At 43.9% G+C, this 230686-nt stretch carries 190 protein-coding genes, 1 tRNA gene, 1 pseudogene and 12 riboswitches (2 of these 204 running past the window's edge); of the genes and pseudogenes, 73 read left to right on the top strand and 119 right to left on the bottom strand.

All coding sequences use genetic code 11. From position 1 onward, the window contains the following. From F1644_RS15255 to F1644_RS15200, 12 genes are all read right to left on the bottom strand, one after another. On the bottom strand, positions 1-2432 hold the 5' portion of the coding sequence (locus F1644_RS15255; protein ID WP_229782491.1) for a SusC/RagA family TonB-linked outer membrane protein. 745 nt of this gene lie to the left of the window's left edge; 2432 of the gene's 3177 nt are visible here — the first part of the coding sequence; the start codon lies at positions 2430-2432; its stop codon lies beyond the left edge, outside the window. Between the two features lie 732 nt (positions 2433-3164). Further along, positions 3165-6236, bottom strand: a complete 3072-nt coding sequence (locus F1644_RS15250; RefSeq protein WP_118305369.1) for a DUF4906 domain-containing protein — start codon at positions 6234-6236, stop codon at positions 3165-3167. An 18-nt stretch (positions 6237-6254) separates the two neighbouring features. Beyond that, the gene (locus F1644_RS15245) at positions 6255-7331 is read right to left on the bottom strand and encodes a hypothetical protein (protein ID WP_118305370.1); all 1077 of its coding nucleotides are present in this window, start codon (positions 7329-7331) and stop codon (positions 6255-6257) included. Continuing rightward, on the bottom strand, positions 7328-8335 hold the full coding sequence (locus tag F1644_RS15240; RefSeq protein WP_118305371.1) for a FimB/Mfa2 family fimbrial subunit: 1008 nt from the start codon (positions 8333-8335) through the stop codon (positions 7328-7330). Before F1644_RS15240 ends, F1644_RS15245 begins: the two co-directional genes overlap by 4 nt. Positions 8336-8343: 8 nt before the next feature. Continuing rightward, entirely contained in the window at positions 8344-10263 is a 1920-nt protein-coding gene (locus tag F1644_RS15235; RefSeq protein WP_118305372.1) for an Mfa1 family fimbria major subunit, read from the bottom strand. An 11-nt stretch (positions 10264-10274) separates the two neighbouring features. Then, a complete protein-coding gene (locus tag F1644_RS15230) occupies positions 10275-11696 on the bottom strand; it encodes a DUF3868 domain-containing protein (protein WP_168044578.1) in 1422 nt (473 codons plus the stop codon). Between the two features lie 10 nt (positions 11697-11706). Further along, positions 11707-12291, bottom strand: a complete 585-nt coding sequence (locus F1644_RS15225; RefSeq protein ID WP_118305374.1) for a DUF3575 domain-containing protein — start codon at positions 12289-12291, stop codon at positions 11707-11709. 478 nt (positions 12292-12769) lie between these two features. Continuing rightward, positions 12770-13531, bottom strand: a complete 762-nt coding sequence (gene cobS / locus F1644_RS15220) for an adenosylcobinamide-GDP ribazoletransferase (protein ID WP_087419672.1) — start codon at positions 13529-13531, stop codon at positions 12770-12772. A 153-nt stretch (positions 13532-13684) separates the two neighbouring features. Then, complete coding sequence (locus F1644_RS15215) at positions 13685-14830, bottom strand: IS256 family transposase (protein WP_273493712.1); 1146 nt, start codon at positions 14828-14830, stop codon at positions 13685-13687. A gap of 239 nt (positions 14831-15069) precedes the next feature. Continuing rightward, on the bottom strand, positions 15070-16110 hold the full coding sequence (gene cobT / locus F1644_RS15210; protein WP_118303650.1) for a nicotinate-nucleotide--dimethylbenzimidazole phosphoribosyltransferase: 1041 nt from the start codon (positions 16108-16110) through the stop codon (positions 15070-15072). A 76-nt stretch (positions 16111-16186) separates the two neighbouring features. Then, complete coding sequence (locus tag F1644_RS15205) at positions 16187-16699, bottom strand: bifunctional adenosylcobinamide kinase/adenosylcobinamide-phosphate guanylyltransferase (protein WP_189021492.1); 513 nt, start codon at positions 16697-16699, stop codon at positions 16187-16189. Between the two features lie 64 nt (positions 16700-16763). Next, entirely contained in the window at positions 16764-17159 is a 396-nt protein-coding gene (locus F1644_RS15200; RefSeq protein ID WP_308424602.1) for a ribosomal maturation YjgA family protein, read from the bottom strand. Positions 17160-17307: 148 nt separating this feature from the next. Here F1644_RS15200 and F1644_RS15195 point away from each other — a divergent pair, with 148 nt between their 5' ends. From F1644_RS15195 to cbiB, 5 genes are read left to right on the top strand one after another with little or no spacing between them, the layout of a single operon-like run. Next, positions 17308-17844: a histidine phosphatase family protein gene (locus F1644_RS15195; protein WP_118303648.1), complete on the top strand. Its 537-nt coding sequence runs from the start codon at positions 17308-17310 to the stop codon at positions 17842-17844. A 17-nt stretch (positions 17845-17861) separates the two neighbouring features. After that, positions 17862-18437, top strand: coding sequence for a cob(I)yrinic acid a,c-diamide adenosyltransferase (locus F1644_RS15190; protein WP_118303646.1), 576 nt, complete (start codon positions 17862-17864; stop codon positions 18435-18437). Between the two features lie 56 nt (positions 18438-18493). Continuing rightward, positions 18494-19972: a cobyric acid synthase gene (locus F1644_RS15185; RefSeq protein WP_118303644.1), complete on the top strand. Its 1479-nt coding sequence runs from the start codon at positions 18494-18496 to the stop codon at positions 19970-19972. 1 nt (position 19973) lies between these two features. Then, the gene (locus F1644_RS15180) at positions 19974-20990 is read left to right on the top strand and encodes a pyridoxal phosphate-dependent aminotransferase (protein WP_087419667.1); all 1017 of its coding nucleotides are present in this window, start codon (positions 19974-19976) and stop codon (positions 20988-20990) included. 9 nt (positions 20991-20999) lie between these two features. After that, positions 21000-21938 carry an adenosylcobinamide-phosphate synthase CbiB gene (gene cbiB / locus F1644_RS15175; RefSeq protein ID WP_118303642.1) on the top strand — a complete coding sequence of 313 codons (939 nt, stop codon included), beginning with the start codon at positions 21000-21002 and terminating at the stop codon, positions 21936-21938. A 212-nt stretch (positions 21939-22150) separates the two neighbouring features. Here cbiB and F1644_RS15170 read toward each other — a convergent pair whose 3' ends face one another. Both F1644_RS15170 and F1644_RS15165 read right to left on the bottom strand, forming a co-directional pair. Beyond that, entirely contained in the window at positions 22151-22633 is a 483-nt protein-coding gene (locus F1644_RS15170) for a ferritin (RefSeq protein WP_087419665.1), read from the bottom strand. A 109-nt stretch (positions 22634-22742) separates the two neighbouring features. Continuing rightward, positions 22743-24058 (bottom strand): annotated as a pseudogene (locus tag F1644_RS15165) (cobyrinate a,c-diamide synthase). A 180-nt stretch (positions 24059-24238) separates the two neighbouring features. On the opposite strand from F1644_RS15165, the gene F1644_RS15160 reads away from it, so the two are divergent. From F1644_RS15160 to F1644_RS15145, 4 genes are read left to right on the top strand one after another with little or no spacing between them, the layout of a single operon-like run. Continuing rightward, positions 24239-25726 carry an amino acid adenylation domain-containing protein gene (locus F1644_RS15160; protein WP_118303638.1) on the top strand — a complete coding sequence of 496 codons (1488 nt, stop codon included), beginning with the start codon at positions 24239-24241 and terminating at the stop codon, positions 25724-25726. 6 nt (positions 25727-25732) lie between these two features. Then, positions 25733-25975, top strand: coding sequence for an acyl carrier protein (locus tag F1644_RS15155; protein ID WP_087419662.1), 243 nt, complete (start codon positions 25733-25735; stop codon positions 25973-25975). Positions 25976-25978: 3 nt separating this feature from the next. Further along, a complete protein-coding gene (locus tag F1644_RS15150; protein WP_118303636.1) occupies positions 25979-27418 on the top strand; it encodes an MBOAT family O-acyltransferase in 1440 nt (479 codons plus the stop codon). 2 nt (positions 27419-27420) lie between these two features. Continuing rightward, entirely contained in the window at positions 27421-28431 is a 1011-nt protein-coding gene (locus tag F1644_RS15145) for a histidine kinase (protein ID WP_118303634.1), read from the top strand. A 291-nt stretch (positions 28432-28722) separates the two neighbouring features. Here the strand turns inward: F1644_RS15145 and F1644_RS15140 are convergent, their stop codons facing one another. Further along, positions 28723-29940: a C1 family peptidase gene (locus F1644_RS15140; protein WP_118303632.1), complete on the bottom strand. Its 1218-nt coding sequence runs from the start codon at positions 29938-29940 to the stop codon at positions 28723-28725. A gap of 390 nt (positions 29941-30330) precedes the next feature. Beyond that, entirely contained in the window at positions 30331-32688 is a 2358-nt protein-coding gene (locus F1644_RS15135) for a TonB-dependent receptor (RefSeq protein ID WP_087419793.1), read from the bottom strand. 106 nt (positions 32689-32794) lie between these two features. Further along, positions 32795-32981, bottom strand: a riboswitch (cobalamin riboswitch). Between the two features lie 195 nt (positions 32982-33176). Next, a riboswitch (cobalamin riboswitch) is annotated at positions 33177-33386 on the top strand. 53 nt (positions 33387-33439) lie between these two features. Here F1644_RS15135 and F1644_RS15130 point away from each other — a divergent pair. The 9 genes from F1644_RS15130 (at position 33440) to F1644_RS15090 (ending at position 46078) form a co-directional block, all read left to right on the top strand. Beyond that, entirely contained in the window at positions 33440-35653 is a 2214-nt protein-coding gene (locus tag F1644_RS15130; RefSeq protein ID WP_118303630.1) for a TonB-dependent receptor, read from the top strand. Further along, complete coding sequence (locus tag F1644_RS15125) at positions 35653-36579, top strand: sirohydrochlorin cobaltochelatase (protein WP_087419657.1); 927 nt, start codon at positions 35653-35655, stop codon at positions 36577-36579. The genes F1644_RS15130 and F1644_RS15125 overlap by 1 nt, the downstream gene beginning before the upstream one ends. 7 nt (positions 36580-36586) lie before the next feature. Continuing rightward, positions 36587-38080 (top strand): PepSY domain-containing protein, encoded by a 1494-nt coding sequence (locus tag F1644_RS15120; RefSeq protein WP_118303628.1) that lies wholly within the window; start codon positions 36587-36589, stop codon positions 38078-38080. Between the two features lie 132 nt (positions 38081-38212). Next, positions 38213-39619: a precorrin-3B C(17)-methyltransferase gene (gene cobJ, locus F1644_RS15115; protein WP_118303626.1), complete on the top strand. Its 1407-nt coding sequence runs from the start codon at positions 38213-38215 to the stop codon at positions 39617-39619. Positions 39620-39876: 257 nt separating this feature from the next. Beyond that, complete coding sequence (gene cbiE / locus F1644_RS15110; RefSeq protein ID WP_118303624.1) at positions 39877-41061, top strand: precorrin-6y C5,15-methyltransferase (decarboxylating) subunit CbiE; 1185 nt, start codon at positions 39877-39879, stop codon at positions 41059-41061. 4 nt (positions 41062-41065) lie between these two features. Beyond that, complete coding sequence (gene cobM / locus F1644_RS15105; RefSeq protein WP_118303622.1) at positions 41066-42886, top strand: precorrin-4 C(11)-methyltransferase; 1821 nt, start codon at positions 41066-41068, stop codon at positions 42884-42886. 195 nt (positions 42887-43081) lie between these two features. Further along, positions 43082-44872, top strand: coding sequence for a cobalt-precorrin-5B (C(1))-methyltransferase CbiD (gene cbiD, locus F1644_RS15100; protein ID WP_118303620.1), 1791 nt, complete (start codon positions 43082-43084; stop codon positions 44870-44872). 216 nt (positions 44873-45088) lie between these two features. Beyond that, positions 45089-45769, top strand: a complete 681-nt coding sequence (locus F1644_RS15095) for a hypothetical protein (RefSeq protein ID WP_118303619.1) — start codon at positions 45089-45091, stop codon at positions 45767-45769. 69 nt (positions 45770-45838) lie between these two features. Continuing rightward, the gene (locus tag F1644_RS15090) at positions 45839-46078 is read left to right on the top strand and encodes a hypothetical protein (protein ID WP_118303617.1); all 240 of its coding nucleotides are present in this window, start codon (positions 45839-45841) and stop codon (positions 46076-46078) included. A 55-nt stretch (positions 46079-46133) separates the two neighbouring features. Here the strand turns inward: F1644_RS15090 and F1644_RS15085 are convergent, their stop codons facing one another. The 3 genes from F1644_RS15085 to F1644_RS15075 all read right to left on the bottom strand — a co-directional run bounded on the left by F1644_RS15085 (position 46134) and on the right by F1644_RS15075 (position 49556). After that, positions 46134-47144: an ABC transporter ATP-binding protein gene (locus F1644_RS15085; RefSeq protein ID WP_118303615.1), complete on the bottom strand. Its 1011-nt coding sequence runs from the start codon at positions 47142-47144 to the stop codon at positions 46134-46136. Between the two features lie 209 nt (positions 47145-47353). Continuing rightward, complete coding sequence (locus F1644_RS15080; protein WP_117721651.1) at positions 47354-48400, bottom strand: iron ABC transporter permease; 1047 nt, start codon at positions 48398-48400, stop codon at positions 47354-47356. 4 nt (positions 48401-48404) lie between these two features. Then, a complete protein-coding gene (locus F1644_RS15075) occupies positions 48405-49556 on the bottom strand; it encodes an ABC transporter substrate-binding protein (RefSeq protein ID WP_087419647.1) in 1152 nt (383 codons plus the stop codon). A 21-nt stretch (positions 49557-49577) separates the two neighbouring features. After that, positions 49578-49765: riboswitch (cobalamin riboswitch) on the bottom strand. A gap of 217 nt (positions 49766-49982) precedes the next feature. On the opposite strand from F1644_RS15075, the gene cobI reads away from it, so the two are divergent. The 13 genes from cobI (at position 49983) to F1644_RS15010 (ending at position 66936) form a co-directional block, all read left to right on the top strand. Beyond that, positions 49983-50684: a precorrin-2 C(20)-methyltransferase gene (cobI, locus tag F1644_RS15070; RefSeq protein ID WP_118303613.1), complete on the top strand. Its 702-nt coding sequence runs from the start codon at positions 49983-49985 to the stop codon at positions 50682-50684. A gap of 59 nt (positions 50685-50743) precedes the next feature. Then, a complete protein-coding gene (locus tag F1644_RS15065; protein ID WP_118303611.1) occupies positions 50744-51916 on the top strand; it encodes a BamA/TamA family outer membrane protein in 1173 nt (390 codons plus the stop codon). Next, positions 51861-53621 carry a lipid A phosphoethanolamine transferase gene (locus F1644_RS15060; RefSeq protein ID WP_118303609.1) on the top strand — a complete coding sequence of 587 codons (1761 nt, stop codon included), beginning with the start codon at positions 51861-51863 and terminating at the stop codon, positions 53619-53621. The genes F1644_RS15065 and F1644_RS15060 overlap by 56 nt, the downstream gene beginning before the upstream one ends. A gap of 201 nt (positions 53622-53822) precedes the next feature. Further along, positions 53823-54812 (top strand): aspartate-semialdehyde dehydrogenase, encoded by a 990-nt coding sequence (locus F1644_RS15055; RefSeq protein WP_118303607.1) that lies wholly within the window; start codon positions 53823-53825, stop codon positions 54810-54812. Positions 54813-54965: 153 nt separating this feature from the next. Further along, positions 54966-56336 carry a redoxin domain-containing protein gene (locus F1644_RS15050; protein WP_118303605.1) on the top strand — a complete coding sequence of 457 codons (1371 nt, stop codon included), beginning with the start codon at positions 54966-54968 and terminating at the stop codon, positions 56334-56336. 84 nt (positions 56337-56420) lie between these two features. Continuing rightward, positions 56421-56987 carry an RNA polymerase sigma factor gene (locus F1644_RS15045; RefSeq protein ID WP_158571808.1) on the top strand — a complete coding sequence of 189 codons (567 nt, stop codon included), beginning with the start codon at positions 56421-56423 and terminating at the stop codon, positions 56985-56987. A gap of 76 nt (positions 56988-57063) precedes the next feature. After that, positions 57064-58197, top strand: a complete 1134-nt coding sequence (locus tag F1644_RS15040) for a FecR family protein (protein ID WP_118303601.1) — start codon at positions 57064-57066, stop codon at positions 58195-58197. A gap of 77 nt (positions 58198-58274) precedes the next feature. Further along, the gene (locus tag F1644_RS15035) at positions 58275-61865 is read left to right on the top strand and encodes a SusC/RagA family TonB-linked outer membrane protein (protein ID WP_118303599.1); all 3591 of its coding nucleotides are present in this window, start codon (positions 58275-58277) and stop codon (positions 61863-61865) included. Between the two features lie 10 nt (positions 61866-61875). Next, on the top strand, positions 61876-63444 hold the full coding sequence (locus F1644_RS15030; protein ID WP_168044211.1) for a RagB/SusD family nutrient uptake outer membrane protein: 1569 nt from the start codon (positions 61876-61878) through the stop codon (positions 63442-63444). A gap of 423 nt (positions 63445-63867) precedes the next feature. Then, positions 63868-64152 carry a hypothetical protein gene (locus tag F1644_RS15025; protein WP_317147132.1) on the top strand — a complete coding sequence of 95 codons (285 nt, stop codon included), beginning with the start codon at positions 63868-63870 and terminating at the stop codon, positions 64150-64152. A 110-nt stretch (positions 64153-64262) separates the two neighbouring features. Continuing rightward, positions 64263-64664 carry a hypothetical protein gene (locus F1644_RS15020; protein ID WP_168044209.1) on the top strand — a complete coding sequence of 134 codons (402 nt, stop codon included), beginning with the start codon at positions 64263-64265 and terminating at the stop codon, positions 64662-64664. Between the two features lie 110 nt (positions 64665-64774). Next, on the top strand, positions 64775-65860 hold the full coding sequence (locus tag F1644_RS15015; RefSeq protein WP_118303593.1) for a TlpA family protein disulfide reductase: 1086 nt from the start codon (positions 64775-64777) through the stop codon (positions 65858-65860). Between the two features lie 2 nt (positions 65861-65862). Beyond that, complete coding sequence (locus tag F1644_RS15010) at positions 65863-66936, top strand: thioredoxin family protein (protein ID WP_118303591.1); 1074 nt, start codon at positions 65863-65865, stop codon at positions 66934-66936. Between the two features lie 20 nt (positions 66937-66956). Here F1644_RS15010 and F1644_RS15005 read toward each other — a convergent pair whose 3' ends face one another. Next, entirely contained in the window at positions 66957-67637 is a 681-nt protein-coding gene (locus F1644_RS15005) for a 4'-phosphopantetheinyl transferase family protein (protein ID WP_118303589.1), read from the bottom strand. Positions 67638-67858: 221 nt separating this feature from the next. Between F1644_RS15005 and F1644_RS15000 the strand changes: the two genes are divergently transcribed. The 4 genes from F1644_RS15000 to F1644_RS14985 all read left to right on the top strand — a co-directional run bounded on the left by F1644_RS15000 (position 67859) and on the right by F1644_RS14985 (position 71748). Beyond that, a complete protein-coding gene (locus F1644_RS15000) occupies positions 67859-68554 on the top strand; it encodes an energy transducer TonB (RefSeq protein WP_118303587.1) in 696 nt (231 codons plus the stop codon). Positions 68555-68837: 283 nt separating this feature from the next. Continuing rightward, positions 68838-69530, top strand: coding sequence for an energy transducer TonB (locus F1644_RS14995; protein WP_027200304.1), 693 nt, complete (start codon positions 68838-68840; stop codon positions 69528-69530). 63 nt (positions 69531-69593) lie between these two features. Beyond that, entirely contained in the window at positions 69594-70826 is a 1233-nt protein-coding gene (hflX, locus tag F1644_RS14990) for a GTPase HflX (protein WP_118303585.1), read from the top strand. A 211-nt stretch (positions 70827-71037) separates the two neighbouring features. Beyond that, the gene (locus tag F1644_RS14985) at positions 71038-71748 is read left to right on the top strand and encodes an energy transducer TonB (protein ID WP_118303583.1); all 711 of its coding nucleotides are present in this window, start codon (positions 71038-71040) and stop codon (positions 71746-71748) included. Between the two features lie 186 nt (positions 71749-71934). Here F1644_RS14985 and tyrS read toward each other — a convergent pair whose 3' ends face one another. The 4 genes from tyrS to F1644_RS14965 all read right to left on the bottom strand — a co-directional run bounded on the left by tyrS (position 71935) and on the right by F1644_RS14965 (position 76198). After that, complete coding sequence (gene tyrS / locus F1644_RS14980) at positions 71935-73227, bottom strand: tyrosine--tRNA ligase (protein ID WP_118303581.1); 1293 nt, start codon at positions 73225-73227, stop codon at positions 71935-71937. Between the two features lie 97 nt (positions 73228-73324). After that, positions 73325-73822, bottom strand: coding sequence for a CvpA family protein (locus tag F1644_RS14975; RefSeq protein ID WP_087419629.1), 498 nt, complete (start codon positions 73820-73822; stop codon positions 73325-73327). A 128-nt stretch (positions 73823-73950) separates the two neighbouring features. Further along, the gene (locus tag F1644_RS14970; RefSeq protein ID WP_118303579.1) at positions 73951-74961 is read right to left on the bottom strand and encodes a Kelch repeat-containing protein; all 1011 of its coding nucleotides are present in this window, start codon (positions 74959-74961) and stop codon (positions 73951-73953) included. 10 nt (positions 74962-74971) lie between these two features. After that, positions 74972-76198, bottom strand: a complete 1227-nt coding sequence (locus tag F1644_RS14965; RefSeq protein WP_118303577.1) for a hypothetical protein — start codon at positions 76196-76198, stop codon at positions 74972-74974. Positions 76199-76760: 562 nt separating this feature from the next. On the opposite strand from F1644_RS14965, the gene aspS reads away from it, so the two are divergent. From aspS to F1644_RS14930, 7 genes are all read left to right on the top strand, one after another. Further along, positions 76761-78512 carry an aspartate--tRNA ligase gene (aspS, locus tag F1644_RS14960; RefSeq protein ID WP_118303575.1) on the top strand — a complete coding sequence of 584 codons (1752 nt, stop codon included), beginning with the start codon at positions 76761-76763 and terminating at the stop codon, positions 78510-78512. Between the two features lie 100 nt (positions 78513-78612). Beyond that, positions 78613-79740, top strand: coding sequence for a DNA polymerase III subunit (locus F1644_RS14955; protein ID WP_087419627.1), 1128 nt, complete (start codon positions 78613-78615; stop codon positions 79738-79740). A gap of 108 nt (positions 79741-79848) precedes the next feature. Continuing rightward, on the top strand, positions 79849-81282 hold the full coding sequence (locus F1644_RS14950) for a PSP1 domain-containing protein (RefSeq protein ID WP_087419626.1): 1434 nt from the start codon (positions 79849-79851) through the stop codon (positions 81280-81282). Beyond that, on the top strand, positions 81279-82103 hold the full coding sequence (locus tag F1644_RS14945) for a rhomboid family intramembrane serine protease (protein ID WP_118303573.1): 825 nt from the start codon (positions 81279-81281) through the stop codon (positions 82101-82103). The genes F1644_RS14950 and F1644_RS14945 overlap by 4 nt, the downstream gene beginning before the upstream one ends. A gap of 13 nt (positions 82104-82116) precedes the next feature. Beyond that, positions 82117-83043, top strand: a complete 927-nt coding sequence (locus F1644_RS14940; RefSeq protein ID WP_118303571.1) for a rhomboid family protein — start codon at positions 82117-82119, stop codon at positions 83041-83043. A 2-nt stretch (positions 83044-83045) separates the two neighbouring features. Next, complete coding sequence (locus F1644_RS14935; RefSeq protein WP_118303569.1) at positions 83046-83246, top strand: hypothetical protein; 201 nt, start codon at positions 83046-83048, stop codon at positions 83244-83246. Continuing rightward, positions 83230-84252, top strand: a complete 1023-nt coding sequence (locus tag F1644_RS14930; protein ID WP_229782395.1) for an endonuclease/exonuclease/phosphatase family protein — start codon at positions 83230-83232, stop codon at positions 84250-84252. Before F1644_RS14935 ends, F1644_RS14930 begins: the two co-directional genes overlap by 17 nt. 50 nt (positions 84253-84302) lie before the next feature. Here the strand turns inward: F1644_RS14930 and F1644_RS14925 are convergent, their stop codons facing one another. The 7 genes from F1644_RS14925 to F1644_RS14895 all read right to left on the bottom strand — a co-directional run bounded on the left by F1644_RS14925 (position 84303) and on the right by F1644_RS14895 (position 94263). After that, positions 84303-85577 (bottom strand): thioredoxin family protein, encoded by a 1275-nt coding sequence (locus F1644_RS14925; protein ID WP_118303565.1) that lies wholly within the window; start codon positions 85575-85577, stop codon positions 84303-84305. 100 nt (positions 85578-85677) lie between these two features. Then, positions 85678-86466, bottom strand: coding sequence for a hypothetical protein (locus tag F1644_RS14920; protein WP_118303563.1), 789 nt, complete (start codon positions 86464-86466; stop codon positions 85678-85680). A gap of 11 nt (positions 86467-86477) precedes the next feature. Next, positions 86478-87143, bottom strand: a complete 666-nt coding sequence (locus tag F1644_RS14915) for a hypothetical protein (RefSeq protein ID WP_118303561.1) — start codon at positions 87141-87143, stop codon at positions 86478-86480. Then, positions 87131-88723, bottom strand: coding sequence for a RagB/SusD family nutrient uptake outer membrane protein (locus tag F1644_RS14910; RefSeq protein ID WP_118303698.1), 1593 nt, complete (start codon positions 88721-88723; stop codon positions 87131-87133). The genes F1644_RS14915 and F1644_RS14910 overlap by 13 nt, the downstream gene beginning before the upstream one ends. An 11-nt stretch (positions 88724-88734) precedes the next feature. Continuing rightward, positions 88735-92316 carry a SusC/RagA family TonB-linked outer membrane protein gene (locus F1644_RS14905; RefSeq protein ID WP_229782394.1) on the bottom strand — a complete coding sequence of 1194 codons (3582 nt, stop codon included), beginning with the start codon at positions 92314-92316 and terminating at the stop codon, positions 88735-88737. A 95-nt stretch (positions 92317-92411) separates the two neighbouring features. Then, a complete protein-coding gene (locus F1644_RS14900; RefSeq protein ID WP_118303557.1) occupies positions 92412-93572 on the bottom strand; it encodes a FecR family protein in 1161 nt (386 codons plus the stop codon). A gap of 109 nt (positions 93573-93681) precedes the next feature. Next, positions 93682-94263: an RNA polymerase sigma factor gene (locus tag F1644_RS14895; protein WP_118303555.1), complete on the bottom strand. Its 582-nt coding sequence runs from the start codon at positions 94261-94263 to the stop codon at positions 93682-93684. A 99-nt stretch (positions 94264-94362) separates the two neighbouring features. Here F1644_RS14895 and F1644_RS14890 point away from each other — a divergent pair. Both F1644_RS14890 and F1644_RS14885 read left to right on the top strand, forming a co-directional pair. Continuing rightward, a tRNA-Ala gene (locus tag F1644_RS14890) sits at positions 94363-94436 on the top strand. A 109-nt stretch (positions 94437-94545) separates the two neighbouring features. Then, positions 94546-95757, top strand: a complete 1212-nt coding sequence (locus tag F1644_RS14885; protein ID WP_118303553.1) for a tyrosine-type recombinase/integrase — start codon at positions 94546-94548, stop codon at positions 95755-95757. A 1093-nt stretch (positions 95758-96850) separates the two neighbouring features. On the opposite strand, the gene F1644_RS14880 is transcribed toward F1644_RS14885, so the two are convergent. The 46 genes from F1644_RS14880 to F1644_RS14655 all read right to left on the bottom strand — a co-directional run bounded on the left by F1644_RS14880 (position 96851) and on the right by F1644_RS14655 (position 138354). Then, entirely contained in the window at positions 96851-97273 is a 423-nt protein-coding gene (locus F1644_RS14880) for a hypothetical protein (protein ID WP_118303549.1), read from the bottom strand. 10 nt (positions 97274-97283) lie between these two features. Continuing rightward, on the bottom strand, positions 97284-97646 hold the full coding sequence (locus F1644_RS14875) for a D-Ala-D-Ala carboxypeptidase family metallohydrolase (protein ID WP_118303547.1): 363 nt from the start codon (positions 97644-97646) through the stop codon (positions 97284-97286). Beyond that, positions 97624-98088 (bottom strand): phage holin family protein, encoded by a 465-nt coding sequence (locus tag F1644_RS14870; protein ID WP_118303545.1) that lies wholly within the window; start codon positions 98086-98088, stop codon positions 97624-97626. Before F1644_RS14870 ends, F1644_RS14875 begins: the two co-directional genes overlap by 23 nt. Before the next feature lie 133 nt (positions 98089-98221). Beyond that, positions 98222-98521 (bottom strand): hypothetical protein, encoded by a 300-nt coding sequence (locus tag F1644_RS14865; protein WP_118303543.1) that lies wholly within the window; start codon positions 98519-98521, stop codon positions 98222-98224. Further along, on the bottom strand, positions 98518-98817 hold the full coding sequence (locus F1644_RS14860; RefSeq protein ID WP_147344436.1) for a hypothetical protein: 300 nt from the start codon (positions 98815-98817) through the stop codon (positions 98518-98520). The genes F1644_RS14865 and F1644_RS14860 overlap by 4 nt, the downstream gene beginning before the upstream one ends. A 16-nt stretch (positions 98818-98833) precedes the next feature. After that, on the bottom strand, positions 98834-104428 hold the full coding sequence (locus tag F1644_RS14855) for a hypothetical protein (protein WP_168044207.1): 5595 nt from the start codon (positions 104426-104428) through the stop codon (positions 98834-98836). Positions 104429-104481: 53 nt separating this feature from the next. Continuing rightward, positions 104482-106029: a hypothetical protein gene (locus tag F1644_RS14850; RefSeq protein ID WP_118303537.1), complete on the bottom strand. Its 1548-nt coding sequence runs from the start codon at positions 106027-106029 to the stop codon at positions 104482-104484. Next, a complete protein-coding gene (locus F1644_RS14845) occupies positions 106026-110591 on the bottom strand; it encodes a phage tail tape measure protein (RefSeq protein WP_118303535.1) in 4566 nt (1521 codons plus the stop codon). The genes F1644_RS14850 and F1644_RS14845 overlap by 4 nt, the downstream gene beginning before the upstream one ends. Further along, on the bottom strand, positions 110591-110968 hold the full coding sequence (locus F1644_RS14840) for a hypothetical protein (protein ID WP_118303533.1): 378 nt from the start codon (positions 110966-110968) through the stop codon (positions 110591-110593). The genes F1644_RS14845 and F1644_RS14840 overlap by 1 nt, the downstream gene beginning before the upstream one ends. A gap of 92 nt (positions 110969-111060) precedes the next feature. Then, positions 111061-111375, bottom strand: a complete 315-nt coding sequence (locus F1644_RS14835; RefSeq protein ID WP_118303531.1) for a hypothetical protein — start codon at positions 111373-111375, stop codon at positions 111061-111063. 38 nt (positions 111376-111413) lie between these two features. Further along, on the bottom strand, positions 111414-111539 hold the full coding sequence (locus F1644_RS14830; RefSeq protein ID WP_262889268.1) for a hypothetical protein: 126 nt from the start codon (positions 111537-111539) through the stop codon (positions 111414-111416). Then, complete coding sequence (locus tag F1644_RS14825; protein WP_118303529.1) at positions 111536-111742, bottom strand: hypothetical protein; 207 nt, start codon at positions 111740-111742, stop codon at positions 111536-111538. Before F1644_RS14825 ends, F1644_RS14830 begins: the two co-directional genes overlap by 4 nt. After that, the gene (locus tag F1644_RS14820; protein ID WP_118303527.1) at positions 111735-111998 is read right to left on the bottom strand and encodes a hypothetical protein; all 264 of its coding nucleotides are present in this window, start codon (positions 111996-111998) and stop codon (positions 111735-111737) included. Before F1644_RS14820 ends, F1644_RS14825 begins: the two co-directional genes overlap by 8 nt. A gap of 603 nt (positions 111999-112601) precedes the next feature. Next, on the bottom strand, positions 112602-113591 hold the full coding sequence (locus F1644_RS14815) for a ComEC/Rec2 family competence protein (protein WP_118303523.1): 990 nt from the start codon (positions 113589-113591) through the stop codon (positions 112602-112604). An 851-nt stretch (positions 113592-114442) separates the two neighbouring features. Beyond that, positions 114443-114634 carry a hypothetical protein gene (locus tag F1644_RS14810; protein ID WP_168044205.1) on the bottom strand — a complete coding sequence of 64 codons (192 nt, stop codon included), beginning with the start codon at positions 114632-114634 and terminating at the stop codon, positions 114443-114445. Positions 114635-114854: 220 nt separating this feature from the next. Then, positions 114855-114989, bottom strand: coding sequence for a hypothetical protein (locus tag F1644_RS14805; RefSeq protein WP_262889267.1), 135 nt, complete (start codon positions 114987-114989; stop codon positions 114855-114857). A 91-nt stretch (positions 114990-115080) separates the two neighbouring features. Next, entirely contained in the window at positions 115081-115515 is a 435-nt protein-coding gene (locus F1644_RS14800) for a hypothetical protein (RefSeq protein WP_118303519.1), read from the bottom strand. Beyond that, positions 115499-116401 (bottom strand): hypothetical protein, encoded by a 903-nt coding sequence (locus F1644_RS14795; RefSeq protein ID WP_118303517.1) that lies wholly within the window; start codon positions 116399-116401, stop codon positions 115499-115501. Before F1644_RS14795 ends, F1644_RS14800 begins: the two co-directional genes overlap by 17 nt. Beyond that, positions 116398-117354, bottom strand: coding sequence for a DUF6712 family protein (locus F1644_RS14790; RefSeq protein WP_118303515.1), 957 nt, complete (start codon positions 117352-117354; stop codon positions 116398-116400). Before F1644_RS14790 ends, F1644_RS14795 begins: the two co-directional genes overlap by 4 nt. After that, positions 117354-118697, bottom strand: coding sequence for a hypothetical protein (locus F1644_RS14785; RefSeq protein WP_118303513.1), 1344 nt, complete (start codon positions 118695-118697; stop codon positions 117354-117356). Before F1644_RS14785 ends, F1644_RS14790 begins: the two co-directional genes overlap by 1 nt. Further along, complete coding sequence (locus tag F1644_RS14780) at positions 118694-119017, bottom strand: hypothetical protein (protein ID WP_229782393.1); 324 nt, start codon at positions 119015-119017, stop codon at positions 118694-118696. Before F1644_RS14780 ends, F1644_RS14785 begins: the two co-directional genes overlap by 4 nt. 142 nt (positions 119018-119159) lie before the next feature. Further along, positions 119160-119951 carry a JAB domain-containing protein gene (locus F1644_RS14775; protein WP_118303511.1) on the bottom strand — a complete coding sequence of 264 codons (792 nt, stop codon included), beginning with the start codon at positions 119949-119951 and terminating at the stop codon, positions 119160-119162. A 551-nt stretch (positions 119952-120502) separates the two neighbouring features. After that, positions 120503-122236: a hypothetical protein gene (locus tag F1644_RS14770; RefSeq protein ID WP_118303509.1), complete on the bottom strand. Its 1734-nt coding sequence runs from the start codon at positions 122234-122236 to the stop codon at positions 120503-120505. Continuing rightward, entirely contained in the window at positions 122199-123158 is a 960-nt protein-coding gene (locus F1644_RS14765; protein ID WP_118303507.1) for a hypothetical protein, read from the bottom strand. The genes F1644_RS14770 and F1644_RS14765 overlap by 38 nt, the downstream gene beginning before the upstream one ends. Then, positions 123115-123705: a hypothetical protein gene (locus tag F1644_RS14760; protein ID WP_118303505.1), complete on the bottom strand. Its 591-nt coding sequence runs from the start codon at positions 123703-123705 to the stop codon at positions 123115-123117. The genes F1644_RS14765 and F1644_RS14760 overlap by 44 nt, the downstream gene beginning before the upstream one ends. Beyond that, positions 123698-124369, bottom strand: a complete 672-nt coding sequence (locus tag F1644_RS14755; RefSeq protein ID WP_118303503.1) for a hypothetical protein — start codon at positions 124367-124369, stop codon at positions 123698-123700. Before F1644_RS14755 ends, F1644_RS14760 begins: the two co-directional genes overlap by 8 nt. Continuing rightward, positions 124366-125292: a hypothetical protein gene (locus F1644_RS14750; protein WP_118303501.1), complete on the bottom strand. Its 927-nt coding sequence runs from the start codon at positions 125290-125292 to the stop codon at positions 124366-124368. Before F1644_RS14750 ends, F1644_RS14755 begins: the two co-directional genes overlap by 4 nt. Positions 125293-125404: 112 nt before the next feature. Continuing rightward, complete coding sequence (locus tag F1644_RS14745) at positions 125405-125800, bottom strand: hypothetical protein (RefSeq protein ID WP_118303500.1); 396 nt, start codon at positions 125798-125800, stop codon at positions 125405-125407. A 251-nt stretch (positions 125801-126051) separates the two neighbouring features. After that, positions 126052-126525: a hypothetical protein gene (locus tag F1644_RS14740; RefSeq protein WP_118303498.1), complete on the bottom strand. Its 474-nt coding sequence runs from the start codon at positions 126523-126525 to the stop codon at positions 126052-126054. A 46-nt stretch (positions 126526-126571) separates the two neighbouring features. After that, entirely contained in the window at positions 126572-126904 is a 333-nt protein-coding gene (locus F1644_RS14735; protein WP_209279510.1) for a hypothetical protein, read from the bottom strand. 135 nt (positions 126905-127039) lie between these two features. Then, on the bottom strand, positions 127040-127600 hold the full coding sequence (locus tag F1644_RS14730; protein ID WP_118303496.1) for a hypothetical protein: 561 nt from the start codon (positions 127598-127600) through the stop codon (positions 127040-127042). 19 nt (positions 127601-127619) lie between these two features. Next, positions 127620-129074, bottom strand: coding sequence for a hypothetical protein (locus F1644_RS14725; protein WP_118303494.1), 1455 nt, complete (start codon positions 129072-129074; stop codon positions 127620-127622). Between the two features lie 3 nt (positions 129075-129077). After that, positions 129078-129965: a S49 family peptidase gene (locus tag F1644_RS14720; protein WP_118303492.1), complete on the bottom strand. Its 888-nt coding sequence runs from the start codon at positions 129963-129965 to the stop codon at positions 129078-129080. A 49-nt stretch (positions 129966-130014) separates the two neighbouring features. Continuing rightward, positions 130015-130440, bottom strand: a complete 426-nt coding sequence (locus tag F1644_RS14715; RefSeq protein ID WP_147344435.1) for a hypothetical protein — start codon at positions 130438-130440, stop codon at positions 130015-130017. A gap of 67 nt (positions 130441-130507) precedes the next feature. Continuing rightward, positions 130508-131005, bottom strand: coding sequence for a transcriptional regulator (locus F1644_RS14710; protein WP_118303488.1), 498 nt, complete (start codon positions 131003-131005; stop codon positions 130508-130510). A 513-nt stretch (positions 131006-131518) separates the two neighbouring features. After that, positions 131519-131767 (bottom strand): hypothetical protein, encoded by a 249-nt coding sequence (locus tag F1644_RS14705; protein ID WP_118303484.1) that lies wholly within the window; start codon positions 131765-131767, stop codon positions 131519-131521. After that, on the bottom strand, positions 131767-134553 hold the full coding sequence (locus tag F1644_RS14700) for a toprim domain-containing protein (RefSeq protein WP_118303482.1): 2787 nt from the start codon (positions 134551-134553) through the stop codon (positions 131767-131769). The genes F1644_RS14705 and F1644_RS14700 overlap by 1 nt, the downstream gene beginning before the upstream one ends. A gap of 140 nt (positions 134554-134693) precedes the next feature. Next, positions 134694-135125, bottom strand: a complete 432-nt coding sequence (locus tag F1644_RS14695; RefSeq protein ID WP_118303480.1) for a hypothetical protein — start codon at positions 135123-135125, stop codon at positions 134694-134696. 300 nt (positions 135126-135425) lie between these two features. Then, positions 135426-135659 carry a hypothetical protein gene (locus F1644_RS14690; protein ID WP_118303476.1) on the bottom strand — a complete coding sequence of 78 codons (234 nt, stop codon included), beginning with the start codon at positions 135657-135659 and terminating at the stop codon, positions 135426-135428. Further along, positions 135656-136195, bottom strand: coding sequence for a hypothetical protein (locus F1644_RS14685; RefSeq protein ID WP_168044203.1), 540 nt, complete (start codon positions 136193-136195; stop codon positions 135656-135658). The genes F1644_RS14690 and F1644_RS14685 overlap by 4 nt, the downstream gene beginning before the upstream one ends. Continuing rightward, positions 136173-136388: a hypothetical protein gene (locus F1644_RS14680; protein WP_118303474.1), complete on the bottom strand. Its 216-nt coding sequence runs from the start codon at positions 136386-136388 to the stop codon at positions 136173-136175. Before F1644_RS14680 ends, F1644_RS14685 begins: the two co-directional genes overlap by 23 nt. 1 nt (position 136389) lies before the next feature. Beyond that, positions 136390-136599 (bottom strand): hypothetical protein, encoded by a 210-nt coding sequence (locus F1644_RS14675; RefSeq protein WP_147344434.1) that lies wholly within the window; start codon positions 136597-136599, stop codon positions 136390-136392. A 263-nt stretch (positions 136600-136862) separates the two neighbouring features. Continuing rightward, on the bottom strand, positions 136863-137429 hold the full coding sequence (locus tag F1644_RS14670; protein WP_118303470.1) for a response regulator transcription factor: 567 nt from the start codon (positions 137427-137429) through the stop codon (positions 136863-136865). A gap of 59 nt (positions 137430-137488) precedes the next feature. Further along, positions 137489-137701 carry a hypothetical protein gene (locus tag F1644_RS14665; RefSeq protein ID WP_118303468.1) on the bottom strand — a complete coding sequence of 71 codons (213 nt, stop codon included), beginning with the start codon at positions 137699-137701 and terminating at the stop codon, positions 137489-137491. Beyond that, positions 137691-138107, bottom strand: a complete 417-nt coding sequence (locus tag F1644_RS14660) for a hypothetical protein (protein WP_118303466.1) — start codon at positions 138105-138107, stop codon at positions 137691-137693. Before F1644_RS14660 ends, F1644_RS14665 begins: the two co-directional genes overlap by 11 nt. Continuing rightward, the gene (locus F1644_RS14655) at positions 138097-138354 is read right to left on the bottom strand and encodes a hypothetical protein (RefSeq protein ID WP_147344433.1); all 258 of its coding nucleotides are present in this window, start codon (positions 138352-138354) and stop codon (positions 138097-138099) included. The genes F1644_RS14660 and F1644_RS14655 overlap by 11 nt, the downstream gene beginning before the upstream one ends. A 139-nt stretch (positions 138355-138493) precedes the next feature. Here F1644_RS14655 and F1644_RS14650 point away from each other — a divergent pair, with 139 nt between their 5' ends. The 5 genes from F1644_RS14650 (at position 138494) to F1644_RS14630 (ending at position 140899) form a co-directional block, all read left to right on the top strand. After that, the gene (locus tag F1644_RS14650) at positions 138494-138889 is read left to right on the top strand and encodes a hypothetical protein (RefSeq protein WP_118303462.1); all 396 of its coding nucleotides are present in this window, start codon (positions 138494-138496) and stop codon (positions 138887-138889) included. 25 nt (positions 138890-138914) lie between these two features. Next, on the top strand, positions 138915-139334 hold the full coding sequence (locus tag F1644_RS14645; RefSeq protein ID WP_147344432.1) for a hypothetical protein: 420 nt from the start codon (positions 138915-138917) through the stop codon (positions 139332-139334). A 136-nt stretch (positions 139335-139470) separates the two neighbouring features. Continuing rightward, a complete protein-coding gene (locus F1644_RS14640; RefSeq protein WP_147344431.1) occupies positions 139471-139977 on the top strand; it encodes a hypothetical protein in 507 nt (168 codons plus the stop codon). Then, positions 139977-140336, top strand: a complete 360-nt coding sequence (locus F1644_RS14635) for a hypothetical protein (RefSeq protein ID WP_118303456.1) — start codon at positions 139977-139979, stop codon at positions 140334-140336. The genes F1644_RS14640 and F1644_RS14635 overlap by 1 nt, the downstream gene beginning before the upstream one ends. Positions 140337-140671: 335 nt before the next feature. Further along, positions 140672-140899 carry a hypothetical protein gene (locus tag F1644_RS14630; RefSeq protein WP_147344430.1) on the top strand — a complete coding sequence of 76 codons (228 nt, stop codon included), beginning with the start codon at positions 140672-140674 and terminating at the stop codon, positions 140897-140899. Positions 140900-141144: 245 nt separating this feature from the next. Here the strand turns inward: F1644_RS14630 and F1644_RS14625 are convergent, their stop codons facing one another. The 4 genes from F1644_RS14625 to F1644_RS14610 all read right to left on the bottom strand — a co-directional run bounded on the left by F1644_RS14625 (position 141145) and on the right by F1644_RS14610 (position 144979). After that, positions 141145-142704: a recombinase family protein gene (locus F1644_RS14625; protein ID WP_118303452.1), complete on the bottom strand. Its 1560-nt coding sequence runs from the start codon at positions 142702-142704 to the stop codon at positions 141145-141147. Between the two features lie 487 nt (positions 142705-143191). Next, positions 143192-143731, bottom strand: coding sequence for a hypothetical protein (locus tag F1644_RS14620; protein ID WP_118303450.1), 540 nt, complete (start codon positions 143729-143731; stop codon positions 143192-143194). Between the two features lie 348 nt (positions 143732-144079). Beyond that, complete coding sequence (locus tag F1644_RS14615; RefSeq protein ID WP_118303690.1) at positions 144080-144715, bottom strand: recombinase family protein; 636 nt, start codon at positions 144713-144715, stop codon at positions 144080-144082. 102 nt (positions 144716-144817) lie between these two features. Beyond that, on the bottom strand, positions 144818-144979 hold the full coding sequence (locus F1644_RS14610; protein WP_158571806.1) for a hypothetical protein: 162 nt from the start codon (positions 144977-144979) through the stop codon (positions 144818-144820). 162 nt (positions 144980-145141) lie between these two features. Here F1644_RS14610 and F1644_RS14605 point away from each other — a divergent pair, with 162 nt between their 5' ends. After that, the gene (locus tag F1644_RS14605) at positions 145142-145456 is read left to right on the top strand and encodes a helix-turn-helix domain-containing protein (protein WP_118303448.1); all 315 of its coding nucleotides are present in this window, start codon (positions 145142-145144) and stop codon (positions 145454-145456) included. Here F1644_RS14605 and F1644_RS14600 read toward each other — a convergent pair. Both F1644_RS14600 and F1644_RS14595 read right to left on the bottom strand, forming a co-directional pair. Next, positions 145419-146234: a phage/plasmid replication domain-containing protein gene (locus F1644_RS14600; protein WP_147378869.1), complete on the bottom strand. Its 816-nt coding sequence runs from the start codon at positions 146232-146234 to the stop codon at positions 145419-145421. The two genes, F1644_RS14605 and F1644_RS14600, sit on opposite strands and share 38 nt — an antisense overlap. 214 nt (positions 146235-146448) lie before the next feature. Then, entirely contained in the window at positions 146449-146637 is a 189-nt protein-coding gene (locus tag F1644_RS14595; protein WP_118303444.1) for a hypothetical protein, read from the bottom strand. Between the two features lie 733 nt (positions 146638-147370). Here F1644_RS14595 and F1644_RS14590 point away from each other — a divergent pair. The 4 genes from F1644_RS14590 to mutL all read left to right on the top strand — a co-directional run bounded on the left by F1644_RS14590 (position 147371) and on the right by mutL (position 151477). Beyond that, the gene (locus tag F1644_RS14590) at positions 147371-148081 is read left to right on the top strand and encodes a hypothetical protein (protein ID WP_087419614.1); all 711 of its coding nucleotides are present in this window, start codon (positions 147371-147373) and stop codon (positions 148079-148081) included. An 88-nt stretch (positions 148082-148169) separates the two neighbouring features. Beyond that, the gene (locus F1644_RS14585) at positions 148170-149264 is read left to right on the top strand and encodes a lysylphosphatidylglycerol synthase transmembrane domain-containing protein (RefSeq protein ID WP_118303442.1); all 1095 of its coding nucleotides are present in this window, start codon (positions 148170-148172) and stop codon (positions 149262-149264) included. Between the two features lie 28 nt (positions 149265-149292). Continuing rightward, a complete protein-coding gene (locus tag F1644_RS14580; RefSeq protein WP_118261539.1) occupies positions 149293-149601 on the top strand; it encodes a hypothetical protein in 309 nt (102 codons plus the stop codon). Positions 149602-149611: 10 nt separating this feature from the next. After that, entirely contained in the window at positions 149612-151477 is a 1866-nt protein-coding gene (mutL, locus tag F1644_RS14575) for a DNA mismatch repair endonuclease MutL (protein ID WP_118303440.1), read from the top strand. A 4-nt stretch (positions 151478-151481) separates the two neighbouring features. Here the strand turns inward: mutL and F1644_RS14570 are convergent, their stop codons facing one another. Then, the gene (locus F1644_RS14570; protein ID WP_118303438.1) at positions 151482-152828 is read right to left on the bottom strand and encodes a TlpA family protein disulfide reductase; all 1347 of its coding nucleotides are present in this window, start codon (positions 152826-152828) and stop codon (positions 151482-151484) included. A 153-nt stretch (positions 152829-152981) separates the two neighbouring features. Between F1644_RS14570 and F1644_RS14565 the strand changes: the two genes are divergently transcribed. Further along, positions 152982-155264, top strand: a complete 2283-nt coding sequence (locus F1644_RS14565) for an NADP-dependent malic enzyme (RefSeq protein WP_118303436.1) — start codon at positions 152982-152984, stop codon at positions 155262-155264. Between the two features lie 161 nt (positions 155265-155425). On the opposite strand, the gene rpiB is transcribed toward F1644_RS14565, so the two are convergent. The 6 genes from rpiB to F1644_RS14535 all read right to left on the bottom strand — a co-directional run bounded on the left by rpiB (position 155426) and on the right by F1644_RS14535 (position 161512). Then, positions 155426-155857: a ribose 5-phosphate isomerase B gene (gene rpiB, locus F1644_RS14560; RefSeq protein ID WP_087419608.1), complete on the bottom strand. Its 432-nt coding sequence runs from the start codon at positions 155855-155857 to the stop codon at positions 155426-155428. A 143-nt stretch (positions 155858-156000) separates the two neighbouring features. Next, complete coding sequence (gene rprY, locus F1644_RS14555) at positions 156001-156690, bottom strand: response regulator transcription factor RprY (protein ID WP_027200284.1); 690 nt, start codon at positions 156688-156690, stop codon at positions 156001-156003. A gap of 56 nt (positions 156691-156746) precedes the next feature. Continuing rightward, the gene (locus F1644_RS14550; protein ID WP_087419607.1) at positions 156747-158291 is read right to left on the bottom strand and encodes a sensor histidine kinase; all 1545 of its coding nucleotides are present in this window, start codon (positions 158289-158291) and stop codon (positions 156747-156749) included. Between the two features lie 208 nt (positions 158292-158499). Next, positions 158500-159525 carry a Holliday junction branch migration DNA helicase RuvB gene (gene ruvB, locus F1644_RS14545; protein WP_087419606.1) on the bottom strand — a complete coding sequence of 342 codons (1026 nt, stop codon included), beginning with the start codon at positions 159523-159525 and terminating at the stop codon, positions 158500-158502. An 89-nt stretch (positions 159526-159614) separates the two neighbouring features. Beyond that, positions 159615-160049 (bottom strand): nucleoside deaminase, encoded by a 435-nt coding sequence (locus F1644_RS14540; RefSeq protein ID WP_087419605.1) that lies wholly within the window; start codon positions 160047-160049, stop codon positions 159615-159617. Between the two features lie 5 nt (positions 160050-160054). Further along, entirely contained in the window at positions 160055-161512 is a 1458-nt protein-coding gene (locus tag F1644_RS14535) for a tetratricopeptide repeat protein (protein ID WP_118303434.1), read from the bottom strand. A 228-nt stretch (positions 161513-161740) separates the two neighbouring features. On the opposite strand from F1644_RS14535, the gene F1644_RS14530 reads away from it, so the two are divergent. Continuing rightward, the gene (locus F1644_RS14530; protein WP_118303432.1) at positions 161741-162934 is read left to right on the top strand and encodes a phosphoglycerate kinase; all 1194 of its coding nucleotides are present in this window, start codon (positions 161741-161743) and stop codon (positions 162932-162934) included. Positions 162935-162999: 65 nt separating this feature from the next. On the opposite strand, the gene F1644_RS14525 is transcribed toward F1644_RS14530, so the two are convergent. The 9 genes from F1644_RS14525 to F1644_RS14485 form a co-directional block, all read right to left on the bottom strand. Then, a complete protein-coding gene (locus F1644_RS14525; protein WP_118303430.1) occupies positions 163000-164367 on the bottom strand; it encodes a TlpA family protein disulfide reductase in 1368 nt (455 codons plus the stop codon). A 7-nt stretch (positions 164368-164374) separates the two neighbouring features. Next, positions 164375-165460, bottom strand: coding sequence for a thioredoxin family protein (locus F1644_RS14520; RefSeq protein ID WP_118303428.1), 1086 nt, complete (start codon positions 165458-165460; stop codon positions 164375-164377). A gap of 16 nt (positions 165461-165476) precedes the next feature. Further along, complete coding sequence (locus F1644_RS14515; RefSeq protein WP_118303426.1) at positions 165477-166913, bottom strand: TlpA family protein disulfide reductase; 1437 nt, start codon at positions 166911-166913, stop codon at positions 165477-165479. Between the two features lie 37 nt (positions 166914-166950). After that, the gene (locus F1644_RS14510; RefSeq protein ID WP_118303424.1) at positions 166951-168312 is read right to left on the bottom strand and encodes a TlpA family protein disulfide reductase; all 1362 of its coding nucleotides are present in this window, start codon (positions 168310-168312) and stop codon (positions 166951-166953) included. A gap of 20 nt (positions 168313-168332) precedes the next feature. Then, a complete protein-coding gene (locus F1644_RS14505) occupies positions 168333-169499 on the bottom strand; it encodes a hypothetical protein (protein ID WP_118303422.1) in 1167 nt (388 codons plus the stop codon). Beyond that, a complete protein-coding gene (locus F1644_RS14500) occupies positions 169496-171223 on the bottom strand; it encodes a RagB/SusD family nutrient uptake outer membrane protein (RefSeq protein ID WP_118303420.1) in 1728 nt (575 codons plus the stop codon). The genes F1644_RS14505 and F1644_RS14500 overlap by 4 nt, the downstream gene beginning before the upstream one ends. Positions 171224-171234: 11 nt before the next feature. Further along, on the bottom strand, positions 171235-174861 hold the full coding sequence (locus tag F1644_RS14495) for a SusC/RagA family TonB-linked outer membrane protein (protein ID WP_229782392.1): 3627 nt from the start codon (positions 174859-174861) through the stop codon (positions 171235-171237). A 142-nt stretch (positions 174862-175003) separates the two neighbouring features. After that, complete coding sequence (locus F1644_RS14490; protein ID WP_158571805.1) at positions 175004-176164, bottom strand: FecR family protein; 1161 nt, start codon at positions 176162-176164, stop codon at positions 175004-175006. 58 nt (positions 176165-176222) lie between these two features. Then, positions 176223-176807: an RNA polymerase sigma-70 factor gene (locus F1644_RS14485; RefSeq protein WP_229782391.1), complete on the bottom strand. Its 585-nt coding sequence runs from the start codon at positions 176805-176807 to the stop codon at positions 176223-176225. 464 nt (positions 176808-177271) lie between these two features. Next, positions 177272-177475: riboswitch (cobalamin riboswitch) on the top strand. A gap of 355 nt (positions 177476-177830) precedes the next feature. Between F1644_RS14485 and F1644_RS14480 the strand changes: the two genes are divergently transcribed. The 9 genes from F1644_RS14480 (at position 177831) to F1644_RS14440 (ending at position 187860) form a co-directional block, all read left to right on the top strand. Beyond that, positions 177831-179294 carry a 4-hydroxyphenylacetate 3-hydroxylase family protein gene (locus F1644_RS14480; RefSeq protein WP_087419602.1) on the top strand — a complete coding sequence of 488 codons (1464 nt, stop codon included), beginning with the start codon at positions 177831-177833 and terminating at the stop codon, positions 179292-179294. Further along, entirely contained in the window at positions 179272-179601 is a 330-nt protein-coding gene (locus F1644_RS14475) for a NifU family protein (RefSeq protein WP_118303416.1), read from the top strand. The genes F1644_RS14480 and F1644_RS14475 overlap by 23 nt, the downstream gene beginning before the upstream one ends. Then, entirely contained in the window at positions 179601-180911 is a 1311-nt protein-coding gene (locus F1644_RS14470) for an acetyl-CoA hydrolase/transferase family protein (RefSeq protein ID WP_118303414.1), read from the top strand. Before F1644_RS14475 ends, F1644_RS14470 begins: the two co-directional genes overlap by 1 nt. A gap of 12 nt (positions 180912-180923) precedes the next feature. After that, positions 180924-182039 carry a 4-hydroxybutyrate dehydrogenase gene (locus tag F1644_RS14465; protein ID WP_118303412.1) on the top strand — a complete coding sequence of 372 codons (1116 nt, stop codon included), beginning with the start codon at positions 180924-180926 and terminating at the stop codon, positions 182037-182039. A gap of 7 nt (positions 182040-182046) precedes the next feature. Beyond that, positions 182047-183402, top strand: a complete 1356-nt coding sequence (locus F1644_RS14460) for an aldehyde dehydrogenase family protein (RefSeq protein WP_087419598.1) — start codon at positions 182047-182049, stop codon at positions 183400-183402. Between the two features lie 107 nt (positions 183403-183509). After that, positions 183510-184103, top strand: a complete 594-nt coding sequence (locus F1644_RS14455) for a MarC family protein (RefSeq protein WP_027200273.1) — start codon at positions 183510-183512, stop codon at positions 184101-184103. A 96-nt stretch (positions 184104-184199) separates the two neighbouring features. After that, a riboswitch (cobalamin riboswitch) is annotated at positions 184200-184381 on the top strand. Between the two features lie 136 nt (positions 184382-184517). Beyond that, positions 184518-186725 carry an anaerobic ribonucleoside triphosphate reductase gene (locus tag F1644_RS14450; RefSeq protein WP_118303410.1) on the top strand — a complete coding sequence of 736 codons (2208 nt, stop codon included), beginning with the start codon at positions 184518-184520 and terminating at the stop codon, positions 186723-186725. Then, the gene (gene nrdG / locus F1644_RS14445; protein WP_087419596.1) at positions 186718-187236 is read left to right on the top strand and encodes an anaerobic ribonucleoside-triphosphate reductase activating protein; all 519 of its coding nucleotides are present in this window, start codon (positions 186718-186720) and stop codon (positions 187234-187236) included. Before F1644_RS14450 ends, nrdG begins: the two co-directional genes overlap by 8 nt. A gap of 15 nt (positions 187237-187251) precedes the next feature. Beyond that, the gene (locus tag F1644_RS14440; RefSeq protein ID WP_087419595.1) at positions 187252-187860 is read left to right on the top strand and encodes a DUF2284 domain-containing protein; all 609 of its coding nucleotides are present in this window, start codon (positions 187252-187254) and stop codon (positions 187858-187860) included. Here F1644_RS14440 and F1644_RS14435 read toward each other — a convergent pair. Genes F1644_RS14435 through F1644_RS14425 form a run of 3 tightly spaced genes read right to left on the bottom strand, consistent with a single transcriptional unit; the run spans position 187815 to position 191388 of the window. Then, positions 187815-188336 carry an acyl-CoA carboxylase biotin carboxyl carrier protein subunit gene (locus tag F1644_RS14435; RefSeq protein ID WP_087419594.1) on the bottom strand — a complete coding sequence of 174 codons (522 nt, stop codon included), beginning with the start codon at positions 188334-188336 and terminating at the stop codon, positions 187815-187817. The genes F1644_RS14440 and F1644_RS14435 overlap by 46 nt on opposite strands. Before the next feature lie 9 nt (positions 188337-188345). Continuing rightward, positions 188346-189830 carry an acetyl-CoA carboxylase biotin carboxylase subunit gene (locus F1644_RS14430; RefSeq protein WP_118303408.1) on the bottom strand — a complete coding sequence of 495 codons (1485 nt, stop codon included), beginning with the start codon at positions 189828-189830 and terminating at the stop codon, positions 188346-188348. Positions 189831-189846: 16 nt separating this feature from the next. Next, positions 189847-191388 (bottom strand): acyl-CoA carboxylase subunit beta, encoded by a 1542-nt coding sequence (locus F1644_RS14425; RefSeq protein ID WP_118303406.1) that lies wholly within the window; start codon positions 191386-191388, stop codon positions 189847-189849. A gap of 119 nt (positions 191389-191507) precedes the next feature. Continuing rightward, positions 191508-191690, bottom strand: a riboswitch (cobalamin riboswitch). A gap of 174 nt (positions 191691-191864) precedes the next feature. Between F1644_RS14425 and F1644_RS14420 the strand changes: the two genes are divergently transcribed. Next, complete coding sequence (locus F1644_RS14420) at positions 191865-192683, top strand: GIN domain-containing protein (protein ID WP_118303404.1); 819 nt, start codon at positions 191865-191867, stop codon at positions 192681-192683. A 70-nt stretch (positions 192684-192753) separates the two neighbouring features. Here the strand turns inward: F1644_RS14420 and F1644_RS14415 are convergent, their stop codons facing one another. The 4 genes from F1644_RS14415 to F1644_RS14400 are packed head-to-tail and all read right to left on the bottom strand — an operon-like array spanning position 192754 to position 198325. Continuing rightward, complete coding sequence (locus tag F1644_RS14415; protein ID WP_118303402.1) at positions 192754-193758, bottom strand: PKD domain containing protein; 1005 nt, start codon at positions 193756-193758, stop codon at positions 192754-192756. An 8-nt stretch (positions 193759-193766) separates the two neighbouring features. Then, positions 193767-195098, bottom strand: a complete 1332-nt coding sequence (locus tag F1644_RS14410) for a DUF5074 domain-containing protein (protein ID WP_118303684.1) — start codon at positions 195096-195098, stop codon at positions 193767-193769. 43 nt (positions 195099-195141) lie between these two features. Next, entirely contained in the window at positions 195142-197160 is a 2019-nt protein-coding gene (locus F1644_RS14405; RefSeq protein WP_118303682.1) for a TonB-dependent receptor plug domain-containing protein, read from the bottom strand. 10 nt (positions 197161-197170) lie between these two features. After that, positions 197171-198325 (bottom strand): DUF5074 domain-containing protein, encoded by a 1155-nt coding sequence (locus F1644_RS14400; RefSeq protein ID WP_118303400.1) that lies wholly within the window; start codon positions 198323-198325, stop codon positions 197171-197173. A 90-nt stretch (positions 198326-198415) separates the two neighbouring features. Further along, positions 198416-198614: riboswitch (cobalamin riboswitch) on the bottom strand. Positions 198615-198785: 171 nt separating this feature from the next. Next, positions 198786-198989, top strand: a riboswitch (cobalamin riboswitch). A gap of 99 nt (positions 198990-199088) precedes the next feature. Between F1644_RS14400 and F1644_RS14395 the strand changes: the two genes are divergently transcribed. Both F1644_RS14395 and F1644_RS14390 read left to right on the top strand, forming a co-directional pair. Continuing rightward, positions 199089-200771 (top strand): putative transporter, encoded by a 1683-nt coding sequence (locus F1644_RS14395; RefSeq protein ID WP_118303398.1) that lies wholly within the window; start codon positions 199089-199091, stop codon positions 200769-200771. 52 nt (positions 200772-200823) lie between these two features. After that, on the top strand, positions 200824-202167 hold the full coding sequence (locus F1644_RS14390) for a threonine/serine exporter family protein (protein WP_118303396.1): 1344 nt from the start codon (positions 200824-200826) through the stop codon (positions 202165-202167). 84 nt (positions 202168-202251) lie between these two features. Here the strand turns inward: F1644_RS14390 and F1644_RS14385 are convergent, their stop codons facing one another. The 13 genes from F1644_RS14385 to F1644_RS14325 all read right to left on the bottom strand — a co-directional run bounded on the left by F1644_RS14385 (position 202252) and on the right by F1644_RS14325 (position 225892). After that, a complete protein-coding gene (locus F1644_RS14385) occupies positions 202252-204054 on the bottom strand; it encodes a PKD-like domain-containing protein (RefSeq protein WP_158571804.1) in 1803 nt (600 codons plus the stop codon). Positions 204055-204059: 5 nt separating this feature from the next. Next, positions 204060-205427, bottom strand: a complete 1368-nt coding sequence (locus F1644_RS14380; protein WP_118303392.1) for a fimbrillin family protein — start codon at positions 205425-205427, stop codon at positions 204060-204062. Between the two features lie 25 nt (positions 205428-205452). Next, on the bottom strand, positions 205453-206859 hold the full coding sequence (locus F1644_RS14375) for a pilus assembly protein N-terminal domain-containing protein (protein WP_118303390.1): 1407 nt from the start codon (positions 206857-206859) through the stop codon (positions 205453-205455). Positions 206860-206883: 24 nt separating this feature from the next. Further along, entirely contained in the window at positions 206884-208299 is a 1416-nt protein-coding gene (locus F1644_RS14370) for a DUF5074 domain-containing protein (RefSeq protein WP_118303388.1), read from the bottom strand. Between the two features lie 92 nt (positions 208300-208391). Then, positions 208392-209564, bottom strand: coding sequence for a YncE family protein (locus F1644_RS14365; protein WP_118303386.1), 1173 nt, complete (start codon positions 209562-209564; stop codon positions 208392-208394). Positions 209565-209596: 32 nt separating this feature from the next. Then, the gene (locus F1644_RS14360) at positions 209597-211603 is read right to left on the bottom strand and encodes a TonB-dependent receptor (protein ID WP_118303384.1); all 2007 of its coding nucleotides are present in this window, start codon (positions 211601-211603) and stop codon (positions 209597-209599) included. 139 nt (positions 211604-211742) lie between these two features. Continuing rightward, positions 211743-211944, bottom strand: a riboswitch (cobalamin riboswitch). Positions 211945-212103: 159 nt separating this feature from the next. Next, positions 212104-214083 carry a leucine-rich repeat protein gene (locus F1644_RS14355; protein WP_118303382.1) on the bottom strand — a complete coding sequence of 660 codons (1980 nt, stop codon included), beginning with the start codon at positions 214081-214083 and terminating at the stop codon, positions 212104-212106. Between the two features lie 22 nt (positions 214084-214105). Continuing rightward, complete coding sequence (locus F1644_RS14350) at positions 214106-216193, bottom strand: hypothetical protein (RefSeq protein WP_118303380.1); 2088 nt, start codon at positions 216191-216193, stop codon at positions 214106-214108. A gap of 17 nt (positions 216194-216210) precedes the next feature. After that, positions 216211-217893, bottom strand: a complete 1683-nt coding sequence (locus tag F1644_RS14345) for a PKD-like domain-containing protein (protein WP_118303378.1) — start codon at positions 217891-217893, stop codon at positions 216211-216213. Positions 217894-218093: 200 nt separating this feature from the next. Further along, positions 218094-218295: riboswitch (cobalamin riboswitch) on the bottom strand. A gap of 183 nt (positions 218296-218478) precedes the next feature. Next, positions 218479-220863 carry a hypothetical protein gene (locus F1644_RS14340; protein WP_118303376.1) on the bottom strand — a complete coding sequence of 795 codons (2385 nt, stop codon included), beginning with the start codon at positions 220861-220863 and terminating at the stop codon, positions 218479-218481. Positions 220864-220885: 22 nt separating this feature from the next. Then, positions 220886-222937 carry a hypothetical protein gene (locus F1644_RS14335; RefSeq protein ID WP_118303374.1) on the bottom strand — a complete coding sequence of 684 codons (2052 nt, stop codon included), beginning with the start codon at positions 222935-222937 and terminating at the stop codon, positions 220886-220888. A gap of 19 nt (positions 222938-222956) precedes the next feature. After that, complete coding sequence (locus F1644_RS14330) at positions 222957-224675, bottom strand: PKD-like domain-containing protein (RefSeq protein ID WP_158571803.1); 1719 nt, start codon at positions 224673-224675, stop codon at positions 222957-222959. 159 nt (positions 224676-224834) lie between these two features. Next, positions 224835-225036, bottom strand: a riboswitch (cobalamin riboswitch). A gap of 169 nt (positions 225037-225205) precedes the next feature. Continuing rightward, complete coding sequence (locus tag F1644_RS14325) at positions 225206-225892, bottom strand: hypothetical protein (RefSeq protein WP_118303372.1); 687 nt, start codon at positions 225890-225892, stop codon at positions 225206-225208. A gap of 270 nt (positions 225893-226162) precedes the next feature. Between F1644_RS14325 and F1644_RS14320 the strand changes: the two genes are divergently transcribed. The 5 genes from F1644_RS14320 to F1644_RS14300 form a co-directional block, all read left to right on the top strand. Further along, positions 226163-226816, top strand: a complete 654-nt coding sequence (locus tag F1644_RS14320) for a hypothetical protein (protein WP_229782390.1) — start codon at positions 226163-226165, stop codon at positions 226814-226816. 62 nt (positions 226817-226878) lie between these two features. After that, on the top strand, positions 226879-227376 hold the full coding sequence (locus F1644_RS14315) for a cob(I)yrinic acid a,c-diamide adenosyltransferase (RefSeq protein ID WP_168044213.1): 498 nt from the start codon (positions 226879-226881) through the stop codon (positions 227374-227376). 78 nt (positions 227377-227454) lie between these two features. Next, positions 227455-227660, top strand: a riboswitch (cobalamin riboswitch). A gap of 167 nt (positions 227661-227827) precedes the next feature. Next, positions 227828-228916 carry an ABC transporter substrate-binding protein gene (locus F1644_RS14310; RefSeq protein WP_229782396.1) on the top strand — a complete coding sequence of 363 codons (1089 nt, stop codon included), beginning with the start codon at positions 227828-227830 and terminating at the stop codon, positions 228914-228916. A gap of 244 nt (positions 228917-229160) precedes the next feature. Beyond that, the gene (locus F1644_RS14305; RefSeq protein ID WP_118303368.1) at positions 229161-230162 is read left to right on the top strand and encodes a FecCD family ABC transporter permease; all 1002 of its coding nucleotides are present in this window, start codon (positions 229161-229163) and stop codon (positions 230160-230162) included. After that, a protein-coding gene (locus tag F1644_RS14300; protein ID WP_118303366.1) for an ABC transporter ATP-binding protein crosses the window boundary here: on the top strand, positions 230159-230686 show its 5' portion. 228 nt of this gene lie beyond the right edge of the window; the window shows 528 of its 756 coding nt (coding positions 1-528); it begins with the start codon at positions 230159-230161; its stop codon lies off the right edge, out of view. The genes F1644_RS14305 and F1644_RS14300 overlap by 4 nt, the downstream gene beginning before the upstream one ends.

Genomic DNA, 230686 nt, shown 5'->3' with positions numbered 1-230686 from the left:
TTCAATGTTCCCGTCCATCCCCTGGAAATTTGCCTTCCCATGTTCGTGTACAAGCTCGTCGCCGCGGCAGAAGGAGGCATCCCGATGGAAACCAGCAAAGGGTCCGTATCTTTGAAATAATAGTCAAAAGTCACACGAATCCGGTTGTTCAAAACAGACAGATCGACACCGATGTTTTTATCCACGGTTCGCTGCCATTCCAAGTTTTTATTCCCGTACTTCTGAATCAACGCACTCGCCCCGAACATATTTTGCAACTCGACATTATACACGTAGGTCTTTTGTGATATGTAGGCATCGAAGTTTTCGTTTCCCGGATTACCGATTGATCCCCGGATTTTCAAATTGTTGATCCACCCCAATTTTTTTATAAATTCCTCGTTATGAACATTCCATGCCAAACCGACAGCCCACGTCGTGGAGAAAAGTTTGTTGCTGCCGAAAACGGAAGTCCCGTCAGCTCGCAGGTTGAAGTCCATCAGATAACGATTGTCATACGAGTAGTTCAAGTTCATGAAAAAACTGGTGGAACGCCGACGATCTTTCGAGTAAGTAGGCTTTTGATTTTCCCTGAAACCCGTGGAATAGGCAGGATTCTTGTGGAAGTCATCGTTAAACCCGACCACGCTGTAACCGGATGCTTCCGAGCGAGATTCACTAAAAGACCATCCTCCAACAAAGTTTACTTGATGAACATTCTTAAATATTTTACCAAAAATAATGTTCAAATCACCATTGTACGAGAAGCTTTCATGCTGATTAGACGAGAAAGAACCCTTCTTCAATTTCTCCGTCTCCAAAAAATCCGTGTGATTCGGGGACTTGAATGCTTCTGTTTTCGAGATGCTCTTGGATATACCCAACCGAGCCCGGAGTCTCAGGGCATCGAAGGTAGTCCATTCCATCGTGAAATTGTCCCTCAACGCGAGATCCTTGGTTGTATTCGTGTTTTCAATGTTCCACACGTACAAGGGATTCAGCATATCCTCCCCGTACAACCCTGTCTTTCTCTCCAAATACATGGGAATTGTACCGTTTTCCTGTCTTTTCCGGTAATACGGGTTTGCTCTTGAAAATTCGGAGAAAGCCACCGGCTCCCGGTCAGAATTAGAGAGATCCATGCTCGCTTTGTTCGAGAAGAGTAAACCTTTTTTACGGTAAATCAAGTCAATGTTCACTCCCATACCGTCACGGTTGGACTTTTTCATCACACCATCACGGTTATTGTAGCTGATACCCAAACCGTAACGCATGGCTTGGTCACCTCCGTCAATGTACAAGTTATGAGAATGATTGAAGACGGTTCGTAACGGTTCGCTTAACCAATAAGTGTCCACCCCTCTCAGCACTTCTTTTAACCGGGAATAATAATCCTGCATTTTCTGAAGTTTATCAACAAAACCGTCATATCCTTCCATGGGAGAATAACGCCCGGCTAATAACTCGTATTCCAGTTTTTCGGAAGCGTTCATTAAATTGTAATCCGACAAATCGGCAAACGAGATCCCGTAATTCCCACTGTATGACAGCCGTAACTGGCCTGACTCCGGTGATTTCGTTTCCACGACAATCACCCCGTTAGCCGCCTTCGACCCGTAGATAGCCGTGGACGCTGCATCTTTCAAGATCGTCACGCTTGCCACCCGATCCATATTTAGGTTAATGATGGTTTCCAGCGTGGTCTCCACACCATCCAAGATGAACAAGGGCTGATTGGGGTCGTTCTCAAACTCTGTCTGCAATCCGACCACGCTCGTCTTTCCCCGGATTTCAATTTTGGGCATACGATTCGGGTCTGATCCCCATTGTTTGTTCTCCAAGACCATCATGGCCGGGTCCAGCGTTTTCAAACTCTGGATGATATTCTGAGCACCAACCATTTTCAACTCCTTGGCGGAATAGGTGGATGCCGACCCCGTGTAACTATTCTTATCCCGGGAGTAGATACCCGTGATGATCACTTCCTCAAGACCTTCTACTTCCTCTTCCATCGTGACGATCACTTTCTTTCCCGGAGTCACGTCCTTTTCCACCGGTTTCATCCCGATAAACGAGAAGACCAGCATAGTTTTCCCCGCCTTTGTTGCCGGGAAACGGAATGCACCGTGCGTGTCCGTAGAAGTACCCGTTTGGGTCCCTTTCAACAAAACGGTCACTCCGGGTAACGGATTGCCCTCCGTGTCCATGACTTCTCCCTCGTAAAATCCTAGTTTCTGATTTCCCGGTTTCCCTGCCGCTACAACCGAATCTTGCCGTGTGGAAGTTCCCGATAAAGGATCGATCTCTCCCCGGCTTGAACCACTCGTCCCGGCTCTTGTCAACAAGGGAAAGCCCAGCAATAAGATGATAAGCAAGCGGGAAATCGCGGTGACGGTCTTTTTTTCCGATAGCAATTTTTGCCGAAAAAATTTCCTGTCATAAGTTTTTTTCATAACTTTGATAATTAATTGGTTTATAAAACTAATGATGCAAGGGGGTGATATTCAACGTGCAAAGTTTAGGATTCACCCTCTTTTTTTCATCCTTCTAATAAGAAAAATCTCTCTAATTTTTCATGCCTTATAAATTTTGGGTATTTATTCATTCCGTTTATTTTAATCAAGTTGCAACCTTAATATCCTTTATCAATCGAAAATTTCTTTTATAGTGCCGATCCCCACCGGCAAAAAATGATACAATAAAAAAAGCGAGGACCGTCAACAGTTCTATCTTATCTGAGGCATCGCCAAACGCCTTGTAGTAAATAGACAACGATCCACGCCTAACCAGCGTGAACTCACCGTCTAATCTTACTACTTCAAATTGGCGATTTTCAGATAAAGATTAGCACAAACTCACAATATTTTAAAAGGCAGGCTCTCCCACCTATTCGTATCATACCTGCAAATATATAAATACTTTTTCATTTTTCAATACTTTTTCTATTTTTAGAATTAACCAAAAACAGACTATATTGCTAAATCTAAAGAGATGGCATGATTACTATTTTTCAACAAGAAATACTATTTTTTCCTCTGTTTCCTCGTTATACCCCAAACAACGGCACATTCTTCCCTAGTTATTACAGCCATAATCGTAAGAAATGTAGCACACTCTCATCAAATAAAAACGACCGCAACTAGTATCCCAACAAGTCACGGTCATGATATATGGTTGCAAAAAAATTAATCTTCCACGCAACGGATAAAACAAGCATCACTTTTGCCATCTCCACCACCGTTTTTCGGAAAAACATTAGCATGATCTAACGAGTTAAAATCAAAAGTAAAATAATTTATATCCCAAGCAATTATAGAACCTGGGTTTACTTTATTATTCAACCAATAAATCGCACCTGGTCGCCGGAATAGATCATAGAATAAAGGATTACTTTTAGGACTGGGATAATAATCTATTCTCCCGGAAGCATATCTAAGTACTCCCCTTGCATTAGTATTCGCATTAAAGGGAGTTCCCCCCCACGGCTCATAATCATAGTTTCTTCGGTGTCCATATCCCGATGCTCCTACAGGGAAAAACACATGCTTACCATTACTCTTGTTATACACGAAACATCCTCTCATGCCATAACCACTAACACGTTTTCCATCCGCTCCCACACGATATTCATAAACGTCTTGAATCTTTGTACAAGTTGCATTAGCCTCATCGCCATAAAGTACCCCATACCCCTGTTGGATATTTTTATCATCAAAAAGTGCTTTATAATCCTCGTACTTTGCAATTCTTACTCCATCTCCTAATTTCACCTTCCACGTGGGAGATGTGTTGGAAGTGCCAGCGTTTATTTCTTCCCATCGCAAAGTTTTTTCACTTCCAACTATTGTAAAAAGCTTATCTTTAGCATTTTTAAAATCTTCTTTTTTAACATTAGTCCATGGGCTTCGGGAATTTTCCTGATTGGATGACGCAATGGGTTGCTCTAAGTTATTGAAGCGAAACAAGGAACCTTCGTCAAGAGGATTCGCAGCCTCTTGCGTCTCGCTAACTAAATTACTGATATGCCATTTTGCTCCATTATCCACAAGTTGCACCGGAGCATCTCCCCGTGTAACAAAAATCAGGTGTTGGCAAGTGTAATTATGATAGTCCACACGTATCACCGTGTGATAACCCTCCCCCTCATTGGGTCTCTTTGGAAAATTCACCTTAAATTCAATAGGACTTCCTGTCTTCCCAGTTACCTCCTTCTGACCGCCATTGAATGTAATAAAATCATCGCCTTTAAAAGGGAGTCCATCCACCTCTTGGGGAATATACGCCCGCCAAGGACCTTCAGATGGGAAAACTTCAAACTCCTCAGCCTCCTCCTTCGGCAATCTCATTAGTTTGACATGAAAAGATTCGCTATTATCCGCACTCCGATAAATTCCCTTGGGATTAACGACACGTCGCACCTGAAAGATTTTTGCCGTATCTCTCAATGTTTGCACTCCCCTCTCATCATCAAATTTAATTTCTGCAGTAAATTCCACTTCTGCCCGACGTTGGTAAGCAACATAAGGATTATTACCAGTATAAGCGGTAGTGGCAATCATCTGTTTCGCCCGGGTGTACATCGGAACCATCACATTGACAGTCTTATTTCCTTCGGTAGGTTTTATACTATAATTACCATCCTTATCATCTATGTAATCTATTTGTCCCTTAGTGACGGAGTAACTTCTTATTCCCCTCTCTTCATTTTCATAGTAGAGCTTGTTACCAAGATCTTTTTCCGTAGTTCCAACATATTCCACACCTGCAGCCTCTGACGCTTGTTTCTCGTCAACTGTCAGCACCTTAGCCGTAGTCTTGCGAAGAGAAAGAAAACCGTTCCAAGGCGCATTATTTTCAGCAGTAGGCTTCACGGCATAATCATAATCATGAGCATAATCAAGCGTCGAGGCTCCCTCCGGAGCCCAATTGTTGAATATAATTCTCGCATTCAAAGATATAAGTTCAGCTCCGGCAGTATTGATTTTTAAAGGGAAATCCATGGTACGATTATAAAGATAGGAAATGTAATAAGGCTGTGGTACTTCGATTCCGGGCACTTCCTCTTCATACTCGATATGCCAATCCACATCATTGGCAAAGTTCTTCAATACTAACGTAAGTTTATAGTGATAATTTCGTTCGGCATTGTAATCAGTTGTAACATTTTTGCCAAGCATGAAACGATACTTAATAGGACCACTACCCACTTTTTCGGAATTAATGGAAACATAATAAGCGTCCACTTCGATATAGGTACCACAAGGCACACCATCTTTAGGGCGATAGGTCGGGGCACCAGGCAAACCGGGATAATCTAGTCCTTCCTTTCCATCTGCATCTTGACGTTTATCAGGCATATCATCTCCCCCTCCCTGCATATTTTCAAAGAAGAACAAAGCATCGGATGTTTCACCATGTTCGCCATACGTGAACTTACCGCTTGATAATCGCGCACGATAGTTTTCGTTAAATGTCGGCTTCTCTCCCTCATAATAACGTATAATTTCCCCTTCAAAAAGATCACCCTGCTCCTCTATTTTATTCGTATTGCCCAAAAAACAAGTCTTAGGAATATCTCTAATCTGAACCGATTTAAGGTAAACGAAAACACCTTCATTCAATCCGGAGGCATCATAAGCAACAGTCACCTTCGATGCAGCACGCCGCACCCACGCATGCAACTTCGCTGTATTCTTATTGATTAACACCGATTCTTCTTTGGCAAGTACTTTTTCATCCACTGAAAAATGACCAAACATTTGGCTGTTATTTGCTATCTCCTTGGTGTCCCAATCGAAAGATATTCCTTTCAACCCTTCCCGTGTTTGAATTGACGCTTCGTATTTGGGGTGATCCAAATCCAGATTGGCAACTGCATAAACATAGTACCTCCCCTGAGGAACAACCAATCTAAACGATACACGGGAAGTTTCCGATTCCGCATAGGGTTCTCCCGGTTTAAGATCCTCCCTATTAACCGGAATTGGCTGCAAACCTTCAATTTTTTTCATTTCAACCAAATTCCCATCCTCCGAGTACAACAATACCCACAAATCGTTAATCACTTTTATCGCATCCCCCGCAGTCCTGCTCGCCCCATTCAATGCGGGAACCAACGGTTTGAACTCCACGATAGCAGTCACCGTACTTTTGGCTCCGGGGGTAAAATCATCTCCTTCTCCCAGTGGTTCATCCTCGCAAGCAGTAAAACAAATGAACAACATGCATAAAAGACTATATATTAAATCCCGTTTCATATTTCCAGCTATTTTCTGTTATAACCCGAAACCCGGCTTTAATTCAACTTCCCTATAAGGCTCAACATTAACTTCGAATTCTAACTCTTTATCGGTAAGAGTGATATAAACCACGACATGCGTGTTTCTTGGTAGTTTATCAGGCAAATTATCAAGTTCCCCTTCTAGATAAACTCCGTTCACCGTGATACCCACGGAATACTTCCCTTCTCGTTTTCCCTCCAGTAAATAAATAGGCGACAATTCTGTAAGTATCGGAGTATCCCCTTCTTTCATCGCGGGTAACGTGATCTCTAAATCCTCGTTGTAATCGTATTCCCTGACAAATGAAGGTACATCAAAACTTTTTATCGTTAAATACTCTTTTCCCTCAATATTCTCGCTCTCGTATTTAGCGTTACGCGGCAAATAATATTCTTTATCCGCCATATCTTTAATAGTCAATCCGGTCAATTTTTTCTCGACCGCACTACTGTTTGTTATCCTGAACGTGAATTTCACGGCAGCCCTTGTCACGAAAAGTTTACACTCGCTATCCATCTTGGGTACATACACTTGATGGCACTCGCTCATGGGCAAAGCCCCCACGAGCTGCCCGGAAGGCACGTCCACCCGAACAACCAGATTGGTAACTTCTTCTGTCGGGAATACTTCCCCGACCTTTATATTATCAAGGAAACGAGCCAAGGTGAGTGCATCATTACTATCTCCTTGACCAACCTTGATTTGCTCATTATCCTCATTCACGAAAAGATAAATCCGTTTCCACTCCCTACTAACCACCTCAAATTTACCCGACACACGATCACTCACCATGGTGGGGGACAAAGGACCTATAAAATCATTTTTCTCGACCACATCATTCTCCCGCACTACGATCACCCGCAATCTTTGCATCTTCTCGTGTTCCCCTTTCGCCCCCGCATCTTCCTCTACACCACGAGCCATGGATTGTGCCACATCGGACAACGCCACACTGATATTAAGGTTCACCAGAACCTCTTCCCCGGCATCCTCCTTCGCATCCCGGCTACATCCCCCTATCAACAAGGATGCCGTCAACCAAAATATGATAACACAAGCAACCTTTTTCATTCTTGAATCTCATTGACTCTAACAACCCAATCGTTAATCTTTATCTCCGTTTTCAACCACACGTGGTTAGCATCAAGAAAAAACAACATCGACCATTCGCTCTCCCGATCCAAGAATTCTTGTTTGTCCATATCTCGATGAAACTCACTCCTAAACGCCAACAAATAATTATTCAACGGGATGTTCACTACCTCCCCGCCATCCGCCTTCCGGCGAATCACGAGTTTCGGACTATTTTTGAGCATCAGCCGTGAAGTCGAGAACTCCGCATACGCCATAATAACCTCCTTGTTATTCCCCATCAATCCTGCCGAAACTTGTCCTCTCGCCCAAGGCGTGTACACGATTTCACCATTGGGGATTAAATCATTATCACAAGCAAATAACGTGTTGTCATCCGTAATTTCGAAATCAAAATCCTTGTCATCTACCGGATCGCCGTTCATCTGTTGCAACATGATCCGGATATTGTTCGTGTTCTTCATCATCTCCACCACCCCCTCTTGATACAAGTCCGCCGTGGTGAGCGTAAGCTGCCCCCAATACATATCGTGCAATTTTTTTCGGTCGGGATTCGTCAAACAATCCTCATCCATCCTTGCCCGTGCATTGCGATACTCGCTTCCCCCTGTCGGTGTCTGCATGGAAAAAGAACTTTTCTCGCAGGCCATTCCCCCGTAAGCCACGAAGCGATAATTCCCCGGCTCCAGGTCCAACGTCATCCGGTAACTTTCGTCCCGCAATTCCGGTCCCGTCACCACACGAGTATCCACGTAATTTCCTTTCTCATCGTATATATAAAGCGTCAAGCAATCCACCTTTTTGGGGAAAGCATTGGCAAACTCCATGTTGTAATCGTAGATAAAACGAAGCGATACTCCGTGTGCGCATGGGTCAAGATCTTCATATATATTCTCGCACGAAGAGAAAGCAAAGCTCATCGATGCAACACAGAGTGCCGCACCGATGATTCTTGAAACTATATTTCGTTTTCTACTTTGCATGTTAATTTTTAAAATTCGATATTATTTATACGAACTGTCCAAGGCAATACTTCTACGGAAAGCGTCAAGTAAACATCGCCACTTTCATCCGGATCATCCGGATCTACGGGATCCGGATCGTTATCCGAGATCCGCGGATGACCGAGTTTATTTATTCCCGTAACTGCTAACTTGTAAACATTATTACGTACCACGGCAAACTCCATCGGCCCCATTTGTCCGAGTTCCCCATTATCGTTATGCCGGTTCCAATAGAAATAATAACAATAATACCCGGGAACACTACCCTCTTCACTACTAGACTGGTAAATGGTAAACAAGGATTTTACCGCAGCCTTTCTGAAGCTATCCCAATACGCATTATTATTTATGTTATTTTCATGCCATTGATTCCATAAATAATCAGGACTCTCAGGATCATTACTATATACTGCCACTTTCTTTACGTCACCATCTTCCTCTACACAAATATCTTCCGCATTTTTAGGTGCTCCAAATACAGCCTTATAAAATTCTCTGCTAGCCCCAGATTCTAATGCTGCGGCACGTACTTCTTTCCAAGTCACATAAATATTCGTCAAATACGTGTAAAGTATTTTATCTTTCTTAGGATCTCCCGTAATATTTTTAGAATCAAGAGCCTGTACCAAAGAAGATTCTGGATCTGCACCTTCGGGTGCCATCATTTTACCTTTAAAAACAATTCCGGTAGAAAACCCTTGTTTTTGCTGTGGTATCCCGGGTATGGTATTTTCCGTTACATAACGCCAAATCTTATATTCTTTTTTATTATAATTATCTTCTGTACCCTTCAATACATCAGCAATATCATAAGTATCCCATTGTCCGCGTGCCGCCACATCTATTTTCCACACACCATCAGTCACATTTCCAAGAGGATACATGAAATGCTCCTCATAAGTATTTACATCAACATCCGTCACTTTTTTATAATCGTAATCTGTGTCTACCACGTAGTTCTCTGCAGTTTCTACTCCACAAATATTCCAACCTTCCTTCTCTCCATTTTCAGAGACACGGCGCAAGTAATAGAATTCCTTACTCATGTTCACCAATGCCATCTTTTGCAATTGAATTTGCATGATGGTTTGATCATTTCTTTTGACAACATTATAAGTATTATCCCCGCCTTCACTTGCATCTTTAAAATCAAAACGAGCAACGGAACGTTCCACTTTTATAGCCCCAGCGTTATTAACTTCCTTATCGGTACCATTACCGTTATTCCCAGACAAATCGAACGCTTTACTCTCGGATGTGTAATCATTCCAATAATCCAATTTTTTAGGTAATTTCTTTTTCGCAATTACGGCATTAGACATCAAAAAACTTTTTTCTTTCCAAATCTCTTCCGAAACATTGGCGATCGCATTCACCCAATCTGTTGACCCCTGTGTTGCTGCAGTAATTACAGTTTTCAAGTCCTGCGTGGGATTACAGAATACATAAACGTGAATTTCATCGTTTTTCAAATTCCCGTTGGGATCTACATTATCCTTAGAATAATAATCACCCAATATCGATTTACTGATTTTTTTAGTCGTGTTGAAAGATGACTCCGTCAATACTTTTATGGCGTTATTCGTTTCCTCCACGATACTATGAGCGATAAATTTGTCATCTGTTGTTGCCAACACGAGCAAAACTTCTCCCACGTTATTCTCGTAGTCCTTCCCCTCTTCAGTTCCACCCGTACTGGTTCCATAATCTCCATTTTCCGGTGTGTTCGTTTCACTACGAGCGATCCCTCCCCCGGCAGGGAGCTGTACCGATACATTCATGTAAACGGCATCTTTAGATCCATTCAGTTCTCCGTCTGGATCATCACCTGTAAGGGTGTCATTGCTACACCCGGCGAACAGACCCATCACGAGAATGCTCGCGAAATAATTCCACATTCTTTTCATTTTTTCACTTTTTATTTAAATTGGTCATTTTTTACTTCTTCTATTTGGTGCAGGGCATCTTCAGCTTCGGCTATACCACCTCGGGCAGCCTCAGCGAAAAACCTCATTGCCGAGTCGTAATCCCCCGAAAGAGCAGCATAAACCCCTCTAGCATAAACCGCTTCTTTGCCGTCTCCAGCTTTATCCAAATAACGGGCAGCCCCCTTCAAGTCACCCTTTGCCATGGCGGCATTGGCGGCATTCAGGTTGGCAACCTCGTCCCCCGGGAACATCCTCACGGCAATCTCAAATGTCTCATTGTACTCATCACTACCCGGTTCCAAATCCCGTGTAGCAAGATATAACTCCCTGAGGCTAAGTTTTTGAGGCTGAGTTTTCATAATTCGACGAATCTCTTCAGCACTCGTATAAGTACGTACCACGTATTGCACCACGTAATCAGAGTGCCGTAAACCGGGATACACATTTTTAAGTAAGAACTGATAATCCTCCGGATATGTCGATTTTATCATTTTCTCCTTAGCATCCGGTTCTACGTTCGAACGGATAAGTGCCAGTATCGCATCCCGGTTTTTCAAATTTGTACTATCCACGTACGCTTCCAACCCGGACCAATCTTCCGGTTCATAGGATGTCAAGATTACGTTATCCGGGAAATGGTACAACTCCCGCACATACGTTTTCAACGTTGCCGTTCTCCCCTTAGCAAGACGGGTATTGTTAGCGTAAGTACCCTCTGGAGAAGCGTACCCCTTGATACTTAACGAGGTTATACGAACATCCGGATCATTCCGCACCACGTCTATCGTCTGCCTGATCTTTCGTAATTCCACCGGGTTATTCCGGTAATCTTCGTGAATTTCCGTACGATTCACAGGAAAATCAATGTAAGCAGATCCTTTCACCTCACGCACCTTCACGGGTTCAACATCAGGAGGCAAATAAACAAACACGGGCGTGTAAACTTTCGGTTCAAACCGGAATAGTGTCACACGGTGATCATCTCCCATCTCTTCACCTCGACACCCGCACGAACTTTCGTCCATCACAAGCGCTGACGTCGACATCCAGTTTTCAAAAGGAATCACTGCACGGTAATTAATCGTCTCCGTCTTACCCGCACGCTCTAAAATAATACCGTCCGTAACAGGAGTGTTACGCAAATGATAATAATACCGGTTTCTCCCTGCAATAATCATAAACGGAAGTTGAATACTATCTTGCCCCCCTCTTAACACCGGAATAAGGAGCAACTCTCGATTACTGGCAACATCCAAAGCAGACACATCCACGGTCATCGAAACAAACAAGGAATTCTCCCCACGTACCACATCAATATTCCTTACCTCTCCCCGACCATCAGCAAATTTTTGTCCATATATACTTGCCACGCATGATAATAGCAACAAGCTTAAACACCATATCTTTCTCATAATCGTTCTTTTAAAACAAGTAAACAAAATTCAAAGCTGCCTTTGTAGGCCCCACATAGTGATGTGTCCGATCTTTCGCCATACTGGTACCACATGAAGTACAAGGGTAAACATCATACCGCGTATAGACATACCCGAAACCTATTTCCGCTTCGAAATTCCAATGTTTAGAAAGTATCCACGAGTAACCATAAACAGCCCCGATTCCAAGAAACCATCCTTGGTAACGACGATCCTTCAAACGAGAAAAGTCTGACCCCAGAAAAGAAATATTGTTTTTTAACTTTCCGACATTGTATTTCCCACCTAAAAGATGTCCTCCCAAAAAATGCCCGGAAAAACGGTCACAAAACCAATAACGGGCTTCCGGCTGCACGAGCCAATGTTTCCACTTACGATTCTCCGAGAAAGTCCACCCGTTATAATTACCGGAAACATCCAATGTCCACTTTGGAGCGAGACGAAACTCTAGTCCAAGGTTTACCGTTGCCGTTGCATCATACAATAAATTACTTTTTATGGCAACCTCTTGGCTTCTTGCTCCCACGCCGAGAAACAAACATGAAAACAAGACTACATAAAATCTTAGATTCATCTTCCTTATATTTAAATTTGCTATTACGCCTTCATTTCATTTACACGCCCTCACACCTGTAAATGGTTATTGTCCAAATCAATAACTCTATACAAAAAATATCTTTAAACGTTCGTTTAAAGATATTTGGGAAATAGAATAAAAAATAATATTTTATAATTGTTACTTGTTTTGTATATCAGATTATTACATAAAGTTTTGATTTTTGCGATAATGATATTACCTTTGTGTCATAAAACGAAGGTTTTAAGATACACAAACAAATATTAAATTGTTTCGTTAGTATTATATCTACTCGTAAGACCGCGAAATGTATTTACCACTTCAACACGATGTAGGATCTATTACACTAAAATCAAATCCTCATAATATACCTTTCCCATGAAAATGAATAGTTTCTCTTTGCTACACATTTCACAAGTAACTTTCTCGATCTTCTTGACAACGTTAACGGAGTGATCCCGAAGAATACAAAGTATTAAAACAAAAATTGATGGCGACACCAAATCACTAACACACTCAGATAAAAGACCTGTTCGATGATTAACACGGAGGCACCGCAACAATCTCCCGTGTACCCCCCGATCTTGATTTTCAAGAAGAAACGCAACCCGATGGCAGTCAGTATGGCGGGGATCATTGCGAAACAGAAACTTGCATCTTTCAGGAAGAAAAAGGGAATCAAGGTGATCAATCCCACGATCACGAATATGAACGTGCGTACCTTGCTGTAAACAAGTTTTATTTTACTCTCTTCCTCTTTCCGGACATAAGGTAACGTATTTACCATCACGGCCGCACAGAGTTTCGAAAAACAATCCGCCGCAATCACGATCGGGAAAATCATGGCCGGGTCGAAACTAGACAATAAGGAATAATAAAGAATAAAGTAGAGTACTAAACCGATGGTCCCGTAACACCCGATATGCGAATCTTTCATAATGGCTAGAATCTTCTCTTTAGAAGTTCCTCCACCAAACCCGTCAAAAAAGTCCGCCAACCCGTCCTCGTGCAATGCCCCAGTCAACAGGATTCGGGCAATAATCGCCAAAATACACGCCACCTCCAAAGGCACAATCTGTGCCGCCAGCCATAAAACACCCCCCGTCACGGTCCCCGTCAAAAAACCGACCAAAGGCCAGTATTTAATAACATCCGTGAAATAACGCTTGTCCACGTTGACAATCCGCCATAAAGGTAGTCGAGTAAACATCATGATTGCTGCCAAAAGAGAACGCATACTAATTTTAGATTTAATGATTTATGATTTTAAATTTGGTAATTATATATTACTTTACAGTCCATTAAGGTAATGCTTGTTTTCATACTCAGATAGTGTTTCAAAAAGTGTGTAAATTCCTTCTTTTCTCATGACTGCAAAATTATAAATAGTTCAATAAAATAATCTTGATTCTAAAAAATTATAAATAGGATATTTATAAATATCTGCATTTTGGGCTACCGTTCCCATTAGGAGAATAACGGCTTGGGGGTTTGGCATGGCGCCCCTCATGTTGATGACCCTCTTGTAATCCCTGTTCAGCCTTTCGATCCAGTTTGTGGTGTAAATCATCCCCCTGATTTCCCTCTCGTACTTGAAGTAGGTGAAATAGAACCTGTACCTGTCGTGGCAATATCTTTTCAAAACGGGATAACTTTTCTGCCACCTGGCAATAAACTCTTTAAATTTTTCGAAAGCCTTTTCCGGGGAGATCTCCCACTGGTCGGGAGCGCAAACCTGCTTGAGTTCTTCCATGACCTGTTTCTTGTCCCTGGGCTTGACTTTCCCAGCTATATTCCTCTTCAGGTGCACGGTACATAATTGTAAATCTGCTTTTGGAAAGGTTTCTGCCAGCACGTTTTCAATACCGGGCAATCCATCACACACCAGGAGATCAATCACGGCCACGCCTCTTTCCTTGAGGTCTTCAAACACGTCCTTCCAGTTCGTGGCACTTTCCGTGGGGAAATTCACCACGGCCAGCACCTCGCGGGTTCGGTCTTCTTTCACCCCCAAAACCGTGTAGTAAGCCTCGTTGGAAACGGAATCATCACGACGGGTGAGGACATAGGTGGCATCGATGTAAATTATCGGGTAACGATTATCCAGTTCACGACCTAGCCAGGCATTTACATCCTCGCGGGCCGTGTTCAACAAGCGGCTAACCTGGCTTTTACTGTAATGTTTGCCGTAAAATTGCTCGTAAATTTTACCCACCTGTTCCGTGGTTAAACCGCTGCAATAAAGGCTACTCACTAGCTTTTGAGCCTCTTCTTCCTGGTCTTTTAGCACCCCCAGTAACATCGGGTAAAAATGGTTGTTACGACTACGCGGGACCCGAAGTTCGAAGACCTTACCGCCATGACATACTCGACGACCACGAAAACCGTTACTCACGTCACCACGTGTCTCGTTATGAAGATCACGTTCCGATAACATTAAACTCTCTAAACCTTGTTTAACCAAGCCTTGTAAACCTAGTTCACCGTTTGTGATTTCGGAAATTATTTCCGAGATTTGTTCATGTGTAAATTCCATAATTATTCATTTTTGAAAATTGCATTACAAAAATAATCAATTCGGAATTTACACACTTTTTGAAACACTATCCATACTCAAACTCCTCCGTCACTTCGTGCCACCTCCTCTATAAACAGAGGAGGAACTGGTGACTCTTCCCGAATATAGAGAGTATTTTAGCTCTCCCTCTGTTTATAGAGGGAGTACCCCGAAGGGGGGAGGGAGTTCATTTTCAATTTTCCACTTTCAATTTTCAATTACTTAAAGTATTTCGTTACTGCTGCCGCCTTGAAAGAGGCCATTTCGTTGATCATGTTCACGGCTGAAACGAGTAAGGGATAAGCGCAAATAGCTCCAGTCCCTTCACCTAGGCGCAAACCGAGATTTAATAAAGGTTGGGCGTGTAGGAAGTCCAAAACTAATTTATGCCCACACTCGTCACCTTGGTGACCATAGATGCAATAATCCGTTAAGGCGGGGTACAACATCTTTCCGGCAAGTACACAATTCGTCATGATAAAGCCATCCACGATAATAACCATACCCAATTCGGCAGCACGCAGCATACCTCCCACGGCAGCCACCATTTCAAAGCCGCCAAAATAACGGATAATGTCTTTCGGAGTTCCATCCCCCTTGTAATTTTCCATACACCGTTTCAACACATTATACTTGTGTTCAACGCCTTCCCTAGACAACCCACTACCCGCTCCGACACAATCGCTCAAAGGAATACCTGTCAAGTAAGTCATCCACAGGGAAGAAGAAGAGGTGTTGGCAATCCCCATTTCCCCGAAACTCACCACGTTCGAACCCTCATCATGAACCATATCCACGATCTCCACTCCGATCTCGATTGCCCGGTCAAATTCTTCCGGGGTCATGGCGGCCTCGTACAAATAATTTGAAGTTCCCTTACGGATTTTACGATCAATCAGCCCTTCCATAGGTTCGAAATCCGCATTTACCCCACAATCCACCAATTTAATCCCGAAATGATGCTGACGGGAAAACATATTCACCCCAGCCCCCCCTTTGATGAAATTAAAAATCATCTGGGCGGTCACTTCCGGAGCCGAAAAGCTAACCCCCTCTTTCACGATCCCGTGATCGGCAGCAAAAATAATATTCTGGGGGTTCCGTAACTCCGGGGAAAGCGTTTGCTGTATCAACCCGATCTGGTGTGCTGTTTTTTCAAGTAATCCCAAAGATCCCTTGGGCTTGGTCAAATTATTAATCTTATCTATCAAAGCCTCCGACAAAGCCTTGTCGGTCTCTTTTATTGTAAAACTTCTCATACAATTGAAAATTGAAAATTGAAAATTGAAAATGAGATATACACTTTCAGGTTTCAATTCAGATTATATTATCATTTTATTTTACTCGCATGGCAATACCGGAAACCATCAGGACAACTTCGTCCGCCCGATCTCCTATATATTGATTCACCCATCCTTGCAAATCCGTGAACCGCCGCTGAACAGGGTCAACAGAAACTCCTCCCATACCGATCTCGTTCGTGACGAAAATAAAGGTTGCCTCCTGCCCGGTGAACCGGTCGAACTCTTCTTTTATCTCCCGCAAAGATTTATCCACGTCGGAATCATTGTCAAAAAAGAAATTGGTACTCCACAAGGTCACGCAATCAATGACCACGACCCGCCCCGACACGTCACATCGACTAATCGCTTTTTCTTCTTCCAAATTGGTCCATTGCGGTCCCCGGTCCTGTTGATGACGTCTCACCCGTTCCCGGAATTCATCATCCCACACCCTCGAAGTAGCCAGATAAACGGGATTCTCTGCCAACTTTAGCGCAAGCTCTTGGGCATAACGACTTTTCCCGGATCTTTGTCCTCCCGTAACTAAAATTATTTTTCTTTTCATCATGGCGACAAATTTCTCTGTTTTTTCAAGAAATACAAAGTAATCGCCCGAAAAATCTACAACTTTATTTCCGGCTCCATCCCAGCAAGCCATCCACGATGATTCCCAGCAAAACACCCACGGTATAACACAGAATATCACTCCACAAAAAACCGAATCCCAAGACCAAACCTCCTAACGTGGTCTCCCGGATGGCGTCAATCCAAGGAGCATGATACAATTGGCTGATCTCGATCAAGTAGGAAAAGGCCAATGCCAACACGCAAGCCACCCTTTTCTTAGCATTCACGAACAAGAAACGACATCCGAAATACACCATCATGGCCCACAAGACATCCCCTAGGTATAATTTTACAAAATCAAGCGTGCAAGCACTCATTTTCCGGGAAAGTAATCCCAGTATAACCACGAAAAGGGTTAACAACAAATATTTCAACCGTTTATTCTTCATCCCTATCATACATCCAACGTTTCCTTTTGACAACAAATTTAGGAAGAATCTCCCATAATACCACGCCACACGCAAAAACAATCAAGCACCCCGACAAATACTCTAAAGATTCAAAATTGTTTACTAACTTTGTAAGTTAGAAGTCTAAAAAGAAGTGATGATGGAACTCATATTATCCCGACACGGGGAAACATTAGAAAATCAACAACATATACTCCAGGGCCAACTTCCCGGGACCTTATCTCCATTGGGGATAGCCCAAGCCGAGAGACTGGCGGAGATGCTCCAAGAGGAAACGATTAACAACATTGTTTCCAGTGATCTGGCCCGAAGTTATAACACGGCGGTCGCCGTCGCCCGGAAACACGGGCTGACTCCTCACCAAACTCCCCTCCTGCGGGAAATGGACTGGGGCATATACACGGGTAAGCGCTTGGATGACGTGGACTGGACCAACCTGCCTCCCAGCGTGGAATCCCTAGATGCTCTCTTCCAAAGAGCTATTGATTTCATTGCCTATTTAAAAAAGAATTTCTCCGGCCAACGGGTAGTGGCCATTGGACACGGAGCATTCAACCGGGCAATTATCGCATACCTCAACGGGAAAAAGGCTATTGATATGATCGACCTTCCTATCATGGAAAACACAAGTTGCCTACGTTTTACGTTAGTGGACGACAACCAAACAGTATAACTCAATTTTCAACTAACATGAGAATATACACGAAAGGCGGGGACAAAGGAACAACAGGAATATTCGGCGGGAGCCGGGTGGATAAAGATGATATTCGTATTGAAACAAACGGGACCCTTGACGAGCTGAATGCCACACTAGGTGTCATTCGAGCCTTACTGGACGAGAAGGATGAACGGCAAGAAATTCTGGCATACATACAGCGAACGTTAATGATAGTCATGTCACAAGTGGCAACTCCCTCAAACATCCGGGAACAAAACCAGAACATCCTACCGGAAGATATAGATCGGTATTGCGAACAACAAATCGACCGCATGAACAGCGAGATGCAATACCCGTCCACACATTTTATCCTGCCGGGCGGAACGCTGATTTCAGCCCAATGCCACGTGGCCCGCACGATCGCCCGCCGGGCAGAAAGAAGATTGTGTACCCTAAACAAGACAGACGAGGTACCCCCGCTTATCCTGCGATTCGTGAATCGCCTCTCGGACCTACTGTTCACCATGGCCCGCTGGGAAATGGACCAGCAAGGTGCAGAAGAAGAGAGATGGAAAGCGTTCCTTTACAAAAAAAGAATCAATGAATAGCGTTCGCCTTGTGCGGCTGGAATCTAAAATCTAAAATCATTAAATCTAAAATATAAATGCCTTTTCTTCGTTCAATCATGTTTGTCGGGACCTGCTCGGATGCGGGTAAAAGCATCATCAACACGGCGTTTTGCCGAATTTTCAAACAAGATGGTTACCACCCGGCCCCCTTCAAGGCGCAAAATATGTCGCTAAATTCATATTCCACTCCCGACGGGCTGGAAATCGGACGGGCGCAAGCGGTACAGGCCGAGGCGTGTGGCATTGCCCCGGAAAGCGACATGAATCCTGTCCTGTTGAAACCCACGAATGAACAATGCTCGCAAGTCGTACTCAACGGAAAACCGGTCGGGAATATGTCTGCCAGAGAATACTTCATGTCCAACAACAAGGCCGAATTATTCAACCAAGCATACGCTGCCTATGAACGTCTGCAAGCCCGCCACTCTCCCATCGTGCTGGAAGGAGCCGGGAGCATCTCGGAAATCAACTTGCGGGAAAGAGACATTACGAACATGCGGATGGCATTGCGCACAAATGCCGCCACGTATCTGGTGGCGGACATCGACCGGGGGGGAGTGTTTGCCTCCGTCTACGGTTCCATCGCCTTGCTTTCAGAGGAAGAAAAAAAATTGATTAAAGGAATTATCATCAACAAATTCAGAGGAGATATATCCCTTTTCGACGAGGGAAGAAAGATCATACACAACCTCACGGGTATACCTGTTGTCGGCGTGATTCCCTATTTCAAGGACATTTATATTGAAGAAGAAGACTCCGTCTCACTGGAAACCAAAAACACCAAAGCCGGGAGCGGCAAGATTAACGTGGCCATCGTACTCCTGAAACGCCTTTCCAATTTCACGGACTTCAGCGTGCTGGAACGAGACGAACGATTCCATGCTTACTACACGAATAACGTGGAAGAAATTGGTAAAGCCGACATCATCATTCTACCGGGAACGAAAAACACAATCTCCGATCTGCGAAACATCCGGGCAAACGGTATCGCGGAGGCAGTCATCCGGGCTCACAAGGAAGGTAAAAAAGTGATCGGTATTTGCGGGGGGTACCAGATGATGGGCGCCCGGATCGAGGACCCGGATCAGATTGAGGGGGACATGACCGCCATTCCCGGCCTGGGCATCCTTCCTCTTGTCACGATCATGGAACCTGAAAAAGTCACCCGCCAAGACCAATTCACCTTCCGGAATCACCCGGAAACCTGCAAGGGGTACGAGATTCACATGGGCCGAACAACCTTGTTGGACGGGGCTTTGGAATCTCCCTTGAACCGTTTACACGACGGACGGACGGACGGCTATATCTTAAACGAAAGATGCTGGGGTAGTTACCTCCACGGAATTCTGGACAATGACATCGTCCTCAACGAACTGGCAGAAGGATTGACCCAAGCAACCCCCACTACTTTCAATTATACCGATTTCAAAGATCAACAATATAACAAACTGGCCGATCACGTACGCGCACACGTTGACCTGCCATACATTTATTCCACCCTTAAAACCAAGTAATATGCTGAACGGACACGGAGATGACATATACAAATCAAACACGGAAATAAAAGCTAATTTCTCCACCAACGTATGGTATGACGCGGACACGGACATTCTCCGTTCCATGCTGATCACCCAAATCGACAAAATATTCCATTACCCGGAGCCTGCCGCCGAATCATTCGTGCGGGAAGTTGCCCGGTTCCACAACCTGCAACCGCAAAACGTGATTGCCGGAAACGGTGCCACTGAACTGTTTTACTTGATCGCACACGCTTTTGAAGGGAGTAAAACCATCCTTCCCATTCCCTCTTTTTCAGAGTACGAAGATGCTTGTACCCTTTACAGGCACCAACAGATATTCGTACCCATAAAAGACTTTCAGGCAGGCCCCGCAGACCTGATGTTCATTTGTAATCCCAACAATCCCAATGGACACGTGTGGAAACTGGAAGAGATCGAAAATATTTTACAGCAATACCCTCAAATGACGCTTGTCGTGGACGAATCGTTCATTGACTTTGCCCCCACGGCACAGCCATCCGAACCGTTATTAGCCAGTTACCCTAATCTACTGGTCATTCATTCCATGACGAAAAGTTATGCCATCCCCGGATTACGCTTAGGCTATATGTTGGGCAGCGAAAAACTGATAGACCGGATCAAACGCTTCACCCACCCGTGGAACGTGAATGCACTAGCCATCGAGATCGGGAAATTCCTACTGCAAAACGGGAAGTACCTCCTACCCGACACGGACAGGTTGCTCAAACGTAAGGAAAATTTTGTCCGCGCTTTCGATGAACTTCCCGGTTACTCTCCCGTCCCCTCGGAAACCTCGTTTTTCCTCATTCACACGATTCATAAATCCCACGTGTTAAAACAGGAACTATTGAAACAATTCGGGATTCTGATACGAGACGCCTCGAACTTCAGAGGTCTGGACGAACATTACTTCCGGGTAAACACGCTCTCGGATGAAAAAAACCAGATGCTACTCCGAGCGTTGAGGTTATTATCCATCAATGATTTATAATTGGTTGTTATGCTCTCATTTTCAATCGTCATCGTTCCTCTCATCATCGGGTATCTTCTCGATCTCATTTTTGGAGATCCCCGGAAATTACCTCACCCGATCGTAGCCTTTGGAAACATCATCGGGTGGTGTGAACGTCACTTTAACAAAGGGGAACACAAGAAACGAAACGGGTGCCTGGTTGCCATTATCCTGCCACTTTCCACCCTTTTCTTAGGGGGACTTCTCGCCTGGGGAAGCTGGATGCTCCATCCCTTCGCGTATTACTGCGTCGCCTCCGTGTTCGTTTTCTACGGATTGGCGAACCACAGTCTTATACAAGAAGGTGGAGAGGTTATTCGAACTCTTGAAGAACAAGGATTGGACGCCGGACGAAAACGCCTGTCGTGGATTGTCGGTAGAGACACCAGTCAACTCTCCCCCAAAAAGATATATACCGCCGTATTGGAAACCATGGCAGAGAATTTGAGCGATGGAGTGGTCGCTCCCCTGTTTTTCTATGCACTGGGAGGATTTCCTGCCATGATGGCTTATAAAATGGTAAACACGCTCGATTCCATGATCGGGTACAAGGATGCACGTTACAAAGATTTCGGGTGCTGTTCAGCTCATCTGGATGATGTACTGAATTATATTCCAGCCCGGCTAACGGCACTTCTGATCGCCTTGTCCGGCTACCGGAAAGGAATCTTTTCCTTCATCCGAAAATACGCCCGCCAACATGCCAGCCCCAATTCCGGCTACCCGGAATCCGCTATGGCCGGAATACTCGATTGCCGCTTCGGGGGACCGAACATTTATCACGGAATACTCGTGGAAAAGCCTTACATCGGAACGAACGACAGGGAATTATCGATTAGGGATTACAAACGTGCCGCCCGCATCAATCAATCGGTATGCCTGATCACGGTAATCCTTATTTGCCTTGCTTTCACACCATTGATATAAAAAGAACGGGGGTGTTCAAAAAGTTATTTTATTTCAAAAAACTCCTCCGTCACTTCGTGCCACCTCCTCTATAAACAGAGGAGGAGCTGGTGACTATTCCCAAAGATAGGGAGTATTTCAACTCTCCCTCTGTTTATAGAGGGAGTACCCCGAAGGGGGGAGGGAGTTTGAAAAATGACTTTTTAGACACCCCCGTTCTTTTTCGAACTAATTTATTTCCGTTCTCCTAATTTATCATCCAGATAAATCAAGTTATGACCGTTCATCATCTTGATTCTATCAACAATAGTCTGTGCAGTAGACTCTTCTTCCACTTGCTCATCTACAAACTCATTGATAAAATTCTGGGCAGCTTTATCATTTTCCTTGATAGCTACATCCAATAAATCATCAATCAATTTAGAAACATGACACTCGTGTTGATAAACATGCTCGAATACTTCCAAAACAGAACCCCATGCTGTCGGTACCACGTTGATCTGACCGATTTCTACATTTCCGTTCCGTTTGATCACGAAGTCAATCATTTCATAAGCATGATCCAATTCCTCTTTTGATTGCGCTCTCATCCATGATGCCATTCCGTCGTAACCATTCTGTGCAAAATACACGGACATTGACAAATACAAATTGGATGACCACATCTCAGCATTAATCTGAGCATTAAACGCCTTTACTAAATTTTCGCTCAACATAATTGTTTATTTAAAATTTGATATTCATTCTTCCAAATCGTTTGAAGAACGAACAAATTACATGCCATTCCAAAATTATGTCATTAAAAATATAGCTTAAGACATTTTGTCATTTTTGACTCATTAACATTAAAAAATGATCCATACCACACTCTCCCCAGTAAAAATGAATATAACTTGCCAACACATTTTTATAGGTATATACCGGAGTATCAACCACCATATCCTTGGCATTATATATCGTGCCAATCACAGGTATTTTCTCATTCGCAGGCAATATTCGGGAATAGTGAAACTCATGCCCCGAATACGTTGACCGTTTACACGAACTTCCCGGTAGCCCAATTTCAATTTCATCTGTTCCATCGTCGCCCCTTGTTTCAACACGCCTGCCATGGGGTAAACCTTCCCGTCGTCACCTGTAATCGTGTCACACAAATACATCATCCCACCACATTCTGCCAACACCCGCCCTCCGGTTTCGCAATACTTCCGGACAGACTGTCTCATTTCCTCGTTAGCCGCCAACTCCGCCAAATGTAGTTCCGGGTACCCTCCGGGGAAATAGACCATATCGGCCTCCGGAAGACTTTTATCACGCAGCGGACTAAAAAACACCACCTCCCCGGCTCGTTTCAATGCCTCCACGTTCTCCCGGTACATGAAATTAAAAGCCTCATCCCGGGCAATAGCGATCTTCCTGTTCCCGGAACAAACGACATCTTCCGTCTGTTCTCCGGAAAATTCCACCGTACAGAGTTCCAGTAAACGATCGACATTCACGGTTTTGTCAATCACCTCTGCCACCCGGTCCGCAAATGCATCAAAACAAAACGTCTCATCAATCGACAACCCCAAATGACGGGACGGGATAACAATACTTTCATCCTTTGGGATATACCCCAATGCCTCCACTCCGGCATCCGCACAAGCCTGCTGCAAATAAGCATAATGCGCCACCGATGCCACGAAATTAAACACGACCCCGACAACCCGGATTCCCGGATAGAAGTGTTTAAAACCATACAACACCGGAGCCACGGTATAGGCCGTGGATTTTGCATTAAGTACCAACACGACGGGAATACCGATTAACTCGGCAATCTCCGCACTACTTCCCTTCATCCCATCGTACCCATCAAACAACCCCATCACCCCTTCCGTCACGCAGACATCACTCGCTGCTCCATAGCGGGCGTACAGTTCCCGCACATGCGCCGCTGACGCCATATAAGTATCCAGGTTCACGGATTCCTCTCCTGCAGCCATGGCATGATGTTTCGTGTCTATATAATCCGGCCCACACTTAAAAGGTTGTACCTTCATTCCCCGGTTCCGTAACAATCGTAACAGACCTAACGTGAATGTCGTCTTCCCGCTACCGGAACCTGCCGCCCCGATCATGATGAATGGTTTCTGTTTCATTTCTTTCAGTATTTACAACACACAAAGATAAAACTTCTCGAAATAATAAAAGTATAATAACATTGGATGTTTCTAATAAAAGCCTATTTTTGTAGCGTTACGATATTTGAGGCGGTTGCAACATTGGTAAACTTTCGGAATGGACGCCGGGAGCGGGCCTCAAGTATAAAGGAATGATTTATGAAGGAAATGGACATGATTAAAGACATCGTCCGGGCTTACAGAAATTACCCGGATTATGTGGCTTTTGTAATTGATGATACCTCTTACACCTATCAAGAGGTATTTGCCCGAGTGCAAGGAATTATGCCCTTCGTGCAGGATTGCCCGGAAGACATTATCGGAATCATCGCGGAAGATTACATTGAAACGTATGCCTCTATTCTAGCTGTTTTATTGGCCGAAAAAACTTACGTAATCCTCCATCCCAATTACCCGGACAGTCGGAACAGGACCATTGTGGAATCCACCGGGATGAAACAGGTATTATACGGTCACGAATCCGGTACGCGGCAAGGCCTCCCCAACGAGATCAAATGTATTTCAACATTAGAGCTACGGGATGAAAATACAGACCATCTAACAGGAGAGCAAACGCAAGATACAAACAAGAATGCCTACATCATTTTCACCTCCGGAAGTACCGGGATTCCCAAAGGAGTCCCGATCAGCCGGAAAAACTTGAACGCATTCTATGCTGCCTACCATCAACTGGGTTGGCAACTTGGGCCGACAGACCGGATGTTGCAAATGTTCGAACTGACATTCGACGTTTCAGTCGTGTCCACCCTCTACCCGTTAACCCTCGGAGCCAGCGTTTACACGGTGGGAACAAGCAAGTTGAAATACATGAGAGTATACGAATTGATGGAAGATGAGGAACTGACTTTCGTGGCCATGCCTCCCTCCCTATTACAATTCCTGTCCCCTTACTTTGACGAGATTCACGTTCCAACACTCAAATACCTTATCGTGACGGCAGAAGCAGCAAATGCCGATCTTCTCCAACGTTTCAGGGCCTGCGCCCCCAACGCAGAGTTCGTAAACCTGTACGGTCCCACGGAAGCCACAATTTATTGTACGGCTTACCGGATTCCTCCCGAAGGTTGCAAGCAACACAACGGGATGATCGCCATCGGCCACCCCTTCACCGGAATCGACACCCTGATTATGGACGAGAAGGAAATACCCATGCAGACCGGAGAACAAGGAGAATTATGGGTAAGCGGAGAACAAGTCATGCGAGGCTATTGGCAGGATGAGGATAAATCCCGACAGGCATTCGCCCGTTTCAACGGGAAAGTGTACTATAAAACAGGCGACCTCTGTTCTGTCGATCCGGACGGGGACATCATCTATCGCGGACGTAAGGACTACCAAGTTAAAGTGCAGGGTTTCCGGGTTGAACTCAGCGAGATCGAATACCGGACAAAGAAATTCTTCCCGAACGAGACCAATGCCGTCGTCGTTCCCAAGAAAGAGGATGACGGGGGATGTCAATTGCACTTGTTCGTCGGGACAACTCCCCACGAACGGGACGCTTTGCTCCATTACCTGAAGGAACACTTACCCGTCTATATGTTACCGACCGAAGTTCACTTTTTAGAAGAATTCCCGTTAAACACCAGTGGAAAAATTGACCGGAAAGCATTAACGACATTAATATAAAAAACTATGGAAACCGAAGAAATCTTACACGAACTGGACACGATTTTTCGTGACATTCTAAAAAACGAAAACATCACGTTAACTCCCGAGACCACGGCAAAAGACGTGGACGGCTGGGATTCTCTGACGAATATGCGCCTCATCACGGCCATCGAAAAACATTACAACATTCGTTTCGGCCTGCGTGAAATACTGAAATTCAAACACGTGGGTGACCTGTGCGCGTCCATCCAAGCTAAAAAGAAGTAGCCTATGATGTTTCTCTCTCTACCGTTTGTCGTTCTGTTTACTTGTTGCCTGATCCTATATTACACGGTAAAAGGCAGCTACCAGAAACCGGTCCTGTTACTAACCAGTTGCATCTTTGTCGGTTATTTCAACATCGCATACCTACTGATAGCCGCACTCATTGCGGCAATAACCTTCTACTGGGGGCGCTGGATCGGGATGCAGGAACAGGAAAACAAACGCCGGAGAGTCTTCGTCGGGGGAATCGTCTTTCTCGTCCTGTTCCTCGTGGCATTCAAGTACCTCAATTTCATCGGGGAAAACATTGCCGTACTACTCGGTTGGTTCGGCGTGGACTGGAAAGGAGCCATCACCTCTGTTTTCTTCCCGTTGGGAATCTCGTTCTATACCTTCCAAGCACTCGGCTATCTTATTGATGTCTACTGGGAAGAGGAAGAACCTGAACGCTCACTACCGGACTTCATGCTCTATATGCTATTTTTCATGAAATTCCTTTCCGGACCGATCGAACGGGCCTTCGATATGCTCCCGCAGTTGAAAATCGAGAAACGTTTCGACTACGACACGGTTACCTACGGCCTGAAACTCATGCTGATCGGTTTGATGAAAAAAGTCCTGATCGCCGACCGGCTGGCTCCGCATCTGGATAATATATTTGCCTCCGTACAAGATGCTTCCGGGGCGCAGCTATTACTCGCCGGGTTACTGTATCCGATCGAACTTTATGCCGATTTCTCCGGTTACACGGATATGGCTATCGGTGGGGCCATGATGTTCGGTTATCGTCTGTCTCCGAACTTTAATCGTCCGTTTGTGGCAAAGACAATCACCGACTTTTGGCGCCGCTGGCATATGTCCCTCTCCTTCTGGGTCAGGGATTACCTTTACCAACCCATCGCGGCAAGTAAACGATATTGGGGACAGTGGGGCATCGTCTACGCTCTTGTGGTCACCTTCGTGTTACTCGGCGTGTGGCACGGGGCTGGTTGGAACTATGTGATATACGGGTTAATCCAAGGACTTATCATCAGCTACGAGATGGTGACCGTGGCCTACCGGAATAAAGTGGAAACAAGCGTGGGGAAACACGTGTTCGGGGCTTACTCTATCCTCCGGACCTACCTGCTCTTCGCGTTCTCCCTGCTATTTTTCCGTCTGCCCTCGTTATCCGATGCCGGGTACATGATCAGTCACCTCTCCTTCAACCTGCACACCTCGATTAAAGAACTGCGACTAGGGATGACCGACCAAGAATGTATCGTTGCCGGGGCTGCCGTCGTAGTGCTTTTCTTATACGAATACTTTATGTCGAAACGGGACCTGTTACAAGCCTTGAGCGAGCGTCACAGAATCATACGCTGGGGGGTCTACTACCTGCTCGTACTACTCATGTTCCTATTCGGACAATTCGGATCTGAAGATTTCATTTATTTACAGTTTTAGCCATGAGAACTTTCAAAGGATTTATAATAAAATGCGTGCTTTTTCTTGTTCCCTTCTTTGTCCTCGCGGGGATCTACTTTTACGATGATCCCTTCAAAGTCCTGCGGGAATATAAAAAATATGACAATGACCCGATCTTCCTGAACGAAGATTACATCGGTTGGAAGACATACAAGAATTATCGGGATTCCCTGCACTTCGATTCCTTCATCCTAGGGAATTCCTGCACCATGGCATTTCTGACCTCCGACTGGGAGAAATACCTCAACGGGAGCAAGGCCATCCGGTTATACGGAACAGCAGAACGACTAGCTGCCGTACACCGGAAAGTGATGACTCTTGACAAGGAAGAGGAGCATATTGCAAATGTTTTACTTATCGTCGATGCCACCCTATTGCGAGAATATCAGTTATCCACGGGCTACATGCACCTACTTCCCCCGGAAGTCAGCGGGATGAATAAATTCAAGTTCCAATCTCAGTTCGCACAAGAATTCTTCAACCCAAAATTTCTGGTTTCCTACATGGATTACCGGGTATGCCGACGCTACCGCAATTACATGAGAGGAATCGTGAATCCCGACAAAAACATCCGCAATGTTGTCACAAACGACTTGTGGAACCCGCGGGAACACGAGATAGAACAACTCGGTGAACATTACTGGGAAAAACATAAAAAGAGATTCCGCCCCCGTCTCGGGGAAGAACGGGTTCACCCTCCGGTACTGATGAAACCACAAATCAAACTGTTATCGGAAATCGCAAAAGTATTCCAGGATCACCACACGAAGTATAAAATCATCATTAGCCCGGAATACAAACAAATACGTCTGAACCCGGCGGATGTGGAACAATTGAAAGAAATATTCGGAGCTGAAAACGTTTATGACTTTTCCGGCATCAACAAGTACACAAATAACATCCGGAATTACTACGAAGGCTCCCATTATCGCCCCTGTCTCGGACGCCAACTACTGGATAGCGTGTATGCCACGCACGAAACAACTGACTAATTTTAGATTTAATGATTTTAGATTCCAGCCGCACAAGGCAGACGCTTTTTGAGACACGATCATCAAGAAACTCCTCCGTCACTTCGTGCCACCTCCTCTATAAACAGAGGAGGAGTTGGTGACTCTTCCCAAAAACAGGGAGTATTCCAGCTCTCCCTCTGTTTATAGAGGGAGTACCCCGAAGGGGGGAGGGAGTTTGAGAAATGACTTTTTGAACAGCCCCGGAGGGGGTAGTTAAAAAGTCAGCCTCGTGCGGCTGGAATCTAAAATCTAAAATCATTAAATCTAAAATTAATTGATTCCCAATTTCTTCCTTATCGCCTTCGGGATAGCGTTTTTGTGAACCATAATATCCATTGTCTTCAAAGCCATATAAGGATAAGATGCGTAGAAATACCCTCCGAATTTGTTATACTTATTCCAAGAATTCTTCACGATGAAATAAGGAGTTCCGTTCTGATCTTTTGCTTTACCAATGATATGCATTCCGTGATCGTCCGTTGTCAGGTAACGATCGAACTCTTCCTGTCTCATCTCCTGCGTGATCGTCTTTTCGGGAGCCGGACCTTGCTTGAAAGCATCCATCATCTGTTGTCCCTTCGGCAACTTTTCCCATTTAGCAATTTCCGCACCGCTCATCTCCTTCGTGTCCGTTGCGGGAATCACGGCAACCCCTGCATCCTTCGTGGCAAATCCTTTCTCGCTCACGTCAGCACCCCAGACGAAAGTATAACCGTTATCAATAGCATAATCCATCACTTGCATCAACTCTTCCAACGGAAGATTATAAGCCTTATCCCAAGACCAGTTATCCTCAACCTCAATAGCGAACTCCGTGTAGAAAGGATGGTGCGTGAAAGAGGTTAAATTCACATAGTCATCCATGTTTAAGCCAACCACCTCTTTAGCGAAAGTCTGCGGTGTATATTCTTTTCCTTGATATTCAAACTTCTCCGGCTCCGGTCCGAGATAAGTATCCAGAATAGCATCGAATCCCCGTTTCCACGCCGTACTCAACCGCTTGTTGTTATTTTCCACTACCGCTTGCACGTAAGCTTTCAAAACAGCATCAATCTCTCCGAAAACATGACTCGGTTCCCCGTAATTCAATCCTTGATACACCTCAAGAGGCACAATCCCATATTTCTTCGCCATATTCGTCACATCCGAAGAGGCTCCTCCCACCGCAAAATTCAACACCCCGTGCAAGCGAACATATTTATCCGCCTTATCCGAATAAGCGTGTTTCACGAAATACATGGCCGACAAATTCACTGAATCTTTCCCCATTCGCATCATTTCCGACTCTAGGAAAGAGGACGTTGACCATGACCAACAAGTCCCGGCACGATACTGATCCTTCACGGACGTAGCGGGCAATCTCTTGATATCAGTAAACTGGTAGTCTACAGGCTTTGTCGTGTCCTGTACAGTCGTATTCTGCTGCGCATAGGCCATCATGTACCCTCCGAAAACGAGGGCGAATAAAATAAATGCTGTTCTCTTCATATCTTTTATATTGATTGTGATTTAATTGTCTGCCTGCAAAAGTATAAAAAGAACCGCAAAACAAGCTGACAAGCTGAATATATTTACGTTAGCCAATAACAAAAAGAGAACTGCCTGAACAGTTCTCTCTATTACAAAATAAACTTCTCCGACCTTCGGCCACCTCCTCTATAAACAGAGGAGGAGCTGGTGATTCTTCCCAAAAACAGGGAGTATTTCAGCTCTCCCTCTGTTTATAGAGGGAAATCGGCGAGTAAGCGAGAACAGACTGAGAGTTTACTCGTTGTCTGTCGAGCGAGAGCCGATTCGAGACTGCTTACAGGCTCAATACCCCAAAGGGGGAGGGAGTTTGACATCCTCCTTGACTTCTTTCAAATTCCCTTTCTTTAATTAAAAAGTATAGGAAACCGATGCCTGATAATTCCGGGGTTTCGCCATGATCGTGGTTCTCTCGAAATATTCCTTGTCAAACAAGTTGTTAATGTTCAATGCCAGTGTTACGTGATTCTTGATCGTGTAGAAAATACCCGCATCCATCAACCACAAGGCCGGATCGTACAACCGGTTATCTATATTCCGGAACACCTTATCCTTGAAATTCCCACTTAAATGGAATGACAAATTCTTTAGCACCCCGCGTGGTATCGTGTAATCGGCATAAGCGTAGAATGTCGTACGAGGCACACCCGTGGCACGAACATTTTTATTCTGTTCCTTATATTTAGAGAAACGTCCGCTCTCGGCAATTTCCCGCAAACGATAGTCCGACCAACCGAGACCTCCCGTAACTTGTAAAGTCGGTAACGGACGAACAACCACCTCAATGTCAAAACCTCGCGAGTCGGCTCTTCCGACTTGTCCCCGAATACTCTTCTCGGTAGCAACACCATCCACCAACACCGTCGTGTCACCCAGACTCTTCACGATATTATACTTACGAATATAAAATACACTCGCGTTAATATCCACCATCTCGTTCAAGGTGTAACGTACACCGACTTCCGTGGAATACCCTTTTTCCGGCTTGAACACTTCGCCCCCATCCTCATCAGGATTGAACTCGTTACCCTTGCGGTCCAAATACATCACGGTAGGACTATATGTTGTAGTTACAGGATTGAAATAAGAAGAAATAGAACCGTAGAATGACAATTCAGGCATGGGAAAATACACGACACCCACCCGATACGTGAATGCCGAGGTCTCCACCTCTTTCCATTCTTTCCTGTTCTTCGTTTCATATTTCTGTTTCCCGTCATCAATCGTAGCACTTGATGTTTTCCGGCTATACAAATCCACACGCCCGGATGCCATCATTTTCCATTTATCATTGAATTCGATCACGTCATGCAAATAAATTCCATGCGTTCTCTCCGTGCGCAGAGAAACGGCTGAAACTTTCGTGTCCCACCATCCCTGCACGATATGCGGGTCCCGCACAGGCAAAAGTGCATCCAAACCGGGCCCCCACAAATCGTCATCTCCATAACCGTTATACTGGGCGAAATCAAAACAATTGTACGTCCATCCCAACGTGTAGTTATGCAACACGGAACCTGTCTCGAACTTCCCGGTCAACTCGATCGTATTATTCACGTTTTTGTGGTCCGGGTTAAAATTCAACGGATTCTGACGGGCAGCATTTCCTCGTTGAACCGTATCCAAGTCAACATACACCTTCTCGTCTTCTGACTTATAATAATACCATTTATATATCGGATCCTTAGAGGTACGATAAGAAAGCCCCTCAATACAATGATAATCCAAATCACTGTGGAAATAGGAAAAACGTTCTTTCAACTTCATCCAATCCGTGATCTGGTAAACGTATGACACAGACATATCCCATACTTTCCGTTTCATGTAATTATTGGCAAAGTCATTATAAACCTCGCGGTAATCCGCCTCCGGGTGGCGATCCCCCTTCAGCGCGTACGGTTTGTCTCCGTCCACGTAGAACATATCACCGGGCATAACGGGTGCAGCCCCGATCTCGGTCGTGTAATCATCATCGGCATAGCTACCGGTCACATCAATACGTCCCCACTTTCCCAAATCAGCACCCAAAACACCATACACGGAAAAACGATTTGCATTCACCTCACGCCATCCGTCTCCCGTTGAATAATTGATATTGGCACGATATTCGAGAGGTCCCACAAGTTTTCCCCCGAAACCAAGAGTAGCCCGTCTCTCATCCCAGCTACCATAACTGATACGAGCGTTGGCCGAAAAATCGGGAGACGCTTTCTTGCGCACGATATTCAACACTCCGCCCATAGCCGAATGTCCGGCCAAAATAGCGGCGGGTCCTTTCAACAATTCGATCGACTCCACGGCAGCCAAATCCCCGTAAGGCACGTTATTATTCAACGTCCGCTCATCGCGAATCCCGTCAATCATAACAACCGCACTCCCCTGTCCGCGAATAGAAAACTGTTGGAACTGCCCGTATTGCTTGTCTTTCGCTACAATTCCCGGCAAAAACTTAACGGCATCCATCAGATCAACAATTCCCTTCCGGTCAAGCATCTGGCTAGACAACTTGCTCACCGTTATCGGAACGAAACGTAAAGGCACATCCAATCCCAACAAATCAATCCTCTTCTTTTTCTGCATCACATCCACCTGATCGATACGGAATAAAGAGTCCGTGATACTCTTTTTCTTTCGCTTATCGTTCTCTTGAGCGAAAAGCGAACCGACGCACACAAACAGCAACAATGCTAATACAACAACTTTTTTCATACAACTATATATTAATAATGAATAAGCATTATTAACATAGTCTTTTGGGCAACATGAGTTTAAGGTAAAATCCATCTTTTTCCCTCTCGCTTTTTTTCCCGAAAGCTATGGTTTATCTAGTTCGGCAGGTCTTCTGACTTGTTCCGGATTTTGTTGCCTTCCCAGTTTATAACCAGTGACATTTGAAGTACAAAACCCCTTGTACAGGAACTTACAGCTGCGGGTACAGTCCCGGATTCACACCGGATTCCCTATTAAGCATCACCTCCATGACCGAAGGCTCCGCACCAAAACATGGCGCGAATGTAATATATTTTTTTATATTATACTTTTTCAACATGATTTTTTTATTTCCATAATTCAATCATCATAACAAACTGACAACCAATCCCTATAATAAAAACTCCAACAATGTCCCTAACGAATCTCTATACCTTCTCCCGGTATCATTTTTCTCATCCAACCGTAACCTTTTGTCAAAAAATATATACATTTGTGCCGTCTTAGGTGATGTGTTAATGCTCAATTAACATACAAGAGGGAAACCGGTTAGAATCCGGTACAGTGCCCGCTACTGTGATGCCCGTTTCTCCCTAACGAGGAGATTCAAAGAAAGGTTCTTACACCACTGTTCGTAAGGACGGGAAGGTATCTTTCTTAGGCGTAGTCAGGAGACCTGCCGAGACAAACACAGGTAATAGCGTATTCTCGGGGCCAGGAATACTATTATAAACTTTAAAACTTAACCCGAATGAAAAGAATTGTAGTACTGACTACATTATTCATGCTGACTTTGGCAAGCGTCTCGCTAGGGCAGATCACGTTGAGAGGGAAAGTGATCGATGCAAAAAGCGGGAAAGCACTTATCGGGGCCAATGTACGATTAGTCGGAACAAGCATCGGAATCGCCACGAACAACAAGGGCGAATTCATCCTCGAAAAAGTCCCCGACGGTACCTACACGCTCCGGGCCAGTTACCCCGGTTACGAAGTCAGTTCCATAAAAGTCAGTAGTAGCAAAAGTGACATTCTGTTCCAACTGAAAACATCACTGATCAACCTCGATCAAGTCGTTGTTTCGGGAACGGGAACTCACCGAAAATTAAAGGACTCGCCAGTCCCCGTCGAGGTCATGACAGCCTCGGACATCAAAAAAGGCGGAATCTCCACCATCGAGGATGCCCTCGTGATGCTAAATCCCTCGTTTAGTTTCCGACCAACGGCTATGAGTACAAACATGACCCTTAACGGAATGAAAGGAGATTATATCCTCGTTCTCGTGAACGGGAAGAAAATGACCGGAGACATTTCCGGTTACGTTGACCTCTCCCGAATCGACATGGGTAGGGTAAAACGAATCGAAGTCCTTAAAGGTGCAGCCTCCTCCCTCTACGGATCGGACGCTATCGCGGGAGTGATCAACATTATCACAGATCAGCCACATGACGCCCTGAACATCGTGTCCACGACCCGATTAGGAGGCAAGGGCAGTTTTATCGAGAACGTCAACGCAGACATCAACGCTGGCAAATTCTCGTCCTCAACCTCTTATCAAAGGCGCCAATCTGACGGCTGGCAACTCAGTAATATCACAGAAGATAGTGTACCTACCCGTCGCAAAGTGTCTGATAAATTTCACTCGGACATCGTGAACCAACGTTTTGCCTTCGATCCATCAAAAAATCTGAACTTGTACGTGGAAGGAAGTTACTTTACCAAAGAACTCGACCGTCCCGTGAACAAGGATGCTAAAGACCCTTCCGGATTCGACTATGATATGTCATACGAGAACTACGCTGTGGGATTGGGGGGAAAATATCTGTTCGGTAATTCCGCTTATATTAGCTTGGATGTCAACGCCAACAACTACGAGTACTACAAAGTATACACCCGTGCCATCGAGTCCAAGGGCGACACGACCACCCACGTCGGAGATGAAATCCTGACCAAACGTCAACGCTACTTATCTACCAACCTAAAAGGAGTATTCAAGATCGGTAAGTACAACAAAATTTCCATTGGAACCGAGTACATCAAGGACTACTTAAAGAATCCCACCGATCTGGTGGAGAGTAAAGATGTCTATACGCTGGCTCTTTATGCACAAGACGAGATTCGTCTTTTCAAAAAACTCCAATTAGTACCCGGTTTCCGTTACATCTACCACGAGGCATTCAAGAATCAGTTTACGCCCAAACTTTCAGCCATGTACAGCCTAGGAAATTTCAACTTCAGGCTCTCTTACGCGGCCGGATTCAAGGCTCCCTTGTTGACGGACCTCTATTATTATAAGGAATCTGCCAAGAAAGGAAAATTAACCGTCGTTATCGGGAACCCCGATCTGAAACCGGAGAAATCGAATTACTACGCTTTCAACACGGAATATGCGGGAAAGTACTGTAACATCTCCGTAAACGGGTATATCAATGACCTCCGTAACGTTATAGAGTCAAAGAAATTACCCCTAACACCGGAAGACGAAGCCAACAAGGTCACTTCCCGAGAAACTTACGAGAATCTGGACAAAGCCCGGACACAAGGAGTTGATATTTCCGTTAACAGCTACCTCGGTGCGGGATTTTCTCTAGGTGGTGGATATAGCTACGTGGATGCCCGGGATAGGAAAACCAAAATTCGTTTGGAAGAAAGCATCCGTCACTCGGCAACCGTCAAGGCGAATTACATGCACGAATGGACAAACTATCGTCTTAACGTGAACCTAAACGGACGAATTCAAGGCAAAAAATTCGTGAAAGTCCAAGAGATTGACGCACCCAAGTACCAAATCTGGAATCTGACAACGAACCACTCTTTCTCTCCCGTGGGTATGTTCCTTTTCGAAATCAACGCGGGAATCGAGAACCTGTTCGACTATTCCCAGAACCTGCCTTACGGCTCTAATCTCGGAACATTAAGTCCGGGAAGAACATTCTTTGCAAGTTTAACTATTAGATTTAAAAAATAATGAAAACAATTATCATCATACTATCCCTCTTTATCAGTCTTAATGTATTAGCCCACGGTGGCGGTGGTTTCAAACATTCCGATATATTCAAGACCCTCGGTCCTAATGACAAAGTAGCCATTCTCATGGTTCACTTTGGTACAACTCACGATGACACCCGAGCCTTGACCATCGATGCCATCAACAAAAAAGTGGCACAAACATTCCCCGGAGTGGAAGTACGTGAAGCCTACACTTCCCGCATGATCATGCGCCGTCTGAAAGAAAAAGGAATAACCAAACCCAACCCGACGGAAGCCATGAACAAACTGATTGCCGACGGCTATACCCACTTGATCCTTCAACCCACGAACATCATCGAAGGAATTGAAATGGAAGCCCTGCAAAAAGAAGTTGCATCATACCAAACGAAGTTCAAAGACATTCGCTTAGGGACAGCTCTTCTTCATTCTCCCGAGGATTACCAAGCCGTGGTAAAAGCGATTGCCGCATCAATCAAGGACAAGGAAAAAGGGGATTGCGTCTTCGTGTGCCACGGGACCTACCACCCGGCAAACTCAACCTACGGGATGCTCGACTACGTGATGAAAGCCCAAGGACACAAGAACTACCACGTGGGAACGATCGAAGGTTACCCCACGATGGATGATGTAATCCGCGAACTCGAAGCGAATAAGGCAAAAGAAATAACACTTGTTCCTTTTATGTTCGTAGCCGGAGACCATGCCAAAAATGACATCGCCGGGGACTGGAAAGACGAACTGGAAAAGAAAGGCTATAAAGTAAACGTCCTGCTCAAAGGACTGGGAGAATATCCCGCCATACAGGAACTTTTCATCCAACACGTGAAATTCGCCACCAAACACCAACGGGAAGACATCACCGTGAAGAAAAAGAAATACGAGAAAACAGACGATATAGACTAACCCGCCCATGTTAACCAAATTGTTTATCCATATCCACCGGATACTGGGATTAATTCTCTGTATCCTGTGCTTTTCATGGTTCATATCCGGAATCGTGATGATCTACCACTCCTTTCCTCGTGTAAGCCAAGAAGATCGGTTCACTCGTGCGGAAATTCTTGATACGAATGGCTTGCCCGCCATCCAAGACGTGTTATTCCGTCTCCCTGCCAAAACGCCAATCCACGGCCTCTCTCTGAACAACCCGTATGGAGATCCCGTATTCAGTATAGGAGGGGGACGCCAAAGCGTTGAGTTATACGCGGACACGAATGTCGTGGCTCCCGTTATTAACTACGCACTCTGTGAAAACCGGGCTGCTCGCTGGTGTGCCGATCGAAAGATTACCCGGGTGGATACCTTACGCACCCTCGACCAGTGGATACCCCTCGCCCACTACAAGCGGGAATTTCCCATCTACAAATTCTACTTCGACGGTCCGGAAAAATACCAGCTTTACGTCTCTTCCCGAACCGCCAATATCCTGCAGTTTACCGATTCCGACAATCGTTTCTGGGCATGGTTCGGGGCCATTCCCCATTGGGTGTATTTCACCGTTATCCGAGGAAACCAGAACTTATGGACACAATTCATGTACTGGGCATGTTATCTCGGAATGTTCATGTGTTTTACCGGATTCGTTCTCGGCATACGTTCCTACTGGCTCGCTCGCCGAAAAGGCTTTCTCCGCTCTCCATACAAGAAACAGTGGTTCAAATGGCACCACATCACGGGTTTCTTTTTCGGTATATTTGTCTTCACGTGGATACTGAGCGGCTATATGTCCATGGCCCCGCTTCCCTCGTGGCTCTTTGGCAAACAGGACTCCCGCGGATTCCGCCAAAGCCCGGCCGAAAGACAAGCCCCGTCACCTGCCGACTATGCCTTGGACTATCGAAAAGCCATCGCACTCACAGCCACGTCGGATGATCCTGTCAAAACCATCGAGTGGACCCACTACCAAGGTATTCCCCTCTATCGTCTCCGCACGGTCAGCAAGGAAGTGACCTTGGATGCCTCCACTGACACGATTCGTCCTTTCCGCATCACGGAAGAGATGATACTTGCTGCCGTCAAACGTCTCGCCGGGGACTCAACCACCTACTCTATCACCAAGATGAACGAGTACGACAACTACTATATATCCCGTCGTCGTCCTCTACCGCTTCCCGTCTACAAGGTCACGTTCGACAACAAGGCGAAGGATTGTTATTACTATAACCTTGAATCTTTCCGCCCCGTTCACTACGACACCAACGGACGCTGGAAACGCTGGCTTTACCGTGGTCTTCACACCCTTGACATCAAATTTCTCGTCGAGCGCCCCGCACTATGGACCGTGGTCATTTGGACCCTTCTCCTTGGCGGTGCTGTTGTCTCCTTCACGGGAATCGTACTTTCGGTGAAATACCTCAAAAACAGGTTTATAAAGTTCGTAAAGTTTATAAGGTTCATAAAGTAGTGTCTCCCCGCAGGTACCTTTTGGGACAGCCCAAAACTCCGTCCGAAGGACGCCCGGCACTTTATAAACTTTACAAACCTTATAAACTTTACAAACTAAATCGTAACTTTGCTCGAAATAACGTCTTTATTTATGAAACACGGAAAAATATATGTCGCCGGCATCGGGCCGGGTAGCGAGGAAGACATTACCCCAGCCGTACGGACAGCCATCATGCAATCGGACGTTGTGGTGGGTTACAAATATTACTTTAACTTCATCCGATCCATCGTCCGCCCTGAAACGGAGTGCATCGATACCGGGATGAAAAAAGAGAAAGACCGGGCAGCCCTTGCCTTCGAGTATGCCGAACAAGGACGCACCGTCTGTGTTGTCAGCTCCGGAGATGCCGGAATATACGGGATGGCACCCCTCGTTCTTGAAATGAAACGGGATAAAGCGAGTGATGTTGAGGTAGAAATCCTTCCCGGAATCAGCGCTTTCCAAAAAGGAGCCGCGTTACTGGGAGCCCCTATCGGGCATGATTTTTGCATCATCTCCCTCTCCGACCTCATGACCCCGTGGGAAAAGATCGAGTGTCGCGTAATAGCCGCCGCGTCTGCCGATTTCGTAACCGCCGTCTACAACCCCAAAAGCGAGGGACGCTACTGGCAACTCTATCGCCTGAAAGAACTATTTCTCAAATACCGCGAACCGGAAACCCCTGTCGGCTACATCCGCCAAGCCGGACGTGAAGAACAAGAAATTAAGATCACGACACTACATGATTTCGACCCGGAAGAGATCGATATGTTCACGATCGTAATCATTGGAAACTCTCAGTCCTACACGTGGAATGACAAAATCATCACTCCCCGCGGTTACTACCGGGAACAATGTACCGAAAACGTTGGTATCGGGCAAGAAATCATGATGCGCAGTTTCCGCACCATCGAATCCGAACTAAGGGACAAAAACATCCCCCTCGGCCGTAAATGGGCGTTGTTACACGCCATCCACACCACTGCCGACTTCGATATGGAGAACATTCTCTACACCGACAATGACGCCGTGGAAACACTCCATACTGCCCTGCACGATGGCAAGGTACGCATGATAGTAACCGACGTCACCATGGCAGCCTCCGGAATCCGCAAGGGAGCCCTCGAACGCCTCGGCATTGAAGTCAAATGCTACCTCGACGATCCTCGTGTGGCAGAAATGGCATCCCGTCTCAAAATCACCCGCACACAAGCCGGCATACGCCTTGCCGTGGAAGAACATCCCGAAGCACTCTACGTTTTCGGTAATGCCCCCACGGCTCTCATGGAACTATGCAAGCTCATGCGCCAGGATAAGGCCCATCCGATCGGTGTTATCGGTGCGCCCGTCGGTTTTGTCAACGTTCGGGAATCCAAACATATGCTGAAATCTTTCACCCATCTACCCAAGCTCGTTATCGAGGGGCGCAAGGGAGGTAGTAACCTCGCTGCCACCCTCGTCAACGCCATCCTTTGTTTCGATGACGCCGCACAGCTACGACCGGGAAGAGACCTTTGAGGAATTGAAAATTGAAAATTGAAAATGCAAAAGACTACTACCCCCTCTGGCTCCCCCTTGCACAGGGGGAGAAACGAACGCAAGAAAGCGCCTCAATGTTTCAATGTAGTATGTCCTCCCCCTGTGTAAGGGGGAGTTAGAGGGGGTAGTTGGAAAGGTTAAAGATAAAAGTAGAAGAAACCTGTAACTTGTAACTTGCTAACTTGTAACTCGCCAAAGGCGAATCCCGGCTAAAATCTAAAATCATTAAATCTAAAATGAATAACTTCACCATCATCGGTATAGACGACAAAGATCATCCCGAATTACCGGAACAGGCCCGGGCGGCCATCGCCACCCATCACGTTTTTTCCGGGGGGAAAAGGCACCACGAGATCATGCGTGACAACCTGCCGGAGCCCCATCTCTGGATCGACATCACCGTCCCGTTGGACGACGTGTTCCGCCAGTACGAAAACCACCCGGACATCGTTGTTTTCGCCTCCGGGGACCCACTCTTTTTCGGTTTCGCCAACACCGTACTCAAACGTCTACCCGACGCCAAGATCACCCTGATCCCCACGTTCAACTCCTTGCAGACATTGGCTCACCGCCTCCTGCTTCCCTACCACGACATGCACGTCGTTTCCCTCACCGGGAGACCGTGGCACGAGTTCGACCGGGCGCTCATCGAGGGACAGGAGAAGATCGGCGTGCTTACCGACCGGGAACACACGCCGGCCACCATCGCCGAACGTATGCTCCGTTACGGGTACGACAACTACATCATATACGTCGGTGAAGCCCTCGGCAGTGACACTGAAACCATCCGTGTCCTCGTTCCCGATGATGCCAAGGCCCTCACCTTCCGCCACCCGAACTGCCTCATTCTCTACCGCACGTACGAGCGGCAGCGGCATTTCGGCATTCCCGAAAGCGATTTCGAACTGCTCGACGGACGTGTCAACATGATCACGAAAGCTCCGATCCGCCTGCTCACGCTGGCACAACTGGACCTTCGTCGTTATCAAACCCTGTGGGACATCGGGTTCTGCACGGGCTCCGTCTCCATCGAGGCGAAACTCCAGTTCCCTCACCTGCACGTCGTGGCTTTCGAGCAACGCCCTGAAGGCGAACGTCTCATGGAAGTCAACGCCACTCGTTTCGGAACGCCCGGCATCATCACCCGCATCGGAGACTTCCTGCAGGCTGAACTAGACGATCTCCCCGCCCCTGACGCCGTATTCATCGGCGGTCACGGCGGCCGACTGGACGCCATCGTCCAGCGCATCTCCACGCGACTTCCTCACCGTGGCGTTATCGTCTTCAACTCCGTCACCCCCGAAAGCTGCGAGCTATTCGCTAACGCCGTCACCCGTCACGGTCTCAACGTCGTTGATTCCCAACACGTGGCCATCAACGGCTTCAACCCCATATTAATCATGAAAGCACTAAAAATATAATTCCATGAAAAAAATAGCCATTATCATAGCCTCCCATCAAGGACTGGCACAGGCCCTTACCATACACCGGGAACTTCCCGAAACAGAACTATTCTACGCGGGCGAAGGACAGGAAAATCCCTGTACCTCCATCGACTCCATCCCGGCCTTTGTCGCCGCCAACTTTACCCGCTACGAAGGTCTCGTCTTCATCGGCGCTCTCGGCATCTGTGTCCGGGCCATCGCCCCTTGCATCCACTCCAAGTACACAGACCCCGCCGTCGTCAACATCGACTCCACGGGCAAACATGTTATATCCGTTCTCTCCGGTCACGTTGGGGGTGCCAACGAACTCACCCGCCGACTTGCCTCCATACTCGGCGCCGACCCCGTCATCACCACCCAAAGCGACAACAACGACCTCTGGGCCCTCGACACCATTCACGAAAGATTCGAGGGATGGATCCCGGAACCCGTCGGGCCGATGAATGAAATCATCTACAAGTTCGTCAACCGTCGCCCCGTGGCCCTACTCCTAGACATCCAAGATAGCGGAACCCGGAACCTCGAACGTACCGCACCGCCTCACGTTGACATTTACAACTCCTTTCAGGAAATAGACCAGAAACGTTACGAGGCTTTAATCATCGTCAGCCCCTTCATCTACCCCGTCGTTATCCCCACCCTCTACTATCGCCCACACGTGCTTTCCCTTGGTTTTGGGTGTCGGGAAAACTGTGACCCGTCGGGTGTACGGGAATATATCACCGCACGTCTCATCGAGGCGGGAATCTCCCCGACCAGTCTCACAAACCTCGCAACGATTGACATCAAAAAGGATGAACCTGTTGTCGACCTTCTTACTCACAGTTTAATACTTTCAATGGACTCGTACTCGCCCGACGAACTCCGGGACATCACCGTTCCCAACCCCTCGGAGAAAGTACGTGAAGTAACTTCTTCCCCCAGCGTCGCCGAGGCCGCCGCCCTGAGATCTACCGGGAATACCCGTCTGCTCCTTGAAAAACAGAAAGGTAAACTCAGCGAGGGCAATGACTTTACTTTTGCCGTTGCCATGAATCGTGCTGTCGAACGCCGGGGATTCATCGAGATCGTCGGGGCCGGTCCCGGAGACCCGGAACTGATCTCCGTTAAAGGCAAACACTTCCTCGAACAAGCCGACCTCATCCTCTATGCCGGTAGTCTTGTTCCCGTGGAACTCACGTACTACGCCAAACCCGGTGCCACAGTGCGCAGTTCTGCCGACATGACCCTTGAAGAACAATTCGCTCTCATGAAAGAATTCTATGACCGGGGCCTCTTTATCGTGCGCCTACACACCGGGGATCCCTGCATCTACGGAGCCATTCAGGAACAGATGGCTTTCTTTGACGAATACGGCATGGATTACCACATCACACCGGGTATATCCTCTTTCCTTGCAGCGGCAGCGGCCTTGCAGTCACAGTTCACCATCCCCGAAAAAGTGCAGACAATCATCCTTACCCGCGGAGAAGGGCGTACCCCGATGCCGGAAAAAGAGAAACTCCACCTGCTGGCCCGTTCGCAAAGCACGATGTGCATCTTTCTCAGTGCCTCTATCGTTGATCAAGTGCAATCCGAACTGATGCAACACTACCCGCCAACCACCCCCGTCGCCGCCTGCTACCATCTCACGTGGAAAGACGAGCGGATATACCGAGGAGAATTGCAAGACTTGGCGAAGATCGTGAAAGAGAACAACCTCACCCTCACCACCATGATCGTCGTGGGTGATGCAATCGACAACCGACAAGGCCTGTCGAAACTCTATTCACACCAGTTCAAACACCTGTTTAGAAATTGAAAATGGAGAATTGAAAATTGAAAATGAAAAAACTACCCCCTTGGAAGATAAAAGTTAAAAGATAAAAACTAAAAGATAAAAGTAAAAGAAACCTGTAACTCGCCAAAGGCGAATCCCGGTTGGAATCTAAAATTTAAAATCTAAAATTAGCAAGGCCCTGTGTGGCTGGAATCTAAAATCTAAAATTAAAACGTCATGATTCTCATTTTCGGAGGGACAACAGAAGGAAGAACAGCGGTAAAAGTACTCGATGAGGCAGGTAGTCTCTACTACTACTCCACCCGTGGCAATGCCCAGCAAATCGAATGTAAACATGGGACCCGGGTAGCGGGAGGCATGGATCATGACGCCATGATGGAATTTTGCTCGACACACGACATACGCCTCATCATCGACGCCGCCCATCCCTTTGCCTCTTTGCTCCACACCACCGTGGCTGCCGTTTCCGAACAACAGGATCTGCCCGTCATACGCCTCGAACGTCGTTACCCGCCACGAGACGAATCGCTCGTGTGGTGTGACACCTTCGATGACGCCATTGATTACCTCGAATCTCACGAAATACGTGATCTGTTGGCCCTTTCCGGGGTCCAGACCATAACCAAATTACAACGTTACTGGGAAAAACATCCCTGCCATTTCCGTGTACTCGACCGGGACGACTCCCGGGAGATCGCCCGCCGGGCCGGATTTCCCGCAGAAAACCTCCTTTTCTGGCAAGAGGGACAGGACGAACTAACCCTGTTCCGCCAGCTACGTCCCGGGGCTATCCTTACCAAAGAAAGCGGTGAATCCGGGTACTACGAGGAAAAAATCACCGCAGCCCGGCAACTGGGCATCCCGGTCATCGTCATTCGCCGTCCGCCGCTCCCCGACAGTTTCTACGTCGTGAACGGTGAACACGGCTTGCGCTACCGCGTGGAACGCCTCCTTCCCGGTTTTTACCCTCTCCGTAGCGGGTTCACCACCGGATCGTGCGCCACGGCAGCCACCCGTGCTGCCCTCGAAGGCCTTCTTTCACGAATTCCGCAACACTCCGCCACGATTACTCTTCCCGATGGAGAAACGGTAACCCTCCCCGTCAGTTCGTGCGTTCTCACCAAAGATAGTTGCACCTGCGGGGTTACCAAGGATGCCGGAGACGACCCGGATGTCACGAACGGCTACACCATTTTTTCCACCGTCTCTCTCGCAGACATTCCCGGAGTGCGATTCCTGCCCGGCGAAGGTGTCGGTACGGTCACCCTTCCCGGCATCGGCATACCCGTTGGCGATCCCGCCATCAACCCGACACCCCGCCGCATGATCACCGGTGAGATCGAACGGTTGCTCCACACTCATGGTACGTTGTCCGGCGTGTCCGTCCGCATCTCCGTACCCGGAGGTAGCGAACTCGCTCAAAAAACCTTCAATCCCAAACTCGGTATTACCGGGGGAATCTCTATTATCGGTACTTCCGGCATCGTCCGTCCCTTCTCCTCCGAGGCTTTTGTCAACTCCATACGCAAAGAGATACAAGTTGCCCGGGCCCTTGGATGCACGGAACTCGTTATCAACTCCGGAGCCAAGAGCGAAAATTACCTCCGCTCCCGCTTTCCCCACCTCCCTCCGCAAGCCTTCGTACATTACGGCAACTATATCGGAGACACCCTCCGTCTTGCCGAAGAGGAAGGTATCGCCCACCTCACGATGGGCATCATGATCGGTAAAGCCGTCAAGCTCGCCGAGGGACATCTGGACACGCATAGCCGCAACGTCATCATGAACCGGGACTTCATCGCCACCCTCGCCCGTGAAAGCCACTGCTCCCCGGAAAGCGTTGCCCGCATCTCCGGAATAACCCTTGCCCGTGAACTTTGGGAACTTTTTGCCGACACCCCGGCCTTTTTCGCCCTGCTTGTTGATCGCTGTCTCGCCGTCTGCCGTCCACTACTTCCACACACTAGTCTAGATATTATGCTAGTTCCCGAACATAGCCAACGATAGCTCTTCGTCAATCCTTCGCTGGCTCTTCTTTGGCCTCTCTTTAGTTTATCTACTGCTCTTCTACTGCTCTTCTACTGTTCATATACTACTTATACAGTATAAGTATTGTTTATATTAAATTAAATGATTATTTTTACATTAGCGAAGGACCGGAGGGAAGTAAGTGAATAGTTTAAGAATCTCCGAATCACGCACGAAAACACTAAAAACATCATCATGCAAGTAGAAGGCACCTCGTTAACCCCGAAAAAACGCTTCCGAGTGGGAGGCATCACCTATTATTACAGGCTTGGCAAGTTACAAGCCTGCCCGAGTAAGCGCATTACTCTCAAGAAAAAGATAAGAAAAGACGAGAACGGCAACATTATCCCTGATCGAACACCGAAACAAAGGAAAAATAACACCAAATTCACCTTTGCTCGCTATATGTTCGCCTTCATTCGCAAGAGATTCGGGGATCTACCCGTCTGGAAGATTGCCGCGGCCCAACGAGGGATGACCGATGATAACCTGATACAATCAACCAACTATAAATACCTAGACGAAAAGGGGAAAATCCTTGACATGGAAGGTTTTCAAGTCAGTCTTGGCCCCCTCGCCCTCCCCCTCAACCTACGAGCAACACGGGACGGCACGCTTGTCACCATCACGTGGGACGATTTGCGGGACGAACCCTCCGCTGCCCCGACAGACCGCATGATGGTAGGTATATTCTACGCGGATTACCGCAACACTTTCACGCTCGAAAAAGAAACCGGGGCTACCCGTAGAGACGGGAAATGCGAAATCACCCTTCGCGATGACGACGGTGAAGTATGCATCCACCCATTCTTTGCACGCGCAGATAACACAGCCTTTTCCGAGGATAAAGCGATCACACTTCCCGACACAGAATAATCCCGAAAAAAAATGCTATCTTTGTACTTGGAAAACACGTGACTGGAAACACGTTAAAACAATTGAAGTATGAAAAGCAAGTTTAAAATTACCCGGGCCGACTACCTCAAAGCCATGAGAAAAGCCCGGCGGGACGAGGAGATCCGAGAACATCTCCACCCGGTGAACATCAACCGGGTACACAAATCCAAGAAAGTGTATAACCGCAAAAGAAATAAGGCGGATCTGAATAAGGATCTGCCTTATTTTTTTGCCTTCGGCAAGTTACAGGTTAGCAAGTTACAGGTTTCTTCAACTTTTATCTTTTAGTTTTTATCTTTTAACTTTTATCTTCCAAGGGGGTAGTCTTTTTCATTTTCAATTTTCAATTCTCCATTTTCAATTGTTCCAGTAGTTCCTCGATTGTCCCCACTTCAATCACGTTTTCCCCTTCCCGGCAGATCCGGAAACCGGAAGTTGTTAAATCTCCCGTTTCTACCCACACGCTCGATTCCACGTTCCGGTTAGCCAAGATACCGTTACGCTGTAACGCCTTACGCACCATAGCGTATTTATGTCCGTGTCCCACCAGCCGTACCTGGGATGAATACTGATTTTCCACGCGGAACAACCCGGTTTCCATGTCGAAAACAATTCCTTTGCGAGCGAAGAAACCGCTCAAATGTCCTTCGAGAGCCAAATCCTCCGGCGTGCCGATCGTGATGCCATGCTGGCGATCCATGAGCCAGATCTTATCGGCAATCTGCAAGGCTAATTCCAAATCATGGGTCGAAAGGAATATTGTCTTTCCGGTCTCCCGGGTCAACTGGTGAAGTAACTGCATGATTTCCACCTTACTTGGAAAATCAAGGAATGCCGTCGGCTCGTCAAGGAAAATCACGGGCGTTTGCTGTGCCAACGCTTTGGCGATCATCACTTTTTGTCGTTCGCCATCACTTAACGTGTGAACCATACGATCCGCCAGATTTTCGATCTTCACGAGAGCGATTGATCGTTCGACAATCTCCCGATCCTCCCCGTGCAACGTACCCCAGAAACCCGTGTAGGGACTGCGCCCCATCTCGATTAATTCCCGGGCCGTCATGTTCCGGACATCGCATTTTTCCGTCAGAACCACACCAATCGTACGGGACAACTCTTTGTCTGAATACGTGCCAATTTCCCGATTCATAATGTCAATCTCCCCTTCCAACTTGGGCTGAAAAGCGGATAACGTGCGCAATAAAGTGGATTTTCCCACCCCGTTCGCCCCTAACAAACAGGTTAGCTCCCCGCCATTAATCGCCGTGCAAATATCGCTCGCCACCACCTTCGTGTCGTTCTTTCCCTTGTACCCGATCGCCAGATTCCTTAATTGAATGGTTGCCTGTTTCATACTTATTATAACTGAAAACGTATTAATTGTGAATTAAACTCCTCCGTCAGCGCTGCTGCCACCTCCTCTATAAACAGAGGAGGAGCTTAATTACTCTTTATCTTCGGGAAAGGATAATCCAACTCTCCCTCTGTTTATAGAGGGAGTACCCGAAGGGGGAGGGAGTTCTTTTTTCACGCTAAGATCAAAATCACGAAATCACTGAATCCCTAAAACTCCACCGCATCCCGCCTTTTCCTCTTCCTAAACAACACCGACGCTACCACGGGCGCCCCCACCAATGCCGTCACCGAATTCACGGGTAGCGCACCCTCGAATCCCGGCAAGCGGGCAATCAAGTTGCAGAGCAACGCCAGCGATGCCCCGACGAGCATCGAGGCCGGCATCAGCACCCGGTGATCGGATGTCTGGAAAATTGCCCGGCACAAGTGAGGTACCGCCAACCCAAGGAAAATAATCGGCCCGCAATACGCCGTCACGATTGCCGTCAACACCCCGGCACAGGTAATCACCCACACCCGGGCCCGGTTGATATTCAACCCCAGATTACGGGCATAACCATCACCCAACATCAGCAAATTCAACGGCTTGATCAGCAAAAACGATAACGGGATAATCACGGCCATGATCGTCACGAACAACATCATCTGGTTACCCGAAACCCGGGCAAAGCTCCCCAATCCCCAGATCACGTAAGCCTTAATATCCTCTTCCACGCTAAAAAACTTCAACACCCCGATCACCGCGTTAGCGATATACCCGATCATAACCCCGATAATCAACAACGTCACGCTCCCCGCCACTTTCCGGGATGCCAGCACGATCAGCCCCATCACCGACAAGGCTCCCACGATAGCCGCAATCGACAGGGCAACCTCCCCGATAAAACCGAGACGACTTAATGCCACCCCACCCAGTTGACCGGAAAGCAACACCACGAAGGCCACGCCGAGACTTGCCCCCGAGCTGATACCCAACACGGACGGCCCCGCCAGCGGGTTGCGGAAAATCGTCTGCATCTGCAAACCGCTTATCGAAAGTCCCGCACCCGCCACCAAAGCGGTCAACGCTTGGGGAAGACGGGATTTCAATATAATATTCTGCCATGCCACCGGATCCCCCTCGCCTCCCGTCAAGATATTCCAAACCGAACGAAACGGGATGGCCACTGAACCCAGCAACAAGTTTAACAACAAGAACACGAGAATGGAAATCGTGATCGCGAAAACGAGTATCGTGTACTTACCTCTCTTCATCGGCTCACTTTTTTAAAATATCATAATACACCGGTTCATGATCGGGAAGGATTTCCGGGTGGAACACCCGTATCATATCCGCCAGCACGACTTCGGGCTCGGCAGGCATACTCTCGTAGAACGGTTTTTCCCGCATATTACAATAGACCACGTGTTTCTCCTTGAACGCCTTGAAGTCCGCGTAACGCTCATCCTGCGCTTTCAGGGCATCATAACAATACTCCCCGGCAAAGCTATTCGCTATCCGCCAGTAATCGGCACTCTCTGCCTGATTGTACACGGTCTCGAAATCAAGCGTCACACCACCGGAACGGGGATCATCCTTCAAGAAATAATCCGCCCCCGCATCATGGAACAATTGCGCCAAAAAGCTCTTTCCTCCCACGGCATACCAAACACCCCCACGTAACTCCCCGCTAAATACCACCGGACGCCTTTTCACCTCCCCCACCATCGCCTTCAAAGAATTATAACGTTGCTCGATACGGTCGAACTCCCGGTTTGCCACATCCTCCATGCCCAGTAACAGACCGACAAACTTGATCCACTCGGCCTGACCGAGAGGCGTCATCTCCTTGTAACCGAGATGAGGCACCAGCGGGATTCCAATATCTTTCACGGCATCATATCCCCCGCGCTTGAACGGGGAAATCAACATCAGGTCGGGATTAATACTCATGATCACCTCGTTATCGAAATTTCCCTCAATGCCGATACGACGGGTTAGCCCCTCGTCCACCTGCCGTTGCATATCCTTGTTAAACAGGAAACGAGTACTCGTGATTCCCACCACCCGATCCATCGCCCCCAACTTGATGAAATTGGAGAGCTGCAACGAGGTCATGCAAATGGCACTCCGCACGGGCAACGCCACCACCGGTAAATCTTTCGGGGTCTGCACCGTCGATCCACGCGGAACCAAAGCGTACTGGTAATGAGTATGACTACTCTCCTGCGGGTCCTTGATGTTCAGTACCACGTACCCCTCACGTTCCTCCAACCAAAAACCTTTAGCATACTTAATATGAATCCGGGAAACCGTATCGACCTTCCCTTTCACGGTCTGTTCTCCCGACGACTGTTTGCGTGAAGTCGACTTGCAACAAAAGAGAACACTACAAAAGCATAAAAGATAAAAAAAACGCACTACATTCATTTCTTTTCCTCCGAAAGTATTAATTAATCACGCCTCCTGGCAGGTTTTCTGGCTTGTCATCTTTTCCCCTTCCCGGTATCACCAGTGGCCTAACGAAAAGATCCGCCCTCTCGGACGGGCAATGACTTTACAGCTGCGGGGACAGCCCCGGAATTTCACCGGATTCCCTTTTCTTCCAACATGAAAGCACCAAGACGCCTGCAAATATATAAATATTATTTTGAGGCTATTCCTTTTTTAGCGACTTTTGCAACGAAGAAAAAGAGTTCATAAGGTTTGTAAGGTTCATAAAGCTTATAAAGTAACGGGGTGTCCTTCGGACGAAGCCTGTCGGCAACTTCCGTTGCCGTGAACTAAGCACCTCACAAGGGACCATAAATCTTATAAACTTTATGAACCTTATAAACTTTACAAACTAATTTAGACATGAAAGGAAAAATCGTGGGAGTATCGTTGGGACCGGGAGAACCGGAATTGATCACGTTGAAGGCATTAAAAGCCTTACAGGGGGCGGACATTATCTATTGTCCCGGCACACAGACCAAATCCCGTTCCCGGGACATCCTGCAAGCCCTGCCCGTGAACATGGAACGAGTACGACTTTTCCACGTACCCATGTCCAAGGATCGCACGTTTGCCAATCAAGCCTATGATGCCCTTTGTACGGAAATAGCATCCCTTGTCGCCACGGGTAAAAACGTTGCCATCACGGCGGAAGGGGATTCCGGTTTCTACTCTTCCGTGAATTATATGTTCGACAAACTCGCTTCTATGAACCTTCCCGTGACCACCGTGGCCGGTGTCCCTGCTTTTATTGCGGCAGGAGCCATCTCGGGCCTTCACATCGTGAAACAAGAAGAAAAACTCGTCGTTCTACCGGGAACAACCACCGCCGAAGAACTGGACGCCCTTCTTTCCAACGGTCATGTCGTGGTGATCATGAAACTCTCGCAATGCACGGAAGAAATACACCGTTTCATGCAAAAAAGTCCCTGCCACGAGTACCACTATTACGAAAATGTAGGCACGTCAGACGAGCTACACACGACTGCTTACAACGACATCACACGTAAAGACTTCCCCTATTTCTCGTTAATGATTATTCGTCCTTGCAAACAATTGGCATAGATATTGCGTACAAGAAGACGCAAGATGAATGATTATAAACATTTTTACAGGTTAATTATATGATTCAACGAATAACATGTGCATTGTCGTTATGCCTTTTATTGTTTATCCCGTTCCATGACATCATGGCGGGGGAACTCGTGACAAGAGATTCGCTGAACAATACAACTGACACGTTGAAGAATGGATTCTTTCACCGTTTCTATCGTTATTTCGAGCAATCGAACAAGGTGAAAGAAGAAAAGAAATTCGACTTCTCCATCATCGGGGGACCGCACTTTTCGAGCGACACGAAACTGGGGCTCGGCGTGGTCGCATCCGGACTATTCCGTATTGACCGTGAAGATAAAACCATCTCCCCGTCAAACATTTCCCTTTACGGGGATGTCACGACCACGGGTTTTTACCTGCTAGGTATCCGGGGCAACATGATTTTCCCGAAAGACCGTTTCCGGGCAAACATTAATATGTACTTTTTCTCGTTTCCCAGTGAATACTGGGGGATCGGCTACGATGCGGGGAAAGACGAGGATCACAAGACAGAGTACAAACGATTGGAACAACAGGTAAAACTGGAACTTCTATACAAACTCGCTCCCAATTTGTACGCCGGGGCAAACCTCATGTTCCGCAACGTCACGGCAAGGAATTTCGATGACATCACGTTCCTCAACGGGGCCAAGAAAAACGTGAACACTTTCGGACCGGGACTCGTTATATCTTATGACTCGCGAGACTTTATCCCGAACCCGGCAAGAGGATTTTTCGCCCAACTGGAACAACAATTCTTTCCCGGATGGCTGGGAAATGACGATAGTTTCAAACGCACAAGCGTGGACTTCCGATACTACCAGAAAATGTGGAAAGGTGCCATACTCGCCAGCCAGTTACAAGGGACATTCAATTACGGAGACACTCCCTGGAGCATGGTTTCCCTCATGGGAGGATCATACGCCATGCGAGGGTACTACGAGGGAAGATACCGGGACAACGACCTGATACAATTTCAGGTAGAGTATCGCCAGAAGATATACAACCGCCATGGAATTGTCGCATGGGGCGGAGCCGGAAACGTGTTCCCCGACATGGACAAATTCAAGTGGAAACAAACCCTGCCGACCTACGGAATAGGTTATCGCTGGGAATTTAAAAACAGAGTAAACGTAAGATTAGATTATGGATTCGGCAAAGGCGTCAGCGCATTCTACTTCGGTATTAACGAAGCTTTCTAAAGGAATCGTGAATTTCGTGAAACAGCCAAGATTACTGTTTTGGCTCTTTATCGTGTTGAATTTAGTCCCGAATTTCTGCTTGCTTTTCACGGAACCTCTCTCCGGACTGGGCAAAACGATCTTGATCCTACTACCACTTGGTGTTTACATGGTCGTGTTCTCCCTGTTCAAACGGGCGGGCCTCATGCAATTGATACTGATTCCGGTACTGATCTTACACGCCTTCCAGCTCGTTTTGTTCTATCTCTTCGGAGAGTCAGTCATCGCTGTTGATATGTTCCTGAACCTACCCACCACGAACGCCTCCGAGGCCGGGGAATTGCTGGGAAATATATGGCCCTCCATTATCATTGTCTGCGTCCTTTATATCCCTGTTATCGTGCTGGCCTCTATTGCCGTACACCATAAAGTGAAACGTACTGCCGTGTTCCGCAAGCACATGATCACGTGGGGAATCATCTTCTTTATCATTGGTTCCGGACTGGTCGCTTTCGAGAAACACAGGGATAACACCTACGAGGTAAAAACAGATATATACCCGGCAAACGTGATGTATAACTTGTATTACGCGGGAGTGAAATGGAACCGCAGCATGAACTATCCCGTCACCTCGAAAGATTTCGTCTATCATGCCACCCGTGATTCCGTTCACCAACGCCGGGAAATATACGTGCTGGTAATCGGGGAGGCCGGAAGAGCTGAAAACTGGGAACTGTGGGGATACCAGCGGGAAACCAACCCGTTATTAAAAAACGAGGATAACTTGGTACTATACAAAGATGCCTTAACACAATCTAACACGACACACAAAAGCGTACCACTCATCCTGTCCGCCGCCGACGCTTGCCACTACGAGTACCTCTACACGCATAAAAGCATCGTAACTGCCTTCAAGGAGGCCGGGTTTAAAACAATATTCCTGTCAAACCAGACACCGAACCGATCATTCACGGATTACTTTGCCGCGGAGGCAGACATTCATGTCAATGTACGTCCACAAGCGGACGGGGGATTAATCACGGTCAATAAATTCGACGGAGAAATGCTCCCGTTGATACAGCAATACGTGGATTCGTTGAGCGAAAACCTATTCATTGTCTTCCACACCTACGGGTCGCACTTCAACTACAAAGAGCGTTACCCGGAAGAATTTGCCAAATTCCAACCGGCCAACGCCACGGAAGTCGAGTACAAAAACAAGGACCAGCTCATCAACGCTTACGACAACAGCGTCCTGTACACGGATTACTTCCTGCACAGCCTGATCGGGATATTGAAGAACTCGGGAGCTGATGCCACCATGATTTACTCGCCGGACCACGGGGAGGATTTACTGGACGACAGCCGGAAAAGATTCCTGCACGCCTCACCGATCCCGACCTATTACCAGATACACATTCCATTCCTGATGTGGTTCTCGGAAAATTACATTGATGCCAGACCGGAAAAATACGAGGTTGCACGTTACAATAGTAGCGCCCCCATTTCTTCGAACGCCTCAATCTTCCATACCCTGTTGAATATGGCCGAGATTCAGACCCCTTATTTTGACTCCACTTACTCGCTCGTCAATCCCGGTTTTGTCCGGAGACCACGCATGTACCTCGGAGACCACGATCAACCCGTGAATTATTACGAGGTCGGGTTGAAGAAACAAGATAAAGAGATGATTCTCAAAAGGGGAATGGACTATTCAATTGAGTGATTCTATGATTTCCGATTAAGTGATTTTATGACTAGATGATTAAAAGGGTTAAGAATTTAACATCCCGTATGATTGTTGAAAAAATAACATTCCCCTATTGTTCAAGCAATGCTTATTCACTACTTTTGAGGCGTTAATATAACCTAACTCATAAAAAGACTCCCGAAAAGGGAATCTAATCATTAAATCAAATTATACACGATGAAAGTAGCAGTAGTAGGAGCAACAGGATTAGTCGGAAGAAAAATGTTGCAGGTTCTGGAAGAAAGAAACTTCCCGGTAACAGAGTTAATACCGGTAGCCAGCGAGCGTTCGGTAGGCAAAGAAATTACCTTCAAGGGGAAAAACTACAAGGTCATGGGTATGCGGGACGCGATCAACATGAAACCTCAACTCGCTATTTTCTCTGCCGGGGGAGACACCTCACTGGAATGGGCACCCCAATTCGCCGCAGCCGGAATTACCGTGGTCGACAACTCGTCAGCCTGGAGAATGGACCCGACGAAGAAATTGGTGATCCCCGAAATCAACGCAAACACCTTAACCAAAGAAGATAAGATTATCGCAAACCCGAACTGTTCAACAATACAGATGCTCGTTACGTTGGCACCCCTTCACAAAAAATACGGGATCAAACGAGTCGTCGTTTCCACGTACCAATCCGTGACCGGAAGCGGTTTGAAAGGAATCAACCAGCTCGAAGGCGAACGGGAAGGCCGGGAGGTGAAAAAAGCATACGCTCACCCAATCGACCGGAATTGTCTGCCGCATTGCGACTCATTCACTGACAACGGGTACACGAAAGAAGAAATGAAACTGGTCAACGAGACCTGCAAAATATTAAATGACGACACGATTAAAGTAACCGCCACGGCCGTACGGGTTCCCGTTATGGGCGGACACTCCGAAAGTGTAAACATCGAATTCAAACAGGATTACGACCTTGACGAACTTCGTGACCTGCTCGCCCATTCAGAAGGTATCATCGTGCAGGACGATCCCGCCCAGAACCTTTACCCGATGGCCATCACCGCCAACGAGAAAGACGAAGTCTTCGTGGGCCGCTTACGCCGGGATTTCTCCCAACCCAACAGCCTCAATCTGTGGGTAGTTTCCGATAACCTACGCAAAGGTGCCGCCACAAACGCCGTGCAGATAGCGGAATACCTGTACAAACACGATCTTTTGTAAGAACCCGTAAGTTCATTATAAAAAATGAAGGCCAGCAATAACTATTTGCCGGTCTTCATTTTTTTTATAAACACTGTCACCCGCAACCACCCGTTCCGGATTTAATAACGTGTTCTGTGATCGTAAAATCATTGTAAATTTAAAACTTGTAACATGAAATGTAAGTTTATTATTTTTCTAATCGCACTAACCTCTTGTACTCATACTGCAAAAAGTCAAAACAACATCACGCTCTCCGTAGATGTGGAGAAAATCCCGGAAATGGGTTTTGTCATTTCCTACTTGAAAGAGTCCATGATTGGTATGGATTTCGATGCCAAAGGACATGCAGAATATCGTATCGAAGATATGGATGCGATCTACTTAACTCTCCATAACGGCTTTGCCGAGCAGAAGACGATTTATGCCGAAAAAGGAGATCATATCCAACTATCCTTTGACGGAGAAAGCATGAAGAAAACACTAAAAATGGAGGGAGTGCGAGAAAACATTGCCGATTACTTGAAGAACGTGAAAATATCATGGCCCGCAAACAAGGACTTCGCTTTAGACATAAAAGACTTTGTGAAATTGCTGAAAGAGAAAGTAAAGGAGAATCAACAATTGTTAGACAGCCTGACACCAGCCTTGACAAAGGAAAGCAGTAAATTCGTGAAACTCGAAAAGAATCGGATTAAATACATGCTGGGCTTGTCATTACTTGACTATCCCCGGATGCACCCCTATATGGCAAAGATTGAATATACCCCGGGAGATGATTATTACAACGAGCTTAAAGCTTGGTTGGAAGAAGACCTAAATTCATTGTGCCTATCACAATATCGCACTCTCATGACCGAAGTTCCCACATTCATCATGAGTCGTAAGACGCCTATTCGTACTCCCTACGAAAAAGCCATGAAACAAATGGAGTACATCAACAATAACACCAAAGATGAACAAGTTAAACAGAATTTACTCACCATTATTGCCAACAATTATATCAAGGATGCCGGAATTCAGAAAAGTACGGAACTGGATGCTTTCTACCGGAAACACGTGACAGACAAAGAACTACTTGCCCAATACCAGCAGACGTATGATAGTTGGGCCGCAGTTTCCCCCGGACAACCTGCTCCGGATTTTAAAGCCGTTGATATTTCAGATAAAGAATTCTCCCTTAAAGACTTCAAGGGCAAATATGTTTGCCTCTATTTGTGGCCATGTGTCAGTCCCGCAATACAACAATTTGCCGAGTTGAAAAAACTACAACCTCTATTTAAAAAGAAAAACATCGTTTTGGTTAACTTGTCTATTGAGAATAAAAAAGACAACTGGGTCCAAACCATACAAAACGAGGAAGTACAAGTCGGGACTCATCTTTACGCGGGATTCGATAAACATTTTTTACAGAAATGTCATTACAGTGCTGCCAGCATGGTTCAATTTATTTTCATTGATCCCGCTGGAAAGATCATAGAATTACAAGCTCCTCTCCAGTCTTCCAACATGGAAGATTTTATCAAAGAGACCATCCAAGATTAGACTTTTGCGGCCCGTGCATGGGGCCGCAACTTTTTTATTTCAATAAGTTTTTGTTTATTTGCAAAAACAATTGGAAATCACACCGTGTCAAGTCAAGAGAAATTCTTAAAAGGGATAAATCAGAAAGAATCTGATGCATGGAAAGAGCTATATCGCTATTTCTACGGGACTCTATGCAATTACACGACCAAAATTGTTGTAGATGAAACCGTGGCGGAAGACATCGTTCAAGAATGCTTTATCTCCATCTGGAATTCTTCGCTCCATTTCCAAGAGATGAAAGCCCTCTCGGTTTATCTATACCGTTCGGTACACAATAACGCTTTAAAATATCTCCGGGATAAGAATGTCGATAATCAAAGATTACAAAGATGGAGCAAAGAACAAGACGATGTTGAAGATGTTGATTTCTACCAAGCCGTCGAAGAAGAGCTTATTCGCAAATTACACGTGGTCATTGATCAATTACCGGAACAACGTAAAAACATCTTGCTATTGAGTATTGACGGGTTGACCGTGCAAGAGATTGCCGATCAACTGAATATCAGCATCAACACGGTAAAAACGCAAAAGAAAAGAGCCTACGTGTTTCTCAAAGAAAATTTAAAACAAAGTTTACTTCTCATATACATTCTGGAAATATTAAAGTAAAAAAATTACTCTAGCTGTCACCCGCATATAGCACTTTCGGATTTATAGATAAAATAACGCATAAAAATCGAATCCGATGAAATGGAATGCATTATCAGATAAGACCGAGTGGCTATTAAAAAAGATCACAGAACACACGGAAGAACCTATCGATGACAATATGCTAAAACAACTTGCAGATAAACTGCAAGAGAAGGGTTACGTTTCCAAAAAACTTCGGGAACAACAACGCTTCAATTACCTAAAGGCCTACCAGCAAGTTGTTCAACCAAGAAAAAGATGGGTGTCACCCGGCTTATTAAAAATTGCAGCCGCCATTATTATCCTAATCGGAACAGGGACATTCCTGTATTTCCAGCAACTTCCCGAATCGACACCTACCCCAGATGAACTCTTTCTTACCGAAGTACATCCGGGAACACGTAAAGCTTTCTTGATTAAACATGATGGTCTGGAAATTGAATTGAAAGGAGACTCCGTGAAAATCGACGAACAAAACGGGATTAACATTCATATCGATTCCATGGGACTACGGTATGATACCGAACAGGCTCAACAGCAAACGGCACCCCTCTATAACACGTTGGTTGTTCCCCGGGGAGGGGAATACTCGTTAGTGTTGGCAGACGGGACAAAAGTGTGGCTGAATGCCGATTCTGAATTAAGGTATCCGATCCAATTCACGGGTAACACGAGAGAAGTTTCCGTGGCAGGAGAGGCTTTTTTTGAAGTTACAAAACAAGAAGGCAAACCTTTTATCGTGAAGACGTCCCTAGGAAACATCACGGTTCTCGGTACTCAATTTAACGTGTGCAATTATCCGGAGAAAGAGAAACTCGTGACCACGTTAGTACAAGGAAAAGTATCTTGTGATCTACCGGATGGTAAAAGCATTATCCTTGCTCCCGATCAACAATTATCGGTCAACGGGAACGGAGAAAGTAAGTTAAGAACGGTGGACACCAAGTACTTCACCTGCTGGAAAGACGGTATGTTCTTGTTTGAGGAAATGAGGATGGAAGATATTCTGGAACAATTGTCCAGATGGTACGATATTCACATTTTCTACACGAATGAAGAGGTAAAAGATTTGCATTTTTCGGGCGACCTCAGTCGTTTCAAGGATATTATAACTTTCATCGAGATGTTCGAAAAAAGTGCTGATGTAAAACTAACATTAAAAGGGAATACTTTAACAGTAGGTTTATAAAAAAACAAACCGGACCAAGCACCAACTAAAATCCGGTTTGATATGGTTTAATTTATATAACTAAACGTCTCAAAATTATGAAAAAAAAAGGAAGAATCATGCAGGTTCTTGCAAGCTTTCTGTTTTTATTTGTTTTGCTTACGTGTCATACGAACTTAAAAGCACAAGGCAAAGCGGTAAACATGAACTACAAAGAAGTTTCTTTTGTCGAAGCGATCAATTCTTTTCGGCAACAAACCGGGGTAAAATTTCTTTACAACTTGGAAAAAGTAAAAGATAAAAGATGTAAAGACCTCGTTCTGAAAAATGTACCTGTAAACGAAGCTATTGCAACCGTACTGAAACACTTCGGTTTAACCTATTCGATGGTGGAAGGGGTGGTTGTCGTGAAAGAGACGGAAGAAACATCTCCCACGACTTCGACACACACGATCACCGGCAAAGTCGTCGATCAAGCCGGCAACCCGCTCCCCGGGGTAACGGTAATTATTAAAGGAACAAAATCGGGCGTGGCAACAGACGTAAACGGAAATTTCACGATCACGTTAAATGAACAAAAAGAACAAACTCTTATTTTCTCGTTCGTGGGTATGCAAACGAAAGAGGTCTCCTGCATGGCCGGGAAACCCGTGACGATAATCCTGGAGCCAGAAGAGGCCCAACTGGATGAAGTCGTGGTGACAGGTTATCAAAGCATCAATCGCCGGGACATGGTGGGTTCTTACACGACAGTAAAAGCCGCAGATATTATGATGCCGGCATACAATTCTATCGACCAAATGTTACAAGGGAAGATTCCAGGAATGGTTGTCGTCAATTCTTCTTCTCGTATAGGTAGTTCACCTAAAATCACGATCCGCGGAACTTCCACTATTTTCGGAAACACGGATCCGCTATGGGTCGTTGACGGTATCATCCAGCCAGACCCACTCCCCATTGATGCCAGCTCCGCTGTAACGGAAGATATGAAAAACTTGATCGGGAACCAGATATCATGGTTAAATCCTGCTGACATTGAAACAATCACTGTTTTAAAAGACGCATCCGCAACGGCTATTTACGGTTCAAAAGCTTCCAACGGGGTCATCGTGATTACCACGAAGAAAGGGAGCGCAGAGAGAACAAGCATTCGTTATTCAACGAATTTATCATTTAGAGCCCGTCCCAACTACGGGATGTTCAACTTCATGAACTCCAAAGAAAGGATTCAATTCAGTAAAGAAGCTTATGACGCCGGAATCAGGTACCAGAGCGATCCTCTTCCTCAAATATATACCTATGAAGGGTTAATGGCCATGTACAATAATCGCCAAATCAGCGAAGAAAATTTCATGAAACAGATGGAATACTTGGAAACGTGTAACACTGATTGGTTTGACATCCTGTGTCGAAATTCTGTCAGTCATTCTCATAACTTAAGCATTACCGGAGGTTCCCAGAAAGTGACATACAATGCTTCTTTTGGCTACTCTTCAAGCCACGGAACGCAAAAAGGTGATGACATGACACAGTTTAACGCTCGATTGAATGTCAACGCCCAACTACTGGAATCTCTTTCTGTTAATTTCAATCTAAGTAATTCATTTACTGACAGGAAAGGATATGGACCGGGAGTTAGTCCTGAAACTTACGCAAAACAAACCAGCCGGGCAATTCCTTTTGTTGATGAAAACGGAGATCGGGTATCTTATAAACAATACTACGAGTACAAACTAAATAGAACCGGACAACTTGAATACGGTTACAACATCTTGAACGAGATGGAAAACAGTTACTCTAAAAATAAAGCAAAAAACGTAAATATGTCACTTAACGTGAATTGGAATATTGTTACCTGGCTTCAATACCAATTCGTGGGAAGTATTGCTTTCAACCTGAATAATTCGGAATCATTTGCAGGAGAGAAAACATCCTACATTGAACGCAACTATCGAGGTTATGCTTATGGCTCAGAGTCATCCGGTTCCGCCAAATTCAAAGCAGCGTTATTACCATTCGGAGGTGAACTGGCCACAAACGAGACAAACAATACCTCGTACAATATGCAACACAAAATCGTGTTCTCCAAAACCATTCACGAATTCCACCGGATCAACGCAATGGCCGGAATGGAAATCCGTTCAGAAGCAAACAAAAATAACACAAATACGGTTTGGGGATACGTTCCCGAACGAGGCGAGATATTAGTCTCTCCCTCCAAGCCGACAGAAATTGTTCCCGTTGGCGGAGTCGTCCCTATTTCCTGGGGTGTGCTGGATAAACTCTACCAAGGAGGATGGGCAAACACAAGTATTACCAATAATTTCGTGTCATTTTTTGCTACGTTAGCCTATTCTTTAAAAGATCGCTACGTATTCAATGCCAACATAAGGTCAGACGCATCTAATAGATTCGGGCAAGATGCCAACAACCAATTTGACCCGACATATTCCTTCGGTATATCTTGGAGAATTGCCGAGGAGGAATTTATAAAAAACTACCTGCCATGGCTCAACCAACTGAATTTACGTGCGACCTACGGGATTCAAGGAAATGTTGTAAATTCCGTAAGCCCTGATCTCATTGCCCAGTACCGGGGAATTATAGGAGGTTATGACGAATATTACTTGACCATATCCAGTTTGCCCAACCCCCTGTTAAAATGGGAACGCACAAAAACTTGGAACTTAGGGTTAGACATGCAATTGTTTAATGGTATCACCATGAGTTTCGAATATTATGGACGACGCTCAAATGCCATTATCAACCAGGATATTGCACAAGAATACGGTATGGCAACCATGAAATTAAACGGAGGTCGGATCCATAATCACGGGATTGAATACTCTATAAATTTAACCCCTTACAAAAGAAAAGATTTCGCATGGACCATCGGTATCAACGCATCCAAAAACTGGAATAAAGCTCAAAACGATGATGTCCGGATAAAAGCAGATAAACTGACGAAAGATAATTTCCTTACCGGCAGTAGTGACCGTTTATTAAAGAAAGGATATCCACTAAGTGCCTTCTGGTCGTATTCTTTTGCCGGACTTGACCCGCAAACAGGTTATCCAACCTTCAACCGGATTGGTTTCGATGAAATAGATCCCGATATTGATCCTACCACGTTTCTGGTATATTCCGGTCAAAAGGCCCCTTACTTCACGGGTGGAGTCAACACACGTGTACGCTACAAGAGCCTGTCATTAGGTGTCGATTTTTCCGTGTTACTCGGTGCCAAGAAACGCCTTCCGAATCCTTATGCAAATTTCAACTACGGGAAACTTCCGGCCCCTTACCATAACCTGTCGAAAGACCTGCTAAAACGGTGGCAAAAACCCGGCGATGAAAAACACACGATTTACCCGGCTTTATACACTTCCGTCGAAGACGTATATAACATACAACTTCCTGACGGAACACAATCCAATTCCATTTACTCCATGTGGGCAAATTCCGATGCAATGGTTGTTAATGCCTCTTTTTTACGATGTAATCAAATTTCAGTATCGTGGAATATGCCACCCCGGATATGCTCTAAATTCGGAGCCACCAATTGTTCGATTAGTGCAAACCTCAATAATCCATTCGTCATTGGCAGTAATCGTTTCAATGGATTCGACCCGGAGTTAGGAGATAGTGTCATGCCCAAGATCTTTTCTTGTGGTTTAAGTGTAGGATTTTAAAGATAACATTATGAAACAACGAATTATATTTCTTTGCATTGTAAGTCTAATTCTTGGAAGTTGTGGAGATTTTCTCGAACCCAAATCCAAGAGTGAATTTGTTCCCAAAGACGCCAACTCCTTAAGTGAACTTTTACTTGGAGAAGCTTATCCACGTAACGGTATTACAGAATTAAATGTATTTCTCCATCTGTTGGATGACGATATCGCTCCAGCTCCTTATCAAGGAGTGAAAGTCGGTTCAGATGCAAACAGATGGTATGCTCCTTACACTTGGCAATCCAATATGTATGACATTATGGGTACTGCCGGGGAGAAATACACAAACCTTTATAGCTCTTATTATGCCTTGATATTAGGAGCAAATGCTATTCTGGACTATGTTGATGATATAAACGATGACAAGAATGCTATCAATTCTGTAAAAGCCCAAGCTTTAGCTCTTCGCGGATTCCTTTATTTCAATTTAATCAACATATTCGGAGCCCCTTACAACTACGATAAGACAGCGCTAGGTGTTCCATTGAAGTTAAATAGTGGTATTGAGGAATCCGAACTGAAGAGAAACACCGTAGAAGAAGTGTATGTTCAAATTATAAAAGATCTTCTAGAAGCCGAACGCTTATACAAGACCTTGCCGAGCGCTCAACAATGGCAACCCAACAAAAGAACCAGCCTTCCCATGGTTCATCTCCTTCTTTCCAGAGCTTATTTATACATGGAAGAATGGGAAAAAGCCGCAACCTACGCAAATCATGTCATTACAAACGGGAATTTTCATTTATTGGATTTGAACACAATCAAAACATACTCAGAAGAAGACCCTAGTATCCCCTCTTACATAAACTATCACTCTTACACGACATCGAGCGAAGTTATTTGGGTATACGGAAATATTACAGATGTAACTAAATATGTTTACAACGTAAGTGTCTCAACAAATGACCATCCGTTTTTTAGAGCCTCGAAAGAACTCATGAATTATTTTGACGAAACAGAAAACGACCTGCGTAAAGAACGTTATGTCATTCGTAGTAAATTTCAAATTATCAATGAAGATAACGAGCTTGAAGCAATGCCCTCAGCTTTCGGGAAAATAAACGTAAGTTCTAAGGCATATTATCAACCGGTTGCAACGAATGATGCTTTTGGTAGAAGTCTTCGATTGTCGGAAGCTTACTTGAATTTCTGCGAGGCAAAAGCCATGCTTTACAAAGCCGGAGTAGCGAATGCCGGACAAGAAGCCCTAAATACACTAAATGAATTTAGAAGATTCCGGTTTCCTTTAAATTATCAAAACGAGAATATCACGGACCCCGAGAAATTAATTACATTTATACATAACGAACGACGCCGAGAACTCTGCTTTGAGGATCATCGCTGGTTTGATTTACGCCGTTGGGGAATGCCACAAATTCAACACACATGGTACCCGGATGCGCAATCAACGCTCGTTTACACGCTCAAAGAACATGATCCCGGATACACGATTCCATTACCTCCCGATGCTTTGGAATTGAATAATTTACTAGAACAAAACCCATTGGCCCCCGCCCCACGCAACGGTATTAACCTTTAATTAAATAGTATGCCATGAAACAGATCATATTGTTAATAGCTATAAGCAGTATCTTCATGTTAACCTCCTGTTACAATGAAGGTGATGTTACCCCTTCCGGTAATTATTCGGTTTTACGACTTGAATTCCCCCAAGGAAACAATTCGTGGGATAAAGAAATCAAGGACATTCACGATGTTTATGGGGTATATTTACTATACAAAGGTATTACCCCCCAAGACCTTAATCGCAAATGGACATCCTTGGGTACAGGAAAATTATATTATGGGAATGATTTAACAGACGAACAAACACCGTATTACGTCGACTTTCTCAAAAATCATGTTCTCAATTATGTAACTCCGGAAATTGCTAAACTAGTGTTACCAGCCAAAATATATATGCTGGATAATTTAAGAGGATTGAACCCGGGAGAGGATCCCAATGGGACCGGAACGGGAACTGGAACGGGAACCGGAACAGGGACCGGAACGGGAACTGGAACGGGAACCGGAACAGGGACCGGAACGGGAACTGGAACGGGAACCGGAACAGGGACCGGAACGGGAACTGGAACGGGAACCGGAACAGGGACCGGAACGGGAACTGGAACGGGAACCGGAACAGGGACCGGAACGGGAACTGGAACGGGAACCGGAACAGGGACCGGAACGGGAACTGGAACGGGAACCGGAACAGGGACCGGAACGGGGAACCGTAATTTTGTAGGATTAAAAACAGACGGTTTTGATTATTGGGCAATTAGCTTCACTGCCGATCAAATTGCTCATCCTAATTCACAAGATTTAAAAATCAAAAGAGCAACATTACTTTATCTAATGTTTGAAGCGGCTTTACAAAACAAAGTAATAAATGAACCGGATAGTTTCAAACAAGGAATTGACTACACCACTGCAATTACGAACAGTCAAAAAGACAAGCCAGATTATTATCTAACTCGAGGTTTTATTAACATTCTTGCCAGAGATTTTAGTAAAGAAAGCTCGCCGTATAGTATATCCGAATATACAAATGCAAGTTGGGACACAAAAGCCTATCCGTATAGAGACTATCTATCCTATATAAGAGCAGCCATGTTTTACACGAAAGAAGAATTTCAAGCAAAATATTCTCCGGAAACATATCCTCTTGTCAACTCAAGATATGAAATCGTGGTAAACCATATAAAAAACAATTACAACATTGATCTCGAAGGAATAGCCAAAGGACCTCAGAAATAAGGTGCGTCAAAAGTCCTTTCGTTAATTACGAATCCCACACCACAACTCCCCTCTCCTTACACGGGAGGGGAGTTGGAGTAACTCGAAAAAAGCATAATCTCACACAAGATATGAAGATAAAAATTTTAATTTTCCTGCAACTATTATATTTTCCTCTTTTTGCACAAAACCTCAATGCATATCAGCATCTAAAGCAAGAATGGTCAAAGAATTTTGCCTCCGCCAAAGATATTATCGAGACTTATCACAATAATACCAAACGAACAAACACGGCAGCATTTACTACCATAAATAATTGCTTTATGACCCTAAAAAGCGGAGAATACATCATTTGCAGTAAAGGAGAAAAAGAAGATATTCAACTTTTACTTCAGGAAATTTCACCCATAGTGTTAAATGACTCCTCGGTTATCACATTCATGCAACAAAATTCTCCAGAAGAATTCACGAATTATTATTACATGATTCTCGCCTTAAAAGAAGGAGAGTCTTTTGATGCAGCAAGAGACGGTATCACCATCTCGACACAATTTCCCACAAGAGCCCTCAATCATAATGACTACACGAAACTAAATGAAATCTTTTCCGGTGACAATAAATTGTTACATGAGATTTATCTGAAAAAAATAAAATTCCTTCTTCAAAACAATGGCTGTACAAAAGAAATTGCCCAACTACGCCCAATCATAGAATCACATGTAGAATCCTCTCCCTTAAAACTTGAAATATTAAAACTATACACGCAATATGAACTCTTGGGCCAAGGCAAACCGGCACCATTATCTTCATTACAAGATTCGGATGGAAACATCTACACATTCGGTAATTTTAAAGACAAAGTCATCGTTGTAGACGTATGGGCCACGTGGTGTTGCAGTTGCATTGAAAAAATGCCGAAGTTCATTCAATTAAAGAATGAATTTCAAGAAAATGGAAACATTATTTTCCTAACAGTTTCTATTGATCAAGAAAGAACCCGGGATAAGTGGTTAAAAGCTATCCAGGAAAACAACATGACCGGATTAATAAATCTTATTATCTCTCCCACAGGTGATTCTCATTTTGAAACAGATTATCAAATAGTAGGAGTACCTCGTTATTTCATCATAGACAAAGAAGGAAAAATCATCACCGTATTTGCCCCCAGTCCCGACAAAGAAATGAAAGACTTAATTCAAAACATCTTAAAATCATAACCATGAAATTTATTTCTATCATTAGCTTATTACTTCTTCTAGCCAGCAACAGCATTGCTCAAGAAGGTACGAACTTCGAGGATCTAACCTTTCAGGAAGCCTTGGCAAAAGCAAAAACAACCGGGAAGAAATTATTCATTGACTGTTACACGAAAACCTGCGGACCATGCAAATACATGGTTAAATTTATTTTCCCGTTAAAAGAATGCGGGGAATATTTCAACAAGAACTATATCTGCATCATGAAAGATATGCAGGAGGGAGAAGGGATTGATATTGCTCAAAAATACAACGTACAATTCTATCCGACATACTTGTTCATCAACCATGACGGGAGTCTCTATTGCCGCATGGACGGGGGAGCCGTGTCAAAGCCTGAAGATAATTTCGTGCAAAAAGTCAAAAACGCAATCGAACTGACAGAATTAAACAAGGAGTACGCCGAAGGAAACCGGGAGCAGGCGTTTCTAAAAAAATATATAACTATTTTGCAAAAACAGGATAAACAAAAACTACAAATCGTTCTGGGAGAAACGATGCCCCAACTGGGAGTCAAAAAACTATGCGAAGCAGAAAACTGGTCCCTCATTAAAACAGAAATAACAAATGTCGACACCCCTCTATTCCGCTATCTGGTTGACAATCGAAAAGCTTTTAGCAAACAAATCGGACAGCAAGAAGTCGAAGAGAAAATCATGTCGGCCTATTTAGAAGAATTCCGTATCTTTAAATCAATGGGAATAGACTTCGAGAAACGCATCGCTGACCTTAAACTTTTTGAAAAAGACCATTATAAAGGAGTTCTTTCACTAAGGTATTGTATGTTATTCCGCCAAATAATCGACAACAAGCAAAAAGACAGGATACCTGAAATTCTCACGGTATTACGGGATCTACCCGAACGGATTACAGATACCAAAGAACAAATGAACGTGTTGCAAGAACTCCAAGGATTCCAACAAATAGCAAATCAACAACAGAAAGAGAAAGCTTGTTCTTATTTGGAGGATATCTGCAAAAAACTCCAACCGACTCAAACAAAACAAGTCGAAAAAATAATTACACGCATCAAGTAATAACCCCACGAAGAGATCATCTAACACCCGGTGATCTCTTCTAAAAAGATTTCATGTATCCCCGTTAATTCGCCGTACTCACAACAGACATGACAGGCATATCCATCATCCACCGGACAGGTATGCACGTACAGCGGTAACTTATTTCCCCCTTCAAATAAAGACACACCTTCCCCGGAAAACGAAACAATAAAACTATTCAACGGGCGGGCCAATCCGGTACCTATATATTTCAAAAAACTTTCCTTCACAGACCAGTAATTAAAAAATAATTGATCTTGTTTATCCTCTTCCAACATTTTCAATTGTGCCACCTCTTCCCCGTGAAAAAAACGTCCCGCAACTTCCATACGAGCTTTTGCCCGTTTTTCAATATCAATACCGATCTCCCGGTCGGACACGGCGCAAACAACGTAATCCCCCGAATGTGAAATATTAAAAAATACATTTTCTACGCCCACAATAAAAGGTTTTCCCTTCTCTCCCCGGTCAATCCGATAATCTTCCGAAGTCAGATTCCAATATTTTTTCAGAGCAAAACGAACCAACGCCTCTCCTAACAACCTGCGAAGAGCAACTTCCTTGTTCCCATACCCGAGGACTTCGGCATAACATTCTTTAGACACAACAGATCGTAACCCGGCAAACATTTTATCCCGATTAGCTCCTGCCGGAATTTGAATAAATAATACTTCAATCATAACACAAAGGTAAAAAAGTTAGAGACAACTATTTTCTTTTCTAAAACAAATAATCCAGAAAACCTAATAAACACGGGCATCTTAACGTTATTTTAAAATTATAGGGTAAAAATTTTAAGAAAATATTCACATTTCTCGGCAAAAAACTTGTTTATATCATTTTTATCTTCTATTTTTGAAACATCAAATTAACGTTTAAATAACATTTAAAGATAAACGTCATGGAAGCAAAGAAAACATCCCGTTCCGATCTTGAGAACAAGCGGTTTATTTTCCGCGAGATCGGTTTTATTGTAGCCTTGGCTACGGTGTTTTTTGCCTTTGAGACAAAATACTACCAGGAAGAGGCCAAAGAGATCACGTTTCCTGTTGAGACGAGTGATATAGAGGAAGTTCTTCCCGTTTTTGTACCACAAAGAGCTTCACAACCACTTCCCAAGATTTCCGTGAAACCTTTGGATTTCATCGAGGTCGTGGAAAACGAGATGGATCTTGAAAATGAGATGGACGTTGTTGATGATAACGCAAACACGAAAGGCTCTTTAACGGGTAAGGCGACCGACTGGCAGAGCGGGTATGATGACGAGGGTGATGATCCCGGAGAGGGAGATCTTCCGTTCTTTACAGTTGAAAAAATGCCTCGTTTTAACGGAGACTTGAACAAATGGCTTAGGAAAAATTTAAGATACCCGGCAAGATGTGCAGAAATGGGCATCGGAGGAAAAGTGTTTGTTGAATTCGTGGTTGAGAAAGACGGTAGCATCAGTTCCATTAACGTGGTTCGTTCCGCTGATCCGGATTTGTCACAAGAAGCTATCCGCGTGGTTAAGGCCATGCCGAAATGGATTCCGGGAATGCAACGGGACAAAGCCGTAAGAGTTCGGTTTACCATTCCGATTACATTCCAGTTAAGGTAAGAGAAACATACAGTGATTTACATACAATACGAACATCCCGAAAAAGGACAACCTTAAATTGGTTGTCCTTTTTTACTTTTCCTCTCCCAAGCCATCATCGACATGAAACCAACCTGATATGAACAACAACTCTAACTTTTAAGAAGATTTTAATGAAGTTTAGCGATCATTTTAACATTTTCTTCAAAAAAAAGGGGAGAAATATTGCGGTTTATTATGAATTTGACTATTTTTACCCACGCAAATTGTGAGAAAAACAGAACTATAATATTAAACTAATAACATGGAAGTAAAAAAATCACCTAAAGCAGATCTTGAAGGGAAAAAGACCATTTTCCTTGAGATCGGTTTTGTTATAGCTCTAGGGATTCTACTGAGTGCTTTCAACTGGAAGACCAACACGAAAGTAGAAGAAGGGTTTGTTATTACCCAAGAAGAGCAGGTTGAGGAGGAAATTATTCCTATTACTCAACAAATGATGAAACCACCCCCACCTCCTCCTCCAGCCCCGAAATTGACGGACTTGATCGAGATCGTGGAAGATGAATTAAGTATTGACGAGGAACTTGAAATCGATGACGCTGAAGCTGACGTTGAAAACAAGAATAATTATAACTTCGATTACGACGGAGACAGCTGGGGAGAAGAAGAGAGCGATGGAGAAGCTGATATTTTCCAAGTAGTAGAAGATATGCCGCAGTTCCCCGGAGGTAGTGTACAAAAATGGATTGCGAAAAACGTAAAATACCCGATGATCGCACAGGAAAATAACATTCAGGGTAAAGTTTTCGTACAATTTGTGATCGAGAAAGACGGTAGTGTTAGCGACGTGAAAGTTGCCAGATCCGTTGACCCATCTTTGGACAAGGAGGCTATCCGCGTGGTAAAAGCCATGCCGAAATGGAAACCTGGAAAACAGAGAGGTAAACCGGTTCGAGTATCTTACACTGTACCTATCAACTTCCAGTTACAGTAAATAAGACATGTTAAATTATAACAAGGGGCTGTCGATCATCGTCAGCCCCTTCTTTTCCTATTTATGAGCGAATATTTTTACACGAAAAAAGAAGCAGAAAAAGCCATTCTTGTAGGTGTAGCGCTACAATCAGAAAACATCAGCTACGATATGATGTGTGAATACTTGGACGAACTTGCGTTCCTAGCAGAAACGGCAGGAGCGGAAACCGTGAAAATATTCACGCAAAACTTGGATAAGCCGGTAACGGCTACCTTTGTCGGTAAAGGAAAATTGGAAGAAATCAAAACATACGTCGAAGATAACGATATTGACTTGATTATTTTTGATGATGAACTAAGCCCGACACAAATCAGAAATCTGGAAAGAGAACTAAAAGGCAGAAAAGTCCTTGACCGTACCAACCTCATCTTGGATATTTTTGCCAAAAGAGCCCGTACAGCAGAAGCAAAAGCTCAAGTTGAACTGGCACAATATCAATACCTACTTCCTCGTCTGACGGGAATGTGGACTCACTTGGAAAGACAAAAAGGAGGTATTGGACTTCGCGGTCCGGGAGAAAGTGAAATCGAGACCGACAGACGTATCATCCGGGACAAAATCACCCGTTTGAAAGAGCAGTTGGCCAAGATTGACAAACAGATGGTCACACAACGGAAAAACCGCGGAAAACTCGTACGAGTAGCCTTAGTGGGCTATACGAACGTGGGAAAATCCACGCTCATGAATCTCCTGAGCAAATCGGAAGTATTCGCAGAGAACAAACTTTTCGCAACCCTGGATACCACGGTACGCAAGATAGCCATAAAGAACGTCCCGCTACTACTAGCGGACACGGTCGGTTTTATCCGTAAACTTCCCCATCACCTGGTAGAATCATTCAAATCCACGCTGGACGAGGTGAGAGAAGCAGATGTCATTTTGCATGTAGTTGACATCTCCCATCCCCAATTCGAGGATCAAATCCGGGTCGTGAACGAAACACTGGGTGAGTTAATGGATAATTCTAAACCCACTATTACAGTATTCAATAAAATAGACGCCTTCACGTACACGAAAAAGGAGGAAGATGATCTCACTCCCATCGAGCGGAAAAACTATAGCCTAGAGGACTTGAAACAAATGTGGATGTCCAAACAGGAAGGAGAAACCGTATACATCTCGGCTAAATCTAAAGAAAATATCGAGGAATTGAAAGAAAAGATATACGAGATTGCCAAAGACATTCACTCGGCACGTTTCCCGTTCAACGATTTCTTATACCAAGATTTCGAAATAGACGAAGAAACAAAATAAGGTGCCAATCAAGACAAAAAAACAAGGAAACCAGACCCTTTCCCCTTCAGGAGCGACATTCGGATGCCGCTCCTTTTTTATACTGAAAATCAGCAATATATATAATTATACATCTTTCACCTATTTTCTGACAAAACCATTCGTTTATTTTGATTTCTGGCTAATTTTTTGTATATTAGAGGTATAAGCTTAACCATCATAAATAAACATTATGGAAGTAAAGAAATCATCAAAGGCAAACCTCGAAAACAAAAAAGGAATCTTCTTCGAGATCGGACTAATCGTAGCATTAGCCTGCATATTCCTTGCTTTCGAGTGGAAAGTCGACGTGAAGATGGAAGAAGGCTTCATAGTAATAAACACGGAAGAACAATTGGATGAAGAGATCATACCCGTCACCCAACGAATACAACAAGCTCTTCCGCCACCACCTCCTGCACCCCGGTTAACCGACTTAATAGAGATCGTAGATGAAGAAATAAATCTGGATGACAACTTGGATATCATGGACGTGGATGCCAACGTTGCCAACCACGGAGTTTACGACTTTAGCGGCACGGGTAACGGGTACGAAGGGGAATACGGGTATGGAGATGAATATTCCGGGGAATCCGAAGTATTTGCGGTTGTTGAAGAAATGCCCAAATTTCCAGGAGGCAATGTACAAAAATGGATTTCCAAGCACATCAAATACCCGATGATTGCTCAAGAAAACAACATCCAAGGTAAAGTTTTTGTACAATTTGTCATCGAGAAAGACGGTAGCGTTTCAAACGTAAAGGTCACCAGGTCCGTGGACCCTTCACTAGACAAGGAAGCCATTCGTGTCATTCAATCCATGCCAAAATGGACTCCTGGAAAGCAAAGACAAAAACCGGTGAGAGTATCTTTCACGGTTCCTATTAATTTTCAATTACAATAAAAGGTGTGCGAAAGCACACCTTCGTTCATAAAGTCTATAAAGTTTGTAAGGTTTATAAAGTTCATGGACCCCTCGCGGGGTGCTTTATCCACTGCAGCTTAAGCTGCAGACAAACACAGTCCGAAGGACACCCGTGACCTTATAGACTTTACGGACTTTATAACTTTATGAACCTTATAAACCGATTTATTTCACCGTAATCAAGAAATAATTCTTTTTCCCGCTTTGCAAAAGGATAAACTTACCGTCGATCAAATATTCGGGAGTAACCACTAATTCTTGATCCTGCACTTTCTCCTTATTTATACTGATCGCATTTCCCTTCAATGCACGCCGAGCCTCTCCTTTTGAAGACATCATGGAAGTTTTCTCTGCCATCAAGTCCACGATATGAATTCCGGCCTCTAAATCAGTTCGTGCAACGTCAAATTGAGGCACCCCTTCAAAAACAGACAATAACGTGTCTTCATCCAAACGTTTCAACGCATCGGATGTTGCATTACCAAAAAGAATTTGGGAGGCCTCCAAAGCTGAATCATAGGCTTCTTCCCCGTGTATCAAACAAGTCACCTCCTTCGCCAATACTTTCTGCAATTTTCTCAAATGCGGAGCTTCTTGATGCTCTGCAATCAAGGCATCAATCTCTGCCGGTGGCAATATCGTGAAAATTTTGATATACCGGGCAGCGTCCTCGTCCGTGCTGTTCAGCCAGAATTGATAGAACTTGTATGGAGAAGTCCGTTGTGGATCCAACCACACGTTACCCGACTCTGTTTTTCCGAATTTCTTACCGTCACTCTTGGTCATCAACGGCCAGGTCAAACCATAAGCCTCCCCACCATCTTTCCGGCGAATCAATTCGCCCCCCGTGGTGATATTTCCCCATTGATCGGAACCACCCATTTGCAACAGGCAGTTATAATTACGACGTAAATACAAAAAATCATACCCCTGCACCAATTGATAGGTAAACTCCGTGAATGACATCCCGTTAGTTGAATTGGCACTCAATCGTTTTTTCACGGAATCCTTCGACATCATGTAATTCACCGTGATATGTTTTCCCACTTCTCGTATAAAATCGAGAAAAGAGAAGTTTTTCATCCAGTCATAATTATTTACCATGATTGCCGCATTCGGCTCGCTCGAATTGAAATCAATAAACTTGGACAACTGGACTTTAATTCCCGCCATGTTCTTTTGAATGGTATCCTCGTCCAACAAATTCCGTTCTAAGGATTTACCGCTGGGATCTCCGATCATACCCGTTGCTCCACCAATCACGAAAATCGGTTTATGCCCGGCCATCTGTAAATGTTTCATCATCATAACCGACACGAGGTGACCTATATGTAACGAATCAGCCGTCGGGTCAATTCCGACATAAGCCGTCGTTTGTTCTTTTGCTAATTGTTCTTCGGTTCCCGGCATGATATTATGAATCATCCCTCTCCATCTTAGTTCTTCAACAAAATTCATCGATTCTTAATTTTTAATTCGCATTTGCGAGTTATAAGTTAATAAGTTACGAGTTCTTCAACTCTTATCTTTTAGTTTTTAGCTTTTAGTTTTTAGCTTATTTTATCGCACTTTCGTAAACGCCATTTGCAAAGTTAACAAAAGGTTTGTACAACAAGCTGTCACCTTTCGTTTTTGCCGAAATAAAATCATAACGAACGTCCAGCGCATTCACGATGAAAAGCACCACGCATACCACGATCGCAGCTTTCAACACGCCCAGAACGATCCCGAATAACTTGTTAAACAGTCCCAATGAAACCATATCAATCAACTTGGTCAACAATTTCCCAAGCAGATGCATCACGATAATGACCAGCAGAAAAGTCACGGCGAAAGCGATGTAATAGGCATACGATTCCGGCAAAGCCACGAAATCTTTCAAAAAGCCCTCCACGTTCACGGCATATCTCAACGAGATAAAAACTCCTAACACCAACGCAAACAACGTTGACATCTCAACAATCAACCCCTGACTAAACCCTTTATAAGCCCCGTATACCAACGGAAGCAATATAATCACATCAATGTAATTCACCGTTAAATTATTAATCATTTCATTCAGATTTCAAAGATAAACAATTGTCCACGTTTCATCACAAAATCGGAACAATAATATTAAAAAAACTCACCCCGTAAGAATTCCCGAGGTGAGCAAAATTTTTAGTAATATTGTATGTTAACTTATCGTCTAAATTTCCAAAGTGTATTATCTACCCCTAAATCACGGTCAACAGTTACAAATCCTTCCTTTCCATCAAGAGTAAAACCAACACCCTCTACTGTAGGTTCTGGTAAAAAAGCAACTTCTTGCCATTTTTCTTTTCTTGGATTATATTCCATACAAGATGCTATTGGCCGATTATATTTGTTCACCCCAGACACAATATATGCATAATCTTTCCCACCTCGATTCAACACGAAACAAGATGCATAAATTCTACGAATATCCAACGTTCCTTCCAGTCCATCAAATGGTCCCAAGGTCTCCCAGTTATTTGACCCAAGAGATAATTTATACATACCTATAAACAAGTCATAATTCTTATAAATAATTTGCTGGGATGATAAATTTCCTCCTCCGGTACATATATAAGCACAACCATCTGCCACAAAAGCAACAGCACCATGAAAAGAATGTCGTAAACTAGTAAATACACGCCATCCATTTGAGGGATCAAATTTATAAAAATCTTTTAAACTATACCCATCATACTCACCTGTACCGACGTATGCAAAACTACCAAGAGTAAAAGCGACAGCATGCCCCCGAGGTTTCCCTGGAAATGAAAAAGACAAAGGTTCAATTTCCCAACTATGCGTCTTTCCATCATATACCCAAAAATCACTATAATACACTTTATCTTTACCTTCTACCGAATAACCAAGTCCAACGTAAGCCTTATCTTCCATAACAAAAGCAACAGCACCTTTACGTGCCTTTCCTGGAAATTTATCCACAACTTTCCATTGAGCTTCATTACCATCAAAACGCAAAAAATTATCTCCCATGCCAACAACTATATCACCTCCTATTTCAAAGGAAACTCCTCCATTTTTATACTTAGAAAGACAAGATCCCATCCCAAAATCACCATCCTCATACCATCTTCCCGGAAACGTTGCCTCATCATTACTACACGCTATTTGTATCGTGATCAGAAAAACGATACTAATTATTAACCTACATTTCATATGTAAAAAATTAATCAGGAATTATCTCTGTTAACCAGTAACCACCAGTACCACCATGCCCATTACCTTGATAAGGCTGAAAATAATATTTAAAAGGAGTTGTTGCACCTTGTTCCATAAAAATTCCAACTGTTGCAGTTGCAAGCTTTCCAGGAACAGGATGTTCCTCTGTAATTTTTTCCCATTTTTCCCAATAATATCTACAATCAAATTTACTAATTTGATAATACTCGCCATCAAATTCAAACGGCTCATGACCAGCAACCATCATTTGGTACATAGTATACACAGTATAATAATCATTGTATCCTGTCGCAGATCCTTCAATACCAAACATATTTTCAACACCATCAATTAAAACATATACAAAAAAAGAATAATTATACAATTGTAATTCATAACCATATTCGTTTGTATCACGTTTACGTTTTTGACAAATTACACGACAATATGTATCCCGTAAATAACTTTTTTTTGCAAAAATCGGAGTTGTCCTATCATAAAAAATAAACGCTAATCGCGCATTTTCCGAAATAACAGGATCAGGAAGTACATACATCCCTACATTTTGATCCCGAATCGTTATTGGAAAATTCGTTCGACTCTCCCCTACATCAGAAGTTGCTGTTATTTTCTGGGAATAATCTACTACAAAAATATTTTCACTCTCACTTGATTTTGTATAAGAATTCAATAACATATAATTATTCAAGTCTCCTCCTAACCAAATTTTCTTATATCTTGGAGTGATTTGAAAGATTGTATCTTTTATTGCAAAATATCCATCTCTATTTATCACCTTAGCATAAAGTGGTTCTGCCAAATTTAAATCATAAGAAGATGTCCCATCACCATAAAATACTTTTTTAATAATTCCTCTTTGCAAGTAATCGTCATACACCCCACTATGTTCACTTGCTGTTTCAAAGACAACTTCTTTCAATGTATCCAAATAGGTCATATATTCCTGTTCTGCTTGTACAACCTCATCCATCAAATCTTTTTGAGAGGTAAAGATTTCTACAAACTGATTCATCTGCACATCTTCCTTTCCACTTAAAACCTTACTTAACACCATCCTACTTGGAAATACTAACATACCATTTTTTAACTGAATCTCGATAGAATTATCATCCACCGGAGACGGTATTAATTCTAAATTCTTTGAACAAGAATTCAAAAGACAAAATGCACACCCTAGGCACACAAATGCCAACAATATTTGTTTTGTTTTCATTACTATAATTTTAAAATAAACTAAATTTTATCACAAAACAAATTATTCACGTAATGTTTTGCCTCCTTTCTTACAAACGCTTTTATCGAATAAATTGCCCCACAAAACAAAGATAACGAAAATAGCAGTTATTTCAACTCAAACATTTTTTTATTTCGCAAATCAATTTTCAAAAAATCAACACCAATAATAGCTAAGATGCCATTATCGAACCCCAATTTATATTCATTCCAACATAAAATCAATGATTACACACGTATATTGTAATATTTACAACACCGAAAGTACAATACAAGAATTAATAACAAGTTCGGTCCCCAAAGACGAGACAAAGCCGATTCCCCCACGAGTTAAACCCGGCTAATTAGATTGTCTTTAATACCTAGGAAAAACCGTTATCAACTTCCCGTAGGCATCGATCTCCCTCTCAACTCCCGTCGATCTCCCACGGATCTCTTCATTTTCAGTATTCGCACTTCAATTTTCAATTATTTATGCCTTAAACTGACAAATTCTTACTATTTTCGCACAATGTTTATGCCAGAATTAAAATTGAGAATTTATGTATAGAACACATACTTGTGGGCAGCTAAGAATGGAGAACGTGAATGAAAGCGTTTGTCTTAGCGGATGGGTACAAAAAGTACGGAAACTTGGAGCCATGACCTTCGTGGATCTTCGTGACCGTTACGGGATTACCCAATTGGTTGTCGAGGAATCGGCTCCCGAAGAAATTAAAGCTAACGTGGCAAAGCTCGGACGTGAATTCGTGATCCAGGTAAAGGGTAGGGTGATCGAAAGAGCCAGCAAAAATAATAAAATACCGACAGGCGACATCGAGATTATCGTGAATGAATTGAATGTTCTGAGCGAATCGGAAGTACCGCCTTTCACGATCGAGGATCAAACCGACGGGGGTGATGAGATCCGGATGAAATACCGTTACTTGGATTTACGTCGTTCCTGCGTTCGCAAAAATCTGGAATTACGCCACCGTATGGCGCAATTGACCCGGAACTACTTGAGTAACTTGAACTTTATCGAGGTAGAAACCCCGGTATTAATCAAAAGTACCCCCGAGGGGGCCCGCGATTTCGTGGTACCTTCCCGTATGAACCAAGGCCAATTCTACGCCTTGCCACAAAGTCCGCAGACCTTCAAACAATTGCTGATGGTTTCCGGTTTCGACCGCTATTTCCAGATCGTGAAATGTTTCCGGGACGAGGATTTACGGGCTGACCGGCAACCCGAATTCACACAGATCGACTGCGAAATGTCATTCGTGGAACAAGAAGACGTGTTGGAAGTTTTCGAAGGTTTGATCAGTCACTTGTTCAAAGAAGTTCGTGGCGTGGATATTCCCAAATTGGAAAAAATGACTTGGATGGATGCCATGGAGCAATACGGATGCGATAAACCGGACCTTCGTTTCGGGATGAAGATCATGGATTTGACTGCCGTTGCCAAAGGGAAAGATTTCGCCGTGTTCAACGATGCTGAATATATCGGGGCCATCTGCGCACCTAAATGTGCCGGATATACCCGTAAACAACTGGACGAGTTGACCGAATTCGTGAAACGTTCACAGATTGGAGCCAAAGGATTGGTTTACGTGAAATACAACGAGGACGGGACATTCAAATCCTCTGTTGATAAATTCTACACGGAAAGCGACTTGAAAGTATGGGCAGAAACCTGCAAGGCAGAAGCGGGAGACCTGATTCTGATTCTAGTAGGTCCGAAATTCAAAACCCTCCCTCAATTGTGCGAGTTACGCTTGGAAATGGGTAACCGTATGGGATTACGGGATAAGGATGTCTTCAAACCGTTGTGGGTAGTAGACTTTCCCTTGCTGGAATGGGACGAAGAAACCCAACGTTTCTACGCGATGCACCACCCGTTCACGTCTCCCAAGCTGGAGGATATTCCATTAATGGATACCGACCCGGGTAAAGTACGTGCCAATGCTTACGATATGGTCATTAACGGCGTGGAAGTCGGTGGTGGTTCTATCCGTATTCACGACTCGGCATTACAATCCAAAATGTTCGATTGCTTGGGCTTCACTCACGAGGCCGCACAGGCTCAATTCGGCTTCCTTATGGGTGCATTCAAATACGGGGCGCCTCCTCATGGCGGTATCGCATTCGGTTTCGACCGGTTAGCCTCTATGTTCGCCGGGTTGGATTCTATCCGCGACGTGATTGCCTTCCCGAAGAACAACTCCGGGCGTGACGTGATGATTGACTCCCCTTCTGAAATCTCTCCGGAGCAATTCAAGGAACTGGGCATTCAATTGAAAATGGAAAATTGACAATTGAAAATGAATGAATTTATGATTCCTGTCGAAAAAAAAGCGTTGATTCGTGCGGCTGGAATCTAAAATCTAAAATTTAAAATCTAAAATTAATAAGGTGTTTTTTAAAGACGTCATAGGACATGAAGAGATAAAGCAAAGACTGATTACTTCCCTGCAAACGGGAAGAATCAGTCATGCACAACTCTTTTCCGGTGACACGGGAGCGGGATCACTTGCCCTGGCGTTAGCTTTCACGCAATACCTCTTCTGCACGGGCGACAAACATGAAGACGCTTGCGGGATCTGCCCGGAGTGCAAGAAGATGCAGAAACTGATCCATCCGGATTTACACTTTGTCTTTCCCGTGGTAAAATCTGCCAAAATAAAAACACCGATCAGTGACGAGTATATCAACGAATGGCGTAGCCTTCTGCTCAAAAGTCCATACATAGACATGGAAGAATGGCTGGGAGCCATGGGTGCCGACGAGAACGCTCAAGCATTGATATACACGGAAGAAAGCGGGAACATCCTCCGGAAACTCAACCTGAAATCCTTCGAATCGGACTACAAGGTCATGATCATCTGGTTACCCGAAAAGATGAAAACGGAATGTTCCAACAAACTTTTAAAGATACTGGAAGAACCTTATCCAAACACGTTATTCCTACTGGTCACCGAACACGCGGAAGAAATCATTACCACGATTCTCTCACGGACACAGCGGATCAAGGTACCCCCTCTGACCCAAGAAAACATAGCGGAACAACTGGTTCTTCAAAAACACCTGGTCCGGGACTCGGCCGATCAAGTCGCTCACGTGGCATCCGGTAGCTGGCTGAGAGCCCTCCGCATGCTGAACGAGACCGACGAATCTGTTTACAATCAAGAGAAATTCGTGCAGATGATGCGTCTCTGCTGGGAACGAAAAATGCTCCCCGTCAACGAATTTGTCAATGAACTCGCTTCTCTCGGAAGAGAAAAGCAAAAAAGTTTCCTGATGCATTGCATCCGTATGTTACGGGAAAACTTTGTCAGAAACTTTGGTATTGAAAAAATAGTATACATGACTGAACGGGAGAAAACCTTCTCCACGAGATTCTCTCCCTACGTTCATGAAGGCAATATTATTCCCCTTTTCGATGAATTTGAACGTGCATATAGCGACATCATCCGGAACGGGAACGGGAAAATAATTTTCACGGATCTCTGCATCAAGGTGATGCAAAACATCAGACCGTGAAAAACATGAAAAACTAAAAGATATAAACTAAAAATTGAACCATTGAAAACCGAAAATAAATATCACATCATTTTCAATTTTCAATTTTCAATTTTCAATTAATACAGTATGAGCGAGATAAACGAAGAAGAAGTACAGAATAACTCCGAAAACAAAAATATAAAGCAACAACCACAGGTTGTCCCCGTGATTGACCACCGCCTGCTGGCAGGAAAACTCACTGTATATAACTGGATGGAAGATACCCCGGAAGGATGCACTCCTTCTGAAATCGTGGAAGTCCGGTTTAAAAATACAAGGAAAGGTTTTTATTTAAACAACAGTAACCTGAAACTGAATATCGGGGACATCGTGGCCGTGGAGGCAGCTCTTGGACACGACATCGGGATTGTATCCCTCACGGGAGAACTCGTGCGGGAACAGATGAGACTGAAAAAAGTCGACTTGGAACGTAATCCCTTGAAAAAGATATACCGGAAGGCAAAACCCCACGACATCGAGAAATGGCAACAGGCCATCGCCTTGGAACACGACACGATGATCCGCTCACGTGTTATCGCTGCCGAACTCGGACTTGACATGAAGATCGGGGACGTGGAGTACCAAGGGGACAAGACAAAAGCCATTTTCTACTACATCGCCAATGACCGCGTGGATTTCCGGAAACTGATCAAGATTCTGGCGGAAACATTCCACATCCGGATCGAGATGAAACAGATCGGGGCCCGTCAGGAGGCAGGACGTATCGGGGGAATCGGGTCGTGTGGACGTAAATTATGCTGTTCCACGTTCATCACGAACTTTATTTCCGTTTCCACTTCTGCCGCCCGTTATCAGGACATTTCCTTGAACCCGCAAAAGCTGGCAGGACAATGTGGTAAGTTGAAATGTTGTCTGAATTACGAAGTCGATGCTTATATTGACGAGCAAAAAGATTTCCCGTCCACCAATATTTGGCTGAACACGGGCGAAGGTATGCTATATCACCAGAAAACAGATATTTTCGGTCGCAATATGTCCTACTCTTTCGACAAAGAAGGACGCGGTACGTTAATCAAACTATCCGTTGCCCGTGTGAAAGAGATCATCGCCATGAACAAACGGGGACAAATTCCGGCAAAAGCTGTCGATGTCGAAAAAGAAGAACAAGTGAACATCGGTTACACGGACGGGGTGGGAGAAGAAAGCTTGAATCGTTTTGACGAGAAAAAACAAAATCAAGGCAAACGAAATCACTCCAGAAACCGTAATAACCGGAAAAACAACCAGAAAGAGAACAACAACACGAATAACGAGAATAAACCCAAGGAGAATCCGGGGAACAACACGGGGAATAAGCCTGAAAACAGGAACGAGAATAGAAACGAAAACAGGCAAGGCAACAGGCCCAAGCACCGCCCCGAAAACCGGAATAACAACCAACAGGGTAATCGTTCCAACGAGAAACCGGCAAATCGCCCGGATGGACCGAAAGTGTTACGTAAACAAGACAAAAACAATAAACCGGAAAACAAGGAAAATAATAAACCTGCTGAACAATGAACAATTATAGACCCTTCGCCGGGATCACCCCGGCAGTAAAGATCATCATCATTATCAACGTGCTCGTTTTCCTAGCTGTTAACATGATCGGCCAGCGGTCGGACGTTGATCTTGTCAATATACTTGGAATGCACTTGCCGCAATCCCAGTATTTCCAGATCTACCAGTATATCACGCATATGTTCACGCAAGAAGGGCTTACTCACCTTTTCTTCAATATGTTTGCCGTGTTCATGTTCGGCCGGATACTGGAATCGGTATGGGGTACCAAACGTTTTATTATTTACTATTTTGTTACCGGATTAGGTGCTGCCGCACTCCACTCGCTGGTAAGCTGGTACGGGCTACACAATATGCAGGAACAATTCTATGCATTCCAAAGTACTCCCGACGCGGGAGTCTTCGCCGAGTTCGTCCGCTCTCACGTGAGCAACCCTAGGTTACTTTCGCAATTGATGCAATTTGTCGATGCCTGGAATGCCGCACCTGCCAGTTCGCAGTTTACCGGACAGGCAGAATATTACATGCAAAGTATTATTCAGGCCTATACCAACGTTCCGACTATCGGGGCATCCGGGGCTGTCTTCGGCATATTGCTGGCATTCGGTATGTTGTTCCCGAACACCGAATTATACTTGATGTTCATTCCCATTCCCATCAAGGCGAAGTATTTCGTGCTTTTGTACGGTGCCGCCGAATTGTTCTTCGGTTTACAGAATTCGGTAGGTGACAACGTGGCTCACTTTGCACACTTGGGTGGTATGCTTTTCGGTTTCTTCCTGATTCTTTACTGGCGAAAACACAGCAAAAAGTTTTACTAGAAAAAGATAGGTTATGTACAACAGGGCGTATGGATCGAATTTTTCAGGTGGAATCTGGAATGGGATAAAGAATTCCTTCAAACAAGGAACGGCACTTACCCGCCTGATCTATATCAATATCGGTGTTTTTCTCGTCATCAAGATTCTGGAAGTATTTTTCGTACTAGCCGGACAACGGGGATTCGAACAACTCCTGTTGCCTTACGTGGGTGTTCCCGCACTACCGGAACGCCTGCTTTACACGCCGTGGACGATAATTACCTACATGTTCACCCAGTTCGGTTTTCTACACTTGTTGTTTAATATGCTCTGGCTGTACTGGTTCGGTTCGATCTTTCAAAACACGTTCTCCAGCCAGAAACTCACGGGAGTGTATCTCCTTGGGGGAATTACCGGGGCTATCATTTACATGGCTGCCTACGCCTTGTTTCCCGCTTTCGAGCTTGAACGTTACCAGTCGTGGGCCATCGGTGCCTCGGCATCCGTCATGGCCATCGTGTTCGCCGTGTGTACTTATCACCCGAACTACAAGATATACGTGTTTCTGATCGGCCCGGTGAAACTTATTCACCTGGCGATCTTCACGGCAGTCATAGACCTTCTAAGTATCCCCAGCGGTAACGCGGGAGGGCATATTGCCCACCTCGGGGGAGCCTTGTTCGGTTATCTTTTCACCTTGTCTTTCCGTCGCAATCTCGACTTGACCAAAGGACTTTCATCCCTCTTCACCAAGTTAGGCAACAGCCGCCTATTCCGTAAGAAGACCATGAGAGTCAAGTACAAAAAGAAAGTCTCGGACATGAATGACATGGAATATAACGAGTACAAAAAACGAAAAGACGACCGCATCAACAGGATCTTGGACAAAATCTCCAAACATGGTTATGAAAGCCTGACAAAAGAAGAAAAGGAGATATTGTTCAAATCGAAAAACAATTGAAAATGGAGAATGGAGAATTGAAAATAAACTCCCTCTCCCCTTCGGGGTACTCCCTCTATAAACAGAGGGAGAGCTGGTACCTTTTCCCAAAGACGAAGACGATTCCGGCTCCTCCTCTGTTTATAGAGGAGGTGGCAGCAAAGCTGACGAAGGAGTTCTATTTAAAATTATTAAATCTAAAATTCCTTGGGCCGGTTATTTGATATTATCATGAGGATCGTCACGATCATCGCCATGATCGGATTACTTGGGAGCTACACCGCTCCCTATATTAACCCTAACGTGTTTTATTTTTCATCCCTGCTGGGCTACACCTATCATTATTTATTGATTGTAAACATTATCCTGCTACTTTACTGGATTGCACGCTGGAAAAAGATAGCTATTCTATCCATACTGATTATCGCGGCCGGGTATCCGTTAATTACCACTTACTATGGATTGAACCCGCAAACCGTACCTGATGCCCCCCACGACCTTTCCATCATGACTTACAATATCCAGATGCTGGGGGTAGGCGAAAAGGATGCAGCTGTAAAGATCGAAAATTACATAAATAATAGCGGTAACGACATCGTTTGTATGCAGGAATTTCCTCAACGGGAAGCCTCCTTCAAAAAATTCCCTGCTTACCCGTATTATCACCGCAATCGGGACGTCGCACTTGTCTCCCGCTATCCGATTATTAACAAAGGCGTGATTAAATTCGATAAGGGACATTCGGCCGCCTGTGTTTATGGAGACATAGCCATCGGTAAAGACACGATCCGAGTATACTCTGTACATCTTGAATCCTACCGGTTAGGCAAAAACGAACAGCAGATATACAAGGAACTCACCAGTGGCAACACGCAAAATGCCACGCAAGGCGTCAAAACGATATCTTCTCGTCTGGTTACCGCCAACCGGAACCGGGCAAAACAGGCGCAAATAATAAAAGATCATATGCTACAATCCCCCTACCCGGTTATCATTTGCGGGGATTTCAACGATACCCCGATCTCCTTCGCTTATCACACGTTGTCCGAAAGGATGAAAGATTGTTTCATTGAAAAAGGACGTGGTCTCGGAAACACGTATATCGGGGAGTTCCCCTCGTTCCGTATAGACCACATCCTGCACGCACCAACACTCGGCACCGTATCTTATACTCGTGATACCGTTAAGTATTCCGATCATTATCCGGTGCAAAGTAATATTCGATTTTAAATTTACGATCTCAACCCACTATCCTGCACTTTTTAATCATTAATTAAATACTAAAGTCCTTGTAAACTCTGTTGTATTGTTTCTTGAATTTGTTTCATCTGCATCTTATTCGAAATCTCCGCACTTGCCAGAAATGCCTGATTGTAACATTGTTTAGCCTTCTCCCGATTGTCCGTATTCTGGAAACATTGTCCCATCATGATTAACAAGCGAGTCCGTAAATCCGGTGTCATGTCCTTTTCCAGAGCTTTCGTAATCCACACGATACTTTTCACGTATGCTGGTTTTGACAATCCCCCGTTATAAGCCACGGAAAGATCCTCCAAAGGCTGAGTATAATCCTCCAACGTGGCCTGTTCTCCCAAACCTGCTAGATATTTGTCCATGTTCTCAAAGAATTTCCCTTCGTCATGTTTGTACAGGTAGTAGGTAGCATCGGACAACAAGGTAATCGCTTCCAACACGGACAACGATCCGAAAGTTATCCCGGAATACACCTCTTTCAAATCTTCACCCACCCGTTTCAAACGATCCCTGTACGCCGGGTCTCCTTTTTTACACAATTGAATAATATAACTGTTGTTTAACCCTATCAAATAAGCGCAAACTTCTTCCTTCCCGACCAGTTGCACGCCCTCGTTAAAATGAGCCACCATGAAATCAAAGATCGGGTCTTTTTCCGATGTCCGGGAATGATACATGACCAGAAGCGTAAAATCCGTTTCATTCATCATATTCTCTATTTTCTTATTTTTCACGTAATCCGGAAACAGATTTTTCAGCCGGGCACCCCATTTCTCCCGTTCATATCCCTCTTGCCGTTGCATAAATTCCGGGGCCTCAAGCAGCAATTTCTGCTGCACGTCGTAATCTTTCTTCTTCTTTTTATATAACTCGTACAGTTGTTCAAAACTTAATTCTTCCCCCAATGCTATTTTAGCCTCTTTCACTAACCCTTTGGGGTTAACCACGCCCAATACACGCCGCAGTTCCTTACCTTCCGTATCCATAAACACCATCGAAGGCAATCCCGTGATATTATAACTTTTTGCCAACTTCGTATTTTCTCCCGCCTCTACATTCACCTGTACACAGATGAAACGGGAGTTAAAATAATCCCCCACTTCTTTTTGGGGAAATACCTGGGTTGCCATTGCCTTACAGGGACCACACCAATCTGCATAAAAATCGACAAAAAGTGATTTCTTTTCCTCTCGTGCCTTTTTTAACGCTTCCTCGAAAGACCCTTTAAACAAATTCATTTGGGCACTCGATTCTCCCAATATTCCCATGAAGAATATAAGGATAAAAAGTATTTTCTTCATAAAATGATTCCTAGTTTATTATTCTGCATTACAGGTTCTCCACCTGTGTAATGGGGAGAGGTGACCAACCAATGGTTTCCCTCTCCCATAATGCTATTCCTTATTCTCCTTCCGTGGCATCCTCTGCCGTCTCGATTACAAAAGTGAAAATATCCTCCAATACGGCAGACTGTCCCTCGTTTTCCACCTTAATGGAAACCGTATACACACCCACCGGAGCTTTCACATCATAGGCAACATACATTCTTCCCCCGCCTACAATAGACAAACTTTCATTAAACAACGCCGCATTTTCGGCACTCTCGTTCTTCACGCTGACAATCGAATACTGCAAAGGTTCAGTCCCCAACACCCCCTGTATCGAAGAGGTAAACCAAGGAATCTGGTAAGTTATCGTGTTCTGGATTTTTTCAATCCCGTCATATATCTCGTCTTTTGTCATTCCGGCAATCTCAAGTATGGCCGCATCGAGTTCATCCAAATAATTCCAATAGGTCTTCCGGGCCTCTTTCCAAGCGGCAACCAACTCACCAAGCCGTTCCTCAGCCTCATCCAACGCATCCGTGTTTTCCTGTGTGGGATTAGCCTCCCAAGCATCCATTGCCGGATAGTATACGTCATCTTCATAATCATAACGTTCATCACTTCTTCTTTGGGTTTCCGCCTCCCACTCCTCACACGATGCCGTAAGACTTAACACTTTTTCCGAAGATTCAACTCCATCCCGCAGGGCAACCAAGCCATCATACTGTCCCCCAATATCATAAATATACAAGGTATCAATCGGGTAACCTGCCGTACCTGTCACGAGATAACCGACTTCTATTTTCTCACACGAGGAAAAGAAAAACGCACATCCCGCAATCAATAGATATATTAATTTTTTCATAGTTTTCCCTTTTAGAAATTAGTAAACCTGAAATCGTAGTTTAACGCTTGTACCACCCCGTTGGTCGTTTGAATATCCGTGGAGACGATTTGCTCGTTTCTTATGTTATCCATATTATGACTGGCCAAATAAAACTGGACTTCTCCTGCATCCTGAACATTATTATAAGTTCCCCGTAACGTCCACAGGAAGACTTTCCCTTTCACACAATCATACTCTACACCACCGGTTTCCACGTACTGCTGTTTCTGAAGTAACCGACTTCCCCGGGGAATGTCATTTAACATCAGCCGTTGCGGTACCACTAGTTTTTGTAGGATATCCTGACATTTCCCCTTGGGAATATCCGTAACCCGATGCATATAATGAGGATCTGTCTCTTCCAATCCATCATTATTGATCATCATGTAACGAAGAATACTTAGATTGGTCAAACCGAAGAACGTAATCTGTTCATATTCTCCCGTCCCGTCAAAAAGTGATTTTAACCCGGCATGTTCGATCATGATAATTGTAGAATCCCAATTGTAACTATCCGTGTGAAAATATTCCCACATGGTGCAATCATGTACACCATTGGCAATTCCACCGTCAATATAATTATATTTTGTACAGGAACAGAACGCCACGATCATCACGACCACCATTCCTTTTGCAATCTGATTTATTCTCTCCATAACCAATATGTATTTTGTGTCATCAATGGGTTTTTCTTTAAAAGTGTATTTGAATTAACAGGCAGGTAAAGAGCCCCGTTCTTTATGTCCGTATCCGTCAACGCCCCGTACTCATCTGACAGTTCTTTTAAATAACCGTTCCGAACCGCATCATAATAACGTTGTCCTTCCCCGAATAATTCTCTTTCCCTTTCCCGGAAAATCTCTCTACGCAGTGTTTCCAGGTTTGTACTCTCGTCATATCTTTCCAGTCCGGCACGAATCCTGATCTGGTCCAGATCATCCACTGCCGTTGCCATCCCCAACCGGGCACGACATTCTGCTCTTAACAAAATCAAGTCCGCCAATCGCCAGATAACACGATTACCTTCCATTCCCAACAATGGAATACGTCCTTCTTCACCAATAATATCAGGATTAGAAGAAACAATAGGTTCCTGCCACTTGTTCAAAAATGCATACTCGGAAATAATCGTAACCGGCACCTCTACCCAATCACCCGTTTCGGGGTCTTCTTCCCAAGTTGATCCCTCATAACTGGCTTCTCCCAATTCTTTCCAATACTCTTTTCTTCTCTGGTCTTTTTCCTCCAGAAAGATATTATAAACCGTGTTCACGAGTATACGCGGTTTATCGGTATTGGTTTCCAACGCTTCAGGAGAGGCGTGGTCATAAGGGTAATCAATCAAAGATTGCCCCGGATAAATTGCAGAAAACCATGCTGATGAATATTTATTGTCATCCTGGCTATTGACTTCTATCGTGAAGATAGTTTCATCACTTTTCCGATTTCCTCCCAATGTATTGTTTACCACAGACTTTATATCTCCTTCCAACTTGTAAAAACCGACTTTTCCATCAATCACCTGCGAAGCATGGCTTTCGGCCTTCTCCCAATAAGAAGTTTCTCCGTACAATCCTCCCATCCACGCATAAATATTTGCCAACAGCGTGTGGACACTCCCCAAACTGGCATATTGTTTGGAAGTCACAGCCTCCCCGTTCGCATCCGTCAAGTTCTCATGTGTCGGCAAACTCAAAGCAATTTCAGCACAACGTATCGCTTCCTGCAATATATCCTCCACGGAACTCTTTCCCACGACATCGATAGATTCCGTCGAGGGAGCCATCGGGGCTTCCCCCCATTTCTGGGCAAGGGTAAAATAGGCAAGAGCCTTTGCAAAATTAGCCTGTGCTATCCAATAATCAGTCCGTTCTTCCGAAATATTTTCAAACCGATAACGGTTCTCTTCCAACATATTAACGAGATATATCAAAGAATAATAACGGGACCATCCTTCCATATACTGGTTACTATAAAAATCAAGTACATTCAACTCCTTATACCCCTTTCTAGCCCCCGCATCATCACAAAGCAACCCGACATACCCGAATGCTTCCGGATTCGCCGGAGCATACAAAGCCTTTTCATAACCAAAAATCGAGATCAGCACTTTTTCCAGATCGCTCTCACTTTTGAAATAATTCAAATAAGTCACCGATTTCTCCGACTCGACATTCAGCCAGTCCGTACAGGAGAAACATGGCAGTAGCATTAAAATGATAAATATCTTTCTCATAAACATCTACTTTAAAAATTAACGGTTAACCCAATGGTAAACTTCCGCGGTAACGGGTAAGATCCCATAGTGTCAAGCCCATCGAAAATACTGACAATCTCAGGATCAAGCCCGGAATAATTGGTTAGCAGGAACAAATTTTCCATACTTAGGAATACACGTGCACTCGACAAGCCTATTTTTTTCGCTAACTGTTCATGTAAATTATACCCTAATGTGAGTTGCTTCAAACGCAGCATATTTACTTTCTCCAAATTAGTATCATACAACCCGGTGGTCTGATAATTTAATACTGAATATTTTTGCAAACGAGGGAAAGTATGATTCTGTCCGTCAGCTTCGGTCCACGTATCAAATTTACGCACATCCCCCATAAGAGGGCCGGCAGTTGTATTTACGGAAGAATAGGTATATTTATAGGCATTGATAATGTGACGTCCGAGAGAATACGTGAAGAAAATATTCAAATCAAACTGTCTCCATGCGATCTCGTTTATAAATCCGCCATGACCTATTGGGAGTGGACTTTCAGCATAGTACATATCAGCATTCGTAATCACCCCGTCCCCGTTCAAATCCAGAATTTTACGTGTTCCCGGAAAGAATATGCCGTTATTACCCGTATTTAACGGTTTAGGCATTCCGGTTGAACCCGTGTAATAAACCGGGACTTCCTCCATCGTATCATAGAAGCCGTCCGTTTTGTATACCCGAATCCGGTACAAGGGTTTACCCAAAACATTCTTTTCATAATCATACCCGTCGGCACTCTTTTTAAAGCGATTCCAGTTACGGGAAAAATTAAACTTCATACGCCAGGTAACAGGTGTCGTCCTGAGAATATCTGCCGTCAATTCCAACTCTATACCGGAATTCGTTACCCCTAAAGCATTTTGCCATTGAAAATTATGAAAATATACATCCCCGGGAAGTTCCGCCTGGTTCAATTGCCCTTTCGTGTACCGATAGTAATAATCCAATGTAAATTTAAATCTGTAATCGAATAGACTCATATCCAAACCGACATCATATTGGCTTGTTTCTTCCCAAGTCAACTTTCGATTTATCGTACCTCCCTGTGTATCCGGTTCAACTCCTGCCACGCCAAAAAAAGTATTTGATGAAGACTGCATCAATCCATGAGCCAAATAAGGTTGACTGAATTTCTGTCCGGATTTTCCCCAACTGGCCCTCACCTTACCAAAGCTTAACCAATAGAACTGATCCATAAATGATTCTTCGGAAAAAGCCCATCCCGCAGCAAAAGAAGGGAAAGTTGCCCAACGTACTTTTTCCCCGAAAACAGAGGAACCATCCCGCCGCAAGGTTGTCTCGAACATGTATTTTTCCTTGTAATTATAAGTCAAACGTCCGAAATAGCTATTCATCCTTTCTTCCGTAAAATCAGAGGCATACGAAAAAGCTGACTGGTAGACCGCATTTTCAGAAGTTGAACTGGCCCCATTATTCAAACCGTTGGAATCACCCCATTTCCCATCCACGTAATGCACGTAATCATTCGGGCCATTTTCAGCACCCCCGCTATTCAAATAAAATTGATCTTTCTGAAAGGACAACCCCAACAATATATCGAAATTATGAGTCTGTTTCACGCTAAACGAGTATTTCAATAAATTCTCATTCAGCAAGGAAATATTACGTCCGATACTTCCCGTTGAAGAAGACCAATGTTTATATTTATCCAACGTACTGGGAGTAAACGTATTTTCATTCTGTTGACTGTAATCAACACCTCCGGATAGCCGCAAGTGCAGGTTACGAATAATCTCGTAATCCATCACTAGATTATACCTTGCCGAATAACCATGGTCTTTTTGAGAAACACTATTAATGGACTCGCCCATTTCCGATTTAATATACATTTCCCCAGGTGTCAGTGAAGATTCTATCATTGGATTCACAGACATCGCTTCGATCTTAGCCCCTCCGCTATTCTGTCCCCGGCTCCGGTCCGTATAAGAAAGTGAGATCTGATTATCCAAAGTAAGGCGTTTCGTAGGAGTCACCGAGATATTTGTCAACACATTTATTCGCTGGTAATCACTATTATGCATGATACCTTCTTCCTTGTAGTAACCGGCACCAATCATATAATTCATTTTATCATTACCCCCACTGGCTTGTATATTGGCGTTATAAACACTAGCCGTACGGTAGGCATACCGCCACCAATCCGTGGAATTATTAAAGAATGCATTCAAACTATCCTGCAAGATCAATGAAGAATTCGCCGCAGAAGCCGTTCCCCAAAACCAATCATATTCCGGTTGGTTCGTATCGGAAGTTCCAAACCTGTATACCTCCTCGTAAGAAGCCGGTATTTTCCAAGTCCCATCTTTCGCCTGATAAGGGGTTACGGTATTCCTCAATCCTTGAATATTATACAAACGTTCCAACTGTCCCCCGCTCTGTTTTGGGGTTTCAGGCAACCACGAAGCCGAATAGGATACATTTGCCGTAAAACGGGCCTGTCCGCTCCGCCCTTTTTTCGTAGTAATCAGAATAACACCATTTCCCGCACGGGAACCGTAAATAGCCGCCGAGGCAGCATCTTTCAACACTTCGATAGACTCGATCATCGAGGGATCAAGGTCTGACAACGTATTTGTTCCCGTGATCGGGGAAGTAAATGCCTGCATGGGAACCCCGTCAATCACGTACAAAGGTGTTCCGTAGGCTCTGTCTTGACCTTCCGAACCACTACTCGCACCATCCCCGGCAAAAAAGGAATTATATCCCCGAATGGCAACAATGGAACCGCCACCACCCGGAGAACCGGAAATGTTATTAACTTCCACGCCTGCCATGTGTCCTTGTAAAAGATTCTCCAAACTATGCGTCGGAAGCTCCTTTATATCATCCGCTTTCACAGAAGACACCGCACTAACTAACGTCCGCTTCTTTTGGGAACCGTAAGCAATCACTTGAACTTCCTCCAATCCGGTCACATCCTCTTGCAGCACCACCCGGATCGTGTCCTTCGTGTTCTCCGTAAAATTTATGGTTTGAGATTTAAAGCCAACAAACGAGAATTCGAGGCTCCCCTTCGTGATCGGCAAACGCAACACGAATTGTCCGGCATTATTCGTCGCCGTACCCACAGTGGTATTTGCCACTTTCACCGTCACCCCCGGCAAAAGTTGTTTCTTCACATCCGTCACCACTCCCGTCACGACAAAACCACTTCGCTGCCCGTCACCTGTCACGGCAACGAACGGACGAACAATCACCACATTTTCCTCGATCTCGAAACGGTAATCTTTACCAAAGACCAAAGGCAAGACTTCTTTTAACGTCATGTTGGAAATGCTCACCGAGACATTACGACTCACGTTTACCTCTCGGTTACTGAAAAGGAAATCCTTCCCTGTTTGCTTTTTCAACTCTTTCACCACCTCCCCCAGAGGTACCTCTTTCACGTGAAGGGTCACTTTCCTATCCTGCGCAAACAATGGATTCCAAGCCACGGATAAGCCACAGAACAACAAAATCAGTAACACTCTTGCACTTACCAAAATGGACGGACATAGTAGCCGACACGCATTTTGTTGCATCGTTCGATTTTTTTCCATAATTTTGTATTAATAGTTTAACATGACTAACCTTGAATCCAACTCTAGGCTAGTCGAATTATCAAGACGGTATCTGTGCGAACAGATGCCGTTTTTTATAACAAGACATTCACTGTTACCGTCCGGCCGGAAACCGTAAAGCAAACATCCGTAGTTTTTTCAATCATATCCAATGTCTGCCGAATAGTATTATCTCGCCAGATGGCTCCCGTAAATTCATAGGATTTCAGCTCTTCGTTTGCCCAAAACACTTGCAAATCGTACCAACGTCCCAGTTGAATCAAAATTTCTTCCAAAGGCATCTTCTCGAAATAAAATCGACCGTTAATCCAGCTAATGAAATCTTCCGGGTTTACCTCTTTCACGTTAATCCCCGCACCGGAAAGAGCTGCCTGTTGATTCGGTAGCAACACGACCGTCGAATCCGTCTGTAAATCAGCCACCCTAACTTTCCCCAGTACCAACGTCGCAAAGATTTCAGCATTCTCCGGATAAGCATTAACATTAAATTCTGTTCCCAAGACTTCGATTATCGCATCACCATGCACATCCACCCGGAAAGGTCTTGATGTGTCACGTTCCACCTCAAAATAGGCTTCACCTTTCAAAAATACTTTTCGCTCATTCCCAACAAATTTCACCGGGAATCTTAATTCTGAATCCGCATTCAACCGCACCCGGGTCCCGTCATTCAACTCCACCGTGTACTCCCCACCCCGAGGAACGACTATTTTATGATAGAATAATTCCTCCACCTCTTCTTGCACAGTATTATATACCAATTTTCCCAATGTATCCACGGCTAAAAGCTGCCCGTCATCTTGTCGGATCGTATCCACATGTGGAGTTGATAAATCCACTTTCGTCCCTCCTTCCAGCACCAGATAAACCTTGTGCATATCCGTGGAATCCATCACCCCGACAACTGCAACGTTCATTGGAGGCAATTCCTTTTCTTGATGTAACCAAAATAACAGGAGTACTGATAATGGTAATATTAATATCGCTGCATACCGGATAAGCTGAAACAAATGCTGCCTTTTTACTTTCTGTTGCAGACTTTCCTGTACCTTATCCCAAATTCTTCCCCGGTTCACCCCGACATGCATAGTCCTCATCCTTAACAGTTCTTCCTTCACGTGAGCATACTCGTCCTTCCCTAGCTCTACCCGCAACTCATCCCAATTCACAGTTTCGCCTCTCGTCAGAAAACGTCTCAAGATTTTTCCTATATGATCTATTCTCTCTGTTTCCATTTTTCTCGTTTTACACTTTACTAACAAGATTGGAAACAAATCGAGTGAAAGAAAAAAATTATTTTTTCAAATAAAATGAATTTTATTTTTTAAGTAGATATAAAAGTCCTTATTTCAGCAATATACTCAATAATACAAATAACGTATTCTTCGGAAGATTCAAGTCTGACCTTACCTTTTTATAACCAAAACGTACCTGCGTTTTCACCGTGTTGATCGTAACCCCCAATTTATCTGCCACTTCCTGGTACTTTAATCCTTCCACGCAACTCAACACGAATATCTCCCGGCATTTTTCCGGTAAACGATCTATCGCACCCAATAACTGGCATCTCAATTCTTCCAACGCATCGTCATTCTCCCAATCAAACACTTCCGTCTCTCCATTCAGCATTTCCCGCCTATAACGGTCCTCAACCCGTTCCCGAATTTTTTGATTGATACAAGAATTTCTCACCGTCCGTTGTAAATAACCGTAAATTGATTCCGAATAAGTGATTTTTTCCCGCATGGTCCAAAAACGCACAAATGCCTCCTGTACCAAATCCTCGGCCGCATCCGAATCCCGACAATATCCCAAGGCATAAGCGTATAGCATATCCACGTACGTCTTGAAAAAATATTCAAACGCCCGCCGATTCCCCTGCTGCATTTGCAAAAAGAATTTCGATTCGTTATCAAAATTGGTCATGTTACGCCGATTTACCTGGCAAATATAAGAATAATCAACAAAATCACACCTTAACCATTTCCTATTTTCAAATATTTATCTATATTTGCAATCGCAAATGGGGAATTAGCTCAGTTGGCTAGAGCGTTTGAATGGCATTCAAAAGGTCGTCGGTTCGATTCCGATATTCTCCACGAACACCACCTAAAGCATTGAAATTCAATGCTTTAAATTTTAAAGAGTGTTTTCGGTTTTTTCGGGGCTTTTTTTAGGTTTTGGAACGGCTTAAAAAAACAAGGAAAAATGGAAACAAAAATTGCGACAAAACCCAAATTAGTTGAATCCCCCAAAGGGTGGTATGTGTATTTTAGCGTGCGCGATCATCGCACGGGGAAGATGCGTCCTAAAAAAATAGAACGAGGTTTCAAGGAATGTAAAAACAAAAGTGAAAAATATGCTTTAGCCGATAAATTGATCAAGGAATATACCTTAAAACTCAAACAAGGATGGGTTCCTTGGCATGATCCGGAATCAATTTATGAAGATGAGATTAATTACCAGTTCGAAAATCAAAAATACAGTTCCAAAAGGAAGTCACGCAATACTATCCGACGGTTATTCTCGGATTTTCTAACCGAACGAAAGTTATCTCTCAAGAAAAAATCATACCAAACATATCAATCCAAGTTACGGATTTTTAATCAATTCTTGGAACGGAAAAAATATGTTGACTTCGACATAACCGCAATTGATAACAAAATTATCATTGAATTTTTTACCGAATTAATTAAAACCCGAGAACTAGACCGCCGTTCAGTGAACAACTATAAAATAATCCTTTCCGCTTTTTTCAATCACTTGTTAGAACAAAAACTAATTTATAAAAGCCCTATATTTAACATTCCCAAGGCACACAAAATAAAAGATAACGCCCCACTTCCTATTTTACCTATTGATTTACAATCTCTCCTTTCTGAAATAAAAAGGAGAGATTCACAATTATATTTAGCCTGCTTGATGCAATACTACTGCGCTATTCGTCCCGGCAATGAATTACGTACTCTACAAATCAAACATCTAAACTTGTGGGCCGGAATCATCATGATTTCCGGTATCAACGGGAAAATGCGGGAACGCACAATAAATATTCCTGACCAATTTCTCAAAATATTAATCTCTGATTACAAGTTACAGAATTACGACAAAGAATATTTCATTTTTGGTAATGAACGTAAACCTGGAGAAAAACCTGTCGGGAATAATACCTTACGTGTACGATTCAACACCATAAGGGACGAACTAGGGCTAAACAAAGATTACAAATTTTATTCGATGAAACACACCGGGGCCGGATTTCTTTTAGATGTTCCTGGCATTACTATAAAAGACCTACAAGAACATCTCGGTCATACAAACATCAACAGTACTTATCATTACATAAAAAAATACCGGGGGATGACATCAGAGAAGATAAAACACAGTTTTCCTAATCCTTTCCCTAATGAAAAGGAATAATCTTCCTCCCCTATTCTTTAAAACAAAAATAGGGGTATCCTCTTTCAGAATACCCCACGCCAACGAGAAAGTAGTTGGCACTCGCTTTTCACTCACAGTCGCATCGCCGATATAACCTATAATTCAAAATTTCGAGCATGAAAAAACGTACCCGCTTAATCTCACTGCCCCCCACGGTGGAACGATCGGAACAGTTCAATTAAGACGGGTACGTACACGATATATATACGTACCACGTCTCCCCAAAGATACTCGATCGTTCCACCGTGGGAGTATCAATGGTTGTGTAGTACACGTTAATCCTTTTAAACTAGGTGAAATCTCCTTCACCTGGGACAAATGTATAAATAATTTTTAAAAGTAGTACAACACGTGGAAAAATACGTAAAAAGACTTGCTTTCAATCTTGAGCTTATCTTAATTTATTACTTGTATAGCATCATAAATTATTTTTGATGTTTGTGCTAGTTCTTCATTATATATCAAGAAAACAGAAAAAACACACGCTATACCCATGAATATAATGCAAACCATTGGAATTATATAAGCCAACATATAATTCGTTGATTTGTAATTCATTTTTTCATATTTTCGAGGTCCAAATCGCATTCTAATCATTGGAGATACATAATTTTGTGACATACTATCTAACCATTTCAAAATGCATTCTAAAAATTTGTAAGTTTTAATCAAGGTACGTCTCAGGCACAATAAAATGATAAATCCCCACAAGGAAAGAAAGAACATGATCCAACCTTTATAGTTTATATCATCACTTACATAAATTGCCACGATCACGCTAACAAATAAGGTAAAAAATAGCATGAAATAATTAAACCTCGAATAAAAAATATTTTCAACATGGGCTCTTTCGGTGTATAAAGTCCAACCACATGATTCATGTTGTATTTGTAGTTTTTTTTCTAGCTCGAATGGAATATCCTTTCGATGTTCTGGTTTGGAAATACCAGAATTGTCTGCAAAATTCTCACACATAACTTTTTTTATTGCAAAAATAGGAAAAACCAACACACTTGTGACTTTCTGGTCTAATTGTCTTGATCGTGAAAACGATCGTAAGTTAGAATTTAACCTAGCGTTTTTTTAACATATAGATTCCAACCATCAACACCACCACGATAATAGCGATAAAGCCGATAATCCACACCCAATACACCATCACCCCAGATCGTTCCTCCCCCTCGTCATGATCCACCACCTTCTCCGTGTTCTCCTGCCAGAAACTTGCAATTTTTGTCGTGTCCTGATTGTTTTCCTCTGTCTTCTTGCTTACCTCCATGTTCGTTTCAATCCGGACGTTTCCGGCCGAATCCCTCGTTTCAACCTGACGGTACTTGATGTCAAGAAATTCGAGTAAGCGAGCTTCCCGGTAGAGTTCAGCGTAAAGTTGTTCGGTAGATTTACTATTCTCTACCGAATCAATCCTACTAAATTCCTTTTTACTACCGCAAGAAAGTAACACGATCACGCAAAAGATAAACAATAGCTTATTCATGACTCCTGTTTTAATACAACCAAATCACTTCCTGATCATGCGTTTCTGAATCATCAGCATGAACAAACGTCTTTCCCACGCCGATCCGCTTGAATCCAGCTTTCAATAAAGCGTTCACGACAAGAAAACGATTCCGGGAAGTGTTACACCGGATGTCAATCGCTCGCCCTATCGTGTGTGCCCCGGTTCCGGATCGCCCCTTTGATCGGTCATGTTCCGGGGAACGATAAGCCGAGGTCAGCACGAATGGTATCCCCGCCACTTCCCGGGCTGTGTCCAACTTACTAATAGTTGTTTGTTTCATGTCCTGTAACGAACAAGAGGGAGAACAACGGTTAAACTCGTCCTCTTTAAAATACTTGCTTGTTATCATCCGTGACCTCCTTCAATTTTTCTAGTAATTGTTCCGCCGTTTTAGCGTCAGCGCATTGAATAATAGCTCGAATTGCATCCGGTAATTTCGCCACCTGGCTCTTCTTTGCCCTCTCGTTTTCCCAAACACTTCGGCCCTCGATTAACACGATTGCGGCCGTCACAAGCATCGAAACGTAAGGTAGACTGTACCAGGGGATGAAACTCCCTATCAAATCGAATATCAAGGCCATCACCTGTATACGCCAGTAGTCTCCCAGTTTAGCGAATGTTCTCCGGAGTCCCCCGGAATAAACCTTCTCGCCCCGGGCCTTGGCACTATTTACACCTGCCCACAAGTCAACACAAACGGCGATACACATTATCGCCCACATCGCTAAAATAACGTACACCCTCGTGAGAATAAGGGAAAAATCTCCCGTTGTCAAAAAATCAATAATCATTTTGTACTTCCTTTAAATTATTACTCCAAAATATTACAATATTGTATTATTTATATTACTTTCGTGTCGTTATCATCTTGATAACGATTATAACCAAGGCGAGGCGGGGCCGTGACGGTAACCCGCCTCATTCTTAATCATCGATTTTGATGACCTGTTTCAGGATCTTCCGCTCGATCAATCCCGGCTCAAACTCGATCGCCTTCACGGCCCGCTCGAACAACTCTTTTTCTCGCTCGTTGAACTCCACTTTTTCTCCCCTGTGAATAGCCTTGCATTTATCATCCAGCTCGACGTCACGGGTACTGTTGTATATCGTTTCGCCAAGGAATTGCTCGAAGTTCTTTTTCATTTTTTCCTTGAAAGTCTTCCGGAGATCGACCCCGCCCAACGTGACGAGATCGACCTTCTTTATATCAAATTCAAATTTCATGATTCCCGGCTCGCTTTTATGCTGTCAAAAAACTCCTTGATCTTGTTCTCTAGTTCCACGATAAAACTTGCCGGGAAAGAGGAATTACTAAGCCCCGAGAAAAGGCCAAATTCCAGGTTGTAGTCCCCACCCATGCTCATGTAAACATCCTGACCGTTAACCACGATATTAGTGGAGGCGTTGAACGTCACGCTCGCGGGCAAGCCACCTTCCTCGAACTCTGTTGATAGAGAAACGTTAATTCCTTGAACCTGTTCCTCGCTTCTTGCTAAAATAGAATAATTTATTACCATCATTACATTATTTATTAAATTAAGTGATATAGAAATCTCCAATTATCAATCCCATCCAGTTTTGCCCGTCAAAATAGAATAAACCACATTTTTGTCCCGGGATACGGGAAACAAAAGCTCCATCAGTGTTTTTAACGATAGTGACACTACTCGTCGTGTAATTTAATAGTTTAATCATCTGACCTTCAAATCCTGGCCTTATCGTTATTTTCATGTTGCTCTGCACCGCGAATAGAGCCCCGATTAAAAAATTACAATCTATCACGGCAGAGGACCCGGACAAGTTAAAACCTTGAGTTTTTCCCCCAAATCCCCCGTCCACGATTCTCACGTCTCCCACTTCAGCGTACAAGGCATAAGATTTTATCAAGTAACTACTATGCCGCGGGGATGCAGCGTATAACGCGCATTTTTCGCTACTCTTTAACGTTGGTGTTGTAGGACCGATATTGAAATAACCAAGCACGGGTTGCCCTCCCGTTCCCTCGCTGGGATGAGAACCCACGTACACGACGCGATCGCTTTTATTGAAAAAGAGCTGGGAACCAGATACCCCCATGCTACCGTCACTCACCGTTAACCAGTTCCCACTCGCGCCACCAACGGCCCCGATCTTGAAATTCCCGATCTGGGCCCCGGCAGATAATATCAAGTCTGTCCTTATCAGGCTCGTCTTTATGTACCCTCCCTCGATGATCGTCTCGTCCTTCATCGCCTGCAACACGGTATCCTTGTAGGCCAAACCTTTTAACGTTCCCTTGAACGTGTTAAACGTGGTCGTGTCCAGTTTCCCGTTTACCTTCGTTTGCGTTGAACTATCAAGCATGGCAAACGTGACCTTCCCCACGAGATCAATCTTGCTCGCGGATATTTTCACGGATTCTGGCGAGGCGTTAATTGCCGACACGACCCCGTTTTTCGACACTTTCAATTCTATGTTCGAGGCGTTAGTTTTTATAGACGCCTCGGCCGATGAAACCCGGTTTCCCAAGGCATCGAAATCGTTCTTTTTAGCGAAAATCGTGATCCCGCTCGCGAGACTGTTTATCCCGGCCTCGACCTTGGAATAGGCCGTGTTTACAATATCCTCGTAACCATCTACCGTTTGATCGAAACAGGACATGTAAGCGATGTACCACACTAACGGGGCCGACGAGGTTGGCGTTGGACTCCCCGTCACGTAAACATGACCGCCCGAGCTAAACGAACCGGAAGACCCGCAAGTTATTTTACGAAGATACGTCGTGTACTTACCCGTTCCTGCCGTGTCCGTTAACCACTTGTCTGAATAACCGCTCCCCATCGAGTTAGATGCCGTGTTAAGCTTGTAACCTACCGGTAATTTCGCGATGATCTTCTGGATAAACACGGCGTCGGGACGGGACTGGATAGACTGCACCACGCCACCGGAACCCGGGGATGCCGTGCCAGACGTTTTCACTTGTAAACAATAACCGGAATCCGATGGCACGTCTGACGTTTTGGCAATCCTGGTAACCGTCACGGTCCCGTTCCCGGAATTGTTATACACGCTCACGCCATTAACCCCGTTCTTGAAAGTCGGGTCTTTATAAATCATTTTCCCGGACAAAGACTCGCCATTCTCTCCCTTGTCTCCTTTATCCCCCTTCTCCCCGTTAGCTCCCATCTTGCCGATGGAATAGGACGTGCTGGTCGTGTTATCGGTGTAAGTGATGATCGTCCGGGTCCACAAGTATTGATTCGCCGACACGGAAGGGATAGCGGTTCCCCATGTTCCCGTGGGGACGGTAGTTCCGCTCGTGGACGCTTGATAGGTCACTGCCGTGGATTTTATCCCCTTCCCGGCAGCTCCCGTGGCACCGTTAGCACCCATCTTGCCGATGGAATAAGAAGTGCTTGTCGTCCCATCGGTGTAGGTGATGATCGTCCGGGTCCACAAGTATTGATTCGCGGACACGGAAGGGATCGTGGCACCCCATGTTCCCGTGGGAACGGTGGTTCCGCTCGTGGACGCTTGATAGGTAACCGCCGTGGATGATATTCCACGGCCAGCGTCTCCCTTGTCTCCCTTCGCCCCGGTCGCACCCACCTTGCCGATGGAATAGGACGTGCTGGTCGTGTTATCGGTGTAAGTGATGATCGTCCGGGTCCACAAGTATTGATTCGCCGACACGGAAGGGATAGCGGTTCCCCATGTTCCCGTGGGAACGGTGGTTCCGCTCGTGGACGCTTGATAGGTCACTGCCGTGGATTTTATCCCCTTCCCGGCAGCTCCCGTGGCACCGTTAGCACCCATCTTGCCGATGGAATAAGAAGTGCTTGTCGTCCCATCGGTGTAGGTGATGATCGTCCGGGTCCACAAGTATTGATTCGCCGACACGGAAGGGATCGTGGCACCCCATGTTCCCGTGGGAACGGTGGTTCCGCTCGTGGACGCTTGATAGGTGACCACCGTGGATGATATTCCACGGCCAGCGTCTCCCTTGTCTCCCTTCGCCCCGGTCGCACCCACTTTGCCGATGGAATAAGAAGTACTTGTCGTGTTATCGGTGTAAGTGATGATCGTCCGGGTCCACAAGTATTGATTCGCGGACACGGAAGGGATAGTGGTATCCCATGTTCCCGTGGGAACGGTGGTTCCGCTCGTGGATGCTTGATAGGTGACCGCCGTGGATTTTATCCCCTTCCCGGCAGCTCCCGTGGCACCGTTAGCACCCATCTTGCCGATGGAATAAGAAGTGCTTGTCGTCCCATCGGTGTAGGTGACGATCGTGCGGGTCCACAAGTATTGATTCGCGGACACGGAAGGGATCGTGGCACCCCATGTTCCAGTGGGGACGGTGGTACCGCTCGTGGAGGCCTGGTAGGTTACTACCGTGGATGATATTCCCTTCCCATCCGCCCCGGCTTTTCCCGTGGCTCCCGTCTTGGCTTTCGTGACCCCGAAAACTTTCTTTATCACGACGCTATCAACCTTGACCTCGAAAGTGCAAGTGGCAGAACTTTCCGACAAGCCCGTGCATTTCAAGCCGCTATCCCCGTCAAGAGCGAACGAGCCACCCGCGGAGACCAGGTTCTGCAAGGTGAAACTTGCCACGGAAACACCCTTGTACACGACAACCCTCGTGGTTGCCTTCTCGAGCTCCCCGGCCAGGGGATTCCCGCTAGCGTCACAGGACACGGTATGAGACTCGTTCGTCAATAAAACGGTGTACCCGGACGATCCGGCCTGCCCCGCCGCCCCGTCGGCCAACTTCGCCAGCGTGAACACGTCCGTGAAACCCTCGTCCCCGTTGCAAACACACCGGAACGATCTCACGTTAGTACCGGAAGGGAATAACACCGGGTCTCCCGGCATGACATCCAGCGTTTTTTTCGTGGCGCTTTCAATATTTACCCAGCCCGTCCCGTTTAAAAATTGCCACTGGTAGGATGTCGGCTCGATCTTCGGGGTTATCGCTGTCAACGTTATCGTTGCCGGGACCGGGGTACCCGTGAACCCGTAACCGTATTTAAACACCTGCGAGGAGGCGGTCACTTCAACGATACTACTCGCCAGGGCGAGAGCGTCATTAGCGACTTGCCGGGCGTCATTTATACCTGTCTCCACCTCGTTGAACTCTTCCAGTTCTTTCAGTCCCGTTGACCCGGACGTGATATGAACCTCACCCTTGATAACGGCTCCCTTCTTGCCACCATGTTTACCGAACCAGCTTCCCTCCTTGCCGGAAAGATCAAAGCTATCGATCCCGAAATAAGTGATCATCCCCACCTCCCCGTTAACGGCGGTAAGCATCAAGGCGTCTTGACGATCCGGGTTATCCCGGTTCCCGAGTTGTACCACTTCATCTCCAACGGCAGGAACCCCGTCACCATCCTTGTCCTCCCGGGAAAGGTCGATATAATCATTCCCCGTGGCGATAACGAGGCCCCAGAAGTATTTCTGGTCTCCCCCGTCGTGATTCTGGACACGTCCCTGGTCATTGGTCACGAAATAGTTCGGGATACGTCCCCCGTCGTTATTAAAGAACAAACGGTAAAAAGTGTCGTGAACTTCCACCCGGGTAATCTTGAAACCTCCTCCCGGGGTTAACATGCTCTGACCGAGCTGGAACCTCATGCGCTGGACCATCATTTCAAGGACGAACATGATTTTCCGGACAAGAAGTTTATCCGTCTGGAACTCGTCATCGTTCACCATCCCGACCCCGGCACCGAGAGGACCCGCCTTGAAACTAGCACTTTTAAAAGAACGGAATTGAACGTCCGAATCCCGCTTGACTGCTTGATCCAGATAATCATCGAAAGCATTACCATCCCACAAGGTAGAATCATCCGCAAACTTCGCTCTAATATATTTATCCAAAAATTTCAGATACAACCCATCCCTCACTAACTCTGTTTTTTTCCAGTACGATGACAGATCAATCTTATCAATCGCCCCCTCTGAAACCGCTTGAGTAATTGCAGCGATCGAAATCCGCCGCCAAGCGTTTTCAAACGCATACTGAACCGGAAGCATCAAATCATCCGCAACTACCGCGATCGGGAACTCAGCCAATCGCGGGGCGAGAAAAGGGATAGAGTCCACCTCCGGGAACTCTAATAAAAGAGGTAAATCATCCCTGTTACGAGTAACAACATCATATTTTGTTTGTTTCGAATAAAAAAATTCAAACGTGAAATCGTTCAACGAGTTTTTTGTAAAACCATTCTCCGACTCACGCAAATATATCCGCCTCAAAGCCCCGGAAACATGATAACGTTGTTTTGACACGAAAAAGCCTCGTAACCATCTAGCATAATCAATTGAAGGAATGAAACCCGTATTTTGCTCGCAAGAAAAATTCAAATCAATATCGCTATCAGTTGACTCCTCCAATACCGTCGTTACTGTTCCTTCTGTCTGAATCTTCTCCGTGAAGTCTCCGGAAAAAACGACCGAATCAATCCCACCTAAAGTATTTTCAAACAAGTACACGTTCGCCGCCGAATTTGAAGTACTCAGTATATAACGCTGCACGTAGGTCAACCTCTGTCCAGACTCATTTTCAATCCAAACATCATAACATCCGACTGCCCGTTCAAATTTACTTGATATTTTCAAGTAAGAAACATCTACCGTGTATAGATTCCCCGCCTCCAAAGCTAACAACGTTTCATTCGCTGATCCATCAGCAAAATAAACAGTCATTTTTACGGAACCTGTTACCACCGCATAATACGACAGGTATTCTGGCTGATGCATCACGATTCTTTTCTCCTGAGGCTGCAATGTCAACCATTGTGTTTTTAAGAACACGGCGGAACTCTCTGCCACGTTTGATATTCCCCCTTTCACCACGGTAAACTCTATCACGGAATCCTCGATCTCGGCCTTGAATTTTTTTACCGCTAAAGATTGAATAATATAATCTGAATCAGCCCGTGGAATCGATATTGATAAAAAACAATCCACAATATCTTTCATCGATACTCGCACCTCACCCCCTTCCGCCACGTAAACTTCATCCACGATTACCATTCCATCCACGCTCAATTTAAACACGAGAGACTTCGCAACATCTTCTATCACGAAATCATTCACGTTCCCGGCAAAACTTAAAATATCAGGTTGTTGAATTATTTTCATCGCTTTAATTTTACCTCTAAGCTACTCAACACCCCGATTTTATAAAGGACAATTTAAAGAGGATAACACCGTACTAAATGCGAAACAATCGAGTTCCCATTCAACACTATTTCCTGTTCGTAACACATATATCTCCTATTCCGGATGACCAGAACACATGAAAAAAAATCTTGCAAGTTGTCTAAATTTTTAATATCAGGACAAACGTAAAATTCGTGATGTTGTTCCGCCCCGATTAATAACAACGCTCGTTCTTTCACGTACTCGCTTAGGCCGTCATCAACCCCATTCCACAATAGCGAGAATGTTCCATTCCCATCGGACTCGGCGATAGGGCTTGCCACGGGATAATAAAACTCGTAAGACCTTCCCGATCCATCCACTGGTACCGACTTGATCATACCCCGGTAAATAGAAAATCGCAATTCTTTTGAAACCTGCTCCACACGTTCATACCCATCCCCAAACTCCTCTTGAAATGCCGCAAAACGATATTCATACTTGTAATCAGGTTTAACATTCGGCCTCACGAATGTCTTCACGTCCGATGCAACCCCCACGATCGTTGAAATACATTCCACCGTTTCCGCATCTTCTTCCTCTCCAAAAACATAACTTAGGAAATATTCGAGCGACTTCACCAATTCGTCATTACTACTCGCATCCTTGTAAATAATTCCCGTTACTCTATCTTCATCTGAAAGGAAGTGTTTAGCCACACCGTCCAACACCTTCACCTCTTTTTCCAACGAAAGATTTAACCGACGAATATCTACATTCTTCGCGGTTTCATCCACGATAAAATTATACCCGAATTTATTCTCAATCTCACGTAAGAAATCATAAACAGAAATACGTGGTAAATGTTCCCCGTATCGATATTTATCCGCGACCTCCGATCCCCGGTTCACGTCTATCGGGTTCCTTCGACAGATAATCAACAAATCTTTCAAATTTTCATCACTGGAAAATTCATCCACTCCTATCGTGTATCCCATACCCTCCAAAACCCTTTTTACAACCACTGTCACCCTCAAAAAAGGAGTAAAATAGATCGGCTTTATCTGGTAACTCGAACTAAAATATTCCTCTCCCGGTTCCAAGTAATTATAAAAATCCACTTCCGTATCCAACGAATTCTTTATATATGAATCTCGAACAGGGCAAACCACGTAATCCATCCGTTCTTTCAAACTCTTGTAAAATTGTTCCAATGTATTCGTTCTATTACCCGGACTGTACGTGAATTGCCCCCAACATGACTCATCCAGCATCCTATCCCTCGCTTTCCCCCAAAAAGAGTTTTTCTCTGTTGAAATGTAAAACTCCACGTTGCCATCCCCGACATCTGTCAACACGCATTGCCCGTTCAATAACTGATACGGACCAAAACTCACTCCTGCTTGTAACTTTTCCGTCATATCCATGTGAGTACGATCCACGAACCCGAAAACCTGTCTATTCGATGCCAAATTAACTTCCATCGGGTATGTCGCATCTTCACGATCTCCATCCAGTAAGTTATTTTTCAAATTAATCGCCAGTTCAAAACCTTCCGGCAACCGTACCGCCTTTGAATTAATTTTTACTTGCAAGCTCATCCTCTTCCAGTTTTAGTGCCTCGTTCATAATCCTGTGCCTTTTTTATCTTCTTAACTAAACCGTTATTCCCGTACATCGGGATCGAGAACTCCATGTTCATCAACCGATTCATCATCTCGATATTCTTCTCCAATAATCGGTTCATCGCCGGATCACTGCCTCCCACATCAAAAGTACCCGATGAAATCATAGAACTATCTGTCGGGTACCGTCCCCCGGCAAACTGGGGAACTCGTCCCCGTGATATATCAATAATGCTCCTGTACACCCGTGGATAATTCAATATTAATTTCCGGGTCGTGTTTCCATCAACCACCATTTCCGGCTCCTTCTCCGAGAACAAGCCTAACGTCGGTTGATCATATACCCCGGTTTGGATACGATTCCCCACGTAATTAGCTTCATATCTTCGTCCATCATCCTCCCCGATCACTGGATACTTCCCCGTCGCGTACTGCGCCGCCTTAATCGTTGCAATCTGCACGACACCCATAGCGGCGGCCAAGGCCGCCAGAATCGGGCCAAGGATCGGCCCCAACTCCCAAGCTTTCGCCACGGCCACGGCCGTACTTACCGTTGTCGAGAATATTGCCTGCGTTCTCTCCCTCTCACGTTGCTCTTTCTCCAACTTCTCTTTTTTTGCATCTAAATCCGCATCCAACTGCGATACCCGAGCGTTATATTGTTCCTGTGAAATCTGTCCGGAATCCAGTTGTTTATCCAACTCGGCTTTCTCTTTCTTCGTTTTTTGCTCGTATTGTTTAAGTTCCTTTTGCGTCTGCGCAGCTCGTAATTTCATGTAGGCAGACCAGGCATTTCCCAACGCTCCCACGGCAAATTCTATTTCCTCGATTCCCGCTTTCCCCTGTCTCAAATTATTGAAGAACTCTTCCCATTTCGAAGCGTTCATACCTAGAACATCAAAATCCGTCTGTTTCTTCTTATCCAGTTCCTCCCGTGATATTTTCAATTTCGAGAGAGACAAACCAACCTCGGCCAATCGTTTCTTCAACTCATTTTTCTGTTGCTCGGTCAACACCATTTCCCCCGAATCTCCCTCTTTCCCCTCGATCTCTCCAAATATCTCCCCGAGTAAAGCCATCATTTCCCCCGCATGAGTTTCCGACAACGCTAATTCTTGACGTTGATGCTCCTTTAAAAGTTCCTGACGTTGAAATAATGACCCGGAAAAACCTTCCAATTCTGCACTTTGAACCATTTGCAACTCCATGACCTCCATACTCTGCCCCAGTTGAAGGTTCTTGATCCGTTCATCTATTCCCTTCATGTACTCCTCCGTTTGTTTTTTCCGGGCATCCTTCAAAATTTTATCCTTGTTAGACTCATGCTCTCGTTCCAAGATTTCCAACGCCTGCAATTGTTTTTCCGTCAAATCTTCCCGTTTTTTCCCGAACAACCCAGCCTCCTCCAACCTTTTCCGATAAGCGTTTTCCTCTTTCAACACCGGATCACTTTTAGCCTCGATGATCGTATCCACTCGTTCCTCTTTCCTTCTAGCTTTCTCGGCTATCTCCAATTTTTTATCGGCTATCTTCTGTCTTAACTCAACTCGCTTCTCCTCGTTCATATCCTCGTTTTTCAAACGATATTCAAGATGAGCCAATTCCAACGCGTCAAGTTTATTTTCATATTCTTCTTGCGTGATCAACCTTTGAGCATATCTATCTTTTAAAGCGATCATCTGATTTTCAATAGAACTCGTATTACCACCCTTTGGCGAAACGTAATCAATAACCTCCATATCACTTTCAAGCCCTAAAGGATCGACATTATTTTTACGACCCCCAACATTTGCAAGTAACTCGTTCACGGAATCAATTTCCCTTTGCAAAGTTGTTTTTCCAGCACGAATAGCATTTATCGCTTCTTGAACCGGGTTTGTCTTATATATATGTGATGTAAACTTATCCATGAACAACACGTGTTCTGTCGTGAACGTTTCATCTATCAATTGTTGCAAATCTTCCGGGATCGTTCCCCCTTCCTGCATCGCGGCCTTAATCTGTTCGAAATATCTCGCAGCCTCTCGTGGATCAAAAGTCTTTTGCAATGCCTCCCGGATTTTTTCTAGGTTCTCAACTTCTACCTCCACGTAAGCCTCCGTTGCTTTCGTGGTTGCGGTATCAATTGCCCTATCCCTCGCCGCCTGTTTAGCGGCCGTTGATATAGCCTCGTAAGCCCCTTTCACGTCATCCAACGCTTGAATCTCTGCACTCAATCCATTCAAATACTGCCCGTACTTGCTCAATATCTCATCCTTCACCTTCTGATACTCGCTCGTACCCTTCGTTAGCGCATCCAGCTTTCCAAACAACCTATCAATAGCCATTTGCTCCATCGTCGACTCCCGAGCAAATTCACGTTGCGCCTCTTGTACTCGTTTCAACGAACGACGAATCCCCCCGGTCGTTTCATCAATAATTTGATAAGCCTTGTAAAAAGCGGTACCTAAACTCAATATTGATAACGTGATTATTCCGACAGGATTCGTTACCAAAGAAAGCAAAAACGCCTTCATCGCCACCGTGGCCTTTTTCACCGCCCCCACAAATACCACCTTTGCCGCCGTCATAACTTTCACCCCGTTCGCCTCAGCCATTCCCAAAGCGATTGCCTTCGTGATTAACGCCTCTTCAATCTTCCGCCAGGCAATAACACTCTTTTGTACCGCCCAATAGGTACCGAGAACCCCCGTCAACCATAATAATTTTCCTCCATGTTTCGTGATCAAATCAACCAACACTTCTAAGGTACTCACGGTCAACTTTATCAAACTCATACCGTGAGTCATCAAGGGATATAACTTTTCTCCCAGTTGCTTGATCCTCTCGTCCAAATCCTTTTTAGCTTTCGCCCTTTGTGCCGCCAGGTTACTATTTTTAACCTCGAACTCGTTTGTCAAAGAAATACCCTCGTCAAAAGCCTCGTTCGCCAATCTTTGTTGCGCACGCAAAACCTCTGTATTATTAGCCAAAACCCCCAACACGCCAACAGCCCGTTTCCCTTCCATCCCCATATCTCCCATACTGGCGATCATTTTTTCAATCTCTCCCTCGTTACCCCTCAACCCCTCCATGACACGCAAAAAGGCCTCATTCGCATCTCTATGTAACAACCCGGAAAACTCCTTTATTTCCATTCCCGCAATTTTCGCGTACGTTCCTGTTTTCTTAAACATTTGCGTCATCACCTGCGAATAAACGGTACTAGACACCTCCGAGGTCTGACCGAATTTATCTAATGTTGCCGCCAATCCCATCACGGCCGGAACCTGTACGTTCGTGATAGGAGCAATTCCCGCCACCCGTTTCGTGAATTCAACAATATATCCCTCGTTGGCCGTACTAGCCATCCCCAACTCGTTAATAACGGAACCAACTTTCAACATTCCCGCCTCTATCCCGAACTGATCATTCACCTTGAAAATATCCACGATCTTCCCCACTTGCCGGATCGCTTCCTCGGTGTCCCCTCCCAAATCTTCCTTCAGTGCCACGTTGATCTTATCTGCCGCCCGAACAAAACCCAGAATATTATCCCTTCCCTCTATACCTAATTTTCCACCGATTCGGGCTAACCCCATTAATTCATCCTGTGCCGAACGTGTGTCATACTTCTTTAATTCCTCGTTCAACTCGATCACCTCCTCTTTCGCCAAATTCGTTGTTTTCTGCACATCAGCGATAACGTCCGTAAATTCAACATACTTGTTTATCGCCGATTTGATCCCGAAGATAATTCCGGTAAACGAAGCCATTCCAGACACCACCAGATTCCAATACTTATTCACCCCATCAGCGACACGACACAAAAAACCGTGAGTCGCTTGGGCTTGGGCACTCAGTTCACTATGTCTTTTTCGCAGTGAAACCAAAGTTTTTTGATATTCCTTCCACTTGGGATCATTCGGGTCTGTCCTCCGGAACAAAGCCCCGGTTTTCGTTATCTCCCGGTTCAATTCCTCGATCGAAAGAGTTGTTATATCCAAATTCTTACGTAACTTCTCTACCTTCCCGCTATTTGCCTCTAATTCTACCTTGTTCCTTTTCAGTGTTGCGGTATCCTCCTCGCGTCTTTTAATCAATTTCGTGTTTTCCGCTTCCAGCCTCTTCAAACTCTTTTCCAAATTTTCCACGGCTAACACGGACTTTCTCCCGGCCTCTCCACTTCTACGAATAATCTCTTCCTGCTTTCGAATATCCTCAAGTAATCGTTGCCCATACTTGGATTCTTTTCCCGCTTGATCTAATTTTTTATAGGTAGCATACATGGCCGTTATGCTGGAACGAGCCGAAGCATACGTTTTCTCCTGCCTTTCCACGTTTTCTCTCTCCTTCTCCAACGTCTTCGTGTATTTCGCCACCTGTTTTTCGTTTCGCTCGATCTGCTTCCCGTATTTATCAATGGATTTTTCCAGTTTATCATTCTCAGCCCTCAGATCACGAACCTTCTCTTCCAACTCGAAAAGTTCATTTTTCGCCTCGTTCCCATTAATCTTAATGTTCAGGCGCATATCCTCGTCAACAATCTTTTTACCCATTATTCTGCCTTTAGTTCTGCCCTAATTTTATCTCTCACACTCTCCGTAAAACCGACGCTTAACTGTTTAGCGATCGCCAAGAAATGCCCATAAACAAACCGATTATGAATTTTATATCCAGTCCTTCGGCGAGTTCTACCATTCTTCATTTGAATCACTCGTTTCATATCTAGGAAACGTTCATAATCCATGTGTCTAAATACCAACTCTCCACTCAAATCATCACCTCCCGACACGGAAACAGAACGTGCCTTTTCCAATCTCCCGGATCGGAAACGAGCTTTCACGTAAAGCGCACGTCCTTGATTTTTCAACAGCCTATTACCTTGATGTTGAAGAACCTTCTCGACAAATTTTTGTTCTACAATCCTATCCATGAAAGCAAGTTACAAGAGAAACACCCGTAACTAAAGGACAAAAAAAGCGGGGATCACTCCCCGCTCATGCAAATTCTAATTATTATTTTCACTTAAACCAGCGCGATCAACAACCCCACCATCCCCAACACGATCAACCACCACCACATCCTCATTAACACCTGCACGAGTCCCCCCTTCAGCAACAACACGGTCAACAACACCAACACAATTCCCCCCAACTCCAACCACCACGCTACCGCACCAATCACTCCCAACACGATCACCCCGCACACGATCTCGAATCGCCGCTCCATCTTTTCCTCGTCCACCTCTCCACCCCGGCCGGAACGTACAGCCATCACCACCGCAAAAACCAAGGATGCAATCGCCGCCACCATCAGCACGATAGATAATACACCTTCCATAACCTCTCCGTTTTAATATTGTTGCCGCTAATATACAACTATTCCTCCACCTTTTCCACCCGAAGCGGAACAATCCCCATCTCTTCAAATATCTCATCAATCAATTTATCCAGTTCCTCCCTGGTCAACCCGATAAATTTATACGTCACCAAGTAATCATTCATGACTCGCCCCCCCTTCTCTCCATCCATTCTTTCTCCTCCATCGCTCGCTCGATCAACTCTCGCAACACCGCCAACTCACCGATACTAAACTCTTCGCAAGTCAAATTCCCGTCTATCTCGATCTCGTAATACTCCCTGTTATCGTCCGCTTCTATTCCTAGCGTCTTGTAACATCCCAAACAAATATCTCGATTTTTACCCATGACGAACCTCCATTTCTATCAACGTGGCATGAATACCGTTTAAGCCATAATACGATTCAATTAGCCAATTATCACACGAGGCAACTTCGTTATCCAGAATCTCGCTCTCGCTTGTCGTTTTACCCTTCTCGAAATGATTTTTCAATTCCAACCGTATCCGTGCGATCCGACGCATAAGGTTCTCCACAAATTGTTTGTCCATTTGAATCTCGTTTGACAAACTTGCGACTTTAGAAGTCTTAATTTTCTTACTCATAATTCTTGATTTTTGAACATTCTAGGCACGAAAAACGGCGTGTCCTTCCCGTTGTTCAAACTCTCAAGAAGGGTCCTATATGCCATTATAGCATATAGACGGGGGTACACGCCTATATCTCAATATTCACTTTTCTGATAGATATAAAAAATCCGCTCCACGGATTGAGGGCGGTCTATCTCCCACCTTCTTGAATAGTTTGAACGTTACAAAGATGGAAACAATTTTTGATAAAACAAAAAATGGAGTCAAAAACTCCATTTATAAATATTCTCGAACACTTTCTTTTATTCCTAACATAGTAAGCAAGTTATTCTCAGACAAATAATTAATCTTTCATTTCTCGACTCCTTCTATAACCTTATAATCAGGGTCTAGGTGCTTTTACGGTTTTTCAAGTGATTTATCTTTTTTCGCAGTCCCTTTGAACCGGAAGCAAAAAGCCGTATACGACCGCCCGAACCACAAATCGAACAAGTCGTCTTCTGTAGCAGACAAATAAGGTTGTGGTCTTATCATTGCCAAAACAGATTCAATCAAACAAACTTCAATAACAACACTTTTTATTATACATATTCGATAACTGAAATTCGACATCGAACCTTATTGTTTTTCCTTTAATGGAGTTGCGGGGTTAGTAATAGGATAAGATGTATGAGTTAGAGTTCCACTCTTATGAGTCGAATAGACATTGCAATGATTACTGAGGCAATAAACAATTCCTTTGCTGGGATGTTTACGAGAGCCTTTTGCGGAAATAATCGCACAGCATGGAGCCAATTTATCAATCAACAACGAGTTCAGATTATGTTTACTTCCATGATGTGGAACTTTTATCCTACAGCCTGACAAGTTCGCATTATTAGAAATTGCATCCGTGATAGCAGCTCGATTTGCATCGCCAAGTAATAAGAATTTACAATCTCTAATCGGTTCAAATAAAAGAATTATGCTACCAGCATTAGTTGGCGAACTATCATCAGGCTCGTCATCAATCGACGATTTGGCTTGAATGGATGAAAAATAATCTATATCTTCGTATATTGTATTATCCTCATCTTTTCTCCTTTTATTGTTCTTGAGTATTTCTATCGCAAGAGGATGATAGAAATTCAAACTTGGACCTACAACTGAGATCGGTATGTGTGAATGTATTTTGCCACAATATGCACCATATACTTTGCATTTGTTAGATACAGCTAAATTTATGAGGTTAAGTGAATCCGTATCTGTTGGATGAGCATAGCATTCGCGACAATGAGACAACCTATTTCGTTTAAGATATAATCTATTATATTCATCTTCACTAATTACATCCTCTGGCGTATTAAGCCAAAATTCCTTAATGCTTACATCTCTATCATTCAATAATCCAAAAAATCCTCCTTTATGATCAGAGTCTGGGTGAGTACATATTGCTAAATCTATAGTATAAGTTTTCCAGTGATTCCAAATATAGTTTTTGATATTGTCTGAATCGCTGACATTTCCGGCATCAATTAATACGACATATTGGTTCCCGCTATCTTCATATCGTATTATGATTGCATCAGCATCTGAAACACTAAGATAATGAACTTCGTAATTCGGCATATAATATATTATTGGTTGTTTAATCGAGATATACGTGATGTAATATAAGATACTTGCTTCCTATAGGCACAAAGGAATAACAGTACACCTAAACTTAATATAATCCAACAGATATTATCTGTTATAAAATTCTTAGCACTTGAGAAAAGGAAACTTAACTTGATAACAAGAACTATAGAAAATACAGATATATAGCTTCTGTATTCATTGTTCATTCGACTTAACTGAGTAAGTTTTCCAGATGTATCTTTCAATTCAGCATCCGTAAAATCTTTATGTGACGCACACTTCACAATTTTAAACATTCTAATTAGAGGCTCAAAGACTAAAGAACTTATCCGAGAGTTTATTATACCAAGAATATAGAGGATAACGGCAAGTATCCATATATTATTGGTAAGAGAGAATATATCGCAACCTTCCACGCAAAATTTTAGTAGGGCAGCTAGCACTGTGCCTGGAATTAAATTTGTCAACAAATTGTAGACAGGGATTGATGATATTATTTTTTCCATTTATTGCGTATATTTAATTTATAGTGTTTCATTGAATGTGTCTGAAAAGAGAATACTCAAGCCTCTATAATTCAAGCAACAATGCAAAATTACAAAATTCTTTTCATTATTTCATCATTCAACATAAATTTTGTAATTGACGAGAATTCGATATAAATGATTTCCATACAACACATAAACAAGATTTTCTGTTAAAGCGATTTTATCCGTCGCACACCATCGCCGAAAGGATTTTGAACGAACGTGTGCCGACTACCGCATAAGCGAAGAAAAGGGCTTTGCCTCACGCCTAAACAACAGTTTAGACTGATGATGCAAGACCCATTTCTTTTGTGCTTATGCCAAAGAGGTGCTTTTACAGTTTTTCAGATGATTTTTCTTTTTTGCTGTTCTTTTGAACCGGAAGCGGAAAGCCGTGTATGACCGCCCGATCCATAAATGGAACACACCGTCACACACGGCAGACAAACCGGGAAGAATGATTTTATCCGCCCGCCCGGACACGTCTGGATGAACAGATAAAACCATACTTCCTTGCTAGTGATTTGCCCGGTTTCACTCTGCCGTCTATGTCTTTTTTTCTTTCTGTTGTGGATTTCTTTTTACGGATTTTCCCTTTGAGATTTTTCAGTCTAATCTGCCTCTACTTCCGTTTACCTCCATTTTCGCACCTTTCAATGAACCGCATCAGGCAGTCATTTCCGTTCTGGACGCAAAGGTAATTCCGGGATTTGACGGGAAAGCAAGGTCAAGCCTCCTGTTTTCTGGAAAAATCTCCAGCCCTGTGGGTAGTATTTTTCCAATCTAACGAGGATTGGGCCGATAGAGCCCAAACTAACACTCCGACCAAAAGAGCGAACTCAAACATTAATACCAATAACATACTTTCTCCTTTTATAAACAAACGCCCTAACCTACAAACATTACTTAACATTTCCAAAACTAAACAATAAAAAAGCGGGAAAAATCCCGCTCTAATTCTCAAAACTAAACGCTATCGACCAACCGTTATACGCCCCGGCAATATTCCACTCCGGTTCAATCTCGATGGAAGCCCGGTCAAGATTTCGTAACAAATTATGCCCCGCATCCGAATCCTTGATTAATTTATCCCGGATTTTCCCGGCCAACCCTTGTAAACGTTCATAACTCTCGAACTCGTTATCCCGTGACACGGAAGTTTTCCCGGCATATTCCAACACGAACAAAAGAATCGTGTTATTATCTCCCATGTTATCCTCGTTTCCCGTGCTACCGATTGTCGGGTAGACCGCCACCATGATCACTCCCGTCTCGTCTCTTAACCTCTTTTTCAAATGCTCCTCCTGTACCACCATCACGAGTTCATCAGCCCCGATCAACTTCAATAGATCAGTACAATAATCTTTATATTCACTTAGATTTACCATTAGCGTACATCTTTTCTAAACGTTTATTATCCAAATACCATAAATACAAACGCAACAAAACCGAATACAAGTTTGTCCGTTTCACCTCTTCAACCGTTCCAAACACCCCGTTTTCAGCGATCCCAAGCAATATTCCCGTCAATCCCAATCCCTCGGAATTATCTTCCTCTCCCGAATCACTCGCCTGTTTAAACAAAGGTGCCAACGAAATCAAACGCCCGTCAATTTCAATCTCACCTGATTTAAAGTAATGATCACAGGCCGAGAACCACGATAAGATCACGAATCGCTCCTCAAAACTCAATTTTCGAAATTTCCCCGCTCGTTTCAAACAAACGTGGGGGTTAAACTCTTCCCGAATATCACCCGATTCAACCCCCGATCGAGCGGGACGATATAATACCGCGCATAAAGCATTCAAATCACTTTCATCTTTGCTTTCCATGTATTTACGATAATAATCATCCGCCACCTGGTATTCCCCGAAAGTAATATTAAACAATGCCGTGTCCGGACCATGAAAAACCTCCCGCCCGATTCGAACGGTAGGCAATAAATTAGTCACGCAATCAAAATTGAATACCAGCTCGCCATCCATCTCGGCAAACATGAACGACACGGTTTCGGCCGCTAACACGACATTCCCGTACTTCTGTTCATACTCTTCCCTCGTCAAGAATTTGTCTCGCCTGTTATGTTTCCTTCCTCGCTTGATCCCGGCAAGATGATAAAACACCAACACTTTAAACTCCAACACGCTCGTTTCTCCCGCAATCAAACGTAATCCCTGCCGGATAATAAACAATAATTGTTCCCGGTTCAACTCCTCCCAACAAGAAGGATAAGAAACTTTCTTCCCGATTTCCGAAATCTCGATCACGTTCATACCGTGAAAAATTTTTCTTGATTATAGTCCGTTTTCTTTCTCACGTACGCAGTTCCATTCCCCGGGGTGATCTCTTTTATATAATCTTGTAATTCCACGATCCCCCGTTGAGCATCCCCGGTATAAACATTTTCCATGATCCCGATTAAATCCCGTGAAGCTGGCAAACTCGCGTCTCTTGTCTGCCGTTCCGAATCAAAACGAGTAACCACGGAATCCGGTAACACTTTCACGGAAAAGCGACGCACGGCTTTCGCCATAACCAAATGAGGAACCACTTCCCGGCACAACTCGATCACCTGTTCCTGTTCCCCGGAAGGCGTACCCGTTCGCATCGAATCCTTTATTGCATCGTAACGTTCCTTCCCGATATATTTTACCATATCCCGATCCACGGAACGAACAAACGGTAACACCCGCAAAAAGAAATAACGACTCCTATCTATCGGGATCACGTTATCAAACTCGGTAGCGTTACTCACGAATAACGATCTCATATCCTTACGCTGATCCGATTCCTTCCACTCCACGATGGACTCGACATTTTTATCCAGGAAAGCGATCAAGCGATCAACCGCTTTCCCGGCCTTATCCCTGATACCCGCGTCATCTCGATCTAACATCCATTGCCACGGCAGACTCTCCGATTCCTTGTCAATTTTCACCTTACGCCCGTCCTCTTCATGAGAAACATCTTGATTCCGTGACCATGACAAATAAGCGTTCAATGCTATCGGGAGCTGGAAACGACGAATCAATTCCACGTCAAACTCTTGTTGTTCCCCGTCATTATACGCCTTCAACACTCGATCATAAATTTTCTCTCCCAACACCTCGATCAAATCCTCCGTTGCCAGTTCTATATCCAACATGAACGAATCTAATTTGGCCGTGGCATACAACCAAGGTACACACGCCCGAAATTCCTCTATATTTTCAAATAATATCTTCATCACACGTTCTGTTTTACTCTATCTTTTGGTGCAACATCTTCCTCCCGGAGTACGATCTTATGGTAGAAACCAACCCTCCACGGGGTACCGGGGAAGTTTAAACGAATCGTTTCATTCAATGCCTGCAAAATAATTTCCTCCGGGATCGTGGTGTCTGATGCCAGGTACAATTTCAAGGCGTACAGCATTTCTGAACCCGATGATAATTTACCATCCACCATGATATTTGATAATGCCGGGTGTAATCCAATCCCCGAAGTGGTAGCACTATCCGCCTTCTCGCTTACCCGTATCTGGGCCTCGATAAAATCTTTTATCTTCTGATCAATCGGGGTAATCTTCCATTCCCAAATTTTCCCTTCATCATCTTTCAGAGATATAGTGTGAAAGAACTTTCCCACATTTTTCTTTCCTGACAAGGCATTTGCTAACGAACGCAGCACTTCATCTTTATGCTCTTCCAACATCTCATCATTATACTCGATCCCGATCCGGGTACATCGTTGCTCGATCTTATCCTTTTGTATATCCCAATACTCGGCCGGGGATTCAATATGAAACGCCACGTTTATCGAATTTTCCGTGATATACTTCAACACCTGTGGAACGTCTGACGAACGCATGATCCAGTTACGAGAACCCCAAAACGAAGGAATGGAATACAAAGACCGGGCATAGGAATAACTATTGTGATATGAAATCGAAACAGTTCGAAACGGATCATTCTTATCATACACCGGGTACGTTGCAATCCCCGATATACAATTATTTTCAAAATCCCCCACGTATATTTCCCTCACGTCTTCTAGTTTCCTACTATCCACCCACCCCAAACGTGCATTTACACCAGGGATCACCTCCAAACGAGCAATTTTGGCCTCCTTACCGATTCTTTTCCCCCGTGTCGGGAAATGTTTCACGAAATAACCGTGCAAATACTTGTACTCGGTAATCGCCATCTCTATATAGCGGAGATAATCCCACGATTCCAACCATTCCCATATCTTAGCATCACGTCCCCACTCCCGGATCACCTCCCCGTTCTCGTAAACTTTCTTGTAAAGTTCCGGTCCTTGACCGTACAACAACCCCTTTTCTCGTTCCAGGATACCGGGAGCCAAATTATTTTCATCCAACATATCCCGGACAAAAGAAGGGAGATTATTATCCACCCCGTAAGGCACCACCTCTTTCCCCGAAACGATCTCCGGTTCAACCTCCCAAGTTTTCGAGAGATTCCCGGCAGAGAAGGTTCCGACCATTCCTGAATACATTCCCACTCCAACCCCCGGAATGTTCACGAACCGGGTATTGCCTACCCTGTTTATCTTCACGTTTTTCATCGTATCGTAATTTTTTCACCGTTAAACATCATCAAAAGAGGGAGATAAAATTGCCTGGCTTCCCCTTTATCCAAATCCATGTAAGGAATCAAGAAATCAGCATTTCGATAGTTTTTTGCATCCGCTTTCTTACGTAAACGGGCGTTATCGACCTCCACGACCCCCTCGGATTTCATCTCCGACATATTCAGGCTCATGAAGGCCATCGAGAAAGACTTCCCTTCCGCCGTCAACTGGCGCATCTTTTTTATGGCTTCATACAATTTCATGATATAAAAATACCCCGTGAATATCACGGGATAAAGGACAAAAAAATCCATTTCCAACGGCTCAAAGCGTGGGGGAAGCCTAGTTTTTGCTACTTTTTGTTATGGCTTCGGAATAATAAAAAGTAGCCTCATACAAAAAGCCCTTCCCCCCGTTTTAGGAAGAAGAGCCTCACGAAAAGAAGATTTTAACGGCTTAAATTTCCCCGTTTTCCGCGAAAGAATAATAAGAATCTCCCGCCAGTATTAAATGATCCATAAGTCCTATATTAAACAGCTTACCACAAGCCGAAAGTTTTTTTGTCAATTCTCGATCGGGATTACTCGGACGAAGTGTACCGCTCGGATGATTATGCGCCACGATAAACCCCGTCGCGTTCACGTTCAAAAGTAACTGAAACACCATCCTTTCATCTACAATCGTGGAAGACACACCACCTTTAAAAAGTTCCGCGTATCCCAGTATATCACACTGATTATTCATTGCCAACACGTAAAACGATTCCCTGTAATCAAGATCATCATTCCAAACCTCTCTCAATACCTCGTTAACTTGACTTGCACCGTTTACCCGTGTTCTAACTGGGCTTGAATGTCGTTTATAAGAAACTTTTATTTCACCAACAAAATTCTCATACTTGATCCCCGCCTCCTTAACTCCTATTTCTCTTTTTCTCTTGTAAACCTGTAAATCCGAAAACAAATAAGTGATCGGGTAATATTTTACCACGTCCCCACGATCCGTTTTTTTCTCTCTCGGCTTTCCCCACGCCACGAACGCTTTCGCCCCTTTACGCACACCAAACCCTTCCTTTTGCCACTCCTCGAATGTTTTGAACTCGTTAGCGTTTTCAGTTATATATATATAATTCAATAACACGTAATTAATCGTTCCGTCTATTTCTTCCGCGGCTCTCATAGCCTTTGCCATTTTAGAAACTTCGATTAATTCTTTTCTTCTCTCGATAATTGTTGTATTTTTGTTCATGACTTAAAGATTTGGGGTTAAACATTCATCTTTGAGTTACGAAGTGATCGACTGGCGGGTTGATCACTTCTTTTTCTCTTTCTGTACCATAAAGTTACAAACTTTTCCACTACAAAACAAGACCTTTCAAAACAGTAACACTATATTAAACAGCTACTTACACACAATCACACGAATACACGTTTAAAATAACACGTGTAACCGAGTAAAATTATTTTTTATCTTCAAACCTCAAAAAGCCAATATTTATTCTTTACAGGCCATCTTTCGAGGTCTTTTTTTAGAATCATTACAAATTACACGCTAATAATCAAAACATTAGGCTCAAATTTCCGTTTTTCACGGAAATTCTGAACCGATTGAACCCCGACCGCCCCCTTCTTGATTCACGATTGCAAATCCTTACCTACCCCATGATATATGACAACATATTTGAAAACACCGTTTTGCACCTCGCACCCCGCCGCGGGCAACCGCTTAAACTTTACAGCTAACTTTCAAAAAAATCTAACCATCTTTTACTTTGACACCTCAAGGAAAAGAGTGCAGGATCACCCCGCACTCAACGATACATTACTAGACTTCACCTTGGTATGCTTAACCCACTTCTTTCTCATCATTAAATATTTAAATGAATCCGAGAAGTTAGTTGATTCATAAGGCAAACGATGAGCGGGGAGTTTCTCCGAACGTTTATCCTTGCTGATCCTCTTCTTACCTTTAAATTCAACGATCTTGGTCGGAGTTATCTCCAACGAGCATTTCAACGGCTTGGCATGGTACATATCAATTAACACGTTAGGTAAATTCGGATTCTTGCCGGAGAATAATTCCATCATGAAATCATACTCATCCCAGGTATAAATCGTTCCCTGATTCCTTGATTCCAGCGTCACCGTCCATCCCGTCCTCTTCCCGTTTCTATCCTTCTCGATAGCCTGTTTCAACTTACCCGCCAAATCCTGTTTCACCTTCTCGTATTGATTCCCCGCACGATCATAGAACATCGAAACTTTCTTACAATCGTGATAAGTAAAATAACGCAAGAATTTATCCGCGGCCTCACGAATCCATTCCGGGGGTAACGTGTATAATGTTTTAAGAACCCTGTAATCCTTCCCCTGTTCCTGTCCTATCGAGATAGAAATCATGTTCCCGAAATCAACCCCGATCTCGATCGGTTCATCTTTCCGCAAGTACTTCAATATCCGACAATCTTCCTCGTCACGAATCCCAAACTCTGCCGCGTACTTGGAAGACGTTCCATCCCCGTAGAAGTTCATCGAAGTCACGGCTGCATAAAACTTGTTTCCCGCCGCCAACCTCGGTTTCGTGGATAATATAGCGGTCAACACGTCTTCCAAATTACCTTCAAATTCATCCTCGAAATACTCCGGCCGTAAAATATCAGCGTTAATATAAGAAGAGGCGATATAAAAGAACGTGGATTTCAAACGTACCGCGTCATAACGTTGTTTCCAACGATCATAAAGCCGTTGTTTATTCTTTATCTCCACCGGATCACCACCCTCCTTCGCCACGATCAATTCCTCCGTCACCTCGTTCATCACGAAAGCCACTTTCAAAATATTCATGATGCTCTCCTTTTTCATCCGGGAGGCTTGTTTCAAAATCCAATCGTATTCCCCGACATTATTAATGTTCGGCATATCCGTTGTAAACGTCTGCCCCCGGTAATAAACGCTATTCCCGTACTTCACGTAATATCCCCGGAGAGCCTTCGTCAGTTTCGCAATTTTTGCCTCCGGGAAAAATTTCACCTCGTCCCCGATGATATGCACGTAAGAATTACCCGCGGCGGCTGAAGGGCGATCCAGACTAACCAACGTGATATTAAACCCGGTAAAGAATATAATTTTGTGCTTGTACGAGAGAATCCGGTTATAAGGCTTCCACAAGTGTTCCCTAAATTCTTCAGGGCACGCTTTTAGCATTTCTTCCGTCACCTCTGGCGGTTCCTTCTCGATCACGTAATGAACCCCTTCCATCCATCCTTTACGTTCCAACCCGTCAAGGATCACGTGCAATATATTCTTTTGCAAGTTCATGTAGGTATCCGACACGAGAGCCACCGGGGCCCCCGGCATATCGTACACCATATCCATCAACCGTTCTGTCAGGAAATCATTTGTCTTTCCACCACCTCGACCGATCACGAGGAACAGGTTACGAGGCTTGATCAACGCCACGAGCTGGGCGAGCCAGTTCGAAAACATTAAAGCAACTTTATTGCTTTTCAGATTTAATTTCTTCTTCGTACTCATCTAACATCTCATCAAAAGGTATAACATCAACAATCCCGGCATCCCGTTTCGCTTTCTCTTTCTCGGCTTCCGTTGCCCCGACAATCGAATCTATCTGCCGGGCCAGCTCGTTACGATCCGGTTTATTTATACCGATCAACGCCGGATCAAGCGTGTAAACCTTGTAAGGACGATCAAATGTTCCTTTAGGCATTTCCGGGGGATCGGGTAAATTCAGTTGACGGATTTCCGCGGACAATTTCATCAACTTCCCGTACACCTCGAAATCTTCCGGTTTCGTTGCCATCTCCCGCACCATTTCAGCGGCCTCCTCCAATTGTTCCGCTTTCAAGTTTCGAAGGGCCTTTTTCTCAACTTTTGAATCCACGTAAAACAAATTTATCGCCTGCTCGAACATATCCCTCGATTGGGCGTAGGAAAACGAAAACGGAGGCTTACAGAAGAATTTTATTGTTTTCGCTCTACCGTATTTCCGACGCATGGCGTTCATCATCGTGAGCAACTCGATATAGATGGCTTCATCCGGTTTCAAGTTACCCAGTGACCCGGATTCAATATAATTTTCCAACCGTTGAAATACTTTTTCGTCAATATCAAGATTATACAGTATTTCCCGTTTCGCCACCTCGAACTGCCGCCTGTAACGTACCTTGTACAGCATTTGTATCGCCTGAACGTTTCCTTTTTCCGCATCAGAAAGCAATCCCATTTGTTCCAACGCCCCACTCATTAACACCCCACGCCGGATGTGATAATTTATCTTGCTTTCCGGATCGAGTGCCGCCCTTGAAAAATCATCCCCCGGCACATCAAAATACATCGCCATATCCGCCTCGGAATACCCCAAAGCGGACAATCGTTCCAACTCCTCGTATTTATCATCGGGAAGTGTCAAAACATCCTTTCCTAAATTTGTAGACATACTCATTATTCAAAAAAATATATTGTTCATTAGCGGCATTTTCCGAGAAATTACCCGAACCCTCCACCACGAAATAATTCCCATTACTTTTGATCAATTGCACCTTCGAGTGATTCCAAGCGTACACGATCGAGATTTCCCGATCTCTCGCCTTCGCTTCCAACAAATCCACCACGGCAGGCATCCGGAACCGTAAACTTTCCGACACGTAAAGCAATATTGATCTCACGTTTCCTTTATCGTACCATTTTGTCAAAGACTCCACGATCCGGGTATTAATCGAATAGGTACTTATACACAACTCTTCTATCATCCCGGAATACTTGATCACGTAAGGAATAAAAGTGAAAGCGTTAAAGCTATTACACGTCCACAGGAACACGATTTCACCGGGAGCGGGCAATTGTCCGCAGAGATTTTTAATGTTCTCTATCTTCGCGGAATGTATCTTTTCAAACTTCACAACCCGGCTTTTACCGACATCCCGCCCCTTACCATGTTCCACTTCACGATTACCCAATTCCGAGAGAGAAAACAAACTATTCATCCAACATCCGGGTTACGAGTTCCAACTCCTTTTCCCTTTCTTTCAAACGTTGCTCCCGATCATGCAATAAATACGGTTTATCCCCCTTCGCGATCTCTGATTTAACACGCCAAATGTTGTCCCGCAATTGTTTTTCCTTCCGGATTAACTCTTTCACGGACATTTTCCGCATTTTATCAACACGGCTTTGTGATTCGAATATCCGGTGTTTACCCAGAACCCCGTGATGATTCTTGTAATAGTCCAACTCCTGCTTAATGCGATAATCCTCTATGAACGTGTTTACCAACTCGAAAGACACGGCCAAACAATCTTCCACGGAACCACAGCGAAATATCTTCTCATGTAACTCAACGATCCGCCAGTACGTTGTAATCTTATCTGCCGCCAATATTTTGAGCTCGTTCGGGCAATCCCGGTCTGACAAAAAAGAATACATCTCCCGGAACCGATCTCGTTCCATCTCCCGGATCACCCCGGAATAATTCGTTTCCTCCAACCCGGCTAAACGGCAAAGCAACAACTTTAATTTTAAAAAGTTTTTTCCAGGATCGAGGCGCAACATCTTTTTAAAACGTGCATTATCCCCGTATTGCAAGTAGAGTGCAACCCCCTTTCCGAGATTGCACCCACTTTTCAACCACGCAACGATTTCCTCTTTCATACAAATTCAGAAATGATCTTTTCCAAATCCTCGCTCCACCCGGAAACCGAATTATTAACAAACACTTTCTTAGGTATATATTCCCGCAAAAGTCTCAAGTTTGCGTTCTTGCGTCCCACGATCACCTTGAGATGATCCCTTGACATATCAAGCATCATCGGGATTCTACCAGGGAACACGGTATTAAAATACAACGAACTAAGCAACATCGCTTCTTTCTTCAAATCATACTTCTCGATCACGTCTAAAAGTTTTTCCACCTCGAAAAACATGGGCAAGTGAGTACCGTAATCAAACACGGGCAATTTCTTTTCCTGCAACATTTTCAAAGTTTTGCCCCTGTTCAAAGCGTACAACTCCCCGCATTTTTTATTCGAAGTCAACAAGCCATCAGCCTTCAACATCTTCACCTCGGTAACATCAAAATCATTTACCGGGTAAATATCATCGTTCGTGAGGATGATATTTTCAACCTCCGGACATTCTTCCACGACAGACAATAATTTCGAAACAATATCGAGCGGTGGATTTTCCGTTTTGCACTCATGAGGGATCACCATGATCTCCAAACAATCGCCTTCCAAACCCGGCAATTCCAAATCTCCCACGTCACCCACAACCACGATTCTAAATTGTTCTTTAAAATGTTTCATCCACCCCCGCATGGCCAGCATTAATTCATTTCCTTGTGCCTCGCCTGCCTTGAACGGGATCACGACCAAGTAAGGCTCAGGAGTGAACTCCGGTTCCTCTGCAAGTAATTCCTCGTATTTATCCTTCCACTCTTTTATTGATTCCGTCAACTTTGCATTCACGGACTTCAAATTCTCCACTTGTTTTTTTAATTCTTCCATCTCCGGGGTAATACCAATAGATTTTTCCTCCACCGGATTCTCTTTCGTTGTTGTAGCTTTCTTTGCCATACATCCAATTTTAAGTAATTCATAATCTTAAAATTGATACATTTGCAATTGCACTTAAAGGACAAAGAAAGCGGCACCGTCACCAGTACCGCCCAATTCCAAAACAAAAAAACTATTTCAATTTTTCTTTAAGCTCAGTTATTTTACCACTGCTTTCATTCAAACTTCGAATACATGCATTATAAAACTTTTCTTGCTCTTGAGGTCTTTCTTCCATAATTTCTCGTTTCATATGATCTATAAAACCTGGTCCCAACTGAGAGTTCTTCGCATCTCTAATTTTTTGCCATTCTTCACGAGCTTGTCGCGCTAGAAGTATATTCTTTTGAATTTCAACCTCGATTTGTCTAAGTGTCGTTTCAATTTGAATTGTCGCCAATTGTTTAATACTTTCGATCTGGCGTGTCGCATCTTGCGAAGTCTTGCGAGAAGACCTAATAGCAATTATAATTGCCACCACGGATAATAATACATTTGCAATTGCTACGAAAATTTCAATCATATCCATAAATGAGAATTATTTATAACATTCTAATAAAGATTTATTCATAAAATCTATCTGATACACTTCTTATCTTAAACACAAATAATAATTCAAACCTACAAACACCATAAAAAAAATCCAAATATCATACAAAAAAAATCCCCGGATCACCTCCGAGGACTTCAAGCGTGTACAAAAAAGTTCTGAATTAAAAAGAATACCGCACTTGATTCAGTATCCATTTAATATTTTTCATCCAGTCAAGCGACATTCATCTACGACATCGCCCCCTGTAACCCATAGGCCCGGAAAAAATAATAGAATAACGCTTTATGAATCTTTGTCAATCCCCGTTGATTAAAAATACGGGCCAAGTTCGCGTTATCTATATTCACGCTTTTAGCCAAATCAGAATCTGTCAACCCGAATTTAGCTTGTTGCTCCTTCACCCATTCCACGGTTACATCTGGCATATTATCCTGGGTATAGGGAACCGCCCCAACGTGTAATTTCATCCCTTCCGGCAATATCCCATCGAAAACTCCCTTTACTCTATCACGTAATTCTTTTGCCGATAAATATTTTTGTGCATCATTCTCCTTCTGGGCAACTTTTACAGTTACCGTGTTATTATCAAATCCCACAATACTAATGAAGATACGAGCGTATCTCTTGTATTGCATATCAGACGTTTTCAACAATTCTTTTTGTTTTTCCGTCAAAAATGGTAATAATTCTATTCCTTTCATATCATTAATTTTTTAAATGGGGGGAATTTCACCCCCCTGTTCTAATTCACAGCCGGATTTCCTGCTGTTTGGTCAGCCAGAATATCGCTAACTGACCATTTTGTCTACCGAACTCGATCGCTTTTTCCAATTCATCATCGGGAAAAATTTTCACCGAATCGTAGTAAAAAACCCCGGATTCGTAATCCAACCATCCCCCGATTACCCGTCCATGGTTCCAAGCGTGTTCCAGGCATTTTCTCAAACCATCATCATCATGACAATTTTGAGTTTCAGCGTAGGCTACTGCTATCCCCTCGGTAACGGGAGATAAATTTTCCAACTCGACCGTGAACCCATCCTTGTGGGTTTCGGCAAACTTCAGAATTTTAAAGAACATAAACTTGATTTTTATACTGGGGGTCGCCCAGTGGTTAATGATACAAATATAATTATTTTTGTTCACTGAACAAAGAAAATAAAGAAAAAAATCCCGTGACCGGAGCCACGGGAAAACATAAACAAAAATTCAAATCTACACGGATTCAGAGCCACCCGATCCTGTCGGTTCGTCAACACCATCAATCACGGGCATTTCCCCCTCGTAGAAGTAAATTCGAGACCCACGAAGCACGGACTCCAAGGTGACCTTATTCACGTCCCCCTCGTTGTTATCCGTACTTTCAGTCGTTAGCTGTAAAGGATTACCGGGATACCCAGCTAATTTCTTTTTACCGGATAACTGGTATTCAATAATACAACACAAATCCTCGTTCACGTTGTTTTCCATGAACTCCTCGAATTCCACGTCATCCGATCCGGGACGGCTAAACTCGATCTTCTGTTTGAATCCCTTGTTGTCCGGATCGCCCTCGGAAGTCTGCCCCACGCTGATCGTGGAAGCTGTCGTTTCAAGGAAAAACGCCTTCGCCCCCGTTTTGAGGACTAAATTTTCTTTAATCAATACCCCTTTCTCATCCGGAGTCGGGAATGTTTTAACATCATTCAACCGGAAAAGGATCAATTTCGCCTTTTTCGGTTTGGTGCGCCCACCATTACTTTTTTTCGGTACACTAACCGGAGAATATCCTACCATAAAATTACTATTTTAGAAGTTAAACCGTTTGTCCCTCTTCTGAGCCAGAACCTGATCCCGTTTCTGAATCAGAACCGGATTCAACAGGAGGAACGTAACCAAACAACAACTCTGCAATGGCAAATCCAACAGCCTCCCACCATTCAGCAAAAATCTTGACATCGTAGTTTTCACCCTGCAACCAAATCTTCGTCGCTCCCTTGTTTTTAGACAACAAGTGAATGAAATTCTCTTTCGGGGTGATAAAGAAACAACCCGTTCCAACCATTCCATCCAGCGGGATAAACGTGAAATTCGTGTGTTGCAAACGTTTCTTTTTCTCGTCCTCGTTCTTTGAAGTCGGGAACTTATCGTCACGAGCAAGCTCGTAGAGATTCAATAAATCCGGATCAATGAAAATAGGAAGCGATTTCGTGCGGTACTTTTTCGGAATCTCCCGGTAAATCTCGTCAAACTTATCGTAAATATTCTCACGGGTCAACACCACATCTTTCAATAGACGAATCATGTTCAACGACTCATCCGCGTGGATTCTCTTCAACACGGTAATATACCCATCAATCGAACCGAACACGTCTCCCGCATCCCCGTCTTTCTTTCCGGAATTTTTGTTCTCATCGTACACGCCCACGGCTATTTGCTCGTCACGTTCCTCTTCAATTTTCGGTTTCAATAACACCTCGATAATATACTTCACGATAGGCATATCCTTCGGTTGCAAACCTTCATCATAAAGATAACCGATCACGTCCTCCATGATCTCCGCGGGCTTGATCGGCACGTTGATCTTGTGTTTGTGATTTGGAATCTCGATCGGGGTAAACTTGGATTGACCGGAAGGAGTCCAGTACGGGGTGAATTTCTGCATCAAATCGCTAATGTGCGACTGGATCGCCCGCCAAACCGTTTTTTCCGTCATTTTGGTTGTCATGTACTGCGTTGCCTGCAATTTACCGAACAACAACGTGATAATGTCGTACTTCACGTTAGCGACGTACTTCCCAAACTCCTCTCTCAACTCATCCGTCACGATCGTATCGGCAGCGTTCACCATCAAACCATCCCCGTTCACGAAGTTTTCCAACACTTTATTATGCAGAAAATCCATGTTCAATTTAAAATTACCCCGATCACTCGCTTGAGTTTTCTCCATCTTTTTATCCTGCTCCGGATACTCAGACAACGTGTCCACAAGTTCGGTCAAATTACGCTCTTTTTCCTCCGCATTTCGCTTGAACGCGTCATATTCAGCCTGCAACGACTCTAACTTATTCTTGTAATCCAGAGCATTCCCTAGGCCATGATCATCACTCATCCCGGATAAGTCCTTCTCAAACTTATTCACGAAATCCTCGTTATACATTTTAACCAAGGTCTTTCTCTGTTCCTCGGTCAAAGCGTATTTCCCGTCTTTCTTCTCGAAAGACGTAATCCCCAATCGGCTCATTACCGCCGCTAACAGTTTGTCAAACATATATCACGAATTAATGTATTTATTAATAAGATTCATCTCTTCCAATTCCTTCGCCACCTCGACGGCACGTCCCAGAGTCCCGATCTCGTCAATCAACCCCACGGCAACAGCTTCACGGGCATAAAACATTTTTCCCGAAAGAATCCCCGGAGTATCCAGTTTTAAACATTTCCGTTTCTCTTTCACTTCCTCCTGGAACCGGAGAGCCATCGGGTTCAAGCTCTCCTGACGAATTTTCGTGTAGTCTCCCTCCAACGCAAGGCGAAACGCTTCGTTTTTATTCTCGCTCTGGTCAGCGTAAATCTCGTGAAATTTCACACCCATCTTCTCGTAGAATGGTTTCAAGTCTGAAAAACTACACATCACGCCAATTGATCCGAACGCCGAACTCACGTCATTATCCGCCACGATCCGGTCACAATTACAAGCGATCCAGTAAGCCGCACTAGCCGCAACATCACAGGAGGCAACAACAGGTTTCCCCTTTGCCTTCGCGGTAACAATTGCCTTGCATAACGGGGAAACAGCGTTACACGCCCCTCCACCCGAATCTATATCCAAAACGATAGAAGAAATATTCTCGTGTAGAGCTGCCTCCTCGATCTGCATGGCAATCTCATCCGCACCGTATGAACAAAAGGTTCCGTATTTTATCATCGTACCCTTTACCGAAATAATCGCCGTACTCCCTTTCGGGGATTTATCATACGAGCTTTCACCTTCGTGGGATAATTGTTGTATCGGCGTTATCTCGGAAAGAGTTTTGGCAAATTTTTCATCACGATAAACTCCCGTCAATATATTATTGACAATCACGTGTCCGGCGATGGCATCTTCCGGACGCAGGAACCATACCCCCTTTAAAATCTGTGATATTAAATATGGATACATCTTTCTTTTTTACGAAAGATAGATGCATACACGAAATATTTAAAGGACTTTAAGCCTTCAAGAAACGAGTACGATAAATAGAATCACATTGAAAACTAACCTTGAACAATCCACTTTTAGCCACTTCCAACTCTGCCGACGTTTTCACCGGGTTCCCCGGGATACCGATCACTTTCCACTCTCCCGAATTATACATTACCCGGATCACGACATCAGCGTGTTCAAGAGTTGAAAATCCAGAAAGCATACTTGGATTATCCATTGTCACGTTACATTTCACCTCTGTCTTGTAAGAAACTCCCGCCTCGGAACGTGCCGCCTTCTCGGTCAATTGTCCCGTTCCCGGGGTAAAAGGGAACGGTTGCCAATCTTTCCCCGGTAAAAATTCAACTTCCACGAAAACATCTCCCGCCCTTCCCCGGTTAATCCATTGAAGTAGCGAGTATTCTATCTTTACAACTTGTTGTACAACCATACCATTCGTTATTATGAATGTAAATGCACCACTTTTAAACATTTACACTTAAATTTCTTATAAACACCTACATAACAGACTTTTGCAAGTCCTCAAATATAATTTTTCGATTTTTTCGGTTCATCCGGTAGTCAGATTTCTTCACCGCCTCGTAATTTAACGCTGTATTTTTGATATTATAAGCCTGTAAAATGGACTCGACAATCTCTTTCTGTGAAAACTTTTTCCGGTATCCCGCCTCGAACAATAATCTCATCCGAAGGTTGAACTCGGCCTCTATGTAATCTTGAATTTTTTCCTCTCCCCATCTTGATACATAGATAAAACGATACTTGATGATGTACTGGTTGGCCCCTGTGACCGGGATAATAAAACTAACCGGATCGGTACACGGTAGCCCCTTCACGGGCATATCCGAGGTCATCACCATTGAATAGATATGCTTACCAATATCACTTTTGCGGGAAAGAATAATATTCCCCTCCTTATCCTGCCGCATCTCATGCCGACAAAAATCAGCTAGGTGCGGTTTCAAACTAATTGTCAAAATAGAACCTTTACTCATAATCATCTGAATTTCAATCCTAATTTAAGCATTTCCTACCAAAATAAAAAGTAAAACGTGGAGAATATCATTTCTCCATCCTAAGAATATCGCCTCTACACGCATCTTTATAACTTCAAGTTTTACCGGAAAATTTTGTAACCACGTAACAGTGCCAACAAATCCGCAATAAACGACACTATATCAACATTTTACACATTACAAATTATCGAAATATTTTTGTAACCATGTAACGAGCCAAAAATGTAACCTTGTATTTAATGAATTGGTTACATTTTCATTTTGTAACCTTGTAACCAAGTTACAAATTAAATGTAACCATTAATCATTTGATTTATTGAACATTCAGCGTGATAATACAGAGTTACATTTTTTTCTGGTTCTTTTAGAAGGGGGAAAGGGGAAAATGGAATAACACCCCGCCGCCCAGGTGTAAAAGGAAGGGGCGCATTGTTACCAATACGCCCCTGGAATAGTTTCAAAACTACATGCAAATGGTCAATATTCATCAGGTCATTTCTTTTTCAACAAGTCCGGTAATCCCGTAATATCACTTTTCCGTATCTTCTTGTAATCACCCGAAAACTCTATCCCGTATGAATAACGTGACAACGTGGCAATCATAAATTCCTTCACGATCTCCACGAATTTCTCCCTTGTGCCAGCTTTACAGAGGTTATCAATTAAATACTCCTTCCCCACTGGCATCCGGTACAAGAAATCATACACTTTTTCCTTGTATGTATTATCTGGGTTATCCATTAAAACGGTTTTTCTTCCTCGGTTATACTCCCTTTATCCGCCAGCTCAACGGGATCAATCGGTTTTGTCTGAATATAGATCATGTCCTTGGCCACGTTATCCTTATCCTTCCGCACGATTCGCCCCTGCGAATTTTGTAAGGCTTTCGGGTTAAACACGTAATTGTTATAAACACAGAACGCCTTCAATGCTTTCGTGAACTTGTTGGTCGTCCATTTTTGTGTCTTGGTCGCTTTCGTGAAATCATCCAAAGCCTCTTCCCTCACGATTTGCGTGTTCACGTTATTACCTGTCACGTCAAAATAAACCTCCGCCCAATCTTTAAACGCCGCTCCCATTTCCGATAACATTTTCCGCATGGTTACATTTTTCATGGGAGGATTTATTTTCCGGGGGGAGGGGATCGACAAGTAAAACCGCAAGCACTGGGCAAAAAAATTCAAATCAGCGTTCCACTCGTCATCATTATAATCATCAAACAAATTCTTCCCGAAATCATCCGCGATCTTCCGTGTCTGCCTGTAATTATTTCGTTCCGTCTTCTCGTGATAATAGTCAGAGAATACCGTGTATAATACCCGTGCTTCCGTTGAATCATCCGAATTCCGTAAAGGGAAATTTGAAGTGAAACAGAATTTCGGGGATTTCGTGAATGGAATCTCGTAAGACTTGTTATTCTTAGGATTCACGGTCATAACCCCCGTTATCGTGTCATAGAAAAATTCAAAGGGTAAATACTGATCAGCATCATCCACCAAAACGATGTCGGTGTATTCCGTCACCCGGTCGTAAATGTGCGGGTTCTTCGTGATCTCGGGATTTCGTCCCGGTAACGTGACAGACTTTTTGAACAGGTTTAACGAGGAATAACAGAACGATTTCCCGGATCGCCCGTGACTCTCTCCATCAGCCGATATTTTATTATCAATAGCGTACACCGCCCACGGTCTCGCCTTATTCTTGTACTGGTGCAATAAATACCCGATCGAAAACATTTTATTGATCAAGTGTTCTTTTTGTTCTTGAATCTCCTCCTCGTTTAATAATTCCCCGTCGATTGAGAACCGATGATCCGCTATATATTTCCTCTTGAACTCTTCATCTTTACAATCCAACCGTCCTTCCAATTCAGTTTGCCAATGTACCCTACTCGCGTTGATCAAGTAACAAAAGAACTTTGAATCGTAATTAAATATTTCTATATCGTACAGCCCCGTATCCTCGTTTCGTGTGATCTTGAATTGATCCGGCAATATTTTGAAATTACGCTGGATCACTTTTTCCTCCCAGGCGAAACGGTTCGAGTCCCCCGGACGTAATTCCCGAATCTCGCTTCCTGTTACCAGGATCGTTTTATTCCGGAAAAACAAATACTGGGAGAACTGATCAAAATCAGTGAAATCTATATTTAATTTTGGCAACCCCTTCAAAGTCGCTTCCGATAACTGGTTCGGTTTACGCACCACGTTCCGGAGAGGGATAGGCAAGTAACGATCCTTCAAAAAATTCAACGTGAAATCCTTTATTTCTTCCGCCTGTACTTCTTTTACCATGTTGTCTCTCACCCGGACAAAAATAGTCTCCCCTTTCGTGTTCTTGTATTCTATTTTCCCGAACCCGTTAGCGTGAAGGAAAAATAGAGCGTGTTCGTCATTCAAATAATACTTTATCCCTTCCTCTCTCGTCACCATATCCCAAAACTGCAACGGCATGGCCACGTTCACGAGTTTTTTAAAATCCGAAATAGAAGGGTACAACTCCACGTAATCCCGTAAATCTTTTCGAGGCTTTCCCCGGTTATCCTTAAAGGTTGCCAGCGAATCCGGGAGCCAAATAAAACGAATATCCAAAAACTTCATTCCCAAACGCAATGACGCACGAATCCCCGTGGAATCAATATCCGGAAGGATATACAACGTCTTCACGCAAGCCATGATCTCTTTATATTGTCCCTCGGAAAGTGCCGCCGTTTCCGAATTAAGCCACAGCGGGTAATAACCGAACCCGGCCACGTTCAACGAATCCCTATCCCCGGAACAAATTATCGCCTCCTCGATTTTCTCGATGTCTTTCGGTTTGTCATCCTCTTCCTGCCTTTTCAATTGTGCAGTCCTAGAGTCCTCGTACGCCTTTCTCAATTGTGCCAACCCGTTAATAAAATCCTTCGGCTTATTCCCAATATACCGGAACCTGTATTGCTTTTCGGGATTCAACGGTTGATACAATTTTTTCCACTCGCCATGATCAAAAAGGAATATCGGGTACGTCGATGTCGTTTTCGTGATCGTGGCTTTCCGGTTCTTCACGTAGGTAAAACTATTAAGCGAATACACGTTGTATTTTTTACAAACCTCACTTGTAACCTTGGGACCAAGAACCGCCAATTCCTCTTTAGATATTTCCGTTTTCACGTCAAACTCGTAACTTCCTTCTGATTCATCCGGAAGTGCATCCCGAATTTCGAGTTCCGGTTTATTCACTTCTGACTTGATACCCCCAATTCCATACCGTCCCGCCAGGATCACGATAGCCTCCCGGAACGTTTTCCCCTCCTCCTTCATGCATACACGGATTGCATTCCTGGGAACCTGATCATCCCCGAAATCTGTTACCAGCCAATTACCATCCTCCACTTGTTTCAATGACGCTGATGGAGTTCGTTCATCCCGAATTTTAAACCTTTTTTCCCGTGTTTCCAACGCTTTCCGGGCTTGCGGGTAATAATACAAGATAATATCTAATCCCCCGTTTGTTGCATCTAATATCGCTTGTTCTTCAACATACATAGTTACATTGTTACAATTGTTTCTGTTATCCCCGATTGACTAAAAATGAACCGGAACTCCTAAATTCGAGAATAAAAATCACTCGCCAACGGACAAAATATTTTCATGTTTAACGATATATCATGATTTCTCGGGGCAGGTTAATCATCGAAATCCTCGTGATGTAAATTATACCCGGCTAGGATCGCTTTTTTCAATTTTTCCCGGGTATTTTGATTACTTGAATCTTCTTGTAATATTTTGTCGGCTAATTCATAGGCTTTTTCTTCCAGGGACGTTTCGCCTTCCCTGGTGTACTGGATCGCCATCCGGGATTTATATCTCGAGTTTTCATGATTCATCTCAACGGATAGAACCAATTCTGATGCGTTCATATCAATACCTTCTCTTGTCATTTTTATTAAAAGGAACTGAGCCAATTGAAAGCAATCCTCCCAACTTGTTATTCCTTTCAAGTACTCGTTAATACCGGACTTTTGACCAGCCTCGAACATGGATTTGGCGAATGTCTCGCCCGTGTTACAACCGTTGTTTTTAACGATTTCCTCGTATATTTCTTTAAATGTTTTCATACTTGTCTAATAATTAATCAACTTCATTTTATCCAATTCCATTTGAAATATTCTACCGAAATAGAACATGTACTCTCCCTGATTACTCGGATATGATCTAAATCTTATCATGACCTGGAATGACCCGAAATGACGATATATACCATCTTTACATAGCGCGTAAGTCATTTTTATACTTACAAATTCATAATCAGGATGATGACGTAACGTTCGGACAAAAGCAATGTATTGCTCTATCCCTATATATAAAACGGTTGTATATTTTCTTTTATACATATCGTGTTTTTGCAGTTACAACTATTAACCCTGGATTGCCTCTTGAATACCATCACAGGCTTGTTCCAAATATTCCATAGATTCCTCGATCGCTTGAATAATTTCATCCATGCGCTCGGCTTTCGAGCTTTCCTGTAAATTATCGGGTAGATTATCACGTGCCTCTTGTTCTTCATCCCGAATCTCCTCTAGTTCATTTTTGATTATATCAATCTGCTCTGATAAATCTTCCAATCTTTTTCTTCGATCTTTATTCATACCGTTTTCTCCTTTACCTGTTTTATTTTTTGTTTTAATCGGTCTTCTGCCGCTTGCACGTTAGCCATCTTGATCGCGAGTTTCTCTCTCGCTTTCAACAAGTCTTCATCGGTATCTTCATCAAAAAACAAATTATTCGCCTTGTTATAAACAATATACTCATCAATTTTCCGTTGTACTTTCGTGACTTGCGCTTTTGCAGAAGCCAAAGTTTTCAAGTCTGAAATAAACTTTGGATTATTCCCCAAACGCTTGTCATAAAAACTAAAATAGCAATTCACATGATCTTTCGGGTACTTGCAAACAAGCTTGGCCCGTCTCCAATTTACTACCCACTCCCAACGTTCATAAACCTCACGGGGCAAATCATAACTGAAAATTTGTTCCCTGTTACGGTTCTTATCCACACGTTCGATACTGATAGAAACCCACTTTTGAACACCTAGTTCTCTTTCCGCCTTGGCAAAATCTTTTGCCATTTGAATAAAATCATCTGCACTCTCTTGTCTCATATCATCCATCCATTTCTGCATCATACTCGTATCTCAACAAAGAATTCAGATTTGAAAGTATTTCCTCGTAGATTCCGAGAATCTTAACTGCATCATCAGATCGCGCATCAGGACCAGTTTCCAACTGTTTTTTAACTTCCGTTATCCTCGTGATCTCTTCACGGATAAAAGCGAGATTCTGGCGAAGAATATTTATATCCAAATTAATTCCGTTCATTTTATTCCTGACTTTTAATTTCAGCACATATTTTCCTGTACAACATCCGATAAGCTCGCCCCTTCACAGTCTCGCAGATAACACCCCGGATGTATAAACGAGAAATAGCATCGCTATCTCTTTGAAATTCTTTCACCTTTTCTTTGTCAATATCATACTTCCGTAATTGTCGTGACAAAGGAGGAGCCATACAACCAAATCTTATTTCCATAGGCTTTTGAATTTTGTGGGGAACCTCGATGGAGGCCCCTCACGATTATCTATCAGAAAAGTGGTACTACAATATCTCATAATTTTTCTTTTTAGGTTTTGGAACTTAGCCCGGAGGGAGGGAATCGAACCCCCATGAACCCGCTTCTGTTAGCAAAATTTCCGGCCTAGCCCGGGTTCTCACATTTTACCGATCCACTCGGCTCCTCCTGATAACCGGGGGAAATCTCACGACTTGCCCCGAAACGAATTAAACACAACCTATCAAATTCCTAATTCCGTTGCCATCACGGCCAGCGCAACAACATTCGTCACGGCGTGTCGTTCTTTCATCTTTTCAACCCGACTTTTCACCGTTGCAACAGACACACACAAACGATCCGCAACCTCATTCATTGTCCTCCCCGCCATCACTTCCCGCAACGTGTCTACCTCATACCCCTTTAATCCCGCTCCCACGCCACAAAACTTTCCCCGTCCGGGGCAATCCGTCCGCCCACACGCTGAATTATACACGTCCGGGGTTATCTTCCCATCCACCATATCCGGATCACCATCAAGGCTCCCGAACTTACAGAATAACCACTTTTTAAATCCACTTTCAAACCCCACAATCCCAAACGCATCCCGGATAAAACGTTGTCCTTCCTTATCCATTAAATACTCGTCAAGGAACTGTCTCTTTTCCTTACCAGGCAATTCTTCAAACCGCATCCGTTGTCCCTCATGAATTGCGTAGATCACGTTATCACAAGCAAAAACCTCTGTCCCCCGAAATATCCCCGCCGGAATATTGGAACCTTCTCTAAAATTGTCTACATTTGTTCTCATAATCTTTAGGATTAAATCCCGCTGAAAGTTGTCCAGACGATAAGCGGGATTATTTGTTTTTAAAGCGTTGATAATAATGATTTCCTTCTTTCAACCTCTGCTTTATTCTCAAGAGCTAACTTTAATAAAGCATTATAAATTGATTCATTTTTTGCCTTACCACTAACCACATTATAAATTACAACAAGACTTTTTCCTGTCATTTCCTGCACTCTCTTCCCGTAGCCTTTCGGGAGCCATTTTTTAATTTTTTCTAAATCTTTATTTTCCATATTCCATTGATCTTCTCACGTTAGAAAATACCTCACAAAGTTCCATACTGCATTCCCCCGGATACACGCATTTGGCCGGGGTAAACTCAAATACTTGTACAAAATCATACTTTGCCAATTTTTCATACTTCGGCATATCGTTCGTCAAAACAAAAATCGGCTTCACATTCTCAATCCCATAATTCAAGACACCATCTAATAATTTGAAAAAATCACGTTTACGCAAATCATCTAATATAAGGACCTCTCGATCTTTCATATACTCCAACATCTTCGGCTTGTACCCAGTATGACAACCACAATAAGCTATCTTTTTTAATCCTCCCCAGACGTCAATATATGAATGTATTAGGATTGATTTACCGGAACGAGCTGGTCCCACAAAAATTGTCACTTTATTTTTCATGACTCACCTCCATCTTCATCAACTCAACGTCAATACGGCTCAAGCGATAAATCGTATCATCAATATTTGTGTTAAACGACGTCAACCTACCATCAAATCTAAAAGAATCCCCACGCTCAGCAAAGTGATTTGTAACCTCATTACGTATACGTATCATCCGTCGAATAATATCCGACACAAACTCCCTGTCAGCATGAATCTCCGCCAACGAAGCATCACCCTCTAAAATTTCGTCTTTGTCTTTCATAATTTCATACTTTTTACTATTGTTTTTATTATCTGTTTCCATTAACTTGCTGTCGAATCAGTATTGCAAATATAGTGAATTTATTAACCAACAAACAAGCATTTTGGATAAAAAAACAACCAATATAAAAGAGAGAGTTATGTATATAGCTAAATATTACAATATTAGCTATGAAAAATTTTTCCCAACAATAGATACATCTTATGCTAATTTCAAAGGAAAAGCCAAAAATACAGCCTTAACATCCGACACAATAGCTAATATTTTATCTAAATATCCTGAAATAAATATAACATGGATATTAACAGGAGAAGGCGAAATGTTACTACCAAACAACCCGAAAATACACAACGAAGATAAATCAGACAACATTACTCTTAGCAGAGAAGTTTTTGACTTGATAAAAAATCAAGCAGAAGCAATTCTTTCACAACAAAAAACTATCGAGAATCTAGCTTCAAAAGTAAAGGAGCCTATTGTCCCCCAGGAAGGAAATGCAATGAATGCCGATGCCGCCGGATTTTCGGAAAAATGAAACCCAAGTATTAAACACCTATACCATGTATAAAGCTTCACAACAATTAATAGATATTCTTTTATCGAATGGATTTAAAGAACACACTTCATCTTCTTGCCCAGAACACTGGGACCTTCTGCAAGAAAAAGGTTTTTATGATCCGCAGTCGGTAAAAAGAGATTTAAGATTCAGACGTTTAACCATTTTCTTCAACTATATCAATATTTGTATCCGCTACAACAGCGCAGCATACTATAAAACCACATACAAATTACTAGAATCCGAAATAAAATCTCTTATTCTATTCACCAAACTTCCCACTTCACTCCGAACATTCTTGAAACACCATAACGTGTATCCAACAGGAATAATAGAGTATATTGAAAAATATAACGACGAAGACCTAGCCGCTTTACCCTCTCGAAGTAGAGAAACAATAAAACATTTAAAACAATTATTATAAAACAAGTTCAACTTTCATATAAAGACTTAATGCCTAAAATGAAAAAAAACAATACAAATATTACTAAACAAACAATTTATTCATTAACCCCTAAAAATATAACAAGCCCAAATATCCTATGGAAAATAGCGTGAATATGATATTAGAATTCATCTCAGACTTTGGCAATATCAGCAATTTATGTTCCATCGCAGGCTTCTCAATTACAATATTGACATTCATTTTCACAGCAAAGGTGAAAAAGGCTGTTAATTTAACCAATAAAGAAATCCTCTTCAAACATTTGTCTGAAAGAGAAATAGAGGAACTAAAGGCACGCAACAGCTTATTTCTCAATGAAATAAAAAACCTAAACAAACAAACATTAAGATTACACCTTAGTTCACTAAAGACTAAACTAGATTTTTTCAAATCTCATTCGCCACGGTCAATTCCTACAAAAAAAGCAATTAAACAACTCAAATTTCTATATAAATGCGATTTTTTAACGAAAGAAGAGGAAAAAAGGACACGCAACAAATACGTATGTATTCGTAAACTAATTCACAATGCCAACAATGACGATCTCTATGAGGCATACAGAAGAATAATTGTAGTTATTGATACAACAGAGCAACTTCGAAAATTAAAAAATATAATATAATGAACTTCATTGAACAAGAATCTAAAGTTATTACAAAACTTTTAAGAGATACAATAAATAGAAAAATACTGTGGCAAAGACATCCTAATTTAGTCTTGCAAGACGCAAGCATTGCCACAAATAATCTTATCTCCCCCCCAAAAGATGGAGTATATACGACAAATTTTAAAAATCGTATTTTTCAAATATATGTTAGTGATAGCAATGAAAAGGATATAATTTTAGAATTAAGTAGAGAAAATTCTAACCATATTGATACTCGATTCTACCCCACAAGTGCTTTAATCGATCTATACAATGTAATTCTAACTCAAGATTCTAGATTATTTAATTTTTTTAACGAATTCTTGATGAGTTAATTCATAATTATGGTCCAATTCATTATCTATAATTAGATGAAATCAGATAAAAATATCAAAGGCTACGAAGACGAAATCCCCGTTAGCCCAACACCAGAACCCGGAACAGGATCACCCCAGTATCCTACACCCCAAACATCGAGAGTACAATTATAACAATATAGCTAATAAAAAACATGAGCAATCCGAATACAAATAACCGTGTCCGCTTTTCCAATGAGGCTCTATTAAATTCAATATCTTGTCTCATTGCAGAGAGTTCCGCCGCAAGCAAATAATGATAGGAAGACATTCCCCCTCGTCGTAAACAACCTTCAAGATTTATTTGAGCGGGAATGCGTCCAGCATATTTTATTTTATACGGTTTTGCTGATAGAAATAAGGAAACTAAAGAAGTAACAAAAACAAGAGTAAAAATAACCTTTATCGTCAAACAAGCTGAATTTATCACGGATTCCATTGCAAATGAAAAAAATGCGAACACGAATGCCATTACAGTATACGCTCGATGGGAAAGAGTTGAAGACGATTTTATCGACTCATCAAGACTCCTGTTCCCTTGACTTATCAAATACTCGAAAGATTGTTGATCCAAATTTTTCAATTCAGCTAACGAAAAATCATACACCGATCTCATAAGTTCATTTTTTAGTTTATTACAAAAATACAAAAGATCAGATCAACAGAAAGGACAAGATAAAATATTAATTATAAAACAATTAATCCCAATTAGCAAAAGGAATAAAACTGAAACAAAGATTGCAAACAGAAAAAACTGAAACAAAATAATATACTAATAACCAAACCATTACCATAAAAACGAGTTTCCGTTATTCTCCACTAAAGCGGATACTTCACTGGAAAGTGGAGTATTTTTTTTACTTTCATACTTGTAAGTCGTTGATATTTTACGAAATAACCGGAATACTTCATTCTCCGAAAAAGTTCGATAATCATCATTTTTATCATCCCATTCAATACCCTGTGGAAAGACCAAATTTTGGAGCTTTTGGCAAACTCTTGCATTTCCTTTTTGCCACAAATCCCCTAATTTACAAGACATTTTAAGTACCTTTGTTGTATAGCGGTCAAGGTTCGATAATTTATTTTTGTATAGCTCTAAATTTTGTTCTATCTCATCTTTTTGTTCTTCCAAGACATTCATCGTATCGTCATAAATTTCCTTATCAATTTCACCCAAGCCATAACGCAAACGAACTGCCTTTGCCTTAACCTCACAATCGGTCAAACGGATATTCAAAGATTTAATTTCTTCCTTCTCCCGTTGATTGTTTTCCCAAAAAACTTTCGTAAAAACTCGTTGAAGTATCGGGAACAGACATTTAGGGATTCGATAATCAGACAATAAGTTTATATACTTCTGGTGCATCACATCGGCAGCCCGATTATGACAACAACCTTTCGTGTTACACTTGTAATAATCCCGATTTTTTTTCTTCACTGTATAAGCCGTAAACGGTCTATGACAATCTGGACAGAAAACGTGACCTTTTAATGGGAAGTTATTGCTTTCCTGTTTCTCATACCCAGCTAAATGCCCCTCGTTCATCTTTCGATTGACCTTATCAAAGATTTCCGGTTCTATAAGAATTTCTTGATTTCCCCTTATCCAATCCTCGCCTAACGACCAATGTCGAATCATCCCACAGTAAAACTTATTCCGGAACATCTCACTTAATTGCGACTTCTTTATAAAAACACCCCTCCGATTTAATCGTCTCATAATCTCATCACTAGTTATATTTTCATTCGCTTTCCACAAAAATGCCTCTCGTAATATTTTACCCGTTTCATTAACCGTGATTATATGTCTTTTATCTACCTTTTTCCGAGAAAACCCCATCGGAACTCGACAACACCAATCCCCCCGTTCCATACATCCCTTAATTCCCGCTAAACATTTGTCTCGCCGTTGAGAATTATCAAACTTACTTAATATTAAATACAAGTCTTCTAAAAACTCTCCCTGAGTATTCTTTTCAACAGGTTGAGCAACTGCTATCAAATCTACTCCTCGTTTCCGCAACATTTCTTTAACCACAATTCCCTCTCCTCCCGTACGAGAGAAGCGGTCATAAGTACGAACTAAGATTGTATTGACTTTCTTATTTGATGTTACAACTTTCAACATTTCTTGAAATTGCCGTCCATTGGTTGTTTTGGCACTTTCACCTTTCCCCTCATATTCTCCAATTACTTGAATATTGTGCTGCGTTGCGTATTCTCTACATTCTTTCTTTTGTACATCTATACTACAATTATTTTTAAATTGCTCTTTCGTTGATACTCGACACCAAATAACCGCAACTCTGTCTTTGGAAGTATCTGTTTTCTTTACCCTCATCATAATTAAACTAATTCATTATCCAACATATCATACATCATACTCCCATAAACATATAAATAACCTAATATTTCACGCATCTCTTCATCAGTGAATGAGAGTCCTATTTTTCTAAATTCTTTTCTATAATCATCTAATTCCGTATCGCTAAACATTCACATACGAATTACCATGGTGTCGAAACACCTTATTCCCACATTTTGACTTAACCTCAAACTGCCACGCTTAGCGTATGTGTTCAGACAGTTCTCTCCTAATCCCCGTAGTTTATCAAGGGTTAAATCTTACTTATTGCTTACATATTCATAATGCTTTTGAAATTTTGTGCATATATACACGCAAAAAAATCAAAAACCCAACTTTGCGACATTAAACTATCGTTTTTGTAAAAAAAATTCAATATAAAAGAATCGGCACGGATCGTGCCGATTCTTCAAAACCTTCAAGTTTTATATTGACCGAATTCACGTAACAATATCCAAACACTCATTTATTCATCAGAATTTTCTACGGCATACACAAACGTGAATGTTCCCGTCATTACTTTCACATTTCCACCTTCCATATCATCAAAAGTCACATCAAATTCCATTGTAACCTGTCTTTTTTGAGCATCATATTCTAAAACCTTCAATGAACCTGCTTTACTATACAAAGGCTCCGTGTTATCATGCAGGTCATTTATAAAAGCATCAAAACTATTCGCCTCTTGCTCTTTTCCACTCATATCCATGTACCTGTTTACTTGATATACTTTATCTTTTGCAATAGAGTTCAAGTTAAAATCACTGGCGGCAAAATAAATATCGTTATTGACCACTTTTTTCTCGTGAAGATAAAAACCTATCACGAATTGCTCCAAATCTTGAAGGTAATAGGCATCGATTCCATAAACTTTATACGTTTTCTCCCCGACCTTTACCACATTTTCACTCTTACCACCATCATCTCCATCTTTCTCATCATCATCATCAGAACAAGCCATAAACATCGTTGAGAACAACGCTAACAATAAAAAAATCTTTTTCATGTTTAAATTACTATTTATTTTACCCCAATCCCCAAGTGGTAGATTTATAAATAAAAGAAGCGTGAGGATTGTTGAATTATCGTAACTGCGGCTCTGGTAAACCTTGGAACAAATAAAACGACACCCCACGCTAAAACTTATATATGCAAGCATATAAAGCCAAAGCATGAACGTTTGTATCGCCTTCTCCCTGTTCCATACAAAAATTTACCAGATTTTCAGTTACAGGATAAAGCTAAACGCTTCTATATGTACAATGTCAAGGTATTTTATCCTCAACGATGCAAAGGTACATACTTTTCAGCATTTAACAAACGCCTAATGGGTGTCATATTTTAATTTCATTATTTATTGTTTCGCCAAAACTAACTTAATTTTTTGGATGGTGGAAACGGAATGTCCTGTTATTTTCGCTACGTTCCGAAGCGAGTAACCTTTTCTTAGCAACTTCACCTCGTCCACGTATTCCTGTAATAGTTTTCTTTCGTCTTTCCGATACCCCACTTTCCTACCAACTTTACCCCCATTCTCCCGGTAATTACGATACCCACTCTCCATACGTTCTTGTATGGTCTTTCTCTCCATTCGAGCTATCTCCGCCAAAATCGTGACAAGTAGTTGACTCATCGGGTTTATCTTTCCCTCGTCCGTCAATGTTTCAATCCCGTAATTCTGGATAAATAGGCTAATCCCGTTCTCGTTCAGTATCTCGATAGTTTTCAAGACTTGTAACGTGTTCCGCCCAACCCGGGACAACTCGCTTGCCAAGATTTTCTTAACCTTGTGTTCTTTCACGTAAGCAATCATGTTCATCAACTCCTCCCGTTCCTCATTACGTTTTCCCCCGCTGACCTTTTCGGCGAACACTCTTTTTACCTTCATCCCGTTTCGAGTTGCATAGTCGGTTAAATCATTTACTTGTCGTTGGTAGTCTTGTCTATCCCCAGTAGAGGACACCCGGGCAAATATCACAACTTCTTTTATCTCCTGTTTCATTTTAATTCTTTGCGTTATTCCAGTACAAAAAATCGTGTTCTAAAACCTTATCTAAAAGATTAAAACAGCACATTTTTAAAGTGGTACACGCTAGTACCACCTTTTAGGTTTAGTCCAACCATTCAACTCGTATAACCGTTCCAAGGCATTTAGACGTGTTCCACATCCCTCCACCTTTTCACCCGTTTCATTATCCCAGATTCCCCAACCCGAACCGCTACATCCCATCCTATATTTTACTATTCTTTTCATATTTGTAATGGTTTATTTGTTTTTACACCACAAATGTAGTGATTTATTTACAATTTACCAAATTAATCAACTACTTTTTAATGGTTTATCACTATATTTTCTTCATAATGTAATAGTATATTGAAATTCTTACTATATTTGTAACCAATAAACCATTACGACATGAGCAAATTAAGAGTGAAAGAACTATGCAAGCTAAAAGGTATGAGTATGCAAGATATTGCCACGGCCTTACACATTAATCGAGTAAACCTATCCAATAGCCTCAACGGTAATCCAACCCTTGACCGATTACGCCAAGTCGCCGAAGTTTTAGGCGTGGAAGTCTCGGAGTTATTTCAGACACCACGTATTAATGAATTATCCGGGTTCGTGGAATTTAGGGGAGACATTTTCAAAATCAACACCCCGGAAGACTTGTTCACCCTCACGGAAAAGGTTAGGCAGGCTCTTTCAATAGAGCCGGAAAAGAAATGACGGAAATATTTTGATTCAAGCGGCCTAACAATTCCCTATACGGTTTCATCGTTTTATTGATTGAAGTGTTACAAGAAACAAGGGAACGAACTTTCATCTCCACCTTTTGCAAGTCATTATCATGTTCACGTAAAAATGCAAGTCGTTCATAATCTCGTAAAGAGAGACCTTGTACCTCTTCACATGAAACAGGTTGGCATAACACCTCATCCAGAATGTTCAAGATAGGATTACCACAAGCGGCTAACACCTTTACTAAAGTTGTTTCCTCCACATTCAAATTTTTCCGAATCTGTTCTTTGGAGTTCAAGTTTAACTCGAACCTAATTTTATCCTTGTAGAAATCCTCCACGGCAGACTTAGCGGAAAGACCGTTCAAGTAGTCACGATTTCGACTTTTTGACAATTCCTTATGCTTATCATATATCGTCAAGCGTTTTTTACATCTTGCGGTACTCACGACATTTTCAAGCACGACACCATTTTGTTGGTATTGCTTACAAACCCATTTTTTGTTATTCTTAATATGTGTAGCCACATAATTTGAAATTTTCGATATGTCGGAACAAAGAACATCTCTCGTTACATCACACCGTAAAACTTCCGCCTCATTAAGAATCGCATCGACCGCCAAGTGACAACAACCAAGAGCATTGATATTATCCAAACATTGACGAATGTTAGACTGGTTTATCAAATAAATCATATCATCCCCTAATAACTTCGAGGTAAACTCTATTATCAATTCATCATGCCCATGCTCTAAACGAATTTTCAAAAGGGGCATTTCTTGCTTGTACCTGTGGGATATTATAACATCATTTTTAATATTAGCTACAAAATCATCACCTATATCAGATATATTATTTATACTTGTTTTTATCATTAGTTTATCAAAACATAACATTTCATTTTCACATTAGCACTTTTATTATCACCTTGCCAAAAAGCAAGTTTTTTCACCTTGATAAGTGGTGAAAAAAAGGGGGGTATCAAATTACCCCCGAACTCTCCTCGTCACTCGGTTTCGGTTTAGGCGGAACGGTTTTCCAATATCTCTTCATCGAATCCGAAATTTTTTGAGCGTGTTCCGAAGATTTTCCCCGGTTTTTCAAACTTTGACTGATTTTCTGTTTCACGTCATCTTCCATGTCTCTAAATTGTCTTTTACCTGTTGCCATGTCTTGATTTTTTCTATAAATAGTATCGGATACGAAAAAGTAAGAACAATAAAAACAGAAAGTATAGTAAACTTCGAGAATTTCTCAAATATCCCCCAGATTCATGAAAGATACGGTTGTTATTCCTACTTCATTAACCTCTAAAAAAAGCCGAGAGAGAGGATACGGAAAAACGACACAGGGGTACGTCCCCCCATTTCCCTCTAATCGTTTATGAAAGACGTGATTCTACCTCATCCAATATCATTCATAAACTGTATTATTTTAACCCAATCGGCAACAAATTGGTTCGATAATTCAACCTTAAAGTCCACGAACACCACCTAAAGCATTGAAATTCAATGCTTTTTCTTTTTAAGAGTGTTTTCGGGGCTTTTTTTAGGTTTTGGAACGGCTTAAAAAAACAAGGAAAAGTGGAGTGCAAATACTCAAATTTTTATTTCAAAACTATTTCTCTACCCCTCCATCCCCAAACCAACACTTACATCTGTCTCTTTATGTTGTCGTCAACTCTCCGTTTTCCCTTCGTTCCTATAGAAACTGACTTCATCGAAAGGATAACGAAGAGATAACGACAAGACGCAAGAGTAGCCATACCGAGGGTAAGACTTCACCCGGAAGATTACAAATCCTAGAAACGGGTAGGAACAATTTTTAGCATTTCAGCAAAAAAAATCCAATTTGGCATAAATTATGTTGCATAAATCATCACTAAACCTAAAAATACAACATAATGGAAGTTATTGCAGCACGTACGATGAACGCACTTTACATGTACCTTGATGTCGCGTTCCTACTTTTCTTAGGTGCAACCTTAGTTTACACGAAAAGATATTTGGCAATCATTGTCGGATTACTGGCCGGAATCCTGTATTTCATTGTTGACTATGGTTATTTTTACCTGTATTTAGGCACGAGAAGTGTGGAAGGAGCCGATCCGTTCTGTTTTCTCCTGTGGTTAAGCATGAGTTATGGTTTCACGAATTTCGTATGGATATGGCTCTGGCTCGACCGGGACAAACGGGCATTGGAATGGTCCATCTTGATTATCGCCTCTTGGTTTACCACCTCGTTACTAAGCCAAAGTTTCGGGGGTAATTTCGCCCCGATCGCCATTTCAAGGGGTACGGGAGCCTACCATGGTATCATGGCCCTCATCCTCTTCGTCGGATATGCTATTCTTTGTATTCATAACATCAGAACGACGGACGAAACCCGAAAGATTAACATACCGTGGATTCTTGCCATCGGGATTCTAGTACAATTCGCATGGGAATTCGTACTACTGGTCACGGGAATCCGTAACCCAAGTTTCATGACCATCGTGGTTAACTCCCTTCTCGAAACCAACTTGGGACTACCTTACATGTACTTCATTCACCGGGCTGTAAGTAAACGATACCACGAAAATCTCTCCCGTCGTGAAAAAATCATCGTAGCCTAATTAACCACTCTTTCCTGAAAAAAAGGACAACGAGTTTAACACGTTGTCCTTTTTTTCGTAAATTAGCCACAAATAAAAACCAGAGTTTATGGAACAGGAGCGCCAAGAAGAGAACCAGAAACTGACAAAAAAAATCAGCCCGTATAAAATCATATACCCCATCATTATCGGGTTGGCCGTGGTCTCTTACATGTTATATAAAGAATTCGATCCCAAAGCATTTGACATGATCACCTTTACATGGAACACCGTGTTCTGGTTATTCGTTGCCGTCCTGTGTATGGCCATCCGGGATTTCGGGTATATTATCCGGATCAAAATACTGTCCGGCGGGAAACTAAACTGGATTCAGTCCATCCGGGTCATATTCCTCTGGGAATTCACCTCGGCCGTAACTCCCTCCGCCATCGGGGGAACCAGCCTGGCGATCCTTTTCGTGCATAAAGAAGGAATCGGAGTCGGGAAAAGTTCCGCCATGGTCATGGCAACCTCCTTTCTTGACGAATTGTACTTCATCATCATGTTTCCACTCATACTGCTGTTCGTCAACCATCAGGCACTGTGGGAAATGCCGGATACCACGAAAGCAGTGGCCGACGGGTTAATTCTCGTGGCCGTTATCGGGTATAGCGTGAAACTTGCCTACCTTCTCGTGTTAAGCTACGGGTTATTCAAGAATCCTCGGGGCTTGAAATGGCTGATCATGAAATTATTCCGGTGGCGCATTCTCCGCAAATGGCGTCATGATGCCAACGAGGCCGGAACCGATATTATCCGGAATTCCCACGAATTAAGAAATATGCCGTTCTCCTTCTGGCTAAAAACATTCGGAGCGACTTTCTTCTCGTGGACAGCACGTTACTGGGTGGTGAACGCCATCCTCGTGGCTTTTTGGTTCGGACGTTATGATTGGGCGCAACATTTTCTTATCTTTGCACGACAACTCGTCATGTGGATCATGATGCTGGTAAGCCCGACTCCAGGTGGTAGCGGTTTTGCGGAATTTGTCTTCTCCAAGTACCTCGGAGAATTTCTTCCGAGCGCCGGGGTTGCCATAGCGATGGCCATTTTATGGAGGCTCATCAGCTACTACCCTTACCTGTTTATCGGGGCATTTATCGTACCGAAATGGATTGCCCGTAGTTTTGGCAAGACATCGAAGAAAACGAAAACGAACAATTAAAGATTTAACGTGCTAAGGAATAGAAATCATGGGACTATTTAAACAACCGGAATATCGCCGTTTCAACCCGAAACCCCGCTATTGGGACCCGGAGGCCGAAGCCAGAAAAGAACGAGAGAAACGCATTCGCACAGAACTGGGTCTGCCGGAAGAAGGAGATGAATATATCCCCGATGTCAGAGCCGGATTGCAAAAGGAGTATGCTAAACGTAAAAGTGAACGTGGTGGATTGCGCCTTGGTTACGCAACCCGTCTCTTTATGATACTTATCATTATATTGATTGCGATCTTTTATTTGGCGACTTACAAGATTGATCTTATCATGAAATTATTCTAAGGATTCCGGTATGGCAGACGTAATTCAATTATTACCCGACTCGGTAGCGAACCAGATTGCGGCAGGAGAGGTCGTACAACGTCCGGCCTCCGTGGTGAAGGAATTAATGGAAAATGCCCTTGATGCCGGGGCAACAAAAGTACAAGTTATCCTAAAGAACGCAGGCAAAGGATTCATCCAGGTCATTGACGACGGGAAAGGAATGTCCCCGAGAGATTCCCGCATGGCTTTTGAACGTCATGCCACATCCAAAATATCCTGCGCACAGGACTTGTTCAACATCCGCACGATGGGATTCCGCGGAGAGGCCCTTGCATCGATTGCATCCGTGGCAGAGGTGGAATTACGCACCAAACGGGAAGAGGATGAACTGGGGACCTACCTCTTCGTGGCCGATTCTGAATTAAAAAATCAGGAAAATATCAATTGTTCCCGGGGAACAAATATGCTGGTTAAAAACCTGTTCTACACGATTCCCGCCCGGCGAAAATTTCTGAAATCGGACACCACGGAACTCCGTAATATTACCACGGAATTCTTACGGGTAGCCCTCACCGCCCCGGATATCGCGTTCACGCTCGTCAACAACGGGAATGAAATATACAACCTGCCCGCATCCGGCTTGCGTCAGCGCATCGTTAATGCCTTCGGGAAAACGATTAATACAAAACTACTCCCGGTTAATTGCGAAACGGGAATCGTCACCATCAATGGTTTCGTGTGCATCCCCCAGCACGCCCGGAAAACTTACGGGGAACAGTATTTTTTCGTGAACAACCGGTTCATGAAACATAACTTTTTCCATAAAGCAATCACGGAAGCCTATGCCGGACTGATTAGCGGGGACATGATCCCCTCGTATTTCCTTTATTTCACGGTGGACCCTTCCATTATAGATGTGAACATCCACCCGACAAAGACGGAGATCAAATTTCAAGACGAGAGTGCTATATTCCAAATTATACTGGCCAGCGTGAAAGAGGCCTTGGGCAAATTCAACGTAACCCCAACAATAGACTTTGACACGGAAGACAAGGTTGACTTCACGGTTCCCGACTCACCGATTCTCCCGAAGGTTCCCAAGGTCAGTTATAATCCCCATTACAACCCGTTCAACTATTCCACCTCGATCTCGAAAGAAGATTCAAACTTCGAACAGTCAGGCGGTAATAGTTCACGCCAGAACTTCGAACCCCGGCACAAGGAAAAAGTTCCCGCGAACTGGGATGCACTCTTCGCCGGATTGGAAGATAAAACCGAAGAAGTACAAACTGAAATCCCCGAAATGGCAGAGAAACAGGAGGACCACGAAGGAATCATCTCTTTCGTGCAAATGAAAGGCAGATTCATTGTCACGCCCGTTCATTCCGGGTTGATGTTCATTGATCAGAAACGGGCGCACGAACGGGTGCTATACGAACGTTACCTGGAAACCTTGTCACACCAACAAATCTGCGGACAAAAAAGCCTGTTCCCCGAAACTCTGGAACTCTCGGCTGAAGATTTTCTACTCGTAAAAGAAATCATGGACGATCTGGCCATGTTAGGCTTTGAACTCGGAGAATTCGGAAAGAATTGTTACGCCATCTACGCCACCCCGTCCGACTTGTCGACTTCTCGCGGAAAAGAAGTGCTTATCAGCCTGATTGAACATTACAAGAACACGGAAGGTTCAATCCGAGATAAAATGAGGGAACGCATAGCCCTGTCGCTCGCTAAGGCGGCATCGCTAGATTACAATACCCCACTGGACAGACAGGAAATGAGCAATCTGTTCGACAACTTGTTCGCCTGCCAGCATCCCAATTACACGGCTGACGGCAAGACAATCATCCACATTCTGAAAAATGAGGACGTGACCCAGTGGTTTAAATAAAAAACTATTTTTCTTTCAGATAAGCCCGCAACGTTTTCGCTGTTTCGGGATCAGAAGGTCGTGACATATCCGAGTTGATAATACGTCCATCCGGAGCGATCAAAATAAAACGAGGGATTCCGCGAATCATGTAAAAATCCATGAAAGAACGGTCACTCCCCATGTATAATTGTACTTCTCCCTTGGGATTCTCTCGCACCCGCTTTTCCCAGACAGCACGGTCATTATCACAAGAAACAGCCACGAACACGATATTTTCATCTTCAAACTCTTTCTCCAGTTTCTCCCAAGCCAGATTTTCATAGCGACAAGGAACACCCCAAGTAGTCCACACGTTGATGAACAAATATTTTCCCCTGAAATCTTCCAATTCGACGGCTTGCCCGGCAATATCCGTAAACATAAAATCAAAAGCAGGACTACTGGGGACAATTTTCGCACAACGATCATAAATCTCTTGAAACCGTTTCCGCAATGCCGGGTCCTTCACGTAAAAATCATACACCCGCAAGACATCATCAATATGCTCGTCAATTCCCACACCAAGCAAATAAGCATAAGCGTAATGATCGATCAGGAACTCCACCAGCGTCTCGTTCGTCAAATGGTGAATCACGTAATCAAACTGTGCCATCACTTGCTTGTAGGCATCCAGCTCCTTCATGTGGTACGTACTGATCAACGAAACCAAGGAGGCCATTCCTTCCTGGTACTCCTTCAGAACCAACAACTTCTCATCTTCCTTGATCAATTTTTTGATACAGGAAAGATAAGCGGTATCCGGCTGATAATCCGTGTTTCCCGTACTCCAAGCATGATACAAAGGGTAATTTTCCAACGCTTTATAAGTGGAAAACTTGATCCGGTTCCGTTCCATCTCAGTAAAAGCGGCATCGAAACCCATGGTATCCAGATAATGAAACTGCTCTTGAATCAAGTCCTTCAACTGGCCTAAAAACTCCGGGGCATTCAGTTCATAATCGACAGACAGATTCTTCATGACCTGACTATTCAAATAATTATTCTTGGGAGAGCCGTCTCCTTCAAAACGGATATTCCCTTTAGCATGGTCCCCGTAAATATATATTTGCAATGTCGTTCCGTCTTCAATAAACAAAGGAAGACGATCCTTTCCATATTTTAACGTTGCGTATCCGCGTTCGCCCCCTGTCAGCATCAATTTGGCATAGCCGGAGTCATCCACTTCAATTTCCCGTTCCTCCCCGTTAACCATCAGCTCCGGCTGTATCCCTGAAGACCCGATAAGATTAAACTCCACAACCGTTTTCCGGGTATTACAACACCACATCAATAATATCAAGATCAATATTATGCCTCCAAATTTTCCCATTATCTAACGCACCAATGTTACAATTTGCTAAATTAATTATAAATTCTTTTAACCCGAGTTAATGTCCTGACTTTAACTTTTTATTAACGTATCATACCTTGTTATTTAAATCAAGTCCAAATAGCTTTACACACGCTTAAAATGACTAAAAATATGAACAACATGGATAAAAAACAGGCCCTGCATTACCACGCAATGGGACGTCCCGGAAAGATTGAAGTCGTTCCGACAAAACCACATAGTACACAATATGATCTTTCACTGGCCTATTCTCCAGGGGTAGCGGAACCCTGCCTGGAAATCCAGAAAAATCAAATTGATGCCTACAAATATACAGCCAAGAGCAACCTGGTAGCCGTGATTTCAAACGGGACAGCCGTACTCGGACTAGGAGATATTGGTGCCTTGTCCGGCAAACCCGTCATGGAAGGGAAAGGATTATTGTTTAAAATATTCGCGGACATCGACGTGTTTGACATCGAACTCGACACGAAAGACGTGGATAAATTCATCGAAACGGTTAAAATGATCTCCCCGACTTTCGGGGGAATAAACCTGGAAGATATTAAAGCACCCGAATGTTTCGAAATCGAACGCCGGCTCAAAGAAGAACTGGATATTCCCGTGATGCACGATGACCAACACGGGACAGCCATTATTTCAGCTGCCGGGTTATTAAATGCCCTCGAACTCAACGGGAAAAAAATTGATACCATTCGTGTCGTGGTCAACGGGGCCGGAGCCGCGGCCATTTCCTGCGCCCGCCTTTATAAAGCATTGGGTGTGAAGAAAGAAAACATGATCATGTGCGACAGCAAAGGAGTTATCTACACGGGAAGAGCCGGCCTCAACACAGAGAAAGAAGAATTTGCCGTTGAGACCTCTGCCCGTACACTAACCGAAGCTCTCGTTGGAGCTGATATGTTTTTAGGTCTTTCTGTCGCTGATATATTGAGCGAAGAAATGATTCAAAGCATGGCCAAAGACCCGATCGTATTCGCCCTTGCTAACCCGAATCCGGAAATCGGCTATGAAAAAGCCATTCACAGCCGCCCGGACATCATTTTCGCCACGGGACGTTCGGACTACCCGAACCAGATCAACAATGTACTCGGATTCCCGTATATCTTCCGGGGAGCATTGGATGTGCAAGCCCGGAGCATAAACGAGGAGATGAAACTTGCCGCCACTTACGCGCTGGCTGAATTGACGAAAGAACCCGTTCCCGAAAACGTGAAAATGGCATACAATGACCCGTCCATCGCTTTCGGCAGGAATTATATCATTCCCAAACCTCTGGACACCCGTCTGATCAGTCGCATCGCCCCTGCCGTGGCCAAAGCCGCCATCGAATCGGGAGTTGCTCGCACGGAGATCGAAGACTGGGATACCTACCGGGATCAACTGGAAAAACGTATGGGCCAAGACGAAAGACTCATGCGCCGAATGACCCGTAAAGCCAAAACTAACCCCAAACGGATCGTGTTCGCAGAAGGAGCCGATATAAAAACCCTGATGGCCGTACAGGAAATACTTTCCGAAAAGATCGCTTATCCCGTACTCATCGGCAACAAAAGCGAAATCGAAACTCTCCAAAAACAATATAAATTAGAGTTACCCGAACTAACCATTTTCGACCCGGCAAAAGAGATCAATAAAATAGATCAATACACCCAAGCTTATTACGAAAAAAGACAAAGAAAAGGGGTTATTCTGGAACAAGCCAAAGAATTAATGAAAAACCCGAATTTCATCGGTTTAATGATGGTTGAATCAGGAGAGGCAGACGGTTTTATTTCCGGGATTCACTCTAATTACCACGATGTACTCCGGGCTGCCAAAGACATCATCGGCCTAAGAGCTTGTTGCAAATATGCCGTAGGTATGCACATCGTGACCAATAAAAAAGGTACTTATTTCCTAGCCGACACGACAGTCAACAGTCATCCGTCAGCCGACACACTGGAATGCGTGACCGTCCTGACCTACGAGGCTGTAAAACAATTCAACGTGGAACCGATTGTCGCCCTCACCTCATACTCCAATTTCGGGGAATACCGCTTGGGTAGCCCGGCACAGATACAAGAGGCTGTTGACACGCTTCATCGTAAATACCCCGAAATCCTGGTTGACGGCGAAATGTCTGCATCCATCGCATTCAATACCGAATTGCGACAAGCACGTTTCCCGTTCTCCCCACTGGCAGACAAGGACGTGAACACGATTATCTTCCCAAACCTTAGTTCCGGAAGTATAGCCTTGGGTGTGTTGCAAGAACTAGGAAACAACGAAATCATCGGACCCGTTTTACTTGGTTTGAATAAACCCGTACATATTTTACAAATGGGATGTAGCGTGAGAGACATTGTTTACATGACCACCTTGGCCGTGACGGACGCACAGAAAGAAATGCCGGTGGATATGTGCCGAATCTGACGTTCGGAGTTCATAAAGTTATAAGGTTTATAAGGTCTATAAAGTAACGGGTGTCCTTCGGACAATGATTTAACGGCAGCTCAAGCTGTCATAGACAAAGCGCCCCTCGGGGGACCAAGAACTTTATAGACCTTATAAACTTTATGAACCTTCCAACCCTTTTATTTTACCGGAATCTTCTCCACCCTTCTTTGGTGGCGACCACCTTCAAAATCTGTTGACAAAAAAACGTCTACCACATTTTGAGCTTCCTCGTAAGCAATAAAACGAGCAGGCAATCCAACCACGTTCGCATTATTATGCTGACGAGCCAAAGCTGCAAGTTCCATGTTCCAGCACAAAGCACAACGAATACCCTGATGCTTATTGGCGGTCATGGAAATGCCGTTACCACTTCCGCAAATGGCAATTCCTCTTTCATATTCACCAGCCTCCACGGCCGCAGCCATCGGATGAGCTGTATCCGGATAGTCCATACTCTCGGCAGAATAAGCACCGAAATCCTTTACTTCATGACCTTTTTCCCGAAGGTATTTTACCAACCGTTCCTTGTACTCGTAACCGGCATGGTCACATGCTATCGCTATTTTCATCTCTTTAAAATTATTGTCCTTAACTATAAAACAAAAGTTGACTTGTTATCGTTTGCAAGTTTACATAGAAACTTTTTAACTTGCAACTTGAAACCTGTCAACTTCCAACAAAAAAGGGACTCTTCCGAATCCCCTTTTTATCATCAAAGAATCAATTTATATCCTTTTCCGTGAACATTGATAATTTCCACCGACGGATCTTTCTTCAAATGTTTACGTAACTTCGTGATATAAACATCCATACTTCTGGCATTAAAGTAATTGTCGTCAGCCCAGATATTCTTCAAAGCGTAGTTTCTCTCCAATACCTTGTTTACATTCAAGCACAACAGACGAAGTAACTCAGACTCTTTCGTGGTCAATTTTTGTTCTTCTTCCCCGTCAAACAAGGTTTGTTTCTTAGAATTGAATGTTAACTTACCAATCTTGAAGATCTCTTGTTCGTCTTCCGGTTTCAACCCGGTTGATCTTCTCAAGACAGCCTCGATACGAAGCAACAACTCTTCCATACTGAAAGGTTTGCTCATATAATCATCGGCTCCTAACTTGAATCCTTCCAACACATCTTCTTTCATCGACTTAGCCGTCAAGAAAATAATCGGAATTTCGCTATTGATCTGTCTAACTTCTTTCGCAAGCGTAAAACCATCTTTTTTAGGCATCATCACGTCGAAAATGCAAATGTCAAACGGTTCGTTCAAAAACCTTTCATATGCAATCTCTCCATCCTCACATAAAACGGTCTCAAAACCTTTAGCTCTCAAATATTCTTTAAGAAGCATACCCAAGTTGGTATCATCCTCTGCCAATAAAATTTTAATTTTCTCATCCATAGCTATGTTGTTTTAAATAATTCTCATTTTTTAATTCTCTGTAAAAATATACGAATTTAGAAAAATAAGGTTCTCTTTATTTTTTGCTTTTTTACGGTTAAAGGTAAAATGATGTCAAAACAACTACCTTTTTCAAGGGAGCTTTCCACGTCTATCCTTCCACCATGAGCCTCAACGATTTTCTTCACATATGATAGTCCCAAGCCGAATCCCTTCACGTCATGCAAATTCCCCGTGGACACACGATAGAATCTTTCGAAGATCAACTTCTGATCTTTCTTAGCAATTCCTATGCCATTATCAATGACACTTATTATAATTTCTTTATCTTTATTACGAGTATAAATGGTAATTTCTGGTGGTTTTACACAATATTTTATCGCGTTATCCACGAGATTGGAAATCACGTTTGTCACATGCACCTCATCCGCAAGCACTTCATCTTGATCCGCCTCAAGATAAGCGGAGAACTTACCCCCTTTATCCTCCACACGTAAGCTAAATTTAGGTAATAAATCTTCAATCAACTGATTAATATTTATATTCTTTAGCTTTAATTTCATCCGGGTTTCCGTGAACAAAGCCGTTTGCAGCACCCGTTCCACCTGGAAAGTTAAACGTTTACTCTCATCCCGGATAATCGTGGCCACCCGGTCAATGGTCTCCGGGGTATTCGTCACCGCCCCGTCCTTCAACATCTGGGATGCCAAAGAAATTGTTGCGATCGGGGTTTTGAACTCGTGCGTCATATTATTAATAAAGTCATTCTTGATAACCGACAACTTTTTCTGCCGGACAATAACGATCAGACAGAACACGGCACAAAACACGATAGCAATCGTGATCAGCACCCCGGGCAGAACCATCCACACGGAACCTGCCGTATCGGACGATGCGTCCGGGAACTTCAGATACAGGATAGCCGATGAGCTTTCACCCGGAAATATCTTCCGGCTAAGCGTCACATCATCCGAGACATGACTTAAAAAATTCTTGGAAGTCAAAATAAATTTACCATTTTCCTTAATACCGAATTCAAAACGAGAACGGATTCCCGCGTCTGTCAGCGTGTTACCGATAAAACCATATAGATTATTCAAATCTACCCGCCCCTCGATCACGTGTTTATCCTCTTTCCCTTCCGGTACAAACCTGTAATTTTCCCCGGTTCGCTCTTTCATGGCTTGTTGCAACTTAGAAATAGAAGTGGCCAGATTATCTTCCTTGAACTTACTTCCCACAAATTCACTGACATCCTTCACCTCCGAATCATCATCAATCAAATTAAGCATAGAATTGGCAACTGCCGACGGGTCATTTTTCACGGCAATCGGACGTTTCGGATCAATATAGATCGGGGCATCAATCTCCACTCCCCGACGTCTGACCTCAGACAGATTCCTGTTTTCAGAAAGCCTACCCGCCTCTTCCTGCTTGCGGATATAATCGACCATATCATCCATAGCCCGGTTAGCCGAGTAGAAGAATTGCTCCTTCTTCACCTCGTAAGCCGTTTGGAAATAACTGGTCTGGAGAATAATCAATCCCAGCAAGGATATACCAAACACAATTCCTAATATGATTATCTGTTGCTTTCTCATACACGCAAATTTAACAAATCCATTTTAACAATTGACAGGCTTAATACTATTTAACACAAATATAACTCATTGATCCTCTTCAAAATTTTATCCGTTCCGCAAATTAAACAAGTCAAAACCCCGCTTTCACCCATTTTTAACGTTAATAAAACTTTTGAATTTATCATTTTATCCAACACTTCCCGCTTTCCCAATCCTCCGGAATTAGCTAGAATAACGTGGCTTGCCAGTCATCCGTTCGCCGATTCTTCTGTAGATGCTTGTAGGCCAAATCTGTCACTTCACGTCCCCGGGGGGTTCTTTTCAGAAAACCTTCCTTGATCAAGAACGGCTCGTAAACCTCTTCCAAGGTTCCCGGGTCCTCGCTGACCGCAGTTGCAATCGTGGTCAAACCGACAGGCCCCCCCTTGAACTTATCAATAATCGTCAACAGAATTTTATTATCCATATCATCCAGCCCGAACTTATCAATATTCAAAGCCTCCAGCGCAAAGGTCGTGATCTCAAGATCAACCACCCCGTTTCCCTTCACCATGGCAAAATCCCGTACCCGACGCAACAAGGCATTAGCGATACGAGGAGTCCCGCGACTTCTAGACGCAATCTCTTTCGAGGCTTGACTCGTGATCTTTGTTCTTAAAATAGCCGCCGAGCGCTCCACGATCCCCGTCAGCACGTCGAGATCATAATATTCCAAGTGACTATTGATACCGAAACGCGCCCTCAACGGGGCTGTCAGTAAGCCGCTACGCGTGGTCGCCCCAATCAGCGTGAAAGGACTCAATTGGATCTGCACGGATCGGGCAGCCGGCCCTTTATCTATCATAATATCAATCTTGAAATCCTCCATCGCCGAGTAAAGATACTCTTCCACGATCGGGCTTAACCGGTGAATCTCGTCAATAAACAACACATCATTTGGCTCCAGATTAGTTAACAACCCCGCTAAATCACCCGGTTTATCCAACACCGGACCCGAAGTAATCTTAATCCCGACTCCCAACTCGTTAGCAATAATAGCCGACAAAGTTGTCTTTCCCAATCCGGGAGGGCCGTGCAACAGAACGTGATCCAGAGATTCACCCCGCATCTTCGCCGCCTCCACGAAGACTTCCAGATTATCCACGATCTTCTTTTGCCCTTGAAAATCACTAAAACTCAACGGACGCAAAGCCTTCTCCAGCTCTTTCTCACTATCTGGCACATTCCCGGTCCTTATATCAAAATTACCCATGTACTATTTTATTAATAACAATCTATTCAATTCGTAAATGTACAACAAAACAATTGAAAACGGAAAATGGTAAATGGAGAATAAATTAATCACCTTTTTCTGGCAAAGAAATTTTTTACCAATTCTCCACATTCATCCTCTAAAACTCCGGTAACCACGTTTGTCTTCGGGTGTAACACGGACGGAGAAAGCCGGGCATACCCCCGATGCGGGTCGGCAGCCCCGTACACCAATTCTCCCAATTGAGCCCAAGCAAGCGCACCACCACACATGACGCATGGTTCTAACGTGACATACAGGGTACAATCATTTAAATATTTTCCTCCCAATAAAGAAGTCGCGGACGTGATGGCAAGCATCTCCGCATGTGCCGTCACATCATTCAAACGCTCGGTTTGATTATGGGCCCGGGCGATTACCCGACCTTTACAAACGACTACTGCCCCAACCGGGATTTCCCCTTCTTCTTCAGCCAAGCGGGCTTCTTCCAACGCTTTCCGCATGAATATCTCGTGCTTATCCATAAATACTATTTTCTCTTTTTATACTCTCTTTCTTTTCCCCACGAAACCCAGGTATATATCAAGGCCGAAACGATCAGTCCCACGGTCACAAGTAATGCCAGCACCAACCACCAATTGGCAGACTCCTGTTTCCGGTTCATCTCTTCGATCTCCCGTAGAAATTTTTGATTCTTGTATTTTTTCAACACCTGACGATAACGCCCGTTATCATAAAAGGAATCGTACAACTCCAAAACCGAATCCCGTCGATGCAAGACGTCACAAAACGCCTGCCGATTCTCCATATCCTCGTGATATTCGCTCAGCAATTCCAACACCCGGGCCTGAGCTAATTGACTCTCCGGGGATTCTGCTTTTTTATAACTAATACCTTCCAGATACGCAACAGCCTCATCCTTTTCCCCCATCTCCCACAAACAACGCCCATACCTTAAATAATTCATGAACATCACACCGGGAACCTTCAATTGATTTTCCCGAGCATATATCTCGTAGAAGTCAATCGCACTTTTTAACGCTATCAAAGCCGAGTCCCGAAGTCCCTCCTGGATAAAAGATTCGGCAACACGAGTAAGCAACACGTTACGCATTCCACCTCGTTTTTCATTCACCAACCCGCCCCTCAATATCTCCCGAGCCTTTTCGTGATACCCCAACCCGGAATAAGCCTCGGCTACCTGAATTCCGTAACGTCCAAGCCTACTTGAATCCGGCAATTCCTTTAAAACCTCTTCATACCAAAGTAACGCCTCCTCATGCCTTCCCAACTTTTTCAGGCTTGCCGCCATCTGCTCGTAAAAAGGTTTCACCTTATCCCGGAATCTTGATCGTCGTAAAAGGCGATAGGCCTCCTCGTAACAAGCATATTGTTCTTCATATTCTTGCAAGACCCCGTATAAAGTTGCTTTCAAGCGATAAGCCTCGATCTCCCCCTCCGTATCTGAAAGTCCCCGATACAACGACAATGCCTGATCCACGGCTTTAAAAGCCCGGTCTATATCGATCGATTTAAAAAAACAAGCTCCCAAGTAATAGAATTTAGCCTCTTCCTCCCGGGTAAATACCACCTTAGAAGGCACCCGGCTGATAAAACGAATGGCCTCTTCCACACAACTATCCCGCAAAATCAAAGAACCGTAAAGCCGGGTTAATTCCAGCGCCACTAAATTCTTCACGTCCCGCGGGGCAATCCGGTAGGCCTCCCGTAAGTAAATCCGAGCCTGTTGCATCTGCTCCACCCTAGTGGAATAACAACTTCCCGCGGTCAACAATACTTTCGAACGAAAAAAATTAGGTAACCCCATAGACACCTTTACCAAAGAATCAAACGCAGGCGATAACATCACAGAGTTCTCCAACTCCCTGCACAATTCTGCTGTTTTCGCTTTCTCATTTTTCCGACAAGAAGACAACAAAAACAAAATTGTTATCCCCATGCATATTATGATTACAACTCGTCTCATTCCTGCTAATTTTGTCTTCTCTCACCAAGCTAATAGTCTATTCACTACCATGCACATTTTTATTGAAGGTAAAAATCCAAATTTTCCGTGAGTGATACAAATTTTCACCCACATTTTTTCATCCTGTACATCCACTAAATTCCTTCCTGCATATTTTTTGGTTTAAATAATTTTATCCTTACCTTTATCTTTTGATTAAGTAATTTACTCATTAAAATAACAATTGCTATGCAGACAATTGATAATTACAACTTTAAAAACAAGAAGGCGCTTATCCGCGTAGACTTCAACGTACCTTTAAATGAAAAGTTCGAGATCACGGACGACACCCGTATGCGGGCAGCCGTTCCCACGATCAAGAAAGTGTTGACGGGAGGAGGTTCCGTAATATTGATGTCTCATCTCGGACGCCCGAAAAACGGACCGGAAGACAAATTTTCATTAAAACATATCCAGAAACACCTGGAAGAACTGTTAGGTGTACCCGTGAAGTTCGCCGATGACTGCATCGGGGAAAGTGCGGTAAAAGCTGCAACAGACCTGAAACCGGGAGAAGTTCTCCTGTTGGAAAACCTTCGATTCTACAAAGAAGAAGAAAAAGGAGACGAGAATTTCGCTCAAAAACTGGCATCTTTAGCCGACGTTTGGATCAACGATGCCTTCGGGACAGCCCACCGGGCTCACGCATCCACCGCTGTTATTGCCAAATTTTTCCCGAATGACAAACTATTCGGCTACGTCATGCAAGGAGAATTGGAAAGCGTGGATAAAGTAATGCACAACCCCACCCGCCCGTTCACGGCCATCATGGGAGGCTCCAAAGTTTCATCCAAAATCGATATTATCATGAACCTCATGGACAAGGTGGATAACCTCATCTTGGGCGGTGGAATGACTTACACGTTCAAAAAAGCACTGGGCGGTCATGTCGGCAATTCCATCTGCGAGGAAGATAAACTCGACCTGGCTCTTGAAATCATGAAACTAGCCAAAGAAAAAGGTGTAAATCTTGTATTGGCAACCGACACTGTCGCTGCCGACGCTTTCGACAATAACGCCAACACCCAGATCGTTCCTTCCATGGAAATTCCCGATGGATGGGAAGGATTGGATGTAGGCCCGGAAAGTATTGCTTCCTTCACCAAGGTCATCGAGCAATCCAAAACAATCCTTTGGAATGGCCCCGTGGGAGTATTCGAAATGCCAAAATTTGCCGTGGGAACCAAAGCCATCGCTGATGCCATCGTGAAGGCCACTGCAAACGGCGCCTTCTCCTTAATCGGGGGTGGCGACTCTGTCGCCGCCATCAACCAATTCGGCTTGGCCGACAAGGTCAGCTACGTATCCACCGGAGGTGGTGCCCTGCTCGAATACATCGAGGGAAAAGAGTTACCGGGAATCACGGCTATTCGAGGAAAATAACACCCTTCATAACAATAAATATACCCTAACGATTTAAATCGTTAGGGTATATTTATTATCTAACACTAATTTCCAGACAACTCTTTTAATAACAGCTCTCCCAACACCGGATCGGAAGGCCTACGAGAAGAGGCATCCCATACTTTTCCTGCCGGGTCCAAGATAATAAAACGCGGAATCCCATGAACAGCCATTTGTTGCATCAAAGGATGTTTATATGCCCGGGAACATAACAACTGTTCTCCATCCATATCCTTTTGCTTTACAAACTTTTTCCAAGTATCAACATGTGTATCCAACGAGATCGAAACCCATACCAACGGTAAATCTTTCAACCGATCTTCCAACCTCTTGGCATAATTAATCTCAGCAACACACGGATTACACCCCGTGGACCAAAGATCAACAAACACGTATTTCCCTTTGAATTCAGATAAACAAATAGTATCTCCATGAATATTCGGGAAACTATATTTACTAAAATCAAGTCCTGACATATCCCGATACACACTTTTTTTCAATTCTTGAGCGCATACAGCCAATTCGTTTTTTCCCGCTTTGAATTTCACGATACACTTTGCTTTTTGAAGTCGTTCCTCCAAACCCTTCACGTTTCCTTGTAACAATTCTAACTTTATCGCTCGTAACAAATAAGCCTCCTTTAACACAGGATCCTCAATCACACTCGCCATATCATTTAAGTAAGTTACACGAGAACCTATCTTAATTTTTTCATTTCGTACCTGGGCGTACAACCACTCTTGAAACAAAGCAAACCAATCCCCGGTAAACGTCAATTCTCTGACCCATTTCACGTTCAACACGGGATCACTGTAATCAGGAGCCACATCGGGAGGATTAAAAACTTTCCCGAAAGCCTTCGAACGCAGTATCATCATATACAGATTTTCCAGTAACTGGAATTGCATATATCCCTTGACTATCTGTTGATCCTTCATTGATAAACCAGAAGTTTCAATCACTTTTTCCCGCTCTTGATACCCACGATACAACGCTTCGGCATAAGGTTTTGTAAACGTTTTTATCCCGTCTGTTTTCGGCTTAAACTCTTCCGCTAACACTCGTCGTAATAAATTATTTACCCCAGCATAAGAGCCTTGAAATTTCTCATCTTGAGTCAAATCAAGATTAATCTTCGCTCCCGGAGCTACAAACAAATTACCTGAAAAAACTTGCCGGCCGATACTTATCGATAAAAACATAGGTTCCTTGACAGGAAAGGTAATACTATATTCTCCGCTGACATCAGCCTCCACCAACCGCTGTGTCATCCCAACTTGCCGTTCAACAAGAAGGTGCATGGGTTTTCCAGACGCTACTCGTCCTGTTATCGTCACAACCGTATCCTGTTTTTGAGCTATTGCACAAAAGGACAAAACCAAAATAAGTAAGATTAAAAATACCTTTTTCATGTCTCCCTCAATTTAATTTAGAACGATATTTCGCAAAAAACTCTTTCGTAATATTCTTCATCTTATCATTATCCAATGCATTTATCACTCTTTCTTCCAAAGCGACATAACGCACGATCTGTTCTTCACTTCCTTTTTCTATGATAAAATCGAGGAAAGGAGCTTTCCACAAAAAAGCATGCGGCAAATTCTGCACATCTTTTTCTAACAGACAAAGCATATCGTCTATATTCTGGCTATTCTGAGCTTTCACAAAGTGAAGAGATAAAAGGATGCCTTCCTTACCGATAAAATCAACCGTCTCTAACTGCTTACTCAAAAAAGCAAACAGATCATCCACCTGAGCATTGGATTTCAATCCCGTAAGTAAACCATAATAATTATCATACAATCTTTTATCCACCACCTTCTTACCGATTTGCTTATCGAAATCTGCTTTATGAGCTAGTACATAAGCAAATCGCTCGTCTTGAGGACCAACTTCATCTTGATCATACAGATACCAATTCTTCGGTAAACATTTTTCTTGATCGGAAAGTCGTTTGAACTCTTCCCCTGTTAATGCCTTCACCTCATCCCAGTCTCCAGCGTCCTCCAAACTTTTACGATACAAAGTACGTTGTTCCGCACCTAATTTCCCCTCTTTATAGAGTTTTTCCAGATAATAACGAGAAGTCCTTTCTTCAGCTCCCCGTTTGACACACTCCATGAAGTTTTCTGTTTTCCGGGAACCCACGATCCGGTGTTGCACGGTTCCATCGGGACGAATCATCAGGAATGTCGGGTAAGATCTAACATGAAAACGCCCGTTTAAATATCTCCCTTCCCCTTGCTCCATATCATATTTCACATTCACGAAATGCTCGTTGAAAAACTCACCCACCTCCGGAAGAACAAAGACATTATTCAGCATATATTTACAGGGGCCACACCAACTGGTGTAGCAATCCACAAAAACAAGTTTATTTTCAGCCTTTGCTTTATTTAGTGCTTCCTGAAAAGTTAACTCTTGAAATTGGACTCCCTGTTCTTGGGCTTCAAGCCGTGAGAGGCTACATACTATCAAACACAATATCAGAATTTTTCTCATCATAACTCTATTTCTTAAATTATTTTTCTAATTCCGCATCCAGTAATGCCTTTAACCTTGGATCAGAAGGACGAGGAGAATCAATCGTAACCACCTTTCCTTGGCGATCAAACACCATAAAACGAGGAATCCCCTTAATTTTATAATCTTTGACGATCTGGCTCCAACCACTGGCAAACAATTGTATGCCTTCCAGTCCCTCTTTATCCAACACATCCAACCAAGCCTGATGATCTTTCTTTTCATCCACGGACACCCCTATAAAAACAACATCTTTGCCCCGCATCTCTTCTTCCAGCTTAATTAAATACGGTATCTCTTTCCGACAAGGACCACACCAAGTTGCCCAAACATCCACCACGACCACTTTCCCCTTGAAATCCGAAAGAGAAACCAATTTCCCGTTCCGATCCGGATAAGTAAAATCCGCTGCTTTTGCTCCCTTATTCCCCACGTACAATTTAGCACTCAGCTCATCCATCCTCCGATGATGACTTTCTGTTGTCAAATACTTAGAAAAATAAGTTACGATCTCATCATATTTCTCGTACGTTTTCGCCCACCCGGCATGCCTTAACACGATCTCCGCCTTCAGTAGATCACACGGAACCCATTCCAATTGATCAACAATGGTTTGCTTCCGGTTAAGCTTTTGCAACGCAAGATTCGTGTAGCTCATCAAATAATCTACCCCGTAAGGCTGCCGCAACAAGCTGCTGTCGTTCAATTTATCTTTCGACACTAACGTGGAATAATAATCAGGATAATCCCCCGGCTCGGGACGACATCCTCTCATCACAGCCCGATCCACCTTGACAGCCGACAATATCCTCAATGCAAAATACTCCACGTCATACTCCACGGTTTGCCTCAGCAACTCTTCAAAAAACGGATTCTCAGAACGAATCTCCCTCTTAAACGCCCCTGCTTTCGGCAAAAAATCCATGTAATACGGGAATAACTCTTTATACGTGAAAAAGATAAAATCCTTATGATCCACCCTCCGACGCACTGGTTCAAATATGCTCTCCCACCGGGCTAGCAATAAATTCTCAGGAGTATTACGATTCGTTATAACCAACGTATCTTCCAATATATTCACCTCTGCCCAGTCTCCTGCCTCCAAATAAACTCGGATTCGTTCACTCGTTTTTTCACCCCCAACCGTGTAGAATCCGGGACGAGCAGGCTCTATCGCAAACCCGTACCACCCGTTCTTCCCCACCCGGGTTTTACTAATCAACGTCTCGGCCCCATCCACCACTTCATACAACCCAACCTCGTCCATTTTTTCCCGATGCACCTGTCCCTTTACTTCGGCAAAGGCGTCCAATGACAGTTTAGCCAACTCATTATCATGTTCATGGAACTTATTCCCACTACCACAAGCGGCAAAAAGCAACGCAATACAAAGAACAAAGATCTCCTTGATTACAATAAAAACATTCAATTTCATATTGTTACATTTTTCTCATCCATGTTCATTAAAAGCATTACTTGCCTAACGCTCCCTCCAACATCTTTTTCAAAGCTGGATTCGAAGGACGAGGAGCATCAAAAGAAACCACGTTCCCCTTCCGGTCGATCACGATAAAACGCGGGATCCCGTTAATCTTGTAATCCTTTGTAATTTTACTCCAACCACTAGCAAAAACTTGAATACTCCCTAACTTCTCCTGCTCTATAAAATCTAACCATTTTTGTTTATTTCTAGCCTCATCCACGGACACTCCCAAGAAAACGACATCCATACCCTTCATCTCCTCCTCCAACTTTTTCAAATACGGGATCTCTCCCCGGCAAGGAGCGCACCAAGTTGCCCAGACATCAATCAACACCACCTTACCCTTAAAATCAGAAAGTGACACTTGTTTACCGTTCACATCCGGATAAGTAAAATCAGCAGCGACACCACCTGCACGGGTCTTGTACAACTTAGTTCCCACCGCTTCCGCTCGGGCTTTTAAAGAGGGAGATAACCAATATTTCTCGAACTTCTTCATCCCATCCAAATACTCCTCGTACGTGCGATACTCAGAGAAAAAACGACTTACAACAAACTCTCCTCTCAGCCGATCACTTGGGATCGCCTCCAAACAAGTCTGCTCGTACAGGGCCTTATCCGCCGGATTTACATCCTTCTCGTTCACGGCAAAAATAGAGTACAATCTCAGCATCGTAATTCCATTCGGAAAATCCAACACTCGTTCATCCGCAAATTTCTTCGAATTAATAATCTGCTTGTAATACTCAGGTCGATCAGACACCTTCGGATGTTTCGATCGAGGGGTTTGTAAAAAAACAACAGCATAATAATCCGTGGCATAATCAATCCACTCTCTCAGCAATGCATCGAACTCCTTGTTACCACTCTTCAAACCAGCCTTCAACTCCGACAACCCGGCAACAAACTTTTCAAAATCAGGAAAAAAATCCTCATACGTGCTAAATACTCTATCAAAAAACACACTCTTCAGCCATACATGATAAGCATATTCCACCCATTTATACAATTGCACGTTCTCCCTCGTGTTCTTGCCTATCAAGTTAGCCTTGTTTTCCTGTAACTCGATATTTATTTCTTCCCCCCCTTTCACGTACACGGGGAAATTCATCCGCTCATCCTCCCCTATCACGTAAAACCCGGGTTTCTCGGGCTTAACCAGAAAACCGAAACTACCATCCGCCTCCACCCGACTTACCGCACACACCACCGGAGTCCCATCCACGGTCTTAAATAATTTAACCTGTGACAACCATTGATCCTTCACTTTTCCTTTAATTGCCGTGAAATCCTGAGCACACACTGCTACAACACAGCAAACTGCCGTGATCAATAATAATACCTTTTTCATACAATAAATGATTTATCTTTTTATTTTATATCCGCTCTAATTCGTTCCAAATCAAAACCTGCCCCTTTAAGCACATACTCCATCAATGTATAACGCGCTTGCACGTAAGGATAAGCTTCATATTTCTTCATAAACTCCTCCTTATCGTAATCCAGAACGGCATCCAGATAAGCAGCAAAATCATTTTCTGCTGTCGGGACATTATAATAAGTTTTTCCATCGGATTTATATGTAGCCAATGCCAATAATCCAAAATTCTCCGGACAATTTTGCTCCACGTAAGCTTTATACTCGTCATAACTGTCCAACTGTTTATCCATAGCCGCAATCACATTATTAGCAAGGTTTACCTCGCTCTCCCATTTTTTTCGTTCTGTTTCCGTTAAATCATCTCTTTCCAGTTGAGCTAAGGCCTCTTCCTTTTTTCCCATGTAAAGAACTTTCATATCATAATAGGATTGCATATTATTTACTTTCAACAACCGATCCGCATAAGAAGGCACGAACGTTTCATAATTTACCCCCCAACATTCTTTTATTATAGCCGGTGAAGCCGATGTATTTTCGAATGCCTTAGTTACAACAGATTGAAAACTGGACAAAGAATCTTGCAAAGCACCATAACAAATTTCATGTAAAAATGCCCGTTGGAAGAGAGAATCCGGATTTGATTGCTCGTATCCATTCAAAGCGAAACCTAAAACCCCAAACCCGCGATAAACATACATGGGCTTCGTTCCCTTTTCCATATCCTGCACGATCAAGATTGCCGGGATAAATACGTCAACCCCATCAATCCAAGCCAGTAACTTCTCGTTCAGCAACTTCAATAGCGGCATCATTGCAGCCTTACTTTCCGGGTTAGTAACATCAACCTTATTAAACGTGATCTTAGTCTGGATATTGGCAATTTCTGTCATATCGTAATCCAAACGAAGCACTTCATAATAAAACTTCGGATCTCCGTTTTCATCTTTCCATCCCCGATCCTCCATCCCGATCGTATCCTTGTAAAAAACTGCAAGATCATATTTCTCATATAGGCGATAAATCATATCATCCACTTCGTCCATATTTTCCGTAGGAGTAATAACATACCAGTTTTTCACTTCCATCGGAGTCAACGTTTCCTCCTCGGAACATGCTATAAATACTCCTATTAACAAAATATAAATTAATTTTCTCATAGCGTTTCCTCCTCTTCTTTTTCAATTACAAAATTTGCCGTAACTCCGCCTCTCACAGGGTTTTTCATATTACCATCGCAAAATTCGATGACACTTTGCGGGATAGGGATCATCCATGAACCAAAACTATTATCATTATATTCTTCCAACGTTGTCTCTCCCACCTTCTCGGCTATTACGCTCCCACCCGCATCCGTTGCAATTTGATAACATACATGTTCTATGGCTCGTTTACATGGATAAGTATTATTCACAGCATAACGACGAAGATCAAACCAGCGATGTCCCTCATAACATAACTCTTTCCGCCGTTCTAATCGTACAAAATCAACAAGTTCCTTTCCTCCAGAAGGAATCGTTGGCATCTTTTTATAACGATATTGCATCAAACTCCTTAACGTATTTACAGCTTCCGATTGTCCCAAACAAGCCTGTGCCTCGGCCTTATTCAAAAGGATCTCGGGATATCGTAACCACCCTCCAGTTGATGCGGGGGTTCCGGTATTTGCATAAACAACCGTATCCATACTTACCGGATCATACTCGGAAATAGATATTTCTGACTTATACTTTCGGGGAACCAAATTCTTCGCATAACGCGTCCGACTGAAGAAACGGTTTAAACGATAGTCATTCTCATCAAACAATCCCTCGAATTCGGGTGAACAAGCATACGACCAGCCGTTCTGTTTCACCGTACGAGTCGTTATCATAATGATTTCACCAGTGGCTAATAAATGATCTATATCTATTCGACTAGATACCTCTAACTCTGCATCGTCCCCAAAAATCCAATACGCCTCGTGTGGCCCATGGGAAAATATCGTTTCCACGGATTCCAAAGTTGCAAAAGATTCGGTGACAGGCAAAGAACTCAAACTCTTCACCCCGTATCCCTCTATCTTATTCGCAACCTCGATACAATCTTCATATCTTTCCATGTAAAGATAAACCCGACTCAACAAAGCGTAACAAGCATCAATACTTCCATGCTGGGCATTTTTCCTAGGTGAAGACAACAACTTAAAAAACTCGATTGCTTTTTTCAAATCTGACTCGATAGACGCGTAAACCTCACCTACCGTATTTCGTGAATAATAAATATCGATCACTTCTTCCGACAATTTTAAAGGAACACCCCAAGTAGCATTCGGATTACTCTTATCGTATGGAGCCCCGTATATATTTGTCAACATAAAATAATACCAAGCTCTCAAAAAATAAGTCTCTCCCCCCACTTGATTCAACGTCTCCTCCTCGCCGGACTTATGCTTTGCCCGTTGTTCCGGTATGGCTGAAATGATCGAGTTCAAAACAGCGATGCGTTTATAAAAATCCGCCCATATATAATCTTGTACAGCTATCCCCGTCAAACCGATAGCGGGATCATCCGCCCACCGGTAATATCCTGCCACCATTTGCCACGATCTTGTTTTATATTCCTTTGCAATCGGAGCTGGTGCTTCTTTTATATCATCATCCATCAAATGGATACACGTCATAAAATCTTTATTCTGTGTCTTATTTCCAAATGTAGCCAGTACCGCTCCCGGACAAATCGTCATGGCAGGATCTTGGTAACCACTTCCCAACAACAACTCCTCCAAATCCGAAGCGGTTTCAATATAAGCCAAGTTTTGTGAATACTCGTTCAAAAAATCTTTACATGAGGTAGATAATCCACAAAATAAAACTACAAACCATAATATACTATATTTTTTCATCGTATACCGTTTTAAAAAACAACATTCAAATTAAGCGAATACTTCGGACGGACAGATATATTGACCACGCTGGAAGTTCCAGATTGTTCCGGTGATTGTCCCTTCAGGTCCTTACTGCACCAAGTAAACAAATTCGAACCGGACAAGGATAAATAACCGGAAGAAAAACCTAACTTCTTAGCCAACGCCCTTGGGAACAAATAACGTAAGGACAAAGATTGCAAACGCAAATAATTCCCGCTCGCGACCCTCAAGTCTGAATCATCATACATGGAATATATCGTGGCACTGCCACTTGGCTCCCATTCAACTTTATATTTATTAGCATTCCACCATCCTTTATCCTGACCACCTTCTATATCCAGAGCCGGAATATCGGTTATTTTTTCATCTCCCGGATTTCTCCAACGATTCATAAACTCCCGGCGCAAATTTTGCATCGGTTTGGGAGACACCGCACTATATTCTCCGGAAGCAATTCGTAACAATCTAATTTTATTACCGATGCTATAAGAAAAATTAACCGTTAAACTAAAACTTCGGTAACCAAAATAATTATTAAAACCACCCTGAAGAACAGGAACCCGAGTTCCGGACTCATCTAGCACGGCCAACCACACATCCTTCTTAGATAAATTCTTGTACTTTTCATGTAATTCCTCCGCCCGATCTGCCTCCAAATCCTTAAATGTCGGTTTCCCTTGATTATCCAACCCGGCATACTTGAATGAAAAGAAAGTGTTCAGCGGGGTTCCGGATAATTGAACAGAACCATTCAAAAATTGCGACAAAGTCAATTCATCTTGTAACGTTTTATCTTTCTGTTTGATACGATCGTTTAACAACTTATTCAATGTCTGCCCGATCTGTGGATCAAAACGCCAGACAAAACCTCTTTTCCCATTAGCCGAGACAGCACGGTTAATCGGATTAAAGTTCAAAGACAACTCTATACCTTTGTTTTCAACATTACCGGAATTCACGACATAAGTTGTCACCCCATTCACGTCACACACGGTCTTGGACAAAAAGGCATCCACGGTCTTTTTATAATAACCGGAAATAGAACCCTGAATTTTATCTTTAAGGAAACTGAAATCTATCCCGGCATTAAAAGAATACGTCTTTTCCCATTTTAAATCAGGATTAGGAAACTTCTCCACAGTTGAAATATATCCTCCTTTTGAAGAATCATACCCGCCTTTATTGATAATTAATTGAGTCGGTTGATTATTTTGCATATTCCCCTGAATACCATAAGACACGCGTAAAGCCAGATTATTAATCCAACTCACATTCTTCACGACATCATTCGTCATATTCCAACGACCGGAAAAAGACCACACCGGAAAAAGTTTTTCGTTACTACGACTCCCGAATGCATTAGACCAATCTGCACGGGAATTCACGTTAAAAATATACCGATCCTTATAACTATACGTCAACGTAAGATAAAACGATGTTGTATTCGTCAAAGATTTACTATATTTCGGATAATTCCGAATCACCCAATCAAAATATTTCGGATACTTGGAATAATCCTCCCCTTTTAACGCGGCGAAAGTCATTCCCCGATCTTTCAGATACCCCCGCTCCGTGTTTGCCGTAGTATTATATTTAGAAGATGACAATTCCCAACCGATAGAAGCATTCGTAAAATGGTCCTTATTTTTATCCCAAAACTTGCTATAATCCGCTTGTACCCGGAATGTATAAGAACTACTACGATTTGAATTTGTTTTCAACTCCCCACCAAAAGGACATTCACTCCTAGTCATGGACGAATTCGCATCTTTCAATTTAAGGATATAATTCGAGTTCTCGCCATACCACGTTTCATCATCGGAAGTTCCCATGGAATAAGAAGCCGTACCTATTAACTTGAATGCATCTGTAAAACGATACTGGACTTGTGCATTCGCACTCGCATTCCTCTGATTAATTGTATAATCAGACTCCTCCATTTCCCGAATGATATTAAATGGATAATTCCCCTTTTTATACGTGTACAACTCCCCGTCCTCACCGTAGAGAGGAATCGCCCGGGTCATATTATAAGCATAATTCATAATACCTAAATCACTAGGATTATAGGTTTTATCCTGAACATTACCGGAAACGCCGAATTGCATTTGCAATCTCTTATGTTGTACAGTTACTCGTACACTTGCCGTGTAACGCTCATTCTTCTCCCCTTTAATATTCCCCTCTTCATTTGCATATCCAAAAGAAGCATAATATTTAGCGCTCTCATTTCCTCCACTGATACTCAATGAGTGATTATGCGAGAACACATCCCGACACAAAAGATCAAGCCAGTCGGTATTCAACGTCTCGTAATAAGCGGAACGCTCTTTAAAATCATTGAAACTAATAGAACCATATTTAAAATAATCCAGATATGCCTTCTCGTACCCAATCCAATCCGTAAAACTATTGTAAACACCAGTATAACGAACTCCTCGTTCCATCAATTCCCGGGAAACATCTACTCTTTCCTTGGAATTCATCAAATTCACCCCTCTATCCGAATACCGAGGACGAGTAGAAAACGTACCTGTCAACGAATATGATAATTTCGGGGGACCCACCTTCCCTTTTTTCGTGGTGATAACGATAACTCCATTGGCAGCCCGCACCCCATACAATGCTGTGGCAGCCGCATCCTTCAACACGTCAATCTGCTCCACGTCATCCGGATTCAACCCGGCAATAGCGTTCCCCAACAAATTCACGAAATCCAAATCATTCAACTGTTGGGGATCAATATTCACCGGATCTTGCTGAATAATTCCATCCACTACCCACAACGGTTCCTGATTACCCAAAATAGAAGAAGTTCCCCGTATTCTCAATTTCGGAGTAGCTCCCACCTGACCGCTATTCTGCATAAAAGTCATACCGGGAATACGTCCTTCCAGCATCTGGTCGATACGATTTACGCCCGGGACATCAATATCACTCATTTTAACAGTCGTAACAGCTGCAGTCAAATGTCGCCGATCAATTTGCTGATAACCGGTCACCACAACATCCTCCAACTCGTTCATTTTCTCTCTCAACACCACTCTCAAGCTATCCGTCTTCTCCGTAAAATTCATTTTCTGAGTCTCGTAACCCACGAAAGAGAACTCCAATGCACCCTTGACCACGGGCAATGTCAATACAAAACGCCCCTGATAATCCGTCGCCGTCCCTAAAGCCACAGAAGATTCCGAACATAATTTTACGGTTACACCCGGTAAAACATCACCCGAGTTCTCATCAATAACTATTCCGACTATTCTCTTGCCTTTTTTTACATCCTCTTTCTTATCCTCCTGTTGAATCACGATCAGATCTCCCCGGAACTTGTACGTCAATCCCGTTCCTTTCAGAATCTGTTGCAGCACGTTTTCCACCGTCTCGTTCTTCACGTTCACGGACAACTGCCCCAAACGATCCGTCAACTCCGTGTTAAAAACAAAATACAGATTCGTTTGCCTCTGAATCTCGTCAAACAAAGCCCGTACCGCCACGTCTTTCAGATTCAGACTGACTCTTTCCTGCTGGGCAAGCGTGTTAGCCGAAACAGAAAAGGTGAACAAACACATTAAAATCCAGAAAAGTTTCATCACTTTTTCAATTTTTTCTCTCATGCCCCGTGGCAATCGAAAACATAATCGTTTTTTTTTCATACATTTGTGGTAATAAATTCAACATTCAATAAACCCTCTCGGTTCCAATGCGAGGTTTATTGTTTTTTTGAAATAAAGACGGAGGGTTTGCCGACCTTCCGTTTTATCTTGATACACATACGGTTCTATCGTTTATCGTAAACACGACCCCCGTAGCATCCGTTATTGCGTGCAAAATATCTTCAATCTGTTCATAACGTTTCATATGTCCCGAAAAATGCAACTGCTTGGCACTCTCCGACTGGAAAAACACCTCCATGTCATACCATAAAGAAAGAGTATTCATGATATTTTCCAATGTTTCCCGCTCAAACACGAAAATTCCTTTTCGCCAAAGAGTATATAAATCGGGATCAACTGTTTCAATTTTCATATCACGGGAATTCCGGTCATAAAATGCAAGCTCGTTCGGTTTCAACACGTACTCCCGGTCCAAATCCTGACCTCGAATCCCTACTTTTCCTTCCACCAGCACAGTACGAACCCCATCAGCACCAAGCGTATTCACATTGAACGAAGTCCCGTACACCCGTACTTGTACATCATCCGTAACCACGATAAACGGATGTTCCACATCTTTTGCGACCTCGAAATAAGCCTCTCCTTTCAAGTACACCCGTCGTTCCGGCCCGGTAAAAGCCACCGGATACCTTAAATCCGTCGCTGAATTCAAATACACCCGTGTCCCATCTGCTAATTGTAACTTAAACTCACCACCCTTGGGAATCCTCAACACATTCGTATCCACATACTCTGACACAACCGAATCCGAATACACCAGCATTCCGGAACTTTGTTGAACGTCAACGCCCCTACCCGCCTCTATCATTTTATCCTTTTCCTTCTCCAGTATCACTTTACCTCCACCAACAACCTCCAAAACAGGACTCACCTCCCGTTTCACGATTTTCGTATTTTGAGCCACCGGTATTGATTGCTCACCTCCACGAGGATACAACAGCCATACCCCAGCAACAAGTAAAGGTAATGCAATTACAGCTACATACTTGATCCATGTAGTCATCCGTCGTTGTCGCCCAAGCCCGTTTTTCACACGGAAAGTCTCCCAAGCCCGAGTCGTATCCACCTCACGAAATATCCCGTATTCCTCCGCGAAACGAGTATCTTTCCGCAATCTCTCGAACAACTGCTTATGCTCTTCCTTCTCCTTCATCCAACTATCCAACAAACGCTGTTCGTCCGGCATGATCGTTCCAGAGAAATATTTTTGAAGCAAATGACCTATTTCATTTTTATAGTCCATATCTATGATCATATTTTACTCCTAATACGACCACGAAAACAAAAAGAGGGTATCCGATTTAAAAAAATTTACCGACTAATAACAAAAAATGTGCATCACCCAAGCGCTTTCTTAAATATTGCATGGCATTTTTCTTGTAGGATTTCACGGTAAGTACTGATAAAGCAAGCAATTGAGCGATCTCCTCGTTCTTCTTCCCTTCCAAGTGTAATTCAAACACCGCACGACTTCGCTCCGGCAATTCCTGCACCACGAGATGCAACTCCCGGTACATCTCCTCTTCTGCCATATCCAGCTCATCCCATTCATGCTCCTCTTTCATGACCGCCGCAGCATATCGGTCTTCTACAACTTGATGTTTTAAATAATCCATGCATCTATTCGCCACAGCATTATAAAGAAAAGCCCTGAAACCGACATACGAGTTAAACTCCTTATCTCCCTCCCACACATTCACGAAAACCTCCTGCACAATATCCTCCGCCACATCCCGTCGCTGCACTCGCCTCATGGCATACACAACGAGATAATTAAAAAAACGTAGAAACAACTCATGAAAAGCTTTTTCCTGTTTTTCGTTTATTTGACGGATAAATATACTATTCAAATCATCCATTGACACCAAATAAAATTCTGCATCCAAGCATCACAAATATACGACTTTTTTCAAAATCTCTCCTTTTATTCCTTTTTTCAATAGATTGTTTTAGACCCCATTTAAATTTTGTTGAACAAAATCTCGTTGTTGCTTGATTACCTCTAGGTCATACCAATATTCCTTCGATGTTCCTTCGGTGTTCCAATATGCCTCCAGCTCGATTCGTGCCACGTTCAAATGTATTTCCTCCGGCGATCACTCGCAAGTGACACGGAGAAAGCACGGAGAAAGCACGGAGAAAGCACGGAGAAAACTATACCAAACAATAGTGTAACAACGTACCACGGGAGTAGTAAAACACTTGTTGGTGGATAACTATCTTGTATTGGATAACCTGTCTCTTGAACAACCAACACTCAATATTTTTATTTTATCAATGCGAAATTTAAACAAGCTCTCAATATCCATTAAAAAATTACAGAAAAAAAGTAGGAATACAATTATATTTATATACCTTTGTGACGTCATGGTGATCTCTTCCCCCTGCAAGGGAAAAGATTGAATAGGGAATCCGGTGAAAATCCGGGACTGTGCCCTCAGCTGTAAGTTCTTAAAAAGGTTTTCGCATTCTAATGGTCACTTTTTCAACAAGAAAAGGGAAGGCCGCGAATTCCGGAACAAGTCAGAAGACCTGCCTGACAAAATATAAATCCGTTACTCTGGGGATTTGGGGTAAAGGAGATGTGCGAAGTTATTCATAAAAATAAAATTGTGTTGACGTCCCCCGGGATGGAACATTATGAACAAAGGAGCATTACAGCGTGAGTATATTTATACTGACGTAATTAATTCTTTTTCAACGAGAAAAAGAAAATGTTTCTCTATGATGGCAACGAGAGACAGCGAATGTTACCCCTTCAACGGCAAACATACGCCTCGATCCTCTGTATCCTTTCCCTTCTCACTTTCTTCCCTTCAAATTCTCCCCTGTAACAGACAGCAAACGGCTTTTATTTACTGCAATTTTTCTTTATTCAAAATATTACAACTAATAAAGTATCAAAGATCATGATGACAAAAGAACAGTACATTGAGAGTCTCAGGAAACTAAACCTGAAGGTCTATTTCATGGGAGAACTAATCAGCAACCCTGTAGATCACCCGATGATCCGCCCGTCCATGAATTCAGTGGCCATGACTTATGAATTGGCTGAAAAAGATGAGTACAAGACGCTCATGACGGCAAAATCCAATCTTACCGGAAAAACAGTTAATCGTTTCTGCCACCTGCATCAAAGCACCGAAGACTTGATCAACAAGGTAAAGATGCAACGTTTAGTCGGACAGAAAACCGGGGCTTGTTTCCAACGCTGCGTTGGAATGGACGCCTTCAACGCCATTTACTCCACCACTTACGAAATTGACCAAGCTCATGGAACGGAATACCACAAACGTTTCATAGAGTACTTGAAATATGTACAAGACAACGATCTCACTGTCGACGGGGCTATGACCGATCCGAAAGGAGACCGGGGTCTTTCTCCATCACAACAAGAAGATCCGGACCTATATCTTCGCATCAAGGAAGTACGCCCGGACGGGATTATCGTTCGCGGGGCCAAAGCTCACCAAACCGGGGCAGTCAATTCCCACGAACACTTGATTATGCCGACCGTAGCCATGAAAGAATCCGATAAAGACTACGCTGTTTCATTTGCCGTGCCTTCTGATGCGGAAGGCGTACTCATGATCTACGGACGCCAGTCCTGCGATACCCGCAAAATGGAAAAAGATGCGGATCTCGACTTGGGAAATTCACAATTCGGTGGACATGAAGCTCTTGTGATATTTGACGATGTATTCGTCCCCAACGAGCGAATTTTCATGTGTAAAGAATATGAATTTGCAGGCATGATGGTAGAGCGTTTTGCCGGTTATCACAGACAATCCTACGGGGGATGTAAAGTCGGTGTAGGTGACGTACTTATCGGTGCTGCCGCTCTCGCCGCAGACTACAATGGAGTACCTAAAGCCAACCATATCAAGGACAAGCTCATCGAAATGATGCACCTCAACGAAACCCTCTACTCGTGCGGAATCGCCTGCTCGGCAGAAGGAGAACCCACGTTGGCGGGCAACTACCAGATCAATTTGCTACTTGCCAATGTCTGCAAACAGAACGTGACTCGTTTCCCGTATGAAATTGCCAGACTCGCGGAAGATATTGCCGGGGGATTAATGGTAACCATGCCTTCAGCCCAAGATTTAAGAGACCCGTATATCGGTGGATATGTAAAAAAATACCTGCAAGGAGCCACGGGGACTGACACTGAAAACCGGATGCGTATTCTTCGCCTGATCGAGAACATCACGCTCGGGACCGCGGCGGTAGGCTACCGCACGGAATCCATGCACGGAGCCGGCTCCCCACAAGCACAACGAATCATGATTGCCCGGCAAGGAAACCTCGAAAACAAGAAAGAATTAGCAAAACAAATTGCCCGGATCGATGAAAGTAAGAACCGGAAATAATCAAGACCCCACGACTCTGTGGAAGCACCTGGAGGAGATCATAAAAACACACATTCGCCCTCTCCTCCAGGACCACGGGGGGGATATTGTTATTCGGGAAATCCGCGAGAAAGACGTGCGGGTTGCTCTACTCGGCAACTGCAAGGGATGCCCTGCCGCACAAATCACGATTGAACAGACCGTGCAACGCATTCTCTCGGAACAAATGGGAAACAAGATCGGGAAAGTCACTCTGGTGAACGAAATAGATCCCGGTATATTAGACTTTGCTCGTCAGATTCTCAACCGCAATAAAATAGATAGATGATGAACTGGAAAGAACTTTATACACAAAAACTAACCACAGCCGAGAAAGCAATCAAGGCCATCCGGAACAACGACCGGGTTGTCTTTGCCCATGCAGCAGGTGTTCCTCAGGAAATCACCAAAGCTCTCGTGGCACACAAAGACGATTTCCATAACGTGGAAATATACCATATGCTATGCCTTGGCGATGGAGCTTATACTCAACCGGAAATGTTATCCCACTTCCGGCACAACACCAATTTCGTGGGAGGAAACACCCGACAAACCGTGAATGAAGACCGTGCAGACTTCATTCCTTGTTTCTTTCACGAATTACCACACTTTTTCCGCAACGGAACTCTACCTGTTGACGTGGCAATCGTTCATCTCAGCACACCGGACGAAGAAGGTTATTGTAGTTTCGGAGTTTCTTCCGACTACACTAAACCCGCGGCTCATGCCGCACGCATGGTGATTGCCGAAGTGAACGACCGGATGCCTCATGTTGGAGGTGATAACCACATACACGTTTCCGAACTGGATTATATCGTGGAAACCTCCAACCCCTTGTTTGAAATACCCCTGCCTAAAATCGGGGAAACGGAACAAGCTATCGGTCGGTACTGTGCAGAACTCATCGAGGATGGCTCCACCCTGCAACTGGGAATAGGAGCAATCCCCGATGCCGTCCTGCAATGCCTGCAAGACAAAAAAGATCTGGGTATTCACACGGAAATGTTCTCTGACGGGGTAATCGATCTGGTCCAAAAAGGAGTCATCAACGGAAAATGTAAAACCCTCCATCCGGGGAAACTGGTTGCCACCTTCCTCATGGGAAGCCAACGCCTATACGATTTTGTTGATAACAATCCCGATGTAGCCCTCTTTCCCGTGGACTATGTAAACGATCCTTACATCATTTGCCAGAATCGTCAATTAATATCCATCAACTCTTGTATCGAGATCGATCTTTCCGGACAAGTTTGTTCCGAAACCATCGGCCCGAAACAATTCAGCGGAACGGGAGGCCAAGTCGATTACATCCGGGGAGCAGCCCTCTCCGAAGGCGGTAAATCCATCCTGGCCATGCCTTCCACGGCAGCCCGGGGGAAGGTTTCCCGTATAGTACCGTATCTAGCAGCAGGAGCAGCCGTCACGACCTCACGAAACGAGGTGGATTATATTGTCACGGAGTACGGAATCGCTCACCTCAAAGGAAAAACTTTACGCCAACGAGCCGAGAACCTAATCCGGATAGCTCATCCCGATTTCAGAGAATCGCTCACGGAAGAATTCTTTCGTCGTTTCCCGTTAGCACTAAAAACAATATAAAATGAAATAATCATGCAATTATTCAAATTAAAAACCCGTTTAAGTGAATTCGACTCTTTTGCAGACTTTGCCAAAGAATTCAATCTCACGAAAGAAGATTTAATCATCACGAACGAATTCCTATACAATCCATACATGCGTGGTCTTAACCTTCCTTGTCGTTTCATCATGCAAGAACAATACGGAATGGGAGAGCCGTCCGACGAGATGATCAACCATATTCTCGCGGACATTCAACTAGAAAATTATACCCGTGTGATAGCCGCAGGGGGAGGAACCGTCATTGACATCTCTAAACTATTTACTCTGCGTGGCATCGTTAATGCAACGGATGCTTTCGAACGCAAAATACCCATTGAAAAAGCCCGTCAATTGGTGATCCTCCCCACTACCTGCGGCACCGGTAGCGAAGTAACCAATATTTCGATCGCCGAGATTAAATCCCGCCACACGAAAATGGGTTTGGCCGACGACGCCCTACTAGCAGATGATGCCGTGTTAATCCCGGAATTGATACGGGGACTTCCCTACAAGTTTTTCGTGTGCAGTTCCATCGATGCCCTCATCCATGCCGTAGAATCATACGTTTCCCCGAAATCAAATCCCTACACCCAGATATTCTGTCGAGCAGCCATTGAAAGCATCATTGACGTTTTCAAACACATTGCCGCACAAGGACCGGAATATCGCCTAGAGCGCCTGAGAGAAATGCTGATTGCCAGCAATTATGCCGGTATTGCATTCGGAAACACCGGGGTGGGTGCCGTACACGCACTATCTTACCCGCTCGGGGGAAACTATCACGTACCCCACGGGGAAGCTAATTACCAGTTCTTCACAGAAGTATTCAAGTTCTATTACAAGAAAAAACCTTTTGGGAACATCACGGAAGTTAACGCGCTACTCGCACACCTCCTGGGAACCGACACGGAACACGTGTATGAAGAACTCGATTACCTATTGGGTAAATTGTTATCCAAAAACCCACTCCACACCTATGGTATGAAACCCGAAGAAATTGATGGGTTCACCGACAACGTACTTCAAACACAACAACGCCTGCTGGCTAACAACCACGTGGAATTAACAAGAGAAGAAATAAAAGAAATCTATTCAACCCTATATTAAAAATATCATGGAAATAAAAGAAATGGTAGAAAGAGCCCGCAAAGCTCAAGTTATTTATGATGAACGATTCGACCAAGAAAGAGTCGATCAAGTCATTAAAGCTGCCGCCCGCACAATTTTTGACCATGCAGAAGAACTGGCACGACTTACGATTGATGAAACCCAAATGGGTGTTTACGAAGACAAAGTAGCCAAAAACAGGAATAAATCCAAGGGAGTATGGTACAACCTGAAAGGGAAAAAATCCATGGGGATCCTAAGTATTGACGAGAGAACGAATCTTATCGAAATAGCCAAACCTATTGGCGTGGTAGCCGGAATTACTCCGATGACAAATCCCGTAGTTACCCCGATGTCTAAAATTATCTTTGCATTAAAAACAAAGAATGCTATCATCATAGCCCCTCACCCGAAAGCAAAACAATGTTCTAGCGCAGCCGTGAAACTCATTATCGAGGCTATTGCTCCGTTTGAAGTTCCGGAAGGTCTAGTTCAGGTGATCGAGGAACCCACGATCGAAAAGACTTGCGAACTTATGGAAGCTTGTGATGTCGTGGTTGCCACGGGAGGAATGCCCATGGTAAAATCAGCTTACTCATCGGGCAAACCCTCTTTCGGTGTCGGCGCAGGTAACGTACAGGTAATCCTAGATCGATTTATTGATTTCGATGTAGCGGCAGAAAAAGTCATCACCGGTCGCTCCTTTGACAACGGTATCATCTGTTCCGGGGAACAGAGTTTCATTTATCACAAAGATGACAAACAGGAAGTCATGGACGCTTTCCGCCGTCATGGGGCATACATCGTGTCCGAAGAAGATCGGGACAAAGTAGTTAATGCACTTTTTGAAGACGGGCATATTTGCAGGGATATTGTCGGACAATCCGTTCAGACAATCGCAAGCAAAGCCGGCATCTTCGTACCGGGTAACACCCGAGTCCTCGTGGTAGAAGCTCACGGAATAGGACGTGACGACCTCATCTGCAAAGAAAAAATGTGTCCCGTCATGGCTGCATTCGCTTATGACAACTTTGATGAAGCGATAAAAATCGCCAAAACAAATCTGTTCATGGAAGGAAACGGACACACGGCCGGAATCCACTCCAACAATCAAGCAAACATCATCAAGGCTGGAACAGAACTTTCCGTATCACGCCTGATCGTGAATGCCCCGTGCGCTACCACGGCCGGAGGTTCCATACAAAACGGGCTCCCCGTGACCAACACCCTCGGGTGCGGAAGTTGGGGGAACAACTCTATTTCCGAAAACTTCACCTATAAACACCTATTAAATATCACACGCATCGCCCCGTTATCCGCACGGATACACGTACCCTCCGATGCCGAAATATGGGAATTATAAAAAATAATCGTAAATTTGCGGGACTACAAGTGACAGTACACCTCTTTAACGTTGGTTTCATAAATACGTACAGCACTTGTAACCCGCAAATTTCATGTTATACGAATATGGACTTCAGTATCAATATAAAAGAAATATTCACCGCCTTTATGGTACTTTTCGCCGTGATCGACATCACGGGATCAACTCCTATTATTATCGGGTTGAATGATGCAGGAAAAAAAGTCAGTGCCGAAAAAGCCGCAGGAATATCTCTCGTTATATTTATAGCATTTCTTTTCGCGGGAGACGGATTATTGAAATTATTCAACATCGACATTTCCTCTTTTGCCCTTGCCGGAGCATTAGTGCTTTTCGTACTCGCCATAGAAATGACCTTTAGTATCGAGATTTTCAGAAATGATGGCCCGGAAGGTTCAGCAACAATCGTACCTGTTATCTTTCCGCTTATCGCGGGAGCCGGGGCATTAGCAACCACGCTGACACTTAAAGCTGAATGTAGCGTTTTTAGTATTATCATTGCCATTCTTCTTAACATGACGGTCGTCTATATTGTTCTACGCAATGTCTATTTAGTAGAACGGGTTCTCGGGAAAGGCGGCGTTTACATCCTACGAAAATTCTTTGGCATCATTCTACTTGCCATGTCTGTAAAAATTTTCGCATCCAATTTAAACACTCTGCTGGCATCACTATCTTAGATCAAAAAATTCTTTTTGGAAAACTTTTTGAAAAAATCAAACAAGAAAGTTTTCTAAAAAAGATATTTTTCCTCTCACCAATAGAAAAATTATTTATACATTTGTCTAGATTTTGGTTCCTTCAACAAGGATTAAAAGGGAATCAGGTGAAAATCCTGAACAGTCCCGCTGCTGTAAGTTTCACTGAATCGTTCAAGCATCACATTGCCACTGTTTTCCAACGGGAAGGCGCTTGACCGGGAACAAGTCAGAAGACCTGCCAAGACCAGAGGTTTCAAAGGCTTTCGAGGAAAAAGCCGGGAACGCAGGTATTTCAAACATACTTACATCCCGTTTTCAATCATAAAGTCATCTCAAACCAAAACAAAATTAAAATTCATGTAATTGTAACTAAACTAAAGGAATAAGAAAGACATGATTCAGACAGTTGTAAAAAGGGATGGCCGGGTTGTCGGCTTTAATGAAGAAAAAATTATCGCGGCCATTCGTCGGGCAATGCTCCACACGGCACAGGGAGAGGATATGGAATTGGCATCCACCATTGCCGACCGGGTCGCTTACCGCGGGGCAGAACAGATGACCGTGGAAGAAATACAAGACAATGTAGAGATCGAACTCATGAAAAGCCGCAGAAAAGATGTGGCACAACTATATATCGCTTATCGAAACCAGCGGAGCATTGCACGTAAAGCAAAAACGAGAGATATTTTTCTGGAAATTATCGAAACAAAATCCAACGACATTACCCGGGAAAATGCGAATATGAACGCGGATACCCCGGCAGGGATGATGATGAAATTTTCCAGTGAAACTACCAAGCCTTTTGTTGACGACTACTTGTTAACCGAAGAAGTGAAAACCGCAGTTCGCCAAGGCTACTTGCATATTCACGACAAAGACTATTACCCCACGAAAAGCCTTACCTGTGTGCAACACCCGTTGGATAAGATTCTGAGAAACGGATTCTTTGCCGGACACGGGGAATCACGTCCTGCCAAACGTATCGAAACAGCCAGCATCCTAGGGTGTATCTCTCTGGAAACCGCCCAAAACGAGATGCACGGGGGACAGGCGATTCCCGCTTTTGACTTTTACCTGGCTCCCTATGTACGTTCCAGTTTCGTGGAAGAAGTCAAAGTATTGGAAGAATTAAACGGAGAAAACTATAACCATCTTTATCACATCGAAATTCAAGACTATATTCCCCGGGAACTATCAGGTTTGACCGGAGAACAACGAGTTTTACAACACGCCATCAACCGCACGGTAAACCGGGTACATCAATCCATGGAGGCTTTTATCCACAACATGAATACCATCCACAGCCGGGGAGGTAATCAGGTTGTTTTCAGCTCCATCAACTACGGCACGGACACTTCTGCCGAAGGACGTTGTGTCATTCGTGAATTATTGCGTTCCACCTACCGGGGAGTGGGTAACGAAGCCACGGCTATTTTCCCGATTCAAATCTGGAAAAAGAAAAAAGGAGTAAACTACCTTCCGGAAGACCCGAATTACGATCTATACGAGTTCGCATGCAAGGTTTCCGCGCGTCGTTTTTTCCCGAATTTCATAAACTTGGATGCCACTTTCAACCAGCATGAACAATGGAGAGCTGATGATCCCGAACGATTCCGCTACGAAACAGCCACTATGGGATGTCGTACCCGCGTATTCGAAAATCGCTTCGGAGAAAAAACCTCTATCGGACGTGGTAACCTTTCTTTCTCCACGGTAAACATCGTACGACTTGCCATCGAATGTATGGAAATAAAGGACAAGACCACCCGGGTGGAAACATTCTTCTCAAAACTGGATGAAATACTCGACTTAACAGCTTTACAACTGCACCGACGTCTCGAATTCCAGAAAACAGCCCGGGTAAAGCAATTCCCGTTACTTATGTCTTCTCTCTGGCTGGGTAGTGAAAAACTGGGACCGGACGACACTATCGAGAACGTCATTAACCAAGGAACTCTCGGAATCGGCTTTATTGGCTTGGCCGAATGTCTAGTTGCTCTAACCGGTAAACATCATGGAGAAGACGACGATGCACAGAAACTCGGCCTACGCATCGTATCACACATCAGGGACAAGGCAAACGAGTACTCGGATAAATATCAACACAATTACAGCGTACTCGCCACTCCTGCCGAAGGACTCTCCGGAAAATTTACCGCAAAAGACAAGAAAAGTTTCGGCATCTTACCAGGAATCACGGATCGGGAATATTACACGAATTCCAATCACGTACCCGTGTATTATAAATGCAGCGCCCGCCATAAAGCCGAGGTTGAAGCACCTTATCACGACTTGACCCGGGGCGGCCATATCTTTTATGTCGAGATAGACGGGGATGCTACCCACAATCCAAGCACGATTATGGCAGTTGTCGATATGATGGACCGGTACAATATGGGGTATTGCTCCGTGAACCACAACCGTAATCGTTGCATGGACTGCGGTTTCGAGGATGCCTCCGCACATTTGGAAACCTGTCCGAAATGCGGAAGTACGAACATTGACCGCTTACAAAGAATTACCGGTTATCTGGTAGGTACCACTGACCGCTGGAATCACGCAAAACTAGCAGAACTAAACGACCGGGTAAGACATGACTAACACGATTACATTATTGGACATTATTGAAGACACCGTTGTTGACGGACCCGGATTCCGGGTGTCCGTCTACGCGGCGGGTTGTACTCATCATTGCCCGGGTTGCCATAACCCACAATCCTGGAACTTACGAAACGGCCATCCTGTTTCTTTGGATTATATTGTAGCGAAAATCACAAACAATCCTTTCTCCGACGTAACATTCAGTGGGGGAGATCCGCTATTTCAAGTAGAAGGATTCACACAATTGGCCAAACGACTGAAAATCATTACATCCAAAAATATCTGGTGCTACACGGGTTTCCGCTACGAGGAAATTATTAATTCCAGACGACTTTCCCAAATTCTACCTTACATAGATGTTTTAGTCGACGGACGATTTGATCCGGCCAAACGAAAGGAAGGTCTGCTCTTTCGAGGAAGTTCCAACCAAAGATTGATAAACGTTCCAGCCTCTCTTCATTCGGAAAAAGTAATTCTCTGGGAATATAACCCGTATCCCCAATACGTTTAATAAACCAGATAAAAAATGTATGAACTCACGCACCATATCGTCTCGCTCCCGACCTCGCAATACATTCAGGAGTATCGCAATCCGGAAAAATTTATTTCTTTCTGTCAGCAATGCGAACGCTATAACCGTTGCTGGGCCTGCCCTCCTTTCGAGTTTAACACGGACGAATACCTCTCCGGTTATCAACAAACGTACATTATCGGAACTAAAATAACATTCGAAACGGCAACCCGCAATTCCTGCACGACACTTGAACGGCACAAAACAATTTCCCTCCAAGCCATAGAATCTGCCCGGAAGATCATTGATCCTCGACTACTGACTCTTGAACATGAATATCCTGACAGCCGGGCCTTTTATGCAGGGACCTGTCACTTATGCCCCCTAAACTCGTGTACCCGGATAAACGGTTTTCCCTGTCTCCATCCTCAAGAAATACGCCCATCGCTTGAATCCGTGGGATTCGACATCGGCAAAACAGCCTCCGAACTTCTCCACATCGAATTACAATGGAGCAACGATGCCCGTTTACCGGAATACCTTACCCTTGTAAGTGGTCTTTTCACGAAAGAGAGTATCTACGCCCCGATTTCCACCAGAATCTCGTCTTTACTCACAGTTTGACCGGCAACCACGCATACCCGACGAACTCGTCCTTTTTGAGAAGCGATGATAACATTTTGCATCTTCATTGCCTCAAGCACGACTAGCGTATCTCCCTTATTAATCTCCTGCCCGACTTCTATCGATACATCCAAAATTTTTCCCGGCATAGGAGATTTAATAGTCATGTCGAAGACTTCACCCTGCCGACCTGCCAACAATCTTTTCCGTTTCAAAGAAAAAGGAGTTTCCACCGAAAACGTATAGGCCACCCCGTTAAGTAAAATCTCGTATTCATTCTGCCTGCGAGACACAATTTCCACCGGATAGCGAATCCCCTTGTACAGCAGGATCAAAAAACCATCAGCCTCTTCGACTAAATCAATACGCATATTTTGCCGTTTCAGACTAAACTCGTAATTATTTTTCACGGAGAACTCGTATGCCGTGTTACTGCCACTAAGGGCTATATATTTTGTTACGTCCTTGTTATCCATATCCGATCATTATAAATTTCTAATTCGTTTATTAAGCACCCAAGGATCAATACGGGTGTCGGGACCGACCTCCGGTGTATTCTCGTGAGTATATGTATATACCGCAAACAAAGCACCCAGCAACTCCTCGTGAGGCTCTCGCCAAACCGGAGAACTCAATCGACTCTCTATAAATGAAGTATCAAAATCACCATTACGGTAAGTCTCGTTATGAAGAACCGCTTTACAAAAAGGAATTGTCGTCCGGATTCCCTTTACATGGAATCTCTCCAAAGCAGAAAGCATTCGCTCGATAGCTTGTTCCCGAGTCTCCCCCGTAACGATCAATTTCGCCACCATTGAATCGAAAAAAGGAGTAATTTCCGAGCCGGGAGCAATTCCTGTTTCAATACGGATATGATTTCCCTGCGGCAAACGCAATCGCCGGATAACACCCATACTAGGAGCAAACCCAGCCTGTACATCCTCAGCATTAATCCGACATTCGATAGACCAGCCCGTGAGCCGAATTTGAGACTGACGGAGCGGTAACTTACGCCCTGCGGCAATATTAAATTGTAACTCCACCAGATCAAATCCAGTAATCTCCTCGGTAACCGGATGTTCCACCTGAATACGAGTATTCATCTCCATAAAATAAAAACGCTTTTGACGATCCAGCAAAAATTCCACGGTTCCCAGATTCTGATACCTCGCAGCTTTAGCCAAAGCAACAGCAGCCGTGGCCATCTTCTTCCGCAAACGATCATCAAGAGCCGGAGATGGGGCCTCTTCCATTAATTTTTGATGTTTCCGCTGAATGGAACACTCACGTTCACCCAGATGAACCACGTTCCCATAATTATCGGCAACAATCTGGAACTCGATATGTTTCGGACTTTCAAGATATTTTTCAATGAAAACAGAAGGATCATTAAAAGCTACTTGAGCCTCTGCCGCAGCGAACTTGTATAATTGAGCCAGTTCACTCTTCTTGCGTACAATACGCATCCCCCTTCCTCCTCCTCCAGAAACAGCCTTTATAATAACCGGATACCCTAGCCTATCCGCCGTCTCCCGAGCATCATCAACATCCCGAACGGCACCCTTGCTAGCACCCAGCATAGGCACGCCACTACGTTCTGCAATCTCCTTTGCCGCCACCTTATCACTCATCAGACGAATCACCTCCGGCGAGGGACCAATAAAAATAATCCCGTTCTCTCGACACCGTTCCGCCAATTCCGCATTCTCTGACAAATAACCATATCCCGGATGAAGAGACTCGATCTCATGTTCCCGGGCCAAATAAATCAAACGATCAATATCCAAAAATTCAGGCACATTCCCATCCGTTTCCGGGAAGTCAAGAACAATATCAACAGACGATAAATACACGGCCTCCGGCTCCTTCCGGGTACGAATGGCGTACGTCACGATTCCCATGCGTCTGGCAGTACGTGCAATCCGGATGGCAATCTCTCCCCGGTTTGCTATTAAAACTGATTTTATCATACTTTACATTTTACGTTTAAAGAGGAATATTTCCATGTTTGCGTCGTGGTAGACTTACTGATTTCTTTTCCAGAGATTTCAAAACTCGTATAACCTTTTGTCGGGTAACCGCCGGGTCTATCACCTCATCAATAAATCCCTTCTCGTTAGCGATATAAGGATTAGCCACCTCATCCCTATACTGCGCCAACAAATCTTTTTTCAAAGCTACCGGATCATCAGCAGCGGCAAGTTCCTTATGATAAAGAATAGCAATAGCCCCTTCCGGTCCCATAACGGCAATCTCGGCTGTCGGCCATGCAAAATTATAATCTCCGCCAATTCCCTTACTGTTCATCACGATATAAGCACCCCCGTATGATTTACGCAAGACCACGGTAATCTTGGGAACCGTCGCCCGCGTGTAAGCATATAGGAGCTTGGCTCCGTGCCGGATAATTCCGGCATGTTCCTGATCGGCCCCCGGAAGGAAACCGGGTACGTCCTCCAAAGTAACAACCGGAATATTAAAACTATCACAGAAATTAATAAAACGAGCAGCTTTCACCGATGAATTCATATCCAAAGTACCCGCCATAACTTTGGGTTGATTCGCAATAATCCCGGTCACGAATCCCCCGAATCGGGCCAACCCAATAATGATATTGGGAGCGTAACTCTCCGCAATCTCCAAAAATTTTCCTTTATCTGTAATCAAACGGATAACATCCCTTACATCATAAGGCTTATCCGGATCTTCAGGAACAATATCCCGCAAATTCTCTTCTATCCGGTCAACCGGATCATCCGTCACCAGAAAAGGAGCGTTCTCGATATTATTGGAAGGCAGGTAAGATAATAACATCTTTACCCCCAATAACGTATTTTCATCATCATTAAAAACAAAATCCGCCACACCTGATTTCACGGCATGTACAGATGCACCTCCAAGTTCTTCGGGAGATATTGTTTCATTCAGTACCTGTTTCACCACGTTAGGTCCGGTCACGAACATATAACTGGTTGCTGCCGTCATAAAAATAAAATCAGTCAAGGCTGGAGAATAAACAGCCCCTCCGGCAGCCGGCCCCATAATAACTGAAATCTGAGGGATTACCCCGGAAGAGAGTACATTCCGTCGGAATATTCCCGCATACCCGGCCAAACTAGCCACCCCCTCTTGAATCCGGGCTCCTCCCGAATCAATCAATCCCACGACAGGCGATCCCGTTTTCAGAGCCATATCCTGTACTTTTATAATCTTGGCCGCATGCACGGAACCCAACGAACCACCCTGCACGTTAAAATCTTGCGAATAAGCAAAAACCTGACGCCCGTTCACCGTGCCGAATCCGGCAATCACCCCATCCCCGTATGAACGTACTGCTTTACCAAAAGAAGTCGCCGCAGAAGGTGAGTAAGCATCCACCTCTTCAAATGTCCCCTCATCGAAAAGAAATGTAATCCGTTCCCGAGCGGTAAGTTTTCCCCGGTTGTGTTGTTTGTCCTCATACTCCTTACCGTATTGCCGGGCTAAGGCATCTTGTCTTTCCAGAAATTTTTCAAACGATTTTCTCATACTAAATTAGTTTATACACTATTTAGCTCCACACGAAATAAAGGAAAGAAATAAGAAAAATACGCCCCAAGTATCTCAACCGGGTTGATAAGTCTGACCTTAGCTTCATTCCGCGAAAGCATTGTCAATCCGCAAAGGCAGGTATCCTGACTTTCACCATTTTGCCGTCCTTCCCATCCCCTGGACAGTGGACATTAGTGGCAAAACCCTTCTGGTGATTACAGTTGCGCGACAGTCCGTGATTCTCACACGGTTCCCTATTCTCCTCGTCAAAACGAGGCACCTGAGCAGTCTGATTACGTGTTGTAAAGAACTTTAATGGGAACAAATGTATAAAATATAATTGATTTGATTCAATTTATCATCAGAAAAGTTCTTTCCATGCTTCTCCTCATTCTCCCTTTTTTTTAGAAAATAACACCCATACCTGTAACTTTTCATTACCTTTAAGCGTCCCATCATAAAAACAGATTATTATGAAAAAAATATCGTTTGTCATTTTCGTTCTCTGCCTCTCGATAGTCGGAGCTTTCGCACAAGAGCAAATCACCGTTTCCCGATTCCAGGGACAAAAAATCACCGGAATCGAGGCTCACGGAATCTTCAGTATCACAACGAAACAAGGTAGCACCACCGGAGTCACCGTAAACATTCCGGCCCGACTCGAAAAACAACTCGTTCTGAAACTGGATTCCGATGGAAAATTACAAATCTATATCGAAGGAAAAATTACCACTAAAAATAAAAGAAATAATGACGACGACCATTTCACGGCAGAAGTTACCGTTACCAGCCTTGACAACGTGGAGTTAACCGGAGTCTGCAAATTGGAAACAATCGGGGATTTCACGACAGCCAAGCTAAAGGTGGACCTCTCTGGAGCCAGCAAAATGCTTGTAGGTGGAGACTTCCTAGCAAAAGAAAAACTTGACATAGAACTAAGTGGTGCCTCAAACCTCAAAGGACAAATGACCAGTCCCGAATCAACCTTCGACATTAGCGGGGCATCAAACCTCTCCCTTAAAGGTAACACCATACACTGCAAAATGGAAGTATCGGGAGCCTCAAAAGCAAACTTGGAAGACTTTCCGATAAACGAACTGAAAGCAGAAGTATCGGGAGCTGCAAAAGCTCATTTTCAAGTCAAAGAAAAAATCAGTCTACACACCTCCGGTGCCGCAAAAGCTACATACTCCGGCGATCCGATCATCCTCTCCCTGCACTCATCAGGAGCTTCGAACATTAACAAGATCTCCTCAAAACTCTTGGAGAACAAGAAAGAATACGAGAAATAGTTATTAGTCTAATATAAAATGGGGAAAACGAAAAATTGTTTTCCCCATTTGTATCAACAAAATACCTTTACTAATTGTTTGGCGCAGCCTTTAACAAACGAGGTATTGGTAATATATTTTTCTCTGCATTATTAATCGGAGAGAATGTCCAAGTATGCCATTCCTCATTTTCCAGCAAGCGATTACCTGCATAAAGACCAGAATATTCATATTCTTTCGATTCTAATACAGCCTCTCCACTCCCTAGCCAATAAGAAGGATAAACTACATACCATCCACCAATCCAATAATCTCCTCCTGAAATTACGTTAAAACCATCCATATTGACATCAGCCTCTTTCTGTTCATAAATACCATCCTTGAAATCTGCCTCTGTCAAATGTATTCCTTTCAACGTTCTATCCCCATATTCAAGATCTTCACTTTGAATTTCAATTCCATCACCATCAATATCGTAACCGAAACCCCTTATTGTCATTCCAAGATTACTATCAGATGCCACGATAATAAACAAACGCGGATCTTTTTTAGCAATATCCACGATCATATCATGTCCCGTAGGGGGATTTGCTTTTTCCCATCTATATCCCCAAGCACGAAAGAAAACATCACGATCTTCAGGATTTGACCAATTCTCCACTTCTCCGGTAATCCATTGTATGGCCAACATCGATTGATTCTCACCACTCCCAGTCCAGTTCGTAATATCCGATATTTTGAACCCATCCATCACCTGAATGTCCAAACTATCGGATGCAGTACCAAGTCTATTAAAAGCAGTCACCTTGATCCGAAAGGCCCCTTCCTTCACTGATGAGAACTCGAAAATAGTATCAGTAGATACTTCTTTCCCATCCACGAACCACTGCAAGCCTGCCTCTGTTGTATTAATGATATTCGCTCTCAATCTCACAGTTCTTCCCGGAAGGATAGCATCCTTCAAACTCAAATTCTGAACAGACACTTCCGGAGCCGTAAGCGGCTCTTCCCCATCATTCCCTCCATCATCACTACAGGAAATCCACATTCCCGCAAAACACAGAATAGTTAAAATGTATAATAGTTCTCTTCTCATGAATATTTTTATTCAAAATTATACGTAAAGAACGTTCCGGCAGGGAATGCCGTGTAATTCTCATAATTTGCACTCACTTTAGGCTCATCACTACTAAAGTCAAACACAGTGATATTATTAGTTTTATAATCACTATACCCTTTTATAGAATTGAGATATACTTCTCCCGTAATCGGATGAACAGCACAAGTATTATAAATAATACCTACATTATCCACCATATCTTTTGCATCAACCATCAACTCTGTTCTATCAGAACCAAAAACATGACGATATATTTTTGAAGAAAGTCCGCTCATATACAATGTATCCCCTTTAGCCGTAATACTTGGAGCAGCCGCAAATGATGCAGATAAAACACTTTTTGCTTCATCCGAAACCTTACTACTTCCTAACTTTGTATATGTTTTTACATCAACTTTAGTAATATTACCAGATCCATCAGAAACTAAAATATTCCCATCAGATGCCTTGATAACTCCGGAAACCCTATCTTCAAATTCTATCGTATTCGCAATTTCATCCTTTCCAGCTTCAATCACAACAACACTTGTACCTACCGTAGCAAACACCTTACCATCAGCAACAACCATCGTATTCTTCCGTGCTCTCTCTGTTCCTTCAATCAAAGTTACCTTACCTGTTGACGGTTGGAATCTCTTCACACCATTATTATCACGCAAATAAATATCGTCCTCTCCCAACGCTACAACATGAGTTGGCATACTCACCTCACCATCAAGCTCTTCTTGAAATTTGCGTTCTCTTTTTAATGTCTCTGCATTAAGAATCGTCAAGAAACCACCATCATATCCACCATTCTGAGAAACAATATACATTTTATTATCCTTAATAAACAAATCCTGAGTCGCTCCTCCTAACTCACCCCCATTTTCAACATAATAAGCATTATCAATCACCTCTCCTTTAGGACTAATAAAAACAATCGTCCCAGGAGAACGGCTTCCTTCACTAATCACAAAAGTACCATACTTATATGTCCCATGAACCTCAATCATTGTTGAAGCATACGCCTCTCCATTCGTATTTGAAGCCAAGATAGCGACATTATAATCTCCAAGTTTTTCTGCCTTGAAAGTATAGACGGAATCAGTCCCCACCTTCTCTCCATTCACAAACCAAACCCAATCTGTAACCTGCGAGCTACTAACCTTTGCTTTTAAAACAATAGATTCTGTCGGAAGCATTGAAAAGCTACCATCTTCACTTTCAATTGTTACAACAGGCAGTTCCGGAGTATCATTATCATCATCATCACAAGAACTCAGAAATCCCACAAACATTCCTAAAACCAAAAGCACTAAATAAAACTTTTTCATAATCTTAATCTTCATTGTATAATATAACTATTTATTCATTTTCCTAAAATTCCCACATCAACGACACGAGGCAATTCCTCAAGGGCATCGGGTAATACTGCGTGGACTCGTAATACGTGTCTAATAGGTTATCTACCCGTACTTGCGGTGTCAGACTCATCCCGTTACGGAACGTGTAGCGGTATCCCGCCAAAATATTATGTACTGAATAGGGATCCGTAGCATACTCTTGATCCGTTGTGATGAAACGTCGCCCAATATAAGTCACCTGCCACGAGAAGAAGGCTCCCCGGTAATCGGCAGCTACCCGTACATTCCACTTGAACCGAGGCACGTAAGGGATCTGTTTCATGTAGGAACCATCATCCACGTGCTGTTTTTTACGAGTACGGGACTGCGACCAACTATAATTACCCGACATATTTGCCCTCAAATCACCAATCGCATAAGTTAACTTCCCGTACAACTCCACTCCCTCCGATCTCACATTACGATGATTCTGTGGTGTCCAAACCCATTGATTCCCGTCCTTCGGCAACCATAAAATCCAATTATCTATATACATCAAATAACCGGAAACCTCCGCATCTAAAAATAAACCACGATACAACTGTTTCCGATAAGCCACGGACGCATCATACGAATACCCGTCTTCCGGCTTCACGTCCGGATTTCCTCCCGGTCTCCAGTAGAGATCATTCATACTCGGGAACCGGTAATTATAAGCCACATTTCCTTTCACCTGCAACTCCTTCTCCCACAAATTAAACACCATACCGGCAGACCATGTAGATACCCCCCGACTATCATTCTGTTCAAACATATACTGCCCATTCAACATCATCCACGCCATAGGAGTCCATAATGCCGAAGCCTGCCAGGAGAACACGTCACGGTTATGCCGGAACGGTGGTTCCACCTCCGGAATATCATAATCCACGTCTCCTAATGTATACTTCGAAGAATCGACATCTATATAACTACTCACCCGAATCAAATCATGCGAATAAGTCAAGCTCGTCCCCAGTACAAGATTCTCTCTCGGGGTAAACGTATAATCGGCAATCCCTTGCCACGTGTGCGATTGATTCTTATTTCCTTCGGGATCGAATAATCCTCCGGCATACCATTTATCATACTCCTGTCGATAATAAAGCCATGCCGCTTTTACCCGTAAAGCATGCAACCCTTTCGTAAAATCCAATCCCGTGTACGCCCGCACATTCACTTCTCTTTGTTGCTCGTGTGACTGGTTCACCACTCCAAGTGCGGGTGGTAACATCCGTTTCCCTTCCTGATACCAAGCAACCGCTGTCAACCGGGTATAAGGAGACAAACGAAAATACCCCTCCTGCATTGCCGCCCATTGCGTATAATCAGCATCCTGCCGTTTCTCTCGGAAAGGCTCGTTCGTCAAGATTTTATTCAAATAAGTATAATTGTTATCAGAATGTTGATAATACAACCGAGTCTTAAAACTTGACTTCTGTCCACCAGTATTTACCTGAGCCCCCGTAGTGTAAGTCCCGTAAGAACCATATTCTCCTAAGACCTTTCCACTAACACCAGTGTTCCAATCTGGATCTGTAAATAAGTTCACGCTCCCCCCGATAGACCCGGTCCCGTTCTTCACATGACTACTCCCGTAATACAGGCTAACATTATCCGTGAAGAATACCGGTATCTGTGAAAAATCAAACGTTCCCGACATCGGTGGGGTAATATTAATCCCGTTCCAATTCACCCGGGTCTGTGAAGGACTGGCACCCCGGAAAGATGCCGTTGACAAGGCTCCCATTCCCAAACTTTTGATATAAATAGCCGTGTAGTCCGTTAATAACTCCGCCAACGAACGGGTTTTATTTGCCCGCATAATCTCCGGGTCTATACGGCTTACTTTTGCCCCCGCATTTGCCTCGTTAGCATGACGAACACGCTGACTGACTACCTGTACCGTATCTATCACACCATACATCGCCACGGGATCTTTCTTCTGTGCCTCCGCCCCCATTCCACACAAGATGAAACAAACACACCATCCTATTGCTATCCTTTTAAACATCATTTACTCTTTAACGTTGATTTCCCGGAAAATAAACCTGACCGGGATAAATCCCAACCTTATGACTAATCTTCGTCCCATCTTTCAAATAATGTCGGACATAACCTCTTTGCGCCGTGTAATCCAAACAATCACACAAGTAAATATCTCCCTCCGGACTGACTGCGAAACCATACATCATTCCCACTTCCAGCAAGTCATAATAATGACTGAATTCTCCCGTTTCCACGTTCATCCGGTACACGCTTTGCTGTTCCTTCACTCCCTCCTTATTTTCTTCAGCCAAACGAGTTTTCACGCTGAAATAAATCCAAGTACCCGTGGGATCAATATCCGTACGGTTATAATTAATATAACCGATAATCTCGCCTGGAGTCTGTGAATTCGAATCCCCGAAAGATAACGTGTACGATTTCACCACCTTCTCCCGCTTGGGATCCACACATTTCAACGTAACACCTGTTACCTGTCCACCTTCCTGCTCGTTCATCAATCCCCAAATCATCCCCTCCTTATCCACAAGTAACTGACAAGTTTTCGTATCCTCCTCATTATATACATCCTTAACAACTCGAGCTTGTTCCTTCTTTATATTATCAGCATCAAATACATATAAACCACCCTGAGTTATTCCAAACACTTTATTTTCCACCACAGTCAGATACTCTACGGCCCGAGGGATAGAAATATATTCCAATGGTTTCCCGTAAGGTTCAACCGTCCGGATACGTACTAATTGTCGGTCAAGATCGGACACAATTGCCTCCGTGGAAGAAATTGGCACCACTTGCCGAGGATACCCCGCCTGCGTGTAAAGAATTGTTCCCACGGATTTAAAAGTTACCGGATCAACAATCTCTATCTTTTTTGAATTATTCATCGCCACGAAATACTTCCCATTTACCAACGTGATAGATTGCGCCACGTCTCCCATAGGACGGTGATTTACATCTTGAAAAACATCTGCCACAACACGACCGTCCTTATAAATCACCGAAATCGTTCCGGTATTCGTGTTAAGTTTTCCCTCATTCAATACAAGAGCTTCAATATCCCCACCTCCTATTATTCCTCCAGGATAAGGTACTCCCGGCTTATCACACGATGTAAACGCTATACCTATCCATATAATAGTAACAATATAAAATAACCTCTTCGCAAACATAAATCCCCTTTTAATCAAAAAAAGATTTGGCGTATCCAGTCGACAATTATTAAACTATCGGTGTCCACGTTCTTCCTTCCCTTGAACGTTAAACAATATGATTGATTGGCAGGTCTTCTGACTTACCCCATCCTAGGACGTCCTTCCCATTTCAAATTGAAACAGTGGAGAGAGTCATTGTCCTCGGACTTTAATGAGGTACACAGCAGCGGGTCTGTTCAGGATTCACACCTGATTCCCTTTTATCACATATCTGAAACAGAATGTAATACCAAAATCGTCGCGAAAATATAGAAAAAAACGAATATTATTTTGATAAAGAAACTATCATACGGATTATTCACAATATTTATTATTCACAAACGAACAACACATGAACTAAATATCTACACAGACATCATGATTTATAGGTAAGTCATTCGAAATATTGAGAAAATGAAACAAAATTTTCAATAAATCCATTACCTTTGCACCGAATTGGTTCCGGATGATCGAAACATCAAACCGGATGAAAAGGGAATCGGGTGAGAATCCCGGACAGTCCTCGCTGCTGTAAAACTCCATTCAACGTCTTGGTACATACTTTTTCCACTGATTTATAAGAAATCGGGAAGGAATCGGGACGGGAGCCAGTCAGAAGACCTGCCATTCATTAAAGGCTGTTTTTACTCGAGGGATTAGAGAAACAGTACGAAAAACAAACATACAATTATAATTTAGTGCAGGTGTATTGCTTTCGTAATCCAACGCTGCCAATTTATTTATGGAACTATTAAAAGATCTTTTCGAGGGAAGCCCCGATCTCTGGGGCGGTGGAGTTGCGCACTCCGTGCTTATCTTATCGTTAGTAATCGCTTTCGGCATCATGCTGGGCAAGATAAAAATTGCCGGAATCTCACTTGGCGTCACGTGGATTCTTTTCGTTGGAATCGTTTTCGGGCATTTCAATTTAAGCCTGAACGAGCATCTACTTCATTTCCTGAAAGAATTCGGGCTAATCCTATTCGTTTATTCCATCGGTCTTCAAGTAGGTCCCGGCTTTTTCTCTGCGTTCAAAAAAGGCGGATTCACGCTGAACATGCTGGCCATAACTTCCGTTTCACTGAGCGTTGTGGTTGCTATTGTCCTCTACCTCGTGACAGACACCCCCATCACGACTATGGTGGGCATCCTTTCCGGGGCTGTCACCAACACTCCCGGCCTAGGAGCCGCACAGCAGGCTAACAGTGACCTGAACGGCATTGATGCCCCGGAAATTGCGATGGGCTACGCCGTGGCTTACCCGTTAGGGGTAATCGGTACAATTCTGGCACTACAGAGTTTGAAATATATCCTGAAAATCAACACGACCACGGAAGAAACTGAAGCGGAAAAAGGACTGGGACATTTACAAGAATTAACCGTACGTCCCGTCTCACTGGAAATCGTCAATAAGGCAATCGACAACAAAGCTATCAAGGACATCCAGCCTCTTGTAAACCGCAAATTCGTCATCTCTCGTATACGCCATCAAGGTGAAAAACAGGAACTAGTTAACTCGGAAACCATACTTCACATCGGGGATCAAATACTCGTGATCTCCAACCCGAAAGATATAGAAGCCATCACTGTGTTTTTTGGTAAACAAATCGACATGAAGTGGGAAAACGAAGACACGAACCTCGTCTCCCGTCGTATCCTCATCACAAAACCCGAATTAAACGGGAAAACGTTATCGCAACTCCGAATCCGCCGGAACTTCGGAGCTAGTATTACCCGGATAAATCGTTCTGGCGTGGATCTCGTGGCGGCCCCGAACCTGCAACTGCAAATGGGTGACCGTGTCACGGTAGTCGGAAGTGAACTGGCGGTAAGTCACGCAGAAAAAGTACTCGGCAACTCGTTGAAACGTCTGAATCATCCCAACCTCATCCCCATATTCATTGGTATCGCCTTGGGATGCGTGCTAGGAAGTATTCCTTTCATGCTCCCCGGCATCCCACAACCGCTAAAACTGGGGCTAGCAGGCGGCCCACTCATCGTGTCCATCCTCATCAGTCGTTTCGGCCCGCACTATAAATTAATCACCTACACCACCATGAGCGCGAACCTGATGGTCCGGGAAATCGGCATTGCTCTCTTCCTTGCCTGCGTGGGACTGGGAGCCGGAAAAGGATTCATCGAAACCATCGTGAACGAGGGTGGCTACGTTTGGATCGGCTACGGGGCTATCATCACCATCTTCCCATTACTCGTGACAGGACTGATTGGACGCTACGGTTGCAAGCTAAATTACTACACGCTGATCGGTATTCTATCGGGAGCCAACACCAACCCTCCCGCCCTCGCCTATTCCAACGAACAAACCTCATGTGATGCCCCGGCAGTAGGCTACGCCACGGTCTACCCGCTGGCCATGTTCCTCCGGGTACTTTCAGCTCAATTACTCATTCTCGCTTTAGGATAAAACATTTAAACCGATAACACATTAGATATTATTCGAAAGCTCGTACCCCAATATGGAAAATTTAAACATCAATACTTATCATTCCACCGACGAAATAAATCCAGAAGTATGGGATGTACTTCTTTTACGGCGTAAACTGGATCTTTTACTCCGTACAGGTAAACTATTAATGGAAAGTGCAGCAGACACCAATCGTATTGAACGAAACATGAAACGTGTTGCCGCTTTTATGAACATTCCGGAAGAGAAATTGCATATTGACATTCGTTGGACCATGATCATGGTTAACGTAAGTGATGAACAACATTCATTTTCCAAGTTTCAAAAATGTGAAAATCACGCCATCAACATGACCATGATCTCACAAATCAGTAAGTTATCATTCAAAGCTACAGAAGAAAACTATTCTTTAGACGACTATGAAAAAGAATTGGAAAAGATCATTCATACCCCCCGAAATTACACTCCTTACCTAGTAGCTATCGGTGCCGGATTTGCCTGTGGAGGATTTTGCAAACTATTCGGCTCCGACTGGATCGCTTTCCTGTTCGCCTCCATTTGTGCTTTCATAGGTTTCCGAACTCGGGCATACTGCGTCAAGACCGGTATCAATGTTTACATGAGTATCGGTATTGCAGCATTTGTCTCCACTTGCTTGGCATACGCCTCCTCTTTCTCCGGCCTATCCTCTACCCCTTATCATCCGCTATTGGCTTGTGCCTTATTCATTGTTCCCGGCGTTCCGCTGATTAATTTTGTGGATGATATGATCGACAATCACCTGCTCGTCGGCATCACCCGCGCAGCCAACACGATCATGATGATCGGAGCCATGACTTTCGGCATTGCGTTTGCCATGCGAATATTAATCGTGAACGATCTCAACATAAATCAAAAAATCAATGAATTAAGCATCGTTTCCCACGATTCCTATCTCGTGTATGCCTTTGCGGCAGCCATTGCGGCAATGGGTTTTTCAATGATATTCAACGTACCCAAACGCCTGTCGTGGATCGTTGCCACAGGTGGAATTATTGCGGTATGCACGCGTAATTTCGTAAACTTAGAACTAGGCTACGGACCGGTTATCGGTTCATTCATGGGGAGTTTCACTGTCAGCCTTATTGCCGTAAAAGCCACACATTGGTTCCATGTTCCCAACCACGTGCTAACCATTCCCTCTGTCATTCCCATGATTCCGGGAGTATTAATGTATCGCTCGTTATTAGGCTTTATCGAACTTCATGGGGTAATCGGAGAAGTTACCAATGCTTTCTCTAACGCAGTCGATTCAGCCCTCATCATTCTCTGTATTTCACTAGGAGTAGCTATCCCGAACATTGTGGCTCGCCGAAATAACAACGGAATTAAAAATAAACCTCTACGTGCATCCTAACCATATAAAAACACAAGAAATATAAATAGAATGAGGTTGTCCCCGTCATAGAGACAACCTCAAACCTGAAAGCAACGAACCCTTCTAATTATTTACATTTTTATCAGTTACAGAAAATACCTCCGTTGAAACCTCTCCGATAATTCCACTTTTAGCATTCACCCCTGTTTGAATCTTAACAAAATCGATATACTTCAGATCAGTAGCCTCCCCGTTCGCATAAACAGCATTACTGATCTTGAAATACACGTTTACCGGTTCTGCATCCGGATTAACAGAAGTCGACAATCGGTCACTACCCATATTATCCGCATACCCCCAATCATAATTTTCATTCACCCAGATAGAGCCATTAAAACGATTACGAGCCTTCAAACACACTCCTCGGAGAGTATAGCTATCTTCCGTTACCCATGCCGGATAATAACTATTTTGAGAGTGATATTCTGCCAAATAATCTATCACACCCGTGTTTCCGCAATTGTCCGACCAACCGACATTCATGCCCACTCCTGCCGGACGGTAATAAGTCACGGCATACGTCTCGATCGTCTCCTCCTTTCCATACTCACTACCTTTCAACTGATACCACGTATCATCAGGCAATCCATTTCCATTCACATCTTGCATGACCCACACGATTCCCGGCTCCGAACTCCCGTCAAAAGCATTCCCCTCAATGGCAAAATCATACCCCTCGTAAGCACCCGAGTTAAGGACACTATGATCAAAACCGACAATAATATAACCGCCAAAACCACCCAAAGACACGTAGGCATGATTCTCCAATCGCCGGGCTGCATAATCACAAGCTTCCTTTTGAGTACTGACCGTAAAATCTCCCATCCCGGCCTCCTTATACTCGTTAATAAACTGTCCCGGGGCAGGCAAATATTCATATACCCGGTTACTCTCGGCAGCACTTGTCCCCGTGGCCGCCCGGAAAGCCCCCATCTCATCTCCCCTGCAAATAACCTGAACCGTGGCAACCTGCCTTACGATCGACGTCGCCTGAATATTCCGGCTAATCATCTTTGCTCGTGCTTGATCCGCATCTACCACTTGCACGCTTACCGTGAACGTTCCTTCGCCAGCTGGTTCAAAAGCAAATACCCGATCCTTGCATTCCACGATCTCTCCGTTCACCGACCACTCGTAAGTGGTCCCCTCCCCCGCATTCTCAATCCAAGGAGTCAAACAAATTGTTCCATCTTTAAACACATAACAATCCGTATTCTCCGCCAACAAACTGGATTTCAAAAACTCCACTTGTAAAGGTTGTCGTTCCACTACCTCCACGGTAAGTTGCTTTTCATCCTGTCCATCCTCGTTAACCACAATCAACGTCAACTGGTACTCCCCCAATTCCGCTTGATTAAAGGTATATTCCTCTCCACTTCCCACTTTATCATTACCCAAATACCACTCGTAAACCGCATTCTCGTTATTCTGCACATCCGGACGGAACACGTAATCCGTGGCCGCAACCACCTTTACCCCGGATCCCGGCAACGCGAATGAAATAACAGGCAACGCCTTCTTTCCCACATCCACCCGGATCACTTTCTCCGCACTCCCTCCCGGTGTAGTTACCCGAAATTCAAAAAAATAAGAACCTTCCACGTCCGGAGCAAAAACATAGACACTATCCGTTCCGACCACCTCCTCATTCAGCGTCCATGTATATTCCGCTCCCGCCGTATTCTCCACGTCCGGACGTAAGGTCAACGACTTACCTACCTTTGTCACGTACACGCCCGATTCACTATCCAAAGTAATCACCGGAGGAGGAACCGGCAGTGGCTCCTCCTCTTTCTTGTCATCACTGCAAGCTACAAGCAAAAAACAAGCAATGAACAACAATAATAAATTTATACACCTATTCATCATATCTAAAATCTACACAACGGGGAAATCTTTGCCGTGGCACTTTTAGTCACCTGACTTATTGATACGGAAGAACCCGGCAACGAAATATTCCAAACGTAATTTTTAGGATTCGCAGTATTCTCAGTTGAACTCAGCCCCCCAAAAGAAGGAGATCCCATTCCCCAGCTCCGGAACAAAGCGTTCACATCCGTCTTATTCTCCTTGTAGAAATTAAAAAGAGTTATATACTCTTGTTTAGCCCCAAGATACCATCCCTCACCCAATTCCCGGCAAGCAGCAAAAGCGGGAAAATGACTCTCCCACTCGGGATCGTACGCCTCCACGGCCTTGTGATTCTCACGTCCGTCCTCCTCGTTCGTGGCACCCGTAATTTCCTTCGTACCCCACGTGCGTGAAAAACCACTCAACGCGGCAATCGTCCCGTGTTTACCCCCGTCAGTCACCTTGATCACGATTCCGGCCGGAAAACCCGTACTCGGGTACACGTCCCCCACCTGATAAACATGCTCCGTGTCAATATCCGCTTGTAACAAGATTTCCATATCCATCACCCCTTTCATCACCAAATTCTCCTCAAGCACGTGATTCACAACGCCTCCACACTGGGTAAACTGAAAAAGACGATTGCCCTTTACCAACGTCTGAACAGGAACAAAAACATCGAACTCCCGGTAAGTTGCCCCTTCCGGAATCTCCGCCTGGGGAACTTCCGTGTAACATTTCTCCGGGTAATCAAACACCATCTCATTTCTCGGATCCGCCACGCTCAAATTCAAATAACCTTCCTTACCCACGAAATACACCCGTGCCGTCATCAAATCACTGGGCATGGCCCCGATTCCGTTAGGTAACACCCTGGCCCGCAACAAAGCAAATTTATGTCGGAAAGTCAACTCCACGGAGTCATCCTCACTAAACACCCCCCGGGCGGTCAACAAATCCAACCGATGCTCCTGTGGAACGACAACCTCCATCCGTGTCGGGTCAACATTCTCCACATCATACGGGTAATAAGCGTAAATATCCAATGGTTTTCCAGCAAAATGAATAGAATCCCGTTCCCGTGCAGGCACCCACTTCCCGTTCCGCATCACCCAACGGGCATTATTCACGTAATTCCCCTCGGCCTTCGGGTAAGCAACCCGGTTATGATCGTCCCGCTCCACGGCAAAAATACCAATCATATCCCCTTCCTCAAACTCCCGTTTAAAAACAGTGTTCTCGACATCCACCTCGATCCCACCCTTAAACACGGGCTCTGTCCCGACAGGCAACCATTCCGGTATCACGTCATCATCGTCATCCGAACATCCGACAAAACATCCGGCTAACACCAACATCAAAAACAACTTAAAATATCTATTTTTCATAGTCCATCATCATTATCCGTTTACACTATTCAAGCTCTCCTACCCAAGTCGCCAATTTACCTTTCACAATACAAGATACCCAAATCTTCTTCCCATCCTTCTTCAACACCTTCACATCAGTCACGTTCGCCTTCGTGAAAGTCGAAAAAGAATGACGAGCCGATACGAATTCCTTTTCCCCGGGTTCCGATCCTCCATTGAACTTCAACTGCGTCGGACGATTTTTCATCGAACCATCCGGAATCCATTGAATAGAAACTTCACCATCTTCCTCCGTGGCCGAGAATGTACCCGTCGGCCATTCCCCTTTCACGTAACACACATTCTCGCTAGGTAACTCTGCCCGCACCCGATCATCAGCCAACACGTCCGCTTCTGTCAGGAAATCCTTTACTGTTACCACGACATCAATAGTTTGCTCTGAGCGATCCTTGAGCGTTAACGTCGTCCGGCCTAGCCCTTGTGGTTTCATAACCAAAGAACCATACAAGAAACTCGTCGTCACCACTCCCGGCTTCGAATCTCCAACAACCTCATATTCATCGTTCCCGGACAAATAAATAGACTTCTCCACCGCATTTGTTCCATAAAAATAGACGTACGGATCATCCGTCTTAAACACCGGCCAGTGTACCTCCACTTTCAAAACCCCCGTCTCACCACATTGATCCGTTATCGTCAATATCGCCGTGCCCACCTTCTTCGGTTCAAGCATCAAAGCGATCGTGTTCTGCGTTCCCTCTGCCACACTAACGACAGACTCATCAGAAGAAGTTGCTATATAATTACCATTCCCCTGCTCTATCTTCAATTGTATCCTACCCGACACAGAATAAATGTGAAACACATCCTCTTTATACGGAATCAACTTAACAATCTCGGTCGAAATGACATGCACCGTGTCCTGTTTTCCCCCTTTATCCGTGAGGGTTACAACAGTCTCTCCCGGATTCCCCGTTTTGATCACGATAATACTATCCTTTTCTACCACGGCAGTAGCTATTGACTCATCTGCCGACTTGATCGAGTACTCCCCGTTACCCTCCACGATATTTACGGTCATCACCCGACCATTCTGAAAATCCTCCACCTCGTGACTACTCAATTCTATATCGAAATACCCCAACACGCTCAAATCAAAACTAGCCGATTCGCCAGCTCCGTCGGAAATAGTCAACGTCGTGAAACCATACTTTAACGCCTTCACAACGACCTTACCGTCTTCCACAATCGCTTCCGCCACAGTGGGTTGAGCCACATCAATCACGTACTTACCGTTCCCTGAAGTAATCTCAACCTCACCCGTCTCTCCCTCGTACAACTGTAACTCGGAACCGGCAAGCACTAACTCGCTGATCACGTCATCATCCTCGCAAGCAGTAAGCGCAAGCACGAGAACACAACATACCATATAATTCAAAAATTTCTTCATATCTTTTATCCTATTTTTACCTCGTTACTCCCGTACATCAACACGAACGCTCTTTTCATTCTCCCTCCCGTTAGAACAAACATTAAAAATAAACTTCGTGCTACCGGGAACACTTCCGGCCTTCAAATACAACGTGTCACGTTCCACCCGGTAAGTCACCAATTTTTGCTTCTCGTTAAAAATCAAATCTTTCAAAATAGATACAGAAGTGTTATCCGCATCATACACCTGATCACTCAAACAAATCTTCTTCTCCTCACCTGGCTTCAAAATGATCTGGTTCACCAGCACGTGAGGCTCGTTCGTATCCTCAAAAAATGGGATGGACGGGAAAAAATAAGCATAGGACGCATTTTCATTCGTCAAACCTCCCAAAATCTTCATGCTGCTCACTTGCTCACCTGTCGTTCCGTCATATGTCCCTCCCCCACAATTCACGATAACATCTATCAACGTCTCCACGCGTGACACCCCATAACCACTCACACCATTTATCGGTCCCATCTCGTCCTTGTCAATATCATAACGATACTCCTGATTTCCCGTACTTCCAGCAATACCCGCTGTTCCGATATTCCAATAAATCACGTTTTTTTGCGTACTGGCACACAAAGAACTCGGCCTCCAAGCTCCCCAACCAACAGACGGGGCCTTTGCCACCTTCAACTGTTTCACGATTTCACACGTGTAAGGATCAATCCGCCATAACTCCTTCTCTTTTGCTGAAGTCCACAGGTAGCCCTCTTTATCCACACACAACGCCCCAGGCATCTCTACCTCTATCACCTTCTTCACCTCATGAGCCACCGGATCGATGACCAAAACCCCTTTACCTTGTAAAGCGGCAAACACATAATCCCCGGCACGAACCATATCACCGATCTGTCCTTCATACAAATCGCCTGTGGCACTCGAAGTCCCCTTCACGAATCCACCAAAAGCCCATTTATTCACCCGGAAAATACGGATCCCATTCGTCGTCGCCACGTACACCGTCTTCACGTCCACACCCAGGCAACCTCGCCCGTCTCCATCGATCACGTTAAACGATATTTTCTCCTCTAATGTCTCCGCATCCGCTATTACCAAACGCGGTGCCTGCTTCGACATGAAATAAATATATCCACCCCAATTCATTGCAAATTGAGTAGTTACCCCTAATGTCTTCCCCGGGTTAGCCTTCCGGAAACAACGATAGACGATCGTATCCTTCTCCGGGTAAAACCGGTTGCAACTGCCCATCTCATGCCCGAACCAATCCTCGTTTGCGATAAAATAACTCTGATGAGGGATTGTCTGGGGTATAGCGTCATCAGCCAACACGGCCCCGTCATCGTATCCATACTCATCATCTCCACCACCTTGCACATCATCATCATCCGAGCAGGCTCCTATCCCTAACACAAATAGGATCACGCTCGCATACAAACTTTTTCTCATAATCTTATATTATTTGTTTTTTACATTTTCCATCAATTACGATTGTGCAAGCAGGAATTACTCAATTCTGTTCACACCCAAAAAACGAGTATTTATCCTTCCTCCCCGTCTTTCTCCTGTAAAGGCCTTGTCGTAAACACAATGTGAGCAGGAATATCTCCCGTTTGCACATCCCATTTCTTCTTCCCGTCAGGCCCGAAACAGTACAACCTCCCCGGGGTAACATAATCCCCGGCATCGCCCACAAATATCTCGCCTGTTTCCGGATTTACCGCCAAAGCGTAAGGAGTCACGATAGACTTCTCGGTTCCGTCCTTGATAAAATTCCGAGAGACAATACGTTTCGCCTTCGTGTCATAAATCGTGTAATTGACCGTCCACTTACTCGTAATCTTACTATACTCCGTGCTGTAAGAATAAAGCGAATCGCCACACAAATAAAGTTCGCTCGCCGGAAAATTCAAAGATCCTTCCACGAGATCATTCTTCGCATTTATCACGTAAGTATTTGAATGTACGTTATAATAATCCCCGCGGGAAGTCACGTAAATCAGTCCATTTTGGTCAACACGCATACGATGTAGATTAATCGCCACCGTGATTTTCTTCGTTTCCTTAAACGTTTCCAAGTCAATCACGGACACCGTATTATCGTAGTTAGGCACACGATATCCTCCAGAGTTTGCAACATATAACTTATTCCCGACAATCACCATCTCTTCCGGTTGGTACCCCACGGTACAACTCCCCACGACTTTCAGCGTGGCCGTGTCAATCTTCACCACCTCACCCAAACGGGCATTCGGATCTATCTGTACCGGTCCGGCATACGAACTGACATAAGCGAATCCCTCATGAAAAACAATATAACGACAATTCGTTACCGTGATCTTCGTAATTTCCTTAGCCGTGTTCACATCCATCACCTCGAGCAAGTGAGAACAATTAATCACCGCGTACAACTTATTCCCGTAAATCTGAATATCATTCCCCACGTCTCCCAGCTCCTTTACCACGCTCGGGTTCCGCTCTGCGAATATATTCTTATGATACTCTCCGGAAGCATAATCAAAATAATCCAACGTGGCCTTATTACTTCCCATATTCCCCTCGTTCAACAGGAAAAAACCTTTTACAGGCCCCGGCACCGAATCGCTCGGGGTAACCTTCGTTATTACGGACGGAATAATTTCATCATCATCATTCCGGCAAGAAAAAAACAATAACATTCCCAACGCGAGGAACATTAACATACCTAATTTCATTCGATTTTCACAATACATCATTCGATCTTTATCTAAATTTCTATGTTGATAATAAACTTCACGTTCGTCCCCGGCATCGGGTAACACTGTACCACCTCGTACTGCTGGTTAAAAATATTATTCACCTCCGCCGTCAGTCGAATTACAGTCTTTCGCCACGAGAAATTCTTGGATAACGAGAAATCACTCGTATACCACTCTTTAGCCCTATTCTCCGGGATATTCGCGCTCGCCTCGTAACGCTTCCCTGTGTATATAAAACTATAATTCAAAAACCAACTCTTGTACGTCCCGTTCAGAATCAACGAACCGCTATGCCAAGGGATATACGGAATCTGGTCCCCGTAATACGTACTCTCCTTCTTCGTGAAATCCTGAGCCTTCTGGTATGTGTAATTCACCCGGGCATCCAACAACCAATGTTGACAGAACCTCCAGTTACTCTGCACGGCGACATCAACCCCTCGAATTTCCACCTCTCCCAGATTCACCATCGTCCAGCGAAACTGATTGGAAGTCGGCATGGCAATAATCTTATCCGACACCTCGTTATAGTAGGCATCCACCTGTACGTCCAGCCCCAGCAACACCCCTTTATCAAAGTTGCGATTATAAGTCACTCCCACGTTATACTGGTTCGTGTACTCCGGTTCCAGATTTATATTCCCGATAAAAGTATAATACAAATCATTCAACGTCGGCATTCGGAACACTCGCTTATAAAAAGCCCTCACGTTAAAATCCGCCACACGGAACGGTTGCCACGCCATCACGACCGTGGGTGTATATTCCTGCATATCATCCGCTGCCCCATTCGCCACCTTCGTCCGCTCATGCACGAAAGTCCCCAACACGCTTGCCTGAAATTTAAAACGGTCAAAATGCAAGGCCGTCGCCACGGCCCCTAAAGTCGTGTAACGGGTCGGATAGACAAAATCCACCAAATCTGCATTCAGCTTGTTCCACTGAAAATCCACGGACACATCCACGTTCCAAAAAGGCAAAATGGCAAACATATTGGCTGACGAAACATAAATTTCGTGTTGCCGGAAATGATTATTCACGTACATCGTACTCACGTCCAACCGGGGATCGGAAAGATAATGCAAATAATCATAGGCATACTTCGCGTTCATCTGTAAACTATAACCACTAAAATGCCTCAAAAAAGAACCTTGAAGGAAAAAATTAGAATCCCATTGACGATCCTGATGCTTGAACTTTCCCGGCTCTTCCCGTACCGATGCGCCGGGATAACCTCTTTCGGAATCATAAAAATATGCCTTAGCCTTCCACTCCCCGTCATTCATCCGGCCAAACACACCATACTCTGCCCGCAAAGCACGAACATCCCCGTTCTTACGAACCTCAGTCGTATCGTAACCATTCTTTTTTTTGTAGCTAAACTTATACTTTCCTGTCGTGTACATATACTCCGAACTAAAAGCCCCGCTCACGTGTTCCCCCAACCGATGTTCAAACAACACCGATGGATTCGCCACCCCGAAAGATCCCGTTTTAAAAGTAACCTTCGCGTTATATTTCTTCCCGTCTGTAAATCTAGGTGTACGGCTTGTCATATAAATAGACCCGGCCGAGCCAAAATCTTTGGCAGACTGGAATATGGCACTCCGCTGCCCGTTATACAAAGAGATCGCCTCCATGTTATCCAGTGAAAAACGTCCCAGATCCACGGTCCCGTTCTGTGCGTTTCCCAACTCGATACCATCATAAAACACCCCCACGTGTTGGGTCCCCATCGCCCGGATATTCACGGTCTTCAAGCCCCCGATTCCCCCGTAATCCTTGATCTGCACCCCCGAAAAATAACGCAAAGCATCCGCAACGGAATGTACTGTCAACCTTTGCAACACCGGACCTTCCATCGTTTGAACCGGAATCACCTCCTTCTGAACCCGCTTGGCGGCAACAACAACCTCATCAATATTGTACACCTTTGTCGTGTCCACTTTTTGTGCCCACAAATAATTCCCAAACAAGGAACACCATAAAATTACACCAAAAACGATTAATTTCATTTACTCTGCCATTAAACGATAACAAATCCGATCATTCCATTTCCGGCGATCGCCTTCATTTGCAATCACCTTGGACCAAATCATTAATCCAAGAAAGATTTATTTTTCTTGCACCTCGCGAACTCTAGTCCCAGAGAGTTACGAACTCATGATCTTGGCAGGTCTTCTGACTTGCTCCGTCCTTGAACGCCCTTCCCATTTCGTGTCGAAACAGTGGATGTGAGTCTTGTTCACGGACTTTGGCGGAGCTTACAGCAGCGGGTCTGTTCAGGATTTGCACCTGATTCCCTTTTCACCACACGCCCGAAACGAGGTGTGACACCAAAATCGTTGCAAAAATATATAAAATATAAAGACAGTAGAAGTTTATGACACTATTTTTCACTCTTTATTTCACAAAACAAAATACTGATAATCTAACACATAAACATACAACTAGGTCTGCAAAGCACATATTTTGATTTGCAGACCCAGTACGTTTACCATCTCACAGAAATAAACTATTCCTTTTTCCAGTTTCCATTAACCATATCTTGATACTGGGGATTATACCCGTTACCCGACACGATCCACTTGTCGGAAGTCAGTACCGGGATCACGCTTTTCAAGCCGGAGAAGTCGAATAACCCCACATTCGTCTTAATCTCCACAGCAGACGCCGACACGAGTACCGGAAAATTGACGTATTCCAAAGAGGCTGTTCTCGTCGTCCATGCGTTCAACGTCAACTTTCCCCCGATAGACCTCAATGCCGGCGCATAGATACCATCCAAATGACCACCATAAGAGTCATTCGCCCTAATATTGAAATCACCTTTCACCGTTTCCAGCGCAGGCAGTGACAGCAACTCCATGTTACAGCAATGTCCAGCACTTAACGAACCGATTTTTGTCAGTTTCGGTAGATTTACCCGGGAGCGTCCTTGAATGTAAAAACCGAACTCCCCGTCAACTTCTTTCAAATTGGGTAAATCCAAATCATCCACGGCAGCCACAACCGTGAGGCTGAATTTCCCGGTCACTTTTTCCACATTCAACTGAACTGCCTCCGTACGACTACCGGATATCCAGAATTCAAAGAAATCTGTCGTCGTGACTTCCTTGATGCCCTTGATAACAATATTCGGGGCATAAAGAGATAAACGTTGCATGGAGATAGCTTCGTCACCGATCAAGGTGAGAGGCACATTGTTATTACGAACCTCAAGATAAGTCAAGCCGTCAATCTCCCGGATGTCCAATTCCGCAACATTTGATTGGCTAAAAGAGAGCGAACCGACAGATAGGGAATGCTCCAAGAAAGAGTAATCCTCGGCAAGGATTTCCGAGAAATAAAGGCTGGAAACCTTCGTAAGCGAACCAAGAGCAGATAAATCCGCAAGAGAACTCATGCTGCGGAAGTTAGCACTCTCGCCCACGGTAGTTAAAGCTTCCAACCCGTCGAGGCTCGTCAGGTCACTCAGATCTTGTATTTCAAGAGTTGAACCGATAGTTGCCAGAGATTTAAACCCTTCTAAATTTTCAAACACACCTTTGGACAAGGTAAATCTCCCGGTCACGGTCTGCAAGGAGGTGAAATCAATCGCCTGCAGGACGTTGTTGTTCGAGACCGTCAATGTCGTAACCTCTTCCAAAACCGGGACAGAGATACTTTCCAAGGACGTGCAATAATTGATCGTTAAAGAAGATACACTCTGCAATTTAGGCAGTTTCACGGAGATCAATGCGAACATGGAAGACACGTCCATTCCCCCTTCAATAGATTCCAATTCCGGGAAATCAATCTCCTCCAACTGACCGATTCCGGAAAATTTGAAATCCAAATATATCCGTTTCAACTTTGGCAAGCAAAGTTTTTTCAACGGGGTATTCGCATCCACGACGATAGCGCTCACCTCCTCAAGATTCTCCAAGCCGATGATCTCCTCGCTCTCGTACGTCGGGTTAATCGTAAGATTGTGCTTGATTTTCCGCAAATGATTCAGGGGTTCCAACGTCTCGATAACATCTTCCCCATCGGTCTGACCGATCGTCAAATTACCATCAATCTCGCTAATCATAGCCTCCCCGAAGGCATCCACGTCCGCCTGCGTGAGTAAAGTAACATTACCCACCCGGACAACAGCAGATTTTTCTACCGAATAAACGTATTCCCGGTCATGTTTCCCCGCATAGGAGGTCACCATGAAACGGTGTTCCCCGTCCCAATCCGTGATCGTCGAGGGATCGGGAGAGATCGTGGCGTTCTCGCTCACGCTGAACTCCGGTCGCATACCGTCGAACGAAAAATCCTCCGGCACAACAATCTTCAAAGAATCATCGAGGATGGAAGCCGTCAAGGTTGTCTCCCCCTTAACCAAGCAGAATGAAGTGATGTAATTGTCTCTCCCCTTGAAGTCGCTGTCATCATCGTCACAGCCCACCGCAAACACCAACCCGCAGAGAAGAAAAAGGGCCGCTTTTATATTTATCAATCGCATATTCTATATTTTTCAAGTGTAACTATTCTTTTGTCCATTTACCCGCTTTCAAGTCATCCAAAGTCACCGTGTAACCATTACTCCTCGTGGTAAACTTCTCGATCGTGTCGATCGCTTTCTTAAACCCGGCATACGAAGTCAAAGCCGATTGGAAATTAATCGTCACCTCCTTCACGCTTTCCAGAGTGGCAAAACCATCCATATTCGTGATGTCATTATTAGCGTACATGGGTAGAGGAGGGGTAACCATGATCGTCAAGGTACTCCCGATACTCTTGATCGACCCAAAGGAAAGTTCGGTAAAAGGAACATAACTCGCCCAAGAATAAATGGTCATCTTTCCACCCACGCTTTCCAAAGCGGGAACATCCAAGACCGTGCAAGTGGTAGAAAAAGGAAAAATCTCCACGTTACCCCCAACTTTCTGCAATTTCGGTATATTCACTTCCTCCACCGCAGGCATCTTTGACAGCGTGAAATTCCCGGTCACCTCTTCCAAATCCGCCAAGACAAATTTCTTACAACTGTTTAAATAAGCCATACTCGTTCCCGTGGTAAAATCACCATTCACCTTGCGGATACTTGTAATCTCACATTCTGCGAGAGTTTTCGCTCCCGACAAGTCGATTCCACTCACTTCCTTAATCCCGGACACGGGAGGGAAACGAGTCTCCACCTTAGTGGAAGAACAGACAAGTTTCAAAATTCCGGGGAAGACCTCTCCCCCAACAAGCGACACTTTCGTCAATGTAGAACCTTCGAGAGTCAATGTTTGTACCTTGACGGCAGAGATATCCAACGTCTCCAATCCTTCTAAATCAGTCAATTTCAATTCAGAAAACTCTCCTAAAGTAGCTGGGAGCCTCACGTTTTTCAATGTGGCCAAATTAGTTATGGTAAAAGAACCACCCACCGTAGCCAACACCTCGAATCCGTCCAAGTTATTAACGTATTGTAATTCATTCAAGGTACAATTACCTACGATAGTTTTCAGTGCCGGAAAACGAATAACCCGTATATCCGATCCGTCAAGAGCAAGACTTCCCACGGATTCCAAAACCGGAAAATTCGTCTCTACCAATTTGCAGCTACCAATACTCAAGGCTCCGGGAATCTCTTTCAACAATGGCATATTCAAGGCATTCATCACGGAGAACACGGCGCTCCCGGTCGTCGGTTTCACGTTAAGTGCATTACACTTTTCGAGAGCCGGAAAATCAACCGTGTACGAATCAGCAAGCCCCACGGTAAGAGTTCCTCCCACACGGGTAATACGCGGAAAACTCACTCTATCCATCGCGAAACCGGAAATAGCCATATCACCATCCACCGTTTTCAAGGAACCGACATCCAATTTCCTGACCGTACCCGCCAACGTGAAGTTACGCCCCACTTCTTCCAACAAGGGACAAACAAATTCCTGTGCCAGATTGTTCTGCACGGTCAAATCCAGACCGACTTTCTTCAAGGCGGGCAGATAAATTTGGTCAATATTCCCCTTGGCGGTAATCAACAAAGAACCAACCTCCTCCAAGTTCTCCAACCCCATCAAATCTATTCCCGTGTAAGCCTCGGTGATTTTCAAGTCATGCCCCACACGCACCAATTTATTCAACGGCAAAAGGGAAGTAATCACCTCCTCGGAACCGGAACGTCCGATAATCAGATTACCACCTACCTCGGTAACCCCACTCTCCCCAAAAGCATCAACTTCCTCCTGTGTCGCCAAGGTCACGCTGCCCTCCACGGGAACACTTTCCCGGACTACAAAATAATGGTACACTCTCCCTACTCCACTTGCCGAAGTCACTTCAAAAAGTGCCTCCTCGTTCCAGTTGGCAATGGAGTCAGGGGAAGGCATGATGCGAGCATTCTCGCTCAATATCACTTCTGCCGAGGCCCCGGCAAGGGAAACACCCACGGGAGCTTGCAGGATAATACTATCACCCGTCAAAGCGGCTTTCAAAACCTCCCCGTTCTGTGTCAACCGAAAAGATACCACGTAGTTGTCCGTACCCGTAAACGGATCATTATCATCGTCACAGCCCCACACTCCTAAAAAGCAGGCTAAAAGGAGGGCATAGATGGTCAATATATTTTGTTTCTTCATTTCGTTTTCTCCTTAAATTATTTATTCTTCAAATGATAATCATACCCGTCAAGGAACTCCGTGGAGGACTCTCCCAACACGCCCGCCTTCTGGTTAACACTGGTCTGGATCATCACGAAATCAATATATTTCAGATTGGCCGGAGTGCCATCGACTTGGATTGCGTTATCAATTTTGAAACAACTTTTATCCGTTCCATAATTATCAACATATCCCCAATCGTATTCTCCGTTGTACCACAATCCACCCCGTATTTCCACCTTAGAGGCCAAGCGGGTTCCGAAATGCATAAAATCTTCCTCGATGAACATGGGGAAAAAGAACGTCTGCCCGTGATAACCGTTAACATCCACGCTACCGGCATTCCCGTAATTATCGGACCAAATAGAGTTCCCTCTCTCTTGCGTGGGACGATAATAAGTGATCACGTATTTTCGTGACATCTCTTCCGCAGAGGCACTTCCTTTCAGCTCGTACCAAGTGTCATCGGGTAAACCATTTCCATTCTCGTCCTGCATCACCCAAACGATACCCGGCTCAGAACTTCCGGCAAAAGCGTTCCCCTCCAAAATCAGATCGTATTCACCCGGCACGTTCTCCACGCTATGGTCAAAACCAATAACCACATACCCGCCATAAGCTCCCAACGAGAGATAAGGGGTAGAGGGATCAAGAATAGTTTTTCCTTTTGCCAAAGCATCGGCTTCCGTGGACCCGACCGGAAAGTTCACGAATTGTCCCGGAGCCGGAATGTACTCAAAGACTTCCGTGAAACGGGCAGAACTACCGTCCGTCGGCCAATTACGGTGAGTACCCTCCGGATCAACACATTCCACGTAAGTCTCCGTGGAGGCAGTCTGTCCACCTTCGGTTGCGGTCACGGTGATATAGTAACGTCCTTGCGCGGTGGGAGCAAATTTGAAGTAAGAGGTCGTCTCGCTTTGCTTTACCCCATCCACTTGCCATTCATACACGGCTTTTTCCGTGATGTCAATAGGATAAGGAGAGAGTACAAGCTCCCGTCCCAAAGGTACACTGAAATTCGTAATCCGATTGTCAGAAACCGTACGATAGCGTCCATCATTAAAAATCAACTTCGGAGGAGCCAGCGGTACAACCGTCACGGTCATAGATTTAGCCGTCGCGCCATCCTCGTTCTTAACCACGAGAGAAAGATCATACATCCGTACATCCTCCCGGTTGAAAACGAAAAGACTATCTTGACAGACAATCTCACCATTCAATACCCACATATAAGTAGCTCCCTCGGGATTCGACACTTCGGCCCCAAAACTCCGATCTCGACCGGACATCACCACGGCAGCATCATCCAAGGTCACCTCAGGAGGTAATTTATCGAGAACCGACACCTTTACCTGTTTTTCAATCGAACCGTTCTCCGCATCAATCTTAAAATTCACGAAATAATCACCCACCTGCTCCCCCCGGAACAGATAGGTGGTATCCGTAGAAACTATTTTCCCGTTCAATTTCCAAGAACACAGGGGATTCATGGCATCCGACACCGTTGCCTGCAACAACACCTCTTTCCCGACCTTTACCCTGTACTCCCCCGTTTCCGTGTTGAAAGCGACATCGGGATTACCAACTTTGACCTTCTCATCGTCGTCACAGGCCGTGAACATACCGATAAAAAGCATCACCAGTAATACTAATTTCAATAGAACATCCTTTCTCATAACATCATCCGTTTAATTTATAATTATCGAGTTCAACGACCGTTTACCAAACGACCATTTTCTCCAAGAAAAACACTTCCAACAACGAGAAATTGCACACATACACCCCTCCCAGCTTGCTAACTCATAGCAACACTCGTCCATTACAACAATAGTCGGATAAAATACAATATGGCACCCAAGCTCCAATCCCAGAAAGCTTTAGATACATGACACTGGCAGGTCTTCTGACTTACCCCGTCCTTGAACGCCCTTCCCATTTCGTGTCGAAACAGTGGATGTGAGTCTTGTTCTCGGAATTTAGTGGAGCTTACAGCAGCGGGTCTGTTCAGGATTCGCACCTGATTCCCTTTTCACCACACGCCTGAAACAGGATGTGACACCAAAATCGTTACGAAAATATATAAAAAACAAATACTATTTGGATTTTGAAACGAAAAATTCAATTATTCACAAATAATAATACATTGATTTTACATCACTTACTAGCCATATACACGCAGAAAAGTTCGCTTCAGGATAAAACAGAAGAGAGGAGTCCGGCACAAAACCAAACTCCTCTCTCTAAAAAAACTTAAACTACTCTTATTTCACAAGTTCTCCCGCCTTCACCTGCTCAAACGTCGGATTATAAGCATTCTCAGATACCGTCCAAGAATCCTCTCCTTCAAGTTTATTGATTACTTTTTCCAAGCCCTCGAAAGAGACTAAAGCGGCCTGTTTCTGAATATTAACATAGCCTGCACTCTCCAATGCACTAAAACAACTCAGATCAGTGATCAGATTGTTATAATTATCTGCACTATAAGCATTCGACGTCAAGACAAGCCCTCCCACATTTTTCAAATTAGGCATACGAATCTCCTCCAACATCCGAACCGGACCATTCTGATAACTCGTGCTAACACGGAATTCGCCTTCCACGCTTTCCAATGCGGGTAATTCCAGCACCGGAATAACTCCCGTATAAGTCAATGCCCCAACCTTTCGCAAAACCGGAAGTTGAACAGGTTCTATTTGTTTAAAATTACCATAAGAACCTTCCGACAAAGTCAACAACCCCGTTACCTCTTCCAAATCAGGGAAACACAAGGCTGCAGCATTCTCCGTCACATATCCCAAATTAACCGTCAATTTATCAACTTGTTTCAATCCCGTAAAATTAAATACGGCAGATTCCTTTTGTGTAAAGCCTGTAACAGTAAGTGTTTGCACTTTTTCGATGCCGTCAAAACGAACACCGCGACTGGAATTCAACGTAACTTCTCCATCAAGTTCCGAGTTCCCCCGCAAAACAAAATCAGCCCCAACATTATCAATCATCAATTTAGAAGTAGAAAAAACCGAAATATCCAATCCTTGTAATGCCGGAAGTCGAGAAAACGAGCATTGTGCGAACTGCGCTCCCTGCAAATTAGCCAAGAAAGGGAATTCTTCCACTTTTTCCATGTTTGATATGGATAAACCGGAACCTATCGACCTCAGAGCATCAAATCCATTCACGCATGTCACATTGTTCATATTATTCAATGTCATTGACCCCTTGATGGTTGTCAAAGCTTTGAAACCATTCACCTCTTTTGCCGTTCCGCTCAAAGCGAAATTTCCCCCTACCGAAGTCAAACTATTAAACCCATCAAAATTTTCCGTATTCGCCGAAAAGGTTAAATTTCCTCCAACCTCTTTCAAAGCGTTCAGATCCGCGGGGGCAGATAACACAAAATTTCCCTGCACCTCTGTCAAGGCAGCAAGATCCAAATCATTCAATTTATTACACACCTCAATAGTAAATCCTCCTGTTCCGACCCGGCTCAACTGGTGCAAATTAATCTTTTCCAAATCTTCAATATAATATACCCGGAAGCCTCCTACCGATTGAAGTTGTGACAAGTCATATTCTTTCACCCGATGGGTCCATTGCAATGTCAACGTCTCCGCCACCTCTCTCAACTGACTGAAATCCACTTTCTCCAGCACCCCGGTTTGTTGCAAAGTAATACCCGCGGCTGAAGTCAAAGCGGGAAACAAAAGCTCCTTCATTCGAATGGGATTATTTATTTCCACTTTATCCCCGACCATACCCAACTTGGGCAATTCCAACCGTTCGGGAAAAAGCATATTACCATTACGCCCGGAGAAAGAGAATTTTCCAGCAATAACCTGTAAAGCGGATAAATCCATGCTCCTGACATCACGCGTTTCAATCGTGAAACTTCCGCCAACGCTCTCCAATGCTCTCAAATCTACCGAATAAAGCGTATCGGCAGAAATGACAAGATCAGAACCAACCTTCCTCAAGTTAGGTAAAACCATCTCTTTCAAATCCCGTAGCCCGTAAGCCCCGTACTCGCTAGCACGAGCGAGCATCGTAAAACCACCCACACTTTCCAAGTTTTGCAACCCATCAAGTGAAACTCCTGCAAAAGTGGGATTAATTGTAACTCTTCCGGCAACCTCTTTCAAAGAAGAAAGCGGAGCAAGAGAAACCAAAGAATCCTCCTTTACCGTTCCAAGCGGTTTTCCGATAACCAAGTTCCCCTCGATCTTATTAATACCGCGAGCGGCAAACGTTTCAATCTCCTCGGGCGTCGTCAACACAACATCTCCGGCCTGAGCAACAAGCGTCCGAATCACAATATATTTATACGAACGTGAAGCCTGATTATAAGAAGTCACCGTAAATGTCCGTTCCTTCCCCCAATCATCAATCGAAGCCGGATCCGGACTCAACGTGGCATTCTCGCTCGCAGTAAACTCCACCTCAACATTTTCAAGCGACACGCTTTCAGGAATGGAAAGAACCAATGAATCACCAACGATACAACCGGCATAAACATGTTCTCCTTCTATCAGGCGGAAGGAAGTAATATAATTCTCATCTCCCGAGAACAAACTGTCATCATCCTCGCAACCGGTAATAAAACATACGAGGGCGAACAACAACACATATATTAAATTATTTATTTTCATATCCTTTATTTTTATTCATGAATTATTCCGGCTTGGTCCATTGTTGTTCTTTCGTCAATTGCTCGTAAGTCGGGTTATATCCATTATTCTCCACTGCCCATTTCGACGAGGGACAAGTTGAGATAGCTTTCTTCAACCCCTCGTAAGAAACCAAAGCCTCGTGATTCTCGATCCGGAATCCTCCAATACTTTCAACTTCTGAAAGGAAATCCAAATTCGTCAATGTATTATTCAACTCCGAAGGATCTGACGACCAAGGGTCCGGAGTCCTAGGACGTATATCCAACACCCCACCCACGATTCGCAACGACGGATAAAGAATCTTGTCCGGTCCATAAAAATTATTCCAGCTAACATAACCGGTCTGGAACGTCATATCGCCTCCCACGGACTCCAACAAGGGGAACGTCTCATCATCGTAATTATTAATAGACATCATGGCACTTCCCCCGACCGTTTTTAATTTTGGGAAATGAAACTCTTTAATATTGGAATAAAGTTCAAAATTCCCGCTAACTTCTTCCAAATCGGGGAATGATATTCCCGTTACGTTTGAATTTGCCCAATAAGAAAAATTCCCGTTAACCTTACGCACACTCGCTATTTCAACCGCATCGCCACTCATTCCCAGGTAACCGATCGTGAGAGCGTTAATTTCTTTAAAGCCCTCTAATTTCGGGAAATACCCGCCAAGATTTTGTAGATTAAAATTCCCGTTAAAAACGTCATTCCCGACTACGGTCGTGTTCTCCAAACCGGTACCGTTAAATTGAATCTCGTCAATCTCAATTCCTCGCACATCCAATCTTTTGATCCCAGAAGAAATTACTAAAGTTCCCAGATTCTCCAATTTAGCCGGAAATTTAAAGTCTTCACTAACGAAATTCAACGCCAAAGTTCCCCCGACACGCTCCAATTCTCCCAACTGTTCAGGATTCAACCCGGCAAGCGTAAGACTAAGATTACCGTCCACGTTTTTCAAAAAAGGAGCATTAAACTGGTTTACCTGAGAACAATCCAACGTAATAACCCCGGCATGAGTCAACACGGGAAAGGAAACCTCGTACAAGGGATTAGACGCAATCGACAATTCCGTGGCAACCTCCTCTAGTTGCGGCATATAAAGCAATAATAAAGCTCCCCTACCCACGGTTAATTTATCACAGTGCCGCAACACCGGAAATTCCAGTTTCTTGAGAGAAGTCATGCTCGTCGCGATAGAGCCACCCACTTGTTCCAATCTCTGGAACACGATACCTGTCATTCCCGATTTCCCGTTCAAATTCAAATCCCCGCTTATTTGCCTCAAAGAAGAGAAATCCAATGTTACAAAAGATGCTGCCAATGTCACGGCTCCCCCCACGGTCTCCAAGCGAGGACAAAGAATCTCGCTGACCGCATTACTGGTAATGTTCAAATCTCCCCCGACACGTGTCAACTTGTTGAACGTCACCCCCCACAGGCTATCCGCAGAATTTACATACAATTTTCCACCAACCTCTTCCAAATTATCCAGCCCGGTCAATTCATATCCCGCAAACAAACGATTAATCGTCACGTCATTAGTCACACTCTTCAAAGAAACTAAAGCGGCCAAAGAACGAATGGTGTCCGTCCCTCCCTGCCGGCCAATGACCAAAGAACCGTCAAGATGACTCACGCCCTTGGCCCCGAAAGCATCCACCTCTTCCTGCGTGTTCAAAACGACAACCCCTTCAAATGCTATTCCCTTCTTTTCCGGTATATAAATATATTTCCGTTCCTCCCCGCTATGCGAGGTTACCACGAAATAAATCTGCTCCTCCCAATTGGTTATCGCGGAGGGTTCCGGTTTTATCGTACTATTCTCACTGCACACGATATTCGGGGTAACCTCGCCCAAGGCAACATTCTCGGGAGTCTCCATCAGTATGGTATCCCCCCGGAACGAGGCCACGTAAGACGTCTCTCCCGATTGCAAAATAAAAGACGTGATGAAATTATCACTCCCGACAAAAGGATCATCATCATCTTCACAGCCGGCAATAAAAGCCAAGGTGAAAAGAAGAACTCCCCAAAGTATATTTTTATTCATAACCTATAATTTTTAGATACTATTTTTTCGCTTTTAAACGCAAATCGATCGCGGCAGAAGATTCCGTTGAAACCTCTCCGACAGCCGCACCCTGTCCCATCTGGGCCGTGTGTACTTTCACGAAGTCGATATATTTCAATTTAGCCGGGGTCCCATCCTGCTGGATGGCGTTGTCTATACGGAATCCAACCGGATCGTTAATATTATCCACGTATCCCCAGTCAAATCCCCAGTTCGTTTCAATTCCTTCCGTCAAGAACTGATTACCGAGACAAGTTCCCGTCAAAATATAATACTCCTCTTCCATAAACCAAGGGAAGTAGCCCGAGTTCGGATGATAAGCGTTCCTTCTCAAGAAAGATAGATTCCCGTCATTATCTATGGACAACACATCCTGCTTGGTTGCCGTCGGGCGATAGTATTTTAACGCATACCGTTGCGTGATTCCCGGCTTACCCGTCTCGCTACCTTTCAACTCGTACCAAGTATCATTAGGCACCCCGTCACCATTCTCGTCCTGGCTCACCCACACGACACCACACTCACACCAGTACTTGCCTAAAGGATTACCCGTCATATCAAAATCAGGTTCCCCGTCACCACCATTCTCCACGCTATGGTCAAATTTCAAAATAAAATATCCTCCCCACGCACCCAAAGATGCAAGATACCCCCCTTCACCTCCTCCGTTGTCTAACGTTTTCTGTATTGTCATCCGGGCATCTTCCGCCGTCTTACCTTCCGGGAAATTAATAAATTGCCCGGGTGCGGGAATAAATTCATAACAATAATTGGAAATATAGCTACTCTTTGGAGTCACATCCCGAAAATACGTTCCCTCTTTCGGGGTACATTCCACGTAAACTTTCGCGGAAGCCGTCTTGCCGTTATCTGTCGCTGTCACATCGATTTCGTACGTTTTCCCCTCCACGGAAGGCTTAAAATCAAAACAAACGGAAGTTTGCCCGCTCTGTACCGCCCCGTCAACTTTCCACTCGTAAATAGCCTGATCACTAATAGCAAATTTTATAGGAGCCAACACCACATTTTTACCGATCGGACAAGTCATCGTGATCGCCTTGTCTAACATGGAAGGCAACACGTAGCGAGCGTTGTCGAAAAACAAAAGTGGTTTCTCCTCGGGAATAACTGACACGTTGATATTCTTCACATCAACTCCATCCGCATTCGTCACCTTCAAGGCAAGAGTGTACACGTTTATATCCTCCTCTTCAAACGACATGATCGAATCATGCGACACGACCTGCCCTCCATAACTCCACTCAAACGTGGTTGTCTCATCCGTGTACTCCGTTTCCGCGGCAAACTCTTTCTTGATCCCGCAATAAGCCACCGCGGCTGATTCCAGCTTAATTTGCGGGGCTAAACGATCAACGACCGTCACCTTCACCTGTTTTTCCACACTACCATTGTCTGCATCCAAGCGAAAATTCACGAAACTCTCACCCAAAATCTCCCCCTTGAAATAATACACCGTATCGTCCGCCACGATTTTTCCCTCCCGTTTCCAGGTATATACTGGATTCACGGCATCTTTCACACGAGCGCAAAGAGCGACCTCTTTCCCGATTCTCACGTTATACTCTCCCGTTTCAGAATTGAACGTGAAATCAGGACTACCCGCATCGATCTTTTCGTCATCATCATCGCAAGCCGCAAAACTCGCGACAAAAAGCATCAGCAATAACGCAAACTTCAATTGAACATCTTTTTTCATAATCATATATTTAAACAATTTTCCAATATTGCTATTCCCGCTTCAAGCTGTAGCTAAAAACGACAAAACCGCTGTATCCAAAACAGATACAGTCAGTACTCGCCTATCATTAACAATAGTGAATATAATTACCTCATCCAAGCTCTAGTCCCAGAAAGCTTTAGATTCGTGACTTTGGCAGGTCTTCTGACTTGCTCCGTCCTTGAACGCCCTTCCCATTTCGTGTCGAAACAGTGGATGTGAGTCGTGTTCACGGACTTTGGCGGAGCTTACAGCAGCGGGTCTGTTCAGGATTCGCACCTGATTCCCTTTTCACCACACGCCTGAAACAGGGTGTGACACCAAAATCGTCGCAAAAATATATAAAAAACAAATATTATTCGGATTTTAAAGTTATAATTCTAGATTTTTACAAAATTTATCATTCATAGAGACCTAACATGACTGTGAATGATTATAACACAACCCGTTATGACTTATCGTTTTCATAAAACGAAATTCCACCATATTTCGTATCTCCTATCGCTCATTTACGATTCAGCCTCCCACAGGCACACCGAATCGGAAACATCCTTCCCGTCGGCATTTTTAGCAAAGGCATAAATGACAAGGCCTCCCCCGGCTATTTTTTCTGAAAAGTTCACGCTTTTTTCTATCGTCTCTCCCCGAAGTCCCAACTCCTCGACACGACAAATATATTTTGTCTTACAAAGAAGCACGGCATAAATTTTATCATCCAGAAAGCAATCAACGGACTCGATTTCTTCCTTCTCGTGAGTGAAAAAGATTCTCCGATTTTCCATATCAACCTCGGCACGAATTTCTGGGATCACCAACGACCCCGCTGCCACGCGTAATTTCTCGTAGTTGATCACCCCGTTAAATTCCTTGACTGCCTTCTTACGGCTATTGAAAGGTTTTTCCGGATTTGCTTTCTCCACGGTCACCGCATCCATCACGTTCGCACTGGTAAATCCCCGAAAACCTTTCGGGTAACCGTTCCCTCCGGGAAATCCCAACTGGACGGCATTTCTCATCCATACTTTCCGTTCCGTTATCGCCCCGAAAGCCGCGGACTGTCGTTTTTGCGGTTCCTGGCTCGGTTTACGCGAGATGCTTGTCCCCCGGCAATAATTTTTCCCGTTTGGTCCCCCGTAAGTGATCACGTTACCGAACTTACCCCGAATCTTTCCAAGTGGATTTACAAATTCCGCCATATCCTGTTATTTTTATGTTCCTCGCCAGCAAAGATACACAAATAAACCAATGTAGTTACATTTTCAAGCTAAATAAATCAATTATTACATGTATTATTCATGAGATATAAGTGATCACTTTCATGTAAAGCGCTATTAGAACGCTATTAAATCCCTATTAAATCGCTATATATAATAGCGTTTTAAAAGAGTTTTATTTGCGTATTAAAAATATTCTATCTACTTTTGCTCATGAATTAATACACGAGTGATTATCAAATAATTATTATCATGGAAAACACATTATCTATTCCTGTAGCTCTTCTGGCACAAGGCTCTATCCGGATCGACGGGATAACCTATTACCGACACGGCAATAAAGTTCGGGCCTGCAAATCACGACGGAGTCCTAAAAAAACAAGAACCGAGGGGGAAGAGGAATCCTCCAGCCGTTTCACGGAAGCCCGTAAAATGTGGAGAATCTACCGTCGTGCCATCGGGGATTTGCCGATATGGAAACTCATGGCCAAGGAGATGGGAATAAATAAAAGCGATTCCTTATTCCATTCTCAAAACGGGGGATGTTTTCGCCCGGGAGAAGGGGTATGGGCTTTCCCGACATTCCGATTCTCGACAGGCACGCTGGACGCACCGGTGATCACGAGTGTCACAAGGGAAGGATGGTCCGTGACCCTAAACTGGGAAAATGACATTGACTGCCCGAAAGCGAGCGTGTCAGATCAAGTGTACGTGGGATATTTTTACGGGACCTTACCCCGCGCCCCGCAAATGATCACGTGCCTTAACTCGTTCCGGGGCGACGGCAAAGTGACCGTGGACATCCCGGCAGCGAAACAACCGGAAGGGACACCCCTGCATCTCTACTTGTTTTTCGGCAATAAAGATACCACCCGTTTCTCTCCAAGCGTGTACGCGGGAGTGTAATGTTCATGCAGCTCTCCTACCCCCCAAAAAACTTAAAACCAAAAGGACATGACACTTAGAGGATACATCCATATCTAAACGGGAAAGGGAAAACAACCGCGGCCTTCGGACTGGCCGTCCGGGCTTTATGTGCCGGGAAAAGTGTTTTCATCGGGCAATTCGTCAAGAGCATGAAATATAACGAAACAGCCATAGAACCCTTGTTCGACCACCTTGTTATCCAGCAATTCGGAGAAGGCCGCTTCATTGAAAGAGAACCCACCCCGGCAGATATACAAGCAGCTCACGAAGGGCTGGAAAAATGTCGCCAACATCTTATGGAAGGTAAATTCGATATGGTTATCTTGGACGAACTGACAATTGCCCTGTATTACTCCATGCTTTCCCTAGAAGAAGTGTTAAATGTTCTCCGCCAACGCTCCCCTCACACCGAAGTCGTAATTACCGGACGTTACGCACCTCAGGAATTAATCGATATAGCAGACCTCGTAACAAATATGCAAGAAGTGAAACACTATTATTCGCTTGGCGTCCTGTCCCGTAACGGGATTGATCATTGAAAACCTCGCCTAATAGCGGTTCATACCAATGAAATAAAAATCTTTTATACAATTTATTGCCTAATTAAAAATTACAACCTATTTTCGCACCGTCATAGTTTCATACACCACTTCGTGTTGTGTTGAATGAAAAAGGGAATCCGGTGGAAATCCGGAACAATACCCGTTGCTGTATTTCCCCCTTTTAAAGGAAAAGTTTATCGTACGTTTGCCACTGGTTAGAATGCTGGGAAGGCACGATAAAAGGGATAAGTCAGAAGACCTGCTATGATCGGGACAGATTTGCATCTGCGGGATTCAGATGGTAATCAGGTATAGATGGCAAGGTCATTCTGTTTTTGATTTACCGTTTCAGTTTTTCCCCTCTCGCATAAATATCTCTCTCGAAGTTTTATAAAAACTATTACATATGAAACAAGTACTATTATTATTCACGTTTATCGTTTTTCTGATGCTATCCGGTTGTCAGACGAAAACAAAGTCCACAAGCGCCTTCACGAAGGAAGTTTACACACCGGAATACGCCACGGGATTCGACATCATGGGAGCTGATAACACGGAAAGCACGATTATTCACGTGCGTAACCCCTGGCAGGGAGCGGAAGGCGTTGAAATGTCCTACTTCGTGGCTCGGAACGGGGAGCAGGCACCGAAAGATTTTGACGGTGTGATTATTCCCGCAGGAGCGAAACGAATTGTATGTATGTCATCCACTTACATCGCCATGCTAGATGCCATAAACCAAGTGGATCGGGTAGTAGGAGTTTCCGGAATGAATTATGTTTCCAACCCGTATGTCCTTGCACACAAAGAAACCATAAAAGACATGGGGGCGGAAATAAATTATGAACTTCTTGTCGGGTTGGCCCCGGATCTTGTATTACTATACGGCATCGGGGACGCACAATCAACCGTGGCGGACAAACTAAAAGAATTGAATGTTCCTTATATGTACGTGGGAGAATACCTGGAAGAATCTCCGCTGGGCAAGGCCGAATGGCTGGTTGCCATTTCCGAATTGACGGATAGCCGGGAAACAGGTACAAAAGTATTTAGAGAGATTCCCGAACGTTATAACAACATGAAACAGTTAACGGCAAACGTGGAAAAACGTCCTACCGTCATGCTGAACACACCGTGGAATGACAGTTGGGCCATGCCTTCCATGAAAAGCTACGTGGCACAATTAATCACGGACGCAGGGGGAGATTATATTTACAAAAAAAACACCTCTAACGGGGCCGAACCCATCGGACTGGAAACAGCCTACGGGTTGATTCGCGAGGCTGACGTGTGGTTGAATGTAGGTATGGCGACGACTCTCGACGAGTTGAAGATCATGAATCCGAAATTCAAGGACGCAAAAGCCATCCAGGAAAACGAGGTCTATAATAATAACCTGCGCTTAACTCCCGAAGGGGGAAATGATTACTGGGAATCGGCCGTTGTTCACCCGGACATCGTACTCCGGGACCTGATCAAAATCTTACACCCGGAACTGGTGACGGAGGATTTGTATTATTACAGGCACTTGGAATAGTTTAAAATTTAGAGTTTAGAATGAAAAAGGCATCTACCCCCACCAGCTCCCCCTTACACAGGGGGAGAGACGAACGCGAGAAGGCGCTACGATATTATAGCGTATCCTACCCCTCGTGTAAGGGGGAGTTAGAGGGGGTAGTTAAAGCGTCGGCCTTGTACGGCTGGAATCTAAAATCGTAAATCAAGAAATTAACAACGGTGATGTCATTTTCAATTGTCCATTTTCAATTTTCAATTTTATCGTGAAACGCAATTCGATCATATTCCTTTTCCTGGGTCTGCTGACTTTCGTGTTGTTCGTACTCGACTTGTTGTCGGGGGATTCGGCACTTTCCGTCGGGCAGGTTTGGAACGTGTTCATGGGTAACGAGACGGACATGACAACCCGGAATATCGTGCTGTCGATTCGATTGGTGAGAGTGATCGTCGCCGTTTTGATCGGTGTGGCTCTTTCGATAAGCGGCTTGCAGATGCAGACCGTTTTCCGGAACCCGTTGGCAGATCCTTACTTGTTGGGAGTAAGTTCCGGATCGGGATTAGGCGTTGCTTTCTTTATCCTGGGAGCTCCCCTGCTGGGACTGGCACATTCCGGTTTCTGGCAGTCGGTAGGTATTGTCGGGGCCGGATGGGGCGGGGCCGTCATGGTTCTGTTACTGATTGCCATCATCAGTCGTTACGTGAAAAATATTCTTGGAGTGTTGATCATGGGAGTGATGATCGGTTACATCGCGGGAGCCATCATACAAATTTTACAGTATTTGAGTTCTGCCGAGCAATTGAAAATGTTTTTCCTGTGGTCGATGGGCTCCCTGGGACATGTCACGACCACGAAACTATTTATCATGATTCCCGTGATTTGCGTGGGCGTCATTCTCTCGATTTATTGTATCAAGGCATTAAATCTTCTTCTACTCGGGGAGAATTACGCCCAGACGATGGGACTCAATATACGGCGCACCAGAACGCTTATTTTCGTATCGACAACGTTGTTGACCGGAACCGTGACGGCATTTTGCGGCCCGGTAGGCTTTCTCGGACTTGCCGTGCCTCACGTGGCCCGTATGTTGTTTAACGATGCGGATCACCGGACGCTTTTGCCGGGAAGTATATTGCTGGGAGTCGTGGCCATGTTACTATGTGATATTATTGCTAAAACACTCGTGCTACCCATAAATTGTATTACCGCCCTGCTGGGAATTCCGGTAATTATTTGGGTGGTATATAAAAACCTTCGACCGGCATGATACAACTGGAATCTTTAACACTAGGATACGGGCAAGAGGTTCTGCTTGACCAGGTATCGGCCAACTTGGACGGGGGTGGACTGATCGCCCTGCTGGGACGTAATGGTAGCGGGAAAAGTACCTTACTACGGGCCACGGCGGGGTTAGGGAAAATCAAGTCCGGGCGAATATTGCTGGCCGGGAAAGACCTTACCGGGTTGCGACCGGAGGAACTGGCTCGTACCGTTAGTTTCGTAACTACCGAAAAGGTACGGATTCCTAACCTGAAATGCCGTGATGTAGTCGCCCTCGGGCGGGCTCCCTACACGAACTGGGTAGGACGACTGCAACCACGAGACCGGGAAATCGTTGATAAATCCCTAGCATTACTCGATATGTCCACCTATGCCGAACGAACAATGGACCAGATGTCGGACGGGGAATGCCAGCGAATCATGATCGCCCGGGCTCTCGCACAAGACACTCCCATCATCCTGCTTGATGAACCCACCTCTTTTCTGGACCTACCGAACCGTTACGAACTG

Origin of the sequence: Butyricimonas paravirosa (assembly GCF_032878955.1) — a bacterium.
Lineage (GTDB): Bacteria > Bacteroidota > Bacteroidia > Bacteroidales > Marinifilaceae > Butyricimonas > Butyricimonas paravirosa.
Note: the sequence above shows the minus strand (reverse complement) of the source record. Positions and strands in the feature narration are given on the sequence as shown.

Excerpts from the sequence above, each read along its gene's own strand:
- F1644_RS15250 (WP_118305369.1), bottom strand. The coding sequence starts at position 6,236 with ATGAAACGGGATTTAATATATAGTCTTTTATGCATGTTGTTCATTTGT.
- F1644_RS15245 (WP_118305370.1), bottom strand. The coding sequence starts at position 7,331 with ATGAAAAAGGTTGCTTGTGTTATCATATTTTGGTTGACGGCATCCTTG.
- F1644_RS15240 (WP_118305371.1), bottom strand. The coding sequence starts at position 8,335 with ATGCAAAGTAGAAAACGAAATATAGTTTCAAGAATCATCGGTGCGGCA.
- F1644_RS15235 (WP_118305372.1), bottom strand. The coding sequence starts at position 10,263 with ATGAAAAGAATGTGGAATTATTTCGCGAGCATTCTCGTGATGGGTCTG.
- F1644_RS15230 (WP_168044578.1), bottom strand. The coding sequence starts at position 11,696 with ATGAGAAAGATATGGTGTTTAAGCTTGTTGCTATTATCATGCGTGGCA.
- F1644_RS15225 (WP_118305374.1), bottom strand. The coding sequence starts at position 12,291 with ATGAATCTAAGATTTTATGTAGTCTTGTTTTCATGTTTGTTTCTCGGC.
- cobS (WP_087419672.1), bottom strand. The coding sequence starts at position 13,531 with ATGCGTTCTCTTTTGGCAGCAATCATGATGTTTACTCGACTACCTTTA.
- F1644_RS15215 (WP_273493712.1), bottom strand. The coding sequence starts at position 14,830 with ATGGAATTTACACATGAACAAATCTCGGAAATAATTTCCGAAATCACA.
- cobT (WP_118303650.1), bottom strand. The coding sequence starts at position 16,110 with ATGAGAAGTTTTACAATAAAAGAGACCGACAAGGCTTTGTCGGAGGCT.
- F1644_RS15205 (WP_189021492.1), bottom strand. The coding sequence starts at position 16,699 with ATGAAAAGAAAAATAATTTTAGTTACGGGAGGACAAAGATCCGGGAAA.
- F1644_RS15200 (WP_308424602.1), bottom strand. The coding sequence starts at position 17,159 with ATGATAGGGATGAAGAATAAACGGTTGAAATATTTGTTGTTAACCCTT.
- F1644_RS15195 (WP_118303648.1), top strand. The coding sequence starts at position 17,308 with ATGATGGAACTCATATTATCCCGACACGGGGAAACATTAGAAAATCAA.
- F1644_RS15190 (WP_118303646.1), top strand. The coding sequence starts at position 17,862 with ATGAGAATATACACGAAAGGCGGGGACAAAGGAACAACAGGAATATTC.
- F1644_RS15185 (WP_118303644.1), top strand. The coding sequence starts at position 18,494 with ATGCCTTTTCTTCGTTCAATCATGTTTGTCGGGACCTGCTCGGATGCG.
- F1644_RS15180 (WP_087419667.1), top strand. The coding sequence starts at position 19,974 with ATGCTGAACGGACACGGAGATGACATATACAAATCAAACACGGAAATA.
- cbiB (WP_118303642.1), top strand. The coding sequence starts at position 21,000 with ATGCTCTCATTTTCAATCGTCATCGTTCCTCTCATCATCGGGTATCTT.
- F1644_RS15170 (WP_087419665.1), bottom strand. The coding sequence starts at position 22,633 with ATGTTGAGCGAAAATTTAGTAAAGGCGTTTAATGCTCAGATTAATGCT.
- F1644_RS15160 (WP_118303638.1), top strand. The coding sequence starts at position 24,239 with ATGAAGGAAATGGACATGATTAAAGACATCGTCCGGGCTTACAGAAAT.
- F1644_RS15155 (WP_087419662.1), top strand. The coding sequence starts at position 25,733 with ATGGAAACCGAAGAAATCTTACACGAACTGGACACGATTTTTCGTGAC.
- F1644_RS15150 (WP_118303636.1), top strand. The coding sequence starts at position 25,979 with ATGATGTTTCTCTCTCTACCGTTTGTCGTTCTGTTTACTTGTTGCCTG.
- F1644_RS15145 (WP_118303634.1), top strand. The coding sequence starts at position 27,421 with ATGAGAACTTTCAAAGGATTTATAATAAAATGCGTGCTTTTTCTTGTT.
- F1644_RS15140 (WP_118303632.1), bottom strand. The coding sequence starts at position 29,940 with ATGAAGAGAACAGCATTTATTTTATTCGCCCTCGTTTTCGGAGGGTAC.
- F1644_RS15135 (WP_087419793.1), bottom strand. The coding sequence starts at position 32,688 with ATGAAAAAAGTTGTTGTATTAGCATTGTTGCTGTTTGTGTGCGTCGGT.
- F1644_RS15130 (WP_118303630.1), top strand. The coding sequence starts at position 33,440 with ATGAAAAGAATTGTAGTACTGACTACATTATTCATGCTGACTTTGGCA.
- F1644_RS15125 (WP_087419657.1), top strand. The coding sequence starts at position 35,653 with ATGAAAACAATTATCATCATACTATCCCTCTTTATCAGTCTTAATGTA.
- F1644_RS15120 (WP_118303628.1), top strand. The coding sequence starts at position 36,587 with ATGTTAACCAAATTGTTTATCCATATCCACCGGATACTGGGATTAATT.
- cobJ (WP_118303626.1), top strand. The coding sequence starts at position 38,213 with ATGAAACACGGAAAAATATATGTCGCCGGCATCGGGCCGGGTAGCGAG.
- cbiE (WP_118303624.1), top strand. The coding sequence starts at position 39,877 with ATGAATAACTTCACCATCATCGGTATAGACGACAAAGATCATCCCGAA.
- cobM (WP_118303622.1), top strand. The coding sequence starts at position 41,066 with ATGAAAAAAATAGCCATTATCATAGCCTCCCATCAAGGACTGGCACAG.
- cbiD (WP_118303620.1), top strand. The coding sequence starts at position 43,082 with ATGATTCTCATTTTCGGAGGGACAACAGAAGGAAGAACAGCGGTAAAA.
- F1644_RS15095 (WP_118303619.1), top strand. The coding sequence starts at position 45,089 with ATGCAAGTAGAAGGCACCTCGTTAACCCCGAAAAAACGCTTCCGAGTG.
- F1644_RS15090 (WP_118303617.1), top strand. The coding sequence starts at position 45,839 with ATGAAAAGCAAGTTTAAAATTACCCGGGCCGACTACCTCAAAGCCATG.
- F1644_RS15085 (WP_118303615.1), bottom strand. The coding sequence starts at position 47,144 with ATGAAACAGGCAACCATTCAATTAAGGAATCTGGCGATCGGGTACAAG.
- F1644_RS15080 (WP_117721651.1), bottom strand. The coding sequence starts at position 48,400 with ATGAAGAGAGGTAAGTACACGATACTCGTTTTCGCGATCACGATTTCC.
- F1644_RS15075 (WP_087419647.1), bottom strand. The coding sequence starts at position 49,556 with ATGAATGTAGTGCGTTTTTTTTATCTTTTATGCTTTTGTAGTGTTCTC.
- cobI (WP_118303613.1), top strand. The coding sequence starts at position 49,983 with ATGAAAGGAAAAATCGTGGGAGTATCGTTGGGACCGGGAGAACCGGAA.
- F1644_RS15065 (WP_118303611.1), top strand. The coding sequence starts at position 50,744 with ATGATTCAACGAATAACATGTGCATTGTCGTTATGCCTTTTATTGTTT.
- F1644_RS15060 (WP_118303609.1), top strand. The coding sequence starts at position 51,861 with ATGGATTCGGCAAAGGCGTCAGCGCATTCTACTTCGGTATTAACGAAG.
- F1644_RS15055 (WP_118303607.1), top strand. The coding sequence starts at position 53,823 with ATGAAAGTAGCAGTAGTAGGAGCAACAGGATTAGTCGGAAGAAAAATG.
- F1644_RS15050 (WP_118303605.1), top strand. The coding sequence starts at position 54,966 with ATGAAATGTAAGTTTATTATTTTTCTAATCGCACTAACCTCTTGTACT.
- F1644_RS15040 (WP_118303601.1), top strand. The coding sequence starts at position 57,064 with ATGAAATGGAATGCATTATCAGATAAGACCGAGTGGCTATTAAAAAAG.
- F1644_RS15035 (WP_118303599.1), top strand. The coding sequence starts at position 58,275 with ATGAAAAAAAAAGGAAGAATCATGCAGGTTCTTGCAAGCTTTCTGTTT.
- F1644_RS15030 (WP_168044211.1), top strand. The coding sequence starts at position 61,876 with ATGAAACAACGAATTATATTTCTTTGCATTGTAAGTCTAATTCTTGGA.
- F1644_RS15025 (WP_317147132.1), top strand. The coding sequence starts at position 63,868 with ATGGGACCGGAACGGGAACTGGAACGGGAACCGGAACAGGGACCGGAA.
- F1644_RS15020 (WP_168044209.1), top strand. The coding sequence starts at position 64,263 with ATGTTTGAAGCGGCTTTACAAAACAAAGTAATAAATGAACCGGATAGT.
- F1644_RS15015 (WP_118303593.1), top strand. The coding sequence starts at position 64,775 with ATGAAGATAAAAATTTTAATTTTCCTGCAACTATTATATTTTCCTCTT.
- F1644_RS15010 (WP_118303591.1), top strand. The coding sequence starts at position 65,863 with ATGAAATTTATTTCTATCATTAGCTTATTACTTCTTCTAGCCAGCAAC.
- F1644_RS15005 (WP_118303589.1), bottom strand. The coding sequence starts at position 67,637 with ATGATTGAAGTATTATTTATTCAAATTCCGGCAGGAGCTAATCGGGAT.
- F1644_RS15000 (WP_118303587.1), top strand. The coding sequence starts at position 67,859 with ATGGAAGCAAAGAAAACATCCCGTTCCGATCTTGAGAACAAGCGGTTT.
- F1644_RS14995 (WP_027200304.1), top strand. The coding sequence starts at position 68,838 with ATGGAAGTAAAAAAATCACCTAAAGCAGATCTTGAAGGGAAAAAGACC.
- hflX (WP_118303585.1), top strand. The coding sequence starts at position 69,594 with ATGAGCGAATATTTTTACACGAAAAAAGAAGCAGAAAAAGCCATTCTT.
- F1644_RS14985 (WP_118303583.1), top strand. The coding sequence starts at position 71,038 with ATGGAAGTAAAGAAATCATCAAAGGCAAACCTCGAAAACAAAAAAGGA.
- tyrS (WP_118303581.1), bottom strand. The coding sequence starts at position 73,227 with ATGAATTTTGTTGAAGAACTAAGATGGAGAGGGATGATTCATAATATC.
- F1644_RS14975 (WP_087419629.1), bottom strand. The coding sequence starts at position 73,822 with ATGATTAATAATTTAACGGTGAATTACATTGATGTGATTATATTGCTT.
- F1644_RS14970 (WP_118303579.1), bottom strand. The coding sequence starts at position 74,961 with ATGAAATGTAGGTTAATAATTAGTATCGTTTTTCTGATCACGATACAA.
- F1644_RS14965 (WP_118303577.1), bottom strand. The coding sequence starts at position 76,198 with ATGAAAACAAAACAAATATTGTTGGCATTTGTGTGCCTAGGGTGTGCA.
- aspS (WP_118303575.1), top strand. The coding sequence starts at position 76,761 with ATGTATAGAACACATACTTGTGGGCAGCTAAGAATGGAGAACGTGAAT.
- F1644_RS14950 (WP_087419626.1), top strand. The coding sequence starts at position 79,849 with ATGAGCGAGATAAACGAAGAAGAAGTACAGAATAACTCCGAAAACAAA.
- F1644_RS14945 (WP_118303573.1), top strand. The coding sequence starts at position 81,279 with ATGAACAATTATAGACCCTTCGCCGGGATCACCCCGGCAGTAAAGATC.
- F1644_RS14940 (WP_118303571.1), top strand. The coding sequence starts at position 82,117 with ATGTACAACAGGGCGTATGGATCGAATTTTTCAGGTGGAATCTGGAAT.
- F1644_RS14935 (WP_118303569.1), top strand. The coding sequence starts at position 83,046 with ATGGAGAATGGAGAATTGAAAATAAACTCCCTCTCCCCTTCGGGGTAC.
- F1644_RS14925 (WP_118303565.1), bottom strand. The coding sequence starts at position 85,577 with ATGAAGAAAATACTTTTTATCCTTATATTCTTCATGGGAATATTGGGA.
- F1644_RS14920 (WP_118303563.1), bottom strand. The coding sequence starts at position 86,466 with ATGAAAAAATTAATATATCTATTGATTGCGGGATGTGCGTTTTTCTTT.
- F1644_RS14915 (WP_118303561.1), bottom strand. The coding sequence starts at position 87,143 with ATGGAGAGAATAAATCAGATTGCAAAAGGAATGGTGGTCGTGATGATC.
- F1644_RS14910 (WP_118303698.1), bottom strand. The coding sequence starts at position 88,723 with ATGAGAAAGATATTTATCATTTTAATGCTACTGCCATGTTTCTCCTGT.
- F1644_RS14905 (WP_229782394.1), bottom strand. The coding sequence starts at position 92,316 with ATGGAAAAAAATCGAACGATGCAACAAAATGCGTGTCGGCTACTATGT.
- F1644_RS14900 (WP_118303557.1), bottom strand. The coding sequence starts at position 93,572 with ATGGAAACAGAGAGAATAGATCATATAGGAAAAATCTTGAGACGTTTT.
- F1644_RS14895 (WP_118303555.1), bottom strand. The coding sequence starts at position 94,263 with ATGACCAATTTTGATAACGAATCGAAATTCTTTTTGCAAATGCAGCAG.
- F1644_RS14885 (WP_118303553.1), top strand. The coding sequence starts at position 94,546 with ATGGAAACAAAAATTGCGACAAAACCCAAATTAGTTGAATCCCCCAAA.
- F1644_RS14880 (WP_118303549.1), bottom strand. The coding sequence starts at position 97,273 with ATGAATAAGCTATTGTTTATCTTTTGCGTGATCGTGTTACTTTCTTGC.
- F1644_RS14875 (WP_118303547.1), bottom strand. The coding sequence starts at position 97,646 with ATGATAACAAGCAAGTATTTTAAAGAGGACGAGTTTAACCGTTGTTCT.
- F1644_RS14870 (WP_118303545.1), bottom strand. The coding sequence starts at position 98,088 with ATGATTATTGATTTTTTGACAACGGGAGATTTTTCCCTTATTCTCACG.
- F1644_RS14865 (WP_118303543.1), bottom strand. The coding sequence starts at position 98,521 with ATGAAATTTGAATTTGATATAAAGAAGGTCGATCTCGTCACGTTGGGC.
- F1644_RS14860 (WP_147344436.1), bottom strand. The coding sequence starts at position 98,817 with ATGATGGTAATAAATTATTCTATTTTAGCAAGAAGCGAGGAACAGGTT.
- F1644_RS14855 (WP_168044207.1), bottom strand. The coding sequence starts at position 104,428 with ATGAAAATAATTCAACAACCTGATATTTTAAGTTTTGCCGGGAACGTG.
- F1644_RS14850 (WP_118303537.1), bottom strand. The coding sequence starts at position 106,029 with ATGAGCTTGCAAGTAAAAATTAATTCAAAGGCGGTACGGTTGCCGGAA.
- F1644_RS14845 (WP_118303535.1), bottom strand. The coding sequence starts at position 110,591 with ATGGGTAAAAAGATTGTTGACGAGGATATGCGCCTGAACATTAAGATT.
- F1644_RS14840 (WP_118303533.1), bottom strand. The coding sequence starts at position 110,968 with ATGGATAGGATTGTAGAACAAAAATTTGTCGAGAAGGTTCTTCAACAT.
- F1644_RS14835 (WP_118303531.1), bottom strand. The coding sequence starts at position 111,375 with ATGGAAGGTGTATTATCTATCGTGCTGATGGTGGCGGCGATTGCATCC.
- F1644_RS14830 (WP_262889268.1), bottom strand. The coding sequence starts at position 111,539 with ATGAATGATTACTTGGTGACGTATAAATTTATCGGGTTGACCAGGGAG.
- F1644_RS14825 (WP_118303529.1), bottom strand. The coding sequence starts at position 111,742 with ATGGGTAAAAATCGAGATATTTGTTTGGGATGTTACAAGACGCTAGGA.
- F1644_RS14820 (WP_118303527.1), bottom strand. The coding sequence starts at position 111,998 with ATGAGTAAGAAAATTAAGACTTCTAAAGTCGCAAGTTTGTCAAACGAG.
- F1644_RS14815 (WP_118303523.1), bottom strand. The coding sequence starts at position 113,591 with ATGCCGAATTACGAAGTTCATTATCTTAGTGTTTCAGATGCTGATGCA.
- F1644_RS14810 (WP_168044205.1), bottom strand. The coding sequence starts at position 114,634 with ATGGTTTTATCTGTTCATCCAGACGTGTCCGGGCGGGCGGATAAAATC.
- F1644_RS14805 (WP_262889267.1), bottom strand. The coding sequence starts at position 114,989 with ATGTTATTGGTATTAATGTTTGAGTTCGCTCTTTTGGTCGGAGTGTTA.
- F1644_RS14800 (WP_118303519.1), bottom strand. The coding sequence starts at position 115,515 with ATGGTAAATCTAAGTGAATATAAAGATTATTGTACTGATCTATTGAAG.
- F1644_RS14795 (WP_118303517.1), bottom strand. The coding sequence starts at position 116,401 with ATGAACGTGATCGAGATTTCGGAAATCGGGAAGAAAGTTTCTTATCCT.
- F1644_RS14790 (WP_118303515.1), bottom strand. The coding sequence starts at position 117,354 with ATGAAGATATTATTTGAAAATATAGAGGAATTTCGGGCGTGTGTACCT.
- F1644_RS14785 (WP_118303513.1), bottom strand. The coding sequence starts at position 118,697 with ATGAAAAACGTGAAGATAAACAGGGTAGGCAATACCCGGTTCGTGAAC.
- F1644_RS14780 (WP_229782393.1), bottom strand. The coding sequence starts at position 119,017 with ATGGATTTTTTTGTCCTTTATCCCGTGATATTCACGGGGTATTTTTAT.
- F1644_RS14775 (WP_118303511.1), bottom strand. The coding sequence starts at position 119,951 with ATGAACAAAAATACAACAATTATCGAGAGAAGAAAAGAATTAATCGAA.
- F1644_RS14770 (WP_118303509.1), bottom strand. The coding sequence starts at position 122,236 with ATGAGTACGAAGAAGAAATTAAATCTGAAAAGCAATAAAGTTGCTTTA.
- F1644_RS14765 (WP_118303507.1), bottom strand. The coding sequence starts at position 123,158 with ATGTCTACAAATTTAGGAAAGGATGTTTTGACACTTCCCGATGATAAA.
- F1644_RS14760 (WP_118303505.1), bottom strand. The coding sequence starts at position 123,705 with ATGAATAGTTTGTTTTCTCTCTCGGAATTGGGTAATCGTGAAGTGGAA.
- F1644_RS14755 (WP_118303503.1), bottom strand. The coding sequence starts at position 124,369 with ATGAAAGAGGAAATCGTTGCGTGGTTGAAAAGTGGGTGCAATCTCGGA.
- F1644_RS14750 (WP_118303501.1), bottom strand. The coding sequence starts at position 125,292 with ATGGCAAAGAAAGCTACAACAACGAAAGAGAATCCGGTGGAGGAAAAA.
- F1644_RS14745 (WP_118303500.1), bottom strand. The coding sequence starts at position 125,800 with ATGGATATGATTGAAATTTTCGTAGCAATTGCAAATGTATTATTATCC.
- F1644_RS14740 (WP_118303498.1), bottom strand. The coding sequence starts at position 126,525 with ATGAAAGGAATAGAATTATTACCATTTTTGACGGAAAAACAAAAAGAA.
- F1644_RS14735 (WP_209279510.1), bottom strand. The coding sequence starts at position 126,904 with ATGTTCTTTAAAATTCTGAAGTTTGCCGAAACCCACAAGGATGGGTTC.
- F1644_RS14730 (WP_118303496.1), bottom strand. The coding sequence starts at position 127,600 with ATGGTAGGATATTCTCCGGTTAGTGTACCGAAAAAAAGTAATGGTGGG.
- F1644_RS14725 (WP_118303494.1), bottom strand. The coding sequence starts at position 129,074 with ATGTTTGACAAACTGTTAGCGGCGGTAATGAGCCGATTGGGGATTACG.
- F1644_RS14720 (WP_118303492.1), bottom strand. The coding sequence starts at position 129,965 with ATGTATCCATATTTAATATCACAGATTTTAAAGGGGGTATGGTTCCTG.
- F1644_RS14715 (WP_147344435.1), bottom strand. The coding sequence starts at position 130,440 with ATGGTTGTACAACAAGTTGTAAAGATAGAATACTCGCTACTTCAATGG.
- F1644_RS14710 (WP_118303488.1), bottom strand. The coding sequence starts at position 131,005 with ATGAGTAAAGGTTCTATTTTGACAATTAGTTTGAAACCGCACCTAGCT.
- F1644_RS14705 (WP_118303484.1), bottom strand. The coding sequence starts at position 131,767 with ATGGATAACCCAGATAATACATACAAGGAAAAAGTGTATGATTTCTTG.
- F1644_RS14700 (WP_118303482.1), bottom strand. The coding sequence starts at position 134,553 with ATGTATGTTGAAGAACAAGCGATATTAGATGCAACAAACGGGGGATTA.
- F1644_RS14695 (WP_118303480.1), bottom strand. The coding sequence starts at position 135,125 with ATGAAAACATTTAAAGAAATATACGAGGAAATCGTTAAAAACAACGGT.
- F1644_RS14690 (WP_118303476.1), bottom strand. The coding sequence starts at position 135,659 with ATGAATAAAGATCGAAGAAAAAGATTGGAAGATTTATCAGAGCAGATT.
- F1644_RS14685 (WP_168044203.1), bottom strand. The coding sequence starts at position 136,195 with ATGATGCAGAAATGGATGGATGATATGAGACAAGAGAGTGCAGATGAT.
- F1644_RS14680 (WP_118303474.1), bottom strand. The coding sequence starts at position 136,388 with ATGAACGGAATTAATTTGGATATAAATATTCTTCGCCAGAATCTCGCT.
- F1644_RS14675 (WP_147344434.1), bottom strand. The coding sequence starts at position 136,599 with ATGGAAATAAGATTTGGTTGTATGGCTCCTCCTTTGTCACGACAATTA.
- F1644_RS14670 (WP_118303470.1), bottom strand. The coding sequence starts at position 137,429 with ATGAGAACAAATGTAGACAATTTTAGAGAAGGTTCCAATATTCCGGCG.
- F1644_RS14665 (WP_118303468.1), bottom strand. The coding sequence starts at position 137,701 with ATGGAAAATAAAGATTTAGAAAAAATTAAAAAATGGCTCCCGAAAGGC.
- F1644_RS14660 (WP_118303466.1), bottom strand. The coding sequence starts at position 138,107 with ATGAAAAATAAAGTGACAATTTTTGTGGGACCAGCTCGTTCCGGTAAA.
- F1644_RS14655 (WP_147344433.1), bottom strand. The coding sequence starts at position 138,354 with ATGAAAGACAAAGACGAAATTTTAGAGGGTGATGCTTCGTTGGCGGAG.
- F1644_RS14650 (WP_118303462.1), top strand. The coding sequence starts at position 138,494 with ATGTATATAGCTAAATATTACAATATTAGCTATGAAAAATTTTTCCCA.
- F1644_RS14645 (WP_147344432.1), top strand. The coding sequence starts at position 138,915 with ATGTATAAAGCTTCACAACAATTAATAGATATTCTTTTATCGAATGGA.
- F1644_RS14640 (WP_147344431.1), top strand. The coding sequence starts at position 139,471 with ATGATATTAGAATTCATCTCAGACTTTGGCAATATCAGCAATTTATGT.
- F1644_RS14635 (WP_118303456.1), top strand. The coding sequence starts at position 139,977 with ATGAACTTCATTGAACAAGAATCTAAAGTTATTACAAAACTTTTAAGA.
- F1644_RS14630 (WP_147344430.1), top strand. The coding sequence starts at position 140,672 with ATGCGTCCAGCATATTTTATTTTATACGGTTTTGCTGATAGAAATAAG.
- F1644_RS14625 (WP_118303452.1), bottom strand. The coding sequence starts at position 142,704 with ATGATGAGGGTAAAGAAAACAGATACTTCCAAAGACAGAGTTGCGGTT.
- F1644_RS14620 (WP_118303450.1), bottom strand. The coding sequence starts at position 143,731 with ATGAAAAAGATTTTTTTATTGTTAGCGTTGTTCTCAACGATGTTTATG.
- F1644_RS14610 (WP_158571806.1), bottom strand. The coding sequence starts at position 144,979 with ATGAAAAGAATAGTAAAATATAGGATGGGATGTAGCGGTTCGGGTTGG.
- F1644_RS14605 (WP_118303448.1), top strand. The coding sequence starts at position 145,142 with ATGAGCAAATTAAGAGTGAAAGAACTATGCAAGCTAAAAGGTATGAGT.
- F1644_RS14595 (WP_118303444.1), bottom strand. The coding sequence starts at position 146,637 with ATGGCAACAGGTAAAAGACAATTTAGAGACATGGAAGATGACGTGAAA.
- F1644_RS14590 (WP_087419614.1), top strand. The coding sequence starts at position 147,371 with ATGGAAGTTATTGCAGCACGTACGATGAACGCACTTTACATGTACCTT.
- F1644_RS14585 (WP_118303442.1), top strand. The coding sequence starts at position 148,170 with ATGGAACAGGAGCGCCAAGAAGAGAACCAGAAACTGACAAAAAAAATC.
- F1644_RS14580 (WP_118261539.1), top strand. The coding sequence starts at position 149,293 with ATGGGACTATTTAAACAACCGGAATATCGCCGTTTCAACCCGAAACCC.
- mutL (WP_118303440.1), top strand. The coding sequence starts at position 149,612 with ATGGCAGACGTAATTCAATTATTACCCGACTCGGTAGCGAACCAGATT.
- F1644_RS14570 (WP_118303438.1), bottom strand. The coding sequence starts at position 152,828 with ATGGGAAAATTTGGAGGCATAATATTGATCTTGATATTATTGATGTGG.
- F1644_RS14565 (WP_118303436.1), top strand. The coding sequence starts at position 152,982 with ATGAACAACATGGATAAAAAACAGGCCCTGCATTACCACGCAATGGGA.
- rpiB (WP_087419608.1), bottom strand. The coding sequence starts at position 155,857 with ATGAAAATAGCGATAGCATGTGACCATGCCGGTTACGAGTACAAGGAA.
- rprY (WP_027200284.1), bottom strand. The coding sequence starts at position 156,690 with ATGGATGAGAAAATTAAAATTTTATTGGCAGAGGATGATACCAACTTG.
- F1644_RS14550 (WP_087419607.1), bottom strand. The coding sequence starts at position 158,291 with ATGAGAAAGCAACAGATAATCATATTAGGAATTGTGTTTGGTATATCC.
- ruvB (WP_087419606.1), bottom strand. The coding sequence starts at position 159,525 with ATGGGTAATTTTGATATAAGGACCGGGAATGTGCCAGATAGTGAGAAA.
- F1644_RS14540 (WP_087419605.1), bottom strand. The coding sequence starts at position 160,049 with ATGGATAAGCACGAGATATTCATGCGGAAAGCGTTGGAAGAAGCCCGC.
- F1644_RS14535 (WP_118303434.1), bottom strand. The coding sequence starts at position 161,512 with ATGAGACGAGTTGTAATCATAATATGCATGGGGATAACAATTTTGTTT.
- F1644_RS14530 (WP_118303432.1), top strand. The coding sequence starts at position 161,741 with ATGCAGACAATTGATAATTACAACTTTAAAAACAAGAAGGCGCTTATC.
- F1644_RS14525 (WP_118303430.1), bottom strand. The coding sequence starts at position 164,367 with ATGAAAAAGGTATTTTTAATCTTACTTATTTTGGTTTTGTCCTTTTGT.
- F1644_RS14520 (WP_118303428.1), bottom strand. The coding sequence starts at position 165,460 with ATGATGAGAAAAATTCTGATATTGTGTTTGATAGTATGTAGCCTCTCA.
- F1644_RS14515 (WP_118303426.1), bottom strand. The coding sequence starts at position 166,913 with ATGAAATTGAATGTTTTTATTGTAATCAAGGAGATCTTTGTTCTTTGT.
- F1644_RS14510 (WP_118303424.1), bottom strand. The coding sequence starts at position 168,312 with ATGAAAAAGGTATTATTATTGATCACGGCAGTTTGCTGTGTTGTAGCA.
- F1644_RS14505 (WP_118303422.1), bottom strand. The coding sequence starts at position 169,499 with ATGAGAAAATTAATTTATATTTTGTTAATAGGAGTATTTATAGCATGT.
- F1644_RS14500 (WP_118303420.1), bottom strand. The coding sequence starts at position 171,223 with ATGAAAAAATATAGTATATTATGGTTTGTAGTTTTATTTTGTGGATTA.
- F1644_RS14495 (WP_229782392.1), bottom strand. The coding sequence starts at position 174,861 with ATGAGAGAAAAAATTGAAAAAGTGATGAAACTTTTCTGGATTTTAATG.
- F1644_RS14490 (WP_158571805.1), bottom strand. The coding sequence starts at position 176,164 with ATGGACTATAAAAATGAAATAGGTCATTTGCTTCAAAAATATTTCTCT.
- F1644_RS14480 (WP_087419602.1), top strand. The coding sequence starts at position 177,831 with ATGATGACAAAAGAACAGTACATTGAGAGTCTCAGGAAACTAAACCTG.
- F1644_RS14475 (WP_118303416.1), top strand. The coding sequence starts at position 179,272 with ATGAAAGTAAGAACCGGAAATAATCAAGACCCCACGACTCTGTGGAAG.
- F1644_RS14470 (WP_118303414.1), top strand. The coding sequence starts at position 179,601 with ATGAACTGGAAAGAACTTTATACACAAAAACTAACCACAGCCGAGAAA.
- F1644_RS14465 (WP_118303412.1), top strand. The coding sequence starts at position 180,924 with ATGCAATTATTCAAATTAAAAACCCGTTTAAGTGAATTCGACTCTTTT.
- F1644_RS14460 (WP_087419598.1), top strand. The coding sequence starts at position 182,047 with ATGGAAATAAAAGAAATGGTAGAAAGAGCCCGCAAAGCTCAAGTTATT.
- F1644_RS14455 (WP_027200273.1), top strand. The coding sequence starts at position 183,510 with ATGGACTTCAGTATCAATATAAAAGAAATATTCACCGCCTTTATGGTA.
- F1644_RS14450 (WP_118303410.1), top strand. The coding sequence starts at position 184,518 with ATGATTCAGACAGTTGTAAAAAGGGATGGCCGGGTTGTCGGCTTTAAT.
- nrdG (WP_087419596.1), top strand. The coding sequence starts at position 186,718 with ATGACTAACACGATTACATTATTGGACATTATTGAAGACACCGTTGTT.
- F1644_RS14440 (WP_087419595.1), top strand. The coding sequence starts at position 187,252 with ATGTATGAACTCACGCACCATATCGTCTCGCTCCCGACCTCGCAATAC.
- F1644_RS14435 (WP_087419594.1), bottom strand. The coding sequence starts at position 188,336 with ATGGATAACAAGGACGTAACAAAATATATAGCCCTTAGTGGCAGTAAC.
- F1644_RS14430 (WP_118303408.1), bottom strand. The coding sequence starts at position 189,830 with ATGATAAAATCAGTTTTAATAGCAAACCGGGGAGAGATTGCCATCCGG.
- F1644_RS14425 (WP_118303406.1), bottom strand. The coding sequence starts at position 191,388 with ATGAGAAAATCGTTTGAAAAATTTCTGGAAAGACAAGATGCCTTAGCC.
- F1644_RS14420 (WP_118303404.1), top strand. The coding sequence starts at position 191,865 with ATGAAAAAAATATCGTTTGTCATTTTCGTTCTCTGCCTCTCGATAGTC.
- F1644_RS14415 (WP_118303402.1), bottom strand. The coding sequence starts at position 193,758 with ATGAGAAGAGAACTATTATACATTTTAACTATTCTGTGTTTTGCGGGA.
- F1644_RS14410 (WP_118303684.1), bottom strand. The coding sequence starts at position 195,098 with ATGAAAAAGTTTTATTTAGTGCTTTTGGTTTTAGGAATGTTTGTGGGA.
- F1644_RS14405 (WP_118303682.1), bottom strand. The coding sequence starts at position 197,160 with ATGTTTAAAAGGATAGCAATAGGATGGTGTGTTTGTTTCATCTTGTGT.
- F1644_RS14400 (WP_118303400.1), bottom strand. The coding sequence starts at position 198,325 with ATGTTTGCGAAGAGGTTATTTTATATTGTTACTATTATATGGATAGGT.
- F1644_RS14395 (WP_118303398.1), top strand. The coding sequence starts at position 199,089 with ATGGAACTATTAAAAGATCTTTTCGAGGGAAGCCCCGATCTCTGGGGC.
- F1644_RS14390 (WP_118303396.1), top strand. The coding sequence starts at position 200,824 with ATGGAAAATTTAAACATCAATACTTATCATTCCACCGACGAAATAAAT.
- F1644_RS14385 (WP_158571804.1), bottom strand. The coding sequence starts at position 204,054 with ATGAATAGGTGTATAAATTTATTATTGTTGTTCATTGCTTGTTTTTTG.
- F1644_RS14380 (WP_118303392.1), bottom strand. The coding sequence starts at position 205,427 with ATGAAAAATAGATATTTTAAGTTGTTTTTGATGTTGGTGTTAGCCGGA.
- F1644_RS14375 (WP_118303390.1), bottom strand. The coding sequence starts at position 206,859 with ATGAAGAAATTTTTGAATTATATGGTATGTTGTGTTCTCGTGCTTGCG.
- F1644_RS14370 (WP_118303388.1), bottom strand. The coding sequence starts at position 208,299 with ATGAGAAAAAGTTTGTATGCGAGCGTGATCCTATTTGTGTTAGGGATA.
- F1644_RS14365 (WP_118303386.1), bottom strand. The coding sequence starts at position 209,564 with ATGAAATTAGGTATGTTAATGTTCCTCGCGTTGGGAATGTTATTGTTT.
- F1644_RS14360 (WP_118303384.1), bottom strand. The coding sequence starts at position 211,603 with ATGAAATTAATCGTTTTTGGTGTAATTTTATGGTGTTCCTTGTTTGGG.
- F1644_RS14355 (WP_118303382.1), bottom strand. The coding sequence starts at position 214,083 with ATGCGATTGATAAATATAAAAGCGGCCCTTTTTCTTCTCTGCGGGTTG.
- F1644_RS14350 (WP_118303380.1), bottom strand. The coding sequence starts at position 216,193 with ATGAAGAAACAAAATATATTGACCATCTATGCCCTCCTTTTAGCCTGC.
- F1644_RS14345 (WP_118303378.1), bottom strand. The coding sequence starts at position 217,893 with ATGAGAAAGGATGTTCTATTGAAATTAGTATTACTGGTGATGCTTTTT.
- F1644_RS14340 (WP_118303376.1), bottom strand. The coding sequence starts at position 220,863 with ATGAAAATAAATAATTTAATATATGTGTTGTTGTTCGCCCTCGTATGT.
- F1644_RS14335 (WP_118303374.1), bottom strand. The coding sequence starts at position 222,937 with ATGAATAAAAATATACTTTGGGGAGTTCTTCTTTTCACCTTGGCTTTT.
- F1644_RS14330 (WP_158571803.1), bottom strand. The coding sequence starts at position 224,675 with ATGAAAAAAGATGTTCAATTGAAGTTTGCGTTATTGCTGATGCTTTTT.
- F1644_RS14325 (WP_118303372.1), bottom strand. The coding sequence starts at position 225,892 with ATGGCGGAATTTGTAAATCCACTTGGAAAGATTCGGGGTAAGTTCGGT.
- F1644_RS14320 (WP_229782390.1), top strand. The coding sequence starts at position 226,163 with ATGGAAAACACATTATCTATTCCTGTAGCTCTTCTGGCACAAGGCTCT.
- F1644_RS14310 (WP_229782396.1), top strand. The coding sequence starts at position 227,828 with ATGCTATCCGGTTGTCAGACGAAAACAAAGTCCACAAGCGCCTTCACG.